This is a genomic window from Acinetobacter pittii ANC 4050, from assembly GCF_000399685.1.
Taxonomy (GTDB): Bacteria; Pseudomonadota; Gammaproteobacteria; order Pseudomonadales; family Moraxellaceae; genus Acinetobacter; species Acinetobacter pittii_E.
The window spans coordinates 2,709,324-2,940,009 of the sequence record NZ_KB976987.1; the positions used below are offsets into that span (position 1 = coordinate 2,709,324).

At 40.4% G+C, this 230,686-nt stretch carries 214 protein-coding genes, 12 tRNA genes, 3 rRNA genes, 5 pseudogenes and 1 riboswitch (2 of these 235 only partly in view); of the genes and pseudogenes, 81 read left to right on the forward strand and 153 right to left on the reverse strand.

Going from position 1 to position 230,686, the window contains the following annotated elements:
* The 7 genes from F931_RS16455 to phaG form a co-directional block, all read left to right on the forward strand.
* Positions 1 to 621: the 3' portion of an AAA family ATPase gene (locus tag F931_RS16455; RefSeq protein ID WP_016142363.1), read on the forward strand. It extends 771 nt beyond the left edge of the window; 621 of the gene's 1,392 nt are visible here — the last part of the coding sequence; its start codon lies off the left edge, out of view; it ends in the stop codon at positions 619 to 621.
* 316 nt (positions 622 to 937) lie between these two features.
* Positions 938 to 3,787 (forward strand): monovalent cation/H+ antiporter subunit A, encoded by a 2,850-nt coding sequence (phaAB, locus tag F931_RS16460; RefSeq protein WP_031945555.1) that lies wholly within the window; start codon positions 938 to 940, stop codon positions 3,785 to 3,787.
* Positions 3,784 to 4,152: a Na+/H+ antiporter subunit C gene (gene phaC / locus F931_RS16465; RefSeq protein WP_016142365.1), complete on the forward strand. Its 369-nt coding sequence runs from the start codon at positions 3,784 to 3,786 to the stop codon at positions 4,150 to 4,152. Before phaAB ends, phaC begins: the two co-directional genes overlap by 4 nt.
* Complete coding sequence (gene phaD / locus F931_RS16470) at positions 4,152 to 5,963, forward strand: monovalent cation/H+ antiporter subunit D (RefSeq protein ID WP_016142366.1); 1,812 nt, start codon at positions 4,152 to 4,154, stop codon at positions 5,961 to 5,963. Before phaC ends, phaD begins: the two co-directional genes overlap by 1 nt.
* Positions 5,964 to 5,965: 2 nt before the next feature.
* Positions 5,966 to 6,493: a Na+/H+ antiporter subunit E gene (gene phaE / locus F931_RS16475; protein WP_016142367.1), complete on the forward strand. Its 528-nt coding sequence runs from the start codon at positions 5,966 to 5,968 to the stop codon at positions 6,491 to 6,493.
* Complete coding sequence (locus F931_RS16480; RefSeq protein ID WP_016142368.1) at positions 6,490 to 6,765, forward strand: monovalent cation/H+ antiporter subunit F; 276 nt, start codon at positions 6,490 to 6,492, stop codon at positions 6,763 to 6,765. Before phaE ends, F931_RS16480 begins: the two co-directional genes overlap by 4 nt.
* Before the next feature lie 12 nt (positions 6,766 to 6,777).
* Positions 6,778 to 7,182 carry a Na+/H+ antiporter subunit G gene (phaG, locus tag F931_RS16485; RefSeq protein ID WP_005065884.1) on the forward strand — a complete coding sequence of 135 codons (405 nt, stop codon included), beginning with the start codon at positions 6,778 to 6,780 and terminating at the stop codon, positions 7,180 to 7,182.
* 57 nt (positions 7,183 to 7,239) lie between these two features.
* Here the strand turns inward: phaG and rbfA are convergent, their stop codons facing one another.
* The 9 genes from rbfA to tpiA form a co-directional block, all read right to left on the reverse strand.
* Entirely contained in the window at positions 7,240 to 7,641 is a 402-nt protein-coding gene (gene rbfA, locus F931_RS16490) for a ribosome-binding factor A (RefSeq protein WP_016142369.1), read from the reverse strand.
* Positions 7,641 to 10,340, reverse strand: coding sequence for a translation initiation factor IF-2 (infB, locus tag F931_RS16495; protein ID WP_016142370.1), 2,700 nt, complete (start codon positions 10,338 to 10,340; stop codon positions 7,641 to 7,643). The genes rbfA and infB overlap by 1 nt, the downstream gene beginning before the upstream one ends.
* 10 nt (positions 10,341 to 10,350) lie before the next feature.
* Positions 10,351 to 11,835 (reverse strand): transcription termination factor NusA, encoded by a 1,485-nt coding sequence (gene nusA, locus F931_RS16500; protein ID WP_016142371.1) that lies wholly within the window; start codon positions 11,833 to 11,835, stop codon positions 10,351 to 10,353.
* 36 nt (positions 11,836 to 11,871) lie between these two features.
* Positions 11,872 to 12,396, reverse strand: coding sequence for a ribosome maturation factor RimP (gene rimP / locus F931_RS16505; RefSeq protein WP_016142372.1), 525 nt, complete (start codon positions 12,394 to 12,396; stop codon positions 11,872 to 11,874).
* Positions 12,397 to 12,611: 215 nt separating this feature from the next.
* Positions 12,612 to 12,688, reverse strand: a tRNA-Met gene (locus tag F931_RS16510).
* Between the two features lie 89 nt (positions 12,689 to 12,777).
* Positions 12,778 to 12,854 (reverse strand) — tRNA-Met (locus F931_RS16515).
* A 38-nt stretch (positions 12,855 to 12,892) separates the two neighbouring features.
* A tRNA-Leu gene (locus F931_RS16520) sits at positions 12,893 to 12,977 on the reverse strand.
* 56 nt (positions 12,978 to 13,033) lie between these two features.
* Positions 13,034 to 13,363 carry a preprotein translocase subunit SecG gene (secG, locus tag F931_RS16525; protein ID WP_016142373.1) on the reverse strand — a complete coding sequence of 110 codons (330 nt, stop codon included), beginning with the start codon at positions 13,361 to 13,363 and terminating at the stop codon, positions 13,034 to 13,036.
* Between the two features lie 12 nt (positions 13,364 to 13,375).
* The gene (tpiA, locus tag F931_RS16530; protein WP_016142374.1) at positions 13,376 to 14,170 is read right to left on the reverse strand and encodes a triose-phosphate isomerase; all 795 of its coding nucleotides are present in this window, start codon (positions 14,168 to 14,170) and stop codon (positions 13,376 to 13,378) included.
* Between the two features lie 291 nt (positions 14,171 to 14,461).
* On the opposite strand from tpiA, the gene pilB reads away from it, so the two are divergent.
* Genes pilB through coaE form a run of 4 tightly spaced genes read left to right on the forward strand, consistent with a single transcriptional unit; the run spans position 14,462 to position 18,886 of the window.
* A complete protein-coding gene (gene pilB, locus F931_RS16535; protein WP_016142375.1) occupies positions 14,462 to 16,174 on the forward strand; it encodes a type IV-A pilus assembly ATPase PilB in 1,713 nt (570 codons plus the stop codon).
* 27 nt (positions 16,175 to 16,201) lie between these two features.
* Positions 16,202 to 17,428: a type II secretion system F family protein gene (gene pilC / locus F931_RS16540; RefSeq protein ID WP_016142376.1), complete on the forward strand. Its 1,227-nt coding sequence runs from the start codon at positions 16,202 to 16,204 to the stop codon at positions 17,426 to 17,428.
* Positions 17,428 to 18,288: a prepilin peptidase gene (locus F931_RS22665; protein WP_016142377.1), complete on the forward strand. Its 861-nt coding sequence runs from the start codon at positions 17,428 to 17,430 to the stop codon at positions 18,286 to 18,288. The genes pilC and F931_RS22665 overlap by 1 nt, the downstream gene beginning before the upstream one ends.
* A 1-nt stretch (position 18,289) precedes the next feature.
* Positions 18,290 to 18,886, forward strand: coding sequence for a dephospho-CoA kinase (gene coaE, locus F931_RS16550; RefSeq protein WP_016142378.1), 597 nt, complete (start codon positions 18,290 to 18,292; stop codon positions 18,884 to 18,886).
* Here coaE and F931_RS16555 read toward each other — a convergent pair.
* The 4 genes from F931_RS16555 to F931_RS16570 all read right to left on the reverse strand — a co-directional run bounded on the left by F931_RS16555 (position 18,883) and on the right by F931_RS16570 (position 22,398).
* Positions 18,883 to 19,797, reverse strand: coding sequence for a DMT family transporter (locus F931_RS16555; RefSeq protein ID WP_016142379.1), 915 nt, complete (start codon positions 19,795 to 19,797; stop codon positions 18,883 to 18,885). The two genes, coaE and F931_RS16555, sit on opposite strands and share 4 nt — an antisense overlap.
* A 35-nt stretch (positions 19,798 to 19,832) precedes the next feature.
* Complete coding sequence (gene rlmB, locus F931_RS16560; RefSeq protein ID WP_016142380.1) at positions 19,833 to 20,582, reverse strand: 23S rRNA (guanosine(2251)-2'-O)-methyltransferase RlmB; 750 nt, start codon at positions 20,580 to 20,582, stop codon at positions 19,833 to 19,835.
* Between the two features lie 102 nt (positions 20,583 to 20,684).
* Complete coding sequence (locus tag F931_RS16565; RefSeq protein WP_004795031.1) at positions 20,685 to 21,011, reverse strand: pyrimidine/purine nucleoside phosphorylase; 327 nt, start codon at positions 21,009 to 21,011, stop codon at positions 20,685 to 20,687.
* Positions 21,012 to 21,087: 76 nt separating this feature from the next.
* A complete protein-coding gene (locus tag F931_RS16570) occupies positions 21,088 to 22,398 on the reverse strand; it encodes a tetratricopeptide repeat protein (protein ID WP_016142381.1) in 1,311 nt (436 codons plus the stop codon).
* A 114-nt stretch (positions 22,399 to 22,512) separates the two neighbouring features.
* Here F931_RS16570 and recN point away from each other — a divergent pair, with 114 nt between their 5' ends.
* The 3 genes from recN (at position 22,513) to ruvX (ending at position 25,300) form a co-directional block, all read left to right on the forward strand.
* Positions 22,513 to 24,180, forward strand: a complete 1,668-nt coding sequence (gene recN, locus F931_RS16575; RefSeq protein WP_016142382.1) for a DNA repair protein RecN — start codon at positions 22,513 to 22,515, stop codon at positions 24,178 to 24,180.
* A gap of 125 nt (positions 24,181 to 24,305) precedes the next feature.
* On the forward strand, positions 24,306 to 24,860 hold the full coding sequence (locus F931_RS16580) for a YqgE/AlgH family protein (RefSeq protein ID WP_003654562.1): 555 nt from the start codon (positions 24,306 to 24,308) through the stop codon (positions 24,858 to 24,860).
* Positions 24,860 to 25,300 (forward strand): Holliday junction resolvase RuvX, encoded by a 441-nt coding sequence (gene ruvX, locus F931_RS16585; protein WP_016142383.1) that lies wholly within the window; start codon positions 24,860 to 24,862, stop codon positions 25,298 to 25,300. The genes F931_RS16580 and ruvX overlap by 1 nt, the downstream gene beginning before the upstream one ends.
* A 45-nt stretch (positions 25,301 to 25,345) precedes the next feature.
* On the opposite strand, the gene ydhJ is transcribed toward ruvX, so the two are convergent.
* The 4 genes and pseudogenes from ydhJ to F931_RS22225 all read right to left on the reverse strand — a co-directional run bounded on the left by ydhJ (position 25,346) and on the right by F931_RS22225 (position 28,807).
* Complete coding sequence (gene ydhJ, locus F931_RS16590) at positions 25,346 to 26,347, reverse strand: HlyD family secretion protein (RefSeq protein ID WP_016142384.1); 1,002 nt, start codon at positions 26,345 to 26,347, stop codon at positions 25,346 to 25,348.
* Between the two features lie 39 nt (positions 26,348 to 26,386).
* Complete coding sequence (locus F931_RS16595; protein ID WP_016142385.1) at positions 26,387 to 26,593, reverse strand: DUF1656 domain-containing protein; 207 nt, start codon at positions 26,591 to 26,593, stop codon at positions 26,387 to 26,389.
* A complete protein-coding gene (locus F931_RS16600) occupies positions 26,586 to 28,685 on the reverse strand; it encodes an FUSC family protein (RefSeq protein ID WP_016142386.1) in 2,100 nt (699 codons plus the stop codon). The genes F931_RS16595 and F931_RS16600 overlap by 8 nt, the downstream gene beginning before the upstream one ends.
* A pseudogene (locus F931_RS22225) lies at positions 28,676 to 28,807 on the reverse strand (hypothetical protein). Before F931_RS22225 ends, F931_RS16600 begins: the two are co-directional and overlap by 10 nt.
* Before the next feature lie 367 nt (positions 28,808 to 29,174).
* On the opposite strand from F931_RS22225, the gene F931_RS16605 reads away from it, so the two are divergent.
* Positions 29,175 to 29,948: an IclR family transcriptional regulator gene (locus F931_RS16605; RefSeq protein ID WP_016142387.1), complete on the forward strand. Its 774-nt coding sequence runs from the start codon at positions 29,175 to 29,177 to the stop codon at positions 29,946 to 29,948.
* Positions 29,949 to 30,142: 194 nt separating this feature from the next.
* On the opposite strand, the gene F931_RS16610 is transcribed toward F931_RS16605, so the two are convergent.
* The 6 genes from F931_RS16610 to F931_RS16635 all read right to left on the reverse strand — a co-directional run bounded on the left by F931_RS16610 (position 30,143) and on the right by F931_RS16635 (position 35,817).
* Positions 30,143 to 30,754 carry an alpha-ketoglutarate-dependent dioxygenase AlkB family protein gene (locus tag F931_RS16610; protein ID WP_016142388.1) on the reverse strand — a complete coding sequence of 204 codons (612 nt, stop codon included), beginning with the start codon at positions 30,752 to 30,754 and terminating at the stop codon, positions 30,143 to 30,145.
* The gene (locus tag F931_RS16615; RefSeq protein WP_016142389.1) at positions 30,751 to 31,605 is read right to left on the reverse strand and encodes a methylated-DNA--[protein]-cysteine S-methyltransferase; all 855 of its coding nucleotides are present in this window, start codon (positions 31,603 to 31,605) and stop codon (positions 30,751 to 30,753) included. The genes F931_RS16610 and F931_RS16615 overlap by 4 nt, the downstream gene beginning before the upstream one ends.
* 126 nt (positions 31,606 to 31,731) lie before the next feature.
* Complete coding sequence (gene pgsA / locus F931_RS16620) at positions 31,732 to 32,319, reverse strand: CDP-diacylglycerol--glycerol-3-phosphate 3-phosphatidyltransferase (protein WP_016142390.1); 588 nt, start codon at positions 32,317 to 32,319, stop codon at positions 31,732 to 31,734.
* A 118-nt stretch (positions 32,320 to 32,437) separates the two neighbouring features.
* A complete protein-coding gene (locus F931_RS16625; protein ID WP_016142391.1) occupies positions 32,438 to 33,232 on the reverse strand; it encodes a thioesterase family protein in 795 nt (264 codons plus the stop codon).
* Between the two features lie 121 nt (positions 33,233 to 33,353).
* Positions 33,354 to 35,153 (reverse strand): excinuclease ABC subunit UvrC, encoded by a 1,800-nt coding sequence (gene uvrC / locus F931_RS16630; RefSeq protein ID WP_031945556.1) that lies wholly within the window; start codon positions 35,151 to 35,153, stop codon positions 33,354 to 33,356.
* Positions 35,154 to 35,286: 133 nt separating this feature from the next.
* Positions 35,287 to 35,817 carry a CHAP domain-containing protein gene (locus F931_RS16635; RefSeq protein WP_016142393.1) on the reverse strand — a complete coding sequence of 177 codons (531 nt, stop codon included), beginning with the start codon at positions 35,815 to 35,817 and terminating at the stop codon, positions 35,287 to 35,289.
* 139 nt (positions 35,818 to 35,956) lie between these two features.
* Between F931_RS16635 and F931_RS16640 the strand changes: the two genes are divergently transcribed.
* Positions 35,957 to 36,328: a hypothetical protein gene (locus F931_RS16640; RefSeq protein ID WP_016142394.1), complete on the forward strand. Its 372-nt coding sequence runs from the start codon at positions 35,957 to 35,959 to the stop codon at positions 36,326 to 36,328.
* A gap of 33 nt (positions 36,329 to 36,361) precedes the next feature.
* On the forward strand, positions 36,362 to 36,598 hold the full coding sequence (locus tag F931_RS16645; protein ID WP_016142395.1) for a hypothetical protein: 237 nt from the start codon (positions 36,362 to 36,364) through the stop codon (positions 36,596 to 36,598).
* Positions 36,599 to 36,674: 76 nt separating this feature from the next.
* Here the strand turns inward: F931_RS16645 and lpxO are convergent, their stop codons facing one another.
* The gene (gene lpxO / locus F931_RS16650) at positions 36,675 to 37,589 is read right to left on the reverse strand and encodes a lipid A hydroxylase LpxO (RefSeq protein ID WP_016142396.1); all 915 of its coding nucleotides are present in this window, start codon (positions 37,587 to 37,589) and stop codon (positions 36,675 to 36,677) included.
* A 306-nt stretch (positions 37,590 to 37,895) separates the two neighbouring features.
* Here lpxO and F931_RS22230 point away from each other — a divergent pair, with 306 nt between their 5' ends.
* The 3 genes from F931_RS22230 to fadA all read left to right on the forward strand — a co-directional run bounded on the left by F931_RS22230 (position 37,896) and on the right by fadA (position 41,501).
* Positions 37,896 to 38,012, forward strand: coding sequence for a hypothetical protein (locus F931_RS22230; protein ID WP_080649741.1), 117 nt, complete (start codon positions 37,896 to 37,898; stop codon positions 38,010 to 38,012).
* A 150-nt stretch (positions 38,013 to 38,162) separates the two neighbouring features.
* Positions 38,163 to 40,316, forward strand: coding sequence for a fatty acid oxidation complex subunit alpha FadB (fadB, locus tag F931_RS16660; protein ID WP_016142398.1), 2,154 nt, complete (start codon positions 38,163 to 38,165; stop codon positions 40,314 to 40,316).
* A 12-nt stretch (positions 40,317 to 40,328) separates the two neighbouring features.
* On the forward strand, positions 40,329 to 41,501 hold the full coding sequence (fadA, locus tag F931_RS16665; RefSeq protein ID WP_016142399.1) for an acetyl-CoA C-acyltransferase FadA: 1,173 nt from the start codon (positions 40,329 to 40,331) through the stop codon (positions 41,499 to 41,501).
* Positions 41,502 to 41,545: 44 nt separating this feature from the next.
* On the opposite strand, the gene F931_RS16670 is transcribed toward fadA, so the two are convergent.
* The gene (locus F931_RS16670; protein WP_016142400.1) at positions 41,546 to 42,037 is read right to left on the reverse strand and encodes a hypothetical protein; all 492 of its coding nucleotides are present in this window, start codon (positions 42,035 to 42,037) and stop codon (positions 41,546 to 41,548) included.
* A 244-nt stretch (positions 42,038 to 42,281) separates the two neighbouring features.
* Positions 42,282 to 42,929, reverse strand: coding sequence for an RBBP9/YdeN family alpha/beta hydrolase (locus tag F931_RS16675; RefSeq protein ID WP_080649521.1), 648 nt, complete (start codon positions 42,927 to 42,929; stop codon positions 42,282 to 42,284).
* Between the two features lie 71 nt (positions 42,930 to 43,000).
* Between F931_RS16675 and hmrR the strand changes: the two genes are divergently transcribed.
* A complete protein-coding gene (gene hmrR / locus F931_RS16680; protein ID WP_016142402.1) occupies positions 43,001 to 43,366 on the forward strand; it encodes a MerR family transcriptional regulator in 366 nt (121 codons plus the stop codon).
* 21 nt (positions 43,367 to 43,387) lie between these two features.
* On the opposite strand, the gene F931_RS16685 is transcribed toward hmrR, so the two are convergent.
* The gene (locus F931_RS16685) at positions 43,388 to 44,146 is read right to left on the reverse strand and encodes a hypothetical protein (protein WP_016142403.1); all 759 of its coding nucleotides are present in this window, start codon (positions 44,144 to 44,146) and stop codon (positions 43,388 to 43,390) included.
* A gap of 177 nt (positions 44,147 to 44,323) precedes the next feature.
* On the opposite strand from F931_RS16685, the gene dsb reads away from it, so the two are divergent.
* From dsb to F931_RS16700, 3 genes are all read left to right on the forward strand, one after another.
* Positions 44,324 to 45,025 (forward strand): DsbA family oxidoreductase, encoded by a 702-nt coding sequence (gene dsb, locus F931_RS16690; protein WP_016142404.1) that lies wholly within the window; start codon positions 44,324 to 44,326, stop codon positions 45,023 to 45,025.
* Between the two features lie 360 nt (positions 45,026 to 45,385).
* The gene (locus F931_RS16695) at positions 45,386 to 46,528 is read left to right on the forward strand and encodes a hypothetical protein (RefSeq protein WP_016142405.1); all 1,143 of its coding nucleotides are present in this window, start codon (positions 45,386 to 45,388) and stop codon (positions 46,526 to 46,528) included.
* Between the two features lie 126 nt (positions 46,529 to 46,654).
* The gene (locus tag F931_RS16700) at positions 46,655 to 47,551 is read left to right on the forward strand and encodes a hypothetical protein (protein WP_016142406.1); all 897 of its coding nucleotides are present in this window, start codon (positions 46,655 to 46,657) and stop codon (positions 47,549 to 47,551) included.
* 83 nt (positions 47,552 to 47,634) lie between these two features.
* Here the strand turns inward: F931_RS16700 and htpG are convergent, their stop codons facing one another.
* From htpG to ephD, 5 genes are all read right to left on the reverse strand, one after another.
* Entirely contained in the window at positions 47,635 to 49,554 is a 1,920-nt protein-coding gene (htpG, locus tag F931_RS16705; RefSeq protein WP_016142407.1) for a molecular chaperone HtpG, read from the reverse strand.
* Between the two features lie 101 nt (positions 49,555 to 49,655).
* A complete protein-coding gene (locus F931_RS16710; protein WP_016142408.1) occupies positions 49,656 to 50,009 on the reverse strand; it encodes a lysozyme inhibitor LprI family protein in 354 nt (117 codons plus the stop codon).
* 186 nt (positions 50,010 to 50,195) lie between these two features.
* Entirely contained in the window at positions 50,196 to 50,786 is a 591-nt protein-coding gene (locus F931_RS16715) for an OmpW/AlkL family protein (RefSeq protein ID WP_016142409.1), read from the reverse strand.
* Between the two features lie 329 nt (positions 50,787 to 51,115).
* Positions 51,116 to 52,540 carry a Na+/H+ antiporter family protein gene (locus F931_RS16720; protein WP_016142410.1) on the reverse strand — a complete coding sequence of 475 codons (1,425 nt, stop codon included), beginning with the start codon at positions 52,538 to 52,540 and terminating at the stop codon, positions 51,116 to 51,118.
* A 101-nt stretch (positions 52,541 to 52,641) separates the two neighbouring features.
* Positions 52,642 to 53,520, reverse strand: a complete 879-nt coding sequence (gene ephD / locus F931_RS16725; RefSeq protein WP_080649522.1) for an alpha/beta fold hydrolase — start codon at positions 53,518 to 53,520, stop codon at positions 52,642 to 52,644.
* 117 nt (positions 53,521 to 53,637) lie between these two features.
* On the opposite strand from ephD, the gene F931_RS16730 reads away from it, so the two are divergent.
* Positions 53,638 to 54,123 (forward strand): DUF4442 domain-containing protein, encoded by a 486-nt coding sequence (locus F931_RS16730; RefSeq protein WP_016142412.1) that lies wholly within the window; start codon positions 53,638 to 53,640, stop codon positions 54,121 to 54,123.
* A gap of 44 nt (positions 54,124 to 54,167) precedes the next feature.
* On the opposite strand, the gene F931_RS16735 is transcribed toward F931_RS16730, so the two are convergent.
* The 30 genes from F931_RS16735 to F931_RS16880 all read right to left on the reverse strand — a co-directional run bounded on the left by F931_RS16735 (position 54,168) and on the right by F931_RS16880 (position 83,447).
* Complete coding sequence (locus F931_RS16735; protein ID WP_016142413.1) at positions 54,168 to 54,524, reverse strand: hypothetical protein; 357 nt, start codon at positions 54,522 to 54,524, stop codon at positions 54,168 to 54,170.
* A 204-nt stretch (positions 54,525 to 54,728) separates the two neighbouring features.
* The gene (locus tag F931_RS16740; protein ID WP_016142414.1) at positions 54,729 to 55,094 is read right to left on the reverse strand and encodes a hypothetical protein; all 366 of its coding nucleotides are present in this window, start codon (positions 55,092 to 55,094) and stop codon (positions 54,729 to 54,731) included.
* 180 nt (positions 55,095 to 55,274) lie between these two features.
* Positions 55,275 to 59,468 (reverse strand): DNA-directed RNA polymerase subunit beta', encoded by a 4,194-nt coding sequence (gene rpoC, locus F931_RS16745; protein ID WP_025470394.1) that lies wholly within the window; start codon positions 59,466 to 59,468, stop codon positions 55,275 to 55,277.
* Between the two features lie 86 nt (positions 59,469 to 59,554).
* Entirely contained in the window at positions 59,555 to 63,643 is a 4,089-nt protein-coding gene (gene rpoB / locus F931_RS16750; RefSeq protein ID WP_016142416.1) for a DNA-directed RNA polymerase subunit beta, read from the reverse strand.
* A gap of 304 nt (positions 63,644 to 63,947) precedes the next feature.
* Complete coding sequence (rplL, locus tag F931_RS16755) at positions 63,948 to 64,319, reverse strand: 50S ribosomal protein L7/L12 (RefSeq protein ID WP_001229360.1); 372 nt, start codon at positions 64,317 to 64,319, stop codon at positions 63,948 to 63,950.
* A 42-nt stretch (positions 64,320 to 64,361) separates the two neighbouring features.
* Positions 64,362 to 64,868, reverse strand: a complete 507-nt coding sequence (gene rplJ, locus F931_RS16760) for a 50S ribosomal protein L10 (RefSeq protein ID WP_016142417.1) — start codon at positions 64,866 to 64,868, stop codon at positions 64,362 to 64,364.
* 311 nt (positions 64,869 to 65,179) lie between these two features.
* Positions 65,180 to 65,875, reverse strand: a complete 696-nt coding sequence (rplA, locus tag F931_RS16765; RefSeq protein ID WP_005065788.1) for a 50S ribosomal protein L1 — start codon at positions 65,873 to 65,875, stop codon at positions 65,180 to 65,182.
* A 3-nt stretch (positions 65,876 to 65,878) separates the two neighbouring features.
* A complete protein-coding gene (gene rplK, locus F931_RS16770) occupies positions 65,879 to 66,307 on the reverse strand; it encodes a 50S ribosomal protein L11 (protein WP_001074682.1) in 429 nt (142 codons plus the stop codon).
* Positions 66,308 to 66,416: 109 nt separating this feature from the next.
* Positions 66,417 to 66,950 (reverse strand): transcription termination/antitermination protein NusG, encoded by a 534-nt coding sequence (gene nusG, locus F931_RS16775; protein WP_016142418.1) that lies wholly within the window; start codon positions 66,948 to 66,950, stop codon positions 66,417 to 66,419.
* Positions 66,951 to 66,957: 7 nt separating this feature from the next.
* Positions 66,958 to 67,398: a preprotein translocase subunit SecE gene (gene secE / locus F931_RS16780; protein ID WP_002114837.1), complete on the reverse strand. Its 441-nt coding sequence runs from the start codon at positions 67,396 to 67,398 to the stop codon at positions 66,958 to 66,960.
* A gap of 75 nt (positions 67,399 to 67,473) precedes the next feature.
* Positions 67,474 to 67,549, reverse strand: a tRNA-Trp gene (locus tag F931_RS16785).
* A gap of 60 nt (positions 67,550 to 67,609) precedes the next feature.
* The gene (tuf, locus tag F931_RS16790) at positions 67,610 to 68,800 is read right to left on the reverse strand and encodes an elongation factor Tu (RefSeq protein ID WP_016142009.1); all 1,191 of its coding nucleotides are present in this window, start codon (positions 68,798 to 68,800) and stop codon (positions 67,610 to 67,612) included.
* 147 nt (positions 68,801 to 68,947) lie between these two features.
* Positions 68,948 to 69,022: transfer RNA gene (locus F931_RS16795), tRNA-Thr, on the reverse strand.
* Between the two features lie 13 nt (positions 69,023 to 69,035).
* A tRNA-Gly gene (locus F931_RS16800) sits at positions 69,036 to 69,111 on the reverse strand.
* A gap of 37 nt (positions 69,112 to 69,148) precedes the next feature.
* Positions 69,149 to 69,232 (reverse strand) — tRNA-Tyr (locus tag F931_RS16805).
* 54 nt (positions 69,233 to 69,286) lie between these two features.
* Positions 69,287 to 69,362, reverse strand: a tRNA-Thr gene (locus F931_RS16810).
* Positions 69,363 to 69,460: 98 nt separating this feature from the next.
* On the reverse strand, positions 69,461 to 70,954 hold the full coding sequence (trpE, locus tag F931_RS16815) for an anthranilate synthase component I (RefSeq protein ID WP_016142419.1): 1,494 nt from the start codon (positions 70,952 to 70,954) through the stop codon (positions 69,461 to 69,463).
* 109 nt (positions 70,955 to 71,063) lie between these two features.
* Complete coding sequence (gene gph, locus F931_RS16820; RefSeq protein ID WP_016142420.1) at positions 71,064 to 71,732, reverse strand: phosphoglycolate phosphatase; 669 nt, start codon at positions 71,730 to 71,732, stop codon at positions 71,064 to 71,066.
* A 65-nt stretch (positions 71,733 to 71,797) separates the two neighbouring features.
* Positions 71,798 to 72,424, reverse strand: coding sequence for an FHA domain-containing protein (locus F931_RS16825; protein ID WP_016142421.1), 627 nt, complete (start codon positions 72,422 to 72,424; stop codon positions 71,798 to 71,800).
* 40 nt (positions 72,425 to 72,464) lie between these two features.
* Positions 72,465 to 74,741 carry a type II secretion system secretin GspD gene (gene gspD, locus F931_RS16830; protein WP_016142422.1) on the reverse strand — a complete coding sequence of 759 codons (2,277 nt, stop codon included), beginning with the start codon at positions 74,739 to 74,741 and terminating at the stop codon, positions 72,465 to 72,467.
* A 41-nt stretch (positions 74,742 to 74,782) separates the two neighbouring features.
* Entirely contained in the window at positions 74,783 to 75,619 is an 837-nt protein-coding gene (locus F931_RS16835) for a type II secretion system protein N (protein ID WP_016142423.1), read from the reverse strand.
* Complete coding sequence (gspN, locus tag F931_RS16840) at positions 75,619 to 76,362, reverse strand: type II secretion system protein N (protein ID WP_016142424.1); 744 nt, start codon at positions 76,360 to 76,362, stop codon at positions 75,619 to 75,621. The genes F931_RS16835 and gspN overlap by 1 nt, the downstream gene beginning before the upstream one ends.
* Positions 76,363 to 76,694: 332 nt before the next feature.
* The gene (hvrA, locus tag F931_RS16845; protein WP_000801427.1) at positions 76,695 to 77,021 is read right to left on the reverse strand and encodes an H-NS histone family protein; all 327 of its coding nucleotides are present in this window, start codon (positions 77,019 to 77,021) and stop codon (positions 76,695 to 76,697) included.
* 194 nt (positions 77,022 to 77,215) lie between these two features.
* The gene (locus F931_RS16850) at positions 77,216 to 77,656 is read right to left on the reverse strand and encodes an acyl-CoA thioesterase (protein WP_016142425.1); all 441 of its coding nucleotides are present in this window, start codon (positions 77,654 to 77,656) and stop codon (positions 77,216 to 77,218) included.
* 7 nt (positions 77,657 to 77,663) lie between these two features.
* Positions 77,664 to 78,857, reverse strand: a complete 1,194-nt coding sequence (locus tag F931_RS16855) for a hypothetical protein (protein WP_016142426.1) — start codon at positions 78,855 to 78,857, stop codon at positions 77,664 to 77,666.
* Between the two features lie 9 nt (positions 78,858 to 78,866).
* Positions 78,867 to 79,709, reverse strand: coding sequence for a hypothetical protein (locus F931_RS16860; RefSeq protein ID WP_016142427.1), 843 nt, complete (start codon positions 79,707 to 79,709; stop codon positions 78,867 to 78,869).
* A gap of 8 nt (positions 79,710 to 79,717) precedes the next feature.
* Positions 79,718 to 80,485, reverse strand: coding sequence for a uroporphyrinogen-III synthase (gene hemD / locus F931_RS16865; RefSeq protein ID WP_016142428.1), 768 nt, complete (start codon positions 80,483 to 80,485; stop codon positions 79,718 to 79,720).
* Between the two features lie 3 nt (positions 80,486 to 80,488).
* Positions 80,489 to 81,406 (reverse strand): hydroxymethylbilane synthase, encoded by a 918-nt coding sequence (gene hemC / locus F931_RS16870; RefSeq protein ID WP_031945557.1) that lies wholly within the window; start codon positions 81,404 to 81,406, stop codon positions 80,489 to 80,491.
* 100 nt (positions 81,407 to 81,506) lie between these two features.
* Complete coding sequence (gene algR, locus F931_RS16875) at positions 81,507 to 82,247, reverse strand: LytR/AlgR family response regulator transcription factor (RefSeq protein WP_016142430.1); 741 nt, start codon at positions 82,245 to 82,247, stop codon at positions 81,507 to 81,509.
* 60 nt (positions 82,248 to 82,307) lie between these two features.
* A complete protein-coding gene (locus tag F931_RS16880) occupies positions 82,308 to 83,447 on the reverse strand; it encodes a sensor histidine kinase (protein WP_016142431.1) in 1,140 nt (379 codons plus the stop codon).
* On the opposite strand from F931_RS16880, the gene argH reads away from it, so the two are divergent.
* Both argH and F931_RS16890 read left to right on the forward strand, forming a co-directional pair.
* Positions 83,438 to 84,871: an argininosuccinate lyase gene (argH, locus tag F931_RS16885; protein ID WP_025470396.1), complete on the forward strand. Its 1,434-nt coding sequence runs from the start codon at positions 83,438 to 83,440 to the stop codon at positions 84,869 to 84,871. The two genes, F931_RS16880 and argH, sit on opposite strands and share 10 nt — an antisense overlap.
* Positions 84,872 to 84,880: 9 nt before the next feature.
* Positions 84,881 to 85,150 carry an oxidative damage protection protein gene (locus F931_RS16890; RefSeq protein ID WP_000089995.1) on the forward strand — a complete coding sequence of 90 codons (270 nt, stop codon included), beginning with the start codon at positions 84,881 to 84,883 and terminating at the stop codon, positions 85,148 to 85,150.
* 305 nt (positions 85,151 to 85,455) lie between these two features.
* Here F931_RS16890 and phoU read toward each other — a convergent pair whose 3' ends face one another.
* The 4 genes from phoU to F931_RS16910 form a co-directional block, all read right to left on the reverse strand.
* The gene (gene phoU / locus F931_RS16895; RefSeq protein WP_003654470.1) at positions 85,456 to 86,178 is read right to left on the reverse strand and encodes a phosphate signaling complex protein PhoU; all 723 of its coding nucleotides are present in this window, start codon (positions 86,176 to 86,178) and stop codon (positions 85,456 to 85,458) included.
* 105 nt (positions 86,179 to 86,283) lie between these two features.
* On the reverse strand, positions 86,284 to 87,615 hold the full coding sequence (locus F931_RS16900; protein WP_002121145.1) for a multidrug efflux outer membrane protein AbuO: 1,332 nt from the start codon (positions 87,613 to 87,615) through the stop codon (positions 86,284 to 86,286).
* A 95-nt stretch (positions 87,616 to 87,710) separates the two neighbouring features.
* A complete protein-coding gene (gene ywfM, locus F931_RS16905) occupies positions 87,711 to 88,616 on the reverse strand; it encodes a DMT family transporter (protein ID WP_016142434.1) in 906 nt (301 codons plus the stop codon).
* On the reverse strand, positions 88,609 to 89,190 hold the full coding sequence (locus F931_RS16910) for a TetR/AcrR family transcriptional regulator (RefSeq protein WP_016142435.1): 582 nt from the start codon (positions 89,188 to 89,190) through the stop codon (positions 88,609 to 88,611). The genes ywfM and F931_RS16910 overlap by 8 nt, the downstream gene beginning before the upstream one ends.
* Positions 89,191 to 89,297: 107 nt before the next feature.
* Between F931_RS16910 and F931_RS16915 the strand changes: the two genes are divergently transcribed.
* The 6 genes from F931_RS16915 (at position 89,298) to gluQRS (ending at position 95,685) form a co-directional block, all read left to right on the forward strand.
* Positions 89,298 to 90,383, forward strand: a complete 1,086-nt coding sequence (locus F931_RS16915) for a hypothetical protein (protein WP_016142436.1) — start codon at positions 89,298 to 89,300, stop codon at positions 90,381 to 90,383.
* A 34-nt stretch (positions 90,384 to 90,417) separates the two neighbouring features.
* A riboswitch (TPP riboswitch) is annotated at positions 90,418 to 90,552 on the forward strand.
* Positions 90,553 to 90,641: 89 nt separating this feature from the next.
* Positions 90,642 to 92,519 carry a phosphomethylpyrimidine synthase ThiC gene (thiC, locus tag F931_RS16920; protein WP_016142437.1) on the forward strand — a complete coding sequence of 626 codons (1,878 nt, stop codon included), beginning with the start codon at positions 90,642 to 90,644 and terminating at the stop codon, positions 92,517 to 92,519.
* Between the two features lie 75 nt (positions 92,520 to 92,594).
* Positions 92,595 to 93,230, forward strand: coding sequence for an NUDIX domain-containing protein (aspP, locus tag F931_RS16925; RefSeq protein WP_016142438.1), 636 nt, complete (start codon positions 92,595 to 92,597; stop codon positions 93,228 to 93,230).
* A complete protein-coding gene (gene cpdA, locus F931_RS16930; RefSeq protein WP_016142439.1) occupies positions 93,227 to 94,039 on the forward strand; it encodes a 3',5'-cyclic-AMP phosphodiesterase in 813 nt (270 codons plus the stop codon). Before aspP ends, cpdA begins: the two co-directional genes overlap by 4 nt.
* 211 nt (positions 94,040 to 94,250) lie before the next feature.
* Positions 94,251 to 94,787 (forward strand): RNA polymerase-binding protein DksA, encoded by a 537-nt coding sequence (gene dksA / locus F931_RS16935; RefSeq protein WP_002121205.1) that lies wholly within the window; start codon positions 94,251 to 94,253, stop codon positions 94,785 to 94,787.
* A gap of 1 nt (position 94,788) precedes the next feature.
* A complete protein-coding gene (gene gluQRS / locus F931_RS16940) occupies positions 94,789 to 95,685 on the forward strand; it encodes a tRNA glutamyl-Q(34) synthetase GluQRS (RefSeq protein WP_016142440.1) in 897 nt (298 codons plus the stop codon).
* A 54-nt stretch (positions 95,686 to 95,739) separates the two neighbouring features.
* Here the strand turns inward: gluQRS and ftsW are convergent, their stop codons facing one another.
* From ftsW to feoA, 5 genes are all read right to left on the reverse strand, one after another.
* Entirely contained in the window at positions 95,740 to 96,936 is a 1,197-nt protein-coding gene (gene ftsW / locus F931_RS16945; RefSeq protein WP_016142441.1) for a putative lipid II flippase FtsW, read from the reverse strand.
* Between the two features lie 24 nt (positions 96,937 to 96,960).
* Positions 96,961 to 98,307 carry a UDP-N-acetylmuramoyl-L-alanine--D-glutamate ligase gene (murD, locus tag F931_RS16950; protein WP_016142442.1) on the reverse strand — a complete coding sequence of 449 codons (1,347 nt, stop codon included), beginning with the start codon at positions 98,305 to 98,307 and terminating at the stop codon, positions 96,961 to 96,963.
* Between the two features lie 160 nt (positions 98,308 to 98,467).
* Entirely contained in the window at positions 98,468 to 98,719 is a 252-nt protein-coding gene (locus F931_RS16955) for a DUF6587 family protein (RefSeq protein ID WP_016142443.1), read from the reverse strand.
* Between the two features lie 20 nt (positions 98,720 to 98,739).
* On the reverse strand, positions 98,740 to 100,593 hold the full coding sequence (feoB, locus tag F931_RS16960) for a ferrous iron transporter B (protein ID WP_016142444.1): 1,854 nt from the start codon (positions 100,591 to 100,593) through the stop codon (positions 98,740 to 98,742).
* Positions 100,590 to 100,853 carry a FeoA family protein gene (gene feoA, locus F931_RS16965; RefSeq protein WP_001991212.1) on the reverse strand — a complete coding sequence of 88 codons (264 nt, stop codon included), beginning with the start codon at positions 100,851 to 100,853 and terminating at the stop codon, positions 100,590 to 100,592. Before feoA ends, feoB begins: the two co-directional genes overlap by 4 nt.
* 143 nt (positions 100,854 to 100,996) lie before the next feature.
* Here feoA and xerD point away from each other — a divergent pair, with 143 nt between their 5' ends.
* The 4 genes from xerD (at position 100,997) to thrC (ending at position 105,616) form a co-directional block, all read left to right on the forward strand.
* A complete protein-coding gene (gene xerD, locus F931_RS16970; protein WP_016142446.1) occupies positions 100,997 to 101,917 on the forward strand; it encodes a site-specific tyrosine recombinase XerD in 921 nt (306 codons plus the stop codon).
* A 146-nt stretch (positions 101,918 to 102,063) separates the two neighbouring features.
* Positions 102,064 to 102,876 (forward strand): DsbC family protein, encoded by an 813-nt coding sequence (gene dsbC, locus F931_RS16975; RefSeq protein ID WP_016142447.1) that lies wholly within the window; start codon positions 102,064 to 102,066, stop codon positions 102,874 to 102,876.
* Between the two features lie 244 nt (positions 102,877 to 103,120).
* Positions 103,121 to 104,422: a homoserine dehydrogenase gene (gene hom, locus F931_RS16980; RefSeq protein WP_016142448.1), complete on the forward strand. Its 1,302-nt coding sequence runs from the start codon at positions 103,121 to 103,123 to the stop codon at positions 104,420 to 104,422.
* 54 nt (positions 104,423 to 104,476) lie between these two features.
* Complete coding sequence (gene thrC / locus F931_RS16985; RefSeq protein ID WP_016142449.1) at positions 104,477 to 105,616, forward strand: threonine synthase; 1,140 nt, start codon at positions 104,477 to 104,479, stop codon at positions 105,614 to 105,616.
* Between the two features lie 106 nt (positions 105,617 to 105,722).
* Here the strand turns inward: thrC and pbpG are convergent, their stop codons facing one another.
* The gene (gene pbpG / locus F931_RS16990) at positions 105,723 to 106,769 is read right to left on the reverse strand and encodes a D-alanyl-D-alanine endopeptidase PBP7/8 (RefSeq protein ID WP_155237659.1); all 1,047 of its coding nucleotides are present in this window, start codon (positions 106,767 to 106,769) and stop codon (positions 105,723 to 105,725) included.
* Positions 106,770 to 106,981: 212 nt separating this feature from the next.
* On the opposite strand from pbpG, the gene gacA reads away from it, so the two are divergent.
* From gacA to pilR, 3 genes are read left to right on the forward strand one after another with little or no spacing between them, the layout of a single operon-like run.
* Positions 106,982 to 107,617, forward strand: a complete 636-nt coding sequence (gacA, locus tag F931_RS16995; protein ID WP_002121174.1) for a response regulator transcription factor GacA — start codon at positions 106,982 to 106,984, stop codon at positions 107,615 to 107,617.
* Positions 107,618 to 107,627: 10 nt separating this feature from the next.
* Positions 107,628 to 109,196, forward strand: coding sequence for a sensor histidine kinase (pilS, locus tag F931_RS17000; RefSeq protein WP_016142451.1), 1,569 nt, complete (start codon positions 107,628 to 107,630; stop codon positions 109,194 to 109,196).
* 24 nt (positions 109,197 to 109,220) lie between these two features.
* Positions 109,221 to 110,636, forward strand: a complete 1,416-nt coding sequence (gene pilR / locus F931_RS17005) for a sigma-54-dependent transcriptional regulator (RefSeq protein ID WP_016142452.1) — start codon at positions 109,221 to 109,223, stop codon at positions 110,634 to 110,636.
* 3 nt (positions 110,637 to 110,639) lie between these two features.
* On the opposite strand, the gene ctpA is transcribed toward pilR, so the two are convergent.
* From ctpA to lptF, 4 genes are all read right to left on the reverse strand, one after another.
* Entirely contained in the window at positions 110,640 to 111,824 is a 1,185-nt protein-coding gene (ctpA, locus tag F931_RS17010) for a S41 family peptidase (RefSeq protein ID WP_016142453.1), read from the reverse strand.
* A 15-nt stretch (positions 111,825 to 111,839) separates the two neighbouring features.
* Positions 111,840 to 113,387, reverse strand: coding sequence for a 2,3-bisphosphoglycerate-independent phosphoglycerate mutase (gpmI, locus tag F931_RS17015; RefSeq protein ID WP_016142454.1), 1,548 nt, complete (start codon positions 113,385 to 113,387; stop codon positions 111,840 to 111,842).
* A gap of 126 nt (positions 113,388 to 113,513) precedes the next feature.
* Positions 113,514 to 114,584, reverse strand: coding sequence for an LPS export ABC transporter permease LptG (gene lptG, locus F931_RS17020; RefSeq protein ID WP_016142455.1), 1,071 nt, complete (start codon positions 114,582 to 114,584; stop codon positions 113,514 to 113,516).
* On the reverse strand, positions 114,584 to 115,684 hold the full coding sequence (gene lptF, locus F931_RS17025) for an LPS export ABC transporter permease LptF (protein ID WP_002121169.1): 1,101 nt from the start codon (positions 115,682 to 115,684) through the stop codon (positions 114,584 to 114,586). The genes lptG and lptF overlap by 1 nt, the downstream gene beginning before the upstream one ends.
* Before the next feature lie 143 nt (positions 115,685 to 115,827).
* Between lptF and pepA the strand changes: the two genes are divergently transcribed.
* From pepA to F931_RS17045, 4 genes are all read left to right on the forward strand, one after another.
* Entirely contained in the window at positions 115,828 to 117,276 is a 1,449-nt protein-coding gene (gene pepA, locus F931_RS17030) for a leucyl aminopeptidase (protein ID WP_016142456.1), read from the forward strand.
* Positions 117,269 to 117,676 carry a DNA polymerase III subunit chi gene (gene holC / locus F931_RS17035; RefSeq protein WP_016142457.1) on the forward strand — a complete coding sequence of 136 codons (408 nt, stop codon included), beginning with the start codon at positions 117,269 to 117,271 and terminating at the stop codon, positions 117,674 to 117,676. The genes pepA and holC overlap by 8 nt, the downstream gene beginning before the upstream one ends.
* A gap of 38 nt (positions 117,677 to 117,714) precedes the next feature.
* On the forward strand, positions 117,715 to 118,353 hold the full coding sequence (locus F931_RS17040) for a cell division protein BlhA (protein ID WP_016142458.1): 639 nt from the start codon (positions 117,715 to 117,717) through the stop codon (positions 118,351 to 118,353).
* Positions 118,354 to 118,485: 132 nt separating this feature from the next.
* On the forward strand, positions 118,486 to 118,704 hold the full coding sequence (locus tag F931_RS17045) for a hypothetical protein (RefSeq protein WP_016142459.1): 219 nt from the start codon (positions 118,486 to 118,488) through the stop codon (positions 118,702 to 118,704).
* Positions 118,705 to 118,762: 58 nt separating this feature from the next.
* Here F931_RS17045 and ribC read toward each other — a convergent pair whose 3' ends face one another.
* The 6 genes from ribC to glnK all read right to left on the reverse strand — a co-directional run bounded on the left by ribC (position 118,763) and on the right by glnK (position 124,268).
* On the reverse strand, positions 118,763 to 119,422 hold the full coding sequence (gene ribC, locus F931_RS17050) for a riboflavin synthase (RefSeq protein ID WP_016142460.1): 660 nt from the start codon (positions 119,420 to 119,422) through the stop codon (positions 118,763 to 118,765).
* A gap of 43 nt (positions 119,423 to 119,465) precedes the next feature.
* The gene (locus F931_RS17055) at positions 119,466 to 120,758 is read right to left on the reverse strand and encodes a DNA adenine methylase (protein WP_002121221.1); all 1,293 of its coding nucleotides are present in this window, start codon (positions 120,756 to 120,758) and stop codon (positions 119,466 to 119,468) included.
* Entirely contained in the window at positions 120,755 to 121,840 is a 1,086-nt protein-coding gene (gene ribD, locus F931_RS17060) for a bifunctional diaminohydroxyphosphoribosylaminopyrimidine deaminase/5-amino-6-(5-phosphoribosylamino)uracil reductase RibD (RefSeq protein WP_016142461.1), read from the reverse strand. The genes F931_RS17055 and ribD overlap by 4 nt, the downstream gene beginning before the upstream one ends.
* A gap of 15 nt (positions 121,841 to 121,855) precedes the next feature.
* A complete protein-coding gene (gene nrdR, locus F931_RS17065) occupies positions 121,856 to 122,314 on the reverse strand; it encodes a transcriptional regulator NrdR (protein WP_000543541.1) in 459 nt (152 codons plus the stop codon).
* 163 nt (positions 122,315 to 122,477) lie between these two features.
* Positions 122,478 to 123,872, reverse strand: coding sequence for an ammonium transporter (gene amtB, locus F931_RS17070; protein ID WP_016142462.1), 1,395 nt, complete (start codon positions 123,870 to 123,872; stop codon positions 122,478 to 122,480).
* Between the two features lie 57 nt (positions 123,873 to 123,929).
* Positions 123,930 to 124,268: a P-II family nitrogen regulator gene (glnK, locus tag F931_RS17075; RefSeq protein WP_000780326.1), complete on the reverse strand. Its 339-nt coding sequence runs from the start codon at positions 124,266 to 124,268 to the stop codon at positions 123,930 to 123,932.
* 278 nt (positions 124,269 to 124,546) lie between these two features.
* Here glnK and F931_RS17080 point away from each other — a divergent pair, with 278 nt between their 5' ends.
* On the forward strand, positions 124,547 to 124,774 hold the full coding sequence (locus F931_RS17080) for an accessory factor UbiK family protein (RefSeq protein WP_016142463.1): 228 nt from the start codon (positions 124,547 to 124,549) through the stop codon (positions 124,772 to 124,774).
* A 65-nt stretch (positions 124,775 to 124,839) separates the two neighbouring features.
* Positions 124,840 to 126,327: a YifB family Mg chelatase-like AAA ATPase gene (yifB, locus tag F931_RS17085; protein WP_016142464.1), complete on the forward strand. Its 1,488-nt coding sequence runs from the start codon at positions 124,840 to 124,842 to the stop codon at positions 126,325 to 126,327.
* A gap of 15 nt (positions 126,328 to 126,342) precedes the next feature.
* On the opposite strand, the gene F931_RS17090 is transcribed toward yifB, so the two are convergent.
* Positions 126,343 to 127,776, reverse strand: coding sequence for a MocR-like pyridoxine biosynthesis transcription factor PdxR (locus F931_RS17090; protein ID WP_016142465.1), 1,434 nt, complete (start codon positions 127,774 to 127,776; stop codon positions 126,343 to 126,345).
* Positions 127,777 to 127,887: 111 nt separating this feature from the next.
* On the opposite strand from F931_RS17090, the gene F931_RS17095 reads away from it, so the two are divergent.
* Complete coding sequence (locus F931_RS17095; protein WP_016142466.1) at positions 127,888 to 128,664, forward strand: aldolase; 777 nt, start codon at positions 127,888 to 127,890, stop codon at positions 128,662 to 128,664.
* A 15-nt stretch (positions 128,665 to 128,679) separates the two neighbouring features.
* Positions 128,680 to 129,558 carry a dihydrodipicolinate synthase family protein gene (locus tag F931_RS17100; RefSeq protein ID WP_016142467.1) on the forward strand — a complete coding sequence of 293 codons (879 nt, stop codon included), beginning with the start codon at positions 128,680 to 128,682 and terminating at the stop codon, positions 129,556 to 129,558.
* 42 nt (positions 129,559 to 129,600) lie between these two features.
* Here the strand turns inward: F931_RS17100 and F931_RS17105 are convergent, their stop codons facing one another.
* Entirely contained in the window at positions 129,601 to 130,413 is an 813-nt protein-coding gene (locus F931_RS17105; RefSeq protein WP_016142468.1) for a TorF family putative porin, read from the reverse strand.
* Between the two features lie 960 nt (positions 130,414 to 131,373).
* Between F931_RS17105 and F931_RS17110 the strand changes: the two genes are divergently transcribed.
* Positions 131,374 to 132,648 (forward strand): OprD family outer membrane porin, encoded by a 1,275-nt coding sequence (locus F931_RS17110; RefSeq protein ID WP_016142469.1) that lies wholly within the window; start codon positions 131,374 to 131,376, stop codon positions 132,646 to 132,648.
* 106 nt (positions 132,649 to 132,754) lie between these two features.
* Here F931_RS17110 and ppa read toward each other — a convergent pair whose 3' ends face one another.
* The gene (gene ppa / locus F931_RS17115) at positions 132,755 to 133,279 is read right to left on the reverse strand and encodes an inorganic diphosphatase (protein ID WP_002121243.1); all 525 of its coding nucleotides are present in this window, start codon (positions 133,277 to 133,279) and stop codon (positions 132,755 to 132,757) included.
* Between the two features lie 127 nt (positions 133,280 to 133,406).
* Positions 133,407 to 133,805, reverse strand: coding sequence for an MAPEG family protein (locus tag F931_RS17120; protein WP_016142470.1), 399 nt, complete (start codon positions 133,803 to 133,805; stop codon positions 133,407 to 133,409).
* Positions 133,806 to 133,911: 106 nt separating this feature from the next.
* Here F931_RS17120 and F931_RS17125 point away from each other — a divergent pair, with 106 nt between their 5' ends.
* Positions 133,912 to 134,301, forward strand: coding sequence for a hypothetical protein (locus tag F931_RS17125; RefSeq protein WP_016142471.1), 390 nt, complete (start codon positions 133,912 to 133,914; stop codon positions 134,299 to 134,301).
* Between the two features lie 40 nt (positions 134,302 to 134,341).
* Here the strand turns inward: F931_RS17125 and fadD are convergent, their stop codons facing one another.
* The 6 genes from fadD to yoaE all read right to left on the reverse strand — a co-directional run bounded on the left by fadD (position 134,342) and on the right by yoaE (position 142,914).
* Positions 134,342 to 136,021, reverse strand: coding sequence for a long-chain-fatty-acid--CoA ligase (fadD, locus tag F931_RS17130; protein ID WP_016142472.1), 1,680 nt, complete (start codon positions 136,019 to 136,021; stop codon positions 134,342 to 134,344).
* 297 nt (positions 136,022 to 136,318) lie between these two features.
* Positions 136,319 to 138,538, reverse strand: a complete 2,220-nt coding sequence (parC, locus tag F931_RS17135) for a DNA topoisomerase IV subunit A (protein WP_016142473.1) — start codon at positions 138,536 to 138,538, stop codon at positions 136,319 to 136,321.
* A gap of 152 nt (positions 138,539 to 138,690) precedes the next feature.
* Positions 138,691 to 140,010: a niacin transporter NiaP gene (locus tag F931_RS17140; protein WP_002121171.1), complete on the reverse strand. Its 1,320-nt coding sequence runs from the start codon at positions 140,008 to 140,010 to the stop codon at positions 138,691 to 138,693.
* An 82-nt stretch (positions 140,011 to 140,092) separates the two neighbouring features.
* A complete protein-coding gene (locus F931_RS17145; RefSeq protein WP_002121256.1) occupies positions 140,093 to 140,737 on the reverse strand; it encodes a trimeric intracellular cation channel family protein in 645 nt (214 codons plus the stop codon).
* Positions 140,738 to 140,782: 45 nt separating this feature from the next.
* On the reverse strand, positions 140,783 to 141,250 hold the full coding sequence (locus tag F931_RS17150; protein ID WP_016142474.1) for a YchJ family protein: 468 nt from the start codon (positions 141,248 to 141,250) through the stop codon (positions 140,783 to 140,785).
* Positions 141,251 to 141,321: 71 nt separating this feature from the next.
* Complete coding sequence (gene yoaE, locus F931_RS17155) at positions 141,322 to 142,914, reverse strand: TerC family protein (RefSeq protein ID WP_016142475.1); 1,593 nt, start codon at positions 142,912 to 142,914, stop codon at positions 141,322 to 141,324.
* 326 nt (positions 142,915 to 143,240) lie between these two features.
* Here yoaE and F931_RS17160 point away from each other — a divergent pair, with 326 nt between their 5' ends.
* The 4 genes from F931_RS17160 (at position 143,241) to dinB (ending at position 147,231) form a co-directional block, all read left to right on the forward strand.
* Positions 143,241 to 143,864, forward strand: a complete 624-nt coding sequence (locus tag F931_RS17160) for an LOG family protein (RefSeq protein ID WP_016142476.1) — start codon at positions 143,241 to 143,243, stop codon at positions 143,862 to 143,864.
* A gap of 82 nt (positions 143,865 to 143,946) precedes the next feature.
* A complete protein-coding gene (gene mdtD / locus F931_RS17165) occupies positions 143,947 to 145,338 on the forward strand; it encodes a multidrug transporter subunit MdtD (protein ID WP_016142477.1) in 1,392 nt (463 codons plus the stop codon).
* Between the two features lie 77 nt (positions 145,339 to 145,415).
* The gene (yegX, locus tag F931_RS17170; RefSeq protein WP_016142478.1) at positions 145,416 to 146,174 is read left to right on the forward strand and encodes a glycoside hydrolase family 25 protein; all 759 of its coding nucleotides are present in this window, start codon (positions 145,416 to 145,418) and stop codon (positions 146,172 to 146,174) included.
* Position 146,175: 1 nt separating this feature from the next.
* A complete protein-coding gene (dinB, locus tag F931_RS17175) occupies positions 146,176 to 147,231 on the forward strand; it encodes a DNA polymerase IV (protein WP_016142479.1) in 1,056 nt (351 codons plus the stop codon).
* Between the two features lie 4 nt (positions 147,232 to 147,235).
* Here dinB and F931_RS22245 read toward each other — a convergent pair.
* Positions 147,236 to 147,352 (reverse strand): annotated as a pseudogene (locus F931_RS22245) (hypothetical protein).
* A gap of 192 nt (positions 147,353 to 147,544) precedes the next feature.
* Between F931_RS22245 and F931_RS17180 the strand changes: the two are divergent.
* Positions 147,545 to 147,898: a RidA family protein gene (locus F931_RS17180; RefSeq protein ID WP_004795237.1), complete on the forward strand. Its 354-nt coding sequence runs from the start codon at positions 147,545 to 147,547 to the stop codon at positions 147,896 to 147,898.
* A gap of 147 nt (positions 147,899 to 148,045) precedes the next feature.
* On the opposite strand, the gene F931_RS17185 is transcribed toward F931_RS17180, so the two are convergent.
* The 4 genes from F931_RS17185 to F931_RS17200 all read right to left on the reverse strand — a co-directional run bounded on the left by F931_RS17185 (position 148,046) and on the right by F931_RS17200 (position 153,267).
* Positions 148,046 to 148,546: a DUF2726 domain-containing protein gene (locus F931_RS17185; RefSeq protein WP_005301476.1), complete on the reverse strand. Its 501-nt coding sequence runs from the start codon at positions 148,544 to 148,546 to the stop codon at positions 148,046 to 148,048.
* Positions 148,547 to 148,860: 314 nt separating this feature from the next.
* Positions 148,861 to 151,242 carry a YgiQ family radical SAM protein gene (locus F931_RS17190; RefSeq protein ID WP_016142480.1) on the reverse strand — a complete coding sequence of 794 codons (2,382 nt, stop codon included), beginning with the start codon at positions 151,240 to 151,242 and terminating at the stop codon, positions 148,861 to 148,863.
* A 213-nt stretch (positions 151,243 to 151,455) separates the two neighbouring features.
* Positions 151,456 to 152,715, reverse strand: coding sequence for an esterase-like activity of phytase family protein (locus tag F931_RS17195; RefSeq protein WP_025470399.1), 1,260 nt, complete (start codon positions 152,713 to 152,715; stop codon positions 151,456 to 151,458).
* A gap of 147 nt (positions 152,716 to 152,862) precedes the next feature.
* On the reverse strand, positions 152,863 to 153,267 hold the full coding sequence (locus tag F931_RS17200; protein ID WP_016142482.1) for a helix-turn-helix domain-containing protein: 405 nt from the start codon (positions 153,265 to 153,267) through the stop codon (positions 152,863 to 152,865).
* Positions 153,268 to 153,348: 81 nt separating this feature from the next.
* Between F931_RS17200 and F931_RS17205 the strand changes: the two genes are divergently transcribed.
* The 4 genes and pseudogenes from F931_RS17205 to F931_RS17215 all read left to right on the forward strand — a co-directional run bounded on the left by F931_RS17205 (position 153,349) and on the right by F931_RS17215 (position 155,547).
* Positions 153,349 to 153,834: a DUF2938 domain-containing protein gene (locus F931_RS17205; protein ID WP_016142483.1), complete on the forward strand. Its 486-nt coding sequence runs from the start codon at positions 153,349 to 153,351 to the stop codon at positions 153,832 to 153,834.
* A 19-nt stretch (positions 153,835 to 153,853) separates the two neighbouring features.
* Positions 153,854 to 154,420: a flavodoxin family protein gene (locus tag F931_RS17210; RefSeq protein ID WP_016142484.1), complete on the forward strand. Its 567-nt coding sequence runs from the start codon at positions 153,854 to 153,856 to the stop codon at positions 154,418 to 154,420.
* Positions 154,421 to 154,424: 4 nt separating this feature from the next.
* Positions 154,425 to 154,658 (forward strand): annotated as a pseudogene (locus F931_RS0103945) (DUF2798 domain-containing protein).
* A gap of 280 nt (positions 154,659 to 154,938) precedes the next feature.
* Positions 154,939 to 155,547 (forward strand): lytic transglycosylase domain-containing protein, encoded by a 609-nt coding sequence (locus tag F931_RS17215; protein ID WP_080649526.1) that lies wholly within the window; start codon positions 154,939 to 154,941, stop codon positions 155,545 to 155,547.
* A 56-nt stretch (positions 155,548 to 155,603) separates the two neighbouring features.
* Here the strand turns inward: F931_RS17215 and cysK are convergent, their stop codons facing one another.
* From cysK to def, 11 genes and pseudogenes are all read right to left on the reverse strand, one after another.
* The gene (gene cysK / locus F931_RS17220) at positions 155,604 to 156,602 is read right to left on the reverse strand and encodes a cysteine synthase A (protein WP_016142487.1); all 999 of its coding nucleotides are present in this window, start codon (positions 156,600 to 156,602) and stop codon (positions 155,604 to 155,606) included.
* 121 nt (positions 156,603 to 156,723) lie between these two features.
* Positions 156,724 to 156,838, reverse strand: a 5S ribosomal RNA gene (gene rrf / locus F931_RS17225).
* Positions 156,839 to 157,024: 186 nt separating this feature from the next.
* Positions 157,025 to 159,915, reverse strand: a 23S ribosomal RNA gene (locus tag F931_RS17230).
* Between the two features lie 354 nt (positions 159,916 to 160,269).
* Positions 160,270 to 160,345, reverse strand: a tRNA-Ala gene (locus F931_RS17235).
* A gap of 56 nt (positions 160,346 to 160,401) precedes the next feature.
* Positions 160,402 to 160,478: transfer RNA gene (locus F931_RS17240), tRNA-Ile, on the reverse strand.
* A gap of 59 nt (positions 160,479 to 160,537) precedes the next feature.
* Positions 160,538 to 162,075, reverse strand: a 16S ribosomal RNA gene (locus F931_RS17245).
* The 16S, 23S and 5S rRNA genes sit together here with 2 tRNA genes alongside, the layout of an rRNA operon.
* 519 nt (positions 162,076 to 162,594) lie before the next feature.
* Positions 162,595 to 162,724 (reverse strand): annotated as a pseudogene (locus F931_RS22250) (TetR/AcrR family transcriptional regulator); the annotation flags it as partial.
* Between the two features lie 157 nt (positions 162,725 to 162,881).
* The gene (locus F931_RS17250; protein WP_016142488.1) at positions 162,882 to 163,094 is read right to left on the reverse strand and encodes a hypothetical protein; all 213 of its coding nucleotides are present in this window, start codon (positions 163,092 to 163,094) and stop codon (positions 162,882 to 162,884) included.
* Between the two features lie 53 nt (positions 163,095 to 163,147).
* On the reverse strand, positions 163,148 to 165,262 hold the full coding sequence (gene oprC, locus F931_RS17255; RefSeq protein WP_016142489.1) for a TonB-dependent copper receptor: 2,115 nt from the start codon (positions 165,260 to 165,262) through the stop codon (positions 163,148 to 163,150).
* 72 nt (positions 165,263 to 165,334) lie between these two features.
* Positions 165,335 to 165,760, reverse strand: coding sequence for a DUF2946 family protein (locus tag F931_RS17260; protein WP_016142490.1), 426 nt, complete (start codon positions 165,758 to 165,760; stop codon positions 165,335 to 165,337).
* A gap of 43 nt (positions 165,761 to 165,803) precedes the next feature.
* Positions 165,804 to 166,334, reverse strand: a complete 531-nt coding sequence (gene def / locus F931_RS17265) for a peptide deformylase (RefSeq protein ID WP_016142491.1) — start codon at positions 166,332 to 166,334, stop codon at positions 165,804 to 165,806.
* Positions 166,335 to 166,456: 122 nt separating this feature from the next.
* Between def and F931_RS17270 the strand changes: the two genes are divergently transcribed.
* Genes F931_RS17270 through yrdC form a run of 3 tightly spaced genes read left to right on the forward strand, consistent with a single transcriptional unit; the run spans position 166,457 to position 169,385 of the window.
* Complete coding sequence (locus tag F931_RS17270) at positions 166,457 to 167,611, forward strand: LysM peptidoglycan-binding domain-containing protein (RefSeq protein ID WP_016142492.1); 1,155 nt, start codon at positions 166,457 to 166,459, stop codon at positions 167,609 to 167,611.
* 20 nt (positions 167,612 to 167,631) lie between these two features.
* Positions 167,632 to 168,765: a DNA-processing protein DprA gene (gene dprA, locus F931_RS17275; RefSeq protein WP_016142493.1), complete on the forward strand. Its 1,134-nt coding sequence runs from the start codon at positions 167,632 to 167,634 to the stop codon at positions 168,763 to 168,765.
* 50 nt (positions 168,766 to 168,815) lie between these two features.
* Positions 168,816 to 169,385 (forward strand): L-threonylcarbamoyladenylate synthase type 1 TsaC, encoded by a 570-nt coding sequence (yrdC, locus tag F931_RS17280; protein ID WP_016142494.1) that lies wholly within the window; start codon positions 168,816 to 168,818, stop codon positions 169,383 to 169,385.
* 389 nt (positions 169,386 to 169,774) lie between these two features.
* On the opposite strand, the gene F931_RS17285 is transcribed toward yrdC, so the two are convergent.
* Both F931_RS17285 and F931_RS17290 read right to left on the reverse strand, forming a co-directional pair.
* Entirely contained in the window at positions 169,775 to 170,695 is a 921-nt protein-coding gene (locus F931_RS17285; protein WP_016142495.1) for a DMT family transporter, read from the reverse strand.
* A gap of 104 nt (positions 170,696 to 170,799) precedes the next feature.
* The gene (locus tag F931_RS17290; protein ID WP_080649527.1) at positions 170,800 to 171,453 is read right to left on the reverse strand and encodes a TetR/AcrR family transcriptional regulator; all 654 of its coding nucleotides are present in this window, start codon (positions 171,451 to 171,453) and stop codon (positions 170,800 to 170,802) included.
* Between the two features lie 135 nt (positions 171,454 to 171,588).
* Here F931_RS17290 and nepI point away from each other — a divergent pair, with 135 nt between their 5' ends.
* From nepI to F931_RS17310, 4 genes are all read left to right on the forward strand, one after another.
* Positions 171,589 to 172,803: an MFS transporter gene (gene nepI / locus F931_RS17295; RefSeq protein WP_016142497.1), complete on the forward strand. Its 1,215-nt coding sequence runs from the start codon at positions 171,589 to 171,591 to the stop codon at positions 172,801 to 172,803.
* 21 nt (positions 172,804 to 172,824) lie between these two features.
* A complete protein-coding gene (gene yeaM, locus F931_RS17300; protein WP_016142498.1) occupies positions 172,825 to 173,589 on the forward strand; it encodes an AraC family transcriptional regulator in 765 nt (254 codons plus the stop codon).
* A 120-nt stretch (positions 173,590 to 173,709) separates the two neighbouring features.
* Positions 173,710 to 174,255, forward strand: coding sequence for a glutathione peroxidase (btuE, locus tag F931_RS17305; protein ID WP_016142499.1), 546 nt, complete (start codon positions 173,710 to 173,712; stop codon positions 174,253 to 174,255).
* Between the two features lie 140 nt (positions 174,256 to 174,395).
* Positions 174,396 to 174,992 (forward strand): hypothetical protein, encoded by a 597-nt coding sequence (locus tag F931_RS17310; protein WP_025470402.1) that lies wholly within the window; start codon positions 174,396 to 174,398, stop codon positions 174,990 to 174,992.
* A 57-nt stretch (positions 174,993 to 175,049) separates the two neighbouring features.
* Here F931_RS17310 and atpC read toward each other — a convergent pair whose 3' ends face one another.
* From atpC to znuA, 10 genes are all read right to left on the reverse strand, one after another.
* Positions 175,050 to 175,469: a F0F1 ATP synthase subunit epsilon gene (gene atpC / locus F931_RS17315; RefSeq protein ID WP_002114076.1), complete on the reverse strand. Its 420-nt coding sequence runs from the start codon at positions 175,467 to 175,469 to the stop codon at positions 175,050 to 175,052.
* Positions 175,470 to 175,486: 17 nt separating this feature from the next.
* A complete protein-coding gene (atpD, locus tag F931_RS17320) occupies positions 175,487 to 176,881 on the reverse strand; it encodes a F0F1 ATP synthase subunit beta (protein ID WP_002114045.1) in 1,395 nt (464 codons plus the stop codon).
* Positions 176,882 to 176,911: 30 nt separating this feature from the next.
* Complete coding sequence (atpG, locus tag F931_RS17325) at positions 176,912 to 177,781, reverse strand: F0F1 ATP synthase subunit gamma (RefSeq protein WP_002114131.1); 870 nt, start codon at positions 177,779 to 177,781, stop codon at positions 176,912 to 176,914.
* A gap of 77 nt (positions 177,782 to 177,858) precedes the next feature.
* Positions 177,859 to 179,403 carry a F0F1 ATP synthase subunit alpha gene (gene atpA / locus F931_RS17330; RefSeq protein WP_002114049.1) on the reverse strand — a complete coding sequence of 515 codons (1,545 nt, stop codon included), beginning with the start codon at positions 179,401 to 179,403 and terminating at the stop codon, positions 177,859 to 177,861.
* 46 nt (positions 179,404 to 179,449) lie between these two features.
* Entirely contained in the window at positions 179,450 to 179,986 is a 537-nt protein-coding gene (gene atpH, locus F931_RS17335) for a F0F1 ATP synthase subunit delta (RefSeq protein ID WP_002114070.1), read from the reverse strand.
* A 12-nt stretch (positions 179,987 to 179,998) separates the two neighbouring features.
* A complete protein-coding gene (atpF, locus tag F931_RS17340; protein ID WP_001024691.1) occupies positions 179,999 to 180,469 on the reverse strand; it encodes a F0F1 ATP synthase subunit B in 471 nt (156 codons plus the stop codon).
* 38 nt (positions 180,470 to 180,507) lie between these two features.
* The gene (gene atpE / locus F931_RS17345; RefSeq protein ID WP_000424060.1) at positions 180,508 to 180,753 is read right to left on the reverse strand and encodes a F0F1 ATP synthase subunit C; all 246 of its coding nucleotides are present in this window, start codon (positions 180,751 to 180,753) and stop codon (positions 180,508 to 180,510) included.
* A gap of 84 nt (positions 180,754 to 180,837) precedes the next feature.
* Positions 180,838 to 181,713, reverse strand: a complete 876-nt coding sequence (gene atpB / locus F931_RS17350) for a F0F1 ATP synthase subunit A (protein ID WP_016142501.1) — start codon at positions 181,711 to 181,713, stop codon at positions 180,838 to 180,840.
* A 104-nt stretch (positions 181,714 to 181,817) separates the two neighbouring features.
* Positions 181,818 to 182,216, reverse strand: coding sequence for an ATP synthase subunit I (gene atpI, locus F931_RS17355; protein WP_002114124.1), 399 nt, complete (start codon positions 182,214 to 182,216; stop codon positions 181,818 to 181,820).
* 169 nt (positions 182,217 to 182,385) lie between these two features.
* A complete protein-coding gene (znuA, locus tag F931_RS17360; protein WP_016142502.1) occupies positions 182,386 to 183,225 on the reverse strand; it encodes a metal ABC transporter substrate-binding protein in 840 nt (279 codons plus the stop codon).
* 127 nt (positions 183,226 to 183,352) lie between these two features.
* On the opposite strand from znuA, the gene zur reads away from it, so the two are divergent.
* From zur to znuB, 3 genes are read left to right on the forward strand one after another with little or no spacing between them, the layout of a single operon-like run.
* Positions 183,353 to 183,850, forward strand: a complete 498-nt coding sequence (gene zur / locus F931_RS17365) for a transcriptional repressor (RefSeq protein ID WP_016142503.1) — start codon at positions 183,353 to 183,355, stop codon at positions 183,848 to 183,850.
* Positions 183,823 to 184,611 carry a zinc ABC transporter ATP-binding protein ZnuC gene (znuC, locus tag F931_RS17370; protein ID WP_025470403.1) on the forward strand — a complete coding sequence of 263 codons (789 nt, stop codon included), beginning with the start codon at positions 183,823 to 183,825 and terminating at the stop codon, positions 184,609 to 184,611. The genes zur and znuC overlap by 28 nt, the downstream gene beginning before the upstream one ends.
* A gap of 3 nt (positions 184,612 to 184,614) precedes the next feature.
* Positions 184,615 to 185,424 carry a zinc ABC transporter permease subunit ZnuB gene (znuB, locus tag F931_RS17375; protein ID WP_016142505.1) on the forward strand — a complete coding sequence of 270 codons (810 nt, stop codon included), beginning with the start codon at positions 184,615 to 184,617 and terminating at the stop codon, positions 185,422 to 185,424.
* Position 185,425: 1 nt separating this feature from the next.
* On the opposite strand, the gene F931_RS17380 is transcribed toward znuB, so the two are convergent.
* On the reverse strand, positions 185,426 to 186,052 hold the full coding sequence (locus tag F931_RS17380; protein ID WP_016142506.1) for a LysE family transporter: 627 nt from the start codon (positions 186,050 to 186,052) through the stop codon (positions 185,426 to 185,428).
* A gap of 158 nt (positions 186,053 to 186,210) precedes the next feature.
* Between F931_RS17380 and F931_RS17385 the strand changes: the two genes are divergently transcribed.
* Positions 186,211 to 187,131: a Dyp-type peroxidase gene (locus F931_RS17385; protein ID WP_016142507.1), complete on the forward strand. Its 921-nt coding sequence runs from the start codon at positions 186,211 to 186,213 to the stop codon at positions 187,129 to 187,131.
* A 45-nt stretch (positions 187,132 to 187,176) separates the two neighbouring features.
* Here F931_RS17385 and sfcA read toward each other — a convergent pair whose 3' ends face one another.
* Complete coding sequence (gene sfcA / locus F931_RS17390; protein ID WP_016142508.1) at positions 187,177 to 188,874, reverse strand: NAD-dependent malic enzyme; 1,698 nt, start codon at positions 188,872 to 188,874, stop codon at positions 187,177 to 187,179.
* Between the two features lie 494 nt (positions 188,875 to 189,368).
* On the opposite strand from sfcA, the gene argS reads away from it, so the two are divergent.
* A complete protein-coding gene (gene argS, locus F931_RS17395; protein WP_016142509.1) occupies positions 189,369 to 191,159 on the forward strand; it encodes an arginine--tRNA ligase in 1,791 nt (596 codons plus the stop codon).
* Positions 191,160 to 191,314: 155 nt separating this feature from the next.
* Positions 191,315 to 191,929, forward strand: coding sequence for an SPOR domain-containing protein (locus F931_RS17400; RefSeq protein ID WP_016142510.1), 615 nt, complete (start codon positions 191,315 to 191,317; stop codon positions 191,927 to 191,929).
* A 40-nt stretch (positions 191,930 to 191,969) separates the two neighbouring features.
* Here F931_RS17400 and F931_RS17405 read toward each other — a convergent pair whose 3' ends face one another.
* From F931_RS17405 to guaA, 4 genes are all read right to left on the reverse strand, one after another.
* Entirely contained in the window at positions 191,970 to 192,638 is a 669-nt protein-coding gene (locus F931_RS17405; protein WP_016142511.1) for a glutathione S-transferase, read from the reverse strand.
* Positions 192,639 to 192,750: 112 nt separating this feature from the next.
* The gene (locus tag F931_RS17410) at positions 192,751 to 193,158 is read right to left on the reverse strand and encodes an OsmC family protein (RefSeq protein ID WP_016142512.1); all 408 of its coding nucleotides are present in this window, start codon (positions 193,156 to 193,158) and stop codon (positions 192,751 to 192,753) included.
* The gene (locus tag F931_RS17415; RefSeq protein WP_016142513.1) at positions 193,155 to 194,102 is read right to left on the reverse strand and encodes a pirin family protein; all 948 of its coding nucleotides are present in this window, start codon (positions 194,100 to 194,102) and stop codon (positions 193,155 to 193,157) included. Before F931_RS17415 ends, F931_RS17410 begins: the two co-directional genes overlap by 4 nt.
* A 216-nt stretch (positions 194,103 to 194,318) precedes the next feature.
* Positions 194,319 to 195,887, reverse strand: a complete 1,569-nt coding sequence (gene guaA, locus F931_RS17420) for a glutamine-hydrolyzing GMP synthase (protein ID WP_016142514.1) — start codon at positions 195,885 to 195,887, stop codon at positions 194,319 to 194,321.
* 385 nt (positions 195,888 to 196,272) lie between these two features.
* Here guaA and F931_RS17425 point away from each other — a divergent pair, with 385 nt between their 5' ends.
* Complete coding sequence (locus F931_RS17425) at positions 196,273 to 197,490, forward strand: DUF445 domain-containing protein (RefSeq protein WP_171067955.1); 1,218 nt, start codon at positions 196,273 to 196,275, stop codon at positions 197,488 to 197,490.
* Between the two features lie 64 nt (positions 197,491 to 197,554).
* Here F931_RS17425 and F931_RS17430 read toward each other — a convergent pair whose 3' ends face one another.
* Positions 197,555 to 197,992 carry a DoxX family protein gene (locus F931_RS17430; RefSeq protein ID WP_016142516.1) on the reverse strand — a complete coding sequence of 146 codons (438 nt, stop codon included), beginning with the start codon at positions 197,990 to 197,992 and terminating at the stop codon, positions 197,555 to 197,557.
* Between the two features lie 194 nt (positions 197,993 to 198,186).
* On the opposite strand from F931_RS17430, the gene dedA reads away from it, so the two are divergent.
* Positions 198,187 to 198,828, forward strand: a complete 642-nt coding sequence (gene dedA / locus F931_RS17435) for a DedA family protein (protein ID WP_016142517.1) — start codon at positions 198,187 to 198,189, stop codon at positions 198,826 to 198,828.
* A gap of 7 nt (positions 198,829 to 198,835) precedes the next feature.
* On the opposite strand, the gene F931_RS17440 is transcribed toward dedA, so the two are convergent.
* From F931_RS17440 to bolA, 5 genes are all read right to left on the reverse strand, one after another.
* A complete protein-coding gene (locus F931_RS17440; protein WP_016142518.1) occupies positions 198,836 to 199,426 on the reverse strand; it encodes a LysE family translocator in 591 nt (196 codons plus the stop codon).
* Between the two features lie 214 nt (positions 199,427 to 199,640).
* Positions 199,641 to 200,027, reverse strand: coding sequence for a hypothetical protein (locus tag F931_RS17445; RefSeq protein ID WP_016142519.1), 387 nt, complete (start codon positions 200,025 to 200,027; stop codon positions 199,641 to 199,643).
* Between the two features lie 10 nt (positions 200,028 to 200,037).
* A complete protein-coding gene (locus tag F931_RS17450) occupies positions 200,038 to 200,880 on the reverse strand; it encodes a ParA family protein (RefSeq protein WP_009387679.1) in 843 nt (280 codons plus the stop codon).
* A gap of 76 nt (positions 200,881 to 200,956) precedes the next feature.
* On the reverse strand, positions 200,957 to 201,349 hold the full coding sequence (locus F931_RS17455) for a SirB2 family protein (protein ID WP_016142520.1): 393 nt from the start codon (positions 201,347 to 201,349) through the stop codon (positions 200,957 to 200,959).
* 11 nt (positions 201,350 to 201,360) lie between these two features.
* Positions 201,361 to 201,669 carry a BolA family protein gene (gene bolA / locus F931_RS17460; protein WP_016142521.1) on the reverse strand — a complete coding sequence of 103 codons (309 nt, stop codon included), beginning with the start codon at positions 201,667 to 201,669 and terminating at the stop codon, positions 201,361 to 201,363.
* 230 nt (positions 201,670 to 201,899) lie between these two features.
* Between bolA and F931_RS17465 the strand changes: the two genes are divergently transcribed.
* Both F931_RS17465 and F931_RS17470 read left to right on the forward strand, forming a co-directional pair.
* Positions 201,900 to 201,975: transfer RNA gene (locus F931_RS17465), tRNA-Gly, on the forward strand.
* Positions 201,976 to 202,020: 45 nt separating this feature from the next.
* A tRNA-Gly gene (locus tag F931_RS17470) sits at positions 202,021 to 202,096 on the forward strand.
* Between the two features lie 177 nt (positions 202,097 to 202,273).
* Here the strand turns inward: F931_RS17470 and F931_RS17475 are convergent.
* Positions 202,274 to 204,127 carry an alpha/beta fold hydrolase gene (locus tag F931_RS17475; protein ID WP_016142522.1) on the reverse strand — a complete coding sequence of 618 codons (1,854 nt, stop codon included), beginning with the start codon at positions 204,125 to 204,127 and terminating at the stop codon, positions 202,274 to 202,276.
* Positions 204,128 to 204,511: 384 nt separating this feature from the next.
* Positions 204,512 to 205,228 carry a LuxR family transcriptional regulator AbaR gene (gene abaR, locus F931_RS17480; protein WP_016142523.1) on the reverse strand — a complete coding sequence of 239 codons (717 nt, stop codon included), beginning with the start codon at positions 205,226 to 205,228 and terminating at the stop codon, positions 204,512 to 204,514.
* A 635-nt stretch (positions 205,229 to 205,863) separates the two neighbouring features.
* Between abaR and F931_RS0103950 the strand changes: the two are divergent.
* A pseudogene (locus F931_RS0103950) lies at positions 205,864 to 206,281 on the forward strand (DUF4902 domain-containing protein).
* A 63-nt stretch (positions 206,282 to 206,344) separates the two neighbouring features.
* The gene (gene abaI, locus F931_RS17485) at positions 206,345 to 206,911 is read left to right on the forward strand and encodes an acyl-homoserine-lactone synthase AbaI (RefSeq protein WP_080649529.1); all 567 of its coding nucleotides are present in this window, start codon (positions 206,345 to 206,347) and stop codon (positions 206,909 to 206,911) included.
* 136 nt (positions 206,912 to 207,047) lie between these two features.
* Here the strand turns inward: abaI and shiA are convergent, their stop codons facing one another.
* From shiA to mmsA, 7 genes are all read right to left on the reverse strand, one after another.
* Entirely contained in the window at positions 207,048 to 208,409 is a 1,362-nt protein-coding gene (shiA, locus tag F931_RS17490; protein ID WP_016142525.1) for an MFS transporter, read from the reverse strand.
* 121 nt (positions 208,410 to 208,530) lie between these two features.
* On the reverse strand, positions 208,531 to 209,556 hold the full coding sequence (gene hibcH / locus F931_RS17495) for an enoyl-CoA hydratase/isomerase family protein (RefSeq protein WP_016142526.1): 1,026 nt from the start codon (positions 209,554 to 209,556) through the stop codon (positions 208,531 to 208,533).
* 12 nt (positions 209,557 to 209,568) lie between these two features.
* Positions 209,569 to 210,342, reverse strand: a complete 774-nt coding sequence (locus F931_RS17500; RefSeq protein ID WP_016142527.1) for an enoyl-CoA hydratase — start codon at positions 210,340 to 210,342, stop codon at positions 209,569 to 209,571.
* Positions 210,343 to 210,363: 21 nt separating this feature from the next.
* Positions 210,364 to 211,491 (reverse strand): acyl-CoA dehydrogenase family protein, encoded by a 1,128-nt coding sequence (locus tag F931_RS17505; RefSeq protein ID WP_016142528.1) that lies wholly within the window; start codon positions 211,489 to 211,491, stop codon positions 210,364 to 210,366.
* A gap of 11 nt (positions 211,492 to 211,502) precedes the next feature.
* Positions 211,503 to 213,152 (reverse strand): AMP-binding protein, encoded by a 1,650-nt coding sequence (locus tag F931_RS17510; RefSeq protein WP_016142529.1) that lies wholly within the window; start codon positions 213,150 to 213,152, stop codon positions 211,503 to 211,505.
* Positions 213,153 to 213,229: 77 nt separating this feature from the next.
* On the reverse strand, positions 213,230 to 214,120 hold the full coding sequence (gene mmsB, locus F931_RS17515) for a 3-hydroxyisobutyrate dehydrogenase (protein ID WP_016142530.1): 891 nt from the start codon (positions 214,118 to 214,120) through the stop codon (positions 213,230 to 213,232).
* Between the two features lie 11 nt (positions 214,121 to 214,131).
* Entirely contained in the window at positions 214,132 to 215,649 is a 1,518-nt protein-coding gene (gene mmsA, locus F931_RS17520) for a CoA-acylating methylmalonate-semialdehyde dehydrogenase (protein ID WP_016142531.1), read from the reverse strand.
* A 166-nt stretch (positions 215,650 to 215,815) separates the two neighbouring features.
* Here mmsA and mauR point away from each other — a divergent pair, with 166 nt between their 5' ends.
* The gene (mauR, locus tag F931_RS17525; protein ID WP_016142532.1) at positions 215,816 to 216,697 is read left to right on the forward strand and encodes a LysR family transcriptional regulator; all 882 of its coding nucleotides are present in this window, start codon (positions 215,816 to 215,818) and stop codon (positions 216,695 to 216,697) included.
* A 55-nt stretch (positions 216,698 to 216,752) separates the two neighbouring features.
* On the opposite strand, the gene F931_RS17530 is transcribed toward mauR, so the two are convergent.
* The 5 genes from F931_RS17530 to dadA all read right to left on the reverse strand — a co-directional run bounded on the left by F931_RS17530 (position 216,753) and on the right by dadA (position 222,917).
* Complete coding sequence (locus F931_RS17530) at positions 216,753 to 218,186, reverse strand: amino acid permease (protein ID WP_016142533.1); 1,434 nt, start codon at positions 218,184 to 218,186, stop codon at positions 216,753 to 216,755.
* Between the two features lie 370 nt (positions 218,187 to 218,556).
* Positions 218,557 to 219,996 (reverse strand): amino acid permease, encoded by a 1,440-nt coding sequence (locus F931_RS17535; protein WP_014208093.1) that lies wholly within the window; start codon positions 219,994 to 219,996, stop codon positions 218,557 to 218,559.
* Positions 219,997 to 220,157: 161 nt separating this feature from the next.
* Positions 220,158 to 220,517, reverse strand: coding sequence for a RidA family protein (locus tag F931_RS17540; RefSeq protein ID WP_016142534.1), 360 nt, complete (start codon positions 220,515 to 220,517; stop codon positions 220,158 to 220,160).
* Between the two features lie 10 nt (positions 220,518 to 220,527).
* Positions 220,528 to 221,631, reverse strand: a complete 1,104-nt coding sequence (alr, locus tag F931_RS17545; protein WP_016142535.1) for an alanine racemase — start codon at positions 221,629 to 221,631, stop codon at positions 220,528 to 220,530.
* Positions 221,632 to 221,651: 20 nt separating this feature from the next.
* The gene (gene dadA, locus F931_RS17550) at positions 221,652 to 222,917 is read right to left on the reverse strand and encodes a D-amino acid dehydrogenase (protein WP_016142536.1); all 1,266 of its coding nucleotides are present in this window, start codon (positions 222,915 to 222,917) and stop codon (positions 221,652 to 221,654) included.
* 136 nt (positions 222,918 to 223,053) lie between these two features.
* On the opposite strand from dadA, the gene F931_RS17555 reads away from it, so the two are divergent.
* Entirely contained in the window at positions 223,054 to 223,521 is a 468-nt protein-coding gene (locus tag F931_RS17555) for an Lrp/AsnC ligand binding domain-containing protein (RefSeq protein ID WP_001247568.1), read from the forward strand.
* Between the two features lie 40 nt (positions 223,522 to 223,561).
* On the opposite strand, the gene F931_RS17560 is transcribed toward F931_RS17555, so the two are convergent.
* Positions 223,562 to 224,707: an acetyltransferase domain-containing protein gene (locus F931_RS17560; RefSeq protein ID WP_016142537.1), complete on the reverse strand. Its 1,146-nt coding sequence runs from the start codon at positions 224,705 to 224,707 to the stop codon at positions 223,562 to 223,564.
* A gap of 74 nt (positions 224,708 to 224,781) precedes the next feature.
* Between F931_RS17560 and F931_RS17565 the strand changes: the two genes are divergently transcribed.
* On the forward strand, positions 224,782 to 226,872 hold the full coding sequence (locus F931_RS17565) for a TonB-dependent receptor (protein ID WP_016142538.1): 2,091 nt from the start codon (positions 224,782 to 224,784) through the stop codon (positions 226,870 to 226,872).
* Between the two features lie 43 nt (positions 226,873 to 226,915).
* Here F931_RS17565 and F931_RS17570 read toward each other — a convergent pair whose 3' ends face one another.
* The 6 genes from F931_RS17570 to F931_RS17595 all read right to left on the reverse strand — a co-directional run.
* A complete protein-coding gene (locus F931_RS17570) occupies positions 226,916 to 227,293 on the reverse strand; it encodes a nuclear transport factor 2 family protein (protein WP_016142539.1) in 378 nt (125 codons plus the stop codon).
* Positions 227,294 to 227,321: 28 nt separating this feature from the next.
* The gene (locus tag F931_RS17575; RefSeq protein ID WP_004795383.1) at positions 227,322 to 227,702 is read right to left on the reverse strand and encodes a ribonuclease E inhibitor RraB; all 381 of its coding nucleotides are present in this window, start codon (positions 227,700 to 227,702) and stop codon (positions 227,322 to 227,324) included.
* A 127-nt stretch (positions 227,703 to 227,829) separates the two neighbouring features.
* Positions 227,830 to 228,495 carry an RluA family pseudouridine synthase gene (locus F931_RS17580; RefSeq protein ID WP_016142540.1) on the reverse strand — a complete coding sequence of 222 codons (666 nt, stop codon included), beginning with the start codon at positions 228,493 to 228,495 and terminating at the stop codon, positions 227,830 to 227,832.
* 111 nt (positions 228,496 to 228,606) lie between these two features.
* Positions 228,607 to 229,308: a DUF1003 domain-containing protein gene (locus tag F931_RS17585; RefSeq protein WP_016142541.1), complete on the reverse strand. Its 702-nt coding sequence runs from the start codon at positions 229,306 to 229,308 to the stop codon at positions 228,607 to 228,609.
* An 80-nt stretch (positions 229,309 to 229,388) separates the two neighbouring features.
* Positions 229,389 to 229,892, reverse strand: a complete 504-nt coding sequence (locus F931_RS17590) for a DUF2867 domain-containing protein (RefSeq protein WP_016142542.1) — start codon at positions 229,890 to 229,892, stop codon at positions 229,389 to 229,391.
* Between the two features lie 488 nt (positions 229,893 to 230,380).
* On the reverse strand, positions 230,381 to 230,686 hold the final stretch of the coding sequence (locus F931_RS17595; RefSeq protein ID WP_016142543.1) for an MFS transporter. The gene runs 894 nt beyond the window's last position; only the last 306 of its 1,200 coding nucleotides appear in the window; its start codon lies off the right edge, out of view — the gene reads right to left on this strand; it ends in the stop codon at positions 230,381 to 230,383.

Here is a 230,686-nt window from a genome sequence, read left to right on the forward strand (position 1 = left end):
AATATAGTTTTACCTGAACTTAAAGATATCTATTTACAATATCAGCCGCGGTTGCAGCTTATAGTTGATTATGAAGGTCAAACCTTACCTTTTCAGCAGCTTTCAAATACAACAAAAACCTGGATTGCTTTAGTAGGCGATATAGCCCGCAGACTCTGTTTACTCAATCCATTAAGTTTAAACCCTTGCCTTGAAGGAGACGGCGTTTTACTCATTGACCAGATTGATGCACAGCTCGACTCAACACATTGTTCTGAGATCTTAAATCGACTTCATCAAGCTTTCCCACGCCTACAAATTATTGCAACAGGAAGTCGTGAAGAGTTACTCGAACATGCTTCAACTTACCAATGTCTAAAATTGGAGCAGGGTAAAATTAGCCATCTTGATTTAAACACCACCAAACAACAGCTTGAACATATCTATACCTTACTTCAAAGAAGCGAGCCATTAACACCACATATAGATGCACAGCCTTTAAGCTTAATAGATCCGATGCCAGCACCAGCACAGATTGAAATTTTATTTCAGCAGATTCAGGGTTTAAATGAACAACAAAAAAATGAATTATTAAAGATGATTCATGCGGGAGATACCCCAGAAGAAAGCTCTTCGGTTTGAGTTTTATAATCCCTAGACTGTCTTTTTATAATCAAAAAACTGCTCTCACAAAATATATGGTGGAGTAAGGTTTTTTAGGCATTAAAATAACTAGATGTTGTTACTACATGTAATAACATCAGATTTTCAATGCTTTTTTAGTGTACAATAAATTTCATTTTGCGTTTTTATTCTTCAAGTTGCGCAATACAACTTGTTTCTCGCTTTATTTTCTAATTTGGTTGGGTTTTCGGAATAATAAGCTTTGGAACTCTCTTTGAATTCCTATCTATTCTGAAATTAAAATTTCACCTTTAGGTTTCGGCCTAAATCACATATGGATACGAGTGTGCTACCGATAATTATCTTATTACCGTTAATATTAGGCACCACCCTTGTTTCATTGCTTCAACGGTTCTCGCGTGGAGTAACGGCTTTAGGGGCAATTGGAGTCAGTTTAACCAGTTTCGGATTATTACTGACTCAAGCTAAAACTGTGCTTGGTGGTGCAAGCATTCAACAAAGCTGGGATTGGCTACCTCAATTAGGGATTAATCTAAGCTTCAGACTCGATGCTCTTGGTTTATTATTCTCCTTACTTATTACCGGTATCGGTACACTCATTTATATATACGCCTATTATTATCTCGGCCCTAAAAATTCTTTAAGTAAACTCTATACATTACTCATGCTGTTTATGGCAGCAATGCTGGGAATTTCGCTCTCTAATAATCTTATTATTTTATTAGTCTTTTGGGAGCTCACCAGTATTTCATCTTTCTTGTTAGTGGGTTATTGGAGTCATTATGAGGCTGCTCAACGTGGCTCTCGCATGGCACTCACGATTACAGGGATGGGTGGTTTAGCAATGCTAGGTGGATTTGTTCTATTAGGACAAATTACCGGAACCTATGAAATTAGTGAAATCATGGGCATGAAAGATGCGATCCAAGCCCACACACTTTTTACTCCAATGTTATTGCTGATTTTACTTGGCGCATTTACGAAAAGTGCTCAGTTTCCATTCCATTTTTGGTTACCTAACGCAATGGCTGCACCAACGCCAGTGTCTGCTTATCTGCACTCTGCGACTATGGTAAAAGCGGGGATTTTTCTACTTGCCCGCTTACTTCCAATTTTTATAGGCGCTGCGCTTTATCATAATATCGTTACATTTGTCGGCCTATTTACACTCTGTATGGCAGCGTGTTTTGCCATTTTCAAAGAAGATTTAAAAGGACTGTTAGCCTATTCAACCATTAGTCATTTAGGGCTTATTGTTTGTTTACTCGGTATCGGTTCGCCTTTAGCAGTTGCTGCTGCTATTTTCCATATTATTAACCATGCAACATTTAAAGCAGCGCTGTTTATGCTTGCAGGGATTATCGATCATGAAACTGGCACACGTGATCTTCGAAAACTTAGTGGTATTTGGCAATTACTTCCTTTCACTGCCACACTCACTATGATCACCGCTGCCTCTATGGCAGGTGTACCACTCACCAATGGCTTTATCTCAAAAGAGATGTTCTTTACCGAGCTATTGGCAAATCTTTCAGGTTCAACGGTGATCTTTGCCAGCATTATTGCAACTCTGGCTGGTATCTTCGCAGTAAGTTACTCAATTCGCTTAGTGCATGGCGTGTTCTTTGACGGTCCAATTGGTAAACAAGTGCCAAATAAAGATGCACATGAGCCACCAATCGGTATGCGTGCTCCTGCTATTCTTCTTGCCGTGCTGTGCATCTTGGTCGGTGTTCTACCTTCTTTATTGGTAGAGCCTTTGGTAAATAGCGTAACGAGAGCAAGCTTAATGCAACCAGAATTTGCAGGTACACACCTTGCAATTTGGCATGGATTTAATGCACCTCTGGTGATGAGTATTATTGCTTTGGTTGGCGGTACGCTCTTCTATTTTGCTTTAGCAAAAGACGGCATGATTCGTAAAATTGACCTTGACCCACGTCTAGGAAAATTACAAGGCCGCATCTTATTTGATTTATTTTTAAAACATCTGCTGCTTACTAGCCGAAAAATCAAACAAAAAACTGAAAATGGTTCATTGCAAAGTTATTTGTTCTGGATCATTGCTTTTAGCGTCATCATGGTCACCATGCCTTTACTCAATCAAGGGCTGAGCACAGGTACACGCGAACTCACCCATGCCCCATGGATTGCTGTCATTCTTTGGCTGACTTTATTCTCAGGTTGCTGGATGATGCTCTGGTTCCACCATGAACGTATTAAGGCAGTACTCATTAGTGGTGCAATTGGCCTAGTGGTAACCATGGTTTTCGTCACCATGTCAGCACCAGATTTAGCACTGACTCAAATTACGGTAGATGTAGTAACCACTGTTCTTTTATTAATGAGTTTATCTTTACTTCCACAGCTTACGCCATATGAATCTCTTCGCTCTAGACGTTTAAGAGATGCTGCTTTAGCCATTGTTGGAGGTTTAGGAATTGGCTGGATTGCTTGGCTCATTTTAACCCGTGATCATAATTCGATTTCTTGGTTCTTTGCCCAACAATCTTTACCACTTGGTGGTGGCTCAAATATTGTAAATGTCATTTTAGTTGACTTCCGTGGCTTCGATACCTTTGGTGAAATTACAGTATTAGGAATCGCTGCGATTGGTGCACTTTGTTTAATGGATGGTATGCGTGTACACGGTACAACCATGACCCAAGGTCTCACCTATCGTTTTAACCCATCTCCGCTAATGTTCCGTATTACGGCCTCTTGGGTATTACCACTCGCGCTTGTCGTCAGTGTCTATATCTTTATGCGAGGACATAACTATCCAGGCGGTGGCTTCATTGCTGGTCTTATCACCTCAATGGCATTAATCATCCAATATATTGCACTAGGTCAAGATCAAGCGGAACAACTGTTAAAAGCGAAGTCAGGACGCCTATATGAAGTCTGGATTGGCTCAGGATTAACGATTGCAGGTCTGACTGGAGTAGCAGCATGGTTCTGGCTACGTCCGTTCCTCACTAGCGCTCACGTCTATGTTGAATTACCAATTTTAGGCAAACTACATCTAGCTTCAGCTGCAAGTTTTGACTTGGGTGTTTATATCACCGTTGTAGGCGCAACAATGTTGCTCATCTCTGTATTAGGCGACTCTCGTCATTCGAGTATGTCTGGTCCTGTACCACATCGGGAGGAATCATCATGATCAGTTTAGAATTCTTATTGGCTTCTGCTATTGGTTTACTTGTTGCCACAGGTATTTATCTGATTTTACGTGCTCGTACCTTCCCGGTTGTGCTTGGATTGGCTGTGATCGGTTACGCAGTAAACCTATTTTTATTCGCTATGGGTCGATTACAAATTAGCTCACCAGCAATTTTAACTGAAACAACAAGAATAACCGATCCACTTCCTCAAGCACTCGTATTAACCGCCATCGTGATCGGTTTTGCAACCACCGCTTTTATTGTACAACTGGCACTGCGTAGCCGTTATGAATCAGGTAGTGATCATGTTGATGCTAAAGAAGATGCTTCCCCAACATACGACCCGCGTGAGGATGAGCCGTGATGTTTGATTTTTTATCTTTTTGGCAACAACACACGCCTATTTTTAGCATTCTCATCCCAGCATTTACTGCTTTTATCTTATTACTCTTAGGCAACCCTGGGGCGGGTGCTTTAAAAGATGACTGGCGTCAGCCATGGCGCCGTGGCATTAGCCTTGTCTCAGCAATTGCCGGATTAATTACCGCAATTGTTTATCTAAGCTACGCCAGCACAGGACAAATTACTGTTTACCAACTCAGTGAATGGTCAGCACCGTTTGGTATTGTCCTTGTACTCGATCGTCTTTCAGCTTTTATGTTGGTATTGACCTACGCATTAGCAGTGCCAGTTTTATGGTATGCAAGTGATAACTGGGACACCCGTGGTCGCTATTTTCATGCCATGGTACATTTCCTATTAATGGGGATCTGTGGAGCATTCCTCACAGGCGACTTATTTAACCTTTTCGTCTTCTTTGAAATCCTGCTAATGGCATCCTATGTTTTGCTTTTACATGGGCAAGGCAAACCTCGTTTTCAGCTAGGCGTTCACTATGTCATTATCAATCTTTTAGCCTCTGCCCTCTTCTTAATTGGGCTTGGTATGATTTATGGCAGTGTAGGTAGCCTCAACATGGCTGATGTTTCACGCCTTATTCCGACACTTGAAGCAGATCAACATAAATTAGCCGTCGCGGGTGCCCTCCTTCTTTTTGTTGTTTTCGGTATTAAAGCAGCGATGCTTCCTGTCGGTTTTTGGCTACCAAAAACTTATGCTGTTGCGAGCACACCTGTAGCTGCAATTTTCACCATTATGACCAAAGTCGGGATCTATTCTATTTTACGTGTAAATGGAACAGTATTTGACGATGCACTTAGTCAAGAAATCTTAAAAAGCTGGTTATTGCCTATTGGCTTAATTACTTCACTCTATGGTGTGATCGCAGCAATTGGGGCAGATCGTTTACGACGCTTTGTCGGCTTTATGGTCCTTTCTTCAATTGGTACTTTGCTCACAGCAATCGCCATGTCTAATACACAGGCATGGTCTGGGGCTTTATATTACTTAGTGCACAGTACATTGATCGGAGCAGCTTTTTATCTATTTTGTGGATGGATCACTTCACAACGTGGAGATTTTAAAGATCATTTAAAAGTTGCCCCAAGAATCAAACAAGAAAAAGCAGCTATGCTGACTTACTTCTTGATTGCCATGATGCTTGCAGGTTTACCACCTTTTAGTGGTTTTCTTGGAAAAGTATTTATCCTACAAGCAACAGTTGAAGCTAGCTATCAAGGCTGGATTATTGGTGTTGTGCTTGTTGTGAGCTTATTAAGTATTATTGCTCTTACTCGTGTTGGTTTTATCTTATTCTGGCGCGCCTCTCCTCCAGAGGAAGACCCAATCCATCCTGCTTATATTCTTTATCGTGCTTTACCGGAACGCGCACCGCCACGTAACGATCAAGTCATTTATCTATTACTGGCTGGTTTAATCGCTTATGTTGTCTTTGCTGCACCAATTCAGCATTACACATTAAGCACCGCAGAGCAGATCCAAGACCATGCGCTTTACCAACACTCTATTCTTAAAGTAGATAAAAACGGCGAAGTGATCAGTGTGCAGCCATATGATCCAGCTTACTTACCGGAAACCAAATACGGCGGTGAGGTTGAAGATCATAATGCTTATCTTGTTCCAGATATTATTTCCAAAGATACGCTCAATGGTGAGCATATTTCTGAATATAAACAACGGCAGATTCAGCAACAGGATAAACTTCAAACACCTACCATTGTTGATGAAAGTCAATTGAAACCTATGGAGCCATAACAATGCAGTTATCACATTTGCTTGAACGCTGGTTTCCACATCCATTTGTTTCTGTTCTCATCATTTTATTTTGGTTGATGTTGGCGCATAGCCTTGATGCAAGCGATCTTTTGACTGCTATGCTTTTAGGCTTGATTATTCCTCGTTTAGTTAAACCGTTTATTACCCGCACACCGCATATTCACTGGAAACCTGCGATTAAACTATGCTTCGTGGTTCTTTGGGATATTGTCATTTCTAACTTTAAAGTCGCGAAACTGGTTTTAGGCCCTACCAAAAATTTACACCCTAAATGGTATCGCGTACCTTTAGAAACAGAACATGAGCAGGTCAATACTTTACTGGCGATGATCATTACCACAACACCAGGTACGGTTTCTGCGGGTATCGATCAGGAACGTGGGGATATTCTAGTTCACGCTTTAAGCACGGATAATACCGAATCTGATATTCAAGACATCAAAGAACGTTATGAAATTCCTCTGATGGAAATTTTTGATGTCAAAAGTAAAACGGAGGCAAGTGCATGACCATCCTACCCTATGCTCTAGGTATTAGCTTGATTGCGATTACAATCTCGATGTTACTTTGCCTTTTCAGACTGGTCATGGGCCCATCAATTGTAGACCGACTTTTAGCACTCGATACGCTTTTCCTCAATGCAACATGCCTCATTGTTGTATTAGGCATTTATTGGATGACGACCTCACTATTCGAAGGAGCTCTATTGGTTGCAATGTTAGGTTTCGTATCTACAGCCGCCTTAGCACGTTACTTCACAACTGGTCATGTTATCGATTAAGGAGAGGTCAAAATGCAATTTACAATGGAAATTATTGTTTCGGTCTTTCTGGTTTTCGGTGCCTTCTTCATGTTAGTTGGCTCAATCGGTATGGTCCGTTTACCAGACTTATTCATGCGCTTACATGCACCCACTAAATCGAGCACGCTCGGTTTAGGAAGCTTCCTGATTGCTTCAATGATCTTTTTTGCTTTCCAAGGTCGCTTTGGTTTCGCCGAATTACTTATTACCCTTCTAGCTTTTATTACCGCACCGGTTTCAGCCAATTTGATCGCTCAAGCTGCGCTACATTTACGTTTACGCTCACTGAGTGGTGAAGTACCTGAGGCAATTGAACGCCCACTCCCTTGGGACCGTTACAAAATTGGTCAGCGCTTCTCACAAAATAAACCGCCAATGGAACCTCCTAAAGAATAAAAAATTGAGCCAATAAAAAAGCCACCCGAAGGTGGCTTTTTTATTTTTGAGTTCTAATTACTCTTCGTCATCTGACTTACGTTCTGGTAAATCTTGTACCGCTTTTTCGATTAGACCAAACATATAGTTACCATATGCATTCGTCTTATCGTAATGGAAACGCAAGCGAGGCGTAATACGAGTCTTGATGCGACGGCTCAATTCATGACGCAAGAAACCAGATGCTTTATTGAGTACATCTAAAGTTTCTTTATTTGCAGCTTCACTTTGCTCATCACCTAGTTCACGTCCCATAACAGTGACATAAACTTCAGCATAACCCATATCCGCACTGACTTTCACCGCAGAGATGGTCACTAGACCACCTAAGCGAGGATCTTTAAGCTCTTGACGGATTAGCTCAGACAACTCACGTTGTACTGAATCCGCCATGCGCTTTAAGCGTTGGCTACCCGCCATTAAAGACTCCGTTTAATCAATTGAACATCATACACTTCGATCTTATCTTGTGGTTTGATGTCTTTATAACCTTTAACTGCAAGGCCACATTCCATACCTGCGCGAACTTCCTCAACAACATCTTTATAACGACGAAGAGATTCAAGCTCACCTTGGAAAATTACAACATCATCACGTAATACGCGAATCGGTTTATTACGATGTAATGTGCCTTCAAGTACCATACAACCTGCTGCTGCACCAAACTTACTTGAGTGGAATACTTCACGTACTTCCGCAACACCCAAGATTGTTTCACGATGTTCAGGAGCAAGTTTACCGCTCATAGCATCTTTCACATCATCAATTAATTCATAAATGATGCTGTAGTAACGAATATCGATACCATCTTGGTCACTTCGCTGACGAGCAGTCGTATCGGCACGAACGTTAAAGCCTAACAATACAGCTTCTGAAGATTCAGCAAGAATCACATCAGACTCAGTAATCGCACCAACACCCGAACTAATTACACGAACTTTTACTTCATCAGTAGATAATTCATGTAGAGCTGCATTCAATGCTTCTAAAGTACCACGTACGTCTGTTTTCAAAACAACGTTCACTGTAGGAACATCTTTTTTGCCCATTGACGACATGATATTTTCAAGGCGCATTGCGCTTTGACGATCAATACGTTTTTGACGCTCACGGTCAGCACGAGCATCGGCAACTTCACGCGCTTTCTTCTCGTCATTTACAACAAGAACTTCATCACCTGCCATTGGAGCATCTGGAAGACCCAGAATTTCTACAGGAATAGATGGGCCTGCTGATTTAATTGGCTTACCATTTTCATCAGACATTGCACGGACACGACCATAAGACGAACCTGCAAGAACAAGGTCACCAATGTTTAATGTACCGTTTTGAACAAGAATAGAAGTTACCGCACCACGGCCTTTATCAACACGTGCTTCAATAACAACACCTTGCGCTGCACCTTCAGCAGATGCTTTTAATTCCATCAATTCTGATTGAATAAGAATTAAATCAAGGAGTTCATCAATACCTTGTCCGCTGTGTGCAGAAACCTTAGCAATCGGAACATCCCCACCCCATTCTTCTGGAACGATTTGTTTCGTTGTTAATTCATTTAATACACGGTCTGGATCAGCAGATTCTTTATCCATTTTGTTGATTGCAACAATAATTGGAGTTCCTGCTGCGCGAGCATGGTCAATTGCTTCTGCAGTTTGTGGCATTACACCATCATCAGCTGCAACAACTAATACAACGATATCTGTTGCTTTAGCACCACGTGCACGCATTGAAGTAAATGCCGCATGTCCCGGTGTATCAAGGAATGTAATAATCCCTTTGTCTGTTTCAACATGATATGCACCAATATGCTGGGTAATACCACCTGCTTCACCAGCCGCCACTTTCGAACGACGGATGCGGTCAAGTAATGATGTTTTACCATGGTCAACGTGACCCATAATGGTAACAACTGGCGGACGAGTAGTTTGCTCACCACGAGCTTCTTCAGCCGCTTCAAGCAAGTTATCTTCCGCTTGTGTATCAGAAACTAAAACAGGGTTGTGGCCCATTTCTTCTACAACAAGTGCCGCTGTGTCTTGATCAATAGCTTGATCTTGGTTAACCAATTCACCCATTTTCATAAGTGTTTTGATAACTTCACGTACTTTAATTGCCATTTTTTGAGCAAGATCGGCAACAACAATGCTTGAACCGATTTCTACATCATAAACTTGCTTTTTAACTGGCTTTTCAAATCCATGCTTATTCGCCTGGCTTGATTTTAAACCACGTTTGTTATGGTTAACAAAGCTTTGCTCTTCTTGACCACGACGACCACCCTTCTTACCAGCACGTGGGTTAGTGGTTGCGCCACCGCGTTTAATTTCACGGTCTTCTTGCTTAAATGAATCTTCATAAGCTTGGCCAACTAGACCTGAAGCAAGTGGAGAATCATCAATCACACGAATTGTCGTAGTAGCATCGTCATTTGAATACTTAGACGCCATTTTGCGCATTTGTTCAAGTGTACGTTGCTGAGCTTCTTCAGCCGCTTTACGACGTGCAGCTTCTTCAGTTGCTTTTAACTGAGCTGACTGCTCTTCACGAGCTCTTTTCTGTTCTGGAGTCTCAGCTGGTTTTGGTGCAGGTTTTACTGTGCCACCACCACGCTTTTTCACTACAACAGCAGCTTTTGGAGCTGTCTGTGCAGCACTATCTTGTTGATGAGCAGCACGCATAGCATCTAAAGTTGCTTTTGCTTTTTGCTCTGTTTGAAGACGCGCTTTTTGCTCGGCAGTTTCACGCGTTTGCTGTTCTACACGTGCTTTCGCTTCTGCTTCTGCACGTGCTTTAGCTTCTGCTGCAATTTGTTCAGGGTTTGGTTTAGCAAAAACCTGTTTTTTACGTACTTCTACGTTAATCGTTTTTGCTTTACCTGAAGTACTTGCAACTTTAGCGGTACTGGTTGTTTTACGTTTCAACGCAATTTTTCCTGTGTTACCACTTTCCTGACCATGAACTTTTTTCAAATGATTGACCAAAGTATCCTGTTGTTCAGTGGTAATAATGTCGTCTGCTGTACGTTGAGGCAAACCTGCTTCACGAGCCTGTTCTAGGAGCTTCTCAACAGGACGTCCTACACTGAGAGCTAACTCTTTAATCGACTTGTCCGTCATATTTCATCTCCTAGTTAAACCATGATTCGCGAGCTTTCATGATCAATTGACCTGCTTTTTCATGACCAAGACCTTCAATATCAGAGATATCGTCAGTAGCCTGATCTGCCAAATCGTCGACAGTAATAATACCGCGAGCGGCAAGCGAGTAAGCGATCTCAGAAGTCATGCCTTCCATAGTGAGAAGGTCTGCGCTCGGTTCTTGAATATTTTCTTGCTGTTTCAAAGCATCAGTAAGGGCTGCTTCTTTTGCACGACTTTGCAATAACTCAACCAATTCAGCATCAAGCTCAATTTCGTCAAAAGTTTCAGCAGGAACATAAGCAATCTCTTCTAAAGAAGTGAAGCCCATTTCCACCAATGCCATTGCTAAATCTTCTTCAATATCGAGACGTGATACAAACATGTCGAGATATTGCTGAGCTTCATTTTGCTGACGAGCACGATACTCTTCTTCAAGCATCATGTCGAGTTTGTAGCCAGTTAAATCAGAAGCTAAGCGAACGTTTTGACCTTGAGAGCCAATCGCGCGAGCTAATTGATCGCTGGTTGCAAAAATAATGTCGGCACTTCTTGCATCTTCATCAAGCACGATGCCTGAAACATCCGCTGGTTCTAATGCACTAGCAATGTATTGAGCCGGATCATCAGACCAGACCACTACATCAATACGTTCACCATTCAACTCTTGTTGTACAGCTTGAATACGCGTACCACGCATACCAATACATGCACCTACAGGGTCAATACGGTGATCATTTGTTTTCACTGCAATTTTAGCACGAACGCCCGGTTGACGTGCCGCTGCTTTAATTTCAATAATTTCTTCAGAAATTTCAGGAATTTCTTTTTTCATTAAAGCGATTAACATTTCAGGCTTAGCGCGTGATAACAACAATTGAGCGCCACGACCTTCACGGTTAACGTTATATAAAATAGCGTTTACACGTTGTTTTGGACGAAGAATTTCTTTTGGAATCATCTCTTCGCGTGCAAGATAAGCTTCTGCGTTGTCGCCTAAGTCGATAATGAAGCCATCTTTGGTTTGTTTTTTCACTTCACCGTAAATTAACTCACCCACTTTAGACTCGTATGCATCAGCAACTAAAGCACGCTCAGCTTCACGAATTTTTTGTACGATAACTTGCTTGGCAATTTGTGCAGCGATACGACCAAACTCAATAGATTCTACTTCGAGTTCACGTATATCACCAATTGACCATTTAGCTGGATCAACGTCAGAAATTGCATCTTGGCAAGCTGGCATTTCATGATCTTCATCTGCGACCACAGTCCATTGACGGAATGTACGGTAATCACCAGTTTTACGATCAATTTCTACACGAAGCTGAGCTTCTTCAGCATGCGTACCTTCGTAAAATCTTTTCTTCGTTGCAGCAACTAGAGCTTGTTCTAAAGCCTCGAAGATCGCTTCACGACTAACACCTTTTTCATTACTAACCGTTTCAACAACGGTAAGAATTTCGCGGCCCATAAGTCACCTACCGATTTCTTATAAAATTTAATAAATTTAATCTTGATAGATCAAGTTTGCTTTATCGATATTGTTGCTGTCGATTACAAGCACGTGCTTCCCATCAACTTCAACCTGAATTTCTTCATTTTCAAGGTCTACTGCGATAAGTTTTGCTTGAAATTTACGACGGTTTTCTACTGCTGCAATTAGACGCAAAGCAATTTGTTGTCCGATGTAGCCTTGTAACTGTTCTAGTTGGAAAAAAGGACGATCCCAGCCCGGTGAAGAAACTTCTAATGAATACTCACCTGAAATTGGATCATGAACATCCAACATTGCGCCAACTTGTTGTGTTACACGCACACAATCTTGTACACCAATACCACGGCCTTGTTCTACTTCACCATCTTCATTAAGTACTGGCTCAGCATCTTCACTCACCGCTTTATCGATATAAATACGCAATAATGAACGTTTACCTTGTGGGAGAAACTCGATCCCCCAAAGGTCGACACCACATGCTTCCACTGCAGGAACAATTAAGTCATGCAATGCTTGGGATTTATTTGATAATTTCATTTACTCTCGTCATTCTCGTGCGATTCAATCGGTTGTTTTAACCGACACAGACCTACTATAGTGAAGCATGACTATTTGACCAATTGATGTCGACACTACACGATAGCGATACGATAACCAATAAAAAAGGGCGTTAATCGCCCCTATTTAGCACAGAAAACAATAGTCCACTGTGCAAAAAGGCCCACCTGTCTGTGAGCCTCTTTTAAGAAACTTGGTAGCGGGAGCTGGATTTGAACCAACGACCTTCGGGTTATGAGCCCGACGAGCTACCAGACTGCTCCATCCCGCATCAACGTGCAAAAATTATATACAAATATCGAAAAAAGTCAATGTAAACTTATCCAATATTAGCTTGATTAAGTTGCACCTTAATCAAATTGGTAGCGGGAGCTGGATTTGAACCAACGACCTTCGGGTTATGAGCCCGACGAGCTACCAGACTGCTCCATCCCGCATCAATAAACTGCTTGCACTCAACTTTCTGGTTCAAAGTTGGTGCGGAAGGGGGGACTTGAACCCCCACGCCCGAAGGCACTACCACCTCAAGGTAGCGTGTCTACCAATTCCACCACCACCGCAGCTTGTGGGACGCATTCTAGTCCTTCCAACTGCAAAAGGAAAGCCTTATTTCGAATTATTGACTCGATTTTGGTGCATTTGGTGAAGTTTCAGGCGATGTCGTTTGAACAGGTGCTGTAGTTTGTACAGTTTTCAAGCTATATGCATCCGTGGTCTGTTTTTTTGCAAAAACAGCAAGAGTTAAACTCGTCACGAAGAACAAGGCTGTTAAAACTGCAGTAAGGCGGGTAAGAAAGTTACCTGAACCCGATGCACCGAATACAGTTGCAGCTCCACCACCGCCGAAAGAAGCGCCAGCATCAGCACCTTTACCGTGTTGCACTAGAATCAAGGCAATCATCAGTACCGCTAAAATAATATGTACGATCAGTACAAAAGAGTGCATACCCTATCCTCGTTATTTACTTTGTGCAAAGGCTTGTACAATTTGATAAAAAGATGCTGCATTTAGTGAAGCACCACCTACCAACGCACCATTAATATCTGGACATGCTGCCAATTCGACTGCATTTTCAGCTTTTACACTACCGCCATATAAAATCGCAATGTCTGAACCCGCTGAGGTAATCTGACTTAAACCTTCACGAATCTTAGCATGCATTGCCTGTGCATCTTGTGGAGAAGCAGTTTTACCTGTTCCAATTGCCCAGATTGGCTCATAGGCAATCACAATTTGCTTTTGCCACTGCTCAGCAGTAACTACAGGAGCAATATCACAAATTTGTTGCAATACAACTTGCTCTGCCAAACCTTGTTCACGTTGTTCGAGGCTTTCACCAACACAATAAATGGCAGTCAAGCCTGCATTTAAAGCATTTTGGAGTTTCGCCTTCAAGATTTCAACGTTGTCACCAAAAATATCACGGCGTTCAGAATGACCCACCAATACAAAGTTAATTTGGCTATCTTTTAATAATTCTGCACTGACTTCGCCAGTATAAGCGCCAGTACCTGCTACACGTGATACGTCTTGTGCAACTGTATATACTGTTCTTGCAGCATCTTGCAATTGTGTTTGTACCATTGCAAGTGCAATAGAAACCGGAGCAACCCCTACATGACAGTTTTCATCTGCAATTTGGTCTTGTTGCAATAGTTGTTTAAATTCTTCTATAAGTTGTTTGGCATTGGCACGCATTGGGTTCATTTTCCAGTTGCCAACTACCCAAGGCGTAATCGTCGAACCCGACATACGGCTCACCTTTCATCAAAAATGCAGCACATTCTACACGCATTTATACAAATTTCAGATACTTTTCTTTAACGGCTTTACCCATATCTTTTCTACTCATTGAAAACAGTTATAAAAGTTTATTGAATCTAAAGAATCATCTTTCAAAAATTAATGAATAAAAACTTCGACTAGTTCAAGCTTTGGCGAATGGACCAAGACCAGAGCATCATTTTCTCAGGTAGTAATTTTAGATAACAAAAGTATAATTTTTTATATACCAATTATAAACATATGAGCATAGGTAGGCAGATGTCAGTCATACATACATCTCCAAAATTTTCGGGGTTTTTTCGACGATTAGTCGAAGAAAAACATGTGTCGGCAGCGACCATGCAAACAGCGTTAGATGCAGCAAAAAGAGCTAAACGGGATACGGTTGCGTACCTGATTGAAGAGGTTCATCTCTCCCCTTCTTTATTAGCTGAAACTATTTCTATTGAATTTGCTGAACCATATTTTGATCTGGATGTTTACGATACCAGCCAAATTCCTAAAAATTTGGTTGACCAGAAACTGATTTTAAAACATCGGGTCTTGCCTCTTATACAAAGAGGGCAGATTTTATATGTCGCGACCAGCAATCCAAGTAACATTGAAGCAATTGATGCGATTCGCTTCAATAGCAAGCTGATGGTTGAGCCAGTTATTGTCGAGCATCATAAGCTTGAGAAAATTCTGACGCAGCAATTTACCGAAGAAAGCAGTTTCGAGTTTAGTGATGAAGAGTTTGATCTTGATGTAGACCTTGAAGCTCCATCATCACAAGAAGAGGAGGAAGAAACATCTCAAGGCGATGAAGCACCTATTGTTAAATATATTAATAAATTACTCATAGATGCGATTCGTATGGGAGCTTCAGACTTGCATTTTGAACCCTATGAGAAATCATATCGGGTTCGTTACCGAGTCGATGGTGTATTGCGCCAGATTGCAAATCCGCCTTTACAGTTGGCTAACCGTTTAGCTTCACGTTTGAAAGTCATGTCTCAAATGGACATTTCCGAAAAACGGGTGCCTCAAGATGGTCGTATCAAACTTAAGCTCTCAAAAACCAAAGCAATCGATTTTCGTGTGAACTCACTTCCAACCTTGTTTGGCGAAAAACTGGTTCTGCGTATTCTCGATCCATCTAGCGCGATGCTCGGAATTGATGCTTTAGGATATGAAGAAGATCAGAAAGCCCTTTTTTTAGAAGCACTGGATAAACCACAAGGCATGCTTTTAATTACAGGCCCTACAGGTTCCGGTAAAACAGTATCTTTATATACGGGCTTAAATATTTTAAATACTGAAAGTTCGAATATTTCTACTGCCGAAGATCCAGTTGAAATTAACCTTGAAGGAATTAATCAAGTTAACGTCAACCCGAAAGTAGGTCTGACTTTTTCTGCTGCACTTAAATCATTTTTACGTCAAGATCCTGACATTATTATGGTCGGCGAGATTCGTGATTTAGAAACGGCTGAAATTGCGATTAAGGCTGCACAAACTGGTCACATGGTCATGTCGACACTGCATACCAATAGTGCTCCAGAAACCCTGACTCGCCTACGCAATATGGGTGTTCCATCCTTTAATATCGCAACATCAGTCAACTTGGTTATTGCACAGCGTTTAGCACGTCGGCTATGCCCACAGTGTAAAATACCTGCTGACATTCCTAAACAGAGCCTATTAGAAATGGGCTTTACCGAACAAGATCTGACTCATCCCGATTTTCAAGTTTTCCAGCCTGTCGGTTGTACTGAGTGTCGTGAAGGCTATAAAGGTCGAGTAGGTATTTACGAGGTAATGAAAGTTACACCTGAAATTTCCAAGATTATTATGGAAGATGGCAATGCTTTAGAAATCGCTGCTGCTTCTGAAAAACTGGGGTTTAATAATCTGCGTCGTTCAGGATTAAAGAAAGTCATGCAAGGTGTTACTTCTTTACAGGAAGTCAACCGCGTGACCAGTGAATAAAAGACAATTTAAAAATAAGGATAATTCATGACTGTCAAAAAGGCACAAATGATGCCGACTTTTGCTTATGAAGGGGTTGACCGTAAGGGCGTAAAAATTAAGGGAGAACTTCCGGCTAAGAATATGGCCTTAGCCAAAGTCACCCTACGCAAACAGGGGGTAACTGTCCGTAACATTCGGGAAAAGCGTAAAAATATTCTTGAAGGTTTATTCAAGAAGAAAGTATCGACACTCGATATCACGATTTTCACCCGTCAACTTGCAACAATGATGAAAGCCGGGGTTCCACTGGTACAAGGCTTTGAAATTGTAGCGGAAGGTCTAGAAAACCCAGCTATGCGCGAGGTAGTACTCGGTATTAAAGGAGAAGTTGAAGGTGGTAGTACCTTTGCTTCAGCTTTAAGAAAGTATCCTCAACACTTCGATAACTTGTTTTGTTCTCTTGTAGAGTCTGGTGAACAATCTGGTGCACTTGAAACCATGTTAGACCGCGTGGCAATTTACAAAGAAAAAAGTGAATTGCTTAAGCAGAAAATCAAAAAAGCTATGAAATATCCTGCAACGGTTATTGTAGTTGCTGTGGTTGTTACTATTATTTTGATGGTTAAAGTAGTTCCCGTCTTCCAAGATCTGTTTTCTTCTTTTGGCGCAGATTTACCTGCATTCACCCAAATGGTCGTGAATATGTCGAAATGGATGCAGGAATACTGGTTCATTATGATTATTGCGATTGGAGCAATTATTGCTGCATTTCTCGAAGCTAAAAAGCGTAGTAAAAAGTTTCGTGATGGCTTAGATAAACTTACCCTGAAACTACCTATCTTTGGTGATCTGGTTTATAAGGCGATTATTGCCCGCTATAGCCGTACTTTAGCCACCACGTTTGCCGCAGGTGTCCCGCTCATTGATGCGCTTGAATCAACTGCCGGTGCTACCAACAATGTTATTTATGAACAAGCCGTCATGAAAATTCGTGAAGATGTTGCCACAGGCCAACAACTTCAATTTGCAATGCGTGTTTCAAATCGTTTTCCATCGATGGCTATACAAATGGTCGCAATTGGTGAAGAATCGGGTGCACTAGACAGCATGCTCGATAAAGTGGCCACTTACTATGAAAATGAAGTGGATAATGCCGTTGATGGTTTAACTTCTATGATGGAACCTTTAATCATGGCAATTTTAGGGGTGCTCGTAGGCGGTCTAGTGATTGCTATGTATCTTCCAATTTTCCAAATGGGCTCAGTTGTATAATGCAAGACATCATTGCGTATTTTATTCAAAACTTATCTGCACTCTATATTGCAGTTGCACTCGTGAGCCTATGTATTGGTAGCTTCCTGAATGTGGTGATTTATCGCACCCCAAAAATGATGGAACAAGATTGGCAGCAAGAATGTCAAATGTTGCTTAATCCTGAGCAACCCATTATTGAGCATGAAAAACTAACATTAAGTAAACCTGCTTCATCATGTCCAGAGTGCCATCAACCTATCCGTTGGTATCAAAATATTCCTGTCATAAGCTGGTTGATGTTAAGAGGGAAATGCGGTCATTGCCAGCATCCTATTAGCATTCGTTATCCAGCGGTTGAACTACTCACCATGCTATGTTCATTGGTAGTCGTCATGGTGTTTGGCCCAACCCTACAAATGCTTTGGGGATTAGTCCTGACTTGGGTCCTGATTGCCCTCACCTTTATAGACTTCGATACTCAACTGCTCCCCGACCGTTTTACCTTGCCTTTGGCTGCACTCGGCTTAGGCATTAACACCTTTAATATTTATACCTCGCCTAACTCGGCTATTTGGGGATATTTAATCGGTTTTTTATGCCTTTGGATTGTTTATTACTTATTTAAAGTGATTACAGGCAAAGAAGGTATGGGCTACGGCGACTTTAAATTGCTTGCTGCCTTAGGCGCATGGATGGGGCCATTGATGCTGCCATTAATTGTGCTATTGTCATCTTTACTAGGTGCAATTATTGGCATCATTTTACTAAAATTGCGCAATGATAATCAGCCCTTTGCTTTTGGGCCCTATATTGCCATTGCGGGTTGGGTTGCCTTTTTATGGGGTGACCAGATTATGAAAATTTACTTGGGAGGTTAAGATGGCTTTTATTCTGGGAATCACAGGTGGAATTGGCAGTGGAAAATCTGCAGCAACACAATGGTTTGAGTCCCAAGGAATCCAAGTCGTCGATGCCGACATCGTTGCTCGCGAAGTGGTTGAAAAAGGCCAACCTGCCCTTCAACAAATTCAACAAACTTTTGGAGATTGGGTGCTTCAATCCGACGGTAATCTAGACCGCCGTGCCCTACGTGAATATATTTTTCAAAATCCTGAAGCAAGACAGACCCTTGAGAAAATCACACATCCAGCCATTCGCCAATCTATTATTCAACAGCTACAAAACCCTAAAAGCCCGTATGTGATTTTAGTTTCACCCCTACTTTTTGAAACCAACCAGCATGAGCTGGTTAACCACACCTTATTAGTTGATGCGAGTGAACAAACTCAAATTCAGCGTGCAAGCCAACGCGATGGGCAAAACCAAGAACAAATTCAGAAAATTATTGCCGCACAAATGCCACGTGAGCGCAAACGTGAACTTGCCAATGACATTGTGTTTAATGACGGACTACTCGAGCATTTATATCAGCAATTAGAGCCTTTACATCAAAGCTATTTGAAACGTACAAACTAATCTTGCTTATTTTGCTGCTGAATCTTTTGCGCCAAGCTATCTTGTCGAAACCAGCGCCAAGGTTGTAAGGCACCAATTCCCATTCCGACCAAGCCCACAACAATCGATGGGCTTAATGACTCGCCAAGTAAAGGGACAGCTAAAATGGCAGCAATAAACGGTGCTAAAGTAACAATACTTCCTGTTTTGAAAGCACCAAGTCTTTGGATAGCTGCAACATAGGTTAATGTCGCAATAATCACGACAAATACACCGTGGAAAATGCCTTGTATCGCTAGATGAACAGGACTGACTTCCATGAAATGTTTAGGTAAAAATAAAGCATAGATGGGTAAGTAAATAATTGCAGACCAAATCGCTACACTTGCCATAGAGTGCCATGCGGAAAGTTTCCACTGTTTAAGTAATACAGTAAAAATGCCCCACCAAATCGCACTAATAAAAAGAAGTAAATCCCCCACGCCAAAAGCAGAAGCATTACCTTGCAACATTAAAACACTCATGAGAGCCAAGGCAGTGATCATAATGGCTAGACTAATCCATGTATGTTTATCAAATGGTTGCCTAAATAAAATGTATGCCGCAATTGCAGTACAAATAGGAATACAACCATTTAAAAAAATTGCAGCGTGCGCAGCAGGCGCGTAGAGAAACGCTGTGTAGACGGTAAGACAATAAATGACCCCGCCAATGAGCGCCAAAATAACGGCGTGCTTACTCCATAAAAAAGCGAGATCTTTCTTATAGATCAGAATAGGCATCAAAATTAGGAAAGCAATAGCAAAGCGCAGTGCAGCAATGTCCCAGGCACTGATGTGCCACTGTGCATTTAAACGGGCAAAAAGTGTAAACCCGCCCCAAATGCACATGGTCACCAATACAAAAAAATAACCTTGCTTACGGGGAGACATATCAAGACTGCTTAGAAACTAGAAAGGCAGCTAGATTATACCTCAGAACGCTGACGACAAGCCTCATAAAGTGCCATACCCGTTGCCACGCTCACATTGAGGCTTTGTAAATTTCCAGACATCGGAATATAAACTTTATGGTCACACTGTGCCTGTGTAATTGGGCGCAAACCTGTATCTTCGGCTCCCATAACAATCACAACTGGGCCCGCGAAATCACATTTTTGAATTGGCATTGCACTTTCATCAAGCATTGTACCAATCACACGCGTATGAGTCGTTTCTTTGAGATGGGCTAATGTACGAGCCAAGTTTGTGACTTGAATGAATTTAACTTTTTCGGCTCCACCCGCTGCAACTTTACGCGCTGTGGGAGTTAAGCTTGCCGAACGATCACGAGGCACAATCACTGCTTGCACGCCCATTGCAGCGGCTGTACGAATGCAGGCCCCTAAGTTATGCGGGTCTGTCACCTGATCTAATGCCAATAACAATGCATCTGGGGTTTCAGCTAAAATCTGATCTAGATCTTTTTCATTTAAAGTCGGATGCGGACGTACTGCTGCAACTACACCTTGATGAAATGGTAGACCTGCAAGCTTTTCGAGACTATCACGGCTTGCTTTTTGTACACTGATTCCAAAAGGCTCTGCCAATTGCAAAATCTTTTGCAAACGCTGGTCATCCCGTCCTTTTAAAGTAAACAGGGTTAGCACACGTTCCGGCTCAAGTTCTAACAATGACTCCACTGAATGAACGCCATAATAATATTCCGGTTTTGCCATGCATGACCTCTAACAACGTTTGAGCAAAAAAATAAAAATCCTGCAAAGCCAACTTCACAGGATTTCTTTGGGCATAGTGTACCCGATTTGAATAGGAATTTCTTAGCCTTCTAAATGGCACACATAATCGAGGACTTCATCAGTTTCGATTTTAAAAAGACTATTACCAGGCACATAAAATGATTGGCCTGCACGGAACAACTCACTTTCAGTGCTGTCCGCAATTGTTACGCGACATTCGCCTGAAATAATTTCCATACGCTCAGGAACATGCGTCTCAAAAGTTAAAGCCTGCTCAGTCGGCAAAATAACACCTAATGTTTTTTTAGTTCCATCTTCAAATTGCACGGTATGGCTAATACAAGCTCCGCCAAAATAAACGTTTGATTTTTTGATGACCGTTACATGATCAAATTGGGTTGAACTCATGCACACTCTCCAGATAATGCCGTATTTATATAAATTATGATGAATGTAGTTTAATTGTGCCTAAATAACTAATCAATCAGTTTTCATACGGATAGACTTGTAATTTCCACTGCTCTGCCTGAATTTTTTTGGCAAAAGCATGAGGTAAGTTAATCTCAATATTTCGACTAGTAGACACAATTGCATCGTATCTGCAAACTTCGACCTGATTTTCATCTAGGAGTACCCAACACACTCTTTGCGCGGTTGGATGAGCAACTGCTGTAGCAATTACCGGTGAACCGTCATTCATCCCTACATGAAAACTTTCACTGTCGTTTTGCATTAACGCCAGATCATAAGCTGGAAAATCGATAGCCCCCGGATCAAATTGCTGACTGTCGTGTATCAGCACACTTTGTTTTAAAGTCGGCCAAATACAGTAACGCAAATAATGCTGATCCATCACCCGATTATCCAGATAACGTCCGGTGGCAACATAATCTCTGATATGTGCTTCAATATTATGAAAAATCCCCGTACATCCGCCCCACATTCCAGCCAAAACTAACTCAGTATGAGAATAATTATCTCGCATTAAGTGAAACCACTTATCACTTTTGAGCCATGCATCTACAGCCGCTTTTTCACGATACGACACAATAGAGTCGGCATCACGTATCAAAAAGCACTTAATTGTCGGATCATCCATCACCAAAAAGCGCCAAAACAGGCCAGATAGTTGTTTCTGAGAATCTGTAACTTGGATGACTTGTGCGCCCTTCTCTTTTAAGCGTTGTTGTACGAGTACTGGCACACTTTCATCGACATAAAATCGACATGTCCATTCTGGATAAATCTGTTTGGCAAGCTGAGTATTTAAAATAGAGGTTTCACAATAACGAGGGTTCGCTCCAAATAATGAAAAAGCAATAATATTCTCTTGAGGATTTGTACTGAACTCAGGTGGTGCATGATCAGGAATAGACAGAATAGGTTCACTCTTCGCTAATTCCTTTTTAGTTGCAATTGCCAAGCGCCCAAATTTAATCGTTTCTTCTTTTTTATTTAAATGGTGGCAAACTTCTGTAAGTCCATCATATAAGTTTGTATTTACGTTAGCTCCACTGGCCTGAATCGCTTGTAAATAATGTTGATAGGCATCGTTATAACGGCCTAAGCGTAATTCGGTATAAGCTAAATCTGACAAGGCACCTGGATGCTTAGGAACTAAGCTAACAGCTTGTTTAACATGTTGATAAGCTTTGGCATAATTCCCTTGTGCTGCGGCTTGTTTAAATGCATTAAAATGCTGATTTAAAATTTTATTCATTTCCGCAGGGTTGTTTTTTTTATGGCGGTTCATCATCCCTATTGGTGGTTTCGGTAAGCTTAATGTTTTTTTCATTGTAAATATCCGCAATCTTGCTGTTCTATAATTTCAGTTAGAATAATAGATCACTTGTAGCAAATTCAAAACTTCTCTATCTTTAACCCATAATTTGGCGCGTTGGATGCGTTTATGCTCACACATTTAACTTTAATTAATTTTGCATTAGCTGATCATTTGGCTATTGATATAGAACAAGGATTTAATGTTCTAACAGGCGAAACAGGTGCCGGAAAATCATTATTACTGGATGCACTCTCTGCCTGCCTCGGGGAACGTACAGATACAAATTATGTCCGTTATGGTTCGGACAAAGCGGATATTACCGCTGTTTTTACCTATCAAAATAATAGTCCTGAAGCAAAATGGCTCCAAGACCACGAGCTAGATGATGATTCTGGGGAAATTCATTTACGTCGTGTTATTTTTGCAACTGGACGCAGTAAAGCTTGGGTCAATGGACGTCCAAGTAGCCTATCTGAACTTAAAGAGTTAGGACGTTTGCTGGTTCAACTCTATAGTCAGCATAGTCAGCAACAGCTTCTTGAACCGCCTTATCCAAAGCATTGGTTAGACCGTTATAACAATTTTTATGCTGAAGCGAATGATGTACGTGAAGCCTATAGCACATGGCAACGTACCATTCGTTTGCACCAAGCGGCTCTAGATGCACAAGCAACTCGTCTACAACGCATTGGTACTTTAGAACATCAAATTGAAGAACTCGAAGAGGTCATTCAAACCGACTATAAAGAAATTGAGCAAGAGTTTGATAGGCTAAGTCATCATGAACATATCATGCAAGACTGTAGCTATAGCTTAAATGTTTTAGATGAAGCTGAGCAGAATATTACTCAAGAAATGTCATCAATCATTCGCCGTCTAGAATCTCACGCGGGGCGTAGCGAACAACTTTCTGAGATTTATAATTCTTTACTCAATGCTCAAAGTGAAATAGATGATGCAACAGCAAACTTGCGTCAATTTATTGATCGTCAAAGCTTTGACCCTGAACGAATGGAAGAACTTAACTCTAAACTTGAAGTTTTCCATCGTTTGGCTCGTAAATACCGCACTCAACCGGAAACACTCAAAGAAGAATATGAAGCTTGGCAGAGTGAGCTTGAGCAACTACATCAGCTTGAAGACCCAGAAACATTAGCAGAACAAGTTGAAAAGTCGCATGAAGAGTTCTTAGAGAAAGCTCAGCATTTAGACCATATTCGTCGTGAAGCTGCTGCTCCGCTTGCTAAACAATTAACTGAACAGGTTAAACCTTTAGCACTACCGGAGGCACACTTCGAGTTTAAGTTTGAGCCATTAGAGCAACCTACCGCTGAAGGCTTAAGTTTTATTCAACTTCTATTTACGGCCAACAAAGGTATTCCACCACAACCACTAGCACGTGTCGCTTCAGGTGGTGAACTTTCACGTATTGCATTAGTTATGCAAGTCATGAATGCCGAAAAAACCGAAGCAGAAGTGTTGGTGTTTGATGAAATTGATGTCGGGATTAGTGGTGGAACCGCAGAAGTTGTGGGACGTTTACTTGCTGATTTAGCCCAACATGTTCAGCTCTTATGTATTACGCACCAAGCACAAGTTGCAGCACAGTCCGATCAGCATTTATTAGTGAAGAAACAACAAACTGACCCAGCCAGCAGTACAATTGTGGAACTAGACGAAAATCAAATCATTTTCGAGTTAGCACGTATGTCAGGCGGTGTTGAAATTAATGAAACAACCTTGCAACATGCAAAACAATTACGCCAACTTAAATTTCAGGCTTCTTCAAATTAATAAAGAAAATGAGTGAAAAAGATTGGCGAAATCCGATTAACTCTTGTATGTTGATAAAAAGAACCTATATAGATAAAAGGGTCGAGAGGCCCTCTAATGACATTTTTTGAGGGAGAACCGCTTAGGTGACCAAACAATATCTGACTCACCGTTGTCTGATTGCCCCGCCAGAAATGGCAGATGACTTTTTTGCAAACACTGTAATTTATCTTGCCCGTCATGATGAAGAAGGTGCTCAAGGCATTATTATTAATCGTCCTTCCGGTATCCAAATTAAAGAATTACTCAATGATCTCGACATTGAAGCAGACAATGTAAACCCACATGCGGTTTTACAAGGTGGCCCATTACGTCCCGAAGCTGGATTTGTTCTTCATACCGGACAACCAACATGGCATTCATCTATTGCTGTAGGTGAAAATGTTTGTATTACCACCAGTAAAGATATTCTGGATGCGATTGCCCATAATGAAGGTGTCGGTCGATATCAGATTGCTTTAGGCTATGCGAGTTGGAGCAAAAATCAGTTAGAAGATGAGATTACGCGTGGTGACTGGCTCATTTGTGATGCCGATATGGACCTAATTTTTAACCTGCCTTACGATGACCGTTGGGATGCAGCTTATAAAAAAATCGGTGTAGATCGTGCGTGGTTAGCTTCTGAAATCGGACACGCTTAATGACCGAGACACCATCAAAATCGATTATGGCTTTTGACTTTGGTACTCAAAAAATGGGAATGGCGATTGGCCAGTCTTCAATTGAAAGTGCCAATCCCCTCCCTCTTTTTGTGATGAAAGATGGTATTCCAAACTGGGATCAGCTATTAAAAATCGTGAAAGAATGGCAACCTGATTTATTTTTGGTGGGTTTGCCTTTAAATATGGATGATAGCGAGTCAGAGCTTTCTACACGTGCCCGCAAATTTGCAAGACGTTTACGCCATCAAACCAACATAGAAACATTGATGGTAGATGAGCGCTTAACTACACGTGAAGCACGAGAAGAACTAGGCTTCTACCAAGAGCAAGGTCGAGCCAAAAAACTCTCGGCAGATAGTTTTGCAGCAGCATTGCTCATCCAGAGTTGGTATCGAAATCCGGTCGGTTTAACACCGTAAAAATAAAAAAAGGAAGGCTAAAGCCTTCCTTTTCTACTTCTCTTTTTATTTCTCGATAATATGTACAGTTGCCGTACGTCCAGAGACGAAAGCAAGCTGGTTTTTCGGTGTTTCATCTAATACGATTTTCACAGGCACACGCTGCGCTAAACGAACCCAGCTAAACGTTGGGTTTACATTAGCAAGAAGTTTAGAGCTGCTTGAGCGCTCACGGTCTTCAATACCCGATGCAATACCTTGTACATGGCCTTTAATTTTCTGGCTATCACCCATTAACTGTACACTGGCCTGATCACCAACATGAATACGGTTTAATTTCGTCTCTTCAAAATAACCCACCACATAGAGTTGTTTACGGTCAAGTAGGGCTGCAACAGCCTGTCCGACCTGAACATAGTTACCTGGGCGCATATCAAAGTTAGATAAAGTGCCATCAGCTGGGGCAATCACCGCAGCACGATGCATATTAAGCTCGGCCAAATGCAAATTACTCGTAGCCGCCTCAATGAGAGCCTGTTGTTGTTTAACAGTTGCTTCTGCTTGCTGAATGGCAGCTTGGAGTTGCTCATGTTCAGCATGGGATTGATCACGTGTTGCGAAAACTTGATCTTGTTCTTGTTTAGAAATGGCGCCATCCATAAGATTTGAATAGCGGCTTGCGTTTTTCTCGGCTAATTTAATATTCGTATCAGATTTAATCAGGTTCGCTTTTGCTTGTGCTAAACCAGCTTGCGCTTGGGCAAAGGCTGCTTTTGCTTTTGCTAAATCAGATTTTGCCTGTTCTACATCTAAAGCTCGGCGGGAAACATCGATTTTAAAGAGCACCTGACCTTTTTTCACAGTCTGGTTATCTTGAACCAATACTTCTGTAACAAGCCCTGCGACATCCGAAGATACTTGAATAACATCACCACGAACACGACCGTCGCGTGTCCACGGCGCCGCATTATAGTAATTCCATAAATGCACAATGGTATAGACCGCCACCATTAATGCGACAATCAAAATTACTGGACGGATGACTTTTTTCAAATCCACCTGATTCATTTCACTCACCTAACTCAATCTTTAATTTCGCAAACATCTCTACGCACCGACCCCAACAAAAATTTGATGTATTACCAAAAGCAGTAACAGGTAAAAACACAAATTGAAAATACTAGGTAAAGCAATCCAGCCTTTTGCAATCAACTTGTTTGTCAAAGGGCTTAACCCACGGAAACAGATATATGCCAAGAGTGCTTGAACGAGCAAAGAAGGCACATAAATACCATAAATATTAAACTCACCCATTTGCTGGGGCTCCTCTCAGGGTGCTGTTTTCACTCATTTGATCTGATGAAACATGACACATGCTATAAGCAATATTGTTCAGTGAAATGAGTAATCTTTGTCGCATAGTCATATCTTCAACATTTGAAGCAAGTTGTTTTAATTCAAATAACGCTCGGTAGATTTTCTCTACTAAAGCTGTTGTATCGTTTCTGTCATTTTCTTTCGCTCTAAACAGCTCATCCAGATTTTGTTGCAAATCACCAATATGCTGAGTGAGTTCGGATGTTTGAGGGAACTGATTAGCTAACTCTTGCAGTCGGCTTAAATCGACAATACTACTTGACTCAATCAATGCTTGTTGAATTGAGGTTTTAATCTCGTTGGACTGCACCATTTTGCTGTTTAGAATCCCAATTCGATCCAGCATACTGCGTAGATGAACTTTAAAATCTAGGCCATACGGTAGATAAATCGCTTGTCGCATGGCACGATAATGCAACGCTAAAATACGGCTTGCACTCGTGTCTGGTGACATGGCACGAACAACGTCAATGACAATCAAAGACACTAAAACACCTAAGATCATGGCGAATGAACTATCAAGATAAGAAACCGCATCCATGCTATAAGCATTGTGCAAGTTTAGTCCCATCATAGTATTAATACCCAATACCATACCTACCGGCATCAGCATTTGGTTGGCCATCATCGACACTGCGAATAAGAACATTGGCAACAAAACCAGTCCAAGTTCCCAAAATGTGGTGACATGCGGGAAAATACCAAATGCATAAACGAAGACTAAAACTGCTGAAGCAATACTGCCCCAGATAAAAATACGCAAAACTGGCACGGGGTTATCTAAGGCCGTTAAAATACAGGCCGTTACTGCACCCATTTGTGCCATCATAAATCCAGCTTTCCACCCCGACACAATCCAAACACCAGTCACAATAAAAGTAATAAGGACTGCACTAATACCGCCGCGTATCGCCACACCATGGTCACGGTGTAAACTTGGATATTTGGTGGTCATTGGAGTGATGTTGTCAGGAATTTCTTTATTACCTTGCTGAATTCGCTGCCACAAAACTTTAACGGCTAACACATTGCTAATGAAATGGCGCACATCCATTTTCATAGCTGCAACCAAAACTTGTTGATGTGTAGAAGCCGACTCCATCAAACTTGTGAAATCGCTTTCAAACTCAGCAGGCAACTGCAAAATATTTTCATCAACAATCAGATCTTTTTGTTCTAAAAACTGAACAACATGAGCTGAAAGCTGCTGCAATTTCTCTGCATGAGTCTCGATAAACTGAAGTTCTTGAAGCTGCTTAATACGCTCAGATAAAGCGACCAGATTAGCCACCACCATTGAGATTTGATGAAGCATTTCTTGCAATGGTTTGGTCATACCATGCAGTTCGCCCTTTTCATAGCTCAAATGCACTGCTAAGGCATGAATATCGGTGGTGTCACGAGTGATGGCAGCCAGAAGCTGAGTATTGTTTTGCTGCGAATCTGTAGTGAATAAATTAGCAAACAGATTTTCTGTATCTTTGAGGGTTTTGATCACCCGCTGTTTAATTGCCGAGCCAATATGCATTGGAAGAATCGTGGCAGACACCACGGCGCTTGAAATTACCCCAATCGAGATTTCTATGACCCGAGCTAAAGCAATATCAAATATATTGTATTGATCAATATAGGTAATTGCATTGAAGACGATCATGGCTGTCGAATAACCCGCCAGCATAAAAGCATAACTACGTGGAGTACGGTCAAGTAACGACACATAAAGCGCGAATCCCACCCACAACGACAACACCACGGTAAATATCCAAGGTGTATTAATTAGATGTGGCGTTAACGTTAAGGCAATTACAGCCCCACCAATCGTCCCTACCACTCGGTAGACACATTTAGAGGACACCATTCCTGAATATGGATTGGCAATAATCAGGACTGTACCAATCGACCACATCGGGTTAATTAGATCTAATTCAAAAGAAACAAATAGTGCCAACATTCCGGCAATAAATGTTTTTAAGGCAAAGATCAGATCAAGCCTACTCGGGCGGAACGCCAGTATTTGCTTTAATAACATGAACTCATCTCAAATACAGATTTGAACTGATGAGCATGCCCTTCAATGTTTGATTGCCTTTCTAAAGACAACACAACTTTGCCATTTGCTTAAAAGCAAATGATATGAGGAGCATCCTTCAATACAATGATTTTTCCACATCTCGCCTGATTGGCCGAGATGATTTTAGTTTGGGCGCTATTTAAACGGCCAAGCTTTGGAAAGAAGAGGTATCAAGAAACCTGCCCAGAACAGACCAATTTCTCGATTAGATATTTTGTTTGGCAATTTTTTCAAAATAAAGTGATTTAGTCAACTAAAATATCTCTATTTGATAATTTGATATATTTTTTAATTATCGTATATGATGTATAAGCCCAGAGAAGTTTTCTCTTTGTCAGAGTAAAATACTCACATCAAGCATTTATTTTAGAATTGAGACAAATCTTCTTTTTTTCTGTTATAAAAACTCAAAGATGACTCGTTGTTAAAGGATACGAACAAGACACTATGGCAATTTCAAGTTTTGGCAAAATTTTAACTGTACTGGACCTATTTTCGGTTTCGCGTCCAATCATTAATGTCGATATTATTTGCGAAGAACTTGGCTTGTCCAAACCAACGAGTTACCGTTACCTCAAAGAGCTAGTATCGGCTGATCTATTAAAGCGTATTAATGGGACCTCTGGCGATTATACCTTAGGCTCAAAAATTGCAGTTCTTGACTATATCTCTAGAACAACCGACCCACTGGTTCAGATCAGCACACCGTTTATGCGAAATATTGTAGAACGTACCGAACTGTGCTGTTTGCTTACTTATTTAAATGATGACTATTGCATTGACATACATCATGAAATATTTAAAGACACTGAATTACTTTCATATGGCCGAGGTTGCCCAAGACCGATTTACGTCGGATCATCTCCAAAAACAATGGTTTCGCATTTAAGTAAACAACGAATGCAGGACTACTACCATCGTTACCAGCAAGAATTAAAACAATCAGGCTTTGCTGAAGATGAACCAAGCTTTATTCAACGTATGCGTAAAATTAAAAAACAAGGGTTCTATTTCTCACAAGGTGAGATTGACCCGAATGTTTCAGGCCTTGCCGTTCCTGTTAGATTTTCAACCAAAGAAGTGCCTTTAGCTTTGACTCTAGTTGCTTCTAAAAATCGTTTTGATTTTTTAAATGTTGAAAAGCTCATTGAAATTTTGCAAGAAAATGCAGCACTTATTGAACAACGTTTTATGGAATTATCTGAAAAAGGTGAAATCTAAAACCCCATCTTATGATAATTTAAACTTTTCTTACACTTTAAAACATTGAATATATCACAATATTCTCATATTATGATTTTAGCTCTTATTGGTGATTCTTTTCATCAGCAGCTCATCAATAGAAGCATCCCCCTCAGAGGAATAAGCTCATGCTGCCATCATGGGCTTTTTTCTTGCCCGCTTTTTAAGGAAGGCTATAAAAACTGAAATTGCCGAAAAGTAAGGTTAATACGCGGTTGTAAAATCTTTGTTGAGCGATTTAAACGGTGTTGCCAATATTGTTGAGTCTCACCACGCATCACAATGAGTTGGCCTGACTGTAGCCACAATTCAACTTTCTCTTTACTTTGAATATGTCTAAAAGAAAATTTACGGGTAGCACCAAAGCTTAAAGAGGCGATTGTGGTTGTTCTTGCCAAAGACACATCTGAATCACTATGCCAAGCCATTCCTTGAGTCCCATCTTCATAAAGATTTGCCAAACAAGAATTAAATTTTTCTGAAAGTATTTGCTCTACTTGTTGTTTTAGTTTGGCAAGTGCTTTGTCCCACGGCAAGGAATCACGTGCGACACCCGAATATTTATATTGATAATAATCATCTCCATACCATGCAACTTTTCGAGCTGTAATAAAGTGCTTGCCATACAACTTAGCCTCGTCATGTTTCCACGCGAGGTGTTGATAAAGATAGTGAAAATATTGTTCAGCTTCTTCAGGGCTTAAAATACACCCATAATCCTGAACTTCACCATCGTAGGGTAATAAATTCTCGCAAGGCTCTGGAGAAAATAAATCCAAGGTCATACGGTCTCTCCATGTTGCTTTGACATCTCCCAAGCTAACAATGCCAATTTACGCCCCTTTTGCCAATGATATTCTCCGACCATTCCTGTTGCGCGGATCACTCGATGGCAAGGAATCAAATATGCAATCGGATTTTGTCCAATTGCGGTAGCAACGGCTCTAACTGCTTTAGGCTTGCCAATTTGCTCTGCAATATCTTGGTAAGTCCGAAGTTGCCCTTCTGGAATGGTGAGCAAAGCTTCCCATACTTGTAGCTGAAATGGGGTTCCAGCCAAATTAAGTGGAAGTTTTTGCTGTAAGTGTTCTGAAAAATCCTGTTCAAACCACTTTGCAATTTGTTGATGCCAAATCGGTGACTGATTTTTTAATTGAGCTTTCGGAAAAGACTGTTGAATGAGATTTTCAATATTCTCGTGAGTTTCGATAAATCGAATAGAACATATGCCTTTTTCACTACTGACCACCAACAACTCACCAAATGGGCTTGTCTCAACCGAATAATTAAGAATAACGCCTTCGCCCTGCTGTTTATACTCACCGGGTGTCATCCCTTCAAGCTGAATAAACAGATCATGTAAACGACCAGTACCAGATAAACCCGTATTTAACGCAGTTTCTAATAAACTCCGTTGTTGCAACAGATAATATTTGGCCTGCTGCAAACTCATATATTGAACGAATTTTTTAGGGCTGATCCCTACCCATTCCTGAAACTGACGTTGGATATAACCTGAACTTAAATTCATATGACTCGCAACATCGTCCAGACTGGGTTGCTGGTCCAGATGTTCATATAAATATTCAATTACAGTGGCAATTACAGCAAATTGCCGAGAAGAAAGCATTTGCATGTGTCACCTCCTTAGCACTTATATCTTACATTAAAGTAGCCAAAGTCTTGTGACGACCCGATTCTTGCACTCTTCAAAAATAAAAAAGCCTTTCATTGTAGAAAGGCTTCATCATTCAATATGCACTTAAGGTTGCTTTAAATAAGGCCAAGCTGCTTTGAGATAAATAAACATAGACCATAAAGTTAAAATGACCGCTGTATATAACAAAGCATAGGCAAGCATTTCTAAAGGTTCCCAATTGAGCAAGAACACACTAATGGCAATCATCTGAAAGGCTGTTTTATATTTACCTACAGTCGATACTGCCACACTGGTGCGTGCACCCAGTTCAGCCATCCATTCACGTAAAGCAGAAACTGTAATTTCTCGCGAAATAATCACAATTGCTGCAAAAGCCATTGAAATGGTTGGGTTCCACTGTACTAAAACAATCAGTGCAGCCGCCACCATGAGCTTATCTGCAACTGGATCTAAGAAACGGCCAAATGCTGAAGTCTGGTTTAAAGTTCGTGCCAAATAGCCATCAAACCAATCGGTAATAGCAGCAAACACAAAAATAGCCGTCAAGATAATATGACGACTCATACTTCCTTCGTGCTCACCAATACCCATTGCAGGCGGCCAATACGCAATCACCAAAAATACAGGAATAAGCGCGATACGCGCCAACGTTAGGATATTTGGGATATTCAGGATTCGCCCTGTGGTCATAAACACCGCCAATTAAGTCTTCAAGCATCTTGTAACAGACAAAAATACTTTCTTCAATATTGTATCTATCTGTAACAGCCACTTTATACGAAATATATGAATCGAGGAAGTGGACTGCTCAAGTAAATACCGTAACAGTTTGCCGTAAAATTGCAATTAAATGATCATTTTGGTCCCAAAGATGGGCAGCTTCTGTGGAATAACCTTCACCTGCATATTCAGTTACCACTTTATATTTAAACCAGTCATACAATTGATGTTGGAACGGATGGACATAGGTAATGTGCCAAGTTAAAGAACTTGCAGGAGCAACTTGCTTAAACATCGGCAATACACCAGGTGGCCAAATATCCATCAAAACAATTAAATCTGGCAAGGTCATTTGACGATTTTCGTGCTTCTCAGGAGAGAACCTTGACCATCCTCCAAAGTCAGCATACTGACTTCCTGTAACAGGATAGTGACCTTCTGCCCAGCATACATCAAAATGTTGATAGCATTCTGGCATTTGTCTAGCAAAAGGAATAGGTTGTAAATCTTCTGGTGGTGCATAAACTGGAACTCTAGGTTCTTGCCGCACATTAATAGTCGATGCACGAGGTACACCAAAGCTTGCCACCAAAATGGTTTGTACCGCCCCATCTTGCCATAAACGAGTTTCAAGCGTAGTGACCGACTTTCCTTCCCTTAAAATTTCAATAGTCAATTGAGCAGGCCCCTGCTGTACAGGCCCCACAAAAGTAATACTACAGCTTAATAATCTTTTATTTGGATCTTGAATATTGCAGCAGGCTTTTTGCATGAGTAATCCAGCGACAAGACCACCAAAAACGGTTCGCCCTTGTAACCACCCTTCAGGTATTTCAATCCATTCCTTTTGTTTTATTTCTTCAAATAATTGCAGTAATGACATTCACTTCCCTAAAGCACTCTGACTCTTGATGAAACATCTTTCATCATTTTAAAGGGAATGTGAATGGTCATTCTTCTACTTATATACCAACTATTTGGTCACTCAGCATAGAAACGTATCTTTATTCATGCAGAATTTTATAAATCGTTCTCGCCATCATCTCACCAAAACCGGGCACAAGAGTGAGCTCTTTTTCAGATGCTTTTAAAACACCTTGAATCCCACCAAAATGAGTTAATAAATCTCGACGACGCTTTGGTCCTAATCCTGGAATTGCTTCCAAAACTGAGGTACTACGGCGTTTATCACGTTTAGCACGATGTTTAGTAATCGCAAAACGATGGGCCTCATCACGCACCTGTTGAATTAAATGCAATGCCTTATGGTCTTCCGGTAACTGGATTTTGGTGCCATCAGTAAAATGTAAAGTTTCAAGTCCAGGTTTACGCCCTTCACCTTTGGATACACCGACCATAAAAGCATCTAGTCCAAGCTCTTGCATAACTTCCATTGCCATATGGAGTTGACCTTTACCACCATCAATCAACAGCAAATCAGGCAATATGGCCTTTTTATAACGGCGTGTTAAAGCTTGTCGCATAGCAGCATAGTCATCGCCTGCTGTAATATCTTGAATCGCAAATTGGCGGTAGTCACGCTTACGTGCGCCGCCTTGATCAAACACGACACATGACGCAATTGGAGCTTCACCCATGGTGTGACTAATATCAAAACATTCAATACGATCGACAGGTCTCCCCACCACTTGCTCTAACTGATGGAAACGTTCATTAAGTTCTAAATGATTACTCAACTGCCCTTTAATGGCATGTTGAACGTTCATTTCAGCTAACTCTAGCCACTCAGCACGAGTTTCTCGAACATTACTCTTAATCTGAACTTTTTTCCCAAACTGCTGCGCCAGTGCTTCTTCTAATTCTTTACAGTCAGGCAAAGCAATATTTACGATGAGCTCATTAGGTACTTCATCTGCAACCTGAAAGTAAAAGTTCGCTATAAAGTCACTCAGCATTTGCCCAAGATCATCACCCAGCATGTCAGGGAAATAACTTTTCCCCCCTAGCATTCGCCCATTACGTACATACATAATTTGCACGCATGTCACGCCTGCTTGATATGCAATTGCCAGAATATCTGCTTCGCCTTTGACCTTAAATACGGCTTGTTGCGCTTGCACTTCACGTAATAAAGATAAACGATCACGGTAAAAAACAGCTTTTTCAAATTCGAGCTCAGCCGCCGCTTGTTCCATTTTGGCAATGAGCTCTTGATTAAGCTCTTTGGTATCACCTTGCAAAAAGCGAATACTATTATTAACGTCTTCTTTATAATCTTCGGGCGAAATCAGACCTACACAAGGAGCTGAACACCGCTTGATCTGGTATTGCAAACATGGGCGCTTGCGCTGTGAGAAATAGCTATTTTCACACTGACGTACATTAAAAAGTTTTTGCAAAACCAGTAATGTATCACGTGCACTATAAGCACTTGGATAAGGCCCAAAAAACTTACCAATTTGGTGCTTCCCTTTGCCGCGACCACTAGCAAGCCGAGGATAAGGCTTATCGGCCGATACAAAAATATAGACATATGACTTATCGTCCCGCAGCATAATGTTATACGGCGGGCGATGTTGTTTAATTAAGTTTTGTTCTAGGAGTAAAGCTTCAGTTTCTGAACGAGTAACCAAAGTTTCAATATCATAAATTCGTGCAACTAAAGCTTGCGTTTTAGGATGCTCAATCTTTTTAACAAAATAACTCGACACCCGATTTTTTAGGTTTTTTGCTTTGCCGACATATAACAATTCACCCTCCTTCCCTAGCATTTTGTAAACACCTGGAAGTTGGGTCAAGTTGGCTAAAATTTTTTCAATATGGGGACGAGCGTTTTGATTCACTATTGGCATGCATGGCTTAATACTGAATACCTAATGTGATGTTTTCACTTCTACTTTTCAAGTGCTTTACTGTGCCAGAACATAAATTTGGAAACGGTTTTGGATATGACCCGACAGTCTGTGTCGTACTTGCTTAAGAATCGAGACGATAGTAGCTATATTTCACGTCTTTTTCTTTATAGACCGCATAGGTTTTTTGACGAAAATCTGAGAACCAACCATTCCCTGTATAACCCGCAATATGACCATATGTGTGGCCACTTGTTCGCTCAATAATATAAATATCGCCTTCTTGAGGACGATTAAAAGCAGGTTTAATTTTCTTATAACCGTTCTTCTCAAGCGTATGTCCCCAGTCGGAAGCAGCTACAGGATGCTTAGACACATCTGCGCCCGCTGCTTGTAGAGCAATACGAATATTTTTGGCGCATTTCTCTTTACTATGATTGGCAGATATACTTTCAAGCTTACTTGAGAACTTATGCAAATTAATATTTTGATCTTCAGATTTATGATTTTTGCTTTTAGATCGTTTAGATTTTTCAGGCTTCGAAGCTGCTTTGCTTAACATCGCTTTAGTTTTTAAATCACCTTGAGAACTGTTCTCTTTTCTCACTTTGATATAGTGAACATATGCATGAGCTGCGTGATGAGCATGAGCCATTTTAAAACCTACTTCCGCTAACCAGTCTTCGAAAAAACCGCGCCATTGTAGAATCAAAATTGCTTATTGGCTTTTAATAGTTGTAACAAATTGCCAGCACTGTGAAATGAGTCACAAAATTTAATAAAGGTTAATTTCTATGAATAATAAAGAATTTGTCAAAGAACTTATAAATACTGTTTCAGATGAATATATCGATACTTATCAACAGATTTATTCATCTACCTTAATCGATAATAAAATTAAAAAAGATCCCTACTGGTTTGATGCTCTCACTTTTTATCAATCTTTATCTCAAAAAGATAAGGAAACCTTATTTAAAATTATTAAACAGACTACTATTGATAGTACAAGTACGATTTTAGGGATTATTGATGGTCCTGTGAGTTTAAATCAGATCTCTGGTGACTTTACACTGACATATACAGAAAATGAGAAGACAATAATTTTAAATGGAGATCTACAAGATGAATTCCTTACCCAAATAACAGAAAGAAACAGCTCACAATGATATATAAGGAATTATAACGAGGGAGATATAGTTATGAGATTAAAACAAAAAATTATTTATAAAAACTCAAAAAACGAGAAAATCAAATCAATACTAGAACCTTGGGCAGAAGAATATAATATTGAATCAAATTCTGAAGTAGAGATTATTGTTGAAGGCGATATAGAAAAAGGATATTTAATAATTGAATCAGAGATAGATCGTGTTGTCATCTATAGTTGGCAAGGAAGTCTTATTCAAGTTTTCAAAAATGGTAAACTTATTGACTAATCATTTTATTAATAATCTATTCCTTATAACAAGCTATTTTAGCTCAAAATAAAAAACGCCCTTTCGGGCGCTTTAATTAAAATACGTATGGTCGAACAAAAATCAGGAAGAAAATTCCAAGCATCAAGAACCATTTCAAGAAGTAATACAACTTACGGTTTTTAGCTTTTAAAGCCTTGGCTTTAATACGAATTTGATAGACATAACCAAAAGCTTTATTTAAACCGCCTGTTTGGTCACCTGTCTCATTCGGTGAACTTGCCGCAGTCATGACTTTGCGACCAAACCAATGGTTGAAACGTTCCATCCATTTCACTTTCATTGGACGTTCAACGTCTGCAAAGAAAATAATGCGGTTTTGATCGGTCTTATTTTCAGCATAGTGAATATAAGTTTCATCAAACACGACACTTTGACCATCACGCCAAGAGTATCTTTCACCATCGACATCAATAAAACAACGATCGTCATTTGGTGTAATTAAACCCAAGTGATAACGTAGTGAACCTGCATATGGGTCGCGGTGTCTTACCAAACGACTGTCAGGTGCAAGTTCAGTAAACATTGCTGCTTTAATCGTCGGCAATGTTTTCAGAAGTGCTGTGGTTTTTGGGCAAAGCTCAGCAGCAGACGGATGACTCGATTCGTACCATTTAAGGTAAAAACGCTTCCAACCTGTTTTAAAGAACGAGTTAAAACCTAAGTCATTGTAAGTACTTGAGGCTTTAATCCCACCTTGGTCGTATAAAGCTTTCGCTTCATCACGAATCATTTCCCAATTTTCATCCAGCACTTTTAAATCTTTAAAATGCTGTGTGTCGATATAAGGTTGATTCGGCACCTTTGAAAAGATGTACATTAAAAAGTTAATCGGTGCGAGCAAGGTTGAATGGTCAAAAAATTGACGATAAAACGAGTGACGCACTTTGCCGCGATGTTGGATATACAATGCTGATATCACAAAAATCGCTAATATGATCCACTTAATCATATTGCTACTCTTTCAAAAGATTAGGGGCAACTTCACCTTATATTTAAGGAGAGAGAAACCGGAAGTTTATTTAATTGGCGCAAATTTTAACAAAATTGACTTAGAAAAAGCGAATGTAAAAAAATTAAGTCAAATAATAGACAGCGCTGTTGTAATAAAAATTTTAAATATAGTGTATTTTTCCATAAATTTAAGGAAGTTAAAATTTATTACTATTATTACTGTTATTTACAGATGATCCCACTAACAATTGACATTTTTGACAAAAAATTAACTTTTAAAACTTATTCGTTTTTATATAAAAAATTGATAATTCCAATGCTTTATAAAGAAAAAGTTAAATTAAAACAAATGTCTTTCGTTATTAGCTATCTTTATGATTTCTTTTATGCATTTCATATAGATGAATTGAATAATAAATAAGATGACCCTTGCGTCACGGCTTGATACAACTTGTCAGGTTTTTTTTAGATATAGTTATCGTAAGATTAGCGAAGCATAAATGTGTACCTAAGATGTGCACACGCTTCATAACATCAACTTAGAAGTCCTCCAAAACTAAGGAGATCAGGCATGATCCACGCTGGCAATGCCATTACCGTCCAAATGCTTTCGGACGGAATTGCAGAATTCCGCTTTGACTTACAAGGTGAGTCGGTCAATAAATTTAACCGTGCAACAATTGAAGATTTCCAAGCTGCTATTGCTGCGGTAAAAGCAAATAATGATATTAAAGGCTTAGTTGTTACCTCGGGCAAATCAACATTTATTGTTGGGGCAGACATTACCGAATTTGGTGAAAACTTCGCACAAGGCGAAAAAGCGATTGTTGACTGGCTTATGCCTGTTCACGAAATCTTCAATAGCTTTGAAGATTTAGAAATTCCAAAAGTTGCTGCTATTAACGGTATGGCGTTAGGCGGTGGTTTTGAAATGTGTTTAGTTTGTGACTATCGTGTGATGTCAGAAGCTGCACAAGTGGGCTTACCGGAGATTAAACTTGGTATCTACCCAGGTTTCGGCGGTAGCGTACGTTTAAGCCGTTTGATCGGTATTGACAACGCGGTTGAATGGATGGCGATGGCTGCTCCTAAAAAACCGGCTGCTGCTCTAAAAGATGGTGCTGTAGATGCGGTTGTAGCTGCTGATAAACTACTTGAAGCTGCGACTGACTTGGTTAAGCAAGCAATTTCTGGTCGTTTAAACTGGAAAGCAAAACGTCAAGAAAAGCTTGAAGCGGTAAAATTGAACCCGCTTGAACAAATGATGGCGTTCAATACTGCAAAAGGTGCAGTACTTGCTAAAGCAAATCCTGCTCAATACCCTGCTCCAAAATTATTACTTGATTCATTACAAGCAGGTGCAAGCCTTGCGCGTGATGAAGCGTTAAAAGCTGAAGCTGAAGGCTTTGCAAAAGCTGCTATTACTCCACAAGCTGGTGCATTGATCGGTTTATTCCTCAATGACCAAGTGGTTAAGAAAACTGCTAAAAAACATGAAAAAGGTGCTCACCCTGTAAACCAAGCAGCCGTACTCGGCGCTGGTATCATGGGTGGCGGTATTGCTTACCAAGCAGCAAGTAAAGGCACACCGATTATCATGAAAGATATTGGTAACCCACAACTTGCTCTAGGTATGAAAGAAGCGAACAGCTTGTTAACTAAACAAGTTGAACGCAAGAAAATGAAACCTGCGCAAATGGGTGAAACGCTTGCACGTATCCGTCCTACTTTAAGCTACGATGAGTTTAAAGAAGTTGATATCGTGATCGAAGCAGTTACAGAAAATCCAAAAGTTAAAGAAATGGTACTTGCGGATACTGAGAAGAATGTTCGTGAAAATACGATTATTGCTTCTAATACTTCTACGATTTCAATCACGCGTTTAGCAAAAGCATTACAACGTCCTGAAAACTTCGTTGGTATGCACTTCTTCAACCCAGTTCACATGATGCCGCTTGTAGAAGTCATTCGTGGTGAAAAGACTTCTGAAGAAGCGATTGCAACTACAGTTGTTCTTGCTCAAAAAATGGGTAAAACACCGATCGTTGTAAACGACTGCCCAGGATTCTTGGTTAACCGTGTATTGTTCCCTTACTTTGGTGCGTTCGACCTTCTTGTAAAAGACGGTGCAGACTTCCAGCAAGTTGACAATGTAATGTCTAAGTTTGGCTGGCCAATGGGTCCTGCTTACCTCATCGACGTTGTAGGTATCGACACGGGTGTACATGGTGCAGAAGTCATGGCTGAAGGTTTCCCAGACCGTATGAAGCCAGACTACAAAGGTTCAATCCAAGCAATGTACGAAGCTAAACGTCTTGGTCAAAAGAATGACGTTGGTTTCTACAAATACGAACTCGATAAGAAAGGCAAGAAAGCAAAAACTGTTGATCCAACAGCATATGAAATCATTGCTCCTTTCGTTACTGGTGAAAAACGCGAGTTTGATAACCAAGAAATCATTGACCGCATGATGCTTGCTTTCTGTAACGAAACAGTTCGTTGCTTAGAAGACAACATCGTTGCTACTGCTGCTGAAGCAGACATGGCAATGATTATGGGTGTAGGTTTCCCTCCATTCCGTGGTGGTCCATGTCGTTATATCGACCAGACTGGTGTTGCTGAATACGTTGCACTTTGCGACAAATATGCACACTTAGGTAAGGCTTATGAAGCGCCACAAATGTTGCGTGACATGGCTGCTAACAACAAAAAATTCTACGGTTAAGGAGCAACGTGAATGGCTACTTTAAATCCACGTGACGTTGTCATCGTTGATGGCGTACGTTCTGCAATGGGTAAAACCAAAAACGGTATGTTCCGTAATGTACGTGCTGACAGCTTATCTGCTGAATTGGTTCGTGCACTCGTTGCTCGTAACCAGTTTGATGTAAACGAAGTTGAAGACCTGATCTGGGGCTGTGTAAACCAGACCCTAGAACAAGGTATGAATATTGGCCGTAACATTGGCTTATTGGCTGACTTACCAAAAACTGTTGCTGGTCAAACGGTAAACCGTCTTTGTGGTTCTTCTATGCAAGCGCTTCATACTGCTGCTGCACAGATCGCAACAAACCAAGGTGATATCTTCATTATTGGTGGTGTAGAGCACATGGGTCACGTAGGTATGATGCACGGCATCGACTTAAACCCAGAAGCATCTAAACACTATGCCAAAGCATCTAACATGATGGGCTTAACTGCTGAAATGTTAGGTCGCATGAATGGCATTAGCCGTGAAGAACAAGACGCTTTTGGTGTTGAATCTCACCGCCGTGCTTGGGCTGCAACTCAAGAAGGTCGTTTCAAAAACGAAATCGTTGGTGTTGAAGGCCATGATGCAAATGGCTTTAAAATCCTTTGTGACATCGACGAAGTAATTCGTCCAGATGCAAACCTTGAAGCATTCAAAGCATTACGTCCTGTATTTGACCCTAAAGGCGGTACTGTAACTGCTGCTACATCTTCAGCTTTATCTGATGGTGCTTCTGCTATGTTACTTATGTCTGCTGAACGCGCACAAGCATTAGGTTTAAAACCACGTGCCGTGATCCGCTCTATGGCGGTTGCAGGCTGTGATGCAGCAATCATGGGTTACGGTCCAGTTCCAGCAACTCAAAAAGCGCTTAAACGTGCTGGCTTATCAATTGCCGATATCCAGACTGTTGAGTTAAATGAAGCATTTGCTGCACAAGGTTTGTCTGTTCTTAAAGGCTTAGGTCTTTATGACAAACAAGACATCGTGAACTTAAATGGTGGTGCGATTGCTTTGGGTCACCCACTAGGCTGTTCTGGTGCACGTATCACCACTACGTTGTTAAACGTAATGGAACAACAAGATACTCAAATCGGTCTTGCGACCATGTGTATCGGCCTTGGTCAAGGTATTGCAACAGTGATCGAACGTGTTTAATTAACACCAAGATAAAAAAATCCCCGCTCAGTGCGGGGATTTTTTTATCGACCAGCTAATCCATTTTCGATTTTCTTCTGTAAATCTATAATGTCATCAATATTCACTTTCATCGTACCATCACGATAAGCGTCGACATTACTTCGATTAATGCCCAATGGTCTTAACATTTCGAAAACACCGTTGGTTGGATCAGAAGACTGTATTCCACCCGCTACCGCCAAAATATATTCTTTTAAGAACGGAGAAAACTGAGACAAATCAGGTTGTGCCATAACTGGCTGATAATCTACCGTAGTCATGCCTTCAGGGACTAAAGCATTTTGTATATCGTAATGCGTTTTATACTCATGATGTTGTAGCGCCTGACGCACTTTTTTATCTTCTTGGAAAGGTACAAAGCCCACCTCTTCACGTAGCTCAGATTCAGCCATAACGCGAATTGTTGGTAAAGTAGCCACTTCTTCTGCTTGAACAGTCGGTAAACCCATAAAAGCAAATGCAGCAATGAAGGCTGATTGTTTTAGAAAGTTCATAACTTGCTCCAAAAATCACTCACCCTATTTCAACTAAAAGATGATGATTAAATTAAAAGTATCTATAAATAGGCTACAACAAAGTCGAATTTGATTCAGTAATGCTCAGATAAACGGTAAATATAATTAAATTTTTTAATGTAATAGTAGGGTTCTTCTATTTATTAAAACCGTATTCTAATAAAACACTCTACAACTTGAACAAAAGTGTTCAGATTATAGAGTGCGATTTATCTTATAAATTTTATTGGCTCTCTAACATCTCTTTTAAAGAATCAACTAATTGCGGAAATTTCGTATAACCTTCTCTACCTAAAAAATGTCCGCCATTAGGAACGGTAATGTACGGCGCATCAATTTCTTTCGCCAATTCAATCGTCAGTTTTGGCGGAACTAAATCATCATTATCGGACAAATACACCAGCTTTTTCTTTATGCCCTTAAAGTCATTTGTATCGACTTTACTCTTCGTTATATAACTATTAAGTACAGAAGAATCTGAAATGAAACCAGAGAATCCGGATACTAAAATCATTCCTCCAATATTTTGATACTCATGTCTTTGCAAAAAGTGCAGTAACGTAATTACCCCTAAACTGTGCGCAACAAAATAGGTATTTTCATCCACACTCGGGATCTGTTGATCTAAAACTTTCTGCCATGCCTCTACATCAGGGTTCTCAGAATCTGGAAATGGAATTAGAGTGACAGTCGTATGTTCATCTTCTATTTGATGTTTTAAATCTAGAAACCAATGATCATCGATAGAAGCAGAGTAACCGTGAAGCACAAATATTTGACGCATGTTCTTCTCCTGAAGTTCAAGTGTTTTGGCATTTGCAACAAATGACATTAATCCGAATAACACCAGTAAAATGAGTTTTCTCATCATGGAACAAGTACCATTTTGAAAGATAAAAACATGCTAAACTATGACACCACTGTTAAGGTCAACCCCATTTTATGAACTTAGCTAAAGTTTCAGAGCTCACAAAAGTAAGCCCTCGAATGCTGCGTTATTACGAGAGTTTAGGGCTTATAAAGCCTTATCGAGCGAGCAATAACTATCGAAGCTACACGCAAAAAGATATTGAAAACATTAATAAAATTAAAATATTAAATGATGCAGGCATGCACTTAAAAGATATTCAGGTCTTGCTACCTTGTTTTGATTTAGATGAACGTGTATTTACACTGTGTTCAGTGGTTCAAGAAAAACTACAAACTGAACTCATGCACGTATCTGAGCAGTTAAACAAACTACAAACTTCTCAAAGTTTATTACAATCTTTTTTAACCAAGGGAAAAGCCGAGAGCACCAAACTATAATTCTTAATGCTCATACTCTGCTTATTCTTTTAAATCTCCTTCGAGTGAAGCTACATTCCTTTTCTTAATTTTTTCAATTTTTGCATTCAGCTTCAGAACGTCTTGATAAAGCCCATTAAACTTTTTGACCTGAGCATTTTCATGAAAAAGAATCATCTGATCTTTCTTTTGCCACTCATAATTTTTTAGAAGCTTAAACATTTGTTCCGCTTTATCCAAAATTTGTAGTTCAATCATAAAAATTGCATGGTCTTGATCTGCTTTTTGCTGAGTTCCCAATTTCATTTCGAGCAGTTGCCTCATCTCTGCATCAACAGATAATTCTTGAACCTTTGCTAAGAAAGTTTTATGAATTTTTTCATATTCAGTTTGATACTGATTCGAAGCTGTACGAACATCAGCTAGCATCTTTTCGGTTTCTACAAATTTTTGCTTTTTATCAAGATCTAACCGGTCCACATTTAAAAAAGTGTCCCATTTGGCTGCTTTGAGTTCTCTTAAATATGCATTTCGTGCATTAATATTTTGAATCCAATAACTTAATAGAAATTCTGAAATTTGCTTATAGTGTCCTGCCAAACGTTTATCATGAATATCGAGCTGGACAGGTTTAGACCAATCTTGCGCTTGTTCATAAAGCTGATTCATTTTTTCAGTCATGACGACATCAAACATTTGACTACTGTCTTTGGCCTGCTGCTGTTTGATATGTTGATAGGTGAAAAAAATAATACTTGTGATAACAATCAGACTTGCAATCGCAATCAAAACTCGGCGCATACACACCTCCTATTTCCATTCTTATAGTTTTGCTCTTTATAGTTATAAAATAGAGCTTATTCTTCTTTATATGCCATTTATTTCACAATACGCAACACTGTATTCGCTACTCAAAGCTTTAAATCCTGTTCCATCATCCCTATTATGATGGGTAATTAAAATTTATGAGATTCTCCCATGCGTGTTGATGTCTGGTCTGATGTAGTTTGCCCTTTCTGTTATATCGGCAAAAAACGTCTTGAACATGTAGCTGCTGAAGCCGGTATTGATCTTGAAATCCACTGGCATAGTTTTGAATTGGATCCTGATGCGCCAGCAAAACATGACACTTCGAATACTGAGCGCTTAGCTAAAAAATATGGCCGTACTTATGAAGAGATGGAAGAAATGGAGCGCAATATTGCGGCCATGGCTGCCTCTGAAGGTATTGATTTCCAATGGCAAAAGGCGAACTCAGGCAATAGTTTCAATGCACACCGCATTATTCACCTTGCTCAAAGCAAAGGTTTAGGTAATGAAGCTAAAGAAGCGTTTTTTCATGCTTATATGACTGAAGGCCTCGCAATTGGCGAGCGTGAAGTTGTAGAAGAAATTGCATCACGTATTGGCCTTGATAATGCCGAAGTTGAATACGTACTAGATACCAACGAACTATCTGACTTTGTCCGCCATGATGAAAAAATTGCACGTGAACAACTCAATGTAACTGGTGTACCATTTTTTGTATTTGATCAAAGAATTGCTCTTGCTGGCGCTCAACCTCGTGAAGTCTTTTTACAAGTCTTAGAAAAAGCGCAAATCAAGGCAGATACTGAAGAAGTTGAGCAAGATGATGCAGCTGTTTGTACTGATGAATCATGTGATATTCCACAGAAATAAATGAACACATTTAAAAATGTGATCAAATCGTATGTTTTGTCATCATTTTAGCAATAGAGCGTTCTAAAAAAAGAACTACCCAATTGCCAAAAATCAGTTTATTATTGCCGCTTAGAATATTCGCGCTGTAATGTTCTGTTTTTTATGTGTTTAATGATCGGAATTTGAAGTTTCCTTGATCTATCATCCTCCAGTAATGGGGGATTTTTTTTGGTTAAAAATAATGGCTAATAGCTTAAACTTTTTCCTTTATTTCAAATATGTAAAAAAAGTTAAATTTACTTAACTTTTGTGTCGCCCTCTTGATTTTATTAGAAAAATCAACAAAAGTGGAAACAACAACAAAACATAAAGATAGATATGAAAACATTTCATGTAATGCCGTACCGGCAGCTTTTTGCACTTTTAACAATTGGATTTGGTTCAGTATGCATCACTCATGCAGAGACCACCTCTTCTTCTGTAAACCAACAAGTAGAGAGTACATCAGCTGGAGTACAAACCGAAGCCTCTACAGATGAAAATGTATTAGATAAAATACCGCGTTGGGTGGACGCAACTCCAACCATTTTTCCAGAGCAGTCTAATCAACCTATTGTTCCACCTACCGAACAAACAGAAGATCAAACTTGGGTTGACCGTAAACAAAAGAAAATTCGTAATTGGGCCGATCGTACTTCTGAAAAAATTGATGATTGGTTTGGCGACGTCGATCCACAAAAACCAGCAACAGCAACCATTCGGGTAATGGTCGACAACTATTGGAATGAATACGACAACTTTGAAATTAAGCCCAGAATTCGCGGTAAGATTAAGCTCCCTACACTAGAAAAACGTCTAAGTGTAGTATTTGGTGATGACTCTTTAGATGATGAATTTAATAACAGTCCTGCCAATATTAATCAGAACCCGAATCAAGATCCAAACAAAAAATTAGATGGTAAACGAACTCGAGATGACAACAGCTCGATTGCTTTACGTTGGTCAAATTTCTCTAAAAAACTGCCTTTTGAAACCGATGCAGACTTAGGTATCCGTTCTGGGGACGATATTTATGTTCGTTTAAAAGCATCGAGAGATTGGCAACTCCGTAATGATTTTAAGTTCTATGCTGAGCAAATTTATCGTTATGGAATAGACAGCGAAAACTATTTACGTACCAATCTTGAACTTACACATGCCAGACCGAATCAACCGTTTTTATCAAATCAGTTCAGCTTAACTTATGCTGATGATCAAGACGATGATTTAGCTTGGGAAAACAGAACTTTCCGTGAGCACAGTTTCTTTGCAAATAACCGTTTTAACTATGGTATTTATACAAGCGGTTATTACAACGACAATGACTTACGTTTAAACAGTTGGGGGCCGTTTGTTTCATGGCGTCAACCCGTTTTACGTGAATGGTTCTTTGTACAAGGCGATGTAAATTACTTTAATGACCACCGCGAAGATCGCAATCATTTTGTCAGCACCTTCTTACGCTTAGAAGCACTTTTTTAAGCTAGCCAACGTCACCTTGGAACCTCATCCAAGGTGATGAATCATAAAATACTTTTAAATAAAATTTTAAGCTTAGCCTTCTAAAGTACTGTTCTAATTTTTATTTTTGATTCCTTCTCTTTAAAAATGAATCAATTTTCTTCTTTTTCATTTCAAAATAGATCGACTATCTTCATTTGTATTTATAGTTTGGGTGTATTGGCTTTACTTCCCCATTCTCAATTTTTTTATCACTCTCTAAAACATAAAAGGTCACGGCGTTACCCCTATTCTTCTACAAGTTTCGCTCAAGTAAAACGGCAATCACTTTCACACTCTCCTTGTGAAGTAGAGCCAAACAATAGCTTATCTGAGGCTCCTTTAATTCAAGAGCTTATGGCTGTATTCGGAAATGATACGTTATGGAAACGTGCGACTCAGCCTGAACAAACTTATAAAGCTTTGGGTAAAAGAAAGAAGAAGAACTCATCAACCCAGGTTTCGGTCACAAATCCATTGAGTGCTAGCTGGGCCACCATTTCAACTTGGATGCCTTTTGAAAATGACCTTGATTTAGGCTCAAATTCAGATAGTGATATCTACGTACAATTTTTAGCAAAGAAGAAATGGAATTTGAGACATAACATTAGCATTGATACAGAACAGATCTTTCGTTACGGCTCTACTAGCCGAAATTACTCTGAAACTACCCTAAACTTAACGCAGAAAATGCAAGACAATACCCTTTTTGCTAACAAATTTAATGTGAATAAGAGTGAAAATGAAGATTACAACTGGGGTAACTGGACTTTCCAGCAATTTGAATTTGTAAAAGATAATAGTCTGACTTACGGTGTGTATAGCGGTGGCATCTACACGAAAAATGATATCCGACTCAATAGTTGGGGTCCCTACATTTCATGGCGACAACCAATATGGAGAGATTGGATTTTTATGCAAAATGATCTTAATTTTTTTAACCATCTTGATGATGACTCTAAGCATCAGCTTAGTGTCCAAATGAATCTAGAAGCTAATTTTTAGCCAAATATCATCAAGTTGTGGATAACTCTTTCTTTATCCACAAAAAAGCCCCTGAACATTCAAAGGCTTTTTTTTAAGCTAAATTACTTCAGCAATAAGCTATTAATACGTTTTACATAAGCAGCAGGGTCTTCTGGTAAACCACCTTCAGCAATGACAGCCTGATCGAAAATCACGTTTGCCAAATCATCAAATTGCTCTGACCCATCAAGTTTCTTCACTAAAGGATGCTCAGGGTTAATTTCTAAAATCGGTTTAATTTCCGGCACCGCTTGCCCTGCTTGTTTCAGCATACGGATGAGTTGAGGAGATAACTCACCTTCGCTCGTTACTAAACACGCAGGAGAATCAACTAGACGCGTAGTTACACGTACTTCTTTAGTTTTAGCCTTCAATGAGTCACTTAATTTCTCAACAACAGGCTTAAACTGTTCAGCTGCTTCCTCAAGTGCTTTTTTCTCTTCAGCATCTTGCAAGTCGCCTAAATCAACCGCGCCTTTAGATACATTCTTTAATGGCGTACCGTCAAACTCATGAACAAAATTCATTGCCCACTCGTCAACACGCTCTGCCATTAATAATACTTCAATGCCTTTTTTCTTGAACAACTCAAGCTGTGGTGAGTTTTTCGCTGCCGCTAAGCTATCAGCAGTCACATAATAGATGGCTTTTTGGCCCTCTTTCATGCGTGCCTTATAATCGGCAAAAGAAGTCGTCACTTCATCATTTGTCGATGTTGCATAACGTAATAATTTTAAAATACGTTCGCGGTTACCAAAGTCTTCACCCAAGCCTTCTTTAATTACTGAGCCAAACTCACTGTAGAAGGTCTTGAATTTTTCTTGGTCTTTTTCATCTTCTGATTTAGCTAAACCATCAAGCAAAGTTAATACACGGCGCGCATTACCTTCACGAATTGTTTTGACATCACGGCTTTCTTGCAACAACTCACGGCTAACATTAAGCGGTAAATCCGCACTATCCACAACACCTTGAACAAAGCGTAAATAGTTTGGAATTAAATTATCCGCATCATCCATAATAAAGACACGTTTTACATATAGCTTAATTCCCGCTTTTGCTTCTCGTGTAAAAATGTCATGTGGTGCTTTACTTGGAATATAAAGTAATTGCGTATATTCAGTACTACCTTCAACACGGTTATGTGCCCAAGCCAGTGGTGCTTCAAAGTCATGCGTTAAGTTTTTATAGAACTCAACATATTGCTCTTCCGTGACTTCACTCTTGTTACGTGTCCATAATGCACTTGCCGAGTTAATTGCTTCCCACTCGTCAGTTTTGACCATTTGGCCGCCTTTAGGCTCTTCCCCTTCAGCAACCTCTTCTTCCTGCCAAACTTCTTTTTGCATTTCAATTGGCAAGCTAATGTGGTCAGAGTATTTATTAACGATCTGCTTAACTTTATAAGACTCTAGATAGTCAAGCGCGTCATCACGTAAGTGAAGAATAATGTCGGTACCACGTGAAGCCTTATCAATTTGCTGAACTTCAAACTCACCTGTACCGCCACTAATCCAGCGCACCCCTTCAGATGCATCTAGACCCGCACGGCGTGATTCAACCGTAATTTTATCGGCAACAATAAAACCTGAATAAAAACCAACACCAAATTGACCAATCAATTGAGCATCTGCTTTTTGATCGCCCGTCAATTTTGACATGAAATCTTTAGTACCTGACTTCGCAATCGTACCTAAGTTATCAATTGCTTCTTGTTGGCTTAAACCAATACCGTTATCAGAAATTGTTAAGGTCTTATCTTCTTTATTTAAGCTGATTCGTACATGCAAGTCTGGATCATTTTCATAATATTCAGGATGATTAATTCCTTCAAAACGCAACTTATCACATGCATCTGATGCATTAGAGATAAGCTCACGTAAGAAAATCTCAGGGTTAGAATAGAGAGAATGCGTCACTAAATGTAAAAGCTGTGCAACTTCTGCTTGGAAACTATAATTTTGTGATGCTTGTTCACTCATAAATCACTCCTTAAATTTTGAAGCTGTTTGTTCTCGAATGCTTTATGAATGGAGTACTTCTAGAATTTTTCAATCCTGAATATTAAAAATTTTTACTCTAATTAAAATGGACCGTGGCTTAACACTCTATCTTGCAATATCGTGTCTAACTGTTTTTGGCGTTGTTGATAAGCATTGCTAATACAACTTACGCTAGCCGCACAAGCATTTCGCTTTTTCAACCATTGGTATTGAGCATCTTTCTGACTATCACGACCACCCATCGGTAAAGCATGCAGGACAATTTGATACGTTGTTGCCATTTTTACATCAGCATCATTTAAAGACCGATTTTTACAGATACTTTTTTCCGTTTTCGTTTTTGCAGCATTACACGAAAAACTCGCAGCTTGTGAACTTTGTGTAAAAACAATACCGCTCAGAAGTGCGAAACAAATCGCTAATTTGTTATTCATGTTTTTCTTCCCATGTTTGTAATGAATAGAAATTAGTTTAGAAAAAAACTTGCAGTAAATATGTATAAAACTGTCTGTTTTATGCTTTTTTAGTGCAAATAAAGTGCATAAAAAAACCTCACATAAAATATATGTGAGGTGCCTGAGTCTAGGTTTATTATTATATTTTTCTATTTATTATTATGCTTAGAATTTATAGCTATAACCTAGTGTGTAAACAAAAGGATTAATATCTAGATCAAACTTGTAGTTAGCAATTGATGGATCAATTGTTACTTCAGGACTAATATCAGCATAACGTACATCTACAAATACACCCCAGTTTTTCGCATCAGCAGGTTGGAAATTAAAACCAACTTGTCCTGCCAAACCAAAATCTTCTTTAACTTTTACTGCTGCCCCTTCTTCATCCCAAGGAATAAATGCTGTAGCGCCAATACCAATATACGGTGTGAAACGAGTCGAGTTTTTAAAATGATATTTCGCAGTAATTGTTGGTGGTAACTGTTTAATACGTGCTGCATTTTTGCCATCTAGCAATACATCATGGTTAACTGGTGTTGCTAATAATAATTCTGCCGAAAATGGAGATTGGCCAAAGAAGTATTCTACTGATGGTGTAAATGCATATTCATGATCTGCTTTTACCACGCCTAAAGGTGTTGTTGTATCTTCTGATGGAGCAATAACACTACCACCAAATTTCACTTGCCAGTTACCAGCAAAAGTAAAAGAAGACATCCCCATTAATGCAATAACCAAAGCTTTTTTGAACACTTTAATATCTCCAACCTTATTTATATTTATAATAAACATTTATTTTAAAACCATGCAATACTCATTATAAAATTATTTTATTATTTATTTTTAAATAACTGTTTTAAATAAAATTATATATTACCCAACCATTTTAATAGGTTTTTATTCCAACCTTATTAATCAAGATTATTTTATATTACCAACTATTTTAATAAACTTTTTAATTCCGAGTATTTTAATATAATTTATTTTAAATACATATTTTATTTAGACAACAAAAAACCTTCTTAATTGAAATCTAAAGATTATGATTAAGAAGGTTTACACTTTAATATTTTATAAAAACTTTATAAAACCATTGCAGCGATCCAGCCAAAAATTAATAGCGGAATATTAAAGTGAATAAAGGTAGGTACAACTGTATCCCAAATATGATCATGTTGCCCATCTACCCCTAAACCAGCTGTTGGCCCTAAGGTTGAATCAGAGGCTGGCGATCCAGCATCACCTAATGCTGCTGCCGTACCAATAAGTGCAATCGTTGCTAATGGTGAGAAACCAAACTGCACACATAAAGGCACATAAATAACAGCTAATACAGGAACACTTGAGAAAGATGAACCAATACCAATTGTGACAAATAGACCAATACAAAGCATTAAGAAAGCAGCAAGTGCACGATTATCTCCAATAATCTCAACTACACCATTTACTAACTGATTAATATCACCAGTATGGGTCATGACCGAGGCGAAGCCGGCAGCAGAAATCATGATGAAACCTACTAAAGCCATCATACGCATGCCTTGTACAAAGACATCATCAGCATCTTGCCATTTGAAAATTCCGGCAGTAGATAGAACAGCAAAACCGACTAAACCACCTAAAATCATCGAACCTGAATACAGCTGCGCAGCGAGCGTTAAGCCAATTGCGAGCAATGCCATCAAGATTGTTTTCTTTGCAATAACCGGGGCTTGCTCTGCCTCATGCTTTAACTCCTCAGCATCTGCTTTTAAGTCAGCTGTTTGAACTTCTGTATTTGCACGAAGAGGTTTATCTAAATCGATCGTGGTCACAGGCGTGATATTACGATCTGCATAAATTCTTGGTTTACGGTAGCTAATAAATACCGCAACCAAGGTGCCTAAAACCATCCCTAAAACAGGAATAGCCATGCCAATTGGCATCATTGCTCGATCAACATGTAAGCCATACGCCGCACCAATCTTGTTGATATTTCCCATCAAAATCTGTTCAAGGAAAATTGCACCAAAACCAACCGGAAGAAAAATATAAGTCCCGACTAAACCTAGCGTAAGTACGCAAGCTGCTGCTCGACGGTCTAATTTTAGATGGTTCATTACTTTTAATAGTGGCGGCACCAATACTGGAATAAAAGCAATATGAACCGGAATAAGGTTTTGAGAGAAAATAGCAGAAATTAATAAAATACCTAAGAGTAGATATTTCACTTTGGTCTGACGGCTTTTCCCAGCCTCCATTCCCAATAAACCAATCAGCTTATGAGCAAGTAAATCAGGTAATCCAGATTTTGAAAGTGCTAGAGCGAATGCCCCTAACACCGCATAGGCAAGTGCAACTTCAGCACCATCGCCAAGACCAGCGTTAAAAGCTTCAACGGTTTGAGAAAGGCTTAAACCTGCTACGAGGCCGCCCACAATGGCAGAAACCACTAAAGTCAGTACGACAGAGACGCGCGCCAGTGATAATAGGAACATCACTGCAATCGCAATAACGACAGCATTCATGAATAAGTTCAGAGCAAAACAAAAGGCGATATTCTAGCAGATTCATTTCTATGAAGCCGAAAATATCGCCGAATTAACAGTTTTATGCAGTTATTTCACTGTTAAGCTTGAGCTTTAATAAACTCACGAATATGAGTTGCTATTTTCTCTGGCTCACTCAGAATCGCCCAGTGATTTGCGTTAAGCTCTACATATTCAAATTTTTCAACCCACTTTGGCATAGCCTCAGTAATGTATTCAGGACTCACAAAAGTATCATATTTTAGAATAACCGCTTTTACTGGACATTGTGCATAACGTTGACGTGGGCCAGTTAAGCGAGGAATAAAATTGGCACGATATAAATTAATGCCATATTTTCCATCAGCATTAATATTATTATTTAAAGGTAAATTACTTTTTCTTTCTAATTGAGTAAGAATTTTCCCCCATTTTTCTGGGCTAAAAAGAGACCATACTGTTGGTGCTATTAACGGAAGATGAAATGCGCCGATATACCAAGATTTGCTTAATATTTTTAAGATTTGAGCTGGTGAAGACTTAACTTTATCACGTAAAAATAAAGCCGCATGATCAAGACATGGCCCAGAAATGGTGGTGTATGATAATAAACGACCTTTAAACTTAGGCTCGGTTGCAGATTCCCAAGACTGAATTGAACCCCAATCATGCGCAGCCATATGGAATTGACGATTTGGCAATAACTCATCAACAACTTCTTGAAGATCTAAAGATAAACGTTCTAAACGGTAATCACGTATACGTTTTGGTATAGATGACAAACCTGCTCCACGCACATCGTAAGTAACAATGTAGAAGTCATTGATCAAATGCTCAATGATTGATTCCCATACTTCTTGATTGTCTGGATAGCCATGTACTAAAACCAAAGGAGTATTTTTTTCATCACCCCATGTTTTGGCACAAAGCGTTTGTTGATCACTTGTTGTTACTGTATGAACTTTTGGCTGCATAATCATTTCCTATCTTGTTTTTCAATCGATCATGTCGTTAGTCGGATAGAGCATTGCCATCAATATAAAAAAGATGATACTTATCTAGTATGAATACTGTTGCAATAAAAAAAATTGACTATTATGGCTATTTTAAGAAGACTTCAGAACAATCCTACGATTTCAAAATTTCTATTTAATCACTATCCCCCTTATCGTGGTGCGGGGATTTATATTGAAATCATGAATTTAGAACTTTGCCATGTGCGTGTAAAGATGCCGCTGACTTGGAAAAACCAAAATTTAGTCGGTACACATTTTGGTGGAAGTCTGTATTCAATGGTTGACCCATTTTATATGATGATTCTTATGCATCATCTCGGATCAAAGTATATTGTTTGGGATAAAGCTGCTGAAATTAATTTTCTTTCGCCTGGTCGCAGTACTGTACATGCAGATATTCGAGTAGATTTAGCCGAAATTGAACAAATTCGTGAGCTTGCCGAAAACTACGCCCCTGTTTTAAGAACTTATCATCTAAATATTTTTGATGAATCCGGGGTACGAATTGCAGAGGTTCAAAAAACACTTTATATCAGACGTAAAAAAGCTAAGCCTTTCTCTCAATAAAAATAAGCGCTTATTAGCGCTTATTTTATAAATCTGCAAACCTTTTATTTTTTCTCTTCAATTGCTGCACCAGCACCACCACCGATTGCACCACCAATAGCAGCACCAGAGTCACCGCCAATCAATGCTTTACCTACAACAGAACCAATACCAGCACCAATTGCACTCTTGGTAGCTGTTTGTTTACTACCACCTTGGGTGTTAGAACCTACGCCTGCACCGACTGCTGCACCTAAGCCTGCACCAATACCGCCACCAACATGGTTACCTAAACCACCACCAAGTGCTCCACCTGCTGCCGCTGCACCAATACGCTGGTCAGATGGGCTCATATTTTGACAGCCTGTGAACATAAGTGTAGACAACATTAAAGCAGAAACTAATCCAATTGTTTTTTTCATGACCGTACTCACTACTATTTGTCCTAATGAAAAGAATAATCCTCTTTTATGTGGAATTTGATCAGATTGTGTTATTCGTCTGTCCTAATCGATTGAGATTTTGTAAAACTCTTCCTTTTTACGTATTAACCTAAATTTTAATTATAAAAAGAAGCCTCTATTCATATAAAGGCTTCTTTGATTTAAATCTTATTAAGGATACTTTTAGTATTTTCCTTTCTTCTCTTCATAAGCCGCGCCTGCACTACCACCAAGTGCTCCTCCAGCCGCTGCGCCAGTATCACCGCCGATGATAGCTCCACCTAAAACAGCGCCTAAACCTGCACCAATTGCACTGTTACGTACTGTTTTACTGCTAGATCCTTTTGCATTAGCTGCAACACCTGCGCCGAGTGCCGCTCCCAAGCCAGCACCAATATTACCGCCTACATGTTTTCCTACTGCACCGCCTGCACCGCCACCAATCGCTGCCGAACCAATACGTTTACTTTCTGGACTAGCATTTTGGCAACCAACGAATAAAGTTGTTGACATCAGGCCAACACTAACAATCATCATCATTTTTTTCATTAGATTTACTCCAGTCTTCATATGCAGGTAGCCTAATGTGTTTTTGTGGAGTCTTTATCCTGCTTAAGTAATAAAATAATGGCTCTTTAAGATGTTTATGTAATGACAACTTTTTATTGTTAAAAATAAAGATCAATAAAAAAGGCACCCTGAGGTGCCTTTTTTATTGCCATTTTAAACTTAGAATTGTTCTGAGTTTAATGCTTGGCTGAATGCTTGGTCTACTTCGCTGAAGTCATTATGAAGCTCATGTTCCGCAGCTTCTGCTTCTTGACGACGACGTTCTAAGTGGTATGCAAGACCAGTACCTGCTGGGATCAAGCGACCTACTACAACGTTTTCTTTCAAGCCACGTAAATCATCTTCTTTACCTGTTACAGCCGCTTCAGTTAACACACGAGTTGTTTCCTGGAACGATGCAGCAGAGATGAACGAGTCAGTAGAAAGCGATGCTTTAGTAATACCCATTAATTGACGTTCAAACTTCGCAGGGAATTTGTTCTGAGCCAAGACAGCTTGGTTCTCTTGAACAACGCGGATGTAATCCACTTGCTCGCCTTTAATGAAGCTTGTATCACCGCCATCAGTGATATCAACTTTACGCAACATTTGACGTACGATAACTTCAATGTGCTTATCGTTGATTTTTACACCTTGAAGACGGTAAACGTCTTGAACTTCGTTCACGATGTAGTTGGTTAACGCAACTTCACCTTTCAAACGCAAGATGTCATGTGGGTTTTGTGGACCATCAGAAATAGTCTCACCACGGTTCACATGCTCGCCCTCGAACACGTTGATTTGACGCCATTTTGGAATCAACTCTTCGTAAATCTCAGAACCATCATCAGGAGTAATCACTAAACGGTTTTTACCTTTAGTTTCTTTACCAAAGCTTACAACACCTGATACTTCAGCAAGAATCGCATGTTCTTTTGGCTTACGCGCTTCGAACAAGTCAGCTACACGTGGAAGACCACCGGTAATATCACGAGTACGTGATGTTTCTTGTGGTACACGACCAATAACGTCACCCACACCGATCGTTTCGCCATCACGGACAGTTACGATTGTGTTTTGTGGCAAGAAGTAGAACTGTTCGCCGCCATCTGTTGTATCCAACACGATTGCAGGACGTAAATCTTTACCAGAAGCAGGACGAGCTGTTACAGGCAAGATTTCAACAGTAGTCATACCAGTTGCATCATCAGTTTTCGATGTTGCAGTTACGCCATCAGCGATTTGGCTGAAACGCGCTTTACCGGCAACTTCTGTTACCAATGGATGTGTATGCGGATCCCAAGTCGCTACGATACCGCCAGCTTCTACAGCTTCACCATCTTTCAACAAGATGCTTGCACCGTAAGGAAGTTTATAACGCTCGCGCTCACGACCTAAATCATCGGCAATACCAATTTCACCTGAACGTGAAACTGAAACCAAATGGCCTTTTGCATGTTGTACAGTTTTCACGTTATGGAAACGTACAGTACCTTTGTTACGTACTTGAACACTGTTTGCAGCAGAAGTTCGGCTCGCAGCACCACCAACGTGGAACGTACGCATCGTTAACTGTGTACCTGGCTCACCAATTGATTGTGCAGCCATTACACCTACTGATTCACCTGGGTTCACCAAGTGACCACGTGCAAGGTCACGACCATAACAACGAGCACATACACCGAATGTTGATTCACATGCGATTACAGAACGTACTTTAACTTCATCGACACCAGCTTCTTCAAGCTGAGCTGCGATTTTCTCGTCAATTAACGTACCACGAGGTAATACAACTTCATCATCAGATGCACGACGTACATCTTCAGCAGTTACACGACCTAAAACGCGGTCACGTAATGGCTCGATGACATCACCACCTTGAATGAATGGAGTCATTACTAAACCACCCGCTGTACCACAGTCAGGTTCAGTAATTACCAAGTCTTGTGCTACGTCTACAAGACGACGAGTCAAGTAACCAGAGTTCGCAGTTTTCAATGCTGTATCGGCCAAACCTTTACGCGCACCGTGTGTTGAAATAAAGTACTGAAGTACTGTTAAACCTTCACGGAAGTTCGCTTTAATCGGAGTCTCAATAATCGAGCCATCCGGTTTTGCCATCAATCCACGCATACCAGCAAGCTGACGAATCTGCGCCGCACTACCACGGGCACCAGAGTCAGACATCATATAGATGCTGTTGAATGATTTTTGCTTCTCGTCTTCACCTTGTTTGTTTTTCACAAGTGTATAAGACAAGTTATCCATCATTGCTTTAGCAACTTGGTCGTTTGTACGCGCCCAGATATCGACAACTTTGTTATAACGCTCACCAGCAGTTACGAAACCTTGTTCGAACTGTTGTTCGATTTCACGAACTTCTGTTTCTGCTTTATCGATAATAGTGTGCTTAGTAGGTGGAATGAGCATGTCTTCCATACCTACAGATACACCTGAACGAGTCGCTTGACGGAAGCCCAAGTACATTAACTGGTCAGCAAAGATAACTGTATCTTTCAGACCAAGTTTACGGTAGCAAGAGTTGATCAATTTAGAGATGTTCTTTTTAGTCATCTCAAGGTTGATCATGTCAAAGCTTAAGCCTTGTGGAACAATTTCCCAAAGCAAACAACGACCAGGAGTTGTATCAACAATAATAGTTTCGTGTTCACGTTCACCATTTTCATTGATCACAGTCTGATGTACACGTACTTTAACACGTGCATGGATCGCAACCTGACCAGTAGCAAGCGCACGGTTTACTTCGTGAGTATCCGCAAACACCATGCCTTCACCTTTGGCATTTACAGCATCACGAGTGATGTAGTAAAGACCCAAGACAACGTCCTGAGAAGGAACGATGATCGGCTCACCGTTTGCTGGTGACAAGATGTTGTTTGTTGACATCATCAATGCACGAGCTTCTAACTGTGCTTCAAGTGTCAATGGAACGTGTACCGCCATTTGGTCACCATCGAAGTCGGCGTTAAACGCAGCACAAACGAGTGGGTGAAGACGGATTGCCTTACCTTCAATAAGAATAGGTTCAAATGCTTGAAGACCTAAACGGTGAAGTGTTGGCGCACGGTTCAACATAACTGGATGTTGACGAATTACAGAAGCAAGAACGTCCCAAACTTCCGGAGTCTCACGCTCAACCATTTTCTTCGCAGCTTTAATGGTAGTCGCCTGACCCGAAGCTTGTAGCTTCGCGAAAATGAATGGCTTGAATAATTCAAGTGCCATTTTCTTCGGAAGACCACATTGGTGAAGACGTAAAGTAGGACCTACAGTAATTACCGAACGACCAGAATAGTCAACACGCTTACCTAATAAGTTCTGACGGAAACGACCTTGTTTACCTTTGATCATATCTGCCAAAGATTTTAATGGACGTTTGTTAGAACCAGTAATCGCACGACCACGACGACCGTTATCAAGCAATGCATCTACAGACTCTTGCAACATACGTTTTTCGTTACGTACGATGATATCTGGAGCAGCAAGGTCAAGAAGACGCTTCAAACGGTTGTTACGGTTAATGACACGACGATATAAATCGTTCAAGTCAGAAGTCGCAAAACGACCACCTTCAAGTGGAACTAATGGACGTAAGTCAGGTGGAAGTACAGGAAGTACATTCATCACCATCCATTCTGGCTTGTTGTTTGAATCTTTGAATGCTTCCATCAATTTCAAGCGCTTAGACGCCTTTTTCAACTTCGTTTCAGAAGTTGTTTGAGGGATTTCTTCACGTAAACGTGCAATTTCAGCTTCAAGATCGATATCTTTCAACAAGTCCTGAACCGCTTCTGCACCCATTTTCGCAGTGAATTCATCACCGTGCTCTTCAAGTGCATTGAAGTATTCTTCGTCTGTTAAAAGTTGATACTTTTCAAACGGAGTCATACCAGGATCAGTTACAACGTATGATTCGAAATACAATACACGTTCGATATCACGTAGTGTCATATCAAGTAATAAACCGATACGGCTCGGTAACGATTTTAAGAACCAGATATGTGCAACTGGAGAAGCAAGCTCAATGTGACCCATACGTTCACGACGAACTTTCGCTGTAGTTACTTCAACGCCACATTTTTCACAAATGACGCCTTTGTATTTCATACGCTTGTATTTACCACACAAGCATTCGTAATCTTTTACTGGACCAAAGATTTTGGCACAGAACAAACCGTCACGTTCTGGTTTAAAAGTACGGTAGTTAATTGTCTCAGGTTTTTTAACTTCACCATGAGACCATGACTTAATCATTTCTGGTGACGCAAGACCAATACGGATACGGTCAAACTCAATTGGTGCATGACCATCTGAGTCCGTTTTCTTACGCATGATATCGAGCAAGTCTTTCAATTTTTTTCTCCGTGTGTCGGGAAGCAGCGCTTACCCGACTGGGTCACAAATATTGTTTTTACCTAAAAAATCGTGAGTCTTAAGACTTAATCACCATTTTTCAGTTCAATGTTGATACCTAAAGAACGGATCTCTTTGGTCAATACGTTGAACGATTCAGGCATACCCGGATCCATATAATGGTTACCATCTACAATATTCTTATAGATGCGTGTACGACCTTCAACGTCATCCGACTTAACAGTTAACATCTCTTGGAGAGTATATGCTGCGCCGTAAGCTTCAAGTGCCCAGACCTCCATCTCACCGAAACGCTGACCACCGAATTGTGCTTTACCACCAAGCGGTTGCTGTGTAACAAGAGAGTAAGAACCAGTTGAACGCGCATGCATCTTGTCGTCAACCAAGTGGTTCAATTTGAGCATGTACATGTAACCTACAGTTACAGGACGATCAAACTGTTCACCTGTACGGCCATCATACAATACTGTTTGACCTGTACGTGAAATACCAGCTAACTCAAGTAAGTCTTTAATTTGACTTTCTTCAGCACCATCAAATACAGGAGTAGCTAAAGGCACACCAGCACGCAAGTTGCCTGAAAGTGCTAAGATTTCATCATCAGTTAAGCTATCAAGATCTTCTTGCTCACCACCGACTTTGTTATAAATCTTGTCTAAGAATTCACGCAGTTCTAAAACTGTACGTTGTTCTTTCAACATTTTCTCGATTTTATCACCAAGCCCTTTAGCCGCCATCCCTAAGTGAGTCTCAAGAATCTGACCCACGTTCATACGAGATGGTACACCCAGCGGGTTCAATACGATATCTACCGGCACACCGTTAGCATCGTGTGGCATGTCTTCAACAGGTAGGATGTTAGATACAACACCTTTGTTACCGTGACGACCAGCCATCTTATCACCAGGCTGAATACGACGTTTAACAGCTAAGTAAACTTTAACAACTTTCAATACACCAGTTGTTAATTCATCACCTGTTGCAAGCTTACGTTTCTTCTCAGCGAATTTCTCATCAATTTCTGCGCTCTTTTCTTTTAAGAACACTTGAATTTGAGTTAAACGCTCAGCGATTGCTTCATCTGCTGGTTGGATTTCAAGTAAATCAACAAGCTCTAAACCTGATAACACTTCTTCAACGAGTTTGTCACCACGTTTAGTTGAACCACCGCCATTAGACTCCTGGCCTTTAAGCAAACGAATTACACGCTCACGAGCTGCTTCTTCAAAGATCTTGTATTCTTCTTTCAAGTCTTTACGGTAAGCATCAAGCTGTGCTTTTTCGATAGCTAATGCACGATCATCTTTCTCTAAGCCATCACGAGTGAAGACTTGAACGTCGATAACTGTACCTTTTGTACCAGATGGAACACGTAAAGATGAATCTTTAACATCAGCTGCTTTCTCACCAAAGATTGCGCGAAGCAATTTTTCTTCAGGAGTTAACTGAGTTTCACCTTTAGGGGTTACTTTACCAACAAGAATGTCGCCTGCTGTAACTTCAGCACCGATATAAACGATACCTGATTCATCAAGTTTAGAAAGTGCAGCTTCACCAACGTTAGGAATATCGGCAGTGATTTCTTCTGCACCTAACTTAGTATCACGCGCTACACAAGATAATTCTTGAATATGAATAGAAGTTAAACGGTCTTCTTGAAGTACACGCTCAGATAATAAGATCGAGTCTTCATAGTTGTAACCGTTCCAAGTCATGAACGCAACGCGCATGTTTTGACCAAGCGCAAGCTCGCCCATATCAGTAGACGGACCGTCTGCCAAGATATCACCGCGAGCAACTTTGTCGCCTAAATTCACGATAATATTTTGGTTGATACAAGTGTTCTGGTTAGAACGCGTATATTTAATGAGGTTGTAGATATCTACACCAGCCTCACCAGCAATCATTTCATCTTCGTTTACACGAATAACGATACGAGAAGCATCTACGTATTCAATTGCACCACCACGGTTTGCGATCACACACACACCAGAGTCACGTGCAACGTTCGCTTCCATACCTGTACCTACAAGCGGTTTATCCGCACGTAGAGTAGGAACTGCCTGACGTTGCATGTTTGAACCCATAAGTGCACGGTTCGCGTCATCGTGTTCAAGGAATGGAATAAGTGATGCAGCAACAGATACAACCTGCTGAGCAGAAACGTCCATATGCGTCACTTTTTCTGGTGGCATACGTACGAATTCACCTTGATGACGAACAGAAACAAACTCTTCTGTTAAGTTGCCATCTTTATCTACTGCAGAATCGGCCTGTGCAATAACAGTGCCTACTTCTTCAATCGCAGATAGGTATTCAACTGCATCAGTTACTCGACCATCTACAACTTTGCGGTATGGCGTTTCCAAGAAACCGAAGTCATTTGCTTTTGCATACACAGAAAGCGAGTTGATCAAACCAATGTTTGGACCTTCCGGCGTTTCAATTGGACATACACGACCATAGTGAGTTTGATGTACGTCACGTACCTCAAAGCCCGCACGTTCACGTGTTAAACCACCAGGCCCAAGTGCTGATACACGACGCTTGTGCGTAATCTCAGATAATGGGTTGTTTTGGTCCATGAACTGAGATAACTGGCTTGAACCAAAGAATTCTTTGATTGCAGCTGCAACTGGTTTAGCGTTAATTAAATCTTGCGGAGACAAGTTATCTGTTTCTGCTTGGCTTAAACGCTCTTTAACAGCACGTTCAACACGAACCAAACCAACACGGAATTGGTTCTCAGTCATTTCACCAACAGAACGTACACGACGGTTACCCAAGTGATCGATATCGTCGACTTCACCTTTACCGTTACGGATTTCAACTAATGTACGTAATACATCAATGATATCTTCGTGCGATAAAATACCTTCTACTTCACGTGACTTCTGGTCAGTACCAACTTCGTATGGACGACCCAAACGACGGTTGAACTTCATACGACCTACTGGAGATAAGTCATAACGCTCAGAAGAGAAGAATAAGTTATTGAATAAGTTTTCAGCAGCTTCTTTTGTTGGCGGCTCGCCTGGACGCATTACTTTATAAATTTCAACTAATGCTTCTTCACGGCCAGCTGTTGTATCTGCACGTAATGTGTCAGCAACAAACGAACCACGGTCAATATCGTTCGTAAACAAGATATTGAACTGTTTAACACCACCTTCTGCTAGTTTCACCATAACTTCATGGCTTAACAAAGTATTAGCAGCAATTACTTCACCATCACGTAAAGTAATATTTTCAGCAGTAATACGCTCATATAAGTATTCGTCAGGAACTGAAAGTTTTGTTAAACCAGCAGCTTCCATTTGACGTACGTGACGAGCATTAATACGTTTACCTTGCTCAACAATAACTTTACCGTCATTGTCAGCAATATCAAATTGCGCCATTTCCCCACGTAAACGTTCAGGGACTAGGTCAATCTGGTAACTGCCCATATCAAGATACACAGGTACTTTTTCATAGAACAAATTCAAGATTTGTTCGTTGTTATAACCTAGTGCACGTAATACAACAGTAGCAAGTAATTTACGACGACGGTCAATACGTACGTAAACTAAGTCTTTCGCATCAAATTCGAAGTCTAACCATGAACCACGGTAAGGAATGATACGTGCTGAATACAACACTTTACCACTTGAGTGGGTTTTACCTTTATCGTGATCAAAGAAAACGCCTGGTGAACGATGTAATTGAGATACGATTACACGCTCAGTACCATTAATGACGAATGTACCGTTTTCAGTCATGAGTGGAATTTCACCCATATAGACTTCTTGTTCTCGTACGTCTTTAATTGATTTAGTTTCGCGATCTTTAATAATCAAACGAATTTTAACGCGCATTGGTGCCGCATAAGTCGAACCACGAAGAATACATTCGCGTACATCGAACTCAGGTTTACCAAGGCTATACTCAACAAATTCTAAAGCAGCATTGCCAGAATAACTTTCGATAGGAAAAACTGAACGAAATGCGGCTTGGAGACCGATATCTTCGCGGTTTTTTGGAGTTTTGCCATCTTGCAAGAATGTTCTGTACGAATCGACCTGAATCGATAGTAAGTACGGTGCATCCATTACTTGGGGCAATTTACCAAAATTCTTACGGATCCGTTTCTTTTCGGTATATGAGTATGCCATCTGGAGTCCTCGGAAAGTAAACTAAGCCCGCCTGCAGAACGGGCTCAGAAGGAATTACGCAGGCCGATATGGCCACCACTGTTTACAAATGCTGCAATTTTTAGTGGTATAAAAACGCTTAACAATATTTTTAAAAAAGAAAAATATTGGTAAACATTTGAAATTTCTTGTTTTATTTTGATTTTCTCAAAAATCAAACAAAACTTACAAAAATCGAGCCGATTATTGTAACGCAAAAAGGCTGATGACCCAAGAGCCATCAGCCATTTTATGGAGCCGATTTAAAAACCGACTCCTTTTACAATTACTTAAGTGTAACTGTAGCACCAGCTTCTTCAAGTTTCTTCTTAAGTTCTTCGCCTTCTTCTTTAGAAACGCCTTCTTTAAGAACTTGAGGAGCACCTTCAACTAGGTCTTTAGCTTCTTTAAGACCAAGGCCAGTTGCTTCACGAACTGCTTTAATTACAGCTACTTTGTTAGCACCGAAAGAAGTCAACTCAACGTTGAATTCAGATTGTTCTTCAGCAGCAGCAGCAGCGCCACCAGCTGGAGCAGCAACAGCAACAGCTGCAGCTGAAACGTTGAACTTCTCTTCGAAAGCAGAAATTAATTCAACAAGTTCAAGAACAGTTTTTTCAGCAACTGCGTTTAAGATTTCTTCGTTAGTTAAAGCCATGAGAATAACTCCAAATGGATATTGAATGGTGTGTAAAATTGATTAAGCAGCTTCTGACTCGTTTTTCTCTTTGAGCGCTGTAATAAGGCGACCCAATTTCGAAATAGGAGCTTGAAGGACAGAGGCAAGCATAGTAAGAGCTTTCTCTTGGTTCGGAAGGTTTGCAATTACGCTAACGTCAGCACCTTGATAAACTTTGCCGTCAAATGCAGCAGCTTTTAACTCAAATGCTTTGTTAGTTTTAGCAAATTCTTCGAACAAACGTGCAGCTGCACCCATGTCATCTTCAGAAGTTGAAAAACCTAGAATTGTTGGACCAACAAGGTTGTCGTTCAAGATATTGAATTGAGTATCTTGAAGTGCGCGTTTAGCCAAAGTGTTACGTACAATACGTGTAGAAACACCTAACTTACGAGCTTCAACACGAAGTGTTGTTAATTGCTCTACGCTTAAGCCTTGGTAGTCAGCAACAACGGCTGCAAACGCCTTAGAAGCAACTTCACTTACTTCCGCAACGATCTGTTTTTTGTCTTCAATAAGAAGAGCCATTGTAAAACCTCCTAAGGTGATTTATGTACCCACTGGGCACACTCCCAATTCGTAAGCCTTTCGACTTACACGCGGAGGAGGAACAAATCACACCACCGCGTCTACGCAGGCTGTTTTATTAAGAAAAGTGCTATTCGAAAACAACATCTTTTCGCCTGAGGTCTTTGACGCTGATAAATTCTCATTTATCAATTCAAAGTCCGCCTGATGAGTAAGGGATAAGGCTTTAGCCTCCCCCAACCTAATAAAAAATATTTCTATTTAGGCTCTGTCCTCTATCAGGACTTTAAAATTCTTTACTAAGTCTAAACTTAGTTAGAAACGTTGTTTACATCAACAGTAAGACCAGGACCCATAGTTGAGCTCAAAGTGATCTTTTTGATGTATACACCTTTAGAAGTTGCAGGTTTTAACTTTTTCAAGTCAGCAACTAAGGTTTCAACGTTTTGGCGGATAGCAGCAGCATCAAAGCCTAATTGACCGATCGCAGCATGGATAATACCCGCTTTGTCTACACGGTAACGAGCCTGACCAGATTTAGCGTTTTTAACAGCATTCGCTACATCAGGAGTTACAGTACCAACTTTAGGGTTTGGCATTAAACCACGTGGACCAAGAATTGTACCGAGCTTACCAACAACACGCATAGCGTCAGGAGCAGCGATTACAACATCAAAGTCAAGGTTTCCACCTTGGATGCTTTCAGCAAGGTCATCAAAACCTACAACATCAGCACCAGCTTCTTTAGCAGCTTCTGCTTGAGCGCCTTGAGCAAATACAGCTACACGTACAGTTTTACCAGTACCTGCAGGTAATGTAGTTGCGCCACGAACAACCTGATCAGATTTACGTGGATCTACACCCAAGTTTACAGCTACGTCCAAAGATTCTTTGAACTTTGCAGCAGGTAGGCTGTTAAGAACTTGTACCGCTTCTTCCAAAGTGTAAACTTTGTTTGCTTCAACAGCAGCAGCAATGGCTTTTTGACGTTTAGTTAACTTTGCCATGTCTTATAGCTCCACTTCCAAGCCCATAGAACGTGCAGAACCAGCGATGGTACGAACACGTGCGTCTAAATCAGCACCAGTTAAATCTGGCTCTTTAGTAGTCGCAATTTCTTCTAACTGAGCACGAGTCAACTTACCAACTTTAGTTTTGTTTGGTACAGATGAACCCTTTTGAATACCAGCAGCTTTCTTAAGAAGAATAGAAGCTGGAGGAGTTTTCATGATGAATGTGAACGACTTGTCGTTGTACACAGTAATCACTACAGGAATTGGAAGACCTGGTTCAACTTTTTGTGTAGCAGCATTGAATTCTTTACAGAATGCCATGATGTTTACACCACGTTGACCTAACGCAGGACCAATTGGTGGAGATGGATTTGCTTTACCAGCTGGAACTTGCAGCTTGATATAGCCGTCAATCTTCTTAGCCATTTTAAAATACCTCTGGGTACAAACGCCGCTAGGCTCCCCAATCTTTACGCAACACTACTGTTACAACAACAATGCCCGATAAAATCGGGCGCTTTTCAACCAATTAAGATTAAATCGTTTTTTCGACTTGGCGAAATTCGAGTTCAACCTGAGTTGGTCGATTAAATACATTAATCGTCAACGTTAAACGTGACTTATCGTATTGAACTTCTTCCACCACACCTTTAAAGTCTGTGAATGGACCGTCAATAACAAGTAATTCTTCACCTGGCTCAAACATCGTTTTAGGACGTGGTGCTTCACCAGTATTACGTACACGCGCAAGAATCGCATCTGCTTCACGCTGAGTGATTGGTGCTGGTTTTTCAGGTGTACCACCGATAAAACCTAGAACCTTTGGACATTCTTTAACAATATGCCAAGTATCATCATTCATTTCCATTTCGACTAACACATAGCCAGGAAAGAATTTACGCTCAGATTTACGTTTCTTACCATCCTTCATTTCTACCACTTCTTCGGTAGGAACAAGGACATCACCAAAGCTATCAGCAACAGCGCTACGCTGGATTCGTTCTGTAAGTGAACGCAACACTTGTTTTTCATAGCCAGAGTAGGCATGAATAATGTACCAACGTTTCATAGCTCTTTTACCCGATAATCAACTTAATTAACCAACCCAAACCATAGTCAAAGCACCATAAAACCAGTGATGCCACAACTACAACCAATAGAACCTGCCACGAAGTAGTGACTGTTTCTTGTTTTGTTGGCCAAGTTACTCGACGCAATTCGACTCGTGCATCTTTTAGCAAACGAACGAAGCCTTTACCTTGATGGGTGGCGTATAATAAACCTAAAGCCACAACGATACAAGCAAAAATTGCCCCAACGCGCACCCAAACATTATTTGCAGGCGCCCAATACGCTGGTAAGTGCTGATTCACCATGGTAGCTAAAAGCAACAATGCTATTGCAATCACCCATAGAACAATGTCTAGAGGCGAACCAGAACGAACAACTTCAGCAGAATTATTTCTTTGAGGAATTGGCGCGTCGCTCAATGCGTCACGCGATTTATCATTCGACATTTTTGTACTCGTCGTAGAACTCGCGACTTATTATATGAACAACTAAGCCAGCATCAAGCTTTTTATTTCAAAATATGGCAGGTCAGGAGGGACTCGAACCCCCAACATTCGGTTTTGGAGACCGACGCTCTACCAATTGAACTACTGACCTATAATGCAAGTTGAGAGCCAAAGCCCTCAACCTGAGACGTAATCCGTCACTATAATATGCTTATGCAGTTACTTTCGCAACAACACCAGCACCTACAGTACGACCACCTTCACGGATCGCAAAACGTAGACCTGGGTCCATTGCGATTGGGTGGATTAATTCTACTGACATTTCAACGTTGTCACCTGGCATAACCATTTCAACGCCGTCTTGTAATTGGATTGCACCAGTTACGTCAGTTGTACGGAAGTAGAACTGTGGACGGTAACCATTTAAGAATGGAGTGTGACGACCACCTTCTTCTTTAGAAAGTACGTATACTTCTGCGTCAAATTTAGTGTGCGGCTTGATTGTACCTGGTTTAGCAAGTACTTGACCACGTTGTACGTCTTCACGCTTAGTACCACGAAGTAAGATACCACAGTTCTCACCTGCACGGCCTTCGTCAAGAAGTTTACGGAACATTTCTACGCCAGTTACAGTTGTTTTAACTGTATCTTTAATACCAACGATCTCTACTTCTTCACCAACTTTAACGATACCAGCTTCTACACGGCCTGTTACTACAGTACCACGACCAGAAATTGAGAATACGTCTTCGATTGGCATTAAGAATGCTTTGTCGATAGCACGTTCTGGTTCTGGGATGTAAGAGTCAAGCGCTTCAACAAGAGCAAGAACTGAAGGCTCGCCATATTGACCAGCATCGCCTTCCAACGCTTTAAGCGCAGAACCACGGATAACTGGAGTGTCATCACCTGGGAAGTCATAAGTAGAAAGAAGTTCACGAACTTCCATTTCTACTAATTCAAGTAATTCTTCATCATCAACAAGGTCACACTTGTTCAAGAATACGATGATGTAAGGTACACCAACCTGACGAGAAAGAAGGATGTGTTCACGAGTTTGTGGCATTGGACCGTCAGTCGCAGCACACACAAGGATCGCGCCGTCCATCTGAGCAGCACCAGTAATCATGTTTTTAACGTAATCGGCGTGGCCCGGGCAGTCAACGTGCGCGTAGTGACGAATTGGAGAATCGTATTCTACGTGTGAAGTATTAATTGTAATACCACGTGCTTTTTCTTCAGGTGCTGAGTCGATTTGTGAGTAATCTTTCGCTTCACCGCCGTAAGTTTTTGCACAAATAGTTGCAATCGCAGCAGTTAAAGTTGTTTTACCATGGTCAACGTGACCGATTGTGCCCACGTTTACGTGTGGCTTATTACGTTCAAACTTAGCCTTAGCCATGTTTATAGTCCTCGTTTACGTCGAACACAATTCTGAGCAAAAACCCAGCATCGACATATCGCCAAAAAAATCAAACACCCAATACTTGAAAAGCAGACTAATAAGCCTGCTTTTTAAATCTTTGTAGAAAATCTACTAAACTGTATCTGGAGCTCTTATCGAGATTTGAACTCGAGACCTCTCCCTTACCAAGGGAGTGCTCTACCACTGAGCTATAAGAGCGATTATCCTTCGATGGAGCGGGAGACGAGGATCGAACTCGCGACATGCAGCTTGGAAGGCTGCCGCTCTACCAACTGAGCTACTCCCGCACTGTGTTGGTATATATACCACTTCAATCGAAGTTAATGGTGGTGAGAGAAGGATTCGAACCTTCGAAACTTTCGTAGCGGAGTTACAGTCCGCCCCCTTTGACCGCTCGGGAATCTCACCATATCACACTTATTTCAGTGTTGTTCTTTACTTCACAACTACACACCTTTAAGATGGTGCCGGCACACGGATTCGAACTGTGGACCTACTGATTACAAGTCAGTTGCTCTACCAACTGAGCTATGCCGGCTCTTCTTAGTGTTTCGTACGTTTCGTATCGGAACGGTGTGCAGTTTAGCAAAACTTCCAAACGATGCAAGCAGTTTTTTTAAAAAAACCGCTAAAAACTCATAAAATCAATCCGTTTGATGATAATTCAACCGCTTTGATCACTGCGCGAGCTTTTATTTGGGTTTCATTCCATTCAGATTCAGGATTTGAGTCCGCAACCAGACCCGCTCCAGCCTGTACATAGACCTTTTTATCTCGGATAACACAAGTACGGATTGCAATCGACATATCCATTTCACCGTGCCAACCTAAATATCCTACTGCCCCACCAAAGACACCTCTTTTTACAGGCTCAACTTCATCAATAATTTCCATTGCACGAATTTTTGGTGCACCTGACAAAGTACCCGCAGGGAAAGTCGCCTTAAATACATCTAGCGCATCAATATCATCACGAACTTCACCTTGTACATTTGAAACAATGTGCATGACATGCGAATAGCGCTCAATCACCATTTGATCAGTCACTTGGACCTTTCCAATTTTGGACACTCGCCCGACATCATTTCGACCAAGGTCAATCAGCATTAAATGCTCTGCGATTTCTTTTTCATCAGAAAGTAAGTCTTTTTCTAAAGCAATATCTTCTTCTTTAGTTTTTCCACGAGGTCTGGTACCTGCAAGCGGACGTACTGTCGCAATACCATTTTCAAGGCGAGAAAGAATTTCTGGTGATGACCCTACAATATGAAATGGCTTTTTATCTGTAATGGTTTGTCCTTGTACCAAAAATAAATAAGGAGAAGGATTTAAATGACGCAAAGCACGATAGACCTGTAAAGCTTCACCATCAAAATCAGAAACCATACGCTGGCCTGGCACAACCTGCATCACATCACCCGCACGGATGTATTCTTTAACCTTTTCTATGGTCTCAAGGAATTTTTCTTTACCGGTAATTGATTCAAAATGTGGAGGTGTATGTGGCTTAGCTTGCAAACTTACTGGTGTAGCCAACAATTGCTCTAACTGATCTAACTTTTCTTGAGCATCTTCATAGGCATTTGGCTGGGTAGTGTCGGCATGAACAATTAAGAATAAAGTATCTTTAAGATTGTCAAAGACAACAACCGTCTTCGATAGCATCAACCATAAATCTGGCAATGTAATTGGATCAGCCGCTGGGACATTTTTTAAACGTGGTTCTATGTAGCGAACCGCATCATAGCCCAAATACCCCACTAATCCGCCCGTAAAGCTCGGTAAGTTTGGCAACAGTTCAGCAGAAGGCACTTTAAACTGCTTCTGGAATTCACGAATATATTGAAATGGATCTTGGCAATCTTGTTGTGTGATTGAGCCATCAGCGTGCTGTATAGATAGAATACCAGCATTACATGAGAACACCGTCGACTCGCCTAATCCAATCATAGAATAGCGCGCCCAATTTTCACCGCCTTCGACGGACTCAAATAAATAAGCCTGTGTCTGGTCTTTAAAACGAGCAAAAACAGATAAAGGAGTTTCTGTGTCTGCTAAGCGTTGGCGATAGACTGGAATCGTGTTGTAGCCTGAAGCCTTAAGTTGTTCAAATTGCGCTAATGTAGTCATGAATTCTTCTCTAATATGGTTTCGATTTAAAAGGGTGTTTTTCTAGATTCGATTTAGACACGCCATCGAAAAACCATACGCTTATTCATGCTGATCTCCATTTCATTCATTAGATAATTAACTCAGCCAAACTATCAACAACTTGCTGAGGTTGGCAATCATAGATATTTTCTCCATGATTATAGCCATAGCTAACTACAATACAATCAATTCCCGCGCGACGCGCAGCCTCAATATCATTACTTGAATCACCAATCATTAATGATTGCGAAGCAGATATTTTTAGGCTTTGCATACAATGTAATAATGGCAATGGATGAGGCTTTCTCTCAGGTAAGCTATCCCCACCAAGTACGACTTGGAAATATGGAGAGAGCTCCAAAGCATCAAGCAACCCTTGGGCAAGTTGTACAGGCTTATTGGTAACGCAAGCCATTTGTATATTTAAAGTTTTACAATGTTTTAAAAACTCGGTTACCCCAGGGTAAATTTGAGTATTTACACAAAGCTCTACACTATATATATCAATAAACTTCTGTAATAAAACTTTATGTTGTTCAGGATCTAATTTTCCAAAAATATGAATTAGAACGCTTTCACAGAGTTTTGAAGCTCCTTTGCCTACCCATTCTCGTATTTGGGCTTCTGTTACCTTTGGCCAACTTAGTACCTCTAAACTTAAATTCATCGCCCGATACAAATCAGCAGCAGAATCAACTAACGTTCCATCTAGATCAAATAAAATTAAATCACGCTTACTTAGTTGTGCAACAGACATCTTTTTCTACTCAAAATTAAAAAGGCATGCGTTTAGCATGCCTTGATTGTAAAAGCAGCAATGGATTATTTAAAGAACAACCATGCTAATACAGCTAAAATTACTAAAATAATAATTGTGATTAAACCAACGGATGCATTCTTCTGTTGCTCTTTTTCTTCTGCAACACGAGAAACTGGCTCATCAAAAGCAATAGGCGTTTGCTGTTGTGCATTGACATCCACACCTTCTGGAATAGGTGCAGGTTTTGGTATAGAAATATTCTGCGGCATACCATCGCGACGAACTTCGACTTCTGCAGCGCGCTCTGCAAGGCTTGGCATTCCTTGATCGCTTAAATCTGGAGATGATGTTGTATTTACAGGCTCGGCTTCAATTTCAGGCAATTCCGTGATTGTCTGTGCAGGTGCTAGTACAGAAAATTTAAAACTAGCGAACTGAACAATATCACCATCATGTAGCTGCTTTTCTTGCTCAATACGAATATCGTTTACAAATGTGCCATTCGATGAATTAAGGTCTTGCACCCATAGCGCCTGATCTTTTAAAAGCAATGCCGCGTGGCGACGTGAAATTTCAGCAGCTTGTAACAACACATCAGCATCTTGATGACGCCCTACCAACATATCACGATCAACACTAATTTCTTGGCCTGTAATTTCACCAGTAATTGCTTGTAGTTTCCAAGTCATACGTATGTCCCATTCATTTTTTATTAATCATAACATGCTACTACTGTGCTGTGCTTGGGCGCAGTGTCGTTGTTGTTACTGTATTTTTAGTACGATTAATTTCAGGGTCAGGCAACTGCAAGGTTTGCTTTTGAACCGCTGGCTCTACTGTTACAGGTGTGGTTACTGTCGAAGTTTTCCCACCCGACGGGACCTGTTGATAGTTTTTCGGTTGAGAAGCAATACTAGGTGGTGTCATTTTCTGATTATAGACATCCTCAACCTGTTCAGGCAGTTTTGCAAAATTACCATTTTTATCCATAGCTAATTGCAAGCTATAAAGTTGACTATAGCGCTGCTGAGATAAGCGACGCACATCATTTGCATCACCCACAATTGTTGGGTGGATAAAAACAAGAAGGTTACGTTTTACATTGCTTCTATTATCTGATCGGAACAATCGCCCCACATAGGGGATACTGCTCAACCCAGGTATGCCTTGTCTTGAAAGTGACGTATCATCTGACACCAAACCACCAAGCACTACTGTCTGGCCATGTTCAGCCAAAACAGCAGTTTTAATAGCACGTTTACTTGTCACCAAGTCAGCTGCTTGTCCACGACTGTCTTGAACAGCAGAGACTTCTTGTTCTACTTCCAGACGAACTGTACCGCCTTCACCGATATGTGGAACAACTTTTAATGTCACACCCACATCTTTTCGCTCAACAGTTGTATAGGGATTAATACCTGTACTATTGGTAGTAACCGATCCCGTTACAAAGGGAACGTTCTGGCCGACAACAATATACGCTTCTTCATTATCCATAGTCACAATGGATGGCGTCGAAAGTAAATTTGATTTGGTATTCGTTTTAAGCGCTTGAATTAATGCACCATAAGCCTTACGGGAATTCTCAAAATTACCCAGCGCCAAAGTTGCCCCATTACCTTTATTAGCACCACCAGCGATAGCAGACGCAGCCCCAGCTGAACCACCCGATAAATAACCAGCAGCAATAGAGGATAAACTAGCACCTACATTACTAAAGCTAAGTAAACCAATCCCGCTAGATAAGTCACCTAGCGCCCATTGAATACCAAGTTGATCTGCATCATCTCCTGATACTTCAATAATCGCAGCTTCAATCAGGACTTGCTGACGGCGAACATCGAGCTGCTGAATAGCAGATTCAATTTCACGCATTAATTGAGGGTCTGCCTTAACCACTAACGAGTTTTGGGCATTATCCGCAATAATGCTCACACCATTTTGGCTAAAGCTAGAGATACTGTTTTGATTACTATTATTTGAATTACCATTTAGATTAATAGATGGCGTAGAAATTGAGCTACTATTTGAACCAGAGGTATTTGAACTGGAATTCTGGTTATTACCCATCAAATTATTGATCGGATTCGATGTATTAGAGGAACTGTTATTACTATTTGATGAAGAAACAGCCTGCCCTGTCACAAGACCTTGTAAAATCTCAGATAAGTTTTTTGCACTTGCATATTTCAAGCGAAAAACTTTTAAGCCACCCAAACGGTCTGCCGAAGGCACATCCAGCATTTCGATCATGTGGCGAATACGCTTCCGCGTTTCAGGATCGCCCTTTACTAAAATACGATTGGTTCGGTTGTCTGCAATAATACGGATACGTGCACCATTAAAATCTTTAGATGCTCCCGTAGCACTCATCGCCTCAAGTTGAGTAATGATTTCTTCAGCTTGACTCGATTGAAGGTTTATTGCCTCAATATCATTCTGTCCAGTGCCATCTAGATTACGAATAATATTTTCAAGTTGATAAATATTGGCCGCACGGTCCGAAACAATCAGCGCATTAGTCCCTGCAATCGCAGCCATATGCGCAAATTGTGGCATTAATGGACGAAGTGCTGGAATTAAGTCGTTCGGATTAGTATTTTCAAGCCAAATAACGCGGGTAACAATCTGATCCCCACGCAATTTATTTCGGGAGTCGTAAGGAATTCCCGAGTTCTTAACATTGCTATCAGGTACTAATTTAATGGTGTTACCTGAAGGAATTGCCACCACTCCATTTACGTTTAAGACCCCAAGAAACAGATCGTAAACTTCATTTTTATTGAGGGGCTTATTCGATATTACTGTGACGTTGCCACGCACTCGTGGATCTACTGCAAAGTTTTTACCCGTAATGTCCGCTACTTCATTAATAAATGCAGTTAAGTCAGCATCACGTAAATTGATCTTCCATGTTTGGGCATAGACACTGCTGCTCACTGTCGCAATCAATGGGGCTGCTGCAAGTAATGCCCAAAGTGGACGTTGATGATTCAATAAAGCCATAACTTGCGATAATTCCTAACTCTTATGGTGACGTGTTATCACTAAAAATTTTGTTGTATGGTCATCACTTGATCACCACGTTTTATTTCTATTTTCACTTGTCCAGCTCGACGAGCCTGCTCAAGTAACTGCACATCCGTTTGTCCCTGCCCAATCGTTTGACCGTTTAAAGAAACAATCCGATCACCCGGCCTTAAACCTAACTTATTTCGAAGCGCAGTGGGTGTACGTTCTGTAACTTCAAAACCTTCACTGGAGTTCCCACTAACCCCCATGTCACGCAGATATTGTTCACGGTTGCCTTGCATTTGCTGAATAGCTTGCCCCAATGCCTCTTGAGCCGTATTAACAGGTGTTGAGGGCTGAGGCGCAGTAGCAGCAGGTTGTGAAGCATCTGGTGTCATAGGCTGATACAAACCATTTGGCAAACCTTTAAATTGGAGTTCACGCGTGCTTCCATTACCTTGACGCAATATCACGTGATCCCAATAAACTTCTGCCAACTGATAAGATGTAGAGCCTATTGTTTCTCCCACCCGATACCGGTCAGCAGTATTATCCAGCTTAATAACAGCCGAGGAAAAACGGTTCGGATAACCGAGCATCACACCTTGCAATTCTAGGTTGACATTTTCCTGAGCTGCATTGGCTGAAGGTTCATTAAAAAGCGAAAAAGTACTAATGTTAGGAATTTGCGGTTGCTGTGACCCCAACTCCACTCTATCAAACTGCATCATTTGAGGAGGAGCAATCACCCACCAAAATAATGAAGCTAACTTCCAACACAACCATAAAATCAAAAAGGCAAATACAACTACACTTAACCGGTCTAATTTTTGCCATTGTAGTTGTTGTAATTTCTCAATCCATACTTTCATTAGTTCCCCCCTTGTATTAAGGGTTGACGAGAACTAATGACAAACGTATCTAAACCAGCTTTTCCATCATAAGATGGGATATTAAGTAATAATCTTTGTGTGAGTTGCACATCAAGCATCATGTTGGCATCTAATAAAAGATTCGCCATTTTTTGACTGCGTTGATCACGTATATCAACTTGCAACTGTCCATTTTGATCCGTTAATTGCCCATTCAAAGAAGGCATATTCATACGGTCCTGACGATCACCAATATTATAAATTAAAGCACCACCACCCCAATGCAATTGGCCATCAACTGCGGCGAACCCCTGCTCTTTTTTATAATTAAACTCAATATCTTTAAGCTGAATACTGTTCGTAGGCCATTGCCAATTTACAATTTGTTTTAATGTTTCAGGCGCAACCTGACCATTCATAGTCTTTACAATTACTTTTTTCCCCACACCATAACCCATTACCCCAGATAATTGGGTATTTCCACTATGGATATCTACGTCAGCAGCGAACCGTAATAAAAATAGGTCTAGAGGTCTAGTTTTCCAATGAATCGAGCCTCTCAACGTACCACGCCGCCAATCTGCTTGGCCTTGCCAGATATTTCCGCTTACATTGTGTAGAGTTTGATTATTCTTTGAAAATTTAGAAATAAGCCACGTCGCTGGGATCTGTAAAATAATAAAAATTAAAAATGCAATGAGGGCAAAAAACCACCACTTCCATTGCTTAGACTTTTTCTTCATTCAGCCTTACCAACATGCAAATTATCGTCCTTATTTTGAGAGTAGCTCCCTAGTCTGACATTATGCATACTTTTTCAACATCGCCAATTCACTTCATATAAAAAAACCAAGCAATCAGGCTTGGCTTCGATATTAAGACTATAAGTTGAACGTATGACAAAATCATGAAAACTTGACACTCAATGAACTAAATGCACATTTGATCTCAACAATTCATTTAAAGAAGAATTTAAGCACTCATTTTAAAATAATATTTACAGCAAAATTTTGAGATATTTTTATAAATAAAAAAGCCAAGCAAATTTGCTTGGCTTTTTAAATCGGCACTACGATTAGATTAAGAAATCTTCTAGTTTTGCGCCTTTTTCAATTTCAGCAACTAACCAGCGTGGTTGTTTACCGCGACCAGTCCAAGTCTCTTCAGCATTGTTTTTGTTACGGTAACGAGGCTCAACAGATTTACGAGTTGTTTTCTTACGTTTTTGAGCACCAAACTCAAGAAGTTGTTCAACACTGAAACCTACATTTTCAGCAATCTCGATAATTTGATTATAAGCATCTTCGATTGCTTGATCTTTTTTACTTGCAATTAAAGCTTCTGCTTCTTCTTGTAAGCGTTTTAACTCTTCAACAGATAATTCACTGATATCCGGCTTCATTAATAAATACTCCAGTCTTACAGACAATTCAAAATAATACAGACAAAATTTAAAAACATAAAATCAAGACCAATATTATTTATAATCTATTCAATAAGCAATAGTTTGAAAGCCGTGTTCATCAGAATAACTAAAAAAATTACCTTTTAATTACATTATCAATTATAAATGAAATATATTTTATTAATATTTATTTAAGATAAATGTATTAAGTCATGTCCTACTGATTTTTCTAGTTCAATCATTTTTTGTTTTATCTCCTGAGGTATTTCACATTTTCGTTCTGTTAATTTATCCATACATACCAGAACAGCCTCAGCAGTCGCCACGATTTGTTGTTGGGTTTCACTCCACAATATATAAGCCATACGGAATGCGCTATTACGAATCTCTTCCACGCGAACCCCTACTTTCAATACATCGGGATAAAAAACAGGTCTTAAATATTTACACTGACTTGAAGCTACAACGGGATATATTTGAGGGGTTAATATATTTATTGCTTCCATATATAAAATACGTGAGCTTTCAATATATCGATAATATTGTACATTATTGACATGACCAAAAGCATCCATATCTCCCCATGCGACTTTCTGTTCATATATTATTGGGTAGACAGACAGTTCTTTCATTTTTACCTCATATTTTAAACTTTAAAAAATTTGCATCATTTTCAAAGATTAGATTTAACTGTTTGATTAACACTTCATCTTCTTTAAGCGTAGACTTAATACGTAAATAGCTCATTAAAATATTATCTGGATATAATGATAATAATGTTTCAGCTTCTGCTTGACGTCCAGTTGCCATATAGACATGCCATTTTGCAAAGGTTAAAACAGGCAAATTCATATATTGATTTTCGAACTGAATGATTTTTTCTTCGACATCAGTATAGTCAGGAACCTGTTTAAGTAACTGTTGCTGAAACCATAAATAAAATACTTCTGGATCAAACTGCTCTTTTAACAAGTGAAGGGTTAAATCTGCATGTTGCATGCTCATATCAGGCATACGCGCTAATAGTTTTAGCCATAACAACTTACTGCTATAAGGTCGAGTTTGAATTTCAGACTCTAAATCTAAATAACGTTGCTGTAAGGCATGTAAGTCATCAACAGAAGCTTGATCGAATTGCTGAAGAAGTTGTTGCAGCCATAAATCACGATGCTCTGCATCTAATAAGCCATATTTCATGGATCGTAAATATACCCATGGATGTTGCAGCGCTAATTGCCCCCATAACGCAGTTAATTTTTGCTGGTAGGCAGTTTCTATTTCTTCAAGCCAAGGCGATAATTGATGTTGATATAAGAATTCAAGATGAGTTAATGCGCGGTCGGCTTCATTTTCGGCTAAAAAGATTTCAATTCGCTGTAACTCAGCCAATTCAAATGCCATAGGTGGTGATTGATCTAGAGCAGCCAAGGCTTTTGGATAGTCACCATTTAAAACCAGAAAATTGGCATCAATAATATTTTTTAAAAGCCCTGATTGAGTAAAAACACGCTCAATAAATACTCGTTGATCTTCGGCAGCCTCTAATAACCAGACAATACCTAATTGTTCATAGGGATGAAGGTTTTTAAACTGAAAGATGTTTTCACTTTTTCTTTGCTCACGAGATGAATAACGCTTAACCCACAGCCATATAAGTTGAGCAATAAAGCTCATTACCACAAAAGTAAGGGTTAACCCCCAGACATTTGTTTGCAACTGCAATTGTCGCCAGTAAATATAGACGTATCCCATTCCATAACCGTAACTCAATAAAGCTAAGGCTGCGAAAAGTATTAAGCTGATGACGAAATAAACCCACAGGAGGTGTTTCATATATCCTCCTTATGAGCCAATGAGCCCAAGTGTAGAGAGTTTCGGAACCGGCACAACAGATAAATGCGCCACTTTAGCAATACGTTTTTTTAACTGCTGACTTGCTGCATCAGGCATCTCATCTAACTTTTGCATCACAGATTGCAACTCATTTTGATACTCAGTCATTTTCCCTTGATTAAGTGCCTGTTCGGCAATTAACAATCTTAATTGCACTTCTTTGAGCACGACACTTCGATTCATTAAATTAATAGAAGGGGTTTCTACTTTTTCTATACGGAACCATTTTTTCCACCAAGACACAGTCTCGGATTGATCCATTTCAAGTTTAGGTTGAGCTAAGGCTTGTTGAATATTTTTATCAATACTCTGCAATAAGTCGTCGATTAGTTGATGACGTTGATTTTGAGCCAAAGTGAATTGTTGAACTGCCTGCTTATCCTGCTCAAGTGATTGATTCAAGCTATGTTGTAATGCAGGGGCAATTTCATAGTGCACAAGAGATTGTTGTAACTGATTTAATTGATCAACTGCATAAATCAATTGCTGCTGATCAATTGCAAATTGAATTAAAACCAACTTTTGTTTAATTAAAACTGTAGGCGCAATACCTGTCGGAGAATCATCTGGTTGAGCCACTGAACTGAGTTTATTTCCTGTATTTACAGGCTGGCTCTGCAACTGCCGCTGTAAAGCAACCAATTGATCATTTAAACTGGCATAGTGCTGTTCTGATTGCAGCAGGCTTTGTTTAAGCTCGGGAACAGTACGAGAAATTTGCCACATATCGTAGCTGAGCTTAGCCAACCAAGCTATGCCCAGCAAAATGATGATAGAAACAAGTTTTCTCATATGAATCCTTATAATGCCTGAATGTGATGAATCATCCCCGAAGGCGATAAATTTTCAAGTTGAATAATGTGAAAATGAGCCAGTTGCTGATCACGATACTCTTTAACAATTTGAAAAAGACGAGGTCCTAAAACTAGATATACACAATCAGGTTGTACATTATTTTTTGAACAAAGTTCTAACCAATACTTCCAGCTCGCTTCACTGGTAATTAAGACGAGCCATTTATTTAAATTATAATTTGAATTCTGTGTCAGATGTTTGAATGTCGAATATGAAGCTTCTGGACACTGCCGATGATATAAAACAAAATTTAAGATCTGAATTCCTTGTTGTTGCAAGGTCTCCATCATAAATTGGCGTCCGCCCTCTCCCCGCCAGAAAGCCACACTCCCCGTCTGTTGCATATTATGCAGAATAGGCAGATTGAGCATCCCTTCAGAAGTTTCGACATCGGGAATATGTGCTTCTATTCCATATTCATTTAGACGATTGGCTGTTGCCTGTCCTACCGCAATCCACTGAATATGTTTTAAATCACTGAGCTTTAGACCGCTTTTTTCTAAATACTTCATGCCCACCTCAACAGCAGTTGGGCTGACCACAACAATCGCTTGTGCTTTAACTAATTGTTGGTAAAGCCGAAGTAACTGTTCCGAAAAGGGTTTGGCAACGAGTTCTAAAAGAGGTAAAGACTCAACCTGATATCCCTTATTTTGCAGAGCTTCTGTTAATTCAACTGCACGCGAATCAGGTCGAGTATTAATAAACAACATAGTTTAATAGAGAGCCTTCAATAACTCGCCAGCGCCTTGATCAAGTAAGTTTCGAGCAAGGTTTTCACCCAATTGCTGAGCGTTATTGGCTTCGTCTGTAAGCTCAGCACGCAATAATGTTTGCCCATCAGCACTTCCTACACGACCTTCAATATGGATTTTTCCATTTTGTAGTGTGGCATAACCTGCAATTGGGACCTGACAACCGCCTTCAAGGTAAGCATTAAAAGCACGCTCAGCACGTACACAAATATCTGTTTCTTCGTGTAATAGCGGTTGAATTAAAGCTAGTACATCTTGGTCAGCTGCACGGCATTCTAAACCCAATGCACCTTGACCCACCGCAGGCAAACTAATATCTGGTGTTAAACAATGACGGATACGTTCTGACAACCCTAAACGCTTTAAACCGGCACTGGCTAGAATAATCGCATCGTATTGACCTTCATCCAGCTTTGCTAAACGTGTCCCCACATTTCCACGTAAGTCAATAATTTGTAGATCTGGGCGTTGTTTTAAAATTTGAGATTTACGACGTAAACTTGAAGTGCCAACTTTTGCACCTTGCGGCAAGTCAGCAAATTTTTCAAATTGATTTGAAACGAAAGCATCGAATGGATCTTCTCGCTCACAAATCACTGCCAAAGTTAAACCTTCCGGCAAAGCCATTGGTACATCTTTCATTGAATGTACAGCTAAGTCTGCACGCCCATCTAAAAGTGCTGCTTCTAACTCTTTAACAAACAGCCCTTTACCCCCAATTTTTGCTAAAGGTGTATCTAAAATTTTATCGCCCTGCGTGACAAATTTAACTAATTCCACTGTTAAATCAGGATGAAGCTCCTGTAAACGGGCACGAATATGTTCTGCCTGCCAAAGAGCAAGTGGGCTTTGTCGTGTAGCAATTTTCAAGGTTTTCATAAATTCAAGCATGGGCTGGTCAAACAATACACCCTAAACTTAACTTGATCCCTTAAAATTGCAAGTAAAATCTCGCAAGTCCAAGATCACTCTTTTAAATTTAGAGCTGATGAATTCGCTCTCTAAGTGTAGACAAATGTCGACGGCTTACTGAAAGTCTTTCATCAAGACCTCGCAGCCTAACTTGATATTGCCCCGAACTAACCAGCTCCAGCCCATCTAAATATGCAACTGCCACCAACGCATTTCGATGAATACGAATAAATTGATCTGCAAATTCGGTTTCAAGTTCTTTTAATGTTTCATCTATTAATACACTGCCATTTTTATGACGCACCGTAACGTATTTCTGATCAGCTAAAAAATAATAGATATTTTCAACAGGAATCAGTTCAACGCCACGGTAGGTTTTTGCGGCAATTTGATGACGCTGTGTTTTTAGATCATGTAAAAATTCATGTTGTGGCAAAGCATTGAGTTGGGCTTGTGTAAGCTGTGTCAATTGACCTAAAGCTTGTTCAAGCTCTGCTGGGTCAATCGGCTTAAGAAGATATGCCTGAGCTTGAGATTTAAAAGCTTCTAATGCATGCTGATCGTAGGCGGTACAAAACACAATCGCAGGTCGAGGATTGAACTGGCTTAACTGTTCTGCACAGACAAGACCATTCATACCTGGCATTTGAATATCAAGTAAAATTACATCCGGTTGATGAAGCCGTGCCTGTTCCAAGGCCTCCTGTCCATGATGAGCTGTTGATACAACTTCATGTCCCATCTTTGAAACTAAACGTGACAATCGTTCCACTGCAAGTGGTTCGTCATCACAAATTAGCACCTTCATTCATCCTCCTTGTCACCGTTAACTTGATCCATTTTTTTATGGTTAACTCTGACTGACTTATTATTTTGTTTGATATTGATAGCTCATAATAGTGGTATATAAGGCTTCACCTTTATAAACCTGAAATCTAACGGTGTTCCCATAATATGCTTTCAGGCGTTGTTTTACATTTTCAAGGGCGATTCCATGCCCTTTCCGTGAATTTATTGTATCGTCTGTATATGGGTTGGTAATGACTATACTGACTTGATTTTGCAATATTTCAACCAATACCCCTATGGTTGCTTTACCCATCATTGGTTCTACCCCATGAAAAATACTATTCTCTAACAAAGGCTGTAATGTCAATAAAGGAATAGTGATCTGTTTTAATTGCACAGGTGAAAGTTCAATTTTCCAATCTACTTTTAAACGCTCCCCCAACCGCACCTGCTCAATCATTAAATATTGTTTACTGAGCTCAATTTCTTCATGCAGACTCACCAACTTTAATTCTTGGAAACTCGCTCGAAATAAACGCGATAGGCTAATGAGCATACTTTCTGCTTTATCTGGATCTATCGCAATTAAACTCACCACATTATTTAAGCTATTAAATAAAAAGTGAGGGTGAATTCTCGCTTGCATGGCCTGAATACGAGCATTTAATTCTGCATATTGTTGATGCAGCCACTGCTCTCTGACATATAAATAACGTAAGCAAAAAGCTCCCAACAATATTCCATAGCTTAGATATAGAGGTACATTGGTAAAATAAATGTTCCAGCCCTGTGGTAGATAAGCATGTTTATTGAAAAGACCAAACTGAAAAAAATTACTTATTAAGGTGGTCAAGACAACAATAACTTGCAGCATGACAAAGCCAATAGCTAAGGCAAATTCTTGACGTAAGCTGCTAAAAAAACCTTGAAAGCGTTCAACTACAGCAAAAAAGGATAAAATTACCCAATTAATAAAAACGATGTATTGTAAAAGTCTCCCCCCGCTCAAGGCTTGCCAAGACTGCGCTTCAGCCAATGCTAAGACCAGTGCCAAAACATTACTTGCGATAATTAATTCGAATAAGTGTTGCCAACGCCCATTTTTCGTAAAAAAATAGGAAGAATTTTGATTTCGGTATGCTGTAGGAAACAACTTTGTTTGTTGAGCTTCGGCAAGTGATATACTCTTTTTTATTTTACTGAGCCACCATGACCACATCTTCAAATCCCCCTAATTCAGTAACCCCAGACCAAACCTCAGGTATGTGGGGTGGTCGTTTTTCTGAAGCGACGGACGCTTTTGTAGCCGAATTTACCGCCTCTGTTCAGTTTGACCAACGTTTTTATAAACAAGACATCGCTGGTTCGATTGCGCATGCTACCATGCTTGCGAAAGTTGGCGTACTCACAGAAGCAGAACGCGATGACATTATTGAAGGTTTAAGCACCATTCGCTCAGAAATTGAGGCTGGAAACTTTGAGTGGCGCATCGATCTTGAAGATGTTCACATGAACATTGAATCACGTTTGACTCAACGTATTGGTATTACAGGCAAAAAATTACACACTGGCCGTAGCCGTAACGATCAGGTTGCAACTGATATTCGTCTTTACCTGCGCGACGAAATTGATGATATTTTAAAATTATTAGAACGTTTACAAAAAGGCTTATTAGGCTTGGCTGCCAAAAATGTAAATACAATTATGCCGGGCTTTACACACCTACAAACTGCTCAGCCTGTGACTTTTGGTCATCACTTGTTAGCATGGTTTGAAATGTTAGTGCGTGATACCGAACGTCTTCAAGATTGTCGTAAGCGCGTTAACCGCATGCCACTTGGTTCAGCTGCTCTTGCTGGTACAACTTATCCGATTGACCGTGCTTATACAGCAGAACTTTTAGGTTTTGAAGCTGTATCTGAAAACTCTCTTGATGCTGTGTCTGACCGTGACTTTGCCATCGAATTTAATGCTGCTGCTGCACTGATCATGATGCATTTATCACGTATGTCAGAAGAACTGATTCTTTGGACTTCTGCACAGTTCAAATTTGTGAACATTCCTGATCGTTTCTGTACTGGCTCATCAATCATGCCACAGAAGAAAAACCCGGATGTTCCAGAACTTATTCGTGGCAAATCTGGCCGTGTATTTGGTGACTTAATTAGCTTACTTACGCTCATGAAAGGTCAACCATTGGCATATAACAAAGACAACCAAGAAGACAAAGAACCATTATTTGATGCAATCGATACGGTTCGTGGTTCTCTTATGGCTTTCGCAGACATGATTCCTGCATTGGTTCCAAATATTGAAATCATGCGTGAAGCTGCACTTCGTGGTTTCTCGACTGCAACCGATCTTGCTGACTATTTAGTGAAAAAAGGCGTTGCTTTCCGTGATGCGCATGAAATTGTAGGTAAAGCAGTCGCATTAGGTGTTGCTGCAGAAAAAGATTTATCTGAGCTCACACTTGAGCAATTACAACAATTCTCTGACTTAATTACAGCAGATGTGTTTGATAAAGCCTTAACACTAGAAGCTTCTGTAAATGCACGTGATCATATTGGTGGAACTTCACCAAAACAGGTTGAAGCTGCGATTGCGCGTGCCCATACACGTTTAGAACAGTTATACGCTTAAGGATAAAACATGAGTCGCCAAGTATTTTGCCGTAAATATCAAAAGGAAATGGAAGGTTTAGACTTCGCTCCTTTCCCGGGTGCTAAAGGCCAAGATTTTTTTGAAAATGTTTCTAAGCAAGCATGGCAAGAATGGTTACAGCATCAAACTACGCTCATTAATGAAAAACGTTTAAACGTGTTTGAACCAGAAGCAAAAAAGTTTCTAGAAGAGCAACGTGAAAAATTCTTCAATAATGATGAAAGCGTAGAAAAAGCTGAGGGCTGGAAACCAGAATAATCGGTTCCTTTTAGCTTTTTCATCATTAAAAAGGCGGATCTATATACATAGATCCGCCTTTTTTTACGTGAAACTTACACAAACATAAAAAGCCTTACATAGAGAGCACAGGACTCTACATGACATCAAAAAGCGAAAAACTTAATATCACTCTATAGCAAGAAGAACACGATCCCTGTCGTGTTTATGCACTTGATTTTCTGTCCTGAACTTCCCCCCAAAGTTCGGGACATTTTTTTATCTATTATTTTTAAAAATAAAAAAGCCTTGCTTCAAACAAGGCCTTTAAATATTTCAGCTCAAGATTATTTTTCGTGGACTTTGGCTTCAATTTCTTCAATTTTAGTATGACGAGCATCAAAGCCTTTCGCCATATAAATGACTTGCTCAGCAATGTTACGAGCATGATCGCCAATACGCTCTAATGAACGTAAAACCCACATCACATTAATTACACGAGCAATATGTCGCGGGTCTTCAATCATATAAGTCATTAATGTGCGCGTTGCTGATTGATATTCACGGTCGATGTCAGCATCGGCTAAAAGTACACGTAAAGCTTGATCTGCATCTAAACGCGCAAAAGCATCAAGTGCATCATGAATCATGACACGAACTTGGTTACCAATATGACGTGTTTCCATGTAGCCACGAGGTGAACCACCCTCTTCACAGAGGTTTTGTGCAATACGGGCAATTTTTGCAGCTTCATCACCAATGCGCTCAAGGTCAGTATTGGCTTTGCTCATGGCAATAACCATACGTAAGTCAATTGCTGCTGGATGACGTCGTGCCAAAATCAACGTCAGACCTTCATCAATATCACGTTCATATTGGTTAACGGCATTATCTTTAAATTGAACATCAATCGCTAAATTTGCATCTGTATCAAGTAAAGCATGAATTGCATTGGCAACCTGTTGTTCGACCAAGCCACCCATGGTCATAAACTTTGTGTTTACATCTTGCAAATCTTCATTAAATTGAGAAGAAATATGATGGCTTAACACCGGATTACTCGGACTCAAGGGAAGCCTCCAACATGATGGCGCAGGAATAAAATGATTGAGCATTAAAACACAGCAATCATTAAGTTTTTATGACAAAATTAAATTTCAGATAAAAGCATTTTATTACTGATACGTTAACCAGCTATTGAGCTCAACCAGATCTTTTTCACCTAATTGGCCTACCGCAGCTTTTAAACGAAGTACATTCAATAAATAGTCATACTGAGCATTAAGATAATCCTGTTTTGCAGAAAAAGCATTACGCTGCGCTAATAAAACATCAACCATACTTTTTAGGCCTTCGTTATAACTTGCTTTCGAGGCTTGAGAAACTAAAGAAGATGAATCCATTGCAGCTTTTCTTGCTTCGAGTTTGGCTTGATCGGTATCGACCTGCATAAATGCACTTTTCACATCGACATTGGCACGGCGAATCGCTGCATCAAGTTGTGCCTGCGCTTTACTGGCTTCCACAGTGGCTTTTTTAATTGATGTTCGGGTCCGCCCGCCATTAAATAAATTCCAATTCATTTCTACCCCAACCTGATCAAATTTTCCGTCAGTCGAAATGAGCGTCTCTGGTGTTTGTTTGGTATAGCCATAGCTTGCCACAGCATCTATTTGGGGATAAAGCGCTGCCTTTTCTACACGGCGCTGGTCCTCACTATATTTTTGCTGTAAGCGGGCTTGCTGAATTTTTAAGTTTTTTTGCTGCGCCAAAGAAAGCCAGTCATTAAGCTCTGCTGGATAAGGCTTTTGAAAATTAAAATCACTTCGCAGTACAGCGAGTTTATCTTGATAAGAACCAATATATTCAGAAAGCTGCTCTTGGGCCAAAAGTAATTGAACATTGGTTGAAATACGATTGGCTCTGGCATTTTGATATTGGGCATTTGCTTCACTCACATCACTACGTGCCACCAACCCTTCTTTGAGTTTGGCATTCATCATATTGAGCTGTTCAAGCAAAGCCTTTTCTTCTTGTAAATATGCAACACTCAACGCCTGCTGACGCAACACATTAAAATAGGCTTCTGCCACATTTAAAACATGATCTTGTTTTTGCAGTCTTAAAGTAATTTCACTTAAGGCAACCGAAGTTTTAACTTGCTTATATCCTTCCCAGGCATCCATTCGAAATAATGGCTGACGTGCAGTGAGAGTCGCTTGTCGAGTCGTTGACGTGTTACTTACCAAAGCATCTGACAACCCTTCTTGGTCAACACCCGGAAAGTTTGAACGTTTTACAGTTTGTCGATTACGAGTAATGTTCCCAGACAATGTGACGGTGGGTAATAACGCTCCCGTTGCCAAGCCTAAATTAAGTTGATCTGCTTCATATTGTTGTTGATTGGCTTGCCATGTCGGATCATTTTGTTTTGCGCGCTCATAAGCTTCAACCAAATCTAGAGCAAAGCTCGAAGATGCAAAACTCCAAAGGCCCACAGCGACCATTAATTTTATTTTCATTGTTCAAATCAACGATAAAACTTGCTCTTAAGACTAAGAAAAATTCTAATCAAACTCAAGCCATTAAAAGTTTTAGTTTTTTAAGCGTCCTTAGTTTTTGACAAGATTAAAATACAAATAAAAATCAAAAACATGCCTATCCAACCGACCCATGAAATATGCTCACCAACCAAAACAATCGCAAAAATCGCAGCAACTAAAGGTTCGAATAAAGTTAGGGTGGTCGCTTTGCTGGCATTTACTGTTTTTAGACCAAAACCGAAAAGTAAATAACCCAAAAACATAGGAATCAGCATCATATAGCCAGCCACAAGTAGATTGGTTGAGCTTTGCAGTAACCCTCCCCCTGTAATCAACAAAGTAGGCAGTAAAATAACTGCTCCACCACCCATAATCATGCCCATTGCAGCTTTAGCAGCAACGCCCCGATCTATTAATCTTTTCGCAGCCCATGAATAAAGCGAATAAGTTGTAGCAGCGACCAACCCAAGGAAAATACCGAAGAATTTATTCCATTGATTTGTACTCTCTTGAACCGCATGACTTTCACCCATCGACAACATACTTACACCAAGCACCCCGCACACAAAACTTAGAAACCAGATAGCCGATAAAGCTTTACGATCAAAAAATCGCTCTAAAATTGCTGCGATCAATGGAGCAGTACCAATTGAAACCACGGTGCCAATCGTAATGCCCGCATAATGCATTGAGGAATAAAAGGCCAAAGGATAAATACCAACTGCCGCTACGCCTAAAAGAAGTATTGAAAGATTTTCTCTTATGAATTGCCGGTTTTCCCGAATTGCTCTTGAAGCAACCAAAGCTTGTAAAAGGCCTCCTCCGCCCATTGCTACAGCGCCAATGGCAAGTGGGCCAAGTGTCGGAGCAAATGCGGCCGCAGTACCTGTTGTTCCCCACAGAACAGAGGCAACTAAAATCGCGATTGTGCCTCCATAGCTACTATTTTTAATGAGGCTAATCATGTGGGCATTCTCTATTTAAAATGTCTTCTGCCATTTGTTTTGCCAAGAGAAGTTGACGACTGTTACCTTCCAACCCTGCTCGTGCCATCGAACCTTCTAAAAGAAAAGAAAGCTGTGTAGCCATATAGCTAATACGCTGTGAGTCGGGTATTAATTTCTTTAAATGCTCAGCAACAATAGCCTCAACTTCTTCTTTATGCTGTCTTACCGAGCTTCGCCCTGCACTATTTGCCGGAAACTCAGCCGCAGCATTCAATAATCCACAACCTCGAAAGCCTTTTTCATAGGCAAATTCTGCATGGTCTTGATAGGCATCAAACACAGCTAAAATGGCTTGTTTTGCTGTTTTTGTTTTTTCTAAACGTGTGTGATAGAGGTCAAGCCACTCTTGATGTCGTGCAGCAATGTAGGCATCAACAAGATCACCTTTTGAAGAAAAATTATTATAAAGCGACATCTTCGCAACATCTGCTTTAGCCGTAACTGTGTTGATTCCTGTTGCAGTAATGCCATCGTTATAAAACAAGGTTGCCGCGGCATCGAGAATTTTCTGTCTTGCTGTTTTATCATTCATAGCTTTCAATTAAGTAGACCGACCTACCTAATAATAAAGATTTCTAACAATGATGCAATCTTTTTAAGCGTTATAATTTGAGCAATATTAATTTCTAGAAAAGTACAATGATGAAAAAAGTTCTATTGATGAGTATATGCAGTGCACTACTTTTAGCTGGATGTAGCAAAACATCAGAGCAAGATCAAGCTATATCTAAAGAGCAAAAACCAACTGAACAAAAGGCTTCTCAAAAACAAGACAGCAGTTGCTTACAAATTATGGTAGCCATGCACACGATTAATCAGAACAGTAAAATAGAAGACTTAAATCAAATTAATGAAAAGCTTAAAACCTGTGTTCCTTCGTTAAAAAATGAGGAACAGCTTAAGCTAATTGATGCATCAACAACCATGTATCAACGTTTTCTTAAACAAGACTACACTGAAAAAACAGGCCGAGCTTTTGAAGCTTTTGGCTATGCTGTTTTAGAACATAAACAACAAGACCTTAAAAAGGTCATCCAAACTCAGAAAAAGCTCTTCGCTCAACTGAGCCCGCGTGATCAATATTTACTTCAACATGAAGGCCAAGCCTATATTGAGCTGCTTTATCAAGGTGAAGGCATGTTTACCTATCGACGTCAGCCAAACTATTTAGTTGATATTTTTTCTAAAGCCTTACCCGTTGATCAAAAAGAGTTCTTAACTCGTATGGCGAAAGACAATCAAAATATTTTCTATAATGACGGTGCGTTGGCTATTTCTTGGAAAGAGCTCAATGAACGTGCATTGTTTTGGGAAAAATTTATTCAAAAGTATCCAAAAAGCCACTTTATTGGTGATGCCAAATTACTCTTTAACGAATATCGCTATTTTATTTTCTTTGGCTTAGATAACACCCCTGTGTCAGATGAATATGCGCCGAACACATGGTTTGATAAAGATGCGCTTCAGCAAATTCGGTTTCTCTCTACACAAAATGAATCGAGTTTAGCCAAACCTGCTCAACTGTTTCTTAAGTTTATTGCCACGCCTGTAGAGGAACGCAATAAACAATTTAAAATAGATTTAACTGATAAGAATGGCGATAAAAAATCAAATTATCAGATTACGCATGAACAACTTGAGCAGTTATTGAAATTTGATTCGCCATGGAACACTGAAGTCTATCGTGACTGCCATATGGATGCGGTTTGTATAGATACAAATTGACAATGCCAGCCAACCTAAAACATGTTAGTCTTTAAATCGCTTGACGGAGCGCGAGTAATAGCTCGCTGAGATTGTGTAAATTCCGTGTTATCGCAACACCAGTTTGATCACAAGTACCGTTGAACCTGATCAGGTTAAGACCTGCGTAGGAATCAAGCCATCTGAAAACTTAAAGCCTTAAATTTATCTCATAAAGATAAATCCGCCATCGTTTTTGGTCGTGCTTGATTCGTTGATGTTATTCATAAGGATCATGTGATGAACCAGTTAACGAATCTCTCTTCTGCTGAAATTTCAGCACAACATGAACAAGATGCTAAAGATTTAACTCGCATCTTACCCGCTTCTAAAAAAGTTTATATTGAAGGCTCTCGCCCTGATATTCAGGTTCCAATGCGAGAAATTTCTTTAACCGACACCCCTACCGGTCTTGGTGGTGAACATAATCCTCCTATTATGGTTTATGACACTTCAGGTGTTTATACCGACCCAAATATTCAAATTGATTTAGACAAAGGTTTACCTTCAGTTCGCCAAAACTGGATTGAAGAACGTAACGATACCGACGTACTGTCTGGCTTGACCTCAAAATTTGGTCAGGAACGTTTAAAAGACATTCGCACCGCTGACATTCGTTTTGCTCATATTCAAAATCCGCGCCGTGCTAAAGCGGGCAAAAATGTCACTCAAATGCACTATGCCAAGCAAGGTATTATCACACCTGAAATGGAATATATTGCAATTCGTGAAAATCAGCGCCAACGTGAAGGCGTTGATATGCGTCAGCATGCTGGACAGAACTTTGGTGCAAAAAATTTAAAAGAAATTACACCTGAATTTGTTCGTCAAGAAGTTGCTGAAGGTCGTGCGATCATTCCTGCCAACATTAACCATCCAGAACTTGAACCAATGATTATTGGTCGTAACTTTTTGGTTAAAATTAATGCCAACATTGGTAACTCAGCGCTTGGCTCTTCAATTGATGAAGAAGTTGCCAAAATGACTTGGGCAACCCGTTGGGGTGCCGACACCATTATGGACTTATCGACAGGTAAAAACATTCATGAAACACGTGAATGGATTATTCGTAACTCACCTGTTCCAATCGGCACTGTACCAATTTATCAAGCACTTGAAAAAGTTGATGGTGTTGCAGAAGACCTGACTTGGGAAATCTTTAAAGACACACTGATTGAACAAGCCGAACAAGGCGTTGACTACTTCACAATTCACGCAGGTGTACTACTTCGCTATGTACCACTTACCGCAAACCGTTTAACAGGTATTGTGTCGCGTGGCGGTTCCATCATGGCGCAGTGGTGTCTAGCACATCATGAAGAAAACTTCCTATACACTCATTTCGATGAAATCTGTGAAATCATGAAAGCCTATGACGTTTCATTTAGCTTAGGTGATGGCTTACGTCCGGGCTGTATTCAAGATGCAAATGACGAAGCACAGTTCAGCGAACTTAAAACATTAGGTGAACTGACTCACCGTGCATGGGAACACGATGTTCAAGTCATGATTGAAGGCCCTGGTCATGTACCAATGCACATGATTAAAGAAAACATGGACCTTCAGCTAGAAGTGTGTAAAGAAGCACCATTCTATACACTTGGACCATTAACGACAGATATCGCTCCGGGTTATGACCACATTACCTCTGCAATTGGCGCTGCCATGATTGGCTGGTACGGTACAGCGATGCTTTGTTATGTGACACCAAAAGAGCATTTGGGTTTACCAAACAAAAAAGATGTTAAAGACGGCATTATTACCTACAAGCTTGCGGCACATGCTGCCGATCTTGCTAAAGGACATCCGGGTGCACAGGTACGCGATAATGCCTTATCAAAAGCACGTTTTGAATTCCGTTGGGATGATCAGTTCAACCTAAGTCTGGACCCTGATACAGCACGTAGCATGCACGATGAAACCTTACCAAAAGAGGCGCATAAATCTGCTCACTTCTGCTCAATGTGTGGTCCAAAGTTCTGTTCGATGAAAATCACTCAGAATGTCCGTGACTATGCCAACAATCTCACCAATAGTGATTCAGAGGTTGAAGAAGGCCTCAAAGCGATGAAAGAGGTTTATCAAGAACAAGGACAAAAACTGTATCATAAAGTGTAAATATTCAAAAAAAACACTTGCCTAGCCATGATTCTCGGTTAGGATGAAATAAATAGATTTCGTCCTGACCGAATCATGAGTATTGTTGAACGTCCAAGTTATACATCTAAAGATGTCGAAGTAACATCACGTGAATCTCTATTCCGGAGTTTTATTCAAGTTGAAAAAGTCAGCCTTCGACATCGTCTATTTAATCAAACTAAATATACTCATGTATTGCAACGTGAACTCGTTCATCGGCCTGAAGCGGCTGGCGTTCTACTTTATAACGATCAAAAGCAACAGTTTGCATTGATTGAACAGTTTCGTGTTGGGGCTTTAGACGACTCTCAATCTCCATGGCAGCTGGAAATAATTGCAGGCGTATTAGATGGAGACGAATCTCCCGAAACTTGTATTCGACGAGAGAGTCTCGAAGAGTCTGGATGTGAAATTCAGGACTTAAAGCATCTATTTAGTTTTTATCCCTCTGCCGGGGCGTGTTCCGAATTTTTTCATTTGTATGCTGCCGAAACTGAATTACCCACTGAAGGTGGAATATTTGGCGTAGATGATGAGGGTGAAAATATTCAACTCCATTTATTTAATTATAGTGACATCCAGCCCCTACTCGACAGTGGACGTTTAAGAAATGCTCCTGTCATTATGGCGTTACAATGGTTATCTCAACACATCACAACGATAATAAAATCCGACGAGGTAGGACGGTGACTTTTCAAGTCTCAACACTTTCACAAAAAGACCATGTCATTATACAAATTACCGATACCCACCTATTGGAGTATCCACATTTAGAATTTGTGGGTATGAATCCTGAAGAAAGTTTTCATGCCATTATTCAGCAAATACGAAATAAACATCCTGAAATTGATGCTATCGTCCATACGGGTGATCTGGCTCAGGCACCAACACCTATTACCTACAAACGCTATATTCAATATATGCAAACGCTTGGTCTACCTTTTTTTCAGACCTTAGGTAATCATGACAATGTTGACCATTTTCCATTGCATAAAGAGAACCATCAGGAACCGGTGGTGATTGGCTTAGGAAACTGGCGCGTTATTTTATTAAATAGTGCGGTAAAAGGTCATATTGATGGGCATCTATCAGAAGAACAGCTAGAGAACTTAACGGCTTTACTCAAAGAGTTTGCAGACAACCCGATTTTGCTAGCTTGTCATCACCATCCTTTTGCCATGAAATCGAAATGGATTGATCATCACAAACTACAAAATTCTAATGCTTTGCTTACAGCATTAACGCCGTTTAAAAATGTAAAAGCATTAGTCTGTGGCCATGTCCATCAGGACTCCATAAACATTTGGCAAGGGGTCGAATTTTTCTCGACTCCATCGACAAGTGTTCAGTTTAAACCATTTAGTAATGATTTTGCTTTAGATCAAAATGCTCCTGGCTACCGTTACATTCGTCTAAAAAACGACGGTAGCTTTGAAACAGAAGTCTTCCGTCTTGAAAATTTTCAAGGACATATAAACACTGATATTTCAGGCTATTAGCCCTATTTCTTATATGCTTATATATAATTATGACTGGGGTAAACACGTTTTGAAAATATTTACGGGTCGGAATGACTATCATCTTGCAGGAAAAATCTATATGATGACGACCCGATGGGAAAATCCCATCGATGGTTTTCTATAAAAACACTTGCATATCACCATATTTTTTGCGTATAGATAATACGTGTATGATGAGGAATGCCCTATTATGGCGAATGACAACCACAACCAAGTTTTGGATGAACATACAGAAGTTGTAGTGGAAGGTGACAAAGCTTCTGCAAAACGTGCACGTAAAGTGAAACCTAAAACTTCTGACATAGGCACAACTGCAAGTTTATTTGGTATTGCACCTTATCAACCTAAGAAAAATGAAGAGTACATGTCTGAAGGACAGCTCGAGCATTTCCGACAAATTCTGCAAGCATGGAAAGCTGAATTAATGTCTGAAGTTGATCGTACTTTAAATACGATGCAAGACGAATCAACTGCACTGCCAGATGTAAACGACCGTGCTACCCAAGAAGAAGAATTTGCAATTGAATTACGTACACGTGACCGTGAACGTAAGTTAATTCGTAAAATCGAACAATCTATGGAAGCAATTAAGAATGAAGACTACGGTTTCTGTGAAACTTGTGGTATTGAAATCGGCTTACGTCGTTTAGAAGCACGTCCAACTGCAACTTTATGTATTGATTGCAAAACTTTGGCAGAAATTAAAGAGAAGCAAAATAACGGTTAATATGACCGCTGTAGCTACTCAAGAGAAGCCTAGCTTTTCATACTCAGGCCGGTTTGCGCCCTCGCCAACCGGCCCTTTGCATTTTGGATCACTCATTACTGCCGTTGCCAGCTATTGCGATGCAAAAGCCCATCAAGGCAAATGGTTGGTTCGTGTCGAAGACACAGATATCCCTCGTATTTATCCCGGTAGTGAAGAGCATATTCTCACCTCACTGGAAGCCTTCCAGTTTGAACCCGATGCCGAGATCATCTTTCAAAAAAAACGTTTAGATATTTATGAAAGTGTATTAGACCAACTTAAGACAGAAGGTCTTATTTATGCATGTCAATGTACGCGTAAAATGTTGGGTTCAAATGCAATCTATGCAGGTACTTGCCGCGATCTGAACCTTGGTTTTCAAGGTCAAGCGATACGGGTAAAAGTTCAAGATCAGCAGATCTGTTTCGATGACCGACTTCAAGGACGTCATTGCTCCAATCTACAATACGATCTCGGAGACTTCGTCCTTAAGCGCCGTGATGGGATTATTAACTATCAACTTGCTGTCGTCGTAGATGATTATCTACAGGGTATCACCCATGTCGTTCGAGGCGCAGATCTACTAGATAACACTGAACGTCAGATCTGGCTGGGACAGGTTCTAGGTTATCCTAAACTGAGCTATATGCACCTTCCCCTTGCCATGAATGACCAAGGACAAAAGCTCTCTAAACAAAATCTTGCTCAAGCACTCGATTTATCAAAAGCTCCAGAATTACTCCAAAAAGCAATCCAAGCATTAGGACAACCTAAGGTCGATCTGGATCAACCTAGAGTGATGCTAAGGCAAGCCGTAGCGCAGTGGAATGTCGATTTAATTCCCCATGGACAAGAGCTCAGCGGAACATATCTCTAAATAATAAAAAAGCCCGATATCAAATCGGGCTTTTCTAAAGTTCTAAATACTCAATTAGAAGTTTGACTCTTCTCGTTCTGGGTTTACTTCTTGTGTTGAAGCATCAATCTTTAAGATCAAGCTAATCATCGCAGCACACATCATTAAAGATGTACCACCATAACTAATGAATGGCAAAGTCAAACCTTTGGTCGGCATCAAGCCCATATTCATGCCCGCATTTACCAAAATCTGAAGCAAGAAAATAATGCTAATACCATAAGCTAAATAGCCGGCACGTAGATAATGATGTTTCAAAGCACGGTGACCGATTTTGATACAGCATGCGAGCATCAAGAAAGACAAGCCAATAACAATCGAAATACCCACGAAGCCAAACTCTTCACCTAGCACAGCCAACATAAAGTCAGTATGCGCTTCAGGTAAATAAGACAGTTTTTGTACACTGTGCCCTAAGCCTGTACCAAACCACTCACCACGACCAAAAGCCATTAATGCGTTTGATAACTGATAACCCACGCCCAACGGGTCTGCCCATGGGTCGGTAAATGAAATCAAACGTTGGAAACGGTAGGGTTCAAATAAGATCAAAAACACAATACCTGTGACAATTGCACCAAGCATGATTAAGAACTGTGTTGGCGGCGCACCAGCCAAAAAGAACACCCCGACCATCATCATTACAATAACGACCGTTGCCCCTAAGTCAGGCTCAGCAATAATCAAACCGACTGTGATTGCCATTACCCCACTTAAACGTAGTAAGCCTTTCCAATGAGTACGAACCTCTTTGGCACGGCGTACAACGTAGTCTGCGGTAAAAATTGCCATCATGACTTTAGCAACTTCGGTTGGCTGCAAGGTAAAGCCACCAATTTTAATCCAACGTGTAGAACCGTTGACTTCCGAACCCACCACCAAAGCAGCAAGCAACAGAACCATGGTTAATAGCCACAGCGGAAAGGTATTTTTAAACCACGTATTAAGTGATATCCGATAGGTCAAATAAGCCACCACACCCGCAGCGACAATCGAAATACCATGACGAATCACATAGTGAAACGGGTTTTCATGCATATATTCAGCATAGGGCATCGAAGCAGATGCAACCATCACTGAACCGATACACAATAATGCAACGACACAGAAAATCAGGATATTACGTGGCGTCACTTCCGCTGGCCATTTAGGCAATATCCGTTCATACCAATGATTGATTTTCTGGATTGTGGTCTGAGCTAAGCCTGCCATACTACATTCCTAATCATGTTTTCTTTAAACCAACGAATTGACGCAGGCAACAAACTGCTGACCACGATCATTATAACTTTTAAACATATCAAAACTTGCACATGCTGGTGATAACAACACCACATCTTCAGCTTGCGTTTCACGTTGACACAGCTCTACAGCTTCTTTAAGCGTTGCTGCATGTAAAATTTTAGTTGCGCCTTGAATAGCCTGTTCGATGACAGGTGCATCCTCACCAATCAATACCACAACTTTGGCATATTTTTCGATAGAAGAACGTAATGGAGCAAAATCTTGACCTTTACCTTGTCCACCTAAAATCAAGGCAACCTTACCTTTTTTAACCTCAATTGCAGCGCCTAAACCATCAATCGCTGCAAGCGTAGCACCCACATTAGTGCCTTTAGAGTCATTGTAATAGCGTACATCATGCACAGTCTTTACATATTCACAGCGGTGCTCTAATCCTTTAAATTGCTTTAAAGTTTCAAGCATCGATTCCATAGGCAGACCAATTGCTTCACCTAAAGCTAAACAAGCTAAAGCATTGGCTACGTTGTGCATGCCTTGAATATATAAATCCGAGCTTTTAATTAAACGCTGCAAACCACGCGCAAGCCAAAGCGTGCCATCACCATCTCTTAAAACACCATATTGATTTAAATCTGGTGCATTTAAACCAAAGCTTTGCATTGGTGTTGTATCTGGAACAAGAGGTCGGCTTAAAGCATCATCACGGTTAAATACTACTTTTTTAACACCTTGGAAAATACGGTGTTTTGCTTGATGATAACCCAACATATTACCGTGGCGATCTAAGTGGTCTTCACTCATATTTAGAACCACAGCAACTTCAGCATTTAAATGAGATGTGGTTTCCAACTGAAAACTTGATAATTCAAGCACAAGCAGTTCAGGTTGATCTTTTAATAAATCTAGAGCCGGGCGTCCAAGATTGCCACCCACAGCAACTTTCTTACCTGCATCTTTAGCCATTAAGCCAATTAAGGTCGTTACTGTACTTTTCGCATTAGAGCCAGTGATCGCAACAATAGGCATATCAGTTGCACGGCGTAATAATTGAATATCCCCTACTACCGATATCCCCTGAGCAATAGCTGCCTGAATTTCTGGTAATTGTGGTGCAAGGCCTGGGCTTAAAATAATTTCTTCTGCTTGTAATAATAATTCTTGATCAAGTTGACCAAAACTTGTCTTTACTCCTGCCGGAATCTGATCATGCCCTGGTGGCGTGGGGCGAGAGTCTGTTACTGCAACTTGGTAGCCTTGTTCATGCAGGAAATTTACAGCCGAAACGCCTGAGATTCCCAAGCCTGCGACAACTTTTAACCCACCACGTTGTATTAACATTTTTGCCCCACAATTTATCAATCGACAGAATGGCAAAAATGTTAGCACTTTGCTGTTTTGAATGCTTTTTCAGTTTGAACTTTATTCATCTTTTTTTGTGTCAGTGCGTAAAAAAGCCATCAATATGATGGCTTTTTAAACGAAACAAGAAATAGTAAATTTACTGCCATTTAATCGGCTTAATTTCTTGAACTGGATTGGTAGGTTTATCTTCACTTGAACAGCCACAGCCACCAGCACAACTAAAGGTCATTTTTGGTTTAAGCCATTTTGCCAAAGTTGTCCAACCCTGCTTTTCGCAAAATATAGAGAGTGAAGAAAATACTGAATTTGCTGTTTTTGGAAATACTTTCTTAAAAACAACGACAGCACTCCAAATCACTAATACCGCAATGATCAGATATTGAACCATATACAACCTCCTTTCTTGCCTTAACCCCAATAATGGGAAGCAATTTGATAGGTAACAAACGATGCCAAATAAGCTAAACCAAACAGATATGCAGTCATAGCTGCAACATGTTTCCATGAACCTGTTTCACGGCGTACCGTTGCTAATGTTGCCAAACAATGTGGAGCATAAATGAACCACACTAAAAGCGATAAACCTGTTGCCAAAGACCAACCTGTTCCATCTGCACTAATCAGGTGTGACAAACCTTGTGCCACTGCATCATCACTTGTTGCAGATAACGCATACACCGTACCTAAGGCAGCCACCACAACTTCACGAGCTGCCATAGCTGGAATTAACGCAATACAGATTTGCCAGTTAAAACCAATTGGAGCAAATAAAGGCTGGATAAGATGCCCAAGCATACCCGCAAAACTATAATCTATAGCAGGTAATGTCGCTCCTTCTGGTGGTTGTGGGAAAGTACACAAAAACCATAGCAAAATAGAGAGCGCAAAAATAATTCCACCGACACGCTTCAAGAAGATCTTTGCACGATCCAACAAACCGATTCCCACACTTTTTAAATCAGGGAAACGATAACTTGGCAGCTCTAGCAATAAAGCATGTTGAGACTTATCTTTTTGGAAGAATTTCATTAAAAATGAAACACAAAGTGCACTTACAATACCAGCCATATACAGGCCGAAAAGTACCAGACCTTGGAGGTTGAAAATACCCCAGACCATTTTCTCTGGAATAAATGCAGCAATCAGCAAGGCATATACAGGTAAACGTGCTGAACAGGTCATTAATGGCGCAACCATAATGGTCGTAAAACGATCACGAGGGTCACTAATACTCCGCGTTGCCATAATTCCCGGTACTGCGCAGGCAAAGCTTGAAAGTAAAGGAATGAAAGCACGGCCGCTTAAACCAGCTTGAAACATTAATTTATCAAGCAAAAATGCTGCGCGCGGTAAATAACCTGATTCTTCTAATACTAAAATGAAGAAGAATAAAATCAAAATTTGTGGCAAGAACACCACTACACCACCAGCACCCGCGATAATGCCGTCAACTACCAAACTATGCAGTAGGGGCTGGGTAATCACACTTCCTATGACTTCACCTAGCCAACCAAAGAAGCCTTCAATGCCATCCATGAATGGAGCTGCCCAAGCAAAAACTGCTTGGAACACAATAAACATCATGAGGGCAAGGCTAAGTAGGCCTAAAACTGGATGTAAGAAAATGCGATCTAGAAAATCAGTACGCTTATCTTCCTGATCAACATAATGAACCACATCTTTAAAAATCATATCGATTTTTTGATGATGCGTCCCAGTTAAACCACTAAGTTCAGTCTGTGGGACACTGTATTTTTCTTGATCAAGGGCATGTAATAAATTTTCAATACCTGCATTACGGACAGCAACTGTTTCGACAACGGGTACGCCCAAACGCTGGGACAGCTTTTGAGTATTAATTTGGATGCCACGACGACGCGCTTCATCCATCATATTCAGTACTAGTAAAATCGGACGACCTAGCTCGATCATTTCGAGCACGAGGCCTAAATGCAATTTTAAGTTAGTGGCATCAACCACACATAAAAAGGCATCTTGCTGACCTTCTTCGGCAATTTTACCCAAGCAAACGTCACGGGTAATGGCTTCATCAGGACTGGTCGCATTAAGACTATAGGTCCCTGGCAAATCGAGTACACGTACTGCTCGACCTGAAGGCAACTGAAAATGACCAACCTTACGCTCGACTGTTACGCCCGCATAGTTCGCAACTTTTTGTCGAGTTCCAGTTAAATGGTTAAAGAGAGAGGTTTTACCACAGTTCGGGTTTCCCACAAGGGCAATACGTAACGCATCACTCATGCGGGTACTCCTTCTTCTACTTGAATTTCAATTTTTTCCGCTTCTGCTTTACGTAAAGCGAAGCGAGTAAAGCCAATTTGGATCAAGATCGGATCACCACCAAAAACACCCTTGGTAATCACTTCCACTCGTGTGCCCGGTACAAAGCCCAGACTTTCCAAACGAATTGCGACCAAATCTTGCTGCTCGGACTCTACTTCTATCCGATTCACTTTGGTGATGGTCGCCGCTTGCTTCACTTTTAAAGCTGATAAACGCACCGCATCCGATCCTAAACCTTTTTTTCTAGTATACATATAAATGAGAATAATTACCAAATAAGGTTAAATTTCACTTCTTATTCAGTTTAATCGACAAACCTTAAAGTTTCTTTTACAGTACAGAGGTTTAGAGGATCTAGTGTATGTTGAATAAAAAACCGCGTATTCCAAGCCCTGTTCAAATTCCTGAACATTTAAGCTTTTTACAAGGTTTTCGCGACTATCTCGTTGCTCAGACGGTAAGTCCACATACACGTAATGCTTATTTATCCGACCTCATTCAATGTAGTGAACTTCATAAAAAAACAGCTCTTCCAGAGTGGACAAGTGATGATATTGCAGATGTTTTGATTGAGTTGACTAAAGTTGGCAAAAGCCCGCGTTCGATTGCCCGCTGCTTATCTGCCTTACGCCAGTTTTACAAATTTTTACGTGAACAGAAATTAAGAAGTGATAATCCTGTAGCAACCCACCATTCTCCAAAAATTGGCAGAGCTTTACCCAAAGACCTATCAGAAGAAGATGTAGAAGCACTCATTCAGGCTCCTGACATAAATACGGCACTCGGTTTACGTGACCGAGCAATGTTTGAAGTGCTTTATGCCTGCGGTTTACGTGTTTCTGAACTACTTAACTTACGCCTAGAACTCATTAATTTAAAACAAGGCTACTTACGAATTACCGGTAAAGGCAATAAAGAACGTTTGGTACCGTTAGGACAGTTTGCGTGTGAATGGGTAGAACGCTATTTGCATAATGCTCGGCCTCAACTCTACAAAAGCTCAACGGATTATCTTTTTTTGACTCAACATGGCGGAATTATGAGCCGTCAGAACTTTTGGTACGCCATTAAACGGTACGCTCTACAAGCCAATATTCAAGCTGAACTTTCGCCTCACACCTTACGTCACGCCTTTGCAACGCACTTGCTCAATCACGGTGCGGACCTACGCGTAGTACAAATGTTACTAGGTCATAGCGACTTATCAACGACTCAAATTTATACCCATGTGGCACAAGTAAGAATGCAACAATTGCATGAAAAACATCACCCTAGAGGTTAAAAAATTTAAAACTTATTATTTGAAATACGCCTAACAATCACTTGATTTCGTTCACAAAGGTTAAGAAAGTTTTAACAATACACGCTAGATTTTTTGTTATGCTTAGCAGCTTCTGACTATAAATACTGATGAAATAAGGGTTATCTATGTCTTTTACCCGATCTCAACTTTTTCTTGCCTGTGCGTTGGCTTCTAGCCTGTTATTCAGTGCTTGTTCTAAAGAAAACAAACCACAAAAAGAAGATGCGCTCACTGCGACCGCACCTGCTACAGGGGAAGCTTCAACCATTATTGAACGCAATGCGAAACAGCGTTTAATTGAGACTTTGCAAAAACAATTTAAGAATGCAAACATCAACGTCAAAATTTTAGATATCAAGCCAACTGAAGTTCCTAATCTATATTGGGTAAATCTCGAAGGCATGACATCGGTTTATACAACGAGTGATGGAAAATATTTAGTTCAAGGTGATGTGATTCGTTTAGGCGGTAAAGAACTTCACAATATTGGTGATAGCCTCCAAGCATCGGAAAATAAAAAGCACCTGGCGGCTTTAAAAAATGAAGATTTGATTGTCTACCCTGCAAAAGGTAAGGCGAAACATGTAATTTATGTGTTTACCGATGCAAGTTGCCCTTATTGCCATAAGCTACATGAGCATATACCTGAAATTAATGAGAAAGGCATTGAGGTTCGGTACATTGCTTGGCCACGTGGCGAACAGTTTATGCCGACCATGGAAGCAGTATGGTGTAGTACAGACCGTAAAGCTGCCTTCAACCAAGCCGTACAAGGCATTGCTATTCCGCCTGCACAATGTAAAAACCCTGTTCGAGAACAATATCAACTTGGTTTAAACATGGGTGTAAATGGAACACCGGCAATTTACAATGTGGATGGTGAGTACCTAGGTGGCTACCTAACACCGGATGAATTAATTAAACGTCTGGATAAATAACACCCTTTAAGTTGATGAATGATTAATCATCTACCTCTTAAGAAAAGCGCTGCCATTATTGCAGCGCTTTGTTTTTTAAATAATTAATGTTTAATCGACCTCTGTTTAAAGACTGATCTACTCTTCTTTTCCAAACATCGCAATCTAATTCATTGAACAAGCACTAAAAGCGCTAGAGTCTGGCGTTTTTTTTAGCTATGATCTAGCTTCAACTAAATGATTAAATGATGATATGGAGTGTGACGTGAAACCAGTTCGCCTGGCAATACTCGGTTTAGGAACCGTAGGTGGAGGAGCCCTTAAACTACTACAAGAAAATGCCGCTGAAATTAAACGTCGCACCGGTCGAGAAATTCAAATTACCCACGTTGGAACACGCCGCCCTCGTCCAGATCTCGAACTGGAAGGGATTAAACAAAGTGCTGATTTACTTGACATCGTTCGTCAACCAGACGTTGATGTAGTTGTAGAAGTTATGGGTGGGATCCACCCTGCTTACGAAATTATCATGGAAGCGATCAAACACGGCAAACAAGTCGTGACTGCCAATAAAGCTTTACTCGCTGAACATGGCAATGAATTATTTAAAGCTGCCGAAGACAATGCTGTACAAATTGCTTATGAAGCAGCGGTTGCTGGCGGTATTCCAATTATTAAAGTGATCCGCGAAGGCCTTGCTGCAAACCATATCGAATGGTTGGCTGGCATTATTAATGGTACAGGTAACTTTATTCTGACTGAAATGCGTGAGAAAGGTCGTGCATTTGATGATGTATTAAAAGAAGCTCAAGAACTCGGGTATGCAGAAGCAGACCCAACTTTTGACGTTGAAGGTATTGATGCTGCGCATAAACTTACCATTTTAGCGTCTTGTGCGTTTGGTATTCCTCTTCAGTTTGATAAGGTTTATACCGAAGGTATCAGCAAAATCACTGCCCAAGATGTGAAATATGCCGAAGATCTTGGTTTCCGCATTAAACATCTTGGTATTGCACGTCGTGCTGAAAAAGGTATTGAGTTACGTGTTCACCCAACACTTATTCCAGATGAACAACTTATTGCGAATGTAAACGGCGTTAAAAATGCTGTTTTAGTTCAAGCCAATGCCGTAGGTCCAACACTCTATTACGGCGCGGGTGCAGGTGCAGGTCCAACAGCTTCTGCGGTTGTTGCCGACGTTATTGATATTGTTCGTGATATCTCTTATACCGAAGATGGTGCAGGAACAATTCCTCAGTTGGCTTTTGAAGCATTAACAAACGTGCCAATTTTAAGCCGTGAAGAAATGACTACAGGTTATTACATCCGCTTAAATGCAGAAGACCAAACTGGCGTACTTGCAGATGTGACGACCATCTTAAGTCGCGCTGGAATTAGTATTGATGCGATCATGCAACAATCTCGTTTAAAAGACCTTATTCCAATCGTGATTCTGACCGATCCAATCGTTGAATCTAAAATGGATGATGCTCTTGCACAAATCCAAGCATTACCTGCAATTCGTGGCGAAATCGTAAGAATTCGTTTAGAATCGCTCGATAGTTAATCAGGTTGAGGGAAAGATTCCCTCTCCCGCTTCACCTCTAATTGGAACACCATCATGTCTAATGCCAATCGTTATACTGGTCTTGTAGATCGTTATCGTGACCGTTTGCCAGTTTCGGCAACTACTCGTGCTATCTCTTTGGGTGAAGGCAACACCCCACTCATTAAACTTGAGAATATTCCACGTATTATTGGCAAAGATGTTGAAATTTATGTGAAATATGAGGGTTTAAACCCAACTGGTTCATTTAAAGACCGTGGTATGACCATGGCTGTAACCAAAGCGGTTGAAGAAGGCTCTAAAGCGATTATCTGTGCCTCTACTGGTAACACTTCTGCTGCTGCTGCTGCCTATGCTGCACGTGCAGGTATCAAAGCATTTGTTTTGATTCCAGAAGGCAAAATTGCGATGGGTAAAATGGCGCAAGCGATGATGTATGGTGCGATCACTATGCAAATTCGTGGCAACTTCGATGATGGTATGCGTCTTGTAAAAGAAGTCGCTGACCAAGCGCCTGTAACGATTGTAAACTCAATCAACCCTTACCGTTTGCAAGGTCAAAAAACCATTGCTTATGAAATCGTTGAAGCTCTAGGCCGTGCACCTGATTATCACTGCTTACCTGTAGGTAACGCAGGCAACATTACAGCTCATTGGATGGGTTATACCGAAGCAGTAGCAAACCAACCTGCTGATCAGTTTGAACAAGTTGTTTACGATGCTTCTACTGATCAATTCACTGGTCCAAAACCTGAAGGTTTACCAACAATGGTAGGTTATCAAGCTTCTGGTGCTGCTCCATTCTTACGTGGTGCTCCAGTTGAAAGCCCTGAAACTGTTGCAACTGCAATCCGTATTGGTAACCCACAAAGCTGGAACCATGCAAAAGCTGTAGTACGTGACTCTAAGGGCTGGTTTGATGAACTTCAAGACAGCGAAATTTTAGAAGCTCAACGCTTACTTTCTATGTATGAAGGCGTATTTGTTGAGCCTGCATCTGCGGCTTCTATTGGTGGTGCGATTCGCGATATTAAAGCGGGTAAGATCGCCGAAGGTTCTGTCATTGTATGTACAGTAACAGGTAATGGCTTAAAAGACCCTGATACTGCAATCAAACAATGTGCTGATGCAGTTATGTTGTCAATTGATGCAACAATGGATCAAGTAAAAGATTCGATTTTATCTAATATGTAAGATCTGATTTTTCAAAAACGGCTGTTCAACACAGCCGTTTTTTTATGTCTTTTTTATAGCCATAAAAAAACGCTTCTTGATAGAAGCGTTTTCTTGAATATTTAAATTAAATACGTTTTGGTAAATTGCTCAACCAGCCAAGCAAGTTAGTTGCATCGTTATTACGTGCCTGTGTACTTGGTTCACCCAGTAATACAATCACTGCCGGACGTGAATTTACAGTGGTATGCATCACAACACAGCGACCTGCTTCATTAATATAACCAGTTTTAGACAAGTTAATATTCCAACCACCATTACGCACTAGCGCATTAGTATTGTTAGATTTCAACACGCGATAACCTAAGTTAAAGTCATAAGTCGGTGTTGTTGAGAATTGACGGATCAAACCATATTGAGAAGCTGTACTTGCCAAAATCCCTAAGTCACGCGCAGAAGACACATTACGCGGATCTAAACCAGTTGACTCATAGTAATGAGTTGCGTTCATGCCTAAAGCACGTGCTTTAGAGTTCATTGCAGCTACGAATGCTGGACGACCACCCGGATAAGTACGTGCTAAAGCTGCCGCTGCTGGGTTTTCAGATTTCATTAGAGCAAATAGAAGAACTTCTGCACGGTTCATCTTGTCGCCAACACGGAGTGTTGAACTTGAGTTTTTACCGTTTGCACCAGCAAAATCAATTTGCTCAAGTGTAATTTCTTCAGACATGTTTAAACGAGCATCTGCCGTTACAACTGCTGTCATCAATTTAGTAATAGACGCAATTGGCACTGAAGCATTCGTATTTTTACTGTAGAGCACTTCACCAGTTTGCGCATCCATCACAAGCGCAGCTCGAGCACTTACACTCGGCTGGGCATTGTAACCAGTCGTATCACGGATTGGAGCAATCTTCGGTGCAGATGCTACAATTTTCGGTGCACTACCACCACGCAATGTTGTGGTTACCGATGTTGAACCTTGCGGCGTTGGTTCATCATCTTCATCATTTAAAAATTGGCTAGCGTCAGCTGAAGACCAATTTAAGCTTGCAGTACCACTACTCCCTGAGGACGGGTTATTGACGAGTTCTGCAAAGCTTGTTGAACTCAAACCAAGCAAAATAGACATGCTTAGCACATGCATTAAAGACTTTTTAGAATTTTTCACGGCACAATACTCGACTCAGGGTGATACACATTTGCGCTTACTATAATTATGCCTTACATTTGAGGTATAAGGTATAACGCTTTTACCGACACAATTGTGCACAACTATTCGCTCACTATATAAGAATAGGATTGCTAATTTTGTCATTCCATTGCAAGCTAATTTTGCTTTATGTAACAAAAAACTTGTTTTTTGAAAGAAAGGAGGTCTTCTTGATTACAGTTTTAGTTGTGGATGACCATGAACTTGTACGTACGGGCATTTGCCGTATGTTAGAAGATCATGCCGATGTAGAGGTCATTGGACAAGCCGAATCGGGTGAAGAAGCAATTGCTATTGTTCGTCAGAAACATCCTCAAGTTGTGCTACTTGATGTCAATATGCCTGGCATCGGGGGCGTAGAAACAACTCGCCGTTTACTGCAAACTGCACCAGATACAAAAGTGATTGCAGTCAGTGGTTTAGCAGAAGAACCTTACCCTTCTCTTTTGCTTAAAGCAGGAGCTAAAGGCTACATCACCAAAGGTGCTCCAATTACAGAAATGGTTCGCGCAATTAATAAAGTGATGCAAGGTGGCAAATACTTTAGTGCCGATATTGCTGAGCAGTTAGCGAGCTCATATTTATCCGATACTCAGCAATCACCTTTCGATTCTCTCTCTGAACGAGAAATGCAAGTTGCAATGATGGTTGTAAATTGTATTAGCGCTCAAGAAATTGCTGACAAACTTTTTGTAAGTGTTAAAACAGTAAATACTTACCGTTACCGTATTTTTGAAAAGCTAGCCATTGATAGTGATGTTAAATTAACTCACCTTGCGATTCGTTACGGTCTGATCAAACCTTAATCAGACATACATGCAATTTCCCATAAACTCATCCTTGTCCCATACGATTTTTCGTTTGGGCACGTGGTATGGTTTATATCGCCTTATTATTGCGGTTAGCCTGAATATTATTTTGGTTTTAACCGATGCTCAAATCGACACTAGTCTACAACAACCCGCTTTATATTCTTACACACTACTCGGCTATTCAATCTTAAGCCTTCTTCAACTTTTATGCTTTAAGTTTGTTGCTACTCAGGCAACACGCCAGCTTGTTTTATTTTTTATAGTTGATGTTATTTGCCTGAGTTTACTTACATTTTCTGTAGGTGAACCAAATTTACAACTCAGCTTGCTCTATGTTATTGCCATATTTACCTCAGCAATTTTACTTAGCGCAAGAATGTCTTTGCTCATTACATTACTTGCGGTTATTGCTGTTATTTACCAACGCTTTGTAGGCAGTTTATTTGACTACAATAATTTAAATACGATTGGTAATAGCGCTTTATTGGCTTTCTTGTTTTTCGTAGTACACGGCATCGGGCAAATTGCGGTCCAGCGCTTTAAGTTACTTGAGGCGCTGACTTTCCATCAATCAATAGAACTCTATCAACTACAAAATATTAACCGCTATATTTTGGAACAAATTGAAGAAGGTTATTTAGTTCTAGATGAAAACTACGACATCGTTTTAAGTAACCCAGCAGCATGTTCACTTTTAGGGATTCCACCTCAATTTGCCAGTGAAAAATACCCCCTAGCTAAATGGCATGCTGACTTATTTGAAATTCTTAAATTTGATAACCTAAAAGAAGGTGATCGATTTATTTTTGAATCTCGGCTTTCGGCCTACTCTATTAATATTAAAGTGCAGCATCTTTTAGTACCGCAACAAGCATTGACGCTACTTATCTTGCAAGATGCACAGCAAATTAATCAGCAAGCTCAACAACTCAAACTTGCCGCTTTAGGGCAACTCTCAGCAAGTATTGCACATGAAATCCGCAATCCTCTTGCAGCAATTGTGCAAGCAAATGAACTACTTAAAGATAGTAATGTTGAACAGCAAAATACTTTACGCAATATGATTGGCAAGCAAACCAAACGCATCGATAATATTGTTCAAGATACGTTAGGACTTGCCCGTGGTGAAAGAACCTACCCAATCCAGATTGAATTAAACGACTTCATAAAAACATTATTAGATGAAGATTTATCTGATGTTAAACATACCATCCAGCTTAAAATTTCTGACTCATCCTTAAAACTCTTATTTGATGAAAAACAGCTCAGACAAGTGCTGATTAATCTTGTTAGAAATGCTTTACGACATAATGCACCCGACTCACCGCATATCTTGATCAATATTCATTCACAAACAAATAAAATTTATATTGATGTGATCGATTACGGTGAAGGGGTTTCAAAACGTGATATATCTCAACTATTTAAACCATTTTTTAGTACCGAAATTAATGGAACTGGTTTAGGATTATATTTGTCTCATAGTTTTTGTGAGGCAAACCATGCAAAGCTCACTTATATAGAGCAAAAACAAGGGGCATGTTTCCGAATAGCATGCCCAATAATATATTGATTTTTTTATTAGGTTTTTGGGGAAATGGCAGAACAGCAACCACTCGTTTTGCTTGTAGACGATGAAGAAGATTTGTGCCTTTTAATGCAAATGACTCTTGCACGAATGGGGATTAAGACACATCTTGCTTATCGGGTTGAACAGGCCAAACAACTCTTTACTCAGTTTCATTACGATGCGTGCTTGACCGATTTAAATCTACCCGACGGTAGTGGATTAGAATTGGTTAAACACGTTTCTCAAACTTACCCGCACACACCCATCGCAGTTTTAACTGCATACGGCAATATGGATATTGCAATTGCTGCATTAAAAGCGGGAGCTTTTGATTTTGTTAGTAAACCGATTAACCAAATTCATTTAGATCAGCTATTAAAAAAAGCGCTTAACCAGCCAAAACCAGAGCATGAATTTAGTGAAACAACTTTAGAGAATGACCTACTTATCGGGCGTTCACCCCCTATACAAAACTTACGGATAGCTATTAAAAAAATAGCTCGCTCCCAAGCTCCTGTGTTTGTTACAGGTGAGTCCGGTACAGGTAAAGAAGTGGTTGCTAATCTGATTCACCGTTTAAGCAACCGTAGCGAAGGGCCATTTATTGCCATTAACTGCGGAGCAATTCCAACTGAGCTCATGGAAAGTGAACTTTTCGGGCATAAAAAAGGTAGTTTTACTGGCGCGACTCAAGACAAACAAGGTCTGATTTTATCGGCACACGGCGGCAGTTTATTTTTAGATGAAATTGCCGAATTGCCGTTAACTATGCAGGTTAAATTGCTGCGGGCTGTGCAAGAGAAAAAGATACGTCCTGTAGGTTCCGATCAGGAAATTGATGTTGATTTTCGAGTGATTAGCGCCAGCCATCAAGACTTAGATTTATTGGTTCAACAAGGTAAATTCCGGCAGGACTTATTCTTCCGTATCCATGTTATGGATATTATGTTGCCGCCATTACGTGAACGTGGTGGAGACATTCTGCTCTTGGCCACTCATTTTATTCAAAAGGTTTGTACGGAATGGGAAATTCCAAGCAAACAATTAACGGCAAGTGCTGAAACCTACTTATTGCAGCAAGACTTCCCGGGTAATGTTCGTGAATTAAGAAATATGATTGAACGAGCTATTACTTTAAGTGATGATGAGTGCATTGATTTGACACACTTAGCACCTCCTCTTAGAGGCAGTAGTGTGAGTCCGCAAATCGTAATGCAACAACTAGATCAAACACCAACTGTTCAGACGACTCATCCAAAATTTCCAATAGAAGGTTTAGAACGTTATTTAGAAAATATCGAAAAAGATATTTTATTGAATGCGCTAAACATGACGCATTGGAATCGGACTTTAGCAGCTAAAAAGTTAGGAATGACATTCCGTTCTTTGCGCTACCGACTCAAAAAGTTTGGCTTAGATACCGAAATGGGAGAGGAAGTATAAAAATTACTTCCTCTTTAAGAATAAATCTGCAACGCGTTCTAAATATACATCTTCTTTCATTTCTGCGGGCAATGGATAGGTCTGGTTAGGCTGAATACCCTGCCCTTCAATCATATTGCCATTGGGTGTGTAGTAGTGTGAGACGGTCATCTGTAGAGCTGCTCCACTTGGTAAAGGAAATAGCTTTTGCACTACACCTTTTCCATAACTTTTTTCACCCATCACCCAAGCACGCTGGTGTTCTTTCATGGCCGCAGTAAAAACTTCTGCTGCCGATGCAGAGCGGTGATTAATTAATATACCTAGTTTTATATTCTGAAATTCATTGCCAGGTAGAGCCTGAAATTGCTGGTTACCTTCCGAACGACTTTTGGTTGAAACAATAATTCCGTTATTTAAAAATAAATCTGCCGACTCAACTGCTGCCGATAACAACCCACCCGGATTGTTTCGCAAATCGATTAAAACAGCCTTTAAACGTGGAGAGTTATTTTCTTCAATTAATCTTTTAATTTCATTAGCAGTGTCTTGCTGGAATACTCTAATTTTGAGTACGAGCACCTGATTATGTAACATTACAGGTTCTATATCGGTTTCTATTTTTTTATTACGGACTAAGTTAATGTTTCCATTTAACTCTTCTGCTTGTACTTGAAGTGTACTTCCAATAGAGCCATAAAGCAGACCGAGCACCTGATCTTGGTTTAAATTTTTTAAATCTTGGTTATCAATCTTGAGAATCGTCTGACCATTTCTCAAACCTAATTTATAGGAATCTGAGCCTGTTTTAAGATCACGAATTATCCATTTACGAACATGAGATTCAGGACTTAATGCAAAATCAACTGATGCAAGATCACCTTCAGTGTATTGAATCAATTGACGATATTCTTCTGCCGACAAATAACGCGAGTAACGATCTAGCCCACTTACCAGCCCTTTTATGGCTTGTTGAAATAAGGCGTCATCGGACTTCACGTCGACATAGTTATCTCGAACGATTCCATAGATTTGTACAAACTGTTGAATCGACTCAATCGGCACCTCTGCATAGCTATGCTCTGGCTCTTCCGAGTCAGAGTGCAAAGGTGACAATTTTTCTTTTACAACTGGCGCTGCAAAAGCAAATTGGCTGCAACACAGCAACATACTTACAATAAGTTTTTTATATTTAATGTGTTGCAGCATCCAATCACCTTTAACTTATGCAGATAGTGTAATCAGATTACGCCCTTGCATTTCGGCAGGAACAGGAATCTGCATTAAATTGAGAATTGTTGGTGCTACATCTGCAAGCACACCACCTTCTGCAATTGTTGCTTGTGTTGGGCCAACATAGATAAATGGCACAAGTTCGGTTGTATGTTGAGTATGCACTTGCCCACTTTCGTAATCTTGCATTTGTTCAACGTTACCATGGTCAGCAGTAATGAGCATATGGCCTTTTTTCGCCATAACTGCTTCATAGACACGACCTAAACAAATATCTACCGCTTCAACTGCTTTAACCGCAGCGTCGAACACACCTGTATGACCAACCATGTCACCATTTGCATAGTTCACAACTAATAAGTCGTATTCACCCGAATTAATCGCTTTAACCAACTCATCAGTGACTTCGTAAGCACTCATTTCAGGCTTAAGGTCATATGTCGCAACGTTTGGAGATGGAATTAAAATACGTTTTTCACCTGGATATTCATCTTCACGGCCACCACTAAAGAAGAATGTTACATGCGCATACTTTTCAGTTTCGGCAATACGTAACTGGGTTTTACCTAAAGAAGATAAATATTCGCCCAATGAATTTTTAAGGGCTTCTGGCATATATGCAACTGGTGCATCAATGCTTGCCTGATAACGCGTTAACATCACAAATTTAGAAAGGTTTGGTACAACTTTACGTTCAAAACCAGCAAAGTCTTTTTCTACAAATGCGCGAGTAATTTCACGAGCTCGGTCAGCACGGAAATTCATAAATACAACGCTATCACCGTCTTGAACTTTAGCGATATCACCAATACGAGTCGCTTTTACAAACTCATCATTTTCATTGGCTGCATAAGCTAACTCTAACCCTTCAACTGCGGTTTGTGCAGTACGAAGTGCTTCACCTTCAGTTAATAAGCGATAAGCTTGCTCAACGCGATCCCAACGGTTGTCACGGTCCATTGCAAAGTAGCGACCAATCATGGTTGCAATACGGCCCTGGCCTGGATATTGAGCAAATAACGCATCTAATTTTTCTAAAGATGGTTGAGCACTGCGTGGAGGTGTATCACGACCATCTAGAAAAGCGTGTAAGTAAACTTTTGCACCGCGTTTTAATGCAAGTTCACACATCGCCACAATATGATCTTCATGGGAATGGACGCCACCTTCTGAAAGTAGTCCCATAATATGGACAGCGCCACCAGCAGCTTTGGCTTTTTCAACAGCATCGATCAAAACTTCATGTTTAAAGAAGTCGCCAGTACGGATATCTTTAGTAATGCGGGTAAAGTCTTGATATAACACACGGCCAGCGCCAAGATTCATATGGCCGACTTCAGAGTTCCCCATTTGGCCATCAGGTAATCCAACATCTTCACCTGAACCAGAAATTAGACTATTCGGATGCTTGGCTTTCATTGCCGCCAAATTTGGTGTTTTTGCTGCAAGAAAAGCATTATCTTCAATCGCTTCACGGTGTCCAACACCATCCATAATGACCAGAACGTGAGGGATCTTGCCAGCAGTTGCATCCGTCATAATCAATTTCTCTTTTGTCTAGAATTTCGTCACAATATCTTACCGAATTTTCGGTCAAGACTCTATTTATTCCTATGGCTTTCACCAATACCCGTGATTGATGAAAACCATAAATCTCAATTATTACTAGCGAGCGCGGTAAAGCAAATAACTTCCGGCACCAAACATTAATAAGATAGGTACAAGTACGAACCATGCTGGAGATGGAGAATAAACCAAGCTCGCATAGCCCAAGAAGTCCTGCAAATAATAGAAACTCAAACCAATAAACAACGCGATCACCAAACGGAAACCCATCGATTGTTGGCGTAATGGTCCAAAAATAAAAGAACACGCTACGAGTACTAATGCGATGAGTGAAAATGGCGAAGCAACTTTTTGCCAGAAAGCCAATTGGTAAGTTTTTGGCACCTGACTATATTCATCCATATAACGCATAAAGCTAATCAGTTGGCTTGGTGATAAATCTTCAGGATCTAAAGTCACCATGTGCACATATTTAGGCTGTAATGCTAACGAAAGCGATTGCTCTTCATGATCAGTTTTGATGGCATTTCCTGCCGCCAAAATGTCCATTTGTTCAGCTTTTTTCAAAGCCCATTGACCATTTTTAATAAACTGTCCTTGCTGAGCATTAATTAATGATTGCAAGTAATAGTTCTGGTCAAAGTCGACCACTTGAATATCTCTTAAATTACCCTGAGAGTTAGCATAGTCGATATAGATAAATCGCTGCCCTTCACGTGACCAATAACCTTTAACTTCACCTAAAGCAGCTACAGAGCGATGGCTTTTAACACTTTGTGCTTTTTCATTGGTATAAGGAATAACCCATTCACTCAAAGCAAATGACAAAATAATAAGCAGTAAAGCTGAGCGCATCACCCAACCGACAATACGCCACAAACTAATGCCCACTGAACGCATGACGATGAGTTCACTACTCGTTGCCAATGAACCCAGACCAATCACGGCACCAATTAAGGCAGAAATAGGTAAAATTTCATATAGATAACGAGGAGCGCCCCACAAGACATAGACGAGAGCTTGCCATGCGTTATAGCCTGGTTTGAGCTCACCCAACTCGCCAAGATACGTAAATAAGACTTGTAGAATGGACAAAACAACTGTGGTGCCAAACATCGCAAGCGCAGTGGTTTTCGTCACATATTTGGCGACTATTCGACGTGCTAACATTATAATTTCACTCGCTTGATCTGTTTCTTGATTTTTGGTCCCAACTTCTGCTTACGTGAGAATAAGGCAGCTGCAACGCCGTAAACAACTAATACGGCAGGATAAGCCCAAATATCGAGTTCTTCTTTACTGATACGAGTCTTGATTGCAATCATTAATACGATCAGACTGGAAAAAATAAAAATCGCCGGAATAAGACGGTAATAACGGCCTTGTCGTGGGCTCACCTCAGACAATGCCACTGATAGCATTAACGCAATAACAATGGTAAATGGCCCAAATAAACGCCATCCCAACTCACTTCTGATGACTGGATCATTCGTTTTTGAAAACAGTTTTGTTGTTGATAGTGCTTCTACATCGCCACTCTCAAACTTAACATCTTTGTCATTTTCTAAACGTAGACGATAAGACTGAAACTCTGCTTGTGTATATTTTGGTTGTCCCGGGAATATTTCATAGCGACGACCTTGTACCAGATCGACGACATTGGCAGTGTCATTTGCAACTTCTACACGAGTCGCTTCTTTTGCCAAAATCATGACATCTGGCTTATCTTCTTTAGCAGCGCGCTGATAAAAGAAAATGTCCTTCAAATTCTTTCGATCTTCTGACAATGAACCTGCATAGATCGTATATGGCCCAGAAGAAATAAATTCTCTTGGTCGAACCAAATCGAAACCTGTCCGAACAGCTTGTGTGGTTGTTAGCTTTTCAAATTCACGTAATCCCCACGGCGTCATCCAGAGCATAAGCACAGACTGAAACACCATATAAACAAGTGTCATTGGAATGAGTAATCGCGCTAATTGATGACGACTTACACCACTACCATTTAATACAGCCATTTCATGGTCAACATATAAACGACCAAACACCAACATTAAACCAATGAAAAAACCCAGTGGTAAAATGAGTGTAAGAAACTCAGGTAATCGATATCCAATGATGCTAAACAAGATACTGGCATCTAAACGCCCCTGCGCCGCCACACCAAAGTATTTGATCAGACGACCACCCATCATGATTAAGGTCAATAAGGAAATGACCACCAATGAGGTAGAGACAACTTGCTTGACGAGATAACGCCGAATAATCAAAGTAATACTTCCAAAAGGCTAATCGGGACGAGTGCTAGTTTACCCGAATGTTAAAAATATAAAACCGCACATTGCAACGCTATGCTTGAAAGTGTTTCAATGTTTTAATCCATCATAACTTTCTATAGGCAATCACGGCAGCCATGAAATTTACAACTTATACAACTTTTCCCGAACAGACATCTAATGAATCTTTGTGGGTTTTAGTTGATTCAGAACAGCTACAAAGCAATATCAACACATATCAAATCAATAACCTAGAAAGCGTTCTTACTGCCACCCAATTTAAAGGCAACTTCAACGAAACTCTGCCTTTATTTGGTCAGGTTTCAAATCAACCTCATAGCCAATTACTTGGCTTAGGAAAAACAGCTGAACTTCAGGCAGTTAAGCTCGCTAAACTTGCCCAAACTATTATCAAATCGACACAAAATAAATTTAAGCATATCGCAATTGATATTGCTGCGTTACCTGTCGAATACCATTATTTATTCGCTTTAAGCTTAACTCAAGCAGCTTATGGTTATGATGAGTTTAAATCGAAAAAAAATGAATTTGTGTTACAACAGGTTGATTTAATTAGTTCAACGACTAGCCTTGATGAAAAGCAACTATCTTTAGTGCATGCAGTACAGTCTGGTCAGTCGTATGCACGAGACCTTGGAAACCGTCCAGGTAACATTTGTTTCCCTGAATATTTGGCAGAACAAGCATTAACTTTAGCTGCAGAATTCCCTGACTTACTCAAAGTAACTGTGTTAAATGAGCAACAAATGGCTGATTTAGGCATGTATGCTTTTCTTGCAGTCAGCAAAGGATCTGAACGTCCGGGCCGTATTGTAACTCTCGAATACCAAGCTGGAATCGACCAAGCTCCTGTTGTACTTGTTGGTAAAGGCGTTACTTTTGATACAGGCGGCATTTCATTAAAACCGGGCCTTGGCATGGATGAAATGAAGTTCGATATGTGTGGTGCAGCTTCTGTACTGGGTACTATTCGTGCCCTATGCGAAGCAAAACTTCCGATTCATGTCGTTGGAGCGATTGCAGCCGCAGAAAACATGCCTTCTGGCAAGGCAACTCGTCCGGGCGATATCGTGACAACCATGAGCGGTCAAACTGTTGAAATCTTAAATACCGATGCTGAAGGCCGTTTGGTACTGTGTGACACATTGACCTATATCAAACGCTTCAATCCAGCAGTTGTGGTCGATATTGCGACCTTAACAGGTGCATGTGTAGTCGCTTTAGGTAAAGTGCTCAGTGGTTTGTTCTCACCAGATGATGCTTTAGCAGCTGAACTCCAACAAGCGGGTGAGCAATCATTTGACCGTGTATGGCGTATGCCAGTTATTGAAGATTATCAAGAATTACTTGATTCGCCATTTGCGGATATTGCGAACATTGGCGGTCCATACGGCGGCGCAATTACGGCAGCATGTTTCCTTGAACGCTTTACACGTGAATATCGCTGGGCTCATTTAGATGTAGCAGGAACAGCATGGTTATCTGGCCCAGCTAAAGGTGCAACAGGGCGTCCAGTACCATTGCTCATGCAATTTTTAGCGAATCGTGTAAATACGAATGGCTAAAGTTAGTTTTTATCTGTTTGAAACCAGTGAAGAACGGCAAGTCGATAGTGCTTGCCGTTTATGCCGAAAGATTTTACAGAAGCATTCTAAAATCTGGTGGTATTGCCGAGATGTGCAGCTACAACAGACTCTTGATGAAAGATTATGGGATTTTGACCCTGTCAGCTTTATTACACATGGGGTTGATCAAGCTGAGGCTGCTGTATGTATTTCGGCTAAACAACCACTTGAACAAGGCTGGTTAGTATTTAATTTTAACAATCATACACTTGAACAAGTTGAGCATTTTAGCCACATTATAGAAATTGTTGAAAATAATGAAACAGCCAAGCAAATTGGGCGAGAAAAATTTAAAATGTATCGCCGTTTGGGTATAGAACCGCGGACCTTTAAATTATAACGCGCTAAAATGTAAATACTGTTAAACAAAGGAGAAGCATGGTGGCATTAAATGTCGGGCAAGATTTTAAAAAAAGATGGTTAAATGCGCCTGAAGCTGTCCGTCATGCCTATCAACAAGATCTGGCACGTATATGCGATTTATTAGAACCTCAAACTCCGATTCAGCTTTGGGTTTTAAATGATGAAAAAGCACAGCTAGAATCACAGCAAAAAATTGAAAAAGCTTACGCGGACCTCAGGGCAGAGCTAATTGAGCAAGCACGTATTCGTCGTCAGCTTGCTTTAGAGAAAGCACTTGCTGATAAACGAGCGTTAGAAGCGGCCTATGCGGCTGAATTGCAAGCCGATGAAGTTCGTAAATTTAGTGAACAGACTGAAGCACTTCAAGCCATCCGCAGCCAGTTAGAACAAGAAGTCGCAGAGCAAACTGCGCGTTATCAGAAAAACCCTGAAACGCCAGCAGTCAATTACTCTTCTGGCGTAAAACTTAGTATTACCGATGATCAAATCTTATCTGAGCTTGAAAGTTTACGCATTCGTTTAGAACTTGAAGCTGAGAGCTTAATTGAACAGTCTGTAACGGCTTTCCGAGCCAAGCTAAATTCAGCAGCTCAAGAAGAAATTGAATACATTTTAAAAAATTCTAAGTTTTCTGATGAAAAAATAGAAAAATGAAGTTTTAAAAGCCTCCTCTGTCATAAAAATGACACTTATATGTCACAAAATAGACATAAATATTATTCTTATAGATCAATTGATTATATGAATAAAAAGTAGTGTTTTTAAGCTAATTAATGAGGGTAAGAAATGGACATTCTGCATCAGATTTCAAAGCAAGTTGATCAGCTTAATCAGGGTGAACAATGGACATTTTCAGCACAAGAATTTTATATGAGTCATAACGACTTTAATTCTTTATCTATCTTACTTACACGAGAGTCTGAAAAAGGTAAGTTTACGATTACTCGTACCCAACATCATAAAACTTGGGTGGGTACAGATTCGGTCACGCTAACCAAGCATTAATGTTTCAAAAATAAAAAACCGGAACAAGTGTCCGGTTTTTACTTTAATGAGCTAGCTTTTATTTTAAAAAGCCATTCTCAGCTAAAAAAGCCATACTAATATTTGACTCGTTTTTTTGCTCAGCAGCTTTATCGCCCAGCAATAAACGCTCGATATAACGTGCTAAAACATCAACTTCAAGATTGACCTTACTGCCTACTTGCCACGTTCCAATATTGGTACGCTCCGCAGTGTGTGGAATCAAATTCAAGCTTAAAATATTTCCACGTAAATGGTTAATTGTTAAGCTAATTCCATCAACAGTTACAGAACCTTTTTCCGCTAAATATTTAGCAAGTTCTGTCGGCGCTGTCACTTCATAATAGATTGAGCGAGCATCTTCACGCACTACAGTAATTTCACCTACGCCATCAACGTGACCACTTACAATATGCCCGCCAAAGCGCGTTGTCGGTAACATTGCCTTTTCAACATTGACACGTTGCCCAACTTTCCAGTTACCCAAAGTCGTACGGTTTAAACTTTCACGAGAAACATCAGCTGCGTACCAGTTGTCACCCCACTCAATCACTGTGAGACAAATACCGTTGGTTGCAATTGAGTCACCCAAATGTACATCTGACATATCCAGATCAGTCTGAATACGTAAACGTACATCGCCACCTACACTTTGCAGGCTTTCAACTTTTCCTAAACTTTCAATGATGCCTGTAAACATGGCTCAATCTCCAAATCTTTTTACACTGCTTAAGTTGCAGCGCTTACCAAAGTGCGAGCTGTGTACTATTACCTGAGGTATCTACACCACCTAGCTCGGCGAAGTGGTAAAGCTGGCCTAATAACTGACGTAATGGTGGTCCTGACTTGGCATGAGTATCAGTAATCACAATAAACTCAAGCACGCGTGCACGTTCAGACTGTCGTTGTTTACTCACTCGATAACGCGGAACATCTTGTGTCAACAAGGTGACTTTGCCCCGCTCTAGATTAGCCATAAGCAAATCTTTCGGCTCGATATTACCATCAGTTGAATAGCTGGTCAGAATATAGCGCGCATTGATGGTTGAAAGTAATTTCTCATATGCATCTTTTGCATGTTTAGACGAGTTATATGGACTTGGACGCTCTTTACGCCAAGCTCTATCAATACCACTCTTATAACCTTTGGTATCCGGTGAAGGTAAATCAACCTGATCCCATAAAGTTAATGCATTTAAAACATGGTAATTACTACTATATGCGTGTTGGTTATATGGTGGATCAAGATAAGCAACATCGACTTCAAAACCACTCATTTGATTTGCTAGATGTTGTGAATCTACACACCACATTTCAGCAGCCGGACGTTTACGGTCACCAATCTCACAAAAACGGCTTGGTGTTAACCAAAGTAATGACTCAATTCGTTCTAGCGCAGTTTGAGTACGTCCGCCCCACCCTTGGTGGAAACTTTTAAATACGCCACTCGTATTACTGACAAAACTGGCTGAATAGAGCAATGGTGCAAGCAAAGCACTCATCTCTACATCATTAATTGCACCTTGTGCCTGCCATGTTGCAATCTGCTGACGAATTGCATCGATACGCATACCATTACGACGTTTAAAGAATAAACGGTCACGAGTTGGATCGTATACATCATCGTTACGTGGACAAAGGTTATGCGTTACCCAACCTTTAACTTCAGGTAAGCGATTTAAATAATCGATTGCCTTTTGATAGCCGCCCAGTTCTTTAAAAGCAGGCGCATCTACACAGGCTAAAATCGCATGATTTAAAGCATGGCTGTAAGGTTCCCAGTCATTCGCAATCACACGGTAACCATTTTGACGGGCTAAACGAGATACAACGCCACTGCCGGCAAAGAAATCGGCAAAAATCGGTGGATTCTTTTTCTTACTATTCAGCGTCCCTGTAATTTCAAGGGCTTCTAAAATTAGATGGAGCAATCGGCGCTTGTTACCCAAGTACGGCACAAGCTGATGGAAAAGATATTCGTCTGTCGTACGGGCTGCATGACGACGTTTGTGATAAACCGAAGGCTCTGAATTCATACTTTCTCTTGCGTAGGGATTAACCTTAAGCGTATATCTTGATCAATTTGTGTCACATCAAGAAGTGTAAAACGAAGTTGCTGTGCCATATATTCAAACTCTGCATTGAACATGGCCCTTGCACTTTTCCCCAATAATGTCGGGGCAATATAACTAATCAATTCGTCCACCAAACCTTCTTGCAAAAAGGCAGTAGACAATGTTGCACCAGCTTCAACCAACACATCATAAATTTGATGTTGCTTAGATAGGGTCTGTAACAGCATTTTTAAAGGCTGAATTTCTAATTGTATCACGCCTAAATCAGCAAGTTCTTGACGATACGGCCCCATCACCATCACAGTTTCAGGATTCTCTAAGATTTTAGCGTTAAGTGACAAACGTCCTTGGCGATCTAAAACAACACGTTTTGGCTGAGCAACCGTCTCGATATCAAAATTACGGAGTGAACGCACGTTAAGCTGACAATCATCTGCAATCACAGTTTCAATACCTGTAATCACTGCTCCAGAAATCGCACGCCAATGTTGTACATCTTGACGGGCAGCAGCACCGGTAATCCACTTCGACTCACCTGACGCCATTGCAGTACGGCCATCTAAACTTGAAGCGACTTTTAAACGTACATAAGGCATGCCTGTAGACATTGCTTTTAAAAAGCCTTGATTAAGTTTTGATGCTAAATCTTCACAAATGCCAACTTCTACTTCAATTCCGGCATTTTTTAAAATCTGAACGCCCTTCCCTGCAACCAGTGGATTTGGATCAGGACAAGCGACCACTACTTTTTTAACTTGGGCTTTCACCAATGCTTCGGCACAAGGAGGAGTTCTGCCATAGTGCGCACACGGTTCAAGCGTAACGTAAGCCGTTGCGCCTTGCGCATGTTCACCCGCCTCGCGTAAGGCAAAAACCTCAGCGTGTGGTTGACCTGCTTTAGGATGAAAACCTTCACCAATTAACTGATCATCTTTGACAATGACACACCCAACATTTGGATTAGGCTTGGTCGAATATAGTCCTCGTTTGGCAAGTTCAATGGCTTGCTGCATCCAATACTGATCTTGTTTCAACTCAGACATAAAAATCTCAAATGATTAGTGTTCACGTTGCTGCATTTGCTCTATTTGACGGCGAAATGCTTCAACATCCTGAAAGTCTTGATAGACAGAGGCAAATCGGACATAAGCAACATGGTCAAGGGCAAATAAAGATTGCATGACGATTTCGCCAATTGTTCTAGATTTCACATCACGTTCACCTAAACGACGAATCTGCAACTGAATATCACTTAAAACTGTTTCGATCTGCTCTTGTGTGACTGGACGTTTTTGCAACGCATGCATTAACGAACGACGCAATTTGGCCTCATCGAAAGGTTCATTTTTTCCATTCGATTTGATCACACGGGGCATTACCACTTCATAGCTTTCAAAAGTGGTAAAACGTTCACCGCAACTTACACACTCACGACGTCGACGAATCTGACAGCCTTCGGCGGCTAAACGTGAATCGATGACTTTACTATCTGCGGCGTTGCAAAATGGACAATGCATAGCGGACTTATAGGGTCGATTACTTTGACCTAGTGTAGCAAAATTTCCACACTTACAGAACCAGCATTCTTCGAGACAAAAAAACAGTCCTGAGCAAGATCAAAGCATCACTTTGATCACAGCGCAAGACTGTTCTTTTAATACAGCAGATTATTAATAATGATTATTCAATACGTTCGCCATGTTGGCTTAAATCCAGACCCATACGCTCATCATCAGCATTCACACGGATACCGATCACAAGATCAATCACTTTAAGAATAACGAAAGTCGCGATACCACTGTAAACCATGGTTGCCAATACGCCCTCAACTTGTACCCATAATTGGCCAGCGAATGTTGGCGCTAGTGTAACGTTGGCAGCTTTAATAATTTCATCACTGTAGAATACGCCAGTTAAAATCGCACCGACAATACCACCTACCGCATGCAAACCAAACGCATCCAAAGCATCATCGGCTTTAAGTAAGCGTTTAAGTGCAGTAATACCCCAAAAGCACACGACGCCACCGATAAGGCCCATCACTAAAGCACCGCCTACACCGACAAAACCTGCAGCAGGAGTAATCACTACCAATCCGGCTACCGCACCAGAAGCACCACCTAATACAGATGCTTTACCACGGATCATACGTTCAACAACTAACCAAGAGAATGCAGCAGCGGCAGCAGCAACTTGAGTCACTAAAATTGCCATACTTGCACGAGCACCAGCGCCTAACGCACTACCACCGTTGAAACCAAACCAACCCACCCAAAGTAAACTTGCACCGATAACAGTTAAAGTTAAGTTATGAGGAGCCATAGATTCACGGCCAAGGCCAATACGTTTGCCAAGCATGTAAGCAGCAACTAAACCTGCAACACCTGAGTTAATATGTACAACCGTACCACCAGCAAAATCTAATGCGCCTGCTTTGAATAACCAGCCATCTGCTGCCCAAACCCAGTGAGTAATTGGCGCATAAACAACAAGTACCCAAATTGCAATAAATGCCATGAAAGCTGAATACTTCATACGGTCTGCAATAGAACCGCTAAGAATTGCAACTGTAATAATGGCAAAAGTCATTTGGAAAATAACAAAGAGACTTTCAGGAATTGTCCCACTCAATGCATCAAACGCCACTCCGTTGAGCATCGCTTTAGACAAATCACCAAAAAATGCACCTGTGCCAGAGAACGCGATTGAATACCCAGCAATCACCCACAGCAAACTTACTAAGATTGCAGCTGAAAGGCTGAACATCATTGTACTTAAGACATTTTTTTTACGTACCATACCGCCGTAGAATAATGCTAATCCCGGAATGGTCATTAATAAAACTAATGCGGTTGAAACTAAAATCCAAGAGGTGTCACCCGTATCAAGAGTGGGTGTCGGTGCTGGAGCTGCCGGAGTTTCAGCAACTGGTGCTTCTGCTGCGGTTGTAGTAGCTTGTGATGTTGATGCCGCCGTAACTTCCGATGTTGGCGTTGTTACAGCTTCTTCTGCCCAAGAGGCAGTACCACCCAAAAGAGCGCCTGATAGACTGAGCGCCATAAGTATTTTTTTCATTCGTGTCCCCCAACCTCATTTGCGAGTTATTTTCTACTCAGCAAGCTTTGTGCCAATTTAGACAGCATCCGGTCCAGTCTCACCCGTACGAATACGAATTACTTGTTCCAGGTTAGTAACAAAAATCTTACCATCGCCGATTTTTCCAGTGCTCGCTACACGAGTAATTGATTCAATTACCGCGTCAACCATTTCATCACTGATCGCAATCTCAATTTTTACTTTAGGTAAGAAATCAACCACATACTCTGCACCACGGTAGAGTTCTGTATGTCCTTTTTGACGACCAAAACCTTTAACTTCAGTTACGGTAATCCCTTGTACACCAATGTCAGAGAGCGCTTCACGCACATCATCTAATTTAAACGGTTTTACAATTGCAGTTACAAGCTTCATGTTTGTTTCCTTCGGCTTCTTTTCACCAGTAAGGTTTTATGTTCAATTTTCATGCCAATATTTCAAAGGTTGAGGGAAATGAATCTATTGCATGAACTTTCTTTATAACCTATTTAGTGATCAAGATGTAGATGAGCTATTAAAAATAAAATGAATTTTCAGTATTGTTGAGTGCTGTTTTAATGTTCTATTTGCACTAAAAGAATTGAAACCTATATCCCGACTTCAAGCAGTGATAAACTGTAAACTATAAGGTAATACAACGCTTTGGATATTTTATGTTAGAAACATTACTACAGGCCATTTTGGAACAAATTGATGAGCCTAAAAAAGATTTGGAAAAAAATTTACGTGCATTATTAAATGAAGCGGTCGAAAAGTTAGACCTTGTTTCTAAACAAGAGATTGACCGTCAAAAGACTGCACTTCAATCGGCTAATCAACGTTTAGAAGAGCTACAAAAACAAGTCAATCTATTAGAAGAAGCCTTAAAGAATAAAAAATAAGCACCAACGTAGCGCACTTATACTTTACAACGATTAAAAATGAAGCACCATAATGGAACAATAAGATGTCTTTTTCTAAAATTTATACACGGGGACTTTTGGGTTTACATGCACCTCTAATTGAGGTTGAGGTACATGTGAGTCAAGGCTTACCTTCTCTTACTATTGTCGGGCTAGCAGAGGCGGCAGTAAGAGAAAGTAAAGACCGCGTTCGCTCAGCCATTATTAATAGTGGATTCCAATTTCCGACTAAACGACTGACCATTAATCTTGCGCCAGCAGATTTGCCCAAAGATGGTTCACGTCTAGATTTACCAATTGCCGTAGGCATTTTAATTGCGTCTGGTCAGCTCCCAGAAAACTGTGCCGAAGATTTTGAATTAATTGGTGAATTAGCGCTGGATGGTCATGTAAGACCAGTGTCAGGCACGTTAACTTTGGCCATGGCATGCCAACAGGCCAAGCATAAAATGCTTTTACCCCTCGATAATAGTCGGGATATTAACCATTTACCGAACCTTGAATGTTATCCAGTGAGTCACTTAAAAGAAGTTTGTGAACATTTTCTGGGCACGAAATCTCTATCTTCGGTTGAACCTGCAACTGCCTCAAACCAAATGCCTTATAAATTTGATCTGGCAGATGTAAAAGGTCAGTTGCGCCCACGTCGTGCACTAGAAATAGCCGCCGCAGGAGGACATTCGCTGCTCTTTAAAGGACCACCAGGCACTGGTAAGACTTTACTCGCTTCAAGGCTCCCTTCAATTTTGCCACCTCTTTCTAATCAAGAAACACTTGAAGTTGCGAGTATTTATTCTATTTCCAATACACCGCATACGTTTGGCCAACGGCCATTTCGAGCGCCCCATCATACAGCATCAGCGATTGCACTTGTTGGGGGCGGATCTCATCCTAAACCAGGTGAAATTACCTTATCTCACTTAGGGGTTTTGTTTTTAGATGAACTTCCTGAGTTTGACAGAAAAGTGCTAGAAGTCTTACGCCAGCCACTTGAGTCAAAAGAAATCATTATTTCACGAGCAGCTCGGCAAATTACCTACCCTGCAAACTTTCAGCTCATTGCAGCGATGAACCCCTGCCCATGTGGTTATGCATTTAATCAAGACAGTCGTTGTCAATGTTCGCCTGAGAGTATTAAACGTTATCAAAACCGTATATCGGGACCGTTACTCGACCGTATCGATTTACATATTGAAGTACCGCCATTAAAAGCTCAAGAACTACAAGATCCAACCCCTGCCGAAGACTCAAGCAGTGTTCGCCAACGTGTGATTTATGCTTATGAACAACAAATGCAAAGACAGGATTGTTTGAATCAGGCGCTCTCACCAAAACAACTTGAGCAATACGCGACTCTCGATAGTACTTCACAGCGAATGATTGAAATGGCTCAGCAACGTTTAAATCTATCTGCTCGTGCTTATCATCGTGTTTTACGAGTAGCGCGGACCATTGCAGATTTAGCTCAAAGTGAGGTCATTCAAAGTCCGCATCTTACAGAGGCGCTCTCTTATAGAGGAAATCATTCTTAAAAATAAAACAGCGGATTATAAGTCCGCTGTTCTTTTATTAAGAGCGTCATTTAAGGCCTCGATTAAAGAAGTAATTTCCTGCTCTGATAAAGCTGCAAAACCAAAGCGGATACAACGATTAGGAGACTCGATTTGTTTAAACTTATGCTCTGTATCAATGTTGAGTTCTTTTAATTTTATAAGCTGTTCCTGAGTAAATGATTTCTGGAATTTTACCCATAAAGCCATTCCACCCGCAGGCGATTGTATCTGAATACTCTCTGCAAAAACCCTTTGAAACTCAGCTAATGCATGGTCACGGCGTAACTGATAAATCTTTTTCATTTTGCGGATGTGTCTTTTAATTTCACCCCGTTGCATTAAATCTGCTAAAGCAAGTTCAGTAATGTTATTACCTTGTCGATCAATCAATAAAATATCTTCAGTAATCGATTGGATTACTGATGACGATGCCACAATGTAACCCAAGCGTATACCGGGTGCAAAAACTTTAGACAATGAACCAACATGAATGACTAATTCAGAATGAGGCAAACTCGCTAAGGGTGGCATAGGCCGACTGTGATAGTGGAATTCATGATCATAGTCATCCTCAATAATATAAAAGCCCCATTTTTTTGAAAGCTCTAAGAGTTGAAGACGGCGGTTCATTGTCATGGTAACGGTTGTAGGATATTGATGATGCGGAGTTGTATAAATTGCAGCAACTGAGTGCTCTTGTAAAATCCGTTCCATATCGTCAATGACAATACCCTGTTCATCTAATTTGACAGAAACCACTTGAAAGCCATTTGACTGAAAAGCTTTAAAAGCAGAGGGATAATACAACTCTTCAACAACAATCACGCCTTGCCGATTGGGTAATGCACGTGAGGCTAGAAAAATTCCCATCTGGCTACCACGTACAATACAAATCTCATCATCGGCAACATTCATAAAACGCTCCATCGACAACATTTGTTGTAACGCCAGCCTTAACTCAGCCATACCTCGTGGGTCACCATAGCCCATGTATTGGTTTTGCGTAATTTTAATGAGTGCGTGCCGATAGGCCCTCGAAAATAACTCATAGGGAATAAGCCTCGGATCTGGCACACCATCGTTATGGGGCTGCTGGGCAACTTGTTGAATTATTGGTTTATCACTAACTTTTCGAACTGATCCTGATTTTATTTGAAGCTTTTTTTCTGGTAAAACATCTGCCACAAATGTGCCTTTTCGAGGCCGAGTCACAAGCCAACCTTGTGCTTCCAATTCTTCATAGACTGCTTGTACCGTTTTTCGATTAATTCCCAATTCTTTTGAAAGGCTACGAGACCCCGGCAGCATAGTGCCCTGTACTAAACGGCCACTCAAAATTTCCTGACTAATCAAGTTGGTAAGCTTTAAAAAAACTGTCTTTTCTTCCCTTTCATCAATACGGAAATGTACTTGCCAAGGTCTTAGCATATTTGCCCCATCTGGACCATATAACTTATAAAAACTGGATGTATTGATTCATCCAGTTGTTTTCTATTCTGCCTTCACCTACTTAATTTGGTCAACTGGACTGGAGAAGAGATGAAGACAGCTTCTGTAAACAAACAAGATCTGATGCAATACGCACAACAAGACATGCAAAAGTGGATTAGCGACTCAGATTTAACTGACCGCCAAAAGCTTGCTCTCACTTGTCGTATTTTATTTGATCATGGCCATGATGCTGGTTTAGCAGGCCAAATTACTTGCCGTAGTGAAAATAAAGAATCCTTTATTACCCAACGTTTTGGTTTAGGTTTTGATGAAATTACTGCCTCAAACTTGCTTGAGGTGAATCAAGACTTAGAACCCATCAATCAAGAAGGTATGGCAAACCCAGCCAATCGTTTTCATACATGGATTTATAAAGAACACCCAGAGGTGAACTGCATTATCCATACGCATCCGACTCATATAGCGGCTCTTTCCATGCTTCAGATTCCGCTCATGATTTCCCAAATGGATGTTTGTGCACTCTATGAAGATTGCTCTTTTGTAGGCCATTGGCCAGGTGTTCCTGTAGGTAACGAAGAAGGCATTTTAATTTCTTCTGCTCTAGGTAAAAACCGTGCTGTTTTGTTATCTCACCATGGTCAACTGGTCACAGGAAAAACTATTGAAGAAGCATGCAACTTGGCTCTTTTAATTGAACGCGCAGCTCAACTGCAACTACTAGCCATGTCTGCTGGGCAAATTCAGCCGATCCCACACGATTTAGCAATAGAAGCTCATGACTGGGTATCTACCGATAAACGTAACAAAGTGAACTTTGCTTACTACGCACGTAAAGCTTTGAAAAAACATTCTGACTGTATTTAAAAAGAGACTTCGACCATGAAACTAAACGGCATTATTGGCTACCCGGTTACCCCATTTTCTGATGACAACACCATTAACCTTCCTGTTCTAAAGCAAATGCTGGATTTGCTTATTGAAAACGGTTGCGATGCAATTGCGCCTCTAGGCAGTACTGGCGAAAGCGCTTATCTTGAATGGGATGAATGGTGTTTAGTCGCTAAGACTTCAATTGAAAGCATTAATAAACGCCTACCTGTCATTATTGGGATTTCAGAACTCACGACAGATCAAGCCATCAAAAAGGCGCAAATCGCGCAAAGCTATGGTGCAGATGCACTTATGGTGATTCCTGTATCTTATTGGAAGCTAACAGATCAAGAAATTTTTGAATATTACCAAGCGATTGCCCAAGCAACGACTTTACCAATTATGATTTATAACAACCCTGCAACGAGTGGTGTTGATATGTCTCCAGAACTAATCGTGCGTATGTTTAATAACATTGCAAATATTACGATGGTGAAAGAAAGTAGCGGCGATATTCAGCGTATGCATAAAATTTATGAATTATCAAAAGGAGAACTTCCTTTTTATAACGGCTGTAACCCTTTAGCTTTGGAAGCTCTATGTGCTGGGGCAAGCGGTTGGTGTACAGCTGCACCAAACCTGTTAGGTGAACGACCTCAACAGCTTATTGAATATGTAAAAAATGGAGAATTAGAACAAGCCCAGAAGTCATTTTATCAGCAGCTTCCACTACTACGCTTTATTGTAACTGGTGGTTTACCCAAAACGATTAAAGCAGGTTTACAACTAAAAGGTGTCGCTGCGGGGGCACCACGTAAGCCTCTGTCCAAAGCCTCGGATATTGAGCTTAGCCAATTAAAACAGCTAATTTCGGAAATAGAAAACTAATAAAAAAGCGGGTTTATTTACCCGCTTTTTTACAATAAAAACTTAGAATGTTTTAGTTAAACTAAACACTAAACCTGTGTCATAAGGTTTTTTCTGAGCATCAGTCATACCAGAAGTACTAATGTCTGTACCAACTACATCTAGCTCAGCAACAATACCCAAGATATTATAGTTTACGCCGACTTTATAATCGATATAGCTATCGTCTTCACCTGGTCCACCCGCAACTACAAGTAAAGAGTCTTTATTTTTGAGCTTGTTATAACCAACTGAAGCAAGTCCATTAAATCCTGTGTCCGCAATTGGTGCTGAGTACCCAACGTTAAAATACCAGAACTCATCAGAGTGGCCCCAGTAATCGTTAGAGTAGTTCACACCGACACTAAGTGCATCACCTTTAAATAGAGAGTCTGCAAACGTTAATTTTCCATAAAACTCGGTAAAGTCAAAACCAGTATCACCGTTGTATGGGTTAGTAAATTTTGAGTCAGAGCCAATGTAACCATAACGGATCACACCAACATCATAAGTTGGCGCAAGTGTGTCTGACAGTTTTAAGGTGTTGGTATAACCTAAAGAAATATCAGTTTCAGTTGAAACACCCGGTGTATTAAAGTCAACGCTTGAACCCCAAAGCGCAACATAAGCACCTGACTTATGAGAAAAAGTAAAACCACCTTGAATGGCTGGGTTATTTGATGATTGTGTCACACCACGGAAGCGATAGTCTGTGGTTGCTGCCACACTACCCGTTGCCGTGATTCCATAAAAAGATGGTGCATCTTCAGCCATAGCCATGGTTGAACTTGCTGCAAAAATACTAAGGCTCACGGCCTTAAGTGCAAATTTCATCATTTTGATCTCCCCCACAATGAATGCACGATTTATATGAATTAACAAATTGTGTTGGTTAAGCTTTAGCAATTGCTGTGCCAATTCCATATTTGCTATCGATGCACTTCATTAATTTTGAGATCAGATTTATTCTACAATTAAATTTTCGCTTATTTTTCATTTAAATATATTAATAAAAAACAATAAATTAAAAATAAAATTCTTGTGGTATTAAAAATAATAAATATACGAAAACCCCTTATCGGAAACTCATTACCGAGATGAGAAGTGTTCATGTGATAGATGTAAATTCTCTATTTAAACCTAGAGCCGAGCTATAAAAACTCCGTAAATTTTTAAAGACAGTGCTTACATGGTCTGTGAGTATGCATTTCTACTCATTAGATTTTTTATTTATTTTCTAATTTAAAACAATGAACCATATTGGAGCTTTTTTAAACAATATTTTGAGAAAAAATAATAATGCACAAAATCCAAGCAATCTAGCGCACTAAATGTGACCAACCCAACGATATTCTGTCGGCCTACTATAGTGATCTATTTTCATACACTTTTATTTTTAAATAATGTTACAAAGTAACAATTTAGCTATTCTTTAAAATAAATTGCTGAAAAAAGCTGCTTAAGAGAAGATTAAAAAGTAAACATATCCAACAAAAAAGCGCAAAAAATGAACACAAAAATCAACTTTTTTTTGGTCTATTAATAAAAAATAAATGGTAAAAATCCACTAAAAAATAAATTACTTTTTTTATTTTAAACAATATATTAAGTGTAAAAATCTGGCTATAAAACTACTAGGCAACCCCTAACACATTAATTAAATCCTGCATAGCATATATAAAATAAAATGAACAAAAATATATCTTTTTTATAGATTACTTATACAATTGATGGAAATCCTAGGCCCTGAACAATAACAAGGCACAGGATTTATCGTTTTTATGAGGTTCTTTAAATATGCTAAAAGCACAAAAACTTACATTAGCAGTTCTCATTTCTGCGGCAATAATTTCCTCAGCTCAGGCAAGCGAGCAAAGTGAGGCAAAAGGATTTGTTGAAGATGCGAACGGTTCTATTCTCTTCCGTACAGGTTACATCAGCCGTGATAAAAAAGATGGAAGGGCTGACAATAGCTCATTTGCTCAAACGGCAATTGTAAATATCGACTCTGGCTTTACTCCTGGTATTGTTGGTTTCGGTGTTGGCGTTGTTGGTGACGGCTCATTTAAAATCGGCGAAAATAAAAACGCTGGTAATAACATGATTCCACAACACAACGATGGTTCAGCTTACGATCATTGGGCGCGTGGTGGTGCTAACGTAAAAGCACGTTTCTCAAATACAACTGTACGTTATGGTACTCAAGTGCTTGATTTGCCTGTGCTTGCAAGCAACACGGCTCGTTTAGTACCTGAATATTTCACTGGTACTTTGTTAACTAGCCATGAAATTAAAGATTTAGAAGTGATTGCTGGTAAATTCACTAAAAACCAATACTCTGACCAAATTGCGACTGACCAAAATGGTTTAGACCGTGCTGTAGTTTGGGGCGCAAAATATAAGTTTGATGATCAACTCAACGGTTCGTACTATGGTGTTGATGTAAAAGACAAACTTGATCGTCATTATGTCAATGTGAACTACAAGCAACCTCTTGCTAATGACAGCTCACTTACTTATGACTTCAGTGGTTATCATACTAAATTTGATAAAAATGCTGCATTGTCATATGCAACTGGCCCAGCTGGTGAAGACAAAACTAATAATATTTGGGCAGTTTCAGGAACTTATGCGACTGGCCCACATAGTGTGATGTTAGCGTATCAACAAAACAGCGGTAACATTGGTTATAACTACGGTTCAAACCAAGACGGCGGTCAAAGTGTCTATTTGCCAAACTCTTACCTGTCTGACTTCATTGGTAATGATGAAAAATCTGCACAAATCCAATATAGCCTCGACTTTGGTAAGTTAGGTGTATTGCCCGGTCTAAACTGGACTACAGCTTATGTGTATGGTTGGGATATCAAAACATCTAACGGTGCAGATGACTCAAAAGAAAGCGAATTCTTTAACCAAGTAAAATATACTGTTCAAACTGGTTTTGCTAAAGGTTCAAGCTTACGTTTACGTAATTCAATCTACCGTGCTGACGACGCATATACTACAGACTATATGCCAGACACTAATGAATGGCGTATCTTCCTTGATATTCCTGTGAAATTATTCTAATTCACACATCTATCAAGCATAAAAAAACCTACGTCTGGCAACAGAGGTAGGTTTTTTATTAAGCTCAAAATATCAATTCAGAAATTCTGAGCTTATAAATTAAAGCTTATTTAGCAGCTTCAATTGCTTTTAATACTTCTGCTTTAGCAACATCAGCACCTTCCCAACCACTAATTTTTACCCACTTACCAGGTTCTAAATCTTTATAGTGACTGAAGAAATGCTCAACTTGGCTAATCAATAACGGAGGAAGATCTGTATATTCTTTCACGTCTTTGTAAAGTGGAGATAATTTTTCGTGTGGAACAGCGATTAATTTCGCATCAATACCACCGTCATCTTCCATGTTTAATTTACCCACTGGACGGCAACGAATTACAGAACCAGCAGCAACAGGATGTGGAGTTACAACAAGTACGTCTAACGGGTCACCATCTTCAGACAAAGTATTTGGAACATAACCATAGTTCGCTGGGTAGAACATTGCTGTACCCATAAAACGGTCTACAAACAATGCATCAGAATCTTTGTCGATTTCATATTTAATTGGTGCTGCATTTGCAGGAATTTCAATGATGACATAGATGTCATTTGGTGCATCTTTACCTGCTGGGATATTGCTGTAACTCATATCAATACTCTTTCGTTATGAAGTCAGATGTAAAATCCACTCGATTATAGCGTGGATATCATCAAAATGATGCCGATTATACAATGGGCACACGCGAAAGTTGATATGAATGGTGACAGAATGACACTCAAGTCAGTTTTATCGTGACTACTAATAAAAAGATTGGACATAATATAGATAAGAACCAGACAATCGAACGTAAAGTTGCCCAGTTACTTAAATAGCAGATGCCATAAATAACTCTTAAAATAATATAAGCCCAACCTAATCTTAGAATGAAATATTCCGGAACAACCATATATTCAGCCATTAAAATAGCTGTTAAGAATAATGGTAGGCTTTCAAAACTATTTTGTTGTACGGCATTAGCGCGAGCAGCAAGACCTGTTGTTTTAGCAAGAAAGGCTCTCGGGTTTTGATTGTCACTAGGCTGAAAACCGCCCGTAAACTTTGCAATTACGGTAAATGCGTATGGCAGCAAACATGCCACTAAAATAATATAGATAATGCCGCTGATGCCCTGCATAGTGCCATCCATCACTGAAAATACTGTTGATCATGCTATCATAACATTGCGTTTTTACCTGAAATTTTATGCAATCACTTGTCATCACTGATTAATAGGGCCATATATGCAACAACCTGATCAAAAAGAATTGTTTGAAGTCTTAGATAAGCAAAAACAGAATCAACTTCAGGTAGATCGTGTATTAAAAATCGTACTTCCGATTGTTGCTTTTTTATTGAGTGTAATTTGTGCAAATCTGAATTGGCAATCGACACTAGGCACCTTTGTCATTTTAACAATTACCTTTATTGCAGTCGGTATTAAACGGCTTCCTTTATGGCATTGGTTAATTGTGATTGCTCTATATTGTCTTGTTGATAATTATTTAAGTTATGGTCAACTTGATTTGACTCATCTACGCTTACAACTTGGCACAATGCTTGTTTTTGTTGGAATGGTAGGAATTGGCCGTCCCTACATAGACCGCTGGTTTATGAAAAGTCACAAAATATAAAAACAAAAAAAGCGCCCTAAGGCGCTTTTTCATTAACTTTTTAAGCTGGTTTACGTAAGTCTTTACGTAAGATTTTACCTACGTTTGATTTAGGTAACTCATCCATAAACTCAACATAACGAGGGCGTTTATAACCTGTTAAGTTCTCTTTAGCAAAGTTCAAAATTTCTTCAGTCGTTAAGCTTTGATCTTTTTTCACGATAAAGAGTTTTGGCACTTCACCTGATTTTTCATCTGGAACACCGATTGCAGCAACTTCCAATACTTTTGGATGTTTAGCAATCACTTCTTCGATTTCACTTGGATAAACGTTAAAGCCAGAGACCAAAATCATATCTTTTTTACGGTCTACAATTTTTGTATAACCACGGCTATCCATAACGCCGATATCGCCCGTACGGAAGAAGCCATCCGCTGTCATGACCTTAGCTGTCTCATCAGGACGGTTCCAATAGCCTTTCATGACTTGAGGACCGCGAATTGAGATTTCGCCTTGCTCACCTAAAGCAACTTCTTTACCGTCATCATCTAAAATAGCAACTTCTGTTAAAGGTAATGGAATACCAATTGTGCCGCTAAATTCAGTAGATGCAGGAGGATTTGCAGTCGCTACCGGAGAAGTCTCAGATAAGCCATAACCTTCAATAATGGTTGTGCCTGTAATTTTCTTCCAAGCTTCTGCTGTAGAAGGTAATACTGCCATACCACCGCCCATCGCCATTTTTAAATTGCTATGGTCAAGCTGTTTAAATTCTTCATTATTCACTAACGCATTAAATAATGTATTTACTGCTGGGAAGAATGATGGCTGATATTTACGTAATTCATTAATTACAGCAGGTAAATCACGTGGGTTCGGAATCAAGATATTTGCTTGACCTTTATACATACCGTACATTGCGCAAACCATGAACGCAAAAATATGATAAAGCGGTAATGCACAAACAATACGGTCGCCTTTAGCCCCATCATTTGCACCAAATTTACTTTGGAAAATACCGTCACACTGTAAAAGGTTGGCAACCAAATTGCGGTGAGTCAGCTCAGCACCCTTTGAAACACCAGTTGTACCACCCGTATATTGAAGTACGGCAGTATCGCTTAAAGTTAAGTTCGGACGTTTATAATTACTCGGACTTTCTTTATTTAATGCTGTATTAAATTTAACGTGCCCAGGAATATTCCAAGCAGGAATTTGCTTACGTACTTTACGTAATACAAAATTTACCAATGTGCCTTTAAGTGTACCAAGCATATCCCCTACTGTCGCAACTACAACATGCTTCACAGGAGTTTTACCTAAAATACTTTGGTAAACACTGGCAAAGTTTTCAATAATCACGAGTACTTCTGCACCCGAGTCATTTAATTGATGCTCAAGCTCACGCGCAGTATAAAGTGGGTTTACATTCACCAACACTAAACCTGCACGTAACACAGCTAATGCAACTACAGGATATTGCAATACGTTCGGCATCATTACTGCCACACGAGTTCCCTTTGCTAACCCCAAATTTTGCAAATAGGTCGCGAACTTACGGCTTGCAAGTTCTAACTCGTTAAATGACATTGCCTTATCCATGAAGATAAAGGCATCACGAGAACCAAATTTTTGGAAATTACTCTCAAAAATATCAACAAGAGAAGTATTTTCCGCAGGCAATGCTACTGTTTCTGGAATCCCTGTTTTTTGGTATTCTGCAAACCAAATCTTTTCCATAATGCCATTATCTCCGATTCGTAATCCTTAGTAATAACTGTTATTCAATGCCCCAGCTATTCTTTAGCTTCTTGGTGCCAGAACATATTTAAAACTTATTGGCACATTCATGACACTTTCGAACAAGATTATGAGACAGAAGTTTTGACAATTTGACCCTGTCAAATTTTTTGCATGGAGTACAAATTACGTACTCCAAATTGCTGTCCTTTTAATCGTTATCCAATACCAACAAGTTCAGTTCATTGCTTGAACATGTTGCCATATATAGCGTATTTATGTTGCCCGACGCTAGCTTTATCTCTGAATCAACAGTTTATTTGCTTTTTGATATCCACGTGGTAAGAGATGACCTTTTGAAGCTCGTTTACCCATGTATTTTTGTAGATCATCACCTTTTAATTTTAGATGTTGTTGACCTGCAACCACCTGAATTATTTCATCTAAGTTCAGGGTTGTCATGGATAAAATCTGCTCTTTCGCTTCAAGTTGTATCAACTTATTACCTTTACCCTTATTTAAATTTGGCAGTTCTGACAAATCAATAATCAGGAGTCGACCTGCTGAGCTGAGTACAGCCAAATGTGTCATATTTTGGGCAGAGATTAATGGTAGAGCTTTTGATTTTTCAGGTACCGACAAGAAACTTTTTCCGGCCTTGGCATTAGTATCTAGCTGTTTAACTTGAGTTTTAAAACCATAACCTGATGAGCTAGCAGCAATAAGTTCTGAGTCTTCATCATCTAAGTAGACCTGAATAAACGCGACTCCACTTGCAGGAGCCAGTTTCGAACTTAGTGGTTCACCTAAACCCCTTGCTGATGGCAAGCTACTAATAGGTAAGGCATAACTACGCCCCGTCTCATCAAGGAAATAAATTCGTTGGTTGGTTTTACCTACCGCATGACTTAAATATTGGTCGCCAGCGCGATAGTTTAAATTCTCTGCATCAACATCCGCACCTTTTGCAGCACGAATCCATCCCGCTTCAGATAAAACCACTGTTACCGCTTCAGCTGGCATTAAATCCTGTTCTCTAATTTGAACAGCTTCAGCACGCGCGACAATTGGAGAACGGCGTTCATCACCAAACTTTTTCGCGTCTTCTTTTAATTCACCAATAATCAGACTCTTTAAAGATTCTGGATTTTCTAATTGTTCACGGATAATGGCAGCTTTTGCAGCAAGCTCATCTTGTTCATGACGGATTTCCATCTCTTCAAGTTTTGCCAAATGACGCAACTTGAGTTCTAGAATTGCTTCTGCCTGTATCTCATCAATTTTGAAATGTTCCATCAATACAGGTTTAGGCTGATCTTCTTCACGAATAATACGAATGACTGTATCAATATCAAGATAAGCAATTAAAAGACCTGCCAAAATATGCAGGCGCTTTTCAATTCGGTTTAAATGATATTCTAAGCGGCGAGTTACCGTTTTCTTACGGATCTCAATCCATTCAAGCAAGATACGACGAATCGACTTAACTTGAGGACGGCCATCCTCACCAATCATGTTTAAATTAACACGGTAGCTCGATTCTAAATCGGTAGTCGCAAATAAGTGGCTCATTACCGCTTCTGCATCAATACGGTTAGAACGCAGTACAATCACGAGTCGTGTTGGATTTTCATGATCAGACTCGTCACGAATATCAACGACTAATGGCAGTTTTTTGGCCTGCATTTGGTCGGCAATTTGAGTAATTACCTTAGAACCCGATACTTGATACGGCAATTCGGTAATCACAATTTCATTTTTTTCGATGGTATAAACCGCTCGCATGCGGTAACTACCACGACCAGTCGTCTGGATTTTGAGTAATTCTTCTGGCGGCGTAATAATTTCAGCTTTGGTTGGTAAATCTGGTGCTGGAATATATTCAGCCAATTTTTCATCTGATGTTTGCGGATTACGAATTAAAGCAATTGTTCCTTTAATCACTTCACGCAAATTATGTGGCGGAATATCGGTCGCCATACCAACCGCAATACCGGTTGTACCATTCAGCAGAATATTAGGAACTCGTGCCGGCAACGTAATCGGCTCTTTTAAAGAACCATCAAAGTTATCTTGCCATTCACTCGTGCCTTGTCCTAACTCACTTAGTAATAACTCACTGTAGGCAGAAAGTTTTGCCTCGGTGTAACGCATCGCAGCAAACGATTTAGGGTCATCTGGTGAGCCCCAGTTCCCTTGACCTTCAATTAAAGGATAGCGATAACTAAATGGCTGAGCCATTAGCACCATAGCTTCATAACATGCCGAGTCGCCATGTGGATGGTATTTACCGAGTACGTCACCCACAGTACGGGCCGATTTTTTTGGCTTACCACTGCTTTTTAAGCCCAACTCGCTCATGGCATAGACAATACGGCGCTGTACAGGTTTTAAGCCATCACTGATATGTGGCAATGCACGGTCCATGATGACGTACATGGCATAATTCAGGTAAGCCTGTTCAGTAAATTCGGCTACAGAGCGGTTTTCTGTCGCTTGATGCGCAAGGCTGGTCATAGTCAGCTTATCTTCCAAATCAGTCGTTATTTTAAGTGAGTCTTATGCTAAGTGGGCTATGTTACAGACACAAGAGGGACTCTGTCACCTGAGCGTCAAATTATGTCTCATCTCTCTATATTTTTAGTTACTTGCTATAAAGTTAGGCAAAATTAGAGACCGATCGACTCTAGTCTTTTACCTTGAGTTTCTTCACCTAATATTAAAATTACAGCTGCAACCAAGAGTAAAACAATAGTGAACATCATAAAAACATGGCTAAAACCATTTTTGGAAACCATCATATGAGTGACCACGATCGGCGCCAAAATTCCGCCTAGACGGCCCATTGCAGATGCCCAGCCCGAACCAAAAGCGCGAATATTGGCTGGATATTGCTCTGGTGTATAGGTATATAACACACCCCATGCACCCAGATTAAAGAAGGACATGAGACAGCCCCAAAACATAATGCTATTCACACTGTCGGCTTGTCCAAAGAAATATGCAGACAACGCACAAAATCCGATAAATGCAGCAAGTGTAATTTTTCTACCCAATCGCTCTACAAACCATGCCGCTGCTAAATAGCCAGGCAGCTGCGCCAAAATCATCAACAAAACATATTCAAAAGATTTAACGATGTCATAGCCCTGTTTCACCAATAAACTTGGTAGCCACGTAAAGATGCCATAGTAGGAATACACAATTCCAAACCAGATGAGCCAGAGCATTAAACTACGGCGAGCAAATTGACCACTCCAAAGTTGTTTAAAAGAGACTTTTTGTCGCATGGCAACAGGCACAACTTCAATATGGTGAACAATTTGTACACCTGCTTGAGCTTCTAATTTTTGAACTAATGCGTGTGCTTCTTCAACACGTCCACGGTTAATCAGGTACGGTATCGATTCAGGGAGTTTTTTCCAAATCACTAAAATATAAATCAGTGGAAGGCCGCCCATAAGAAAGGCAATATGCCAACCAAATTTAGGAATAATAAAATAAGAAATGAGTGCAGCAACTAACCAGCCTAAACCCCAAAAACTTTCGAGTAGTACAATAAAACGGCCACGAACATGTGCAGGGATATATTCACTCACCAATGTCACTGCAACGGGTAACTGTCCACCAAGTCCAAGACCAACAATAAAACGGAAAATTAATAACCACTTTAGATCTGGTGCAAAAGCACATAAGGCAGTCGCGATGCTATAGATCGCCATGGTTACGGCAAATATTGTCTTTCGGCCAAAGCGGTCTGCTAAAGCTCCCGAGCAAACAGCTCCAATAGCCATTCCTACAAAACCGATACTCACAATCCAACCGCTTTCGGCTGGTGTTAATGCCCAGTCTTTAACAAGCGTTGTCATGATAAAAGCAATGATCCCTGTGTCCATCGCATCAAACATCCAACCTAAACCAACCACCCACAATAGTGTGTAGTGGAATTTGCCAATTGGAAGATTTTGTATACGTGAAACCAGATCCATAGGAAAAACTCTACTGGAAAAAATAAGTGAGCAAGACAATATATTTTATTGTTATAGCATGCTCACATCGAATTCTGCATGATTAATGTTCGTCGGTTGAAGAAGCCGATTCTGCATCATCATCTTTATAAATAAATTTAGGCATTTCTAAACCGAAATAGATCGCAATCAGACGCAAGGTAAAGCCGAAAATTAGGGTTGAAATGACTGTTAACTCTAGGCTTAACCCTAAATCTTGGCAAACCCAGTAACAGATGACTGCCACAAAAGAGATACTCGCATAGAGTTCGCGGCGGAAAACGAATGGGACATCGTTACATAAAATATCACGTAAAATACCGCCAGATACTCCAGTCAACACCCCTGCTACTGCCGACACGACAAAACCATGTCCCATTTGTAGGGCAATCTGGCAACCAATGATCGTAAATCCAATTAGGCCTAAAGCATCGAGTACCAAAAAGATGTTATGTAAATGACGCATCCATTTGGCAATAATGATTGTGACAAAGGCAGCACAGCAGGTCAGAACCAAATATTCAGGATGTTTCACCCAAGTTAAAGGATAGTGACCAAGCAATACATCACGTACCGAACCACCACCTAAAGCAGTTACACAGGCAATCAGTACGACACCGAACCAGTCCATACTCCGTCGCCCAGCAGACAATGCGCCTGTCATAGCTTCGGCAGTAATCGCAATAATATAAATAACGGTGAGTAACATCGCCCTTTCCCTCAGGCCAAACAGTGGGCGTATTTTAAGATAAAGTTATAGGTATTGTGCACAGCATTGCTTAAATTTTTTTCCAGAACCGCATATACAAGGTTGCTTCATCGTGACATGCATATCGACCGTTGGATCAAGGAAAAACCATTGTTGCTGATGAAATACAAAATGTGAAACCTCATGATGAATTTGGGCTTTTTGTCCATCATGATAATGAGCCTTGAACTCAACCTGTGCATGGGTTTTATCTAATTTTTCGTTGGTGTTAACCACCTCTAAACCCAACCACTGATTTTGTTTACTCCACTCAGCAATCGCCTCTTTATCAAGAGCTGTTTGCTGACCTAAAGCAGTGGTTTGCACAATATAATCGATTTGCTGTAATGCAAAAGCGCTATAACGTGAACGCATAAGCTGCTCTGCTGTTAGTGCTTTTGCTGCACCTAAATGTAAAGGCTCACAGCATTCTATATAGCTGCCTTTTCCACATGGACAATTTTGTTGAGTCATTTGGTACTTCTCAAATAAAAAATAGCTCAAAGTTGAGCTATTTTATGATGTTTCTAGACTTAAAACGTTATTTAATCTTTTGGTTCATCTTGCTCAATAGAAACAATATGAACTTTCTCGATTTTATGACCTTCCATGGTAATCACTTCAAAGCGGTAACCGTCTGCCTCAACAGCTTCACCATTTTCTGGTAAACGACCTAAATGGAATAACAAGTAACCCGATAAAGTTGAATACTGCTCGCTTTCATCAACGAGATCACGACCTAATAAAAGTGATACGTGACGAATGTCAGTTGAACCTTCAAGCATTAATGAACCATCTGCCAAACTTTCGGCAGCAGCATCTAATTCATCTTCATCCGGGAATTCACCCGCAATTGCTTCTAAGATATCAATTGGCGTTACGATACCTTCGATAGAACCATATTCATTTAATACGATGGCCATTTGTAAAGGAGCTTGACGTAATTGTTCCATAACCATAAGTACTTGAGCATTTTCATGCACAATCACAGGTTCACGTAAATGCTTTTGGAAATCAATCACACCTGTTTCAATAAAGTTATTTAAAACTTTATGCGTAAGCGCAATACCTTCAATATTATCAAGCTCACCACGTGCAACGATCAAACGAGAGTGAGTCATTGACATTAAACGTTCTTTTAAAACTTCAGGTTCATCGTCTAAGTCAATCCACTCTAATTCAGGACGTGGAGTCATAACAGACTTTACTGGACGCTCTGATAAGCCAAGTACGCCTTGTACAAGCACACTGTGATAAGCGCCGTTTTCTTCGTCAAAAACTTCATCTGCAAACGCTTGTGTAGCCAGTACATCTTCTTTATCAGCTGATTGGGCATCTGAACTAGAACCGCTATTTTTACTGCCTAACATACGTAAAACTGCAGAAGCTGTGCGATAACGTAAATCTGTGGTTGTAACCATCTTTTCCTGATTGCGGCGCATGCTTTGATTGATAATTTCCACCAAAACCGAGAAACCAATTGCAGCATATAAGTAGCCCTTCGGAATATGGAAACCAAAACCTTCCACGACCAAAGAGAAACCGATCATCATCAAGAAGCCAAGACACAGAATAACGACTGTTGGATGCTTATTGACAAAGTCCATGAGTGGTTTAGATGCCCACAACATGATTCCGACAGCAATCACAACCGCAACCATCATGATTGACAGCTCTTTCACCATACCTACAGCTGTAATCACACTGTCTAATGAGAATACCGCATCAAGCACGACAATCTGAACGATGACCATCCAGAACGCAGCATGAACAGGATTGTCTTCTTTATGAAGCTGTTTTCCTTCCATTCGTTCATGCAATTCCATGGTGCCCTTAAAGAGTAAGAACACACCACCGAATAACAAAATCAGGTCACGACCAGAGAAAGGATGATCAAAAATATGGAAAAGTGGTTCAGTTAGTGTCACAACCCAAGCAATCGAGGCTAAGAGTATAAGACGCATTCCCAAGGCGAGCACTAAACCGACTATACGCGCTTTAGCTCGTTGCTCTGGCGGCAATTTTTCGGCCAAAATAGCGATAAAAACGAGGTTATCGATCCCCAATACAATTTCAAGAACAATTAAGGTCGCTAAGCCTACCCAAGCAGAGGGATCAGACATCCATTCAAAGATCATTGATCCTGCTCCTGTGTTGTTTGAATTTTATCTTTATTTGGCAACACAACAGGCGCGCCTACACAAAGTGCGGAAAATGTTTTTTTAGGACAAGAAATTAAAACGGAGCGACTACAACCACTACCCATATTTGTTCATATGTTGTTAAACGATTTTTTAGTATAGGCAAGATTTAACATAAATTCATCATTTTTATTTGTACATAACCAGCATTCACCAAACCCATACAAAACATGAATCTTTCTTATAAATCTGCTTATAAAGTTGTCATATCTTTTGCTTAGTGTAGACAAGAAATATGAACGTGATAAGGTGAAAATAAAGCAATGAATAGCGTATTAACAATGGCAGTAAATGATTTACCAATAACAGCTGTAAAAACAAAACAACCTCTTATTGCATTATATTGTGGTTCACGTGCAGGAAATAACCCAATCTACCGAGAAAAAGCAATTGAACTGGCTCACGGAATTGCTGAACAAGGCTTTGGTTTAGTCTATGGCGGTGCCAGTATCGGTTTAATGGGACAAGTCGCAGATAGTGTTCTCGCAAACGGCGGAGAAGCTGTCGGGGTGATCCCTGAATTTATGCTTGATTATGAAGTCGCACATGCAGGACTAACTGAATTACATGTCGTAGAAACCATGCATGAACGTAAAGCCATGATGGCGGAACGTGCAAGTGCATTTATTGCGTTACCAGGTGGTTTAGGAACATTTGAAGAAATATTGGAAATAGCCACTTGGGGCCAACTCAACCAACACCAAAAGCCCATGATTTTATATAACGTAAATGGCTTTTATAATGCATTGATTGCCCAATTAGACCATGCAGTTCAAGAAGGTTTTCTACCCCTTCAGCACCGAGCTAAATTAATTGTATGTGAAGAGGTCGATCAAATTTATAACGTCATTAAAAATTTAAAAATGCCGAAAAGATTTGTTGTCTAGTTGTCTATCTACTCTCTATAAAAAAGCGGTTCTGCCGCTTTTTTTGTTTTACACTAGATCAAAACGTTAATTTTTAAATGTTATGAATGCCACGCCGACTCACCAAGCCTTGCAACCCGAATATCGCTTACTCGTTCTTTTGGTTTCTATTGGCTTTTTTATGCAGGCCTTGGACACGACGATTGTAAATACCGCTATTCCTGCAATGGCTCATCATCTCAATGAGGATCCTTTACGCATGCACAGCGTAGTGGTGGCCTATGTATTATCGGTTGCTGCCTGTATTCCTTTAAGTGGATGGTTAGCAGACCGCTTTGGTGTCAGAAATATTTTCTTGTCGGCAATCGTAATTTTTACTCTAGCATCTTTAGGATGTGGACTTTCACAAAGTCTCAATAAACTCTTATTTTTCCGCGTCATCCAAGGTGTGGGTGGAGCCTTGCTACTTCCTGTTGGCCGATTATCACTTTTAAAAATTATTCCTCGAACTCAATTTTTAGCTGCAATGAGTCTAATGAGCCTTGCAGGTTTACTAGGGCCTTTGGCTGGTCCCACCTTAGGCGGTTGGTTAGTTGAAGTTGCAACTTGGCATTGGATTTTCCTGATTAATATTCCTATGGGTATCCTAGGTATATTAATGACATTAAAAGTCATGCCAAATGTGAAAGAGCCCTCAGTCAAAAACTTTGATTTGGGCGGCTTCATTTTATTAGTAGTGGCCATGATTGGCTGGTCTTTGGGTATCGAACATTTAGCCTCGCCTGAATATTCAAAATGGTTCAGCATTTCGCTATTAGTAGTCGGCATAATCGCAACACTTTGGTATGCCTATCACTCACATACTCATCAAAATGCATTATTTCGTAGCCGACTCTTTAGAAACAAGATTTACGCGATTGGTATTTTAGGTAATTTCTTTGCACGCTTTGGTGGTAATGCCCTTCCTTTTGTTTTACCACTCATGCTACAAGTCGCTTTTGGTTTTGAACCCTTTATTGCAGGTTTAATGATGATTCCCTTGGTCTTGGGTTCATTATTTTCAAAGCCAATTGTCAGACCTATTATTCAAAAAATTGGCTATCGACGTTTTTTACTCATTAACACAACACTCGTTGGATTATGTATTGCCTCTTTTGCCATCATGACAGTCGACACTCCAACTTGGTTTAGAGCCTTACACTTTTTCTTATTTGGCACATTAAATTCCCTGCAATTTGTTGGCATGAACACATTGACCTTGAAAGATTTGCCTCAACAAGATGCGAGTAGCGGTAATAGTTTTTTGTCGATGATTATGATGCTTTCAATGAGTATTGGGGTAGCGCTGGCAGGCACCCTTATTAATATCTTTACCCATTATTATGGTACAGACCATGTGACAACAGCGTTTCATGTCACCCTCATTTGTCTCGGTTGTATCAATGTCATTACTGCATTTATATTCTGGCAAATTCCAAAGGATACGTCTGTTTAAGCGGTTGCATTTTTAGCGTAGTTTCTCGTTCATAAATCACGCTATGATGTTTACTTCATATTTTTAATGAGTTTTGCATGACCAAACTGGCTAAACCCTTTTTCACAGCACGGCACAATGCCTTAATTGGAATTGGCTTGGCTTGTGTTATGGGAGTCTTAGCTTATTTTGGTTTGTTCTATCAACAAAAAGCCGTTGCACAAGATTATCCAGTTCAGGGCTTTGACGTTTCTCACCATCAGGGTGATATTAACTGGAAAAAGATATCACCTGAAAAATTCCAATTCGTCTATTTAAAAGCAACCGAAGGCGGGGATTATAAAGATCCAAAATTTCAAGAAAACTGGTTAAAAGCACGCGAACATGGGTTCCATGTTGGGGCCTATCATTTTTATCGCCTATGTCGTGATGGTAAAACACAAGCCGAAAATTTTATTGCAACAGTTCCAAATAAAACCGATGCTCTTCCTCCAGTCATTGATCTGGAATATGACGGCAACTGTATTAATGCGCATACAAAAGAACAATTACTTAAAGAAATAGGCATCATGCATGACCGCTTAAAACAGCATTATGGCAAACAGCCTATTTTTTATATTTCTAAAACCTTTTACCACATTGTGCTAATAGGTAATTTTCCCAATACACCGCTTTGGGTCAGAGATTACGAAGGTAAACCTGAGCTGAAAGACAAAAGAAAATGGCTCTTTTGGCAGCATAGTAATCAGGGTAAAATTGAAGGCATGACAAAACCAGTAGACTTAAATGTTTATGAGGGTTCAGTTAAAGAATGGCACCAATTTTTACAGCAGCAAGGCATCGTGAAAGCACAATAATATGCGCAAAATCATTCATATCGATATGGATGCCTTTTATGCATCGGTCGAATTACGGGAACGTCCTGAATTAAGGCATATACCCGTTGTTATCTCATCTCATCATCCCCGAGCTGTGATTGCTGCTGCATCCTATCCTGCCCGCGAATTTGGTTTACGTTCAGCCATGTCGATGACTCAGGCAAGGAAACTATGCCCTCAGGTCGTTATTATTGAGCCAAATTTTGAAAAATACCGTACAGTTTCCGCGCAAATTCACTCGATCTTTCAGCAATATACGCTGCTTATTGAACCGTTATCTTTAGATGAGGCCTATCTAGATGTCACTGAAAACCTAAAACAGATGGCAAGTGCAACTGAAGTGGCTATGCACATTCGGGAAGATATTTTTAGATTAACAGGACTTACTGCATCGGCTGGTGTAGCACCAAATAAATTTTTGGCAAAAATTGCTTCCGACTGGAACAAACCGAATGGTTTATGTGTAATTAAACCTTCGCAAGTTGCTACTTTTATTCAAGACCTTCCACTAAAAAAAATTCCTGGGGTGGGTAAAGTCACTCAGGAAAAATTACAACAGCTTCAGTTACATACTTTAGGTGATTTACAGAAAATTGAAGAAGCCGTTTTAGTTCATCATTTTGGCAAATACGGACAACAGCTTTATTTATATGCACAAGGCATTGATCATAGGCCTGTTCAAGCTGAAAGGGCTCGCCAACAAATTTCGAAAGAGACCACTTTCGATAGTGACTTTACTTTGGTTCAATGTCAGCCCTATTGGCAAGGACTAGCCGAAAAAGTCTGGCAAAGCTTAGAGAAAAAACAACTGAATGCACGTGGTGTGAATATTAAGCTTAAACTCAAGAATTTTCAGACTTTACAACATAGTAAAAGCTTTAAAAGACCGATCCAGTCGCTACAGGACTTAATCCAAGTTTTATTTTTATTATTAAATGAAATGCAGATTCCTGAACATTTTCAGTTCCGCTTAATTGGTATAGGAGTTTATCAATTACAGACCCAAGCGGATGACTTCCAGCTTAACCTTTGGTAGTTGATTACTTTTTATTCAAAAGAGCAACTTTTAAACAAAATAGACTCCCTTTTACTGAGACTTTAGAGTAACCTAATCAACGCATATTCATTACCCATGTATTTGCAACATGCCAAAGCAACCTTTACTTTCGGCATATCGTCCTGTGATTGGCGTGACGACCAAATCCGAATATTACAGGGCTCTTCTGATACATGGCTTAGATATCCCTTCATCACAATAATCTACTGAAATTCCTTTCTACTTGCTTGCACCAACCCAGTAACTCTTCATAAAATCAAAACTATTAAATAAATCTACTTAGAGCATTTTTATGACGGTAAAGCGTTTACACGTGACTTCACGCTACTGCGAAGTTGCGATTTCAGGTAATTTGGTACATTTAGCTGGCCAACTCGCAGACGATACAAGCGTAGATGTCACAGCACAGACTCAACAAACTTTAGATAATATTGACCGTCTATTGGCAGAAGCTGGAACAGATAAAACCCATATTCTTTCTGTTATGATTTTTCTAAAAGATATCGACAAAGATTATGCAGCAATGAATGCTGTTTGGGATGCATGGATTAGTGAAGGACATCCACCAGCACGTACTTGTGTAGAATCCAAACTTTATGCGCCGGACGTGCTTGTAGAAATGACGGTTGTTGCAGTACTTCCCTAATTTTTATAAATATAAAGTGACACTAAATTGAGCAATATCCCTAGTTATATTGCTCAATTTTTTAGTAGTTTTAACATTGTTAATGTCAGCATGTTATTAAGATCTTCTTTAATGAGTTCTCTAATCAATTGCTATAATCTCTAATTTTTAAGACTTCACAAACGCATTTGACATTCGTTCTAGTTGCGGCGTTGCATGTAAAATTGCCATCTCTGTTTCTGGAGTTAATAAATCTCTTCTTAGATCGTGATAATCAGGCACCTCACTGTAATGCAATACACGATAGCCAGCCAATTGTAATAGACGACGTTCATATTGTTGATGCGCACGGCGTAAACCATTTTCACCAAGAACAACAATGACAACAACCTGATAGTTTTGATCAAGTACAACAAAATCAGCTGCCATATTTTGATATTTTCGACGTGTATGCGCATATTTTGTAGTTAATAATGCATCAAAGGATACATGTGCCAACACGGTAAATTTAGGTAAAACTGTTTGTAGTCTGGTTAATGTCATTTGCTCATGACTAGTTAATACTGCACGGCGCTTCAAGGCACTATCATGTTGATGCCTTCGCGAAAGACTTTTCACTGCCATTACAACAGCAAGAAATAATAATAAAATCGTGATTAAATAGTACATGGGTCCAATCCTTTAGGTTTTTTATAATGATTTTGCTAGATCACACTTTGTTTTAATTGATAACGACACAGCCGTTTTTTAAAAGGTTCACTTAGTAATTTCACTTGTAGTTATCAAGCTTGGCTTAAATTTAGCCACCCTCACATTATTTATAATCATAGAATCTACAACAATCAAGTGCAGCTCGTCAGATTTTTGCTATTTATCATTATTCGTTACGTTTTTTGTACTTTTAATCTTCAAAAATCTCACTATACGATTTAAATAGACACTTTAAAAACAAAACAGGCTCTATTTAAGAGCCTGTTTTATCACTATCCACGAACCTTGCTTTTAGGTTTACTTTTTCCACCAAATGGTTTTTTCTCACCGGTTTCACGAGGAGGTAAACCAGTGTGTTGGGTTAGAACTTGTCCTTTTTGTGGACGTTTTTGCCCTGCGCCTGAACGAGATTGCCCCTGACCACGTTTTGCTGAATCACCCGCTACAGAAGAGTTCTTCTTACGTGCCGACTTATATTCACCTTCAGCAGTACCTTGTGGCTGATAGGTCGGGATCAAGTGCTGCTTTGAATTACCAATTAAATCTGCACGGCCCATTTCTTTTAAAGCTTCACGAAGCAATGGCCAGTTGTTTGGATCATGGTAGCGTAGGAATGCTTTATGCAGACGACGGCGTTTCTCACCTTTTACAATATCAACTTTTTCAGTATAGCGAGCGACTTTAGCAAGCGGGTTTTTGCCCGAATAATACATAGTTGTTGCAGTTGCCATTGGCGATGGATAGAACGTCTGTACCTGATCGGCACGGAAGCCATTCTTTTTCAACCAAATTGCAAGATGCATCATGTCATAATCTGAAGTACCCGGATGTGCAGCAATAAAGTAAGGAATTAAATATTGCTCTTTTCCTGCTTCTTTACTGAAACGGTCAAACATTTGTTTGAAACGATCATACGTACCAATACCCGGTTTCATCATCTTAGATAACGGGCCTTGTTCAGTATGCTCTGGAGCAATTTTCAAATAACCGCCAACGTGATGTTGTACCAACTCTTTGACATATTCAGGGTTGAGTACAGCAAGGTCATAACGTAAACCCGAACCAATCAGAATCTTCTTCACACCTTTAATTGCACGTGCTTTACGGTAAAGCTGTACTAAAGGGGCATGATCGGTATGCAAGTTTTGACAAACGCCCGGATATACACAAGAAGGTTTACGGCAGTTCTTCTCAATTTCAGGATCTTTACAATGCAAACGGTACATGTTTGCCGTTGGGCCACCTAAGTCTGAGATAATGCCGGTGAAGTTTGGTGCCATATCACGGATTTTTTCAATCTCACGTAAAATTGAATCTTCCGAACGGTTTTGAATAATACGCCCTTCATGTTCTGTAATTGAACAGAATGTACAACCACCAAAACAGCCACGCATAATGTTGACCGAGAATTTGATCATATCAAATGCAGGAAAACGCGCATCGCCATAAGTAGGATGTGGCAAACGTGCATATGGTAAATCAAACACATAGTCCATTTCCTCAGTGGTTAGAGGAATTGGAGGTGGGTTAATCCAAACATCACGCTCACCATGACGTTGAACGAGTGCGCGGGCATTACCTGGGTTGGTCTCAAGGTGCAAAATACGGTTTGCATGCGCGTAAAGCACTTGATCATTCGCTACTTCTTCAAAAGAAGGCAAACGAATTACCGCCAATTCTCGTGGAGGTAATTTGTGTTTAATCGCTTTTGATGGCGCTGGCTTTAATTGAACGATTTGAGTGTCGTCATCGAGTTTGTCGCCTTCACGCACAATCGGGTTAGCAACAATCTCTTTTTGGAAATTTTGATATTGAGCTAAAGAGTTACCCTTTTCTTTTTCAACCTCACAGCCATCAATATCCTCTGTCATGACATATGGGTTAATAATTGGATCAACACGCCCAACCGTATCTACATCATTACTCGCAACTTCAACAAACTTTGCTTTTGATGCTTTGTTATGTTTATTAATAATAAATGCTGTACCACGGACATCAGTAATCTCGTGGATTTTTTCACCTTTAGCCAAACGGTGCATTACATCAATAATAGCACGTTCACCATTACCATACATGAGCAAATCAGCTTTTGAGTCCATCAAAATAGAACGACGGACTTTATCTGACCAATAATCGTAGTGCGCAATACGACGTAAACTACCTTCAATACCACCTAATAATACAGGTACATCAGGGAAAGCTTCACGACAACGTTGGCAATAAACAGTAGCTGCACGGTCAGGACGTTTGTTCGGTTCGTTATTAGGAGAATAAGCATCATCAGAACGGATTTTACGATCTGCCGTGTAACGGTTAATCATCGAATCCATATTACCTGCGGTCACACCCCAAGCAATCGTTGGCTTACCTAAAACGCGGAAGCTTTCAACATTGGTCCAGTCTGGCTGCGCGATAATTCCGACACGGAAACCTTGTGCTTCAAGTACACGCCCAATCACACCCGATACAAACGATGGATGATCAATATAAGCATCGCCACAGACCAAAATAAAGTCACACGCATCCCAGCCGAGTTGGTCCATTTCTTCTCGTGACATCGGCAAAAATGGTGCGGGTTCAAAACACGACGCCCAATATTTGTCGTAATCAAACAGCGCTTTTGGCGCAGTCTGCATGGTGTAGGCAGTAGACATGGCTTGCGAATCTCGGCTAACAGATGGAGGAGAGACATCTAAAGATGAAAGCCGATCATTTTAACATGAATTTCATTCATTTTCCCTGTTTATAAAACATGCGAAAACAATAATATAGAAATTAATTTGATTAAAGTTTACTCAATATTTTATTCTTGGAATAAATACGGCGGAATAAAATCCGCCGCAGTTTTAATTTTTTATTTGTAAAGCTTAGAACAAAGCTTTTGGCAAACGAATCTGAATAATCTCATTATCATCAGCCAGTTTTGCGTTACGCCCTGTCGAGCCAGGGAAATTATTATCATTGAAAACGGTAAGTGTTGTGCCATTTTCAATGATCACATCTTCAATCGTCTCAAATGGAAAAGCAAAAACCTGTCCCGTACCAATATCCCCTGCTCTAGCTGTGCTATACAACAAATTCGGGTTAGCAATTTTAATTAAATCAACCAAATCTTCACGGCTTACTAGCTGACCTGACTCATTTAATTTAATACGAATTAACTTTTTATAGCCGCCTAAATTATTCTGAGTCGCATCACGCTCAATAATAATGCCTTCTTTATCATTAAAGAGTTGGAAGTCACCAATATTAGTTGCCTTACTATCTAATTGGAACCAATAATATTTTCCTGTATACGCTTTTTTCTTCAGGTCAAATTGCGAAATCAGCAACTGTCTTTCTGTTTCCCGAATTGATTTAATTGGCTTTTCTATAAGCGGGTAAAGATACTGCCCATCTGGCGAAATCGCCATTCCTTCAAAACCACCACTTTGCTGAACTAGAGGTTCTACAAAATTAATTTGTGCTTTATTAAACTGATTTTGTGGTGAACGTAGCTCTTGAGTCGGGTTTAACGGATTTGGCAAAGCAATCGGTGCATCTAATAACACGCCATCTGCTGAAAAATGAAGTAAATAAGGCCCAAATTCATCGCCAATCCAGTAAGTTCCATCATTAGTACGTTGCATAGATTCTGGATCAAAATCAGCGCCTGTTAATAATCGATCAGCTGTATTACCATTCACGATATTAAACGGAATTAATTTGTTCGGATCACGCAGCTGGATAAAGCTTTGCACAGTCACTTGACCGGTGCCTTTAGCTTTAGTTTTGAAATCAGGCTTCAGTTTATAAATACGAAGTAAAAAGTCTGCTGAATTATCTTGAGTTCCGAAACCGTTATCAGCCATTGCCATATAACTGCCATCTTCATTTTTTAATGCAGCAGAAAAACCCTGTACAGGTTGACCTTTAAATGGAGGATAAATTCCATTTGCACCTTTTACATATGCGCCAGAGTCTGGGCCAGCAGAATAAGTTTCTACAGGTAATTTGGCAAAAGAAATTAAGGTTGGTTCGGCAACGTTCTCAGTAGGCGTGGTTTGTTCTTGATCGTTATCATCATTACATGCCGTCAATCCTAAACTGGCGCAGCATAATAATGCCGCTAATGTTTTTTTGCTCATAGTTTTATACATTTGGTAAAAAATTAAGCAAATTTAATCAAGCTTATATGAAGTTTTTACTTCAAAAAGATGAAATCTTTATGGCGAAAATATGACAAACCCAACTATTCAATACCAACACAAACTAAATGACCTCATCAAAAATAATTAAAGTTTCGTTGGCTGATATTCTCCAGCAATTGCTGCTTTCAAAAAGTTCTGGAAAGTTGGACATTCCATATGATTTTCAGCAGGACATACTGCCGCATGTTGTAATCCCTGACTAATAAAATGCAATCGCTTTGCCATGTGCTCTAACTGTTCAGCTTTATCTTTCAGTTTTTGCCGATCGAGCTCTGGTTTACCATCTTTCCCAAACATTGTGACAATTTCATTTAAAGAAAATCCTGCAGCACGACCTAAAGCAATGAGTGCCAATTGATCAAGTACTTGTTTGCCATATTGTCGGCGTAACCCCTGCCGCCCTATCGATTTAATTAATCCTTTCTCTTCATAAAAGCGTAGCGTGGCCGTTGTGACTTTTGCTTTTTTAGCGACTTCACCAATATCCATAACAACCTCTTGACTTCAAGTGAACTTGAACTTGCACAATAAATTTATCACGTTTTAGGCGTATAAAAGCAAGGTGTAAAAATGAATACCTCCACAATATTCTTTCAAGCTTTATTTCTTGGTGTTGGTGCAACTATTGTTATGGATATCTGGCTGTTAATATTAAAGATATTCAAAATTCCGACCTTAAATTTTTCCTTTCTCGGACGCTGGGTCGGCTGGATATTTCAAGGAAAACTCATCCATCAAACTATTGCACAAAGCCCTCAAATTAAGAATGAATATTTATTAGGCTGGATTGCTCACTATAGTGTCGGAATTATCTTTGCATTAAGTTTTGTTTTCATTGCCAGCTCAGATTGGCTTATTCATCCTCAGTTTTACTCAGCTCTACTGTTTGGCGTGGTCACCGTTCTCATTCCTTTTTTTATTATGCAACCTGCCATGGGTAATGGCTTTGCTTCATCAAAAACGCCTCATCCTTTTTTGAACTGTCTAAAAAGTTTAATGAACCATAGTGTTTTTGGCTGTGGCTTATATCTCACTGCAAAACTATTTCAAATTTAAATAAAAGAGGAAACTGCCCATGAAAACTGTTGCCATTATTTACCATAGCCGCCAAGGCCATACCCAATTTATTGCTCAGCAAATTCAACTTGGTATCTTAAACCATAAAAATATTAAAGTAGATTTGCTCAATGCCGAAGATCTTATCGAGCGCCCAGAAATTCTTAACCAATACGACGGCTTAATTTGGGGATCTCCTACATATTTAGGTGGAGTGTCTTCCAAGTTAAAACAACTCATGGATGCAACAGGCCCTTTATGGAAAAAACAAAGTTTTAAAGGGAAATTAGCGGCTGGGTTTACTGTTTCCTCTCTTCCTGCAGGTGATAAACAATCGACGTTAATTTCGATTTTTACCTTTTGCATGCAACACGGCACGTTATGGGTCGGCAACCCAATTCTGCCAGAACAACATCAAGGTGTTACCTATGCAAAAGCAGCTAACCGTCTCGGTTCATGGTCAGGCTTAATGGCTCAGGCTGAACATGGCAGTAATGCCGATGGGTTTGATGAAGGAGATATTAAAACTGCTCAACAATTTGGTGAAAATTTTGCATTGACCTTAAGTGCCTATCAAGGAATATAAAACTATGAAAGCACAGAAACTTTTATTCCTCTTAATTTTATCTGGAATGATGTCTTTTATAGTTTCGGGTATTTCAACTTTTAAAATAGTGGGACTAAATCATCACTTCGTTTCATTATGGGTATCAGCTTGGATTATTGCATGGATATAAGCTTTCCCAAGTGTATTGATTTGTGCACCTCTAGCTCAAAAACTGGCCGACATTGTATTTAAGAAAGTTGAAAAAAGCCGACTGTAAGTTAAAACGTACAAAGCTTGCGGTGATTTGCGGATATTCAACTTTAGTATTTTTTCATAGTATATAAATCATAGAGAGACAGGATGTCTCATTGAAGAAGAATAAGAACGCAGGAAGCGGTAGTTGACAGGAGTTAACTACATAAAGCTGAATACGAAGAAACCTCGACAGGATGTCGGGGTTTTTTCATTTCAATTATACAAAATTCTTACTTTTTAGATGCGCGGAGCAACAGAACTTGTATTGATCCAATAAGTACAGCTGAATACCATCATTTCATTTGAAATTTGATTATTGGTTTTGTATTTTGTTTACCTCATCTTTAGCTCAAGATCATTTTGAACCATCACAATTACAGCGCCTTAGTCTCAAATTTTTTATTATTGCGTTGATGACAATAATGACGGGGTGCACCAGCTTAGGACCTAATAGTGGCTCTTTTTCTTGGCGCTCTAATAAGCTCTCATCAGGCTTACAAAAAGCTTATTCTGTCCCGCCGAGCACAGCCAATCGTCTATCCCCCATGATTATTCAAAGTGCTGATCAATACAATGTACCGCCTCTTTTACTTGCAGCAGTGATTAGACAAGAGTCTAGTTACAATAGTAATGCTCGCTCTCCTACTGGTGCAGTCGGTTTAACTCAAATTATTCCGAGCTATTGGCAACAAACTTGTGCGGGGAATTTATATGATGAAACTACTAATATCCTATGTGGTGCTTATATCTTAAACCACTATTATCAATCAGCTGATAGTTGGTTCAAGGCGACAGCTTATTATAATGTAGGACCAACTGGTTATGAGCGAAGCTTCTGGACACGTCACAAAGCAAAAAAATATGCTCGATCTGTGAAGCGTCATCAAAAAACTTTAAAAAGTGCCTTATAAATTGAAATCAAATAAAAAAGCCCATTTATTAATGGGCTTTTTTTATCTAGTTAATTTTATTCGTCAAATAAACCTTCAAATAAAACAGAAGATAAATAACGCTCCCCGCTGTCAGGAAGAATAACGAGTATTGTTTTACCAGCATTTTCAGGACGCTCTGCAATTTTAGCAGCAGCAGCCAAGGCAGCTCCACTTGAGATACCTACCAAAATACCTTCTTGAGTTGCACAGTTTCTCGCCCATTGAATTGCTTCCTCACTACTCACTGGTAAGACTTCATCAACCAGATTTAAATCAAGATTCTTTGGAATAAAGTTTGCACCAATCCCCTGAATTTTATGAGGTGCAGGAGTGATATTCTCTCCATTTTTGGTTTGAGTAATAATTGGAGACTCGGCAGGTTCAACAGCTACGGAGTATAGTGGCTTATTTTGGACTTGTTCAAAATAACGAGAAATACCCGTAATCGTACCGCCAGTACCTACGCCAGCAACTAAGATATCAACTTGCCCACCTGTTGCTTGCCAAATTTCTGGGCCAGTTGTATCTACATGAATTTGTGGATTGGCTGGGTTTTCGAATTGTTGAGGTAAGAAATAAACATCTGGCTGTTCAGTTGCTAATCGTACAGCTTCATCAACTGCACCTTTCATCCCTTTCGCTGGTTCAGTTAAAACCAAATTAGCGCCTAAAGCTTTTAATACTTTTCTACGTTCAAGACTCATGCTGGCTGGCATAGTCAAAGTAATTGGATAACCCTTCGCTGCAGCAACAAAAGCCAATGCAATCCCTGTATTACCACTGGTTGGCTCAACAATATGCATACCGTCTTTTAATACACCACGTTTTTCTGCATCCGCAATTAATGCTGCTCCAATACGGCATTTCACAGAAAAGGCAGGATTACGACTCTCTACTTTCGCTAATACAGTTGCGCTCGTTTTAATCAAACGGTTAATGCGGACTAAAGGCGTATTACCAATAGCTTCTGCATTATTTGAATAAACTGCGATACCTAAATTACTGGGTGTGGGGAATTGCTGATCGGTAGACATGTTATATCCTTATTAGATTTGATATGAATTTATTCCATTATAATCATATAAAGAATTGAATATATTATTCCGCGCATAAAAAAACACCCCTGACCATTGAGTCTGGGGTGTTTGAATAATGAGCTGGCGATGACTTACTCTCACATGGGTAACCCCACACTACCATCAGCGCTAAGAGGTTTCACTTCTGAGTTCGGGAAGGGATCAGGTGGTTCACTCTTGCTATGGTCGCCAGCACAACTGGTATGGATACTTGCTTCGTTTTATTCACATGGTGATACGTTGCGTTTTCCAAATCTTTACAGATGGGCTGATTGAATCTTACTTTATCTGTTCATTTTAGCTAAGCGTTTAACTAAATCAAGTTGCTTTGCATGTTTATGAATCGATTGATGCTTCATATACAACTGCTTGGGTGTTGTATAGTCAAGCCTCACGAGCAATTAGTATTGGTCAGCTTCACATATCACTATGCTTCCACATCCAACCTATCAACGTCCTAGTCTCGAACGGCTCTTTAGAGGAATAAATTCCTAGGGAAATCTTATCTTGAGGTAGGCTTCCCGCTTAGATGCTTTCAGCGGTTATCCCTTCCGAACATAGCTACCCGGCGATGCGACTGGCGTCACAACCGGTACACCAGAGGTTCGTCCACTCTGGTCCTCTCGTACTAGGAGCAGATCCTCTCAAATTTCCAGCGCCCACGGTAGATAGGGACCGAACTGTCTCACGACGTTCTAAACCCAGCTCGCGTACCTCTTTAAATGGCGAACAGCCATACCCTTGGGACCTGCTTCAGCCCCAGGATGAGATGAGCCGACATCGAGGTGCCAAACACCGCCGTCGATATGAACTCTTGGGCGGTATCAGCCTGTTATCCCCAGAGTACCTTTTATCCGTTGAGCGATGGCCCTTCCATACAGAACCACCGGATCACTAAGACCTACTTTCGTACCTGCTCGACTTGTGGGTCTCGCAGTTAAGCGCGCTTTTGCCTTTATACTCTACGCGTGATTTCCGACCACGCTGAGCGCACCTTCGTACTCCTCCGTTACTCTTTAGGAGGAGACCGCCCCAGTCAAACTACCCACCAGACACGGTCCTCGTCCCGGATAACGGGACAGAGTTAGAACCTCAACATTACCAGGGTGGTATTTCAAGGACGGCTCCATTGGAACTAGCGTTCCAACTTCAAAGCCTCCCACCTATCCTACACAAGTAAGGTCAAAGTTCAGTGTCAAGCTGCAGTAAAGGTTCACGGGGTCTTTCCGTCTAGCCGCGGGTACACTGCATCTTCACAGCGATTTCGATTTCACTGAGCCTCTGCTGGAGACAGCGCCGCCATCATTATGCCATTCGTGCAGGTCGGAACTTACCCGACAAGGAATTTCGCTACCTTAGGACCGTTATAGTTACGGCCGCCGTTTACTGGGGCTTCGATCAAGAGCTTCGCTTACGCTAACCCCATCAATTAACCTTCCAGCACCGGGCAGGCATCACACCCTATACGTCCACTTTCGTGTTTGCAGAGTGCTATGTTTTTAATAAACAGTTGCAGCGGCCTGGTTTCTGCGGCTGTCGTCAGCTCAGGAAGCAAGTTCCATCACCAACAACAGCGTACCTTCTCCCGAAGTTACGGTACCATTTTGCCTAGTTCCTTCAGCAGAGTTCTCTCAAGCGCCTTGGTCTACTCGACCTGACCACCTGTGTCGGTTTCGGGTACGATTCCTGTGTAACTGAAGCTTAGAGACTTTTCCTGGAAGCATGGTATCAGCCACTTCGCTGTACAAGTACAGCTTGCTATCGGATCTCAGTATAGAGTACCCCGGATTTGCCTAAGATACATACCTACATCCTTCCACCTGGACAACCAACGCCAGGCTGACTTAACCTTCTCCGTCCTCTCATCGCATTACACAGAAGTATTGGAATATTAACCAATTTCCCATCGACTACGCCTTTCGGCCTCGCCTTAGGGGTCGACTCACCCAGCCCCGATTAACGTTGGACTGGAACCCTTGGTCTTTCGGCGAACGGGTTTTTCACCCGTTTTGTCGTTACTCACGTCAGCATTCGCACTTCTGATACCTCCAGCATACTTCTCAATACACCTTCATCGGCTTACAGAACGCTCCCCTACCACTTGACTAATGTCAAATCCGCAGCTTCGGCACATAGTTTTAGCCCCGTTACATCTTCCGCGCAGGCCGACTCGACTAGTGAGCTATTACGCTTTCTTTAAAGGGTGGCTGCTTCTAAGCCAACCTCCTAGCTGTCTATGCCTTCCCACATCGTTTCCCACTTAACTATGATTTTGGGGCCTTAGCTGGCGGTCTGGATTGTTTTCCTCTTGACTACGGACGTTAGCACCCGCAGTCTGTCTCCCGGATAGTACTCATAGGTATTCGGAGTTTGCATCGGTTTGGTAAGTCGGGATGACCCCCTAGCCGAAACAGTGCTCTACCCCCTATGGTATTCGTCCGAGGCGCTACCTAAATAGCTTTCGGGGAGAACCAGCTATCACCAGGCTTGATTAGCCTTTCACCCCTATCCACAAGTCATCCCCTGGCTTTTCAACGACAGTGGGTTCGGTCCTCCAGTTAGTGTTACCCAACCTTCAACCTGCTCATGGATAGATCGCCTGGTTTCGGGTCTATACCCAGCAACTAAACGCCCTATTAAGACTCGGTTTCCCTACGGCTCCCCTATACGGTTAACCTTGCTACTGAATATAAGTCGCTGACCCATTATACAAAAGGTACGCAGTCACACCACGAAGGTGCTCCCACTGCTTGTATGCATGCGGTTTCAGGATCTATTTCACTCCCCTCACAGGGGTTCTTTTCGCCTTTCCCTCACGGTACTGGTTCACTATCGGTCAGTCAGGAGTATTTAGCCTTGGAGGATGGTCCCCCCATATTCAGACAAGGTTTCACGTGCCTCGCCCTACTCGTCATCATTATGTGTGCCCTTTCGTGTACGGGAATATCACCCTCTACGTTCGCACTTCCCAGAGCGTTCCACTAAAACACACATAACTTAATGGGCTGATCCCCGTTCGCTCGCCGCTACTGAGGGAATCTCAATTGATTTCTTTTCCTAAGGGTACTGAGATGTTTCACTTCCCCTCGTTCGCCTTGCAACACTATGTATTCATGTTGCAATACCTACCTTAAAGTAGGTGGGTTTCCCCATTCAGAAATCTCCGGATCAAAGGATATTTGCCGCCTCCCCGGAGCTTATCGCAGGCTATTACGTCTTTCATCGCCTCTGACTGCCAAGGCATCCACCACATGCACTTAATTACTTGACTATACAACCCCAAACAGTCGTCAACACCTACAAGTGAGTGTTGTCCGTGCGATTCTTCATCGCTACTATCTGTTGTCTGTGTACTTAAACACTGTACAGCTTCAATCTAAATTCATATACCAAAACGCTTGATTCAGTTAATTTGCTAGTTCTCAATTCATTCAGATTAATTGCTTAATCTAAACTCTTGAGTGAACAATTTATTTCAGACTCAATTTTGCCAATCTGTTAATGAATAAACATGCCTTCGTCAGGTCATGCTTAATACCGTGATACTTAAATCACAGAAGTTAATAAACCAAGATCATATAATCTCTATTTACTAATTTCTGTAATCCGAACTTCTCTTAAGTTCTGGTGGAGACTAGGAGAGTCGAACTCCTGACCTCCTGCGTGCAAAGCAGGCGCTCTACCAACTAAGCTAAGTCCCCAGCTTACATCATCAGTCATGTATCTTTTTATCTATAACTTTAACCAGTCAAAGTCATGGTGGGTCTGACAAGACTTGAACTTGTGACCCCACGCTTATCAAGCGTGTGCTCTAACCAACTGAGCTACAGACCCTCAGATACATCTATGAAGAACAACTTGTTGTGGATTCTTACCAATCGTCAATCTTTCGTTAAGGAGGTGATCCAGCCGCAGGTTCCCCTACGGCTACCTTGTTACGACTTCACCCCAGTCATCGGCCACACCGTGGTAACCGCCCTCTTTGCAGTTAGGCTAGCTACTTCTGGTGCAACAAACTCCCATGGTGTGACGGGCGGTGTGTACAAGGCCCGGGAACGTATTCACCGCGGCATTCTGATCCGCGATTACTAGCGATTCCGACTTCATGGAGTCGAGTTGCAGACTCCAATCCGGACTACGATCGGCTTTTTGAGATTAGCATCCTATCGCTAGGTAGCAACCCTTTGTACCGACCATTGTAGCACGTGTGTAGCCCTGGCCGTAAGGGCCATGATGACTTGACGTCGTCCCCGCCTTCCTCCAGTTTGTCACTGGCAGTATCCTTAAAGTTCCCGACATTACTCGCTGGCAAATAAGGAAAAGGGTTGCGCTCGTTGCGGGACTTAACCCAACATCTCACGACACGAGCTGACGACAGCCATGCAGCACCTGTATGTAAGTTCCCGAAGGCACCAATCCATCTCTGGAAAGTTCTCACTATGTCAAGGCCAGGTAAGGTTCTTCGCGTTGCATCGAATTAAACCACATGCTCCACCGCTTGTGCGGGCCCCCGTCAATTCATTTGAGTTTTAGTCTTGCGACCGTACTCCCCAGGCGGTCTACTTATCGCGTTAGCTGCGCCACTAAAGCCTCAAAGGCCCCAACGGCTAGTAGACATCGTTTACGGCATGGACTACCAGGGTATCTAATCCTGTTTGCTCCCCATGCTTTCGCACCTCAGCGTCAGTGTTAGGCCAGATGGCTGCCTTCGCCATCGGTATTCCTCCAGATCTCTACGCATTTCACCGCTACACCTGGAATTCTACCATCCTCTCCCACACTCTAGCTAACCAGTATCGAATGCAATTCCCAAGTTAAGCTCGGGGATTTCACATTTGACTTAATTAGCCGCCTACGCGCGCTTTACGCCCAGTAAATCCGATTAACGCTTGCACCCTCTGTATTACCGCGGCTGCTGGCACAGAGTTAGCCGGTGCTTATTCTGCGAGTAACGTCCACTATCTGAAGGTATTAACTTCAGTAGCCTCCTCCTCGCTTAAAGTGCTTTACAACCATAAGGCCTTCTTCACACACGCGGCATGGCTGGATCAGGCTTGCGCCCATTGTCCAATATTCCCCACTGCTGCCTCCCGTAGGAGTCTGGGCCGTGTCTCAGTCCCAGTGTGGCGGATCATCCTCTCAGACCCGCTACAGATCGTCGCCTTGGTAGGCCTTTACCCCACCAACTAGCTAATCCGACTTAGGCTCATCTATTAGCGCAAGGTCCGAAGATCCCCTGCTTTCTCCCGTAGGACGTATGCGGTATTAGCATTCCTTTCGAAATGTTGTCCCCCACTAATAGGCAGATTCCTAAGCATTACTCACCCGTCCGCCGCTAAGATCAGTAGCAAGCTACCTCTCTCCGCTCGACTTGCATGTGTTAAGCCTGCCGCCAGCGTTCAATCTGAGCCATGATCAAACTCTTCAGTTAAAATCATTTTGCACCTTATTTAAAGACAAGGTGCCAATTCTGGCTCATCAATTACTGACTTAAATTTCGCTCAAATAAACTTCGAGTAATTTAAACCAATCAATCAATGAAAATTATTTCGATTAATCAACCAGTAAAAATCCACACAAGTTGTTCTTCAATTCTCTTAATGATCTTCTTCCTGGTTCGTCACCAGCAAGCTAGGTCGGCTATATTACTCTTAATCTCTTAAAAGTCAACAGGTAATTTCGATATTTTTAAAACTTAATCTCAAAACCAACTTCTCATCAAATTCATCGCTTAAAGCAACCAACTTAATCACAAGTAACTGTTTTTCAACAAGTTTCTATCTGCATCACCGCCGATGGATGTGCATTATAGACCATCCCATCCCCTTTGCAAGCGAAAATTAGAAATTTATGACTTGAGCGTTCACTTTTAAATCAACAATCAATTTAACACATTGTTTTATATAAATAATTATTTTAATTATTTATTTTTGACCTAAATAAGCCAATATCATGCTCGACAATTCGCGCTTAAGTTGTTGTTCTGATATAAGAAAGTTGTTCTGACTCACATATCGCATCATCGTAAAAAGCGTACTATTAATAATTACAAAGGATTTATGCTGCACCTTTTCGAAGTCCGATGCCCCATCCGCCCTATACAAAATTTGGTTTAAAGTTTTATCAGAATCAAGGTAAGGCAAAAACCTTAGCAAGTATGCATCAATAATTTTTAAAACCTAAAAATAAAAAAAGGAAGTCTGTTAACCAGACTTCCTTTTTCAAATTTTAAAGAGCTTATTGAGCTGATGAACTGTGCATGTGCATTTCAGCTTGATTCATTTGCTCATGTGACTCCATCATCTGCTTATTTTTTTGACTTGGCATGTAGTCAGGTTCGTTGTTAATTGCTAAGTAAAAAACAATCATAAACAATAAGCTTAAGATAGAAGCTACAATCAGTAACTTCCATCCCCACCAAGACTGTTCAGGCGATAATTTATTAGTCATTTCATTTCTCTCATTAAGTTAATAGTTTCAGTTCATCTATTTCGCTAAGCTTATTAAAACTTCATGCTCATACGAACCCAGTAATTTCTTCCGATATTATTGAACTGCTCTTCACTCGCAAATCCAAAGCCCGTACTCCCCGCTTTGTTTAAGTGTTCGGTGTAGGTTTTATCTAATACGTTGTCGATACCAACAGAGACATCGATATCTTTACGAAGGTTGTAGCTTCCATTTAAAGAAAGAGTTGAAAAACCTTTACTTGGTTTTAGGTCATAACCCACGATATTACCTTGATGTAGGCTCACACGGTTTTGCTCAGCAACAGCTCGCCACAACAGACCCAAGTTATATTTGTCAGCTACATAGCGAATATTTAAGCGGCCTTCTAATGGTGAAATTTGTGGTAGTGGTTTGTCATCAGTGGTGTTTTTACCCCATGCATACATCGCACTCAAATCTGCCTGGATATGGTCGGTAAATTGATATCCAATACCAGCTTCCGCTCCTGCGATGGTTACATCGACGTTTTTGGCGCCTGCAGTAATATCATGACTCATATCATGTCCACCCATTCCCATACTTGGATGATGGTGGTAACTCATTAAAATGTAGTCATCTACTAAGCCTGCATAAGCAGAAGCCCATGTATTTAAAGCACCATGTTGCTGCTGGAAGCCCATATCCAACTGTAATGTTTTCTCAGGATTCACACCGTTAAAGGTATTGGTTGAGCCAGCATTCCCATGTTTAGGCGAGAAAAGCTCCCAATAATCGGGCATACGCTCTACATAACCTAAACCGATATAGCTTTTTAGGTCATGCTCAGGATGTTGGTTTTCCCAACGAACAAATGCGCTTGGTAAAGTCTTTTCAAGTTTAGTATTGAAGCCTTTTGCTTGAGAATCGGCACGTTCATCTTCAACTGTGACTCGATCTAAACGTACTCCTGTAACCAGTTTGTTGAGATCGTTCCATTGATAACCGAGTTCACCAAAAGCACCGTATGATTGAAAACGCATATCTTGGCGATATGGAATATTCATTGAAGGCATGGTTGGCGATGACATGCTACCGCCATGTTTATTAAATTGAGAATCTACACCTGTAATCAAACTCCACTTATTCCATTCAGAAGTCATGGCCAAACGTGAATTTAATGTACGACGCGTTACTTGCATTGCCATTGGATTTGGCATCAGCATGGTCATACCACCATGGTTCATTTCAACTAATGGAGGTGTACGTAAGCTAAAGTTATCCATAATATGGTCGTTATAGCTGTAGTTCACTTGCCCTTCAATTTTCTTAATGACATTAGTGATATTTTTCTTTTCGAACCGTAGACCTAAGCTTTCGCGCGCAAACTGAGAACCGTCCATTGAACGTCCAGCATAAAGCGATTCACCATCAGATTTTCCACCAGTGAGTTCGACCCACGTGTTTTCATCTGGAGTAAAGCCAAGCGCTATATCTGCATTCCACTTTTTCCATGCTGAGGGCACGGTATTGCCATCCCCATCTTGATAACTATTGGATTCTGAACGGTTGGCATTTAAACGAATATATTTTTTCTCATCACCCAATGCTGCTTCAACATTATGGTCAATACGCCCATATGAACCTAGTAAGACACTCGCTTGCCCACGATAAGGTTTTTCAGAGGTGAGTTTCTCAGGTTGACGTTCAAAAAGTACCGTAGCGGCCGAACCTGTATTGGCATATTGAACCGTTTGTGGACCTTTAATGACAGAAATACGATCATAACTTTCTGGAGAGATATAAGAAGTCGGAGCATCCATACGGTTTGGACATGCACCCAAGTTCTCAGTTCCATCAGTCAAAATTTTGATGCGTGAACCAAACATACCTCGGAATGTCACATCACCATTTGTTCCACCGCTTTGTATCGAGTTAAATCCCATAATACTTTGCAGATAGTCTGCTCCATCGGTAGCAGGTACGGGCTGAATCGGTTGCTTTGGATCTGCATGTACGATCGGACCATTTGCATCGTTGCCTTGTTGTGCGGTAACAACGATGGGTGCCAATGAATGAAGAGTATTAGTATCAAGATCATTTTTTTCTGAATCAGCAAAAACTAGACCCGAATGAGAGGCAGCAAGCATCGCAACCCATAACGGTTGTAATAAGAATTTAGAATGTGGCATTTTTATACGCTCTAAAACATAAATAAAGTGATATTGAAGTCAGTTAAGACCCCAACAAAAAATTGCTTTTATTTATGCAAATAGAGGCGGTGCGCGCCCTTGCGGGAGTAGAAAAAGTCGCTGTAGCGCAAAGTAAACATGTCGAAATGCTTGTTGATAGGCGACTAAGCGGACTTGTATGCGGACTAAAACTTCTTTTACACCAAATTCAGGTGGTAAAACCAAATTGGCATAGACGGTACAATACTGACACTGGTGATTTGCATCATGATGATCATGTTGTCCAGAGGTTTGTACTTGTTCAATATGATGTTCATGATGTGAATGCATGGTATGTGACATGATTTCCGTCTGTGCTTTAGGTTTAAGCAAAGCAAGGGTAATAGTTTCACAGACCGGAGCAATTTGATATTGCTTCGGTAATAGCGGCTGTAGAAACACCGCAATCTGTAAAAATACTGCTGCACATGCAAGCAGTAACCCACTACGAAAAACCAAAAATCACATCCACACTATATTCATATTTCAAGAATAGAAATTTTTAACGTTTTACTGCAACTTTTTCACGCTCACGTTGACGAACAACTTTTTCAACTTTTTCTCGTGCGCGCTGACGTTTAAGTGGCGACAAATAATCCACAAATAATTTGCCATTTAAGTGATCCATTTCATGTTGGATACAAACAGCGAGAAGTCCATCAGCTTCTATCTCAAATGCTTGACCTTCAAGGTTAATTGCCTCAATTTTCACACGTGACGGACGCTCAACTTTGTCGTATATTTGTGGCACCGATAGGCAGCCTTCTTCGTACTGCTGCGTATCTTCTGTCAGTGGAGTAATTTTGGGGTTAATGAAAACCATCGGGTCATCTTTAGATTCAGACAAATCTATGACGATAAGCTGAATATGATGATCGACCTGTGAAGCTGCTAAACCAATACCCGGTGCGGCATACATGGTTTCAAGCATATCTGCTGCAAGTTGACGAATTTCATCAGTAACTTCTTCAACAGGCTTAGCAATGGTACGAAGACGGGGATCAGGAAAACTTAAAATAGGTAATAAGGCCATACTGACGTCCTCACTTATGCCATTGATTAAAAAACCAAATGAAGGAAATACTTCATCGAAAAATTGTGTGTTAGCCGCCTATTATAACGCATCTGCACGCATAATTTTTAGGAATTATCATAATGAAAAAGGTTTTTGACGGCATGGTTCAATTTCATGCTTTGGGGATAAAAAAGCATTTACTTGCTTTCGCACTTTTTACAGGGGTTGCATTCGGTACGGTAGCAGAGGTTTATGCTGCTAGTCCAAACCATAATCCACCCTCTCTTAAAAGTAATGCACCACATGTCTACGTAGTAAAACGGGGAGATACGCTATGGGATATTTCCGGTCACTTTCTGAGTAAACCTTGGCGCTGGCCTGAAATTTGGGCAAATAATCAGCATGTCAAAAATCCGCATTGGATTTATCCAGGTGATCGACTCTTGCTATGTAGTTTAGATGGCCGGCCATTAGTTGGAAAAGATGAGGGAGACGGTTGTGTCGGCATTATTCGCCGTTACACAGGCCAAATGACAAATTTACAACCTCAAGTTCGTGTAGAGTCAATTAACAATAACATCCCTGTTATTCCTCTTGAACATATCAAGCAGTGGTTAGAACACAGCACTATTCTGCCAGCTGACGCAATTGAACATACTCCTTATGTAGTAGGTACTGCCGATCAACGAGTACTTGCAGCAAAAGGTCAAACTATTTATGCACGTGGACAAGGTTTGATTGATGGTCAACGTTATGCCGTCTACCGTGAAGGTGAACCTTATTATTTCACAGATAATAAAGGCAAAAAGCATAGTCTAGGTATTGAGCTACAACAAGTTGCCTCGGGGATTGCTATCTCTTCGGAAAAAGACATTACCACGCTTGAGTTAACTGACAGCTACGATTCTGAAGTACGTCGTGGTGATCGGGTTATGCCAGAAGAAGAGGCTACATTGCCTACTTTATTTTATCCAGTGGACGCTACTCAAGTGCCAGATGGTGGCAAAATCATTCGTGTCATGGGATCAATTGGCACTGCCGCCAAAAATAGTGTTGTGACTTTGGACCGCGGTACAACTCAAGGTGTTCAAGTAGGCCAAGTTTTTGATATTACGCAGCAAGGCGAAACTATTCGCGATCCTAAAACTAAGGAATCAATAAAGTTACCTGGCCAGCAAATTGGTAGCCTAATGGTTTTTAGAACCTTTGATCAGTTGAGTTATGCCTACGTATTAGAAAGCGATTTACCAATTAAAGTTGGTTCAAGCATTCAGCCGCCTCGCTTTAATGATTAACGCTGGATGTACCTTTTAAAATGCTTACTCAACTTTCTTCACACCATTACCACACGCTTAAAGTGTGGTATTTGGTGCAGCACTCTTTAGTTAGTTTTAAAAAAATTATTGATTATTTTGGTCACTGTGAAAAAGCAGTCCAGCCAAATGGATTAGCACAGTGGTCTAATCTTGGTTTACACGCCAATCATTTAAAACGCGTAGATGAATTTCAAACCGCTCAAGGTCAAGCTCAGTTTGAAAAACTGGTTCAACAGATTCATCAACATACCGACTTTATTTTAACGGCAGATGACTCAGGCTATCCCACTCAATTACTACCTTATACAGATCATCCACCTATCATTTTTGGAAAAGGTCAGGCACAAGCCTTATTGCAACCACAAATTGCGATTGTCGGTAGTCGAAAACCAAGCCCGCATGGTCGTCAGGTTGCTTATGATTTTGCCTACTACTTAAGTGAAAAAGGATTTTATGTAAGTAGTGGCTTGGCATATGGAATTGACGAAGCTGCTCATCAAGGAGCTGCCGCACATCAACGTACCATTGCAGTGACAGGAACAGGTTTAGATAGTACCTACCCTGCTCAAAATAAAAAACTTGCCGAACAAATTTTGGCTCAAAACGGCGCCATTATTACTGAGTTTTTACCTGGTACCCCACCATTACAACAGCATTTTCCCCGTCGGAACCGAATTGTCAGTGGTTTAAGTTTAGGCGTGTTAGTGGTAGAAGCTACATTAAAGAGTGGTTCTCTCATTACTGCGAACAAAGCAGCCGAACAAGGTAAAACCGTATTTGCTATTCCTGGTCATATTTACAGTGAATTTCATCAAGGTTGTCATCAACTCATTCGTGAAGGAGCAATTTTAGTTGATCATCCTGAGCAGATTATTGAAGACCTTGCGTTACCCACCCAATGGCAAAGTCAGCAACAGAACTCAACTGAGGAAGAAATAGTTTCTTGCGCCCCAGAAATTCCTGAGCATTTAATTGGCCTTTATCAGTCTTTAGACTGGGTTGGACAAGATATTGACCAGCTTGTTTTGCATCACTCTCAACCTGTGGCAGAACTCACCTCTTCACTGATGGAACTAGAACTACTTGGTTTATGTATGCAACAATCAGGGTTGTATTTACGTTGTCGTTCTTAGTATTGGAGCGCACAATAAAATTCTGTCTGATTGAAAGGAAGAGTATTACCATGATTACCACCTCAGTTACCGAAGCAGCCGAATGTTTACAACAAGGTCAAGTTTTGGCATATCCAACTGAGGCAGTTTGGGGGCTAGGTTGCGACCCTTTTAATGAGCAAGCTTTTCAAAAGATTCTTGAACTCAAGCAAAGGCCTATTGAAAAAGGCGTAATTCTATTAGCAGGCCATATTAGCCAAGTTGAGCACCTGCTCACTTCGCTCCCTCAAACAACCCAGCAAGAAATTATTGATTGTTGGACGAATCATCAACCTTCAGAAAGAGCGACAACTTGGCTATTACCTGCTGGTGAACATATTCCTTCATGGATTAAAGGTAAACATCCGCTTGTTGCTGTTCGAGTCACCACTCATCCTTTATGTGTAGCATTATGCAATGCTTTTCATGGATTTATTGTCTCGACGAGTGCTAACCCAAGTGGGCAAGAACCTGCTCACTCACTACAAGATGCCTGCCAATACTTTGGTTCACAATTAAACTATCTCAATGGTGACTTAGGCCAAAGTCAGCAACCAAGTAGAATTATTAATGCCCTTACTGGAGAGATTATTCGCGCCTAATCCAGACAAAAAAAAGCTCAGTTATATAGGGATAACTGAGCATAAAAAAGGATGGGTATATACCACATCCAGAGGGTTTGAATATCTCTGCAACGAAAGATAATTTGCAAAAAAGCACGTCTTTCGTAGTGGTCGCTATTATGTAGTAAGAGATCAAATGAGAGAAATATATTATTTCTCTAAAAAAAGCATGAAAAGTGTAGGGAATTTGCAAGTTTTCGCTTATAAATTAAAATTATATTAATATTTTTGCTCGGCTTTTTTAATATTTATATTTCAACCTACTTTTATAAACTATTTATAAATCATATAGAAAAACTTTAACTAAGAAAAAAATGGCATATTTTCATCAGTTTTTTTCAAAATATGCCATAGTTTTTTCCCCGACTTTAGTTTTGCTCTTGGATTAATTCACTCTTTTTAGGACTGACCTTCTTTTGAGCCATGATAATACCAATTAAGATAACAATCCCACCTAGCGTATGATAAATGGTCCACTGTTCAGATAACCAGACGCTTGCAATAACTGCTGTAAAAACAGGAACCAAGTTCATAAAAATACTTGTTCTATTAGGACCAAGCTGTTGAACAGCTAACATCCAAACTAACGGCGCGATGAGCGAAGCAAATACGCCCGCATAAATAGCGCTTGGTGCATTTTCTACATTTAAAGCATCAAGTCCAAACCAGAGAATTAAAGGAATATGAAATATTACAGAAAATCCAATCTGAACATATAAGCTTGTCATAATTGGTAGAGGTAACTGCCATTTTTTCAGGAAAACCCCATAAAATGCATAGAAGAATACGGCAATAATCATTAACGCATCACCAAGATGCCCGCCACCACTTAATAACTTATTAATATTTCCTTGGGACATGACATATAGCAAGCCTGCAAAAGACAAAATACTGCCAAAAACTGCAAAGCGGTTAGGCACATCTTTTAAAATGGCAAGCGAAACAAAGATCGTAAAGATAGGAATAAATGCATTCACAATTCCCATATTGGTTGCACTGGTATAATGGGCAGCCGTATAAGCTAAACCTTGATAAAGTACCATCCCAAATGCACTTAGCACAGCAAGCTTAGGTAAATATGGTTTTACCAGTTGTCTTTGTCTCCAAACAGGCAAAAACATAAAGGGAGTCAAAATAATAAAAGCGATTAACCACCGATAGAAGCTAATACTTACCGGCGAGATATAATCCGAAACATAGCGGGTGACTACAATATTTAAAGACCAAATCAGTACTGCCAAAATGGGAAAAATAAATGCCCATTTGTGATATTTCATGACCTGACTCATAACAATGCACCCTCTACAAAAGAGATTTTATTTTGGAGAATGTCTTAATAAATTGAAATATCGTATTTCCGACATTGATATTGAACTTAGGACATCTCCCTTTTTTAAAATAATGTCCAAGCTTTCATGGCATGCTCTACAACTTTATGCAATTGCTCAGTACTCGCGCCGTCTCTGGCCTGAATAGTAAGGCCTTGAATGACTGTAGCATAAAAATCTGTCATTTCCTGTAGAGGAGCATTGGCAGATAAATCACCCTGCTCGACACCTTGTTGAAGACGTTTTAATAATTTTTCTTTGGTCTTTATGCGTTTATCCAATAGATTTTGCTGCACATCTTGAGTGGCATCAGAACAATTCATGGCAGCAACCACCAACATACAACCTGCGGGCTTATTCGGTTGAATTAAGCGTTTTACATTGTCATAAAGATATAACTCAAAAGCGATTTTTGCCGTTTTTGCTTCTAAAAAAATGGTTTCTATGGGACATGCTTCATGAGCCAAATAGTAATCAATACTTTTATAAAACAGCCCTGCCTTATCCCCAAAGGTACTATATAAGCTCGGTGCTGTAATTTCTAAAGCTTGCGTTAAGTCGCTAATAGATGTTGCTTCATAGCCATGCTCCCAAAAGAGCAACATTGCTTTTTGCAAAACCTCTTGCTCATTAAAGCATTTAGGACGCCCACGCTTCTTTTTTAGCGTTTCTTCAGTAACAACAAGGTCTGTTTCATGCCTATTTGTCATAAAGATCACATCTATTTTTATAACAATCGTTATTAAATTAATTGACGTTCGATTTTTTATCAACTATTTTATTTTCATAATGATCGTTAGTTAATTAATAAATTGCCTTTCTTTACTCCAAATTTAGACAAGTAAGGATCTCCTATGGACCAATCTTCTATTTCTAAAGCGCGACCCACGACCTCCACTCAAGGGAGCTGGTTTGCTATTTTGGCCGTTTCTATTGCTGCATTTGCATTAGTAACAAGTGAATTTTTACCTGTTGGTGTTTTAAATAGTGTCGCAACTGATTTAAATATTTCTGTAGGTACAGCAGGCCTGATTATTACTGTACCCGGCATTATGGCAGCAATTGCGGCACCTCTATTGCCTGTATCCGTAAAACAACTTGATCGGCGTTATGTACTTATCTTGCTGACGGCCATTATGGTGATTGCCAATACCATTACTGCCTTTGCTGAAAACTTTCATGTTTTATTGTTGAGCCGTTTAATTTTAGGTATTTCAATTGGTGGTTTCTGGGCGACAGCAATTGCTTTAAGTGGAAAATTAGCTCCTTCACATCTTCCTATTGCTAAAGCAACTGCGGTCGTGATGGCAGGTGTAACTTTTGCTACAGTTTTAGGTGTGCCTATTGGAACATGGCTAAGTGAATTTTATGGTTGGCGCAGCGCTTTTGGAATTACAGCAGGCATTGGCTTAATTGTTTTAATCTTACAATTAATCTTTTTACCTAAACTTGTACCGGACTCGGCAATTCACCTGAAAGACTTACCAGCACTCTTACGTACGCCCAAAGCACGTAGTGGTATGTTAATTGTCTTACTGATTGGACTTGCTCATTTCTGTGCCTATAGCTATTTAGCCCCTTTCTTTAAAAATGTTGCCGGTTTCAATGGCACAACCATTAGTTCATTATTATTGCTCTATGGTATTGCAGGTATTTTCGGAAATGCTTTTGCCGGATATAGTGGCAACCTAAATGTCCGTTATACATTAGCTTTTGTCGGTACATGCTTCGCAATCGTATTTTTTGGATTCCCTCTTTTTGCTATCCATGAGTTTGGTGCTATTGTCTTAACAGCTTTATGGGGATTCGCATTTGGCGCTTTCCCTACCTCTGCCAATATTTGGATGTTTGTACATGCACCAAATGCCGTTGAAAAAGGTATGCCTCTTTTTGTTGGTATGTTTCAGGTAATGATTGCAACAGGTTCTTTATTAGGTGGCTATGTAGTTGATCATTTCAATGAAAATACTTTAATTTATGGAGTATTAAGCTTCGTTGCCTTAGCATTACTAAGTACATTCACCTTAGCAAAAGGCTTAAATAATCCTAAAGCGACTTGTGAAAATTAAAATATGAGTTAGAGCATATAGATGAACAATGAGGACCAAGCATTTTCTTTATTGAACAGTATAGAAGTTCATGAATTTCTATACCAAAAAGAAGATATTGTTCGTCCTCATGCATCTCTCTGGGGAGATTTTAATTTTAGTTTGAATGGCATTTTGGAAATGCAAGTAGAGGAACAAATCTACTTATCTCCTCCAAGCTATGGGCTTTGGATTCCTCCTCAAACAGTTCATCAATCTACTCATATCGACCATGAAATTCATTATATCTGTATTCGGTTACACCCTAGCCTCTGCTCTATTTTAGGTAACGTATGTAAATGTTTTAGTATTCAGCCTTTCTTTCGAACCTTAGTTCTCCAAATTTTAGAACAGCAAAAACAAACCGAACAACCTGAATACTTAGAACATCTTTTACAAGTTTTATTCGATCAACTTAAACAAGCCCCTGCATATTCACATTATTTACCGCAAACGCGTCATCCTGTTTTATTGCCTATTCTAGAAAAACTTTCAGATCCTTTACTTTTTAATCACTCTTTACAGCAGTTGCTTCAGAACTTTTCAGTAAGTGATCGTCACTTATTACGTTTGAGTCAACAAGAGCTTCAGCTTTCGTTGTCCGAATGGAGAAATCGGGCCAAAATTGTTTATGCCATTCATCAGATTCGCCAAGGAACACCTATCAAGCGTTTAGCATACGATTTAGGTTATCAACATAGCTCAAGTTTTATTGAGTTTTTTAAACGTTACACTGGGCAAACGCCTATCCAAATCAGAAATAACTAGAATTCAGATTATCTTTAAAAACTTTTTCTTTTTTGAACACGAATATTATTGCACTACCCCTCAATAGCAGTTAAAACAAATGCGTTACTTGATATCAATTACAATTTTTAGGAAAGACTCATGACACAATCTGTATATCACATTCCAGTAAAAGCTATTTCAGGCGAAACGGTTGATCTTGAACAATATAAAGGTAAAGTTCTACTTATTGTAAATACTGCTTCTAAATGTGGTTTAACTCCACAATACGAAGGCTTAGAAAAACTTTATCAAGCAAAAAAAGATCAAGGTCTTGAAATTTTAGGTTTCCCTGCAAATAATTTTAAAGAGCAAGAACCGGGTTCTGATGAAGAAATTCAGCAATTTTGTTCATTAAATTATGATGTTCATTTTCCTTTATTTTCTAAGGTTTCTGTAGTCGGCGAAGACAAGCATCCACTTTACCAAGCTTTGACAGCAGCTCAACCAGAACGTACTGGTGAAGGTCCTTTCCGTGAGCGTTTAGAAGGCTTAGGTATTCCAACCAATCCCGCTCCAGAAGTTTTATGGAATTTCGAAAAGTTCTTAATTAATAAGAATGGTGAAGTCGTGGCTCGCTTTGCTCCAAACATAACAGCAGACGACGAACAAATTGTTAAAGCAGTTGAAGCAGAATTAGCAAAATAAAATTTTTAAACGTGAAAAAGGGCGTTTTATACGCTCTTTTTTATTATCCTTGCAAATGTTGTTAGTTTGCAAAAATACAATCTTTCTTCATATTTTATGCCTATAGTACCTATTTGCTTTATTTGATGTTGTTTGTAGTTATGAAAAAAGTTTTACAGGGTGCATTTCTTCCTTTTGTAATTTTTGCCTCAGGCATGCTTTTACTCGGGTGTGATCAAGCACAAGACCATGCTAATGATCAAGAAAAGACTGAGATAACTGAACAATCATCTGACCAACCTCTTGAGCAACAAGAGTCCGATATTGCACCTAATAAAACTGAACTTAAAAGCGGTAATATTTTTTATATGGTCCGTGACGCTGCTAATTTACAGATTAAAGCTGGTGACTATGTTGAACAACTTAAAGATACTCAGCTGGATGTTGAGCAAGCGATCCAAGATAAAAATAAGAACGAATTAAAAACTACAGTCACAACTTTAAAACAGCAATTACAAGGATTAAATCAAGCTCTTCTGACTTTAGATATCAAAAGTCAGGAAATTGAAAATATTCGCCAAAGTTTATTACGTGCCAATCAACAAGCTCTTAGCATGCCATTACTGAATGGGGAATTAGATCAAATTGATTTTGACCAAATCGAAAAACAGCTTAATACCATTCAAATGGACATGGTGAAACTTGCTTCCATGATTATGGCTGGGGATGAAAAATCGGATTCAAAAACTGAATCTTAAAAATTAACTCATAAAAAAAGCCACCTTACGGTGGCTTTTTCAATCTCAAACCGGCAATTAGAGTGCGCGATTTTTGATTTTACGGATAGTTTCAAGCTGTGCAGCGGTTTCTGCCAAGGCAGCCAACGCAGCAGCTGAGTCCAAATCACTCTTTTGGTTTGCAAGCAATTGTTCAGCATTTTTACGTGCTTCTAAGATTGCAGCTTCATCCAAGTTGTCAGCACGGATTGCAGTATCTGCAAGAACCGTTACAACATGAGGTTGAACTTCTAAAACACCGCCAGATACATAGACGATTTCTTCTGTACCATTTTCCAACTGAACACGAATTGGGCCCGGTTGAAGCAAGGTTACTAGTGGAGCATGTCCTGGCAAAATACCAAGTTCACCACCAGCACCTTTCGCGATTAACATCGTTACTGCGCCAGAGTAAATAGACTCTTTAACACTTACGACATCACATTGCATAGTCGCCATGAGATGATCTCCTTAAATTAGAGTTTCTCAGCTTTAGCAATCACTTCGTCAATACCACCAACCATATAGAACGCTTGTTCTGGGATGTGATCGTATTCACCAGCTAATAGACCTTTAAAGCCACGAATCGTTTCTTTAAGCGGTACTAATTTACCAGGAGCACCAGTAAACACTTCAGCTACGTGGAATGGTTGAGAGAAGAAACGTTGGATTTTACGCGCACGGTAAACAACCAATTTGTCTTCTTCAGCTAACTCATCCATACCCAAGATTGCGATGATGTCTTTAAGCTCTTTATAACGTTGCAATACGTTTTGTACTGCACGCGCAATTTCATAGTGCTCTTGACCAACAACTAATGGGTCTAACTGACGTGAAGTTGAGTCAAGTGGATCGATCGCTGGATAGATACCAGAAGATGCGATGTCACGGCTCAATACTACTGTTGCATCTAAGTGAGCAAATGTAGTTGCAGGAGATGGATCTGTTAAGTCATCGGCAGGTACATATACTGCTTGGATCGATGTGATCGAACCAGATTTAGTAGATGTAATACGCTCTTGAAGAACACCCATTTCTTCTGCAAGTGTAGGTTGGTAACCTACCGCAGATGGCATACGACCTAACAATGCTGATACTTCAGTACCTGCAAGTGTATAACGGTAGATGTTGTCGACGAACAATAATACGTCACGACCTTTACCATTTTCGTCTTTTTGATCACGGAAGTATTCAGCCATAGTCAAACCAGTTAACGCTACGCGTAAACGGTTACCTGGTGGCTCGTTCATCTGACCGTAGACCATTGCTACTTTGTCAAGAACGTTAGAATCTTTCATTTCGTGATAGAAGTCGTTACCTTCACGAGTACGCTCACCAACACCAGCAAACACAGATAAACCTGAGTGAGCTTTAGCGATGTTGTTGATCAACTCCATCATGTTAACGGTTTTACCAACACCAGCACCACCGAATAAACCAACTTTACCACCTTTTGCGAACGGGCAAAGTAAGTCAATTACTTTAATACCAGTTTCTAAAAGGTCAGTAGAAGCTGCTTGTTCAGCATAAGAAGGTGCTTGACGGTGAATCGGCAAACGCTCTTCAGTCGCTACAGGACCTGCTTCATCGATAGGACGACCCAAAACGTCCATGATACGACCAAGCGTAGCTGGACCTACTGGAACAGAAATCGGTGCATTTGTGCTAGTTACATTAAGGCCACGTTTAAGACCTTCTGTAGAACCCATTGCGATGGTACGAACAACACCATCGCCAAGCTGTTGCTGAACTTCTAATGTAGTTTCAGTACCGTCAACTTGGAGAGCGTCATAGATCTTAGGAACGCTATTGCGCTCAAACTCGACGTCGATAACCGCGCCGATGATCTGAATGATACGACCGCTACTCATTGCTGTCTCCTCAATTCAAACTTAATAATGTTAAACGGCAGCGGCACCGCCAACGATCTCGGAAATTTCCTGAGTAATCGCGGCTTGACGCAGCTTGTTGTAAATGAGTTGTAGGTCTTTAATCAATTGTCCTGCGTTGTCTGTCGCTGCTTTCATCGCGACCATACGAGCTGACTGCTCACATGCAACGTTTTCAATCACACCTTGATAAACCATAGACTCGATATAGCGAACCAACAAACCATTTAACAATTCTTCTGCTTCTGGTTCGTAGATATAGTCCCAACCATAAGTACGGTTGAGATCATCGCCTTCTTCTGCTGGTGCTAAAGGAACAAGTTGTTCTACTTTAGGCTGCTGAGTCATTGCATTAACGAAGCCATTTGATACGAGATAGATACGATCTAATTCGCCTTTATCAAATGCATCAAGCATAACTTGGACTGAGCCAGTTAACTGTTCCAAACTCGGCGCATCGCCAAGTTGGGTAGTTGCACCGAGCACTTTACCGCCGTAATTCTTAAAAAACGAAACCGCTTTTTGACCAATTAAAGCAAATTCAACTTCAATTGACTGCTGTTGTTGTGCTTTGACATGCTGCACAACTTTCTTGAACAAGTTAATGTTCAAGCCACCTGCCAAACCACGATCTGAAGACACTACGATATAGCCAACGCGCTTAACCGGGCGATCAACCATATAACGGTGTTTGTATTCAGGGTTTGCTTGTACCAAGTGAGCAATTACACGGCGCATATTATCGGCATACGGACGGCCCTGAGCCATGCGCTCTTGCGCACGACGCATTTTAGAAGCAGCTACCATTTGCATCGCGCGAGTAATCTTTTGCGTGCTCTTGATACTAGCTACTTTGGCGCGAATTTCTTTTAAATTTGCCATACGCTTAACCTAGTATTCGAAAGCTCTTTCGAGCTTCCGAAGGTTGATCCGTGAACCAAACTTAACTAAAACTGAACTTAGTAAGTTTGAGTCGCTTTAAAGCTTTCAATACCTGCTTTGATTGCTGCTTCGATGTCTTTGTTGTAGTCACCAGTTTCATCGATTTGTTTCATCAACGGAGCATATTCTGAGCGGAAGTAAGAAATTAACGCAGCATCAAAGTCTACGATTTTCTTAACTTCTACGTCAGCCATGTAGCCTTCGTTAGATGCATAAACAGAAACAGCTTGGTCAGCAATTGAGTAAGGAGCATATTGTTTTTGCTTCATTAACTCAGTTACACGTTGACCATGTTCAAGTTGCTTACGAGTTGCTTCGTCAAGGTCAGAAGCGAACTGAGCAAACGCAGCCAATTCACGGTATTGTGCTAAAGCGGTACGGATACCACCAGACAATTTTTTGATGATCTTAGTTTGAGCAGAACCACCAACACGAGATACAGAGATACCCGCGTTCACAGCAGGACGAATACCTGCGTTGAATAATGATGTTTCTAAGAAGATCTGACCGTCAGTAATCGAAATTACGTTCGTTGGTACGAATGCAGATACGTCACCTGCTTGAGTTTCAATAATTGGCAATGCAGTTAAAGAACCAGTTTGACCAGTTACTGCGCCATTAGTGAATTTCTCAACGTAATCAGCAGATACACGAGAAGCACGTTCAAGAAGACGTGAGTGAAGATAGAATACGTCACCCGGATACGCTTCACGACCTGGTGGACGACGTAAAAGTAATGAAATTTGACGGTAAGCAACAGCTTGCTTAGACAAATCATCATAAATAATAAGAGCGTCTTCACCGCGGTCACGGAAGTATTCACCCATTGTACAGCCAGAGTACGGAGCTAAATACTGCATTGCAGCAGGATCAGCAGCCGCAGCAGCGACAACAGTTGTATACGCCATAGCGCCAGTTTCTTCTAGCTTACGTACAACGTTTGCAATTGTTGATTGTTTTTGACCAATCGCAACGTATACACACTTAATGCCAGAGTTTTTCTGAGCGATAATCGCATCGATCGCCATCGCTGTTTTACCAGTTTGACGGTCACCGATGATCAACTCACGTTGGCCACGGCCAACAGGAATCATTGTATCAACTGATTTATAACCAGTTTGAACAGGCTCATCTACAGACTGACGCCAAATTACGCCTGGTGCTACTTTTTCAACAGCATCAGTTAATTTCGCATCAATTGGGCCTTTACCATCAATTGGGTTACCCAAAGCGTCGACAACACGGCCAAGAAGTTCAGGACCAACTGGAACTTCTAATACACGACCTGTACAACGAGCTTTTTGACCTTCTTGAAGGCTTAGGTAGTTACCTAAAACAACGGCACCCACTGAATCCTGTTCTAGGTTCAGTGCCATACCAAATAAGCCGCCGTCGAATTCGATCATTTCACCGTACATTGCATCAGCAAGACCGTGAATGCGCACGATACCGTCGGATACCATAACAATGGTACCTTCGTTTTTAGCGGTCGCGCTGGTGTCCAGATCTCCGATACGCTGTTTAATGAGCGCACTGATCTCGGATGGATTCAGTTGTTGCATTGCGCTATTCCTCAATCTTTTATTAGTTCAGTCTTCATCATTTGCATTATGCAAGAAGACGAGTACGCATTTTTTCAAGCTTGTTAAGCGCAGAATCATCTATCACTTGATCGCCTGCACGAATTACAACACCTGCAATAAGCTCAGGTTTAACTTCAACTGAAACAGTTACAGTACTGTTAAAACGCTTTTCTAAAGCAGATTTCAACAGTTGCTCTTGTTCAGCAGTTAATGGGAAAGCCGATTCAATCACGACATCCACATTGTTGTTATTCTGTGATTTAAGCTGTTCATATTCTGCTTCAATTTCAGGTAACAACATTAAACGATCGTTATCTGCAAGAAGTGTCAAAAAGTTAGACACTGCTTGAGATTGATCTTCACCTAAAACTTTAGCAAAAAGCTTCACTTGCTCCGCAGGAGTAAGTTCAGGGCGATTTAAATAAGCGGAAAATGCTTCGTCTTGCACCGCAGCACTGAGCACTTGTAACGCATTCGACCAATTGTCTGTTGCACCTTGCTCAGAAGCATAAGCAAATGCTGCTTTGGCATACGGACGTGCCAACGTCAAGAGTTCAGCCATAATTCGCCTCGCTTAAAGTTTAGCAGCCAGCTGAGACAGCATGGCGTTATGAGCTTCTGCGTCAACTTGCTGGTTCAGGATTTTTTCTGCACCAGTTACTGCCAAAGCAGCTACTTGTTGACGTAATTCTTCGCGAGCAGAATTGATTTCTTGATCAACAGCTTCTTTAGCCTGTTGACGAATACGCTCACCTTCAGCCGCAGCTTGAGTACGAGCTTCTTCGATCAATTGCGCTGCACGACGGTTCGCTTGTTCGATCAATTGAGCCGCTTGTGCTTTAGCTGCATCAAGCTCTTGCTTAACTTGCGCTTGTGCATCGGCAAGGTCAGCTTTCGCTTTTTCTGCTGCATTTAAGCCATCAGCAATTTTACGCTGACGCTCACTAATCGCATTGATTAGTGGTGGCCAAACAAACTTCATGCAGAATGCAACAAAGAATGCAAACGCAATCGCTTGACCAATCAATGTGAGGTTGATATTCATTGCAATTCCTCAAATAGTGGATTTAGGAATTAAGATGATTAACCTACAAATGGATTAGCGAAGATGAAGAACAAGCCAATACCAACACCGATCATAGGCACAGCATCAAGAAGACCCGCGATTAAGAACATACGAGTTTGAAGTTGTGGAGCCAATTCTGGTTGACGAGCAACAGCTTCTAAAAAGCGACCACCCAAAAGACCAAAACCAATCGCAGTACCCAAAGCACCGAAAGCGATCAAGATAGCAGATGCAATTGCAACTAGACCTAAAGTGAGTTCCATGAAAAATTCCTCAGAGGTTAGGTTATTACCAAATTAAATTAAAAAAATTCAGCCCAACCATCATTTGATAGTTAGGCAATACCATTAATGTTTTTCGCTTGCCATGCTCAAGTAAACGATGGTAAGCATCATAAAGATGAATGCCTGCAACGTGATTACAAGAATGTGGAAGATCGCCCAAGGCACAGACAACGCCCATTGAATCCAGAACGGCAATAAAGCAATTAGGATAAAGATCAACTCACCGGCATACATGTTACCGAATAGTCGGAGAGCTAATGAAATCGGACGAGCAAGGAATGTTACCAATTCCAAAATCAAGTTCACTGGAATAAGCAACGCTTTTGCAACTGGGTTACTTGGGTTAAATGGGTTAAGTGCCAACTCGCCAACGAAACCACCAACACCCTTTTCGCGGATGCTGTAGAACAAGATAAGTACAAATACAGATAAAGACATACCTAAAGTAATGTTTGGATCTGTAGATGGAACGATCTTGAAGTAAACGTGGTGAGGGTCCATACCAAATACGTTTGCACCTACAAACGCTGCAACTTGAGGAATCCAGTCAACTGGGATCAAGTCCATTAAGTTCATGAGGAAAATCCACACGAAAATAGTGAGTGCAAGCGGAGCGATTAAACGTGATTTGCCATGAAAAGTATCACGGACACTTGAGTCAACAAACTCAATGATCATTTCAATTGCAGACTGGAATTTAGTTGGAACACCTGCATTAGCAGCTTTCGCAACGATCCAGAATAACAAACAGAAAATAACACCAAGGCCAATTGACCAACCCATTGAATCCAAGTGAATTGCAGTGAACCCCATCGAATGAGCTTCTTCAGCAGTCTCAGCCAATTTCCATGTACCGTCTGGCATTTTGCCATAGGTCATATTGGTCAAGTGATGCTTGATATACTCTGTCGAAGTGAGGGCATGTTCTTCAGCAGCCATAAATCACACCTGGTCAATGTCAATTACTAAAAAGAAGGGAAACGAACATCGGCGCACTGTCGATATCTCGCTACCCTCCAAAAAATCTTCAATTCTTCTTGTTTCTACACCCGTTTTTGTAGACGTGACACCCAGAACGGAGCGACCCACGACATTGCCTGAACGAGAATAAAACCAAACAGCAATGCTAACGGTGATAAAGGTTTAACATTGCTCAAAATCAAAATAAATCCAACGATCATGATTGCAAATTTGCCTAACATGCCCCTATACATGTTAGACAGCACTTGTTTTGATGCTCGTGCACCTGCTGTTCTGAAGGATTGCCACGAAAAATAACTCGTCGCAAGCCAGCAGACCAATGCACCAAGTGCCGCACTTAATGCTGCTGTCATGTCTTTTATGCTCCACGCTACAAGAGCGGAAACAGGGATCATACATGCTTGTAAGAAGACCAAAGCTTTTGCTAATCGTCGGTCAATCAAGCGACTAGTTTGGCTCATTTTTATCCACTCACAGCATAAATGCTTGACAAGTTTAGCTGATGATCGCTTTTAATCGCAGGCATTATAGAGTTACACCCCTGAACATGCAATCTTTTCCCGACTTTAGTCGGGGTTTTTCATGACAGGTGGTGCTGACGCTACAGTCAGCCTTTGTTTATTTTTTATGTTACTTTTGCGTACTTAATACACATTTATCAGTTTTTATTGCCAGTTTCTTCCATGCAGTGACGAAATCATCCTCATTATTCATGCTCTCGTCTACTGGCTGAAAAGTAATGTTACCTAATTTTTGATATTGATTCTTAGTGGTAAAACTTTCTGCCAACAAACACATCTGATTTTTTGGTCGGCTATCATTAAGATATTTAATTTGAGCTGCTGTTGGCGCTACATGAGGATCATCTGTTAAAGCACCAGCGAATTTTAAGTTTAATGAACGCTCTAAATATTGATACGCGTCATGATATGCCCAATATGGCTTACCATTACTTGAGCTATCATAAGCTTGTGCCGCCTGTAACATTTTACGAGCAAAGATATTGGCATTATTCCAGTACTTTGCCTTATTTTCAGGATGTTGCTGAGAGCGTAAAGCAGCAATAAAGAAACCAATTCGAACTGCATTGTTTGGCTCTAACCATACATGAGTATCTACTGTATTAGGTAAAGCTGCACCACGTGTACTGCGCTGAGGCAAAACAGAAACGATGCCACTATCTAATAGTGCAATTGCCTTTTTATTATTACCCAACAACTTATTTAAAGGCGCTTCATGCGCTTTACCCAACCAAATCACCAAAGAAGCATCATTAATTGCTTTACGGTGTGCTGGAGTTAATTGTACATCATGTCCAGTTTGCCCCTTTAATAAGAGTTGTGGTTCTTCAACCCCCTGAGTGACTTCTTTTGCAATCAGATAAATCGGGTGCGTAGAAACCACCAAACCCTGACTCCACCCTAACGTACTCAAAAGAGAGAACATACTGAAAACAAAAAAACGGAACATGACAGACCATCAATTTAAATTAGCTCGAAGCATGTTATAATATAACAAAGTTACAAAAATACCTAAGATTAATCGAATGAAGCATCGCTTCATGCTAATATTCCGTTAAAAATTCGAGGTTATCCTTATGAGTTCCTGCTCGCATGAACATCATGATTCTTTGCATGGTGTGCATGATCACCACAATGTCGCAAGCCGTTTAGCTGAAGCAGAAAGTTTATGTTCTGCGACTGGTGCACGTCTTACACCTTTGCGCAAAGAAGTTCTGGAACTCATTTTAAATGCGTCAGGCCCAATGGGCGCCTATGACTTATTGGCACGTATAAAAAGTCAAACTGATCGCCCTGCTGCGCCTCCAACTGTATATAGAACTTTAGATTTCTTATTAGAAAAAGGGCTCATTCACCGCCTAACTTCTATTAATGCTTATATTCCTTGCTGCCACCCGCGTGAAGGCCACCAAGCAGCATTCTTAATTTGTACCGAATGTCATATGGTTAAAGAGGCCTCTTCCCAAGGTCTTACACACCAGCTTGACCAGCTTGCAGCTTCAGATGACTTTATGGCTCAACACAGCATTATTGAAATTTCGGGGAAATGCCAACAGTGCCGCACAACTCCTTAAATCCTGTATTAATTCAGCTTGAGCAGGTTTCTATTCATCGTGATGATCGGGATATATTAAAAAAAGTTGATTTTTCCCTGCATCAGAATGAAATCGTGTCCTTAATTGGTCCTAATGGTGCAGGTAAATCAACACTAATTAAAGTTCTACTCGGCATTCTCCAGCCGAGTAGCGGGCGTGTTATTAATCATAAAAAACTTAAAATGGCTTATGTGCCACAAAAGTTTAACCCGTCACACAGCTTACCTTTGCGTGTTCAAGACCTACTAGACCTAGAAAAATGCAGCCCTGCCCTGCGTCAGGAGATTATTCAAGACACAGGTATTTCAAAGTTACAACAATCAAAAGTACAACAACTTTCTGGTGGAGAGCGCCAACGAGTACTACTGGCTCGCGCTCTACTTCGCCAACCAGATATTTTAGTTCTTGATGAACCCATGCAAGGTCTAGACATTCAGTCAGAAGCGGAACTTTATGATTATGTCCGCAGTCTGCCAGAACGATATGGGTGTGCGATCTTAATTGTTTCTCATGACTTACAATGGGTTATGCAAGGAACACACCGTGTAGTGTGTTTAAATAAACATATTTGCTGTAGCGGGCTACCCGAGAATATCCAACAACACCCTGAATATCAGGCAATCTTTGGAACTCAAAGGGTCTTCTATCAACATCATCATGACCATTGTGCTCACGGGGATGCTGCACACCCGTGCCCTCATAATGACCGTCCTCACATTCACCCAGAACCGGAAGCTTAAGCCATGATGGAATGGTTACAATTATTGTTGCCCGCATGGATTATGGGAACCCTGCTGGTATTTTTGACCGCGCCTCTGGGTTGTCTGATGCTTTGGAGACGTATGTCTTTTTTTGCTGATACGATGGCGCACGGTACACTACTTGGGGTTGCTATTGCTGGAGCCTTAAGTCTTCCATTATGGCTTGGCGTTGCAGGTACGGCGGTTTTACTGGTAGGCGTTTTATGGGCTTTACATGACAATCGCTTACCCAATGATGCTCTACTAGCCTTATGTTCAGCGTCCTTACTGTGTAGCGGCTTACTATTTATTCAACATGTTCCAAGTTTAAGACCAGAGCTTTTAAGTTATTTATTTGGCGACTTGCTCAGCATTGATTGGCCCGACTTACCCGTTTTCACTTTAATTATTGCGATATCACTCGTGATTCTTTACCGTTTTTGGCAGCCGCAAATACAGTTTGCAATTGATCCAGATATCGCAATTAGTGAAGGGGTGAATGCAAACTGGCAACGCCTTATTTTTATGCTGTTATTGGCTTTATTTACAGTCTTAGCTTTGCGTGCTGTAGGTTCTTTGCTAATGGGTGCATTACTCGTGATCCCCGCTTTAAGCGCTCGCCTATTGGCAAATTCGCCAAAGCAAATGGTGATTTGGGCATTCGTGTTAGCCCAGCTCGGCGTTAGTGTCGGTTTATGGTCAAGTGCAGCACTCAATATCTCTACAGGCCTTAGTATTGTTTTATGTATGGCTTTGAGTTTTGCTGTTATTTTTATAACTCAAAAAATAAAAAATCAGACACAGGCGGCCTAGATTAGGACGCCTGATGAACTGTGCTTAATAATAAAGCCGCACAACTAAACATCACAGCAAAGCCCCGATTTAAATATTTTTGCTGTCTAGGGGATCGAAGCAATCTTAAAACCTTTGACGCCAATCCCGTGTATCCTGCCATTACTATCAAATCAATCGTAATCATAGTGGCTGCCATAATTAGATACTGTATCCATTGAGGCTTACTCAAATCCAAAAACTGCGGCAACACAGCCAATAGAAACACGATCGCTTTAGGATTACTAATATTGATCACAAAACCATTTAATAGCAAAGCCGAAGCAGACTTATCTCTTTTTTCTTGTTGAATTTCTATATCTTTCACAGGTGCTGTCCACTGCGAATAAGCAAGATATAACAAATACGCCACACCGAACCATTTAATAAACTGAAAAGCTAAAGGAGTCGTTGCAAATAAGACCCCAACACCTGCTGCCACCACCATAATTTGAAGCAGCAAAGCAATTTGCATCCCAATCACATTCCAGTAACCATGTCTAAAGCCATAATTTAGACCACTCGACATTGAAGCAATAGCTCCAGCACCCGGAGAGATACTAATGACCCAACAGGCCAACATATAGGCAAACCAAACTTGCAAAGACATAGTAAAAATAGACAATAAAAGTGGAATTATACTGTTTTATAAAACGATATTGATGAGAATTCAAACAATAAAATCAAGAAATAGACTACTAACCGCTCTTCGCATCAGGCACAATAATTACAGCTCATACTAAATTATAATTGAGGAGATACCTTCCAATGACTGCTCAATCTGTCATTTTGCCGTTGCCATCAGATCATGCCCGTTTTATTGTTCTTCGTTTAAAAGACTTATCAATTGATGAATTAAAAGAACAAATTGAAGCGTTGTTTGAAACACGCGACCGTCTCATTACTCAGCATTCAGACGCGCAAATTAAAACAGCAGTCGCTTTTGGTCCAGAACTTTGGAAGCAACTTTACAGTCAATCTCCTGCTGGCTTTAAACAACTTGAACCAGAAAATGGCGCATTTAACATGCCAGTTGTACCAGCTGATGTGCTTATTCATATTGCCAGCATGCGTTCTGATATTTGTTTTGCATTAAGCCAAGCATTTTTTGAAGGTATTAAGGATAAAGTGGAAGTTCTTGATGAGCGTGTTTGCTTCCGTTATTTCGATGGCCGAGATATTACAGGCTTTATAGACGGTACAGAAAATCCTCAATTTCCAGATGACCGCGCAGAAACAGCTCTTCTACCCGAAGAGGCTGGTGTATTTGCTGATGGTAGTTTCATTTTCGCACAGCGCTATGCACACGACTTAGAAAAATGGAAAAAACTTAAAGTCGATGCTCAAGAAAATGTCATGGGCCGTACCAAGCTTGAATCTATTGAATTAGATGATGACGTTAAACCGGAAAACGCCCATGTCGCCCGTACTGTTGTTGAAGACGATGAAGGCGAAGAAATGGAAATCTTGCGTCATAGTCTCCCTTATGGCGACGGCAGAGGCGATCAAGGTTTATTTTTTATTGCCTACACCAAGGACCTGAACATTATTGATGCCATGTTAAAACGTATGTTCGGTACAAGTGGAGATGGTATTCACGATCGCTTATTGCATTTCGTGACCCCGCTTGATGGTGCTTACTATTTTGCACCTAGCGAAGAATTACTCGAAGAAATTTTAGAAGGATAAAATAAAAAAAGAGGAGCTTAAGCTCCTCTTTTTACATTCTCATTCTTAGAAAGGAATACGCTTATATTTGCGATATTCAGGTTTCCAGAATGATTGATCAATCTTCTGCTTAAGCAAATCATCGCTAATGGTTACGGCCACTCCATCTGCCATGGCAGCTTTCGCAACTTCAAATGCAATCACTTTAGAAACTTGCTGAATTTCACCTAAAGGTGGTAATAGATCAGCTTGTGGATCTTTCAGTAATGGTGAGCAATTCGCTAAAGCACTACTTGAAGCCATTAACATATTTTCAGTAACACGTTTAGCACCTGATGCCACCACACCCAAACCAATGCCTGGGAAAATGTACGAGTTATTACACTGAGAAATATTATAAAGTTTGCCGTGATGATTAACAGGAGCAAACGGGCTACCTGTTGCAATTAATGCTCTACCTTCAGTCCACTCCACAATATCAGCCGGTACTGCTTCAACACGAGAAGTTGGATTAGACAATGGCATGACAATTGGGCGCTCACAATTCGCCGCCATGGTCTTGATAATCTCTTCTGTAAACAGACCCGGTTGACCAGAAACCCCAATTAACACTGTAGGCTTAGCGTTTTTAACAACATCAAGTAGTGAAATCACTTCTTCGATATTGCCCCACTGATCAACCACCTCAGCTTTTTGCGCTAACTTACGTTGGAAATCTAATAGGTTTGGCTGATTTTCGGTAATCAAACCAAAGCGATCCACCATGTAAACGCGTGCACGTGCTTCAGCGTCCGTCAAACCTTCAGCAACCATTTGCGCAACAATTTGCTCTGCAATGCCACAACCTGCTGAGCCTGCACCTAAGAAAGCAATTGTTTGATCTTTTAATTGTTTGCCCGCTGCACGGCTCGCAGCAATCAAACTACCTACAGATACCGCCGCTGTTCCTTGAATATCGTCATTAAAACAACAAATTTTATCGCGATATTTTTCTAAAAGTGGCATCGCATTTTTTTGTGCGAAATCTTCAAACTGAATTAATGCTTTTGGCCAACGACGCTTTACAGCTTCAATCACCATATCGACAAATGCGTAATATTCATCACCACTAATACGTGGCTGACGCCAACCCATATAGATTGGGTCATTTAACAATTGTGGATTATTCGTCCCTACATCAATTGTGATTGGCAATGTATACGCTGGGCTAATTCCACCACAAGCGGTGTAGAGTGAAAGTTTCCCAATAGGAATACCCATACCACCAATGCCTTGGTCACCAAGACCTAAGATACGTTCACCATCAGTAATCACGATCACTTTTACATTATTTTTATTTACGTTTTGCAAAATATCATCAATCACATCACGATCTGGATATGAAATAAAAACACCACGATGACGACGATAGATATCAGAGAAGCGTTGACATGCCTCACCCACGGTTGGGGTATAAATAATCGGCATCATTTCTTCAAGATGATTTTCGATTAAATGATAGAACAAGGTTTCATTGGTATCTTGGATATTACGCAGATAAATATGACGGTTAATATCGTCAGTAAAAGCGCAATACTGCTGATAAGAGCGCTGGCTCTGCTCTTCAATAGTCTCAATAATATGGGGGAGTAAACCGTGTAAGTTAAAGTTACTTCTTTCTTCTTCAGTGAAAGCCGAACCTTTATTTAAAAGGGGTAACTCTAAAAGTGTAAAACCTGCATATGGAATATAAAGGGGATGTTTACTTGGGTGTCCTGATATCATTGCCTATCTCATTTTCCAGCTTAGAGTAGAGAAAAACACGTTTTGTATGGTCTCTAAAACTCTTTGTGCGTATAAGCTTAAGCCTAATTCGTTCAAAATAGATATTTTAAACCGTGATGTCAAAATTAAACACTATTTAGTTAAAACATGTTCAAAAATAAACAATAAAAATCAATAGTTTATTATTTTCATTTTTTTAAAAATTTCTTTTATTTCCTCCATTTTGAAAGCCATAATTATATGATTTATTAGTGAGAGGTATTTCCACAGGAAATAATCTTAAATTTAACACGGATTTTATAAATCAAAACTACCCAAAAGGTTTGTAATTCTTAATTTTCAGAATAATAAGGTTATTCACCAGCCAACATTCATTTAAAAAATAATCATCAGTAATTTGCAGAAAGAATTAGTGGAATATTAAATCCCCTCCCCTAAGTCATCGGAAATTTGCTATATTTAACGTTTTTCTGCGACATCTATTTTCGATTGATATGAATACGGCAATACAAGCAGCTCTCGACCATGCAGTGCAAACTCTTCAACAAGAAGGGGTGCTTCCTTCCGACTGGAAAAACACAAGCAACTTAACACGCACCAAAGACCGAAGCCATGGCGACTTTGCTTCTAATATTGCCATGATCGGTTCGAAAGCTGCTGGTATGAAACCACGCGATTTAGCTGAGAAAGTTCTAGCTGCGCTACCAGAAGTGGCCGACATCAGTAAAGCTGAAATCGCAGGTCCCGGATTTATTAACTTCTTTTTAAATGCAGACCAGCGCTTTGCTATTCTTGACCAAATTCAGGCACAAAAAGAAATTTTTGGTCGTAGCCAAGCAAATGCAGCGAAAAAGATCCAAGTTGAATTTGTTTCTGCAAACCCAACGTCTAGTCTACATGTAGGTCATGGACGTGGTGCGGCATATGGTATGACTGTTGCTAATTTACTTGAAGCAACGGGTGCTAAAGTTGACCGTGAGTACTACGTGAATGATGCTGGCCGTCAAATGGACATTTTGGCGACTTCTACTTATTTACGTTATTTGGAATTACTTGGGCAAAACCTTGTATTCCCTAAAAATGCATATCAAGGCGATTACGTTAAAGAAATCGCACAAAGCATTATTGATAAAGATGGCGATGCTTACGTTCGTGAAGTTGCGAATGTTTATAAAGATGTACCAGAAGATGTGCAATATGCTGAAGAGCTAGATAGCGAAGGCAACAAAGTTGTGTTATCTGGTGATAAAGAAAAGCATATTGATGGCCTTATTGCCAACTCACAACAATTGTTAGGTGAAGGCTACCGCGTATTCCACCAAGCAGCGCTTCATGCCATTTTAGATGATATTAAAGATGACCTTGCGGACTTTGGTGTAACATTCAATCAATGGTTTAGTGAAGCATCTCTTAGCGCGAAAATTGATGAAGCTTTAGAAACCCTAGATCAACGTGGCTTCCTTTATGAAAAAGATGGCAACATCTGGTTTAAATCGACTGAATTTGGCGATGAAAAAGACCGTGTTGTTAAGCGTCGTAATGGCCAAACCACTTACTTTGCATCTGACATTGCATACCACTTAAATAAATTACAACGTGGTTATACTGACCTTATCGATATTTGGGGTTCTGACCACCATGGCTATATTTCTCGCGTAAAAGCGGCAATTGATGCAATGGGTTATGACTCTAAAAAACTAACTGTACTTTTAGTTCAGTTCGTAAGTTTATGGCGTGGCGGTGAGATGGTTCAAATGTCATCTCGTTCAGGTCAGTTTGTGACTTTACGCGACTTACGTAAAGAAGTTGGCAATGACGCAGCTCGTTTCTACTATGTGATGCGTAAAAGTGAACAACACATTGACTTTGACCTCGACCTTGCTGTTTCACAAAGTAAAGACAATGCTGTGTACTATATTCAATATGCACATGCACGTATTTGCCGTATGTTAGAAAAAGCAGCAAGCACAGGCTTACAATTTGATGTAAATACTGCTCGCCCACATGCAGCACGCTTATCTCTTGATGCAGAAACCGAGATTCTTGCTAAACTGGCAGCTTACCCAGATGCGGTGGTACGTGCTGCAAATGCATATGAACCTCATCAGGTTGGTAACTACTTAAAAGAGTTAGCTGCCCTGTTCCATGGTTGGTACAATGAACATAAAGTATTAAGCGATGATGCAGAGCTTACACAAGCCCGTTTATTACTTTCAATCAATGTACAACAAGTGTTGCGTAATGGTTTAGAATTACTTGGTGTATCTGCACCAGAATCTATGTAATAAATATATTGCATGACATCGAAACAAAGGTCATGCAATATAGTAAGCGGTGGTTTGTACAGTTAAACTATCAGTACAAACCCCTGTTTTTAGCATCGTAAGACGAGAATCAAACTCGAATTAAAAAACAATCAAAATACAGAGGAATAATCCACGTGTTTGGCAAAACGCAACGCGGTGTATCTGAAAGACCTAATAAGCCTAAAAAGCCCCTAATTCCCAAATGGTTAGGGACACTTGTCGCTATTTTGGCGGTCTTATGTATCGCTGTAATGCTTATGCTTTGGAAACCTTGGCAACCTGTTCCTGCGAAAAATCAGATTACCTCTGAACATTATCAAGAAGAAGATACCAATAAAGACTATCGTTTCTACGATCTATTACCTCAGCAACAGGTCACTCCTATTCCTGAACAAGCAATCCCTGAAAGTAAAAATCAAGGCACTGCTATGATTGTTGAGGCACCAAGCACAACTCAACCAGCTGCCTCTGAAAGTGCAGGAATTGATAGTGAACAATCAGCTAATATTCCTCAGCAACCTACTTATATTTTACAAGTTCGTAGTTATAACGACCCTGATCAGGCCGATGCCCGCCGTGCAGAAATCATTTTAAATGGCTTATCTGCTGACGTAGTTAAAAGTACTGAGAATGGCCAAACATGGTATCGTGTTATTTCTGGACCTTATGATACTCAAGAAGCTGCATTGGCTGCTCAGCAGACCTTACAACACAGTGGTATTGACTCCATCGTAATCAAACGCAAGTAAAATGAAAATAAAAAAGGAACAAATATTTGTTCCTTTTCTTTTAAATATCAACGCAATTCCTTTCACTAGAACCAATCCCCTTTTGTTTCGCTTTTTGAAACGCGGGTCTTTGCTGAATACGATATAAAAAAGCTTGAATATGAGGATATTTACCCTGCAAGCGAGATTGTAAAGCCTCCAAAGGAAAGCTCATTTGAATATCAGCAAATGAAAAATCACCTGCGAAATATTCGTGCTCAGCCAAATAGTTTTCTAAAAAACTAATATGATCTTTCATACGAGGGCGAACAAAATTTGCCTTTACACCTTCTGTGATTTTTTTAGCTACTGGTTGAATTAACCATGGCACATGCTTGTTTACACTATTCATGACCAAAGTCATCACCAATAACGGCATTAGTGAACCTTCTGCATAATGCATCCAGTAAATATACTGCTGTAAATCTTGAGGTTCTGTAGGTTTAAATTGTTGTTTCTGATCATAACGCTGCTGTAAATATTCTAAGATCACAGCAGATTCTGCGATGACTTGCTCATCATCAGTCAAAATTGGAGCTTTGCCTAATGGGTGAATACATTTCAATGTTTCTGGAGCAGAGTAGTTAGGTAAGCGTTGATAATAATGAATATCATAATTTAAGCCTAACTCTTCTAAAGCCCATAAAATTCGAAACGATCGCGAACATTCCAGGTGGTGCACACTAATCATGTTAATGCCTGCTTTTATTTTTCTTTTTACATAAAAAACAGCATGTGAACATGCTGTTTTATTCCATTTGTGGGATGGATATAAAATCATCCACCTCAACAAAATAGCATTTTTACGCTGTAACGAGCACAGTATGAATGTCTAAACTACGTAACAAAGTTTTAGTGACTGGGGTTTTCCCACACACCAACAAGATTTTTTGTTGAAGTTCTTCATCGGGTAAGTCTTTAAAAACAATACGACGTTCAATATGTTCCTCATGCTCTCTATTGGTATGAAAATCGATTTCAACCGAAAATTCACCAAAATCATAACCCTTATGCTTTGCATACATTCTTAAAGTAATGAGCGTACAAGCGGCCAAACTTCCAGTGAGTAAATCATACGGCGCTGGACCTTGATCTTGTCCTTCCAACTTCTCTGGCTCATCACAAAAATATTGATGGCGACCACTCGTGATTTCACCCTTCCATTGTCCAGCAAGGGGCTTTGCTTTACTGCTTGCGATTACTGCTGTCATTTTGATGCTCTCATTTGATCTGAAAGAACAGGTGCTTCTAAACGCGCACCTACATAATCTGGAATTTCACCAAAACGCGCATCATGGCTAATCCATTGCTCACGGGCTTCTTTTAAATCATCCATTGTACGTGCAACAAAGTTCCACCATAGCAAAATTGGAGTTTCAAACGGTTCACCGCCAATCAAAAGAATACGATTGCCTTTTTTTACTTCGATCTCGATTTCACTAAGACCAGTATCTAAGACCACCATGTTGTCAGCAGTTAACTCGTGGCCATTCACATGGGCAACACCTTCAAGCGCCATAAAACCGTATTCATAATTAGGGTTTAGTGGAATACGAGTTTTTGTATCTTGAGTAGCAATTAAATCAACACCAACTAACGGCGTATGGACCACAACTGGAGAAGTCGTTGCTAAATACTCACCGACAAGCACAGTAAATTCTAGACCATCTTTTTCAACTACAGGGAGTTCAGGGTAATGTTCAAATTTCGGATCCATATTGCGCTTATCATCCGGTAAGGCAATCCAGAGCTGAGCAGCGTGCATTTGAGTTTCTGTATCAGGTGCAACTTCTGTATGTGAAATTCCGTGACCTGCTGTCATTAAGTTAACTTGCTTAGGACGAATGAGTTGTTTTGAACCTAAGCTATCGGTATGCATCATGGTGCCTTCAATCATCCACGTGAAGGTTTGCAAACCAATATGAGGATGAGGACCAACATCTAAACCATCGCCCGCTGGAAAAGTTACTGGGCCCGCATGATCTAAGAAACACCACGCACCAATCATTCGTTTTTGGCGGCTAGGTAAAGCCCGCTTAATGACTGTCCCCTGTCCAATTTCAGCAGAGCGAATTGGAAATTCTTGAATAAATTGATTGGCAAATTTCTCGCAATCCTTTGAATCAGAAATATCGTAATCATTATTATTGCTCATGATATTACTCTCTTTTACCTATGCTTTTGCAATGAGTTGTTCTAATGATCTTAACAATACACTCATTATTCAATATAGTCTTTTAGTAATACACAGGGTGCTATGAATGAGACAATCAAAGTTTTTAATTACAGAAAATTAATTTTCATCTTTAAAAGTTAAGTAATAAAAAAGGACGCTAATGCGTCCTTTTCTTTACCAACAAACAGAGGAAAATTATTCCCACTCAATTGTTGCTGGTGGTTTAGATGACACGTCGTATACAACACGTGATACATCTTTAATTTCATTCATAATACGCGTTGAGATTTTATCAACCAATTCGTATGGTAAATGTGCAAAACGAGCTGTCATAAAGTCAACTGTTTCAACTGCACGAAGTGCAATCACCCATGCGTAACGACGACCATCACCTACCACACCAACTGACTTAACCGGTTGGAATACGGCAAATGCTTGAGCAGTTTTATCATACCAACCACTGTCGCGAAGCTCTTGCATGAAGATGTCATCAGCAAGACGAAGAATATCTGCATATTCTTTTTTCACTTCACCCAGAATACGAACGCCTAAACCAGGGCCCGGGAATGGATGACGGTAAATCATGCTGTGTGGCAAGCCAAGTGTAGTACCTAATTTACGTACCTCATCTTTGAACAAGTCACGTAATGGCTCTACCAATTCAAATTCTAAATCGTCTGGTAAACCGCCCACGTTATGGTGAGATTTAATAACGTGTGCTTTACCTTGTTTGCTTGCAGCAGATTCGATTACGTCTGGGTAAATCGTACCTTGCGCCAAGAATTTCACGCCATCAAGTTTACGTGCTTCTTCAGCAAAAACTTCAATGAACTCACGACCAATAATTTTACGTTTTTTCTCTGGATCAACTTCGCCGGCCAATGCAGTTAAGAAACGTTGTTCAGCATCTGCACGAATAACACGGATACCCATGTTTTCAGCAAACATTTGCATCACTTGGTCACCTTCGTTTAAACGAAGTAAACCGTTGTCAACGAATACACATGTTAACTGGTCGCCAATTGCTTTATGTAAAAGCGCAGCAACGACAGATGAATCAACACCGCCAGAAAGACCTAAAAGAACTTTTTCATCACCGATTTGTTCACGTAATTGCTCTACGCGTAAATCAATGATGTGTTCAGGTGTCCAAAGTCCACCACATCCACAAATTTTATGAACGAAGTTTGCAAGTAACTCTTCACCTTTTGCCGTGTGCGTTACTTCTGGGTGGAATTGCACGCCATAGAAACGACGTGCTTCATCACTTACAGCAGCAACTGGACAACTTGGTGTGCTTGCAGTAATGCTAAAGCCTTCTGGAATCTGGCTAACTTTATCACCATGACTCATCCAAACATGAAGTTGGTTTTCACGGTCTTGTAAGTTACCAATCAGTTGGTCGCGTTTAACGATATCAACTTCAGCATAACCAAACTCATGCACAGTACCCGGCTCAACTTTACCGCCTAACTGTTCAGACATGGTTTGCAGGCCATAGCAAATACCCAATACTGGAACGCCTAACTCAAACACCACTTGTGGTGCACGAGGGCTGCCTTCTTCATGCACACTCTCAGGTCCACCTGACAAAATAATGCCATTTGGCTTAAAAGCGCGAATGTCTTCTTCAGACATATCAAAAGCATACATTTCAGAGTAAACACCAGCTTCACGCACACGACGTGCAATGAGCTGACTATATTGAGAGCCGAAATCCAGAATCAGGATACGATCTTCAGTAATTTGAGTATTGGTAGTCATGACAAACCACTAAATGGCAAAAGAATTAAGCGCGCCATTTTAACATTTTTCACGCTTCGGCGCACCGCAAATCATCATATATCTTATTTTTTTCATATCAGAATCATTTCTACAATTAGATTGTTTGATATAAATTAAAATTTACTTATATTTATCAAATATATGGCGTAGACTTAAAAACTCTCTGTGTATTGATAAATTCATCACATTCTATGCAACATCACCATGAATTTGATGATAAGATTACCCGATAAAACAGGCATTACCATGGAAAGGTAAATACCATAAGCGATATTTGTCTGTGCTTAAACAATTATCCATTTTTATGGCTTGTTGCCCCCTATCAAAATCAATAGAAATCTAAGGAACAACAATGCTTCAAACTATGATTGCAGATTTCCAGCAACATTTTTGGTTGTATATCTCTATTCCTTTTATGAGTGGTTTAATTGGCTATATCACCAAAGTGATTGCTATCCAGATGATGTTTTCGCCACTTGAATTTAAAGGTATTAAACCATTTTTGGGTTGGCAAGGTATTGTGCCTCGCAAAGCAGAAAAGATGGCAACTATTGCTGTTGAACTCATGACAGCCAAGCTCATTAAACCTGAAGAAATTTTTGCACGCCTAGATCCTAAACGTATTGCCAAAGAAATAGAAAAACCACTACTTGCGGCAGCTGAAGATATTACCCGCGACGTCGCTCAAGAATATCAGCCCGGTTTATGGGAAGGCATGCCAGAATTTGCTCGCCAAAGACTTATTCGTCGCGTGCAATCCAAAGCACCGGAGATTGTTGAACACATCATGAGTGAAGTACAGCGTGATGTGAACCGATATTTTGATATTAAAAACTTAGTTATCAGCAACTTACTTAAAGACAAACGCCTACTCAACAATATTTTTAAACGCGTAGGCAAACAAGAATTTAAATTTTTCAGTAATGTTGGTTTTGTATTTGGTTTCGGTATTGGTGTGATTCAGATGTTGTGCTGGATTGTCACTCAAGGAAAGTATCCTTGGATGCTGCCAATGTTTGGTGGCTTTGTTGGTTTTTTCAGTGACTGGATTGCACTGCAAATGATGTTTAGACCGCTCTATCCTAAAAAGATCTTGGGTTACACATGGCAAGGGCTGTTCATTAAACGTCAAAATGAAGTTGCAGCTGACTATGCAGCTTTAATTTCAAAACAGCTTTTAACTTCACGTCATATGATGGAAGAGCTATTTTCCGGTACACATTCTGCACGTGTTATTGATCTGGTTAACCGCCATGTCAAACAAGAAATTGATATGCAAGCTGGGGTGATTCGTCCCTTAGTTGTATATGCAATTGGCGGAGAAAAATATCAGAATATGAAATCACAAGTTGCTGAACGTATTATGCAACAGCTTCCAGAGACGATGAAATATGTAGAGTCTTATGCAGAAGATGCTATGAATATTCGCAGCACACTCATTGAACGTATGCAGAAATTAACACCTTCTGAATTTGAAGGGATGTTACGTCCTGCATTTAAAGAAGATGAGTGGGCCTTAATTGCTGTCGGTGCAGTGCTTGGTTTCGTGGTTGGAGAATTGCAAATCCAATTTATGCTCTAATTTTTAAAATAAAGAAATAAAAAACCGGATGAATTGCTCATCCGGTTTTATTTTGTCTTGAATATTATTTCTCGATTGCATGATCCAAACTAATACGTCCAGCGCCATGAAGCATCAGAAAGAATAAACCGCCTGCCATAGCTAAGTTTTTCATAAAATGGATGCCATTGTTATATTGCGCCGCTGCATCAGCCCCACCTTGGTGAAACAAGAAGGCAGTTAAAATACTGAAGATACCAAGTCCAAAAGCTGCAAAGCGTGCTTGGAAACCAAACAATAAGGCTAAACCACCACCAAACTCAACCAAGATAACTAATGGGAGAATTCCACCCGGAACACCCATGGCTTCCATATATCCTGCAGTTGCTGCATAACCCGTAATTTTCCCCCAACCAGCAACAATGAAGATATAAGCGATAAGAAGACGAGCAACAAGGCTAATAAAACTATCTGCGCCTGATTGCGTTACGATATTTTTGACCACCACATTTGGATTAAACATTTTGCCACCTTTATTTAAATGCTTATTTATTGATGAGCTCATTCTAGGTATAGGACATTGATAATTAAATACTCAAAATCCATATATATCGTTGCACAAACAGGATGATCAATTTGTATATTTTTGATGTTTTATACTGACTTTCTATAGGCTCACTGCTAGGATTTGAGCACGGTTTACCACTTAAACATCTCATGGAACTTCTTGATTTTATTCTACACGTTGATCAGCATCTCGCCGAGTTTATTACAAATTACGGGACGTGGATTTATGGCATTTTATTTTTAATTATCTTTGTCGAAACCGGTTTAGTGGTCATGCCGTTTTTACCGGGCGATAGTTTGTTATTCGCAGCCGGTGCTTTAGCAGCCTCTACTGGTGCGATGGATCCATGGTTGTTAGGGACTCTACTCTTCATTGCTGCGGTTTTAGGCGATACGGTGAACTACCATATTGGGCGTTTTATCGGTCCGCGTGTGTTTGAAATGAATTCCAGATTCATTAATAAGCAACATTTAATTAAAACTCAAGAATTCTTTGCTCGCCATGGTGGCAAGACAATCATTTTTGCTCGTTTCGTTCCATTTGCCCGTACCTTTGCACCTTTTGTTGCTGGTGCCGGCAGCATGAACTATAAGTTTTTCTTAACTTATAATGTGATCGGAGCATTTTGTTGGGTCGCTTCTTTTGTGACGTTAGGCTATTTATTTGGAAATATGCCAATCGTTAAAGATAACTTCACCCATCTTATTTTTGGCATCATTATTATTAGTGTTTTACCGGGTATCATCGGCTTTATTCGTGAAAAACTAAAAAACCGGAAAGCCAACGTTTAAGATTGATTTAGAAGAAACGGAATACCACCGGAAGCATACATAAAATGAGTAACATAGCCGATCCTTTATATAAATGATCGGTTTTTATTTTTTGCATTGAACCTGTCAATAGAGCACGTCCAAAAATCATCCAGAAACTCGCCGCAGGAATAAGAGTTAAAGTAAAAGCGGCAAAAACCATAAGAAAATTTTCAGGCGAATTCCATGTTTCAGCTGGGAAAATACCTGCAGCAAATAGTAAAGATTTCGGATTTCTCAAAGTTGAGAAGAATAATTGACGTGGGCGAATATTACGGTGAGTTTGACTAAATTCTTGTAAATGGTTGGTTTTCCATAAACGAAATGCCATCCAGAACACATAGATCACACTTGTAATATGCAAAATGAGCAGTAGCGCAGGCCAAACTGGAGCTGCCAAATGAATGAATACAGCCCAAAAGCTAATACCATAGGCATAGCCTAACCATTCCATTGGAATAAGCCAAAATGCTTTAGTTAAACCTTGAAAATGAGCAGCGGTTGCAAGTAAAGCATTTGTCGGCCCCGGAATGAGCAAAACAGCCAACATTGCCAATACAAAAAACCAACTCTCAATCATAAAGTTTCCATAATATCCAAGATGGGGCCACCTTAAACGAAACAGGCAAAATATAGCAAGTTTATGAAGCTTTTTGATTACAGAAAACGTAGGTTTTTAGAAGCTTAAAAATGTATAACTGATTTATTTATATTGATTTTATTATGAAACATTTTGCTAAACTTTATTCATCACAATATGCTTTTATTAGCATATTATGATGTCAAATTGGCTATTAATTCGTCTTTTTCCGAACAATAATTGGACAATTCTTGAACTGAGCAGCCTGAACAATCGCTTCTTGTTGGCCTAAAACACGTGAAAGTTCGGTGTTTTTTGTTGAAGAAGATTGCCCCATATTTACAGAAATAGAAGGCCCGAATCCCCAACCGCCTCGTCCCCAGCCACCCCCGAGTCCAAGACCAACACCCATACCAGTACTTTTTGGAGTTTGCACCCCATTGTCGATATATTGCTGAATACGGTTATATTCACTTTGTAACTGTGGGCAGCTCAAAGATTGATATTGTGTCGGAGACACATAAGTCGGTTTTACCGTTGTAGCACATGCGCCAAGGAGTAAAGTGGCTGCCACCAAAGGCGCAATATATAAGCCTTTCATCATTTTTCTCTTATCGTTTTGGCTCAATCTCACCAAATAATGTCTCATAAGCCTGAGTCAATTTATGTTCTGGTGCCAAATGGGCCAAAGGTAAATTTTTCTGATGCGATTCTTTCATTAAAATCGAAGGCGGTAACATGCTATTAAGCACAGGCAACCCTTCATCTTTTAACTGCTGAACCACTTCCCGAGGTAATTTTGCTTGGGATTGGAATTGATTCACCACAATTCCCTCAATTTCCAAGCGATCATTATGATCATCTTGCGTTTCGAGAACATTTTCAATCAATGTTTGTAACGCACGCTTTGAAAAAACATCACAATCGAAAGGAATGAGTACCTTATCTGCCGCAATGAGTGCAGACAAAGTAAAGAAGTTAAATGCTGGTGGCGTGTCTATATAGATACGATCATATCGTCCAACTAAGTTTTGGATCGAATCACGTAATTTATAAATTTTATGTTTACTTTCAAGTGCATGCTCAAGCGCACCAAGTGTAGGGCTAGCTGGAAGCACATCTAATTTTGCAAAAGGAGTTGAATGTACAAAACTGTCGAGATCTTTATTTCGTGGGGCTTTTAAAATTGAACCTAGCGCATTACCGATTAGACCTTTTTGTTGATTGTTCCCCAACACATCTTCAAAAAAGTTTTCGATATTCGGTTCTAAAATTGATTTTTCAGCAGAATAGGTCGCTTCATCGCCTAAGAGATACTGACTAGAGTTGGCTTGAGGATCAAGGTCAATCACTAATGTCCTTAAACCATGTTTGGCACTAATTGCAGCCAAATTTACAGTAATACTTGATTTCCCTACACCGCCTTTTTGGTTAAACACCACACGAGTTAACATTTTTCCCTCTGCATATTTTTTTACTGTATGCAGTTTAACCTAGAGCTTAATCAAAAAGGCAAAGAATGTAGAACAATTAAGCAAAAACAGGTTTCACAATCACTAAAATAATAATAGCAATAAATGCAATCGCACTAATGATCAAACCTGCACGGCGCTGTGCCAATAAAAGAGTGTCATCTTTTTTAAAGGCTTTCATGAGAGAAGATAACAGCACTAAAAATAAAATAATTTTAGCGTAAAACCATGGCTGTACTTGAAAGTCCTTCATGACCAATAAAGTTGCACCCGTAATAAAAACTACGGTAAACGACAAATGTTGTAAGGCAACTAATACTTTACGCCCTGCTGGATTGGGCTGCTGGCCTTGCACACCTATAAACAGTGTAGAAGCGCGCAAAACAAACACCATAAGTGCGGCAGCTACCGTAATCATATGAATAATTTTAGTGAGTAAATGTGCATCCATGGAATTAACCCTTAGTTTTTAGGTGCATGTGCACATTCTGGGCTAGCAGGTGCTTGACCTTGCCATTCACTTGGCAAGTAGGCATGAATTGCTAAAGCATGAATTTGGCCGGGATTCATTAAGTCTGAAGCTAAGGCATAAACCTTCTGATGACGTTGAACCAAACGTAACCCATTAAATTCATCGCTCACTATAATCACTTTAAAATGAGATTCTTTACCGGGAAAATAACCACCATGCCCTGCGGACTCATTGATGACTTCTAAATGGCTAGGGGCAAGGTTTTGTAACCGTTCAATCAACTGTTGTTCAAGGCTCATAGCTTTTCCTTTTACGATTATTCGTATATTTGAACCTAGTATACCCTGTCTACACATAAACAAAAGTTGCTCTTGTATGCTTTGGCTCCAAACAAAATGTCTATTTATTCGGCAACTTAACAATAAAAATACCCCTAAATACTCATTTCTGTTTTTATTTTATGCAATCAGCATAATTATTTGCATAAAGTTGTTGACCCATGTTTCGCTTAATGTATTATAAGCGGCACGCGGGAATAGCTCAGTTGGTAGAGCATAACCTTGCCAAGGTTGGGGTCGCGAGTTCGAGTCTCGTTTCCCGCTCCAAATTGGTTTTTTTTGAGAAAGTTTTCGTAAAAACTGCTTATATATGCGGGAATAGCTCAGTTGGTAGAGCATAACCTTGCCAAGGTTGGGGTCGCGAGTTCGAGTCTCGTTTCCCGCTCCAAATTTAAAAGGCCCTAGTCGAAAGCCTGGGGCTTTTTTCTTTTCATTGATTCATAATTTTTTTATGGTCTATCTATTTACATGATCCATTGTAGGGAAATAGCTCCAGACCAAATGAAATTTCGTAGTATCCTTAAAATGAAATAAATATAAATCTAGACTTGGGCACGATCAGACATTAGGAAGCGGTAGTGCTGTTGTATTTCATCAGAACAGATGCGAGATAGTCAGAAACCGCATCTACATGTGTAACGTGTGGATTATGGCCTGCGCCAGCGATAGTATGTATAGGGATATCTGAGCTTATTGTGGTAACAATTGGATCTTTATCTCCCACAATGATTTCAACTTTAGAACTAAGTTCGTTTAACAAAGCTGTCTGAGTTGCTCGCTGCTGCGGCAAACTAATACGGTACATATACTCACTAATATGCTTGGCTACCGACACTCGACGTAATGAATCCATCGCATATCTCACTGACGGATTTTGTTGTCCATCTGGATGTAGGTCTTTAGTAATCATATCTTTTGGCACAAAACGGAAAATCAGATTAGATATAGTTTTTATCTGAAACATTTTAGCGGCCTGTGTTTGAACAAAATAAGGCGATATAAGGATAAGACGTGCAACTTTATCTGGATATTTCTTTGCAAGATTCAATGCAAAAAGACATCCTAACGAATGTGCAATAACAACACTATTTGGCGCTAAAAGCTTTGCAGCGGCATCCATAAATTGATGGTTGTTGTCTTCCATCATCTCATAACTGCCTGAACGACCAAGTCCCGGCAGGTCCATCATAGCGACCTGATCGTATGTGATTTTATTGATGATTGGAGACCAGCATGCACTATCAAATGGAATCCCATGTAAAAATAATGCAGATGATGTGTCAGAACTAATCGGCTGTTTAGTATAGATTTCTGTCCAATATCGATTCTGATAGCTGAAATGACTAGGTGTTGATACTTGCATACGACCAAAGCGTGTAAGCACCAAACGATCAACCCAACGAGAAAAATAAGGAGTGACATTGATCAGGTCTGCGATGCCCATTTTCGCTGCCATCGCCTCTGCCCCAGCAACATGATAGTGCTCGGTAGAAATGAAAGAGAGTTGTTCTTTAGAACCATCAAGTAATACCTCAGGTAATTTCTCTAATAGACCTTTGGGTACTTGTAAATGTGGTGTGCTAACTCCCAAATGCTCGGCAGCTAGGTGAACGAGACGATGAAATTTCGGCGTCGAAGGATCAAGCAACATATACTCCTGAGCAATAGTCTCAGGATAAGACATCGTTCGGATCAAAAAGCTCACGATATACTGCATATTGCATAGTGGCAGGAATGTGTCACGACCACCTGGCAATGCCAGCAGACGCCCCTGATAGAGCTTATCAATCATGTCAGCAATACCGATATATTGCATATCGCCATAGTTATAAAAACCATCAATGACTGTGGCTGGATTGATTGCAGTCCATGGCACATTTAAACGCTTACAGGCTTCAATGAAAGCTTGATAACCCAAAATTTTTGAAGCTTCATAGCCACCATGTTTGCAATACAACTCATCAGCCGATTCTTGCGGCGGAGCAGCCACACGATACCCACCAATCCAGATAAATCGCTCAAGCTGCGTCAATGTTGCAGCCCATTCAATCAAAGTAAGCCCTGACTTAATATTGGTACGCTCAGCTTCAGCTTTGCTAATGCCCCAATTAAATGATGCAGCCAGATGATAAATCACATGGATCTTTGTCTGAGCATCTAATAGTAAAGAGCCCAGCTTAAAATCGCGGCTTAAATCATATTCGACAAATGAAATAGACGGATCGACCAGCCCTTCTGCTGCAATGAAACCTAACAGCTTATCTTTCTTGGTTGCGACATTACGCAGCGCAGCAATCACCTGATGACCTTCATGCAGAAGCTCAACGATTAATCTACTACCAATAAAACCCGCTGCACCTGTTACTAATATGGTCTTCCGTGAAAAATTATCTTTTTTTGCGTTATTTAAATTATCCATAAATCACCTTATTAGGGACTATAACAAGGGGGCTTGATATTGAATTCGCATATTCATCTATATATTTGAGAGATTGAATTCCATCAGTTTTCTGTCCTAAATACTCAGAAGCTTTTCTATTTTCATTCAAAGATTTTATGATCACCCCAAGTTGCAATACTACTATCTATACCTATTAAAATCATAATTTCCCTAATTAATCATACTCAACCTTCAAATTAGGTTATTCTTCAATTAAAGTACCAGTTATCTATTTTAATAAAAATAAATTCAAATTTTATTTTATGTACTAATATCTTTTATTACACCTGTAAATATTTACAGGTTGATTTATATTTATCAAAAAACTACTTTATAGCCTTTTTCTTGATTATTTCTATAATTCTATAAAATCCCTAACATCACTGCCCGGATAGCAGCTGAAATTTTATTATTCACATTCAGCTTCTGCATTGAATTTACGAGATGAAAATTTACTGTTCTTTCAGTCACTCCAAGTATCTGAGCAATCTCTCCTGACGTTTTACCTTCAGCTGTCCAACGTAGTACTTCTTTTTCACGATTGGTTAAATAAAGATTAAACCGAGCAAATTCTGTGTCATTCATAATTTTAGCAATACTAGAATGCACTGTTTGAGACAGCCAATACATATTTATAGATTGAGATTTCTGCTCTTTTTCTGATAACTCCTCAACGGATCTTGCTAACGTTAACATCCCACGCGTACCGATAAAATCACGGCTTGATTGTGCCCAGCCAAAATTTAAATTATAAGAACGCGCATCTTCCCAGAAATCTTTTTGTGCTTGTGTCTTCGCAGATTGGCTCGACCAGACAAGTGGTTGGAGTGACATCATACAATGTTGTACGGTTGGATCTATCCTCACATACTGCCCTTCCATATAACGCTTCTGCCATGCTTCTGGATAATTATTCAACATAACTGTTTTTGGTTCGGCAATTGATAAGGGTGATTGCATACCATAAGCACAATAATCAAATCCGAGCTTTAAAGCTGTGGACTTAACGATTTCAAACAATTGATATTCATTTTGTATAATCAGAGATGCTGACAGTAGATCTTCTTGCCAATTTTCCATTTTCCCTCATTAGTCCTCGTTCATAAATTATTTTTACGCAGTTGCATATTGTGAATTCATACTCCAATTAACAACATTTTTTAGCCTGAGAGAGTTTTAAATTATTCGGGTAAAATAGTTTCAGAAAGCTTTATAAGGTTGTTATACTGCATGCGCAGATTATGCTTTAAAATATTAAATTTTACAGGACACATTTTATTCCAAAAAATGATTATTTTGGGATTACAAAACAAGCCCATTATTTAATCCAATTTACATATTCTTATTAATTTAATTAAATAATATTTTTATTATCTCCTAACACCCATATTATTCCAGACTAATCACAAGAGAAATCAGCAATCTTTAAAAATTAAAAAATCATATGATTTTATTACAATTATTTTTTAAACAATGAACTAGAAATTATTTATTATATATATAAACCATTTTGTTTATAATATTTAAATATGTGGTTTTTCTATTAAGAAGGAAAAATTCTTAATTTCCACTTAAATAACCCCTCCTCTCAAGAATAGCTTAATATTGCGTGCTATCTGTCTACAGTTAACCGGTTAAAGATAACAGTATTTTATTGGCAATAATTTATGTTATGTATCTATTGAACCCCAATTCAAGTAATTTGAACAGGTAGCATGGTCACCGTCTCCTCTCATTTAACAATATCAACAGATAGTTTTAATCGAATGAATAAAAACCAGCTTATGAACTATACACTCCACCATCTCATATCTATTGTTGAATCAACGCAAATGGAAGATTGTCAAACTCTACATTATGATTTTACTGAGTGAGCAACCTCACTGATCCCAGCTTTAAGTACTGGATGGGACTGGGAATTTATTGAATACAATGGCATCACGAGCATAAAACGTATTGGCCTACCTCGAAGTAATATCATGATTGTTGATCTATATGGTACAGATATTGGATGTGCTCTGACTGACACACTAATCAAAAAAGAAAATTGATACTCTGTTCTGGGAACAGTTCATTTATGGCCAAATCAATATAACCCAAACAAACGCTAAATTAACTCCATCTTTCTTTTAGAAACCTGTAAATTCTTACAGTTACCGCTTTCCCACCTGTTAAGTAAAGTCACTTGAAAAATAAGTGGAAACACTTGTAATGAATGTTATTGCTGGATTCCAAAACAATTTTTCAGAAGTCCTATATACCAAATTTAAAATTTACCGCTACAAAGTATTTGTTGAACATTTGGGTTGGGAGTTGAACTGTCCAAATAATGAAGAACTAGATCAGTTTGATAAATTTGATACCGCTTACGTCGTCGCTCAAGATAGAGAATCCAATATTATTGGCTGTGCCAGACTACTACCCACAACTCAGCCCTATTTACTGGGTGAAATATTTCCTCAATTAATGAATGGAATGCCTATTCCTTGCTCACCAGAAATTTGGGAATTATCAAGATTTTCAGCCGTAGATTTCTCGAATCCACCGACCTCTGCTAATCAAGCAGTGTCATCCCCAGTCTCTATTGCTATTCTGCAAGAAGCGATCAACTTCGCGAGAGAACAAGGTGCAAAACAACTCATTACGACCTCACCTCTTGGGGTAGAGCGGTTATTACGTGCCGCGGGTTTTCGCGCCCATCGTGCAGGACCGCCAATGGTTATCGATGGATATGCCATGTTTGCATGCTTGATTGAAGTGTAGTTTGTTAAATTAAAGTCTAAGAATATTGGTGACATAGCAAAGATGAAGGTCTTAAGCCCGAATCTCGTTTCATTCGCTAAATTTCAAAAGTCCTAGTCGAAAGACTAGGGCTTTTTTCTTATCCCTATATTTAGAATTAAGAATGTTCTGTTATTTTTGTTTTCAGACTTAAGCTTTCTTTTTTCGTTGAATACTCATCCGTTTTATAACTCCAATCACGTGGCATAAATGAGGTCGATATAATTGCAACCACTGCCATACTTCCAATATAAAGCATAATTAAGTATGGATTGCCTTGCCCAACACTCAATAATTTAGTCGCAATCATCGGTGCTAAACCGCCACCTAATACGCCAGCCAACTGTACCGAAATTGAAATTCCACTATAACGAATTTCCGCAGGAAATTGACGGGCAAAAAGCTGAGCTTGTGGTGCGTACATAATGGGAAAGACCACGCCAATTGCTAAAACAATTGCTGTCCAGACTAACACAGGGTCTTTTGTGTTGAGCATGGTGAAAAATGGATAGCAGTAAAGTGCCAATATGCACAGTCCAAACATAAACATATTGCGTTGGCCAACTTTATCTGACAAATGTCCACATAACGGTGTCATAAATAGAATGACTACTGCACCGCAAATGGTAGCAAACAAAATATCTTGGCGTGGGATTCCAAGCTGTGCAGTGGTATAAGCCAAGGTAAATGTTGAGGCAATATAGAACCATGCATTCTCGGCAGCGCGAGCCAAAATAATGGTGATGAGTTGCTTTGGATGGTTTTTAAAAACTTGTAAGGCAGGAACTTTGACTTCTTCGGACTGCTGTTTTACTTTTTCAAAATCTGGTGACTCAGGCACTTTCACTCGAATGTACCAACCTACTGCTAGTAAAATAATGCTGGCAAGAAATGGTAGACGCCAACCCCAACTAAATAGAGCTTGTTCAGGTAATAACGACACCAACCCTAGTGCAATTGAGGCCAGCATTAAACCGCCGCCGGTACTGGCTTGAGGCAAACTACCCCAGAATCCTTTACCACCTTCGGGTGCATGTTCAACAGCCATAAGCACAGCACCGCCCCATTCACCACCCATTGCCATACCTTGAATGAATCGTAAGACAACCAAACAAATTGCAGCCCAGTAACCAATTGATTCGTAAGTCGGTAATAAGCCAATCAGTACCGTTGGGATCCCCATGAGCATCAAGGTCAGTAGCAACATCGATTTACGACCAATCTTGTCACCAAAATGACCAAAGACTAAACCGCCTAATGGTCGCCCAATAAACCCCACTGCATAGGTTGCAAATGCAGCAAGCACGCCTGTAAGGGCATCCAGATTTGGGAAAAATAATTTGTTAAAAATCAGTGCCGCTGCCGCACCGTAAATAAAAAAGTCATACCACTCAATGGTGGTGCCGACCATGCTTGAGATGCCTGCTAATCGATGTGACGACTTTTTAGTATTTGAACCGTTTCCATGTACTGTTTGCATCGTAATTTCCTTTTTTAGATTTTCTTGTTTTGTCTTTTTTATGCTTATGACCAGTCCTGACCATAAGCATTTTCAGGTCACGCTTTATCTCCTTAAGCTTTTTATGTTTTTGTAATACGGTTTAGCTCAATTTTTCTAAAATTTGCTCTAGCTCCGGATTACGTTCTTGCCACTGTGGTTGTTTATCTTTATCGACAATGAGTGCACGAACACCTTCAATAAAGTCACCATGCTCAAACCAGATGTCCTGTAAATCGCGTTCAAGCTGCATACATTGTGGTAAAGAGAGCCCACGGCCTAAATGTTGTAGTTTCAAACTGGTTTGTTTGGCTATAAATGAGCGCTGCTGCAAAATGCTGAGCATCTTGCTTGCCCAAGCTTTTAAGCTTTCATCTTTTTCATTTTCAAGACTTTGCTCGATTTCATCTAAATGCTGATATCCGAAGTGTTTACGAATACCTTCTGTCAACTGTTTGAGCTCACTTTCAGCTGGGCGAGTAATAAATCGGGTAATGATGTGTTCAATTCCCTCTTTGCTTAAACTTGGTGCTTCAACGAGAGCATTTTGCAAAGCTTGTAACTGCTCGCTTGGTACATGGTAGTCAATTAGGTCGAGGTAGAGTGCATCACTACTGCTGATCTGCTCTCCCGTAATTGCCATATAAACGCCAATATCATCAAGGCGAGACAGGAAATGCGTTGCGCCCACGTCTGGAAAAAAACCAATCGCTGTTTCAGGCATGGCAAATCTGGACTTTTCGCTGCTCACCACAATGTGACAAGCCTGAGCCAAGCCAAAACCACCACCTAATACATAGCCATCAAGTACAACGATGATCGGTTTTGTATATTCACGCATTGTATTGAGCATTTTATATTCAGCACTAAAGTAACCTTTGTAATCGGCCGTGCCATTTTTATAACTGTCATAGAGATAGCGAATATCTCCACCTGCACAAAAGGCTTTCGGGCTATTCGATTTGATTAAGATAGCCTGAACAGCAGCATCATTTCGCCAAAGTTCCAATTGGGCACCAATGCCTTCAATCATATCTAGCGACAATGCATTGAGATGAATCACACGGTCTAAGGTAATCACGCCGAGCTTACCTTGTTGCTCAATCATTAAGTGATTTTCTGTATTCATTTTATTGATCTCTTATTGATTTTTAAAATTCGCCTTTCGTTTTTCAACGAAAGCCTGCATTCCTTCTTTTTGGTCAGATGTTGCAAAAATTGAATGGAACATACGTCTTTCAAAACGTAGGCCTTCAGTGAGATTCACCTCAAAAGCTCGGTTAATGGTTTCTTTAAGCATCATGTTGGCAGTTAAAGATCGTGCTGCAATTTTCTCTGCAGCTTGCAAGGTTTGTTCAAGTAATTCTTCTTTGCTAAACACACGTGCAACTAAACCACTTTGCTCTGCTTCTACAGCGCCCATTTGACGAGCGGTAAAACACATTTCCATCGCTTTGGCTTTACCAATTGCATGGGTTAAGCGCTGTGTGCCACCAATACCTGGAATTACCCCTAAAGTCACTTCAGGCAAACCAAACTTGGCGTTGTCAGCACAATAGATAAAGTCACACATGAGTGCCAATTCACAGCCGCCACCTAACGCATAGCCGCTGACAGCTGCAATTAAAGGTTTACGGCGCTGTGCAATACGGTCTGCAAGATGGAAAAAGTCATCAAAATAAATATCAGGGAATGCTAAATCAGCCATTTCTTTAATGTCGGCCCCTGCGGCAAAGGCCTTTTCAGAACCTGCCAATACCATACAACCAATTTCGCGGTCTTTTTCGAGCTGATCTAATGCCTGATTAATTTCACTAATTAATTCACTGTTTAAAGCATTAAGCGCTTGAGGGCGATTTAGTGTAATCAGTCCAACCCCATTACGCTTTTCTAATAAAATACTTTGCCACTGCATTATTTATTCCTTGTTCTAGTTTTACAGACTACGTGCAATCACTAAACGTTGAATATCACTGGTGCCTTCGTAAATCTGACAAATACGGGCATCACGATAGATACGCTCAATTGGGAAGTCTCTCAGGTAGCCATAACCACCAAACACTTGTAGCGCGCTCGAGCACACTCGCTCAGTCATTTCTGAAGCAAATAGCTTGGCCATTGAAGCTTCATTCAAACACGGTTGTCCTGCTTCTTTTAAACGCGCAGCGTAGTGAACCAGTTGTCTCGCTGCTTCAATTTCAGTTGCCATACTGGCAAGGCGAAACGCGATGGTTTGATGCTCAAAAATTGGCTTTCCAAAAGTAATACGCTCTTTGGCATAACGGGTCGCTTCTTCGAGCGCCGCACGTGCTAAACCGACTGCTTGTGCAGCAATACCAATACGTCCACCTTCTAAATTGGCAAGAGCAATTTTCAAGCCCTCACCTTCTTTGCCAAGCATGAGGCTTTTATGGATGCGTACATCTGTCAGTGCAATCTGACACGTATCTGAAGCATGCAGACCGAGTTTTTCTTCAACACGAATTACTTCGTAACCCAGTGTTTCACGTGGGACTAAAAATGCACTAATACCCTTTTTGCCTGCACTTGGATCAGTTACTGCAAACACAATAATGACACCTGCATTATCACCCGAGGTAATAAACTGCTTGGCACCATTTAAAATGTAATCATCGCCATCTTTTACTGCACGGGTCTTAATGGCTGCTGCATCTGAACCTGTATGCGGTTCGGTTAAAGCAAAAGCGCCGATCATTTCACCTTGTGCTAAAGGTTTTAAAAAACGCTCTTTTTGCTCATCGGTACCAAATTTTAAAATAGGCACACAACCAACCGAGTTATGTACACTCATGATGGTCGAGGTTGCACCATCGGCTGCGGCAACTTCTTCAAGCGCCAGTACATACGCCAAGTTACCTGTATCTGAACCACCCCATTGCTCTGAAACAAGCATTCCCATAAAACCGAGTTGACCCATTTGAGCCAATGTGTCTTTCGGGAATGTTCCGTCTCGGTCCCAATCACTGGCATTGGGTTTGATTTGTTCTTGAGCGAAACTTTTCGCCATATCACGAATGAGTAATTGTTCTTCGGTAAATTGCATTGTTATTTCCTTTACCCTGCTTTAGCTTGTTGTTTAGCAATTTCTTGATTGCGCAGTAAAAAGCGCTGAATTTTGCCACTTGGAGTTTTAGGCAATTCACTCACAAATTCAACTAAACGTGGGTAAGCATGTGCAGAAAGTCGTTTTTTTACAAATTGGCTAAGTTGTTCAGCAAGTGCCTCTGAAGGTTGCGCATCTACGGCTAAAATCACGAATGCCTTAACGATTTCGGTGCGGTCTGGGTCAGGTACACCAATCACTGCTGCTTCAACCACCGCTTCATGTTCGAGTAAAGCACTCTCTACATCGAACGGACCAATGCGGTAACCCGATGTGGTGATTACATCATCACTGCGCCCTACAAAGCTCATGCTGCCATCAGCATGAAGCTCGGCAGTATCACCAGTTAAATAGTAATGACCAACGAAAGGTGATTTACGGCTCTCTTTATAGCCGCCAAACCACATCATTGGAGACTGGCTAATATCAACTGCTAAAATTCCTGGTGTGTCGGCTGGAAGCTCTTCACCTTGTTCATTGACAATCGCAACACGGTAGCCCGGGCTTGGGAAACCTGCTGAACCGGCATGAATTTCATGTTTTAAACCATGATGATTACACACCACCATGCCCACTTCAGTTTGCCCATAGTGGTCATAAATCGGAGCATCAAGCACTTGTTTAAACCAGCGAATTACTTCTGGGTTGAGTGGCTCGCCTGCACTACTCACCACACGGAACTGACCTTTTAACGGCGCCATTTGTGCTGGGTCAGCTGCCATCATCATGCGATAAGCCGTAGGCGCACCTGCCAAGTTGTTAATTTTATAATCTTTCACAATTTGGCATAAACTATCTGTGCTGAAACCACCTTCATAGAACAAGGTAGCGTGACCCAAGAATAACGGTCCAGTAATCGCATAGTACAGACCATATGCCCAACCCGGATCGGCAATATTCCAGAAAGAGTCATCTTCGGTTAACCCAATGGCATCTTGCATATATCGCCCAAAGGCAATCACTGCTTTTAAAGGCACTTCCAATGGTTTAGCAGGACCTGTAGTACCAGACGTAAACATGAGTAAAAATGGATCTTGGATGCTACGCATGACCAGATCACATTGATCGGACTGCTGCTTCACTTCATTCCAGAAATTAAAATCACCTGCTTTGAGCGGAGTACCTTGTACATCGGCAACTGTCACAATTGCAGGGCAATTTTCAATTTCATCAAGCTTGCTACGGTTGCCCATGTCGGTCACCACCAGCTTACTTTGTGCAAGCTGAATCCGGTGCTCAATCGCCTTTGGACCAAACGCAGTAAAGAGTGGTTGATAAACTGCACCAATTCGCCAAGCCGCAAAAATAGTCACGATCAGTTCAGGTGTTCTTGGTAATAGCCCTGAAATACGGTCGCCTGCTTTCACACCTTGTGATTTTAAGAAGTTGGCAAACTGACTCGACCACTCTTTTAGTTCACGGAAAGTATACTGCTCTTTTCGGCCATCTTTTCCTTGCCAATACAGCGCAATTTTGTCGCTATCTGCGTGTCGATCACAGCATTCATAACAAGCATTTAAGGCATCAAGTGAACCTGATAACATGTGTTTTGCAGTACTTTCCAAATCGAAAGCCTGTGCAGCATTTTGATAATCCATCATATCTTTTCCCTCAGTCCGGATTTGTTGTTATTCACGACAGAGTTTAATGTGTTTAAAGCCATCCTTTGGCTTTGTCGTTATGCCTCTTGTGGCAGGTATTGCTGAATAATGCTCGAAAAATCAAGATTTGCATTACCGCGCATGCACATTTGCTGATACAACTGCTGCACCATACCGCCCAACACTACAGGTTGTTTCACTTGCCCTGCCGCTTCTACCGCAAGACCCAAATCTTTCAGCATCAGCTGAGTGGCAAAGCCATCTTGATAACCTCGAGATGCTGGCGCATTTTCATTAATATGCGGCCATGGGTTACATACGTCCGAGCTCCAACAACGACCACTTGAGGTGTTAATGACGCCAGCCAATGCTTGTGGGTCGATACCTAACTTCACGCCCAGCGCCATACCTTCGGCAACAGCAGCCATTGAAATACCTAGAATCAGGTTATTGCAGATTTTGGCAATTTGACCTGCACCGACATCACCACAATGAACAATATTTTTGCCCATGTGGCTAAGCACAGGTTTTACTTCGTTAAAGGTTTGATCATCGGCACCCACCATAAAGGTTAGAGTTCCTGCTTGGGCACCAATGGTTCCACCTGAAACTGGTGCATCACAGATTTTAATATTTTTGCTCTCTGCAACAGCGGCAATGTCTTTAATAGTCTGTGGGTCAATGGTACTGCTATCAATGCATAAACTACCTGCTTTTAGCACTTCCAATACACCATTTTCACCCAAGTAAACTTCTTTAACATGTTTGGCTGCAGGCAACATAGTAATGACCACATCAGCTTGTTTTGCTGCTGCCTGCGGGCTGTCACATACTACACCACCTGCCTCGGCAAAGTGCTGAATCGCGACTTCACTGAGGTCATAACCATAAACTTTGATTCCGGCTTTGAGTAGGTTTTGGGCCATTCTGCCGCCCATATTTCCTAGACCGATAAAGGCAATATTCATCCGTGATCCCCTTAACGTAAACTAATAGTTGTGTTTACACTGCCAACTTCATGGCTATCTTCAAACCAGCGACTGGTAATGGTTTTGGTCTGAGTATAAAACTGCACAGCTTGTTTGCCGTATGGTCCCAAATCACCCAATTTCGAACCTCTTGAACCGGTAAAACTAAAGAAAGGCACTGGCACAGGAATTGGAATGTTGATACCGACTTGACCAATATCAATCAGGTTTTGGAAAGTACGTGCAATGGCACCACTTTGTGTAAATAGACCGACACCGTTACCAAATGGGTTGGCATTGATAAGAGCAATAGCTTCGTCAAGTGTGTCTACACAAATAATAGAAAGAACAGGGCCAAAGATTTCTTCTTTATAAATACGCATGTCGGTATTTACGCCACTAAAAATCGTCGCGCCGACAAAGTTACCAGACTCATAGCCTTGTACTTGAACATCACGACCATCGAGGAGCAGTTCTGCACCTTGCTCAACACCGCTATTAATTAAGTCTAGCACTCGCGCTTTAGCACGTTTTGAAATCACTGGCCCAATGTCAGTATTTGGTTCATGGCCTGCGTTTACTTTTAAAGTTTTAGCTTTTTCGACTAACTCTTGAATCCACTGTTTGCTGTCGCCAACCATGACTGCAACAGACAATGCCATACAACGTTGCCCAGCCGCACCAAACGCTGCACCGACTAAAGCATTTAATGTTTGTTCTTTATTGGCATCAGGCATAACAACTACATGGTTTTTTGCACCCATCATCGACTGCACACGTTTGCCATGTTGTCCTGCAAGGTTATAAACATGTGTTCCAACAGCTGTTGAACCTACAAATGAAATCGCTTTAATGTCTTTATGTGTACACAAACGATCAACCACTTCTTTGCCGCCATGCACAACGTTGAGTACACCTGCTGGAATACCTGCTTGAATCGCAAGTTCAACTAGCATCATGGTTGATAACGGATCTTGTTCTGATGGTTTTAAAACGAAGGTATTGCCGCATACGATCGCCATTGGGAACATCCAAAGCGGAATCATGGCAGGGAAATTAAACGGCGTAATACCCGCACATACACCCAAAGGTTGTTGCAAGGTATACGTGTCTACACCACGCGCGACACCCTCAACATATTCACCCATTTGTAAGGTACCGATCGAACACGCATGTTCAACCACTTCTAGGCCACGTTGAATATCACCCTCAGCATCTGCCAAGGTTTTGCCCTGTTCAGCAGTCAGTACTTGCGCAATTTCTTTCATGTTGGCACGAATCAAATCTTGTAACTTAAGCATGATGCGCATACGTGCCTGAATTGGGGTTTGACGCCAAGAAGCAAAAGCATCTTGTGCAGCTTGAATAGCAGCGTCAACTTCTTTAACCGTTGCAAATGGTACACGACCAATCACTTCCTGAGTTGCAGGGTTAACAATGTCTTGCCATTCCTGCGTTTCAGATTCGATAAAATTTCCGTTAATGAGTAATTTAGCGGTTTCCAATTCGATTTTTTGGATTGTGTTCATAACCTCTCCGTAGGCCATATTTTTATTGTGTTCAATTATTAGAAAATACTTTTTAATCATATTTTCTTTATTCCAGTTTCAATTGAGACTAGCAAAGAAAACTTTGACCACCAACGGAAATTCATGCACGATTGTTGTGCAAATATGCACAAGGATTACAACAAAAATGAAAGTGGATTGGGATCATCTACATTTTTTTCTGGTTTTAGCTCGGACTAAAACACTGACCAATGCTGCGCGGATTATTGGTGTCGAGCACAGTACGGTGGCTAGACGAATTCAGGCGCTAGAACTTGCTTTGGGTACAACGTTGTTTAAACGTGAAGCGACGGGTTATGAGCTGACACTCGAAGGGATGGCACTGGTTCCTCGAGTTGAGCAAATGGAACAAGCTTTCTTACAAATTGAGAAACCACATCAACCTTTGCAAGGTCGTGTGCGAATTGGCACACCTGAAGGTTTTGGTACTGCGTTTTTGGCCCGCTTACTGGCTGAGTTCTCTATTCAATATCCACTGCTCACCATCGATCTGATTCCAGTACCCAAAATGATTAAGCTTTCACACCGTGAAGCAGACATTGTAGTGTCGATTGATCGTCCTACGTCTGGCCCTTACATCATTACGCGGTTATCAGACTACTGCTTAAAAATTTATGGCAGCCAAAACTATCTGGCGCAAAACCCACCCATTCGTGGTTTAGAAGATTTAACCCAACATCGTTTTGTGAATTATATTGATGATCTGGTATATAGCCCTGAACTGTACTGTCTAGAACGGCTACCTTTAAAACTGAATGCCAACTTCCGTAGCAGCAGTATTTTGGCTCAACAAATTGCCGTGAGCGCTGGTGCGGGGCTTGCGATTTTGCCCAAGTTTCTGGCAGATGATAAGCCTGAACTCGAAGAAGTATTAGAACAGCAAGTTCGCTTTACCCATACTTTCTGGATGCTGACCTTTGTTGATTTACAACATGAACCGCGCATTAAGTTAGTTTGGGATTATTTACGCAAACAAGCCGATAAATACCAACATTTGTTAGTTGATTAAATATTAAATAAAAAAGCCAATCACTGATGATTGGCTTTTTTGAAACTATGAAACATTAATCAAAAGTTTCTTGACCTAATTTTCTTATACGTGGCTTATAGAACACAAAATAAGTTACGCTTAAAACCACCAACCATAGTGGACTCACATATACCGCTTTTAATGTATCTGGCTCGAGTGCCAAAATCACCAAAGTAAACAAGAAGAATGCGATAACAACGTATGCCATCAACACACCACCCGGCATTTTAAAGGTTGATGCGGCATGAAGTTCAGGACGAGTTTTACGATAACGTAAATAACACGCCATGATTAAAATCCACACACTAATGAATAGAATCACACAAAGTGAACTTGCCAGAGTAAATGCTTCCATCGTGTTTGGAACAAAGTACTGAAGTACTGCTCCGCCCATAATGAAAATACATGAGAAGATTAAGCCGTTCGATGGCACTGCACGCTTTGATAAACGTCCCAATGCGCTCGGTGCTTGACCATCTTTTGATAAACCGAACAGCATACGACTGGTTGAAAACACGCCGCTATTCATTGAAGACATGACTGAAGATAGCACTACCAAGTTCATGATGATGGCTGAAATTGGAATACCTGCATTTAAGAATAACTCAACAAACGGACTTTTATCTGCACGGATGTGATTCCAAGGTGTCACTGACATTACGACAAAAAGTGCTAACACATAGAACAGGATAATACGTAGTGGAATCGCGTTAATTGCTTTCGGTAAGTTGGTTTGTGGATCTTTCGTTTCAGCCGCTGTTGTACCAATCAGTTCAACGCCGATAAAGGCAAACACGGCGATCTGAAAACCAGCCAAAAATCCGCTTACACCTTTTGGAAATATGCCGCCATGTGACCATACATTACTGATGCTCACAACATCACCATGAGGGGCTTGGAAATGAGTGAGGATCATGTAGCCACCCACGCCGATCAGGCCAATAATCGCCAAGATCTTAATGAGTGCAAACCAGAATTCAACTTCACCAAATAGCTTCACTGTAAGCAAGTTCAGCCCTAAAACGAATAGTACACAGCCTGCACTAATCATGGCCTGTTGCATGGGTGAGAAACTGGCGCCTTCGGGCAGCCAGAAACTTAAATAGTTAATAACCGCTGAAAGGTCCGCAATACCCACCAGTACCCAGCCTAACCAATAGGTCCAGCCGATATAATAACCAGCCCATGGGCCAATCAAGTCATACGCCATATCAACAAATGACTTGTAATGTAAGTTAGCAAGTAATAATTCACCTAATGCACGCATTAGAAAAAAGAACATCCCACCAATTAACATGTAAATAACGAGAATTGAAGGACCTGCGAGGGAGATGGTTTTGCCCGAGCCCATAAATAGGCCCGTTCCAATTGCACCGCCAATTGCAATCAATTGTAAGTGGCGATTACTTAATTTCCGTTGTAAATGATCAGGGGAGCTTGCCTCATCAGAATGATGAACCATTGTCATATTAGAAGTCCTTTTTATATTTTGCTTAATTTAAATCAGCAACCTATAGGGAGAAAAACGAACCATATATCGTGGGTTGCTGAGTCTATACCTCAGGACAAGATGTTCAAGTATATTTTTCCCTTAATTGATAAATCGTTTGTCCTGATTTTTTTAAGTCACATTATTTATGTAGTGCCTTCACGGCAATTTTAATTAACCAATCTGGATTTCCAGATTAGCCGAAGTGTAGCATGCGATCATGCTAGATGTACTTTTCCAACACCCTCCAAATTGCTCTATTGATCCAAAAATAAACAATATTATTCCGATAAAAAATCTAATAGAAATAAAAAAAGCCAATCATAATGGATTGGCTTTTTAATAAAACTTAATGATCGTTGACGAGTTCACGTCCTAGTTTTTTCATCCGTGGTTTATACAACACATGATAGGTAACACCTAAAATGACTAGCCATACTGGACTGACATATAACGCCTTTAAAGTATCTGGCTCTAGCGCTAAGATGACTAAAGTGAAAAGCATAAATGCTAAAACAACATAACTCATCCAAACGCCGCCCGGCATTTTAAAAGTCGATTTTTCATGTAATTCAGGACGTAATTTACGATAGCGTAAATAGCACACCATAATGAGACTCCAGACACTAATGAATAGAATCACACAGAGTGAACTTGCTAATGTAAATGCCTCCATTGTGTTTGGAACAAAGTACTGAAGCACAGCCCCGCCCATAATGAAAGTACAAGAGAAAATCAAACCATTTGAAGGAACTGCGCGTTTTGATAAACGTCCAAATGCTCCCGGTGCCTGACCGTCTTTTGATAAACCGAACAGCATACGACTGGTTGAAAACACACCGCTGTTCATTGAAGACATGACCGAAGATAGCACCACCAAATTCATAATGATCGCAGAAACTGGAATACCCGCATTTAAGAATAACTCAACAAACGGGCTTTTATCTGCACGAATGTGATCCCACGGTGTTACCGACATCACAATAAATAACGCCAATACATAGAACAAAATAATACGTACCGGAATCGCGTTAATTGCTTTCGGTAAGTTCTTCTGCGGGTCTTTCGTTTCAGCAGCTGTTGTACCAACCAACTCAACCCCGACAAACGCAAAAACGGCAATCTGGAATCCTGCCAAGAAGCCTTCTGTACCTTTCGGGAATAAACCGCCATGTGACCAGACATTACTAATGCTGGCAACAGCGCCTTGCGGAGCTTGGAAATGGCTGAAAATCATATAGCCACCCACACCGATCAGGCCAATAATTGCCAGAATCTTAATAAGGGCAAACCAGAATTCAATTTCACCAAATAGTCGTACTGTAAGGAGGTTAAGACCCATCACAAACAACACACAGCCTGCACTAATCATGGCCTGCTGTATTGGTGAGAAGCTTGCACCATCGGGTAGCCAGAAGCTCAAATAGTTAATAACTGCTGAAAGATCCGCAATACCCACCAGCACCCAACCTAACCAATAGGTCCAACCTAAATAGTACCCGGCCCAAGGACCAATTAAGTCATGAGCCATATCAACAAAAGATTTGTAATGCAGATTTGCAAGGAGCAACTCACCCATTGCACGCATTAAGAAAAAGAACATGCCTCCAATAATCATATAAATTAAAAGAATTGAAGGACCTGCGAGGGAGATGGTTTTACCTGAGCCCATAAATAGGCCAGTTCCAATTGCACCGCCAATTGCAATCAGTTGTAAATGACGGTTAGACAGTTTTCGTTGCAGATGATCGGGAGAATTTTCCGTATCTGAATGACGAGCCGTTGTCATATTAAAATTCCTTTTTGAATTCCTTTGTTAAGATCAGCAACCTATGGCGAAAATTGAACCGTATGCCATAGGTCACTGAATCTGTTCACCAAAAATGACTGGTTAAACCGTATCTATCTTCCTTCTGTTAGATACATCATCGTTTTTGGAGTAAAGCCGAATTACTTTTGTGCTGCCGTCACGGCAATTTCAATGAGCCACTCCGGATTGACCAAATCGGCCTGAATTGTGGCACGTGATGGAGCAACACACCCTTTTAACCAGTCAACCCAAATTGCATTTACAGTTGAAAAGTCAGAAAGATTTTTTAAATAGAGCTGCGCAGAGAGCAAGCGAGACTTATCTGTATTGGCTAATGCCAACAGTTCATCAATCGTTGCAAGAATTTCACGAGTTTGGCCTGCCACGTCTTGCTCGGTATTTTTAGGGACCTGACCTGACAGATAAACCACTTTGTTAAAAACAGTCACGGCACTCATGACTTCGTTAGTATTGATCTTTTGTATATCTGAATTCGACATTCGGATTTCCTTATACCTGATTAATAAATTGAACACGGGCGGTGACAGCACACATCAGTTCATAGCCCACCGTACCGGAAGAAACTGCGACATCATCAATAGGCAAAACGACACCCGTACTTGATTGGCCCCAGAGTATGACTTCACTGCCGACTTTTGCACTCTCAATACCCGTTAAATCGACTGCCAACATATCCATGCTGACACGGCCAATTGTTCGAGTGCGAACAGAGTCCACTAAAACAGGCGTTCCTGTTGGAGAAATACGCTGATAACCATCGGCATAGCCGCAAGCCACAATCCCAATCGTCATGTACTGCTCTGCGACAAAGTTTGAGCCATAACCTACGCTTTCATTCGGTTCTAAATGTTGAACAGAAATAATTTCACTGCGTAAGCTCATGGTCGGTTGTAAGCCCCAATCCGCAATACTATGCGTCGGGTAGTCTGGCGAGCTGCCATAGAGCATAATGCCGCTACGTGCATAGTCTGATTTGAGCTGGTCTTGATAACGCAGAATTGCCGCGCTATTACTTACCGACCTTTCACCCGGTAAACCTTTAATAATTTCTTCAAATGCAGTGATTTGATAATCGATGCCCTTCTGGCCAAAACGATCGCCATCTGCATCTGAAAAATGCATCATGTGGGTAATCTTGGATACGTTCGCCAAATTGTTCAAACGTTCCCAAGCCTGAACATAGTGTTGTGGTTTAAATCCGAGACGGTTCATACCACTATTCATTTTTAGGCAAACATCAAATTGAGCAGGATAAGGATGCTTTTCAACCCACTCAATTTGCATTTCACTATGAATGGTGAAACTGAGTTGATATTGCACACAATCAAATAGATCTTGAGGAGAGAAAATCCCTTCGAGCAACAAGATCGGACCTGTCCAACCTAGAGCGCGAATTCGTTTTGCTTCATCAAGATCAAGTAAGGCAAAGCCATCTGCTGCTTTAAATGCCTCATAAACACGTTCAATTCCGTGTCCGTATGCATTGGCTTTTACAACGGCAAAGACCTTACTGTCTGGCATAGCCTTGCGTACCACCGCCAAGTTATTTTGTAAGGCTTGACGGTGGATCACTGCGGTAATAGGACGAGGCATGATTACTTTCCTAACGTCCGTTATGCAGCATGCGCTTGTGAATAACGCTGAATTGAAAGGCCATCGGTACTGATTTCAGTCTTATGATTCAACACGATGTCACTGATTAATTTTCCTGAACCACATGCCATCGTCCAACCTAAAGTACCGTGGCCTGTATTCAAGAACAGATTTTTAAAGCGAGTCGCACCAATAATTGGGGTACTGTCTGGAGTCATTGGACGTAGACCAGTCCAGAAAGATGCCTGTGCCATATCACCGCCCGGGAACAAGTCCTGAGTCACCATTTGCAAGGTTGCACGGCGGTCTTCATTTAAACCTAAATTGAAACCACTGAGCTCTGCCATACCGCCTACGCGAATACGTTGGTCGAAACGAGTAATCGCAATTTTGTAGGTTTCATCAAGCACTGTAGATTGCGGAGCAAAAGCAGGGTCAACAATTGGAATCGTCAACGAATAACCTTTCACAGGATATACAGGCAGCTGTAGATCGAGTGGTTTCAAGAAATCACGTGAATAGCTACCAAACGCTAGGACATAACGATCTGCAGTTAAAACCTTACCATTGACCTGAACGCCCTTAATTTCATCGCCTTCAACAATCAATTTTTCTACGTTTTGGTTGAACTGGAAGTTAACACCCAACTCTTTAGCAATTTGAGCTAAAGCATTGGTAAATAAATAACAGTCACCTGTCTCGTCATTTGGTAAATGCAAACCACCAACGAGTTTATCTTGCGCATTTGCTAACGCTGGTTCTACACGACCAAGTTCGTTGCCATTTAATAATTCGTAGCTTACGCCGCACTCTTCAAGCACGCTAATGTCGCGTTGAACCGCTTCCATTTGTGCTTCTTTGCGGAATAACTGCAAAGTACCCTTCGCGCGGTTTTCGTAGTTAATACCTGTATCTTTTCTGAGTTCACGTAAACAATCACGGCTATATTCAGCCACGCGCATCATACGTTCTTTGTTCACAGCATAACTTTGTGGATTACAGTTTTTCAGCATTTGCGCCATCCACTGTAACTGCCACATACTGCCATCTAAATTAATGGCAAGCGGTGCATGGTGTTGGAACATCCACTTCACAGCTTTAAAAGGAATTCCTGGTGCTGCCCAAGGGGTCGAATACCCAGGCGAAATTTGCCCTGCGTTACCAAAACTTGTCTCTTCAGCAGGACCTGACTGGCGATCGAGAACAGTAACCTCAGCTCCTTGTTGAGCTAGATAATAGGCACTTGCCACTCCAATAACGCCGCTACCTAAAACAATTACGCGCATTTCCATTCCCTCACGCACACCAGTTTATTTCACTAGTATATTTCTGCTTCAATAGTTTATTTCACTGTTTTTCAGGGTATAATCTAGGTAAATTTATGTTTTTCTCGCGAGAATTTTAAAAAAAGAGGAAATATCTATGCGCCCCTTAGATCGTATAGATCGCATGATTCTGGACATTTTGCAGCGCGAAGGACGAATTGCGATTAGTGAATTGGCATCAAGAGTTAACCTGTCTACCACCCCTTGTTCAGAGCGTGTAAAACGCCTTGAGCGCGATGGCATTATCATGGGTTATTACGCCCGTCTAAACCCAGCTTACGTGGACCGTAACCTGCTGGTCTTTTTAGAAATTAAATTATCTGCCAAATCTGGTGATGTATTTGATCAAGTGGCCAGAGACTTAGTTGAGATTCCTGAAGTGCTCGAATGTCACCTCATTTCAGGCGAATTTGACTACCTTGTAAAAGCTCGCTTAAAAGAAATGAGTGCATACCGCCGCTTATTGGGAGATCTATTAAAGAAACTTCCCGCTTCGGCATCTTCACACAGTTATGTCGTCATGGAAGAAGTGAAAGAAACTCTGTATTTAGATGTAAGCAAGTAAAGCGAGCATTATTGAACTCGCTTTACCCACGTTTTGGAAATTAGAAATATTTTAAAATCGAAATATGCTTGTTTTGATGTTTAAATTTCGAGAACCATTTAACCGCTGGATAGAGTGCAAAAGACAGCACAATCGTAATTAGCCACAACATCCACACATGGTTGACCGACAGATAATTTCCATAGTTAGCTCCCCACACACTGAGTGCAAACACATACATCATTTTCAGCACATATAAATGCAATAAATAGAAGAACATCGGCACCGAGCCAAATACCACCAATGGTTTTAAAAATGAGTATTGCTGCATACGATCAAAAGCAACGAGCACAAGCAAGCCAATCCCAACATTTAGCAAAATAAATAGTAAAGATGGTGGGTATTTGGTGAGGTTAAAAAAGCTCATTAATGTCAGTTGTAATGAATCAAAATGTTGCCAAGGCTGGTCGCCATAGACATTGATAAAACGTAGTAAAACAAACAACCCAATACTTGCTAAACCAAGGCTGAGTAAAGCGCTGGTTCTTTGCTTTGCAGTATATTTTGAACTAAAGAACTGACCTAAAACGTAACCTAATAAAATCACCCCAATCCAAGGCAAAACAGGATAGCTTGTACGCAGTTTTATGCCCGCAAACTCAAGCCAGCCACGGTCATGTAAAACGAACCATATATTTTGCAATATAGCTTGTGAGAAGTGCACTGAATCTAGCAGGTTGTGCCCAAAAATAATGACCAACGCTATACCTGCAAGAATTGGCAAAGGCAAACTTACACAGCAAGCTAATACCACCATGCTAATACCTATCGCCCAAATCACCTGTAAATAAATGACTTCAGGTGGAAAAGTCGCTGTCCACGCAAAGTTCACAAGGGTAAGCTCTAGCACAATCAAAAATAAGCCACGTTTTAATAGAAAAGCACGCGTTTGCTGTAAATCTTGTTTTTTTGATTGAAATAAAAAAGCGGAAATTCCGGTTAAAAGTACAAAAACCGGAGCGCAAATATGTGCCAATAATCGACTGCCAAATAAAGCCGGTTCTGTTACTGTTACGTCCATTGGGTCGGTAACTTGTTTATGTAAATAGAAAGTTTCTCTTACATGGTCGAGCAACATAATGATGATGACCAGACCACGCAATGCATCAATCGACTGTAAACGTTCAATATTCTTTTCTATAGACATAGCGGTAATCAACAAAATAATGTAATGTTATATTATTACATTTAATTCCTTTTGTCTTTTATGGCTGATTATTTATGCGACACAAATTAGGATTGTTGTCTTCGTTAGGTCTATCATTTATATCGACACTCACTTGGGGAGAAGAAACATCAACGGTACTGGAGACCATACGTGTTCAGGCTGAAAGCACCCGAGAAGATGTGAGCCAAAATAGCTCGGCGACTAAATTTACTCACGATGTTTTAGATGTCCCTTTTAACCGTGCTTATCTTTCTAAACAAATAATGGAACAACAAGACGTTCAACGGATTGATGACGCGTTAACTTTAGTGAGTGGAGTTTTTCATCAAAATAATTATGGCGGCGGCTTTTGGGATAACTACTCTTTCCGAGGCTTTAGTGGTGACCCAAATTTAGGTGCAGCTATGATTCGAAACGGCTTGAGTGTAAACCGAGGAATTAATGCCCCTAAAGATGTAGTGAACATTGAATCTTTAGAGTTTTTAAAAGGACCAATGGCAGCTTTATATGGCCGCGGCGAAACAGGAGGTTTGCTTAACCTCAACAGTAAAAAACCACAATGGGAAAGTGAAAGTGAACTTAATCTACGCGCCAATACCCAAGAACAATATCGAATTAGTCTAGAGCATACCGCGCCTATTAACGATGAACTGGCTTATCGTTTAGCAGTGGCTCACGAAGATAATCAAAGCTTTCGTGATCATGTCAGCAGTGAACGCTGGTTCTTTTCACCACAGCTCACATGGAAAATTTCAGATCAGACACAACTCGACTTTGACAGTGAATTTACAGAACACAAAGGAACCTTTGACCGTGGTGTAAGCACAGTCAATCACCAGTTTGTGATGGACCCAAAAACCTTTACAGGTGAACCTGACGATGGCGATTTGAAAATAAAAGATTACTTTTACCAATTACGTCTGAGTCACGAGTTTAACCCTGACTGGAAGCTGAATAGTGCAGTCAGCTATAAAGATGCCCAAATGGTTGGCTTTGCAACCGAACCACGGCGCATACAAGCTGACGGTCATACTTTAGAGCGCCAACGCCGCTATCGTGATTATACGAGTGAAGATGTTCTGGCTCAGACAGAGTTACTTGGCAAGCTTGATACGTCTTGGGCTCGCCATGAAATTTTACTTTCAACTGAACTTGGTCAACTCGACTACAAACAAAACCAGCTTCGTCGCAACCACAGCACAGGCTCACCAAACACAATTGATATTTACCAACCTGAATATGGCAAATATTTACCAAACTTAGCACCGTTTACCAACACCAAAGAACAGCAGCGTTACTTTGCACTTAATCTACAAGATCAGATCTTTTTCAATGATCAGTGGAGTGTGCTTTTCGGCAACCGTTTTGATCAGGTCGAACAAGATTTTAAGAATCACCTGACCCAGACTGAAAGCAACCAGACCCTTCATCAAAATAGTCCGCGTTTCGGAGTAAATTTTAAAGCCTCTGAGCAATGGGCGTTTTATACCAACTATGGTCGCTCATTTGCGATGAATAGTGGTATGAACCGAAATGGTCAGACTTTTGCCCCTGAAAAAGGCGAAAGCTACGAAGTTGGCACCAAATATAAAATAAATGACCAAAGTGTGTTGAGTCTCGCTTTGTTTAAAATGAAAAAACAAAATGTACTGACAACTGATCCAATCGATAGTAACTTTCAAACCGCAGCAGGTGAAGTCAGTAGTAAAGGGCTTGAGTTTGACTTAAATAGTCAGATCAATGACCGCTGGTTCGTCAATGCTAACTATAGTTATACCGATGCCCAAATTGAAAAAGACCAAGACTTGGCAAAAGGTGCACGTCTAAGCAATGTTCCAAAACACCAAGGCTCCGTAAGTACTAATTATGATTTTCTACAAGAAGGTCCGAGAAAAGCAGGTGTAGGAGCTAACCTCACCTATGTTGGCGAGCGCAGCGGACATAACCTTGATAATGGCTTTAATTTACCGAGTTATACATTGGTCAATTTAAATGGCTACTATGCCCCATCTGACCGTTTACGCTATCAGCTCAATGTGAACAACCTGTTTGATAAAACTTACTATGTTTCAAGCTATAGCGATTTGTGGGTTCAACCAGGTGAACCACTAAACGCCTCAATTTCGGCACAGTGGAAGTTTTAATTCATACATAAATAAAAAAGCCCGAATTATTTCGGGCTTTTCATTAAAACATACCATTTTCATTGATGAGGGGGTCGGGCTGTACTTGTCCGATATCCCAAAACTCAGCAATTTTGCCCTTTTCAAAACGACAAATATGAACCACGGCCAAGGTGGTTAAGCCGTTCATTTGCATTTCAAGTTTTGAATGCACAGCAACCAAATCGTCCTCTTCAATGACATGTTGAACATTAAAGACTTTGTTAGGAGTTTCAATTGCACTTTCACGCATGCCTTCCTTCAAAGAAGTCGCATCACCTGCAAAATAAGGGTTGTGATGCTTGAAGTTCGGCGCAGTGTAATTGCTATAGGCTTCATCAACTTCACCAGCTGCGGCAAGCTCTAAAAACCGTACTGCAATTTGTTTTTGAGATAAGTTCATATTTATCTCCTACTCTTTATTTTAGACCTTACTGCAACAGGTCATCTTCGTCATCGCCTTCCTCGAAGACATATGCCATACAGCCCCATCCATCATATTCGCCTTGAAATTTCTCAGCGATACTGGCAAACCATTGCTCTAAATCAACAATATCTGAGTACTCAGGTTCCATGTTGACAAAGATGGTAATTACCCATTCATTTGGCTCAACAGAATCATCTTGGAAAAGTGAAACTTTTTGTTCTTGGTAAAGCAAATAGAGCGCGCATTGCTCTGCATTTTTCTGATCTTGAAAAGCAATAGAAAATTCAATTTCATGCAGCTCGGTTAAATCATCCCCATCTTCAGCCATTTGCCAAAGTACGTTGCCGTTATCGTCATCTGGAAATTGTTCGTAGTCACGAGTCATAAAGTGATCCTTGTTGTTGTCGCAGTATTAATATTATTCGACATCAAGAATACCCGACTTTTATTGCAATTTGGGTATATATTCCGTTCCCAATTGCATCAAATTAATTTTTTTAATTGTATAAATTTTAAAAAGGCACTTGCGACTCAATCACCACATCTGTTCCTTTCAAAGGATGTTGGAAAGCCAAATATGCAGCATGTAATGCCATACGGTTTAACTGAAAACGTTTAGGTTCAGGGTGATAAAGCTTGTCACCCATAATCGGATGGCCAATATGCATCATGTGCACGCGTAGCTGATGCGAACGCCCTGTGACTGGTTCAAGTAATACTCGACTTTGATCAGTATTTTCATCATAGATAAGAGGTTGAAATAAGGTTTTAGCGTGTTTACCTAATTCAAAATGTACAATTTGTCTTGGGCGATTTTCCCAGTCGGTAATGAGCGGAACTTCAACGCTTCCCTCTTGTGCGACTTGGCCTTGTACCAAAGCAATATAGTGTTTTTTGACTGTTCTGGCCTGAAACATTTTACTTACCGCAACTTCTGCATCACGATGCTTGGCAAACATAAGCAAGCCTGATGTCGCCATATCTAAACGATGAGTGACCTTAGCCAAAGGGAACTTTTCCAGCACCCGTAAATAAGCACTGTCATGATGTTCAGGTAAACGACCCATGACCGACAACAGGCCCGCAGGTTTATCAACCACAATTAAATCGTCATCTTCAAATAAAATTGAAAGCGGATCTTGTGGTGGAGCGTAAACAAAGTTGTCGTTTAAAGGCATGATCGTAGAAGCAGCAATGGAGCATGGCGGCAAATCATAAAGAAATTTCAGATCTATCGCAAAATAATCTATAGCGCTCTACCCATGTTCCACGTGAAACTCGGAAAATCTTTATCGTTTTTTGTTCATTTCGGCTAAAAGATCAAGCTGAATTTCTTGAATATGCGCAAGCCTTTCCCACTGATGCGACAAAAGGTGATCCATTTTTTCATGCAAATGGCGAATTTCAAGCTCAGCTTTTAAATTAATTTGATAGTCATGTTGGGAACGCAGCCGATCTTTGGCTTCTTGGCGATTTTGGCTCATCATAATAATAGGCGCTTGAATTGCAGCTAAACATGACAACACTAAATTCAGCAAAATAAAGGGATAAGGATCGACGGGGCGGACTACCATTACCACCGTATTTAAAATAATCCAACCTGTCAAAAATAGAGCAAAACAAATCAGGAAAGCCCAGCTACCTCCAAAGGTTGCGATCTTATCTGCTAGCTTTTCTCCAAATGTCCAGTTCTGATCAAAATCTGATTCGGTATTTCGGCTAATCAACTCATGGCGTTGCATACTACCAATAACTTCATTTTCTAAATTAGATAATTCGCCCTTTTCTGAACGTAAAAGAGACTGTACATATTTAATTCGATAATCTGCCAGATCTGCCCGACAAATAAAGCTTAAGTAATTCCAATCTGGATAGTCTTTTAAAATTTCATCACTGATCACATTACGAATAACTTCACCAGACACCAGATCTTTTAAGGGAAAGCTCTTTCCACAAACGGCGCATTGCCGACACTGATTTTTATTCTCCATATTATTCAGCTCGTTATTATGATAATAAGATTATTATATAAACAATTTTGGCTGATCACATCGTAAATAAAAATAGTTATCTAGCCTAAAATCTGTAAAGCCGCTGGTACTATTTTTCGATGGGCAGGAATTACAGGTAACATATACAATCGCCCAAGCCAATTTTTAATATGCACTATTGTAGTTACGGTAAGCACTTGAGTATCTTCATTTTTATAAATAGATAAAGTCACATTTAAGTGCTTGTCATCATCTCCGATCACTAACTCATTTTCGGTACGCTGCAACAAGGTAAAAATTCCAATTCGGTCACCTGCGACATACTCATTTTCTTTTTTATTTGAATCAATCTGTTTGAAACTTCCTAAATCTTTAAGCCCAATCTTTGAAGTAATTTTATTACGCATATTCATGCTCCACTCTACCCACTGCGGAGTGTGTTGAAATAGCTTGATAAGTTGTTGAAATACATTCAGGTCGGGCTGACCAAGCACAATACTCCACGAGTCGTGGAAGTAAGCATTATTCAATTGAGATGAGATTTGACTGTCGGTAGGTAGCGAAGAAAGATAAGGCTTATTCATAAATTATATTCTTATAAAGTATCGTTTTTATTGTAGAGAATTTTTTAGGGTGTCAAGGGAAAACATCTATGGTTTACTTCAACAATCATAACTTTGTAAGTTATAACCTTGTGCCTATAAACTTTTGATCTATAGCGTCCTAAGCCGAATCGAGACCTTTTGGGTGAGTACACACTAACGTTATACGTTTTGGTGCATGCTACTCTTTTCGATCCCTATCACACCCTTGAGATATAGTTTAGCCAGCACCCTGCGGGATTGTTTTTCTAAGAAAAGCGAATTTTCATTATTTTTGGAAATTTTTACGTCATAATGGATAATAAAAAGAATTTATTCCCATTTACTTATAATTAATTATATTTAAATTCCAGTTTATTTGTATTTTTCGGTTTATTTTACCAAATCATCAACTATTTTTATTAGCAGTGCATCAGGCTATAAAAAGTAAATCACCCTTCACTTTCATAGCCATGAAGAGCAAAAATCTTTTATGAAGAAATAAAACCATGTTTATGGGCAAGGTAAACGATAGATAACGCGATAAGGACAAAAACTAGCATAAACCATGGAAAAGAAGCCGCGCCAAAACTTTCAAGCAAGCCCCCGCCCACCATACCACCGAATGCGATCGCAAGATTAAATACCGTGACCAACATCGACTGTGCCAGATCCGCTTCGTGACCCGCAGTATTTGCCAAGGCTGTTTGTAATAAGGTCGGAGCCCCACCAAAAGTGACTCCCCATAACACTACACTCGTGAGTACGACAAAACTTGAAGAACTATAAACCGCTAA

Bases quoted from the DNA above. Each gene is read 5' to 3' on its own strand.
- phaAB (WP_031945555.1), top strand. From the start codon at position 938: ATGGATACGAGTGTGCTACCGATAATTATCTTATTACCGTTAATATTA.
- phaC (WP_016142365.1), top strand. From the start codon at position 3,784: ATGATCAGTTTAGAATTCTTATTGGCTTCTGCTATTGGTTTACTTGTT.
- phaD (WP_016142366.1), top strand. From the start codon at position 4,152: ATGTTTGATTTTTTATCTTTTTGGCAACAACACACGCCTATTTTTAGC.
- phaE (WP_016142367.1), top strand. From the start codon at position 5,966: ATGCAGTTATCACATTTGCTTGAACGCTGGTTTCCACATCCATTTGTT.
- F931_RS16480 (WP_016142368.1), top strand. From the start codon at position 6,490: ATGACCATCCTACCCTATGCTCTAGGTATTAGCTTGATTGCGATTACA.
- phaG (WP_005065884.1), top strand. From the start codon at position 6,778: ATGCAATTTACAATGGAAATTATTGTTTCGGTCTTTCTGGTTTTCGGT.
- rbfA (WP_016142369.1), bottom strand. From the start codon at position 7,641: ATGGCGGGTAGCCAACGCTTAAAGCGCATGGCGGATTCAGTACAACGT.
- infB (WP_016142370.1), bottom strand. From the start codon at position 10,340: ATGACGGACAAGTCGATTAAAGAGTTAGCTCTCAGTGTAGGACGTCCT.
- nusA (WP_016142371.1), bottom strand. From the start codon at position 11,835: ATGGGCCGCGAAATTCTTACCGTTGTTGAAACGGTTAGTAATGAAAAA.
- rimP (WP_016142372.1), bottom strand. From the start codon at position 12,396: ATGAAATTATCAAATAAATCCCAAGCATTGCATGACTTAATTGTTCCT.
- secG (WP_016142373.1), bottom strand. From the start codon at position 13,363: ATGCACTCTTTTGTACTGATCGTACATATTATTTTAGCGGTACTGATG.
- tpiA (WP_016142374.1), bottom strand. From the start codon at position 14,170: ATGTCGGGTTCGACGATTACGCCTTGGGTAGTTGGCAACTGGAAAATG.
- pilB (WP_016142375.1), top strand. From the start codon at position 14,462: ATGTCAGTCATACATACATCTCCAAAATTTTCGGGGTTTTTTCGACGA.
- pilC (WP_016142376.1), top strand. From the start codon at position 16,202: ATGACTGTCAAAAAGGCACAAATGATGCCGACTTTTGCTTATGAAGGG.
- F931_RS22665 (WP_016142377.1), top strand. From the start codon at position 17,428: ATGCAAGACATCATTGCGTATTTTATTCAAAACTTATCTGCACTCTAT.
- coaE (WP_016142378.1), top strand. From the start codon at position 18,290: ATGGCTTTTATTCTGGGAATCACAGGTGGAATTGGCAGTGGAAAATCT.
- F931_RS16555 (WP_016142379.1), bottom strand. From the start codon at position 19,797: ATGTCTCCCCGTAAGCAAGGTTATTTTTTTGTATTGGTGACCATGTGC.
- rlmB (WP_016142380.1), bottom strand. From the start codon at position 20,582: ATGGCAAAACCGGAATATTATTATGGCGTTCATTCAGTGGAGTCATTG.
- F931_RS16565 (WP_004795031.1), bottom strand. From the start codon at position 21,011: ATGAGTTCAACCCAATTTGATCATGTAACGGTCATCAAAAAATCAAAC.
- F931_RS16570 (WP_016142381.1), bottom strand. From the start codon at position 22,398: ATGAAAAAAACATTAAGCTTACCGAAACCACCAATAGGGATGATGAAC.
- recN (WP_016142382.1), top strand. From the start codon at position 22,513: ATGCTCACACATTTAACTTTAATTAATTTTGCATTAGCTGATCATTTG.
- ruvX (WP_016142383.1), top strand. From the start codon at position 24,860: ATGACCGAGACACCATCAAAATCGATTATGGCTTTTGACTTTGGTACT.
- ydhJ (WP_016142384.1), bottom strand. From the start codon at position 26,347: ATGAATCAGGTGGATTTGAAAAAAGTCATCCGTCCAGTAATTTTGATT.
- F931_RS16595 (WP_016142385.1), bottom strand. From the start codon at position 26,593: ATGGGTGAGTTTAATATTTATGGTATTTATGTGCCTTCTTTGCTCGTT.
- F931_RS16600 (WP_016142386.1), bottom strand. From the start codon at position 28,685: ATGTTATTAAAGCAAATACTGGCGTTCCGCCCGAGTAGGCTTGATCTG.
- F931_RS16605 (WP_016142387.1), top strand. From the start codon at position 29,175: ATGGCAATTTCAAGTTTTGGCAAAATTTTAACTGTACTGGACCTATTT.
- F931_RS16610 (WP_016142388.1), bottom strand. From the start codon at position 30,754: ATGACCTTGGATTTATTTTCTCCAGAGCCTTGCGAGAATTTATTACCC.
- F931_RS16615 (WP_016142389.1), bottom strand. From the start codon at position 31,605: ATGCAAATGCTTTCTTCTCGGCAATTTGCTGTAATTGCCACTGTAATT.
- pgsA (WP_016142390.1), bottom strand. From the start codon at position 32,319: ATGACCACAGGGCGAATCCTGAATATCCCAAATATCCTAACGTTGGCG.
- F931_RS16625 (WP_016142391.1), bottom strand. From the start codon at position 33,232: ATGTCATTACTGCAATTATTTGAAGAAATAAAACAAAAGGAATGGATT.
- F931_RS16635 (WP_016142393.1), bottom strand. From the start codon at position 35,817: ATGGCTCATGCTCATCACGCAGCTCATGCATATGTTCACTATATCAAA.
- F931_RS16640 (WP_016142394.1), top strand. From the start codon at position 35,957: ATGAATAATAAAGAATTTGTCAAAGAACTTATAAATACTGTTTCAGAT.
- F931_RS16645 (WP_016142395.1), top strand. From the start codon at position 36,362: ATGAGATTAAAACAAAAAATTATTTATAAAAACTCAAAAAACGAGAAA.
- lpxO (WP_016142396.1), bottom strand. From the start codon at position 37,589: ATGATTAAGTGGATCATATTAGCGATTTTTGTGATATCAGCATTGTAT.
- fadB (WP_016142398.1), top strand. From the start codon at position 38,163: ATGATCCACGCTGGCAATGCCATTACCGTCCAAATGCTTTCGGACGGA.
- fadA (WP_016142399.1), top strand. From the start codon at position 40,329: ATGGCTACTTTAAATCCACGTGACGTTGTCATCGTTGATGGCGTACGT.
- F931_RS16670 (WP_016142400.1), bottom strand. From the start codon at position 42,037: ATGAACTTTCTAAAACAATCAGCCTTCATTGCTGCATTTGCTTTTATG.
- F931_RS16675 (WP_080649521.1), bottom strand. From the start codon at position 42,929: ATGATGAGAAAACTCATTTTACTGGTGTTATTCGGATTAATGTCATTT.
- hmrR (WP_016142402.1), top strand. From the start codon at position 43,001: ATGAACTTAGCTAAAGTTTCAGAGCTCACAAAAGTAAGCCCTCGAATG.
- F931_RS16685 (WP_016142403.1), bottom strand. From the start codon at position 44,146: ATGCGCCGAGTTTTGATTGCGATTGCAAGTCTGATTGTTATCACAAGT.
- dsb (WP_016142404.1), top strand. From the start codon at position 44,324: ATGCGTGTTGATGTCTGGTCTGATGTAGTTTGCCCTTTCTGTTATATC.
- F931_RS16695 (WP_016142405.1), top strand. From the start codon at position 45,386: ATGAAAACATTTCATGTAATGCCGTACCGGCAGCTTTTTGCACTTTTA.
- F931_RS16700 (WP_016142406.1), top strand. From the start codon at position 46,655: ATGAATCAATTTTCTTCTTTTTCATTTCAAAATAGATCGACTATCTTC.
- htpG (WP_016142407.1), bottom strand. From the start codon at position 49,554: ATGAGTGAACAAGCATCACAAAATTATAGTTTCCAAGCAGAAGTTGCA.
- F931_RS16710 (WP_016142408.1), bottom strand. From the start codon at position 50,009: ATGAATAACAAATTAGCGATTTGTTTCGCACTTCTGAGCGGTATTGTT.
- F931_RS16720 (WP_016142410.1), bottom strand. From the start codon at position 52,540: ATGAATGCTGTCGTTATTGCGATTGCAGTGATGTTCCTATTATCACTG.
- ephD (WP_080649522.1), bottom strand. From the start codon at position 53,520: ATGATTATGCAGCCAAAAGTTCATACAGTAACAACAAGTGATCAACAA.
- F931_RS16730 (WP_016142412.1), top strand. From the start codon at position 53,638: ATGGCTATTTTAAGAAGACTTCAGAACAATCCTACGATTTCAAAATTT.
- F931_RS16735 (WP_016142413.1), bottom strand. From the start codon at position 54,524: ATGAAAAAAACAATTGGATTAGTTTCTGCTTTAATGTTGTCTACACTT.
- F931_RS16740 (WP_016142414.1), bottom strand. From the start codon at position 55,094: ATGAAAAAAATGATGATGATTGTTAGTGTTGGCCTGATGTCAACAACT.
- rpoB (WP_016142416.1), bottom strand. From the start codon at position 63,643: ATGGCATACTCATATACCGAAAAGAAACGGATCCGTAAGAATTTTGGT.
- rplL (WP_001229360.1), bottom strand. From the start codon at position 64,319: ATGGCTTTAACTAACGAAGAAATCTTAAACGCAGTTGCTGAAAAAACT.
- rplJ (WP_016142417.1), bottom strand. From the start codon at position 64,868: ATGGCTCTTCTTATTGAAGACAAAAAACAGATCGTTGCGGAAGTAAGT.
- rplA (WP_005065788.1), bottom strand. From the start codon at position 65,875: ATGGCAAAGTTAACTAAACGTCAAAAAGCCATTGCTGCTGCTGTTGAA.
- rplK (WP_001074682.1), bottom strand. From the start codon at position 66,307: ATGGCTAAGAAGATTGACGGCTATATCAAGCTGCAAGTTCCAGCTGGT.
- nusG (WP_016142418.1), bottom strand. From the start codon at position 66,950: ATGAAACGTTGGTACATTATTCATGCCTACTCTGGCTATGAAAAACAA.
- secE (WP_002114837.1), bottom strand. From the start codon at position 67,398: ATGTCGAATGATAAATCGCGTGACGCATTGAGCGACGCGCCAATTCCT.
- tuf (WP_016142009.1), bottom strand. From the start codon at position 68,800: ATGGCTAAGGCTAAGTTTGAACGTAATAAGCCACACGTAAACGTGGGC.
- trpE (WP_016142419.1), bottom strand. From the start codon at position 70,954: ATGACTACATTAGCGCAATTTGAACAACTTAAGGCTTCAGGCTACAAC.
- gph (WP_016142420.1), bottom strand. From the start codon at position 71,732: ATGTCTGTTGCACAACTAAGTAAGCGTGATTTAATTTTATTTGATCTA.
- F931_RS16825 (WP_016142421.1), bottom strand. From the start codon at position 72,424: ATGACTTGGAAACTACAAGCAATTACTGGTGAAATTACAGGCCAAGAA.
- gspD (WP_016142422.1), bottom strand. From the start codon at position 74,741: ATGGCTTTATTGAATCATCAACGTCCACTTTGGGCATTACTTGCAGCA.
- F931_RS16835 (WP_016142423.1), bottom strand. From the start codon at position 75,619: ATGAAAGTATGGATTGAGAAATTACAACAACTACAATGGCAAAAATTA.
- gspN (WP_016142424.1), bottom strand. From the start codon at position 76,362: ATGAAGAAAAAGTCTAAGCAATGGAAGTGGTGGTTTTTTGCCCTCATT.
- hvrA (WP_000801427.1), bottom strand. From the start codon at position 77,021: ATGAAGCCGGATATCAGTGAATTATCTGTTGAAGAGTTAAAACGCTTA.
- F931_RS16850 (WP_016142425.1), bottom strand. From the start codon at position 77,656: ATGAAAGAACTGTCTGTCTACCCAATAATATATGAACAGAAAGTCGCA.
- F931_RS16855 (WP_016142426.1), bottom strand. From the start codon at position 78,857: ATGAAACACCTCCTGTGGGTTTATTTCGTCATCAGCTTAATACTTTTC.
- F931_RS16860 (WP_016142427.1), bottom strand. From the start codon at position 79,709: ATGAGAAAACTTGTTTCTATCATCATTTTGCTGGGCATAGCTTGGTTG.
- hemD (WP_016142428.1), bottom strand. From the start codon at position 80,485: ATGTTGTTTATTAATACTCGACCTGATTCGCGTGCAGTTGAATTAACA.
- hemC (WP_031945557.1), bottom strand. From the start codon at position 81,406: ATGAAAACCTTGAAAATTGCTACACGACAAAGCCCACTTGCTCTTTGG.
- algR (WP_016142430.1), bottom strand. From the start codon at position 82,247: ATGAAGGTGCTAATTTGTGATGACGAACCACTTGCAGTGGAACGATTG.
- argH (WP_025470396.1), top strand. From the start codon at position 83,438: ATGACCACATCTTCAAATCCCCCTAATTCAGTAACCCCAGACCAAACC.
- F931_RS16880 (WP_016142431.1), bottom strand. From the start codon at position 83,447: ATGTGGTCATGGTGGCTCAGTAAAATAAAAAAGAGTATATCACTTGCC.
- F931_RS16890 (WP_000089995.1), top strand. From the start codon at position 84,881: ATGAGTCGCCAAGTATTTTGCCGTAAATATCAAAAGGAAATGGAAGGT.
- F931_RS16900 (WP_002121145.1), bottom strand. From the start codon at position 87,615: ATGGTCGCTGTGGGCCTTTGGAGTTTTGCATCTTCGAGCTTTGCTCTA.
- ywfM (WP_016142434.1), bottom strand. From the start codon at position 88,616: ATGATTAGCCTCATTAAAAATAGTAGCTATGGAGGCACAATCGCGATT.
- F931_RS16910 (WP_016142435.1), bottom strand. From the start codon at position 89,190: ATGAATGATAAAACAGCAAGACAGAAAATTCTCGATGCCGCGGCAACC.
- F931_RS16915 (WP_016142436.1), top strand. From the start codon at position 89,298: ATGATGAAAAAAGTTCTATTGATGAGTATATGCAGTGCACTACTTTTA.
- thiC (WP_016142437.1), top strand. From the start codon at position 90,642: ATGAACCAGTTAACGAATCTCTCTTCTGCTGAAATTTCAGCACAACAT.
- aspP (WP_016142438.1), top strand. From the start codon at position 92,595: ATGAGTATTGTTGAACGTCCAAGTTATACATCTAAAGATGTCGAAGTA.
- dksA (WP_002121205.1), top strand. From the start codon at position 94,251: ATGGCGAATGACAACCACAACCAAGTTTTGGATGAACATACAGAAGTT.
- gluQRS (WP_016142440.1), top strand. From the start codon at position 94,789: ATGACCGCTGTAGCTACTCAAGAGAAGCCTAGCTTTTCATACTCAGGC.
- ftsW (WP_016142441.1), bottom strand. From the start codon at position 96,936: ATGGCAGGCTTAGCTCAGACCACAATCCAGAAAATCAATCATTGGTAT.
- murD (WP_016142442.1), bottom strand. From the start codon at position 98,307: ATGTTAATACAACGTGGTGGGTTAAAAGTTGTCGCAGGCTTGGGAATC.
- F931_RS16955 (WP_016142443.1), bottom strand. From the start codon at position 98,719: ATGGTTCAATATCTGATCATTGCGGTATTAGTGATTTGGAGTGCTGTC.
- feoB (WP_016142444.1), bottom strand. From the start codon at position 100,593: ATGAGTGATGCGTTACGTATTGCCCTTGTGGGAAACCCGAACTGTGGT.
- xerD (WP_016142446.1), top strand. From the start codon at position 100,997: ATGTTGAATAAAAAACCGCGTATTCCAAGCCCTGTTCAAATTCCTGAA.
- dsbC (WP_016142447.1), top strand. From the start codon at position 102,064: ATGTCTTTTACCCGATCTCAACTTTTTCTTGCCTGTGCGTTGGCTTCT.
- thrC (WP_016142449.1), top strand. From the start codon at position 104,477: ATGTCTAATGCCAATCGTTATACTGGTCTTGTAGATCGTTATCGTGAC.
- pilS (WP_016142451.1), top strand. From the start codon at position 107,628: ATGCAATTTCCCATAAACTCATCCTTGTCCCATACGATTTTTCGTTTG.
- pilR (WP_016142452.1), top strand. From the start codon at position 109,221: ATGGCAGAACAGCAACCACTCGTTTTGCTTGTAGACGATGAAGAAGAT.
- ctpA (WP_016142453.1), bottom strand. From the start codon at position 111,824: ATGCTGCAACACATTAAATATAAAAAACTTATTGTAAGTATGTTGCTG.
- gpmI (WP_016142454.1), bottom strand. From the start codon at position 113,387: ATGACGGATGCAACTGCTGGCAAGATCCCTCACGTTCTGGTCATTATG.
- lptG (WP_016142455.1), bottom strand. From the start codon at position 114,584: ATGTTAGCACGTCGAATAGTCGCCAAATATGTGACGAAAACCACTGCG.
- pepA (WP_016142456.1), top strand. From the start codon at position 115,828: ATGAAATTTACAACTTATACAACTTTTCCCGAACAGACATCTAATGAA.
- holC (WP_016142457.1), top strand. From the start codon at position 117,269: ATGGCTAAAGTTAGTTTTTATCTGTTTGAAACCAGTGAAGAACGGCAA.
- F931_RS17040 (WP_016142458.1), top strand. From the start codon at position 117,715: ATGGTGGCATTAAATGTCGGGCAAGATTTTAAAAAAAGATGGTTAAAT.
- F931_RS17045 (WP_016142459.1), top strand. From the start codon at position 118,486: ATGGACATTCTGCATCAGATTTCAAAGCAAGTTGATCAGCTTAATCAG.
- ribC (WP_016142460.1), bottom strand. From the start codon at position 119,422: ATGTTTACAGGCATCATTGAAAGTTTAGGAAAAGTTGAAAGCCTGCAA.
- F931_RS17055 (WP_002121221.1), bottom strand. From the start codon at position 120,758: ATGAATTCAGAGCCTTCGGTTTATCACAAACGTCGTCATGCAGCCCGT.
- ribD (WP_016142461.1), bottom strand. From the start codon at position 121,840: ATGTCTGAGTTGAAACAAGATCAGTATTGGATGCAGCAAGCCATTGAA.
- nrdR (WP_000543541.1), bottom strand. From the start codon at position 122,314: ATGCATTGTCCATTTTGCAACGCCGCAGATAGTAAAGTCATCGATTCA.
- amtB (WP_016142462.1), bottom strand. From the start codon at position 123,872: ATGAAAAAAATACTTATGGCGCTCAGTCTATCAGGCGCTCTTTTGGGT.
- glnK (WP_000780326.1), bottom strand. From the start codon at position 124,268: ATGAAGCTTGTAACTGCAATTGTAAAACCGTTTAAATTAGATGATGTG.
- F931_RS17080 (WP_016142463.1), top strand. From the start codon at position 124,547: ATGTTAGAAACATTACTACAGGCCATTTTGGAACAAATTGATGAGCCT.
- yifB (WP_016142464.1), top strand. From the start codon at position 124,840: ATGTCTTTTTCTAAAATTTATACACGGGGACTTTTGGGTTTACATGCA.
- F931_RS17090 (WP_016142465.1), bottom strand. From the start codon at position 127,776: ATGCTAAGACCTTGGCAAGTACATTTCCGTATTGATGAAAGGGAAGAA.
- F931_RS17095 (WP_016142466.1), top strand. From the start codon at position 127,888: ATGAAGACAGCTTCTGTAAACAAACAAGATCTGATGCAATACGCACAA.
- F931_RS17100 (WP_016142467.1), top strand. From the start codon at position 128,680: ATGAAACTAAACGGCATTATTGGCTACCCGGTTACCCCATTTTCTGAT.
- F931_RS17105 (WP_016142468.1), bottom strand. From the start codon at position 130,413: ATGATGAAATTTGCACTTAAGGCCGTGAGCCTTAGTATTTTTGCAGCA.
- F931_RS17110 (WP_016142469.1), top strand. From the start codon at position 131,374: ATGCTAAAAGCACAAAAACTTACATTAGCAGTTCTCATTTCTGCGGCA.
- ppa (WP_002121243.1), bottom strand. From the start codon at position 133,279: ATGAGTTACAGCAATATCCCAGCAGGTAAAGATGCACCAAATGACATC.
- F931_RS17120 (WP_016142470.1), bottom strand. From the start codon at position 133,805: ATGCAGGGCATCAGCGGCATTATCTATATTATTTTAGTGGCATGTTTG.
- F931_RS17125 (WP_016142471.1), top strand. From the start codon at position 133,912: ATGCAACAACCTGATCAAAAAGAATTGTTTGAAGTCTTAGATAAGCAA.
- fadD (WP_016142472.1), bottom strand. From the start codon at position 136,021: ATGGAAAAGATTTGGTTTGCAGAATACCAAAAAACAGGGATTCCAGAA.
- parC (WP_016142473.1), bottom strand. From the start codon at position 138,538: ATGACCAGCCTTGCGCATCAAGCGACAGAAAACCGCTCTGTAGCCGAA.
- F931_RS17140 (WP_002121171.1), bottom strand. From the start codon at position 140,010: ATGGATCTGGTTTCACGTATACAAAATCTTCCAATTGGCAAATTCCAC.
- F931_RS17145 (WP_002121256.1), bottom strand. From the start codon at position 140,737: ATGTTACTCACCGTTATTTATATTATTGCGATTACTGCCGAAGCTATG.
- F931_RS17150 (WP_016142474.1), bottom strand. From the start codon at position 141,250: ATGACTCAACAAAATTGTCCATGTGGAAAAGGCAGCTATATAGAATGC.
- yoaE (WP_016142475.1), bottom strand. From the start codon at position 142,914: ATGATCTTTGAATGGATGTCTGATCCCTCTGCTTGGGTAGGCTTAGCG.
- F931_RS17160 (WP_016142476.1), top strand. From the start codon at position 143,241: ATGAATAGCGTATTAACAATGGCAGTAAATGATTTACCAATAACAGCT.
- mdtD (WP_016142477.1), top strand. From the start codon at position 143,947: ATGAATGCCACGCCGACTCACCAAGCCTTGCAACCCGAATATCGCTTA.
- yegX (WP_016142478.1), top strand. From the start codon at position 145,416: ATGACCAAACTGGCTAAACCCTTTTTCACAGCACGGCACAATGCCTTA.
- dinB (WP_016142479.1), top strand. From the start codon at position 146,176: ATGCGCAAAATCATTCATATCGATATGGATGCCTTTTATGCATCGGTC.
- F931_RS17180 (WP_004795237.1), top strand. From the start codon at position 147,545: ATGACGGTAAAGCGTTTACACGTGACTTCACGCTACTGCGAAGTTGCG.
- F931_RS17185 (WP_005301476.1), bottom strand. From the start codon at position 148,546: ATGTACTATTTAATCACGATTTTATTATTATTTCTTGCTGTTGTAATG.
- F931_RS17190 (WP_016142480.1), bottom strand. From the start codon at position 151,242: ATGTCTACTGCCTACACCATGCAGACTGCGCCAAAAGCGCTGTTTGAT.
- F931_RS17195 (WP_025470399.1), bottom strand. From the start codon at position 152,715: ATGAGCAAAAAAACATTAGCGGCATTATTATGCTGCGCCAGTTTAGGA.
- F931_RS17200 (WP_016142482.1), bottom strand. From the start codon at position 153,267: ATGGATATTGGTGAAGTCGCTAAAAAAGCAAAAGTCACAACGGCCACG.
- F931_RS17205 (WP_016142483.1), top strand. From the start codon at position 153,349: ATGAATACCTCCACAATATTCTTTCAAGCTTTATTTCTTGGTGTTGGT.
- F931_RS17210 (WP_016142484.1), top strand. From the start codon at position 153,854: ATGAAAACTGTTGCCATTATTTACCATAGCCGCCAAGGCCATACCCAA.
- cysK (WP_016142487.1), bottom strand. From the start codon at position 156,602: ATGTCTACCGATCAGCAATTCCCCACACCCAGTAATTTAGGTATCGCA.
- F931_RS17250 (WP_016142488.1), bottom strand. From the start codon at position 163,094: ATGACTAATAAATTATCGCCTGAACAGTCTTGGTGGGGATGGAAGTTA.
- oprC (WP_016142489.1), bottom strand. From the start codon at position 165,262: ATGCCACATTCTAAATTCTTATTACAACCGTTATGGGTTGCGATGCTT.
- def (WP_016142491.1), bottom strand. From the start codon at position 166,334: ATGGCCTTATTACCTATTTTAAGTTTTCCTGATCCCCGTCTTCGTACC.
- F931_RS17270 (WP_016142492.1), top strand. From the start codon at position 166,457: ATGAAAAAGGTTTTTGACGGCATGGTTCAATTTCATGCTTTGGGGATA.
- dprA (WP_016142493.1), top strand. From the start codon at position 167,632: ATGCTTACTCAACTTTCTTCACACCATTACCACACGCTTAAAGTGTGG.
- yrdC (WP_016142494.1), top strand. From the start codon at position 168,816: ATGATTACCACCTCAGTTACCGAAGCAGCCGAATGTTTACAACAAGGT.
- F931_RS17285 (WP_016142495.1), bottom strand. From the start codon at position 170,695: ATGAGTCAGGTCATGAAATATCACAAATGGGCATTTATTTTTCCCATT.
- nepI (WP_016142497.1), top strand. From the start codon at position 171,589: ATGGACCAATCTTCTATTTCTAAAGCGCGACCCACGACCTCCACTCAA.
- yeaM (WP_016142498.1), top strand. From the start codon at position 172,825: ATGAACAATGAGGACCAAGCATTTTCTTTATTGAACAGTATAGAAGTT.
- btuE (WP_016142499.1), top strand. From the start codon at position 173,710: ATGACACAATCTGTATATCACATTCCAGTAAAAGCTATTTCAGGCGAA.
- F931_RS17310 (WP_025470402.1), top strand. From the start codon at position 174,396: ATGAAAAAAGTTTTACAGGGTGCATTTCTTCCTTTTGTAATTTTTGCC.
- atpC (WP_002114076.1), bottom strand. From the start codon at position 175,469: ATGGCGACTATGCAATGTGATGTCGTAAGTGTTAAAGAGTCTATTTAC.
- atpD (WP_002114045.1), bottom strand. From the start codon at position 176,881: ATGAGTAGCGGTCGTATCATTCAGATCATCGGCGCGGTTATCGACGTC.
- atpG (WP_002114131.1), bottom strand. From the start codon at position 177,781: ATGGCAAATTTAAAAGAAATTCGCGCCAAAGTAGCTAGTATCAAGAGC.
- atpA (WP_002114049.1), bottom strand. From the start codon at position 179,403: ATGCAACAACTGAATCCATCCGAGATCAGTGCGCTCATTAAACAGCGT.
- atpH (WP_002114070.1), bottom strand. From the start codon at position 179,986: ATGGCTGAACTCTTGACGTTGGCACGTCCGTATGCCAAAGCAGCATTT.
- atpF (WP_001024691.1), bottom strand. From the start codon at position 180,469: ATGAATATCAACCTCACATTGATTGGTCAAGCGATTGCGTTTGCATTC.
- atpE (WP_000424060.1), bottom strand. From the start codon at position 180,753: ATGGAACTCACTTTAGGTCTAGTTGCAATTGCATCTGCTATCTTGATC.
- atpB (WP_016142501.1), bottom strand. From the start codon at position 181,713: ATGGCTGCTGAAGAACATGCCCTCACTTCGACAGAGTATATCAAGCAT.
- atpI (WP_002114124.1), bottom strand. From the start codon at position 182,216: ATGAGCCAAACTAGTCGCTTGATTGACCGACGATTAGCAAAAGCTTTG.
- znuA (WP_016142502.1), bottom strand. From the start codon at position 183,225: ATGTTCCGTTTTTTTGTTTTCAGTATGTTCTCTCTTTTGAGTACGTTA.
- zur (WP_016142503.1), top strand. From the start codon at position 183,353: ATGAGTTCCTGCTCGCATGAACATCATGATTCTTTGCATGGTGTGCAT.
- znuC (WP_025470403.1), top strand. From the start codon at position 183,823: ATGCCAACAGTGCCGCACAACTCCTTAAATCCTGTATTAATTCAGCTT.
- znuB (WP_016142505.1), top strand. From the start codon at position 184,615: ATGATGGAATGGTTACAATTATTGTTGCCCGCATGGATTATGGGAACC.
- F931_RS17380 (WP_016142506.1), bottom strand. From the start codon at position 186,052: ATGTCTTTGCAAGTTTGGTTTGCCTATATGTTGGCCTGTTGGGTCATT.
- F931_RS17385 (WP_016142507.1), top strand. From the start codon at position 186,211: ATGACTGCTCAATCTGTCATTTTGCCGTTGCCATCAGATCATGCCCGT.
- sfcA (WP_016142508.1), bottom strand. From the start codon at position 188,874: ATGATATCAGGACACCCAAGTAAACATCCCCTTTATATTCCATATGCA.
- argS (WP_016142509.1), top strand. From the start codon at position 189,369: ATGAATACGGCAATACAAGCAGCTCTCGACCATGCAGTGCAAACTCTT.
- F931_RS17405 (WP_016142511.1), bottom strand. From the start codon at position 192,638: ATGATTAGTGTGCACCACCTGGAATGTTCGCGATCGTTTCGAATTTTA.
- F931_RS17410 (WP_016142512.1), bottom strand. From the start codon at position 193,158: ATGACAGCAGTAATCGCAAGCAGTAAAGCAAAGCCCCTTGCTGGACAA.
- F931_RS17415 (WP_016142513.1), bottom strand. From the start codon at position 194,102: ATGAGCAATAATAATGATTACGATATTTCTGATTCAAAGGATTGCGAG.
- guaA (WP_016142514.1), bottom strand. From the start codon at position 195,887: ATGACTACCAATACTCAAATTACTGAAGATCGTATCCTGATTCTGGAT.
- F931_RS17425 (WP_171067955.1), top strand. From the start codon at position 196,273: ATGATTGCAGATTTCCAGCAACATTTTTGGTTGTATATCTCTATTCCT.
- F931_RS17430 (WP_016142516.1), bottom strand. From the start codon at position 197,992: ATGTTTAATCCAAATGTGGTGGTCAAAAATATCGTAACGCAATCAGGC.
- dedA (WP_016142517.1), top strand. From the start codon at position 198,187: ATGGAACTTCTTGATTTTATTCTACACGTTGATCAGCATCTCGCCGAG.
- F931_RS17440 (WP_016142518.1), bottom strand. From the start codon at position 199,426: ATGATTGAGAGTTGGTTTTTTGTATTGGCAATGTTGGCTGTTTTGCTC.
- F931_RS17445 (WP_016142519.1), bottom strand. From the start codon at position 200,027: ATGAAAGGCTTATATATTGCGCCTTTGGTGGCAGCCACTTTACTCCTT.
- F931_RS17450 (WP_009387679.1), bottom strand. From the start codon at position 200,880: ATGTTAACTCGTGTGGTGTTTAACCAAAAAGGCGGTGTAGGGAAATCA.
- F931_RS17455 (WP_016142520.1), bottom strand. From the start codon at position 201,349: ATGGATGCACATTTACTCACTAAAATTATTCATATGATTACGGTAGCT.
- bolA (WP_016142521.1), bottom strand. From the start codon at position 201,669: ATGAGCCTTGAACAACAGTTGATTGAACGGTTACAAAACCTTGCCCCT.
- F931_RS17475 (WP_016142522.1), bottom strand. From the start codon at position 204,127: ATGGATAATTTAAATAACGCAAAAAAAGATAATTTTTCACGGAAGACC.
- abaR (WP_016142523.1), bottom strand. From the start codon at position 205,228: ATGGAAAATTGGCAAGAAGATCTACTGTCAGCATCTCTGATTATACAA.
- shiA (WP_016142525.1), bottom strand. From the start codon at position 208,409: ATGCAAACAGTACATGGAAACGGTTCAAATACTAAAAAGTCGTCACAT.
- hibcH (WP_016142526.1), bottom strand. From the start codon at position 209,556: ATGAATACAGAAAATCACTTAATGATTGAGCAACAAGGTAAGCTCGGC.
- F931_RS17500 (WP_016142527.1), bottom strand. From the start codon at position 210,342: ATGCAGTGGCAAAGTATTTTATTAGAAAAGCGTAATGGGGTTGGACTG.
- F931_RS17505 (WP_016142528.1), bottom strand. From the start codon at position 211,491: ATGCAATTTACCGAAGAACAATTACTCATTCGTGATATGGCGAAAAGT.
- F931_RS17510 (WP_016142529.1), bottom strand. From the start codon at position 213,152: ATGATGGATTATCAAAATGCTGCACAGGCTTTCGATTTGGAAAGTACT.
- mmsB (WP_016142530.1), bottom strand. From the start codon at position 214,120: ATGAATATTGCCTTTATCGGTCTAGGAAATATGGGCGGCAGAATGGCC.
- mmsA (WP_016142531.1), bottom strand. From the start codon at position 215,649: ATGAACACAATCCAAAAAATCGAATTGGAAACCGCTAAATTACTCATT.
- mauR (WP_016142532.1), top strand. From the start codon at position 215,816: ATGAAAGTGGATTGGGATCATCTACATTTTTTTCTGGTTTTAGCTCGG.
- F931_RS17530 (WP_016142533.1), bottom strand. From the start codon at position 218,186: ATGACAATGGTTCATCATTCTGATGAGGCAAGCTCCCCTGATCATTTA.
- F931_RS17535 (WP_014208093.1), bottom strand. From the start codon at position 219,996: ATGACAACGGCTCGTCATTCAGATACGGAAAATTCTCCCGATCATCTG.
- F931_RS17540 (WP_016142534.1), bottom strand. From the start codon at position 220,517: ATGTCGAATTCAGATATACAAAAGATCAATACTAACGAAGTCATGAGT.
- alr (WP_016142535.1), bottom strand. From the start codon at position 221,631: ATGCCTCGTCCTATTACCGCAGTGATCCACCGTCAAGCCTTACAAAAT.
- dadA (WP_016142536.1), bottom strand. From the start codon at position 222,917: ATGCGCGTAATTGTTTTAGGTAGCGGCGTTATTGGAGTGGCAAGTGCC.
- F931_RS17555 (WP_001247568.1), top strand. From the start codon at position 223,054: ATGCGCCCCTTAGATCGTATAGATCGCATGATTCTGGACATTTTGCAG.
- F931_RS17560 (WP_016142537.1), bottom strand. From the start codon at position 224,707: ATGTCTATAGAAAAGAATATTGAACGTTTACAGTCGATTGATGCATTG.
- F931_RS17565 (WP_016142538.1), top strand. From the start codon at position 224,782: ATGCGACACAAATTAGGATTGTTGTCTTCGTTAGGTCTATCATTTATA.
- F931_RS17570 (WP_016142539.1), bottom strand. From the start codon at position 227,293: ATGAACTTATCTCAAAAACAAATTGCAGTACGGTTTTTAGAGCTTGCC.
- F931_RS17575 (WP_004795383.1), bottom strand. From the start codon at position 227,702: ATGACTCGTGACTACGAACAATTTCCAGATGACGATAACGGCAACGTA.
- F931_RS17580 (WP_016142540.1), bottom strand. From the start codon at position 228,495: ATGCCTTTAAACGACAACTTTGTTTACGCTCCACCACAAGATCCGCTT.
- F931_RS17585 (WP_016142541.1), bottom strand. From the start codon at position 229,308: ATGGAGAATAAAAATCAGTGTCGGCAATGCGCCGTTTGTGGAAAGAGC.
- F931_RS17590 (WP_016142542.1), bottom strand. From the start codon at position 229,892: ATGAATAAGCCTTATCTTTCTTCGCTACCTACCGACAGTCAAATCTCA.